The organism is Mucilaginibacter sp. P2_D11 (genome assembly GCF_056404435.1).
Map to the genome: position 1 here is coordinate 115,343 of NZ_JBFUEA010000009.1, position 186,365 is coordinate 301,707.

Consider the following 186,365-nt stretch of genomic DNA (forward strand, 5'->3'; position numbering starts at 1 on the left):
AAGCTGTGAGCAAGGGTTGGCGCACATCGTCGTACAAGCCCAGTTTCATCAGAATAAACGAGCTGCCCCAGATAAGGCATATCAAAACGAACATCAACCAATTAATTAACTGCGGAGGAAAGACAAACGAACGGGGCTTTTGCTGCATGATGCTGCAAAATAATATAAAGAACTGAAAATGCGGCCATCCTATGATAATGCGCTTCATGGCCTCACCCCAACCCCTCTCCAAAGTAGAGGGGCTAAAGTCCTCTCCTTTGGAGAGGATTTAGGTGAGGCTTGATTAGCATATATTCAAAAATAAAACGAGATTTAAAAAAACAATCAGCAAACCATAATCCATATATCATATGAATATACAAGAGCAAATAGCAGCGTATATCGCCAGTCAACCCGAAGCAAAACGCAGCGAGATGCAAACTTTGCATGCGCATGTATTGGAGGCATTACCGGGATGTAAATTGTGGTTCCTGGATGGTAAGGACAGCAGCGGTAAAATAGTAAGCAACCCCAACATAGGATACGGATCTTACACCATCAACTATGCCGACGGAACCAGCAGAGAGTTTTACCAGATCGGATTGAGCGCCAACACCACCGGGATTTCGGTGTACATCCTTGGCATTAAAGATAAAGCCTACCTGGCCCAAACGTATGGCCAGGAATTGGGCAAAGCCAGCGTAACCGGCTATTGCATCAAGTTCAAAAAACTAAAGGATATCAATATCGATGTACTCGAAACGGCCATAAAAGATGGCGTTAAACTTACCGGCGAAAATTAACGATGCCCGGCCTGCGATGCCAAAACTTTATACCTTTATGCTTTAAATCTGGCTTTTACCTTAATGATGCTTTCGATAGAACAAATAACCCCGCAGCTTACCTGGCGCCTAAGGCGCGATGTATTGTACCCCGACCAACACCTGCGCGATATGGAGATGGACGAAGACAATCACGGCTATCATTTCGGTGCCTTCGCCGACAATGCGCTGGTGGCGGTAGTATCGTTATTCAAACGTGCAGATGGATGGCAGTTCCGCAAGTTTGCCGTATTGCCAGAGGCGCAGGGCAAAGGCGTGGGGGCGCAGCTATTAGATTACATAACCGGGTTTGCCCGGCAGGATGATGGCCGCCGCCTATGGTGCAAAGCCCGGTTAACAGCCATCGGTTTCTACAACAAGTTCGGCTTTACCGCGGTTGGCGAACTGTTCCACAAGAACGGTATCGACTACATCGTGATGCAGAAAGACCTCCCCCAAAATTAAAAAAGGTCGGCATGCCTTGCGCTGCCAACCTCTCAACTAAATTTAACTGATCTTATCTTAATTAACGGCGCGAAGGTGCCCTTATCATGTTAACTTAGTATTAACGCTAAAACAATATTTAATCTACCGCGTATAGGGTATTGCGGCAATGTCGTCCGCTTTGTTATATTTGCGCATGGCCATCCAAGGGCCTTATACTTTTATCAATGGCTAAAAAGAAAACCGAAGCAGAGCAGAAACCTGCCGTAGTAACAGAAAAATCACTGTCGTTCTTCGAAAAATATATCAATAACGCCTCTCCTACCGGTTTCGAGTGGAAGGGCCAGCAACTGTGGCTGGAGTACCTTAAGCCTTACATAGATGAGCACTACGTAGATAACTACGGCACCGCCGTGGGCGTAATAAACCCAACTGCCGAATATAAAGTAGTTATAGAGGCCCATGCCGATGAGATATCGTGGTTTGTAAATTACATCACCAACGATGGCTTGATATACGTTATCCGCAACGGCGGTTCCGATCATCAGATTGCCCCCTCAAAACGCGTAGATATCCATACCGATAACGGCCTGGTAAAAGCAGTATTTGGCTGGCCGGCAATCCATACCCGCCTCGGCGGCGAAAAGGAAGAAGCCCCAACCCTAAAGAACATCTTTTTAGATTGCGGCTGCACCAGCAAGGAGGAAGTGGAGAAACTGGGCATACACGTAGGCTGCGTAATTACCTACGAGGATGAGTTTATGGTGCTTAACAACCGTTACTACGTAGGCCGCGCTCTGGATAACCGCGCCGGCGGCTTCATGATAGCCGAGGTGGCCCGCTTGCTTAAAGAAAACAACATTACGCTGCCCTTCGGTCTGTACATCGTAAACGCCGTGCAGGAAGAAATTGGCTTGCGTGGCGCCGAAATGATTGCTCATCGCATCAAACCAAACGTTGCTATCGTAACCGATGTTACGCACGATACCGGCACGCCCATGATCAACAAAATTACCCAGGGCGACCTTAGCTGCGGCAAGGGCCCGGTAATATCTTACGCGCCTGCTGTGCAGAATAACCTGAACAAATTATTGATAGAATCGGCGCAAAAAGCAAATATCCCATTCCAGCGCCAGGCATCATCACGCAGCACGGGTACCGATACCGACGCCTTCGCCTACTCTAACGATGGCGTACCTTCGGCACTGATATCATTACCATTGCGCTACATGCATACCACTGTAGAGATGATACATAAGGAAGATGTGGATAACGTAATACGCCTTATTTACGAAAGTCTGCTGAACATTAAAGCTGGCCAGGACTTTAGATATATTAAGTAATTTTTAATATATAAACAAAAAATAGCTATTATTGGCAATAACTTAAGTATTACTATAAAACTATCATAAAATAAACATGAAACCTACCTTACTCATTTTAGCTGCAGGGATGGCCAGCCGTTACGGAAGCATGAAACAAGTGGACGGATTTGGCCCTAACGGCGAAACCATTATCGACTATTCTATCTACGATGCCATCAACGCCGGTTTTGGCAAAATATCGTTCATCATCCGCGAGGAATTCGTAGATGCTTTCAAAGCTATTTTCGAACCTAAGCTAGCCGGTAGGGTAGAAACCGATTACGTTTTCCAGAATTACGATCTTACCCAATTCGGTATAGATTATGAGGTAGAGCGCGCAAAGCCATGGGGTACTGCCCACGCGGTATTAGCCGCCCGTAACCAAATCAACGAGCCTTTCTGCGTAATAAACGCCGATGATTTTTACGGTGCCGATGCTTTCGAAAAAATGGCCAAATTCCTTACCACCGATGTTGCCGACGATGCCTACGCCATTATTGGCTATCAGGTAGACCGCACGCTGTCTGACCATGGGTCCGTTTCGCGCGGGGTGTGCCAGGTTGAGGATGGTAAAATGGTGGCCATTAACGAACGCCTTAAAGTTTACTTTAAAGAAGACGGCAGCGTTGCCTACGAAGATAACGATGTAGAATACCCCTTAGACCCGCTTACCCGTGTATCTATGAATTTCTGGGGCTTTACACCTGCGGTTTTCAAGCAAAGCGAGCCAATGTTTAAGGATTTTGTTGAGGCTAATAAAAGCAACCCTAAAGCCGAATTCTTCATCCCATTGGTTGCCGATGGCCTCATTAAAAGCGGTGAAGCTTCATTCGAAGTTATCCCGACCGATGCAAAATGGTTCGGAGTTACTTACAAAGAAGATAAACCAATCGTACAAAAAAGCATATCCGACCTCGTTGAGAACGGAACTTATCCGGCTAACCTTTGGTCGTAAAATAATTAACCTTATAGAAAGGAATCCTGCTCAGTTTTTGGGCGGGATTTTTTTTTGCAGGAATTTTTTTAACGGATCAGCTGAATAAGATTTTTTGCTAAGCTAAAAATGACATTCGGGACAGGGCTGTGTGGAAATTAACCCGCACGCGTCAGTAGAAAAGGGGTTTAAAGGCTTTGCTGTCTTTTCTTATCTTTAATAAGCTTTGCCATTGTCAAAATAAAGGCAAGCATTATCAAGCCGCAACCAATTGAGCCCATTGTTACCAGGGAATTTTCATGGTGTTTAATGCCCTTCAATATCGTGGTGATATTAGTAACCATCACGCTAACGAATATTACGATGGGAGCTATGTTTTTTCTGTTCATGCTTTGCGTTATTCAAATTTACAAAAAACGTTGAAATATGAGCAGTAGAAAATAACGGGGTCAGGAAAATTATTTTTATAATCCTCCTGTTTGCTTTTTTACATTCTACCCTTTGTAAATCAGCCGCATTGCAAAATCTTTGTGACGTTGGTAGTTAAATGGCAGCTATCAAAAACTAATTATATAGTTTCACTGCAATCAAACTTTACTTTTCTTTATATTTAAAGCCTTATCAATTAATATGAAAACAAAACTATTCATCTTCCTGCTACTGGTAGGCAGCTATGCTGCCAAAGTATCTGCCCAAACGCAATACGTTTGGAAAACCGCCACAGCCGGCGGCTATACCTATAAATACGTAACCAACGACCCCACCCACTCGCGTTTTTATACCCTCAAGAACGGCCTCACGGTTATCCTGAGCCCAACCAACAAACAACCGCGCATACAGGCTTACATCGCCGTAAAAGCGGGCAGCAAGACCGACCCTGCCGACCATACCGGCCTTGCCCACTACCTGGAGCACATGATGTTCAAGGGTACCGATAAATTCGGCACGCTGGATTGGTCGAAAGAAAAACCCCTGCTGGATAAGATAGATGAGCTGTACGAACAATACAACTCTACCACCGACGATGCCAAACGCAAGGAGATTTACAAAGAGATAGACAAGGTATCGGGCCAGGCTGCAAAATTCAGCATAGCCAACGAGTACGATAAAATGATGGCAGCCATGGGCGGCCAGGGCAGCAACGCCTTCACCTCATTCGAGCAAACAGTTTATACCGAAGATATCCCAAGCTCGGCCGTAGATAAATTCCTCACCATGCAGGCCGAACGCTTCCGCGCGCCGGTACTGCGCATCTTCCACACCGAGTTGGAAGCTGTGTATGAAGAAAAGAACCGTGGTTTGGATAATGATGGCCGCAAGGCACAGGAAGCCATGTTCGAGGCCTTGTTCCCCAACAACAACTACGGCAAGCAAACCACTATAGGTACCATAGAGCACCTGAAGAACCCATCGTTGAAAGCCATTCGCAAGTACTATTACGATTATTACGTGCCCAACAATATGGGCATCATCCTATCGGGCGATTTCAACCCCGATGTAATGATCAAAAAAGTAGCGGCCAACTTCAACTACATGAAGCCTAAAGCCATACCGGCATACAAGTTTGCCCCCGAAGTGCCAATCAGCAGCCCGGTGCAAAGGGAAGTTTTCGGGCCAAACCCAGAGAACCTCACCATTGCCTTTCGTTTTCCCGGTGCAAGCACTAAAGATGCCCGTATGCTTAGCCTCATCGGCTCTATACTTACCAACGGCAAGGCCGGTTTATTCGACCTTGATCTGACCAAGAAGCAAAAACTCCTTAGCGCATCAGCCTTCCCATATGTATTGAAGGATTACAGTGTGCTGATGCTGCGCGGCAACCCGGTTAAAGGCCAATCTTTAGATGATGTGAAAGCCTTGATGCTGGCCGAGATAGATAAGCTGAAGAAAGGCGATTTCGCGGCAGATTTGATACCTTCTATCGTAAACAACCTTAAGAAAAGCACCATACAGCAAAACGAAAGCTACGGTAACCGCGCCGGTAACCTCATGAGCGATTTTACATCGGGCGTTGACTGGCGTACCGATCTGGCCAGCATAAATGAACTATCTAAAATAGATATTGCGCAGGTTAAAGCATTTGCCAATCAGTACCTTACTGATGCCAACTATGTAATCGTTTACAAACGCCAGGGCGAAGACAAGAACATACTGAAAGTTGATAAACCGCCCATTACCCCGGTAGAGGTAAACGCAGGCTCGCAATCGCCTTATGTTAAGATGATCAACGATATGCCGGCTAACGCTATCCAACCGCTGTTCCTGGATTACGCCAAAGATATCCAACGCGCCAAAGCCGGCCCCATAGATGTATTATCAGTACAAAACAAGGATAACGCCATCTTCCGCTTGTACTACCGCCTGGATATGGGCAGTTGGAACAATAAGCTGCTACCAATGGCCGCCGCTTACCTGCAATATCTGGGCACCGATAAAAAGAGCACAGAAGACATCAGCAAGGCATTCTACAAACTGGCATCAACCTTTAGCGTAAGCGCCGGTACCGAAAACACCACTATCAACATCGGCGGCTTACAGGAGAACTTCGGCGCTTCGGTATCGTTGTTAGAAGATCTGCTGGCCAACTGCCAGGCAGACGATAAAGCCCTGGCCAGCTACAAAGTACGCTTCCGCAAAGCCCGCGAAAACCAAAAGCTGAACAAAGGTGCCATTATGCAGGGCCTGGTGAATTACGCCCAGTTCGGTGCCGATAACCCATTCAACAACGTACTTACCGAACAGGAGATAGACAACGTAAAAGCGCAGGATTTGGTAGATATTCTGCACAGCCTTACCAAATACAAACACGCCATATTGTATTATGGCCCGGCAACCGCCGTGCAGGCCGGCGCTACCTTAGCCAAACTGCATAAAACACCAGCCACTTTCCTGCCATACCCTGCCGCAAAGAAATTTACCCGGGCTGTACAAACAGAAAACCAGGTATTGTTTGCCAACTACGATATGGTACAGGCCGAAATTAACATGGTACGCAACCAGCAAGCTTACGATGTAAACCAAACTGCATCGGTAGAGCTGCTGAACAACTATTTCGGTGCAGGCATCAGCTCTATCGTTTTCCAGAACATACGCGAATCTAAAGCGCTTGCCTACTCTACCTACGCTTACTACAGCCAGGCAGCCAAAAGCGGCGACAACGACAACTTTGTGGCCTATGTTGGCACCCAGGCCGATAAGATGAACGAGGCTATAAAAGCCATGAACGATTTGCTTACCACCATGCCCGAATCTGAAAAAGGCCTGCTGGCTGCTAAAGACAACGTGCGTAAGTCGATAGAAACAGACCGCATCACCCAGGACGATATCCTGTTCAACTACCTGGATGCCAAACGCCGCGGCCTGGATTACGATTTGCGCAAAAGCACGTTTACGGCCATCAACAAGCTCACGCTGAAAGATGCCGTAGCTTTTCACGATGCCGAACTGAAAGGAAAGCCGTTTACCTATTGTATAGTAGCATCAGACAAACGCGTAAGCGACGACGATCTTAAAAAATACGGCACTTTAGTAAAACCCGATTTGAAAGCCATATTTGGTTACTAAACAGGCTGTTTTAAAATATTTGCAAAAAAGGAGGGATTTTAATACAATCCCTCCTTTTTTATTTACCAAACACCATTAATTATTATAACAAATTTGTTTGTTCATTTACTTTGATAATTTATATTTGTCTTAATAATTAATATGTACATATACAATAACCCCCAAATTGTATTTGCTCATGACAATCCCTATCTCCATAAAAGTAACCGCCCAAAAAAAGACGGGTACCGTATGCTTTAAATGCAAATCGACCTTAGATAGTCGTGCCCATCGCGGTTGGTTCGTAAAAACTTTTTTATTTTGGCTACCGGTCCGCAAATTCAAATGCTATAAATGCAAACGCACGCAGTACGCCTTTATTAACCGGTAGTTAAGCACATTTATACTTTATTTTAATTTTTTTCAATAAAAAGCTGAATTGATTGCAGTAAATTGTTAGTATTACAAATTGTAATCAATTTTAGCCGAAATATTGGAAACTACTGCAAAAGCCATAAGCTCCCGTTGCCCAAAATGTGGCAAGCATTTTCATCATAAACTCCACCGAAGCTGGTTCGTAAAAAAAATATTAGCGTTTATCCCATTCAAAAAATATTTCTGCGCCAATTGCAAAAGGGCGTATTACGTCATCAAAAAACGAAATGATTGACCCAAAGCCTGTTTTTGGTACAAAAATTGCGCAACACGACTGACTATTATGCGCTTACCGCGAATTTGATATTTAACGAGACGATACTATGCGACGGATATTAGCTGTGGACGATGATAATGATATACTTGAGGTGTTGCAATTCATACTGGAGGATTCGGGTTACGAGGTAGAAACCCTATCAGACGGGCACTTTTTAATGGACACTATTAATAAACATGCACCGGATTTGATACTATTGGATATTATGCTGGGCACTATGGATGGGCGCGAGCTTTGCAAAGAAGTAAAAAATACCGCCTCTACGCACAGCATCCCGGTGATACTGATATCGGCAAGTCACAATATATCCAGCAGCATGAACCAGGACGGCGCGCCAAACGATTTTATTGCCAAGCCGTTTGATATTAACAACCTCCTCGCTAAAATAAAATATCAGTTAGCAGCAGCTTAACCGTTCGGCGGCTTTATCCCCAAAAGCTGTAATTCTTTATCTATACGGGCGGCCCATTGTTGCTGCTGGTAAGCATTAGTTCCGTGCCCGGTTTCGGCATCATATTGTTTCTGCACCGCATAAATATCACGCAGGGCATCAAGGTAGGCCATGTTTATTGGGCCATCGTAATTATAAGTAGTGAGTTTTTCTTTCAGTATGGCCTGCTTAAACCTTTCGGCCGCCAGGCGCACGATGTCGAAGTGCCGTTGTTCATGGTTCAGGCTTCGGTCGTCGGTAGCATCGTACCGCACCCACGATGCGCTCTTGGGCACGTACACCTTTAAATCAAGCCTTATCCTAATGATGCCATCCACTAGCTTCACTTCTTCGTTATATCCCAGGCTGGCAAATACTTCCGCTGCGTAACGGCTGGTGGGTGGCTTCGCTATAAAGTCGGCCCATTTAAGGGGGCGGTTTACGTCATAGTAAATGGTATCGCCTTCGGGTTGTTCTTTATAATCGGCAAAACTTATGCTTACGCCTTTCGCCAGTTTCACATTAACGCCCGCCTGCATATCCATCCACTTGTTGATATATAGCAAGCCATTTACGATAGCACCCCTCAGCAACGCTTCTATGTACTGCGGCGGCCCGGCAGGGCGTTGGTAGGTACTGGTGGCGGCATAGGCATCCAGCAGGATGAAATCGTCATCGCGCTCGTAACCAAAGCTTATGGAATATGCGATTTTCCCTGAGGCCGCTCCATTACCCAGGGGCGTTTCGGCTACGCTGAAGGTTTTCAGTTTGATTACCAGGGCCCGGAGTTGTTTATTGGCCGTAAAGCTGTTATCCACAAAAGTTTTCATAGCCGCAACGGTACCGCCCTGCAAATCTACCTTCAGGCTTTCGGCCGGCTTGCCTGCTTTGGGCGGCGACAGCATGCTACCCATACCTGTTTTATCGGTACGGCGGTCATCTATACGGGCTATGTAAAATTCTTTTGGCGTAATGGAGAGGCGTTGGTTTTGCAAAGTAATATATGTATCCGGAGGGTTGCCCGGTGTGAATGCGGGCGTAAACGCCACAACAATTACGGCAATTGCCTGTATTAAGCGTTTTTTAAAAAAGGGCAAATTAAAATTTTGCATTGTTTAACAAAACGCTGTAAATGAAGGGATATTTTGAGGGGAAGGTGGGAGTGTATCAGTATAAAGTCAATAACGGCAATCATCAGTCATCACCGTTAAGCATGTCGTCAAAATCGTTTTGGGTATATCCTTTTTCGGCGACCACTTTGTCTACCTCGTCATCTAACAACCGCGAATAATGGTCAACTAATAAATCTTTTAAGATTAAAGTCTGCTCCTCGCTCATCGCCTTATGCTATGCTATTAAAGAGTTCGTCTACGCTGTTGAATTTCCGTCCTTCACCAGCTTTCAATTCTTCCATAGCGGCAATTGTTTCGGCATTCGGCGTTTTATTGGCTTTCACTTTTACGGCTATACCCAATTCCTGCAGGAATTCTTTCACCAACGCAGTCTTGCTATTCGGTACCTGTATCTCAAGTGTTTGCATATCTTCCATATCCTTCTAACAAATTTAAGCAATTAACAACTGATAACAACATATCAGCATAAATGCGCGCCCAATTAAGTCACACATCCCAATACTTTTTAACACCCCTGCCTATTTACCCACAACAGCCCGCCCCACCAAACTTTTCTGCCTAATTTTAGTTTTCCACAGGCATACCAGCAGGTTTTTGCCGCCGTTTTAAAAAAAGTGCTTGTCCACATTTGTTAATTACTAATGTGGATTGCATTTTTGCGATTAGCTATTTTAGCACCATCATTCGTATGCGCTCTATGAATAAACTCAAATACATCACCCTCGTTGCACCGGTATTTTTTGCCCTCGCTACGCAGGCGCAGCAAAACCCCTCCTACCAACTAAACCAGGTCTACAACACCGCCGCCGACCTGCTGGACAAAGGGAAATACGCCTCTGCCGCTGAGCAATTCCGGTTGGTAGAACAAAGCCGCCTTAAAGCCGCCCCCCAGTCAAAATTCGAATCGGAGCTATCTCTGCTTAAAGAGAACGCCCAATATTACGAAGCCCTATGCGCGCTGGAGCTTGACAACGACGATGCCGAGAGCATGTTCCTCCGTTTTATAAAAGAACACCCCGAGAACCCGCTCACCAAGCTGGCGTTCTTCCAGGTGGGCCGCTCGTACTTTAAACAAGGTAAATATGAGGAAGCCCTGGTGTGGTTCAACAAGGTGCAGGCCGGCGAGCTTACCGGCTCGCAAAATACCGAGTACAAGTTCCGCAAGGGCTACGCCTACTTCATGCTGAACGATTATAAGAACGCCCAGTCGCTATTTGGCGAGGTGAAGAACAAACGCTCGCCCTTTATGGATGATGCCGTTTATTACTATGCCTACATCGCCTACCTCAACAAAGATTACAGCCTGGCCCTCGTAAACTTCGAGCGGCTCAAAAACTCCAAGAAATATGAAAGCAGCTACCCATACTACATCACCGCCGTTTACTTTTTAGATAAGCGTTACAACGATGTGATCAGCTATGCGGTGCCCATCCTTAAAACTACCAAACAGCAAAACGAAACAGAGATGCTGCGCATCGTAGGCGCATCCTACTTCGCCAAAGGCGATTTCGATAACGCGGTAGATTATTACAGCCGTTTCCAGGATGCCGACCAGGGCAAAACCCAAAACACGCAGGATAGCTACCAGATAGGTTATGCTTACTACAAAGTGGGCAACTACGGCAAGGCAGCAAGTGAGTTGGAAAAACTGGTGGCCCAGAACGATAACTACAGCCAAAGCGGCAGCTACACCCTGGGCGATGTTTTTCTGAAGATGAACAACAAGCAAAGCGCGCGCAGCGCTTTCCGACAGGCCTCCAGGCTCGATTTTGATAAGCAACTACAGGAAGATGCCCTTTATGAATTTGCCAAACTATCCTACGAGCTCGATTTCAATAACGAAGCCCTGGTAGCTACACGCCTATACCTTAAGAATTATCCGCGCAGTCCCCGTACAGATGATGTAAAAACCCTGCTGGGCGAGGTGTTGCTCAATTCGCACAACTACAAAGAAGCGGTAGAGATATTGGAGCCTATCCCCAATAAATCGCAAAGCGCGAAAGAAGCCTACCAAAAGGTTACCTATTACCGCGGACTGGAATTTTATAATGAACGCGCATTCGAGAATGCTATCGGGATATTCCTGCGTTCGCTCAAGAACCCGGTAGATACCAAAATACAAACGCTTACCTACTACTGGATGGCCGAAGCCATGTACGAGGTGCGCAAATACGGCGAAGCGGTTGATAACTTCCAGCGTTTTTTGGCGATGCCCGAAGCAAAGGAAACCGACGTATATAACTTTGCCAATTATGCGCTGGCCTATGCAGCCTTCGGCGACGAGAAATACGGCACTGCTGCCCAATACTTCGAAAAATTCCTGAAGGGTGATGTAAAGGACAAGAACACAGAGAATGATGCCATTGGCCGCCTGGGCGATAGCTACTTTGTGCTAAAAAGCTACGAAAGCGCGCTAAGCGCCTATAACAAAATCATCGCGCAGCAAAGCCAGGGGCAGGATTACGCCCTCTTCCAGCGCGGTATCATACAAGGCTTGCAGGGCAACCTGGATGCCAAGATAAGCACCCTGAATGATGTGCTGGCCAGGTTCCCTAACTCGGATTATGCCGACGATGCCTCCTTCGAGATTGCCTACACTTACTTTTTGAAGAACGATGGCGACCGCGCCAAAACCGACCTGCAGGCCATGATACAGAAGTATCCGCGCAGCAGCTACATCCCGCGTGCATTAACTACCATCGGGCTTATCGATTATAACGCCAATCGTGATGATGAAGCCGTTACCTCGTTTAAACAGGTGGTAGCCGACTACTCGAGCAGCGACGAAGCCAAAACCGCCCTTAAGCAGATAGAAAAAATATACACCGATAAGGGCGATGCACAAACCTTTATCAACTACGCCGGCACTACTGCCATAGGCAACTATTCCACTGCCGACCAGGAGAACATCATGTATGCAGCCGCCAACAACCTGTACCTGCGCGGCGACTGGCTCGGCACTGTGAACGCCGTTGGCGCTTACTTCGATAAGTTCCCAACCAAGCAGATATACGAAAAAGAATCGCGCTTTATACGTGCGCAGAGCCTGGTAAACCTTAACCGGACAGACGAAGCCATCGTAGACTACAATGTTATCCTGAACGACTGGACCAGCGCTTACAGCGAGAAGGCCCTCATCAGCATGGCTAAGCTTTATATGGCGCAAAAGAAGTATAACGATGCGATCGTGTTCCTGAAAAGATTAGAGACCAACTCCGAATACAAGGCCGACTACTCCTACGCCATCAATAACCTGTTGTTTTGCTACGCGCAGATAAATATGCCCGATGATGTGCTGAAATACGCCAACCTGATACGCGATAACGAGAAATCGGCAGAGGAAGACCTGTTCAAGACCGGGACTTATGCCGGCAAGGCCTACCTGGCCAAAGCGGATACCGCATCGGCCATTACCGAGTTCAATTACACGCTAAAGAACACCAAAACCATAGCAGCGGCCGAGGCTAAATACTACCTGGCCCTTATAGATTATAACCGCGGCAAGTACAAAACATCCCAAAAAACCTGCTTCGATCTGGTGAAAGAGATGCCAAACTACGATTACTGGATAGCCAAAACCTATATCCTGCTAGCCGATAACTATGTGGGCCTGAAGGATAATTTCCAGGCGAAAGCTACCCTGCAGAGCATCATAGAAAACTACACGGGCAATGATGATATATTGCCTACTGCCAAACAGAAACTGGCAGCACTGTTACCTAAGCGGGCCGGCGCAAACAACCTGGCGCCCGACAAACCTGCGGTGGTAGATACAACTAAACAAGGTAACAAAGAATAAAGAAGAGGAACAAGCAATGAACACCAGATACACCTACATACTGCTCGCCGCCTTGTTGATGAGTTTTTACTTTGTACCGGCAAGCGCCCAGCAAAAGAAACCGGCCGCAAAAAAGCCGGCTACAACTACGGCAAAGAAATCTGCTGCAAAACCAACCAAAAAGCCTGCTAAACCCACAACAGCCACGCAGCAAAAAACATCAGCCAAAAGCCTTGGCGATGCTGCAAACGCAGCTGCGGATACTACCAAAAAAGGCGGGCAAACCAATGGCAACACGCCAAACGGTGCCGGCCTTACCGAAGAGATAGTAGTTACCACGGCCTACAAACCCGTACTGGCCGAGGCCGTAAAAATACGCCGCAACCCGGGCCTGGAAGATGCACCTGCATTTAAGGCTCCGCTGGATTATAGTCCGATTGATAAGAAGCTATCGCAGGATAACAATATCCGCGCGCTGGATGCCATGAAACGCCCCGCCGAGCAGGATTCTGTATTGCTGAACAACTATGTTAAAGCAGGTGCAGGCAGCCTTAAAACCACCTACGCAGAGGGTTATTTCTCCAACGGCCGCGACCAGGCACTGCAGGTAGGCGGCTTTTTGAAGCACTTTGCGCAGGCAGGCAACCAATACAAACAAAATGAAATAAGGGATGAGCTGGGCGTTTTCGGCAAGAGCATCAACCAGGATTATACGCTTAGTGGCCGCATAGGCTACAAACGCCGGGGTACTTATTTTTACGGCGATAACCAATCGGGCGTAACGCCTGCCGCTTATACATTCGATCCACAGAAACAAACGTTCAACCTAATAGGTGCCGAGGGCGAACTGGCCAAAAACTATAAAGACGTTGAGAACGATTTCACTTACGCCTTGAAGCTAAAAGGCTATCTTTTTAGCAACGCTTACAGTGCAAAAGAAAGCAATGTGGTGTTATCGGGTTTCCTTAACCAAACGGTTAAGCAGTTTTACGCCGGCCTGGCCGCATCGCTCGACTTGAATACCTCTAAGGACGTAGGCTATTCGCTCAACAACAATATCGTGAGGGCCAATCCTTACATCAAATTCCAGGGCGAAAATTATAAGATTGATGCGGGTATTAATATAGCCAAAGAGTTTGGCTTGTCAGACAGGTTCTTCATTTTCCCTGCTGCCAAGCTGGAATTCCAGATAGTGCCTAAATATGTGCGCCTGTTTGCCGAAGCAAAGGGCGACGTAAACCGCGCCTCGATACAGGAATACACCGATACCAACCCTTTCCTGGGCGAGAACATCAACCTGGTAAACTCGGTAGATCAGCTGGATATTTCCGTTGGGCTTAAAGGCACGCTTGCGCCCGGCCTTAGCTTCAAGGCCACTATCTTCCGCAATGACGTTAAGAACCTACCCCTGCTCGTAAACGATTTTGCTAATACAGGCAACAAGTTTGCTGTGATATATGATGGTGGTAAGGCAAAAATAAGCGGGTTTACCGGCGAACTGGATTTCAAAGCAGCCGAAGACTTTGACCTGTTTGGCCGCGTGGAGGTAAAAGATTATAAACTCGCCACCGAAGCCAAAGCATGGAACCTGCCTACATTTAAGTTAACAGCAGGTACGGTTATCCACATCAGCAACACGGTAGATATCAATGGCGCACTGTTGTTCCGCGGGGCCACGCAGGATAGGCCATTGATACCCGCGGGTCAAATTACGGCGGTCGCAACCTCATCTATCGCTTCCTTTGCCGACCTGAGCGGCGGCGCAACCTATAAGGTAAACAAAAAGGTATCGATATTTGTACAGGTAAATAACATTTTGAGCACCAGCAACCAAACATGGCTTTATTACCCCAATTACGGGCTTAATGTGTTTGGCGGCGTAGGGTATGCTTTTTAGGGTTTTTGATGGTTTTATAATTATGCGTACTTTTAGCGAATGGATGTAGGCTACTATATAAGCGAGCTGCTTGGGCAACACGGAGATGTAAATGTGCCCGGACTTGGCTATTTTGCTCACACCCGCGTAAACGGCTATTATAACGATAGAGAGGGTAAGTTTTATCCGCCCGGCTACAACGTACAGTTCGATCCGCAGTTTTTGGATGATGACGACGCGCTGGCCATACACATTGCCGAGAAGAAGAAGATCTCACTGGCTTCGTCTAAATACTTTACCGAAAAATTCGTGATGAGCCTGAAACAGCAGGCAGCCCTTGGGGAAGCCGCGCTGGCAGATTTGGGCTGGTTTACCCTCAATAACCTGCAGATGGTTTTCAGGCCAAATAATGGCACCAGTAACGATCCTGAATTTTTCGGCTTCCCAACCATTAAGCTTAATAAAATAGGCAGGCAGCCCGTTGCCGAGCAATACGAACCCGAGCCCGAACCGGAAACCTACACGCCCGAACCGGGCGATGCGCAATATGCTCCGATACCTTACCAGATTGATGAGGACGAGGAACAGTATTTGGTAGATATGGCCAGGAATAAGCGCCGCACCAATATCTGGGTGTTTATTATCCTAACCTTAATAGCCGCTACCATGGCCGTTTTGCTGGTGCAGCGCTATAACCCAAAAGCCTTTAATTTCAAGTTCGGCAATAAAAAACAAGATCCCACAGTTGCCCCCACAATAGTGGTGCAGCAGGATACATCAAAGAACAAAGCCGACACCGGTTCGCTAACTCCGCCTATACGAAACGTACAGGGTGATTCGTTATCAAAAAGCGGCACGACAGTAACGGATACGCTATCCATACCCCGTTATGAGGTAATTATCAACGAATCGTTCAGGAACATTGCGGCAGCTTCGAAAGCTATCATAGCGTTAAAAACGAAGGGCATTGATGCTAAAATAGTGCCGGAATTGCCCGGGACACGCGTCAAGATATCCGTTGGCACTTTTGTAACCAGGGGCCTGGCAGAAGCGAAGAGCGCCGAATTGGTGGCTGCCAAAAAAATAAACCCCGGTGCGCATGTAGAGTTTATTAACCCTAAAGATAAGAAGCCAGCCACAGGCCAGGTCAAAAAATAATACCCGCTTCCGGTGAGAGCGGAATTTCGATACAAATCCAGAAACAACAACAAATGACTTTATTATTCGCGCAGCAAGTAACAGATACAGCACATAAAGTGATAGATACGGCAAGACAAGCCGGCGTGCAATTAGCCAAAATACCCGATGAGGACCTGCGCTTTGGCGATTTGCTTATAAAAGGCGGCTGGGTAATGATACCCATAGGTATATTGGCCGTATTGGGCCTGGTAATCTTCTTCGAGCGGTTCTTTACCATCCGCAAGGCATCTAAAGACGAATCGCACCTGATGATACAGGTTCGCGCCAGCATCATGTCGGGCAATTTGGAGTCGGCCATAGCCATCTGCAGAAACAGCAATTCGCCGCTTGGCCGCATGCTTCAGAAAGGTTTGCTGCGCATAGGCCGCCCGATTAAAGATATCGAAGGCGCTATAGAGAACATTGGCAAGCTGGAAGTTTCTAAACTGGAGAAGAACATCGGCATCATCGGCATCGTAGCAGGTATAGCGCCCATGTTTGGCTTCCTGGGTACCATTGCGGGGGTAATCAAGATATTTTACGATATCTCAAAAACCGATAACATCAGCATGAGTGTAATATCTGCCGGTTTATACGTTAAGATGGTAACATCAGCAGCGGGTTTATTTGTGGGAATCATCGCGTACGTATGTTACCACATTTTAAATATGATGGTAGATAAAGTGATACTGAAACTGGAGACCGATGCCATTGAGTTTATAGACCTGTTAGAGGAGCCAAGCAAATGAATTTAAGAAAGAGAAAACGCGGTGCAACTGCAGAGGTACACACCTCGGCCATGAACGACATCATGTTCTTCCTGCTTTTGTTCTTTTTGATAGCATCTACGGTTACCAACCCCAACGTTATCAAGCTATTACTGCCAAAATCGGCCAGCGGGAAATCAATGTCGAAAAAAACCGTTAATGTTACTATAGATAAAGACCTTAAATATACGGTTGACAAAAAGGAAGTGGCCCTTGCCGACCTACCTACGGTTATTGGCACGTATAAAGACCGGGCGAGCGACGTAACCATTGTCCTATCTGTAGACCGTACCGTTGCCATACAGGATGTGGTAGAGATAATGGATATAGCACAAAAATTAAATATAAAATTGGTACTGGCTACCGTGCATAAAGGGTAAGGAGTTGGCAGTGGGCGGTTGGCAGTTAGGAATTCCTTTTAACTGCCCACTGAAAACTGCAAAGTGACAAAAAAATGGACTACAGGGAAGAAAATAATTATCCGAAAGCGTTTGCTGCAACAGGTGTTATACTGGCTGCGGTGATAGCCCTGTGCTTTTATATTGTGATACAAGCACCCGAAAAGCAGGAAGACGGTACGGGTGGTATATTGGTTAACTATGGTACGGTTGACGAAGGCATGGGCAGCGACTACATGAGCATTGACGAACCCTCCGTTGCCGACAAAGCCAACCAAACCAAGCCCGACAAAGTAACCGAGGCCCAGCCCACCGAAGATAAGCCGCAGGTAGATAACAGCGATAAAAACGTAGTTACCCAAAACAACGAGGATGCGCCCGAGGTGGTGGCCAACAGCAAAACGCCAAGCAAAACGGTAGCAACCCAACCCACTACCAAGCCCGTTAAACAGCCAACGGTGAATCAAAACGCCCTTTACAAAGGCAAAACCAACAACGGCACCGGCGAGGGCGATGGCACAGGCAGTACGCCGGGTAACCAGGGCAAAACCACAGGAACTACACTCACCAACAACTATAACGGCACAGGCAGCGGTAATGGCGGCAACCTTAACCTTACCCAGCGCGCCTTTGTATCGTACCCCAAAATTGTAGATGATAAACGCCACAGCGGCAAAGTGGTAGTAGATATACGCGTAGATAAGAACGGATACGTAGTGTATGCCAACGCAGGCGCACGCGGCACTACCATAACCGACGCCGCCCTGTTGCAGAAATGCGAAGAGGCGCTAATGAATTCCAAATTCAACTCATCAGATACCGCGCCCGACTCGCAACCCGGCACCATGACCTTTGTTTTCAAAGTGAACTGAGTTTTAGTAGCAGTGGCAGTTGTGGTAGCAGTCAATTCAACTATTCTAAATATTTGTAGTGATTCAGTTTTTTAGGACTTTTGTTAAAAAGAACTTATATCATGACAGGCAGCTTCAGAGACCTCAAAGTTTATCAGTCCGCTTTCGAAGCGGCTAAAGCTATATACCACATATCCAAGAAATTCCCTAAAGAAGAAACTTACTCACTAACGGATCAGATCAGGCGTTCGTCAAGGTCTGTTTGTGCCAACATTGGAGAGGGCTATCGAAAGAGAATTTATCCTAAACACTTTACATCAAAAATGACGGATGCTGATGGCGAAGCCACGGAGACAAGTATCTGGTTGGATTTCGCATTGGATTGCGAATATATCGATAAGGAAACCCATCAGTTGTTGTTTCTTAAATACGAAGAAATTGGAAGGATGCTGAACGCCATGGCAAATAATCCTGAGAAATTCCTCCCAAAACCTAAGAACTAAAAAACTTGCCACAACTACCGACTGCCACCGCAACTGCAACTGCAACTGCTACTTTACCCATGAACTACAAACAAACCCTCGATTATCTCTACACGCAACTGCCCATGTTTACAAGGGTTGGTGCGTCCGCCTTTAAAACAGATTTGACCAACACTTTGGCGCTATGCGAACGGCTGGATAACCCGCAGCATAAATTCAGGAGCGTACACGTTGGCGGCACCAACGGCAAGGGTTCTACCTCGCACATGCTGGCGGCTATATTACAAACCGCAGGCTATAAAACGGGACTTTATACATCGCCGCACCTGAAAGATTTCCGCGAGCGCATACGCATTAATGGCGAAATGATAAGCGAGCAAACCGTAGTGGATTTCGTGGCGAAGCACCACCAAGATTTTGAGGAGATAAAGCCATCGTTCTTCGAGATGACGGTGGCTTTGGCTTTCGATATATTCGCCAAAGAGCAGGTAGATGTGGTTGTGGTAGAGGTTGGCCTCGGCGGTCGGCTCGATTCTACCAATGTAATTACCCCGCTGCTCTCGGTAATTACCAATATCGGCTGGGACCATATGAATATGCTGGGTGATACGCTGGAACTGATTGCCGGCGAAAAGGCGGGCATCATTAAACCGGGCGTACCCGTGGTGATAGGCGAGCATCAGCCCGAGGTATCGGAGGTGTTTTTGAACAAGGCCAAAAAAGAGGGCAGCCCGATAGAATTCGCATCCGAAAACTGGGATATCGTATCGCAAAGTACAAGCCTTAACCTGTTATCCGTAGAGGTGCAAAAACAAGTACTGCCTACCTTCGCGTTTTCGGACGAGCCGCTACTGTCCCTGCAATTGGATTTGCCCGGCCTCTATCAGCTTAAAAATCTCAAAACAGTACTATCTGCAGTAGAGGAGCTGCGCGAACAAGGTTTTGCAATCACCGACGAACATCTGTCCACAGCCCTAAAACAGGTAAAAGCCCTTACCGGCCTGCACGGCCGCTGGGAAGTGCTGAGCACCTCCCCGCTTACCATTTGCGATACCGGTCACAATCCCGAAGGCATACAGGAGGTACTGAAGAATATCTCGGCGGTGAGCTACCAAAAATTACGCTTCGTGATAGGGATGGTGAACGATAAAGACATCAGCAAGGTGCTGGCCATGCTGCCCAAACAAGCCATCTATTACTTCTGCAAACCCGATATCCCCCGGGGGCTTGAAGCCGAAAGCCTAAAGGAAAAAGCCGGAAGCCTGGGTTTACATGGCGAGGCTTACCCCTCGGTAAAAGATGCGTTCAATGCCGCGCAATCCGCGGCAAACGATAACGACCTCGTTTTCGTGGGTGGGAGTACCTTTGTGGTGGCGGAAGCGGTGTGATTATTATCAAAGTGTCATTGCGAGGCACGAAGCAATCTCCAAATAAGCAGAGCCGCTTTGCAAATCCGCTTGTCCAACGTAGAGATTGCTTCGTTCCTCGCAATGACGATGGAGTAAAAAGAGGATTATTGTAACCTCACATCCTCTCCCAAATCACTTCTCCCCTTACTGCATTACCCGTTGTAGGCACGGCTACGATGTATTTCAGCAATTTCCCATCAAACGTAAAGCGGCTTTTACGCTGCGTGTTTTCCCAGTTGGGATAACTTGCTGCGATAATACTATAAACGATGGTTTGCGTTGCCGGGTCGATGCTGTACTTGCCAAAATGAACATTGCTGCCCCGCACGGCGGCCCGGTACTCTTCATCGGTGCCCTTGCCTTTATCATTGGCCGCAAATGGCGGTCGGCCCTCGCCGCTGTATATTTCCATGGCGTAGTTGCCGGCGGCATCCATCATCAAAATACCTTTGGGGTTATCGCCATACAGATGCACGCGGCTGCTATCGGCCATGATGTTATCAACCATCTTAAGTCGGTACGTGCCAACAAGGTTTATAACGGATGTTGGTTTCGTATCCTTTTTCTGCGCGAATGCCAGGCTACTGCCCAGCAAAAACGCTAAGATTAGCGGTGTTTTCATATACCAAAGTTATATTTGCGTACAGGCAGCCGCAAGTAGGTACAAAAAAGTAGCCTGCGCACCAAAAAGGAACGCATCTGTATATCAGGCAAATAATTTTGAATATGGAAGAAAAAAGCAGGAACAAGCCCCCTAAATGCGGCATCGATTATGCTTTTCAGCGTATAGGCGGGAAATATAAGGGCCGGATTTTATGGCGGCTGCGGGCGGGCACCTTACGCTACGGCGAACTGCGCCGCACGGTAACCGGCATTACCCCAAAAATGCTCACCCAAACCCTGCGCGAACTGGAAGAGGATGGGCTAATCACTCGCAAGGTTTATGTAGAAGTACCTCCGCGCGTAGAGTACACACTCACCCAAACCGGCAGCGACCTGCTCCCCTTCCTGGCTCTGTTAAGGGATTGGGCCAAAGAACAGATGTTGGTGAATAGTATTGTGGCGATGCCGTAAGGGTGTCTGAATCAGAATTTTTCGGTTAATTGCTTTCAACGGCACTCAAGAAGGCTGCGCCGTTTACAGAATTTTAAAATTAACAGAATTCACGGCAATAATGGATTATCATCTGAACAAGTATTGCATTCTGAAAATTCTCTCATTCTGTAAATTCTGATTCAGACAAATCCCCTACCTTAGCCGCATAAACTAAATACCATGACGTACCAACCCTCACCGCAACGTTACGACAAAATGCAATACCGCCGCTGCGGAAACAGTGGCATCAAACTCCCCGCAATTTCTCTCGGCCTTTGGCACAATTTCGGGCACGTAGATGTGATGGAGAATTTCCGCCAGATACTGCACCTCGCTTTCGATAGCGGCATCACCCATTTCGATTTGGCCAACAATTACGGGCCGCCCCCCGGCTCAGCCGAAACCAACTTCGGCAAGATATTGAAAGAAGATTTCGCCGGCTACCGCGACGAGATGATTATCTCCACCAAAGCCGGGTACCACATGTGGGAAGGCCCTTACGGCGAATGGGGCTCCAAAAAATACCTCGTAAGCAGTCTGGACCAAAGCCTGAAACGCATGGGGCTTGACTATGTAGATATATTTTACCACCACCGCCCGGATCCCGATACCCCGCTGGAAGAAACCATGTCGGCACTGGATCTGATCGTTCGCCAAGGCAAAGCATTATACGCTGGTATCTCCAATTACAACGCCGAAGAGGCAGCTAAAGCGATAGCCATACTGAAACAGCTGGGTACGCCATGCCTTATCCATCAGCCCAAATACTCCATGTTCGTTCGCGATGCAGAAGAGGGTTTGCTGGATGTGTTGGGCAACGAGGGCGTGGGCTGCATCCCCTTCTCGCCATTGGCCCAGGGCCTGCTTACCAATAAATACCTGCACGGCATCCCCGAAGATTCGCGCGCGGCAAAATCTACCGGCTTTTTGCAAACCAGTTCGGTAACTGATGACGTGATAGCCAAAATAAAACAACTTAATGAGCTGGCCCTGCAACGCGGCCAAACCCTTGCCCAAATGGCACTGGCCTGGTTGCTAAAAGATAGCCGGGTAACATCGGTACTCATCGGTGCCAGCAAACCCGCGCAACTTGCAGATTCATTGAAGGCATTGGATAACATCGAATTTTCGGCAGAAGAACTGGAAAAGATTGAGGGGATATTGAAGTAAAAAACTTTAGCAATTATAGCGATGGGTTTCAAACCCAGGCTGCCGCGAGTTTCCAACTCGTGGCGGGCACAAGGTCAGCTTTCAGCTGACGAAAGCTGGAAGCTTTCTCTGTGCAAACCACGAGATACGCTATCGCTAATCTCGCGGTAGCGAAAAGAATACATTAAAGGGCATATTTAACTTAAAACTTAAATATGCCCTTCTGCTTTAACAATAATTAACAAAGCGTGTCTAAAATGTTTAACAGATAAGCTACATCTTAGCAAAACATTCCCACGCCTGATGAAACAAACCCTACTCCTTGCTTTAATAACACTATTTACGCTCAAATTATCCGCCCAGGATGTCACCCTCAGCGGCAAAATTACCGCTGATGACGGCAAGCCCATCCCCTTTGCAACCGTCTACGTTAAGAACACCACCAAGGGCACATCGGCAAACAGCGAGGGCGAATACAGCATCAATCTTAAAGCCGGCACCTACGAGCTGCAGTTCAGGGCCATGGGTTACCGGCAGGAAAGCCGCACGCTCGATTTAAAAGCCAACCAGAGCATCAGCATTCAGCTAAAGAACGAGGACTACCAGATAAAGGAGATTACCATACGCTCCGGCGCGGAGGACCCGGCTTATGCTATCATCCGCAAGGCCATCAAAAAACGTAAGGGCTACTTAAATGCCGTAAACGCTTATACCTGCGAAGTGTATATTAAAGGCTTGCAGAAATTGCTGGCAGCCCCAAAAAAGTTCCTGATGTTCGATGTGCAGAAAGCCACCCGCGAGGCCGGGCTGGATAGCAACCGTACGGGAATCATCTACCTGTCTGAGTCGCAATCTAAACTCAGCTTTATGCGGCCGGATAATGTGCACGAGGAATTGATCTCGTCAAAGGTATCGGGCAGCAATAAAGCGTTCAGTTACAACCGCGCATCGGACCTTAGGGTGAATTTCTACGAAAACACTCAGGTGTGGGAAGGTCTAAGCAACCGCCCGCTGGTATCGCCCATTGCCGATAATGCACTGTTTTACTACAAATACCAGTGGATGGGCATCTCGATAGAGAACGGCGAAACCATCAACAAAATAAAGGTCACCCCACGCCGCGAGCACGACCCTTGCTTCAGCGGGTACATTTACATACTGGAAGATAGCTGGCGCTTGCAGAGCCTCGGCCTCTCCATCACCAAAAAATCCAATATCAACTTCGTAGATACGCTTACGGTAAACCAGCAATTCGTACCGGTAACCAGCAACGTTTGGATGCCGGCTTCTATCAAATTCGAGTTTACGGGCGGCTTGTTCGGCTTCCGCATCGGCGGGTATTTTATATCGATATACAAAGATTACGATATCGACCCCAAGCTGGACAGGAAGCAGTTTGCCGAGGTATTGCGTATTACCAAAGGCGTAAACAAAAAGGATTCGGTCTTTTGGGACCAGCAACGCCCCATACCGCTCACCAACGAAGAGAAGGTAGATTACACACGCAAAGCCGTTTTAGCCGCCAAGCGCGAATCGAAACCCTACCTGGATTCGTTGGACCGCGAGAACAACAAGGTAAGCCTGGATAAGCTATTGCTGAGCGGCTACCAGCACCGCAACCGGTATCAGCACGAGTACTACAACCTCAATTCGGTATTAGGCTCGGTATTTTATAATACCGTACAGGGTTTCGCGCTGGATTACGGCGGGTCGTTCAGCAAACAGATCGATAGCGTAAACAACAAATACTTTTCAGTTTATGGCAGGGCAGGGTATGGTTTCGGCAACAAGCTGTTTTACGGCAGCGGCGGCATAACCCTGCCTGCAGGGCCTTTTACACTGAACGTAGCCGGAGGCGCCGATGTAGTGGATATGAACAACCGCGAGCCTATCACCCGTTTCATGAACACAGCCTACACCTTGCTCAACCGCGAAAACTTTGAGAAACTTTATCAAAAGAAGTTTGCTTCGGTAAGCCTTTCTACCCGCATCAGCGGCGGCTGGATGGCCAGTGGCACGGTAGAATGGGCAGACCGGAAATGGCTGCCCAATACGGCAAGCTATAGCCTGTTCCACCCCAAAGGAAATGAGTTTACCTCTAACAACCCGCTAAGCCCAACGGTTGAAGCGCCCTTATTCCCGCAGAATCAATCGTTCAAGCTGAGCCTGCACACCAGTTACGATTTCAGCAACAAGTACGAAACCTACCCCAACGGCCGCCGTTACCTGCCATCCAAATACCCAACCATCGGGTTTAACATCACCAAGGGTATCAAAGATGTGTTAGGTTCCGATGTAGATTATACGCTATTATCGGCCGACATCTCCAAAACAGATATCCCCCTCGGCTTTTACGGCAAAACCAGCTTTTACGTAGGCGCAGGCAAATTCTTCAACGCCAACAGCTTGTTTTATACCGATTACAAGCACTTCTCGGGCAACCAGGTGCTGTTTTACAGTTCGGGCATCAACCACTTCCTGTTGTTAGATTATTACCGCTACAGCACTGGCGACAAATACCTGGAGGCGCACCTGGAACACAACTTCTCGGGCTTCATCACCAATAAAATACCGCTCATCCGCAAGTTGAAACTACAAGAGATCATTGATGTGAATTACCTGTACACCCCAACCCTAAAGCACTATACGGAACTGGGCTTCGGCCTGCAAACTAACACCGGCATCAGGCTGATGTACGGCATGGCCTTTAACCAGGGTGGCAAGGTGGATAACGCAATACGGATTGGCTTGAGTTTTTAGGTGGCAACTAGATTTGTCATCCGTTATTTTTAAAAGTCGACAAATCTGCACGATTGTTGGCAAATCATATTGCTTAGTTATTGGTTTATGCAGGAATTATCCGTTACATTTATTCCACCAAAACTAAACAAACCATGATATTCAAAAACGCCATTAGCTGGTTCGAGATACCTGCAGAGGATATCAACCGCGCCCAAAAATTTTACGAAGCCATCTTCGATATCGAGATGATACCGATGGAGATGCCGGGCTTCGAGATGCGGATGTTCCCGATCGAAAACCCCATGGAGAATGTCGGCGGCGCCATTTGCAAAAGCGGCGATTTTTACAAGCCATCGGCAGAGAGCGGCCCGGTAGTTTACCTCAACGCCAACCCCGATGTGCAAATCACACTAGACAAGATAGAAGCAGCAGGCGGCAAAATCATCGTACCCAAAACAGAAATATCGCCAGAGTATGGCTTTATGGCCGTGTTTATCGATAGCGAAGGGAACAGGGTTGCCCTGCATTCGGTACCGGTGGGGATGGGTGATTAAACCAGTAAAACATCATACGGCCTATAACACCATCATTGCTGTTGACTTAAGTCAACGGCAATGATGGAAGTGCTATTCAGCTTTGACAACTCCTATGAGTTGTCAAAGCTTACCTTTTAAAATCAAAATTAATGAGTTCTAAGCCATTGAAACCCAATCTCGATCTACTACTTAACTCCTCCGATTTAAATAGTAGCATCATCGAATTAGATAATTACATCTGTGCGCTATGCGAGTGGGGCGATAATCTGGAGGCTTTAACATACCCTCAAATGGCATTTTATTTCAACCAGGAGCTGGAAAGGGAGGTAAACAATGGAGGATTAGACCAGTATTTTCGGAATTCGAGTGGAATGTATGCTAACGAAACTATCGAAACTTTAACGCTTATTGAGGCACGGAAAACCGCAGACATTTTACAGGAGGCAATCGAGCCGTTTCCTAATAAACAGGTACCGATTGAGCGTGATGCACGGGATGAAATTATGGGGCAAATAAGCGATGCAAATGCCGAAAAATGGGAAGAACTAGATCAGCGCTTTTTTAAATACGAAGATGATTTGAATGCCTTAAATATAGCGTTTGTAAAAAGTAACAGGGCTCATTTTGAGTAATTTCAACATCCCTCACACCAACTCCTTCCTCATCCTCACAATCCCCAACACCTCGCCATCAGGCAAGGGTGCATCAATGCGCTCAACAGCAGTATAGCCGAGGGCCTCGTACAATGGCACGCCGGGCAGGGTTGCGCCCAATTCCACGGTGGTGAAACCATTTGCTTGCGCGGCAGCTTCGCAGGTATTTATCAGTTGGCGGCCTATCCCCTGTCGGGCATAATCGGGGTGCACGAAGAATGCACGGATGCGGGCGGCATCCTTCAAAGGGTCGAGCAAGGGGTCTTCTATGGCTTTGTGCTGGTCGCCGCCGTAGAGGGTGTTGCGTTTGCTCCAGCCGCCGCAGCCGGTTATCACGCCACCGGCTTCGGTAAGATAATACGTGCCGTCTACCAGCAGCTGACTATCCACCCCAAAAATATGTTTAATGGCGCTTTCTATCTGCGCATCGGTATAATAGCCTTTGCTCAGCCCACGTACGGAGAGGGTTATCAGTTGCTGCAAAGCGGGGACATCGTTGGAATTTGCTAATCTCATACCTAAAGCCTCTTAAAGAGGAGCTTTGAAGGCTAAGATAGTTAAGTGGATATTATTTGCGAAATTGATGAGAAATATGGCTCATATTTAATTAAGTTTATTGGATGTTTAAAAAAGCCTTTACCCTTATCGCCACGGTTGTCATACTGCATTTTGCGCAGTTGGCGGCAGCTCAAACCGTACAATTTTTTGATGGCCAAAACTCCGCGCTGCCTGCCGGCACCATCAGCAGCGTAGGGATAGATAACAAGGGCGTAAAATGGGTATCTGCCGGGGCAAGGGGCCTGTTTACTTATGATGGCCATGCGTTTACGCCCTACACCAGCGCCGTTATCCAGGGCAAATTCGGTGAGTTTTTCAAGGATAGCAAAGGCAACCTGTGGATACCTTTTTCCGACAAACAAAACATGCTGGGACGTTATGATGGCAGCAACTGGAAGGTTTTTACTGAAACGGATGAGCCATTGTTAAAACATGGCGTTTACAAAATGGCCGAGGATAATAAGGGGAATATCTACATGGGCATCTTACACGGCTTGATTGTATATAATGGAAAAGGATGGAAACAAACACTTAAACCAATCGATTCCTTGGATGGCGGTGGCATTATTTCTTTGGACGTGCAGGGCGACCGGATTGCCGTGGGAACCACCGGGAACCTGCTACTATACGATGGCCGCACCTGGCAAAAATTGGATGAAAACAATTCCGAACTGCGTTTAGGAACCGTCCGCGCGGTTAAATACGCGCCCGATGGCTCACTTTATATTGGTTATGGTGGTGGTTTTGGCGATGGCGGATTCTCTCTCCTGAAAGACAATAAGTGGAAACACTATAACCGCCAAAATTCTAAAATGCCCGATCATATGGTACGCACGATCAGGTTTACACCCGGCGGGGCAGTATGGATGGCAACCAACAACGGTGCGGTGAAAATCGACGGTGATAAATGGACGATTAAGAAATTCAACTCCGGTCCATTTGATGCCATCTTGGATATCGCCGTGGAGAACGACCACGTTGTTTGGATAGTCGATGTAGCGGGCTTGGCGAGATACGAGGATTGAGGTCGCCGATTTTCATTTTCGACAATTTACACGAAAATAAAAGCACATAATTTTAAGGTAGCTTTTGTTAAATTTGACTAACAAAAACCAGGTCGATGGCATTATTACCAAAAAATCATATAGAGGAAGCTGATATAGAGAAAACAAAGAAAGTCATTTCTGAAGGTAGACCTAAGGGCGGCTTTGACGCAAAAAAATATAATGGGATTATGCCCCTCCTTGAAGACGCATTAGTAATTCAAAAGAAGATGAGAGAGGAGTGGGAAAGAAACATCGGTGACTTTTAATGCTGGAAAACCGTTCCTCACATTGATGATGATTTTATATTTGAAATAGGAGTTTTTATGACAACTAAGCGTATCGAAGAACAAATTATCGCGATTCAGCTTGCAACCAGCAAAGCAAACGAATCTGAACAGTCTGCCGCTACATTTTTGAGGAACGCCGGGATAATAAGTGCCAATTTCGTAATTAAACCTACACACACCCTGGTTGCTGTGTCCCGCGGCAACCAACCCACCAGCCTGCAAGCGATAGGGATTGCAGTGGAAACCCCGGAATGCAGCGTCGCTTCTATCAGCGGCGCGGAATGAGGAGTTGGAACGGAAAGCCCGGGCCGGAGGCATCGCCACAAATTCTCACGCCACAAATTCCATTATAAGCATCTAATCTCAATAAAGTCATCGGCTGCTCATTGCCGCAGGGGCTACTACTTTTGCTGCACCAAAAGTAGCAAAAGTGCTTTCAGCAGAAAGGCTTCTTTGCCGCACCAGCCTTTACCCTGCAAATCGGGCAGAACTCACAGGCTGGGAAAATTTGCTCCTTGCTTCGCCGCTCTTGTCCCACGCTTCAGCAAAAATTCCCTATGCCTTTTCCCGCTCACTGCCCACCGCGTTCTACCCGCTTTCGCCCGAAGCTTATCTACTGACCCTCAAAAAGAAATCAGTAGTCAATAAAAAATCCGAAATCGAACATCCGAAATCCTCTCATTTCTCAAATCTCGTTTCTCACATCTCAAATCAATTCCCTATCTTTGCCCATGCAAGAAAAAATCCTCATTCTTGACTTCGGTTCGCAGTTTACCCAGCTTATCGCGCGCCGTGTCAGGGAACTCAACATCTACTGCGAGATCCACCCATTCAACAAAGTTCCTGAAATAGACGAAAATGTAAAAGGTATCATCCTTTCGGGCAGTCCGTACTCCGTGCGCCAGGAAGATGCGCCTCATTTCGATTTCATTAAACACCATACTACCCTGCCAATTTTGGGCGTTTGCTACGGTGCACAATATATTGCCCATTTCCATGGCGGCGAGGTTTTAGCCTCCAGCACAAGGGAATATGGTCGTGCCAATTTGGATTACATCAAACAAGGCAACCCTCTGTTTAAAGATGTGCCGAAGGATTCGCAGGTGTGGATGTCGCACGCGGATACCATTGCTACCATCGGCAGCGATTTTGAGATTATTGCCAGTACCGATAGCGTAAAGGTTGCCGCTTACCAGGTAACCGGTACCCAAACTTATGGCATCCAGTTCCACCCTGAGGTTACGCATAGCACAGATGGCAAGCAATTGCTGCAGAACTTCCTGGTCGACATTTGCGGATGCGCCCAGGACTGGACACCCGATTCGTTCATCGAAACCACCATTGCCGAACTGAAAGCGAAGCTTGGCAATGATAAAGTAGTATTAGGCTTATCAGGCGGCGTAGATTCCTCGGTTGCTGCGGTATTGCTGCACCAGGCCATCGGCGCAAACCTGCATTGTATATTTGTAGATAACGGCCTGCTGCGTAAGGACGAGTACCAATCCGTATTGGATTCGTACCAGCACATGGGCCTCAACATAAAAGGCATAGATGCCAAGCAACGTTTTTACGATGCGCTGGCCGGCCTTACCGACCCGGAGAAGAAACGTAAGGCCATTGGCCGCGTATTCATCGAAGTGTTTGATGATGCCGCGCACGAGGTGCAAGGTGTAAGCTGGCTGGGCCAGGGTACTATTTACCCGGATGTTATCGAATCGGTTTCGGTGAAGGGGCCATCGGCTACCATCAAATCGCACCATAACGTTGGCGGCTTGCCCGATTTTATGAAACTGAAGGTTGTTGAGCCTTTGAACACCCTGTTTAAAGACGAAGTACGCCGCGTAGGTGCCGCTTTAGGCATCGACCCGAATATTCTTGGGCGCCATCCTTTCCCGGGTCCGGGACTGGCTATCAGGATATTAGGCGACATCACACCCGAGAAAGTTGATATTTTACAACAGGCCGATGCGATTTATATCAACAATTTACGCAGTGCCGGTGTTTACGATAAGGTTTGGCAGGCAGGCGCTATTTATTTACCGGTACAATCGGTAGGTGTTATGGGCGATGAGCGCACTTACGAGAACGTAATTTGCCTCCGCGCGGTAGAATCGTTAGACGGGATGACGGCCGATTGGTGCCACCTGCCGTATAACCTGCTGGCCAAAATCTCTAACGAGATCATCAACAACGTAAAAGGAATTAACCGGGTAGTATATGACATCAGTTCGAAACCGCCTGCTACCATTGAGTGGGAATAAGTGGTTCATACTTGTATTAGCATTGGTGGTGGGCGCATGCTCGCCTAAAGTGCGTACTGTACCTGTTGCTGCCAAACCCGTACCAACAGCACCCGTAGTAAAGCCCGAAAAGCCGATACCACCGCCTATTAAGCCGCCAGAGCCTAAATTCTCGGTGGTATCGCTTATTTTGCCTTTGGGGCTTGATAAGCTTGCGCCGGGCCAAAGCTACAGCGCGGGAGATTTAAGCAAGGCTAACATGTCGGCAGAGTATTACCAGGGCTTTAAGCTAGCGCTGGATTCTGTTGCCGGCCTGGGAGCCAACTTTAAGCTACAGGTTTTTGATAGTAAAGACGATGCCGCTATACACAGCCTGGCACAAAATCCGCAGATAAAAAATGGCGACCTTATCGTAGGTCCTATCTTCCCTGAGGATATACGGCTTTTTGCGTCGATGTTCAATTATTCGCGTAAGCCTATCGTGTCGCCGCTGTCGCCTGCCTCGCCTACCCTGTTCAATAACCAGAACATCGTTACCATGACACCGCCGCTGGAGTACCATGCCAAAGGCGCAGCTACCTATATCGTCAACAAGCTGAGGCCCAAGAAAGTGTTCATCCTCAACTCGGGCTTCAGCGATGAAAAGCTTTACAACGGCCCCTTTAAACGCACCATCGATAGCTTAAGCAAGCGCAAGATACAGGTAGTGCCGTTCACCGTGGTGCGGGGCAACCTTACCCCGCTGGTGGCACAATTGAACAATAAGGTGGAGAACGTTTTTTTAGTCTCCTCTACGCAGCAGGCATTTTTAATGGTGACGCTGAAATCCTTAGATACTTTATCAAAGAAATTCCCGGTTACGCTCTTTGGCCATCCTAATTGGGAGAAATTCGCCTTTCTGAAGGCTAACCTGCTGCAACGGTTGAAGACGCATATCACCAGTACCGATAAGATAGATTATAAGTCGCCCGATGTAAATGCGTTTATACGCATGTACCGCAAGGCATACCATACCGACCCGACCGATTTCGCCATAAAAGGTTTCGACGAGGGGCTTTACTTCGCGCAGCTGCTGGCGCGCGAAGATGATAGTTACCGCCGTGTGGAGCAGAATGATTTTACGGGGCTGCATAACAGCTTCCATTTTGAAAAGAAACCCGGGCAGGGCTGGGTAAACACGCATGTAGATATCCTGCGTTACCAGGATTTTGAACTTAAACCCGTGCAATGAAAGCCATAAACCAGCTTAAGACTTTTCAACGCATCCTGGGCGATTATCCGGCAGATACTCCTTTAGGCAAGTTCCTACCAGGCTTTTACCGGCAAAACAAGCAAATGGGCTCCACGGACCGCAAGGTGGCGGGCCGCCTGATTTATAATTACTTCCGCTTGGGCAAAGCACTGTACAATGCCCCTACCGAGGATAGGTTGATGGTTGCCGAGTTCCTCTGCAATACGCAAACCAATTCTTTTTTGCAGCATTTTAAGCCCGAGTGGGCGGTGTGCGTGGGTTTCGGTATCGACGAAAAAATCAACATCGTAAAAACTGCCCATCCCGATTTTAAGCTGGAAGATGTGTTCCCCTGGAGCGCGCAGCTATCGACGGGTATCGATAAAGATGCATTCCTGAAATCATTCTTTGTGCAGCCCGACCTGTATATCCGCATGGCCAAAGGGATGGAGGCGGCGGTTAAAGCCGAACTGGTAAGGGCTGGAGTAATATTCAAGGACGAGGGGAACAATTGCCTGAGTTTGCCCAACGGCACCCGACTGGAAACCATCTTCCAGAAACAGCATTGGTACGAGGTGCAGGATTACTCCTCGCAGCAAACGGCCAATTACTTCAGGCCCCAGAAATGGGATAGTTGGTGGGATGCCTGCGCCGCATCGGGCGGGAAATCCTTACTGCTGCATAGCCTGCAGCCCGATATAAAACTGGTGGTATCAGACATCCGCGAATCTATCCTGGCCAACCTGGATGAGCGTTTCCAACTGGCGGGCCTGCGCAAGTATCAAAAGAAACTGTTGGATCTTACCGAGAATAACGAGCAGCTTTTATACCAATACGAATTCGACGGGATTATTTTAGATGCGCCCTGCAGCGGCAGCGGCACCTGGGGCCGTACACCCGAGATGATAAGCCAGTTTGAAATACACAAAGCCGACTTTTTTAAACGCCTGCAGCAAAGCATCATCCCCAACGTAGCGAAGCACCTGAAACCCGGAAAGCCCATTATCTATATCACTTGCTCGGCTTTTAAAGCCGAAAACGAAGATGCCGTAGATTTTATGGTAAAACAACTTGGCCTGAAGCTGGAAGAAATGCAGGTACTTAAAGGTTACGAACGCAAAGCTGATACGATGTTTGTGGCGAGGCTAACCGCGAAAGCCACCCAGCCCCCTGTCCAGGAGGACTCCTTTGGAGAAGAGGGAGTTCTTGAATAGCAAGCCCGGATTTTCAGACTTACTAATAATAAATTGACTACCCCTTAGCTGCCTTGTGGCTCATCACCTTTACCACAACTGCGATAGCAATAATAGCACCTAATAGTATCCAAGTTCGTCTATCGGCAAAATTGAAGGTATAACCCAACCCGAAGCGTTTCGGCACAAAAAATTTCGGGTCATCGGGGTTGTAGTAGATGAAGCCCCATATCCAATGGGCTGCATCGCTCTTATCGATATCGCTCATATTTGGGAAATTTAATTATTCGCAGTTATGCCACACGGCGAGGTTTTGTACCTACGGCACAAATATCGTTTTAATTTACCCCGCTACCGACATTTGGCCCCCATGGGGCCACTCTAAGCAATCAGGATAATCCGCTTCCGAAGTTCCGAGTTCCATCTGCACATCTGAAATTTGAAATCTGCACATCCGTTATCCCCCTGTCCCCGGCTGCGTATCAATCTTAGGTACAGCAAACATGGCCTCTTTTATGAGTTTGATAGGCGCGCTGCCGTAGCTTAGGAATTTCTCGTTGAACTCTTTTAGGCGGTACTTATCGCCTTGTTTCTTTTTCCAGGCTTGCTGCAGTTCGGTGATTTCTTTGTAACCGGTGTAATAGCTGGTGAGCTGTACACTGCTCACACTAACGCGTTTCCATTTGCCATCAGCCTCGGCCTGCTGTTGGAAGGCTTCGTGGGTGAGCATTTTGATGGCTTGCTCTTTAGTCATGTTGCTTGCGTGAACACTGTAATCTAATATAGCGTTGCAAACCGAGCGCAGGTTCCATTTATACCACATCAGGCGCATCTCGGGCGCGCTATCACCATATCCGGCATCCAGCATCATTTGTTCGGTATAAACCGCCCAGCCTTCTATCATTGCACCGTTACCAAATACCGATTTAACCATGCTTGGCGATTGATTGGCGTACACCTGCTGCGTATAATGCCCCGGGATAGCTTCATGTATATTTAATATCTGCAAAATATAGTCGTTGTACTCGCGCAGGTAACTTTCGGCGCGGGCAGGCGCCCAACCGGCAAGGCTGCCAACGTTATAATAGGTATTGCCCGTTTTATCATAAGGCCCCGGCGAAGTAACGGATGCGCCTGCAACCCCGGCCATATAGCCCGGCTCCTTACGTACCACCAAAGGTTTGGTTGGGTCCAGCGTGAGCAGGTCCTTGGCTTTGATGAAGGCGGTAAGTTTAGGCAATTGCTGCTGAATAGCCGTTTGAAAATCATCGGGCGCAACGTGTTTGGCCGATAGGGTGTCTATCATCTGCGCTATCATATCCAACGAATCGGCAGGCATGGGTTTCGTGCCGAAGTATTTTGGCCAAAGCGTCTTGCTTATTTTGGTCATCTCGCGGTGCAGGGCTTTTTTGCGCTCCATTGCCGCGTTGTAGGTTTGCTGGGCGGTGCCTTCGGCCTGTATATCGTATTTGAATTTGTTTTCGTAATACTCCTTGCCCAGGCGGAAGCTGCGCGGCTTATCGTTCTTCATGGCCTTTAAAAAGGCGGCGTAGGCTTTAATGGCATCTGTGGCGATGCGAGCCCTGTCTAACATCTGTCGCTGCTCGGCATCGGGTATCCTTGTTTTCTTCAGCGAGTCGGCAAAATCCTTATCTATCACGCTAAGGCCGTTCAGGTTTTGGTCAATGGCCAGGTCGGTAAGTTCCTGTACCGGATTCTTTAACTGTTTTTGGGCTTCCTTATAATAGGCGGGCACAAAGGCCATGCGCTGGTAAAAGCTGCGCAGGCGTTTTTCCAACGGCGCGTAGTTCTCGGTAAGCATAACCGCAAAGCTGCTGATAACGTTGTACGATGCCGGGTTCCACTGGTACTCGCGCAATTGCTCCAGCTTCCACTGCATACCTTCCATTTCGTTCTGCATCATGCGGTGGTCGATTTTGTTGGCATCAGACAGCGTACCCACCTCGAACCTGCTCAACGAATCCAGCTGTACTTTAGAGAATTTGATGGCTTTTTTGCGGCTATCGTCGCTCGGTATCGTAAGCAGGCTGTCGTATTTATGGTAGCCCGCAGCGGTGGCAGCCTGGGGGTTCTCTTTCCAATAATCGTCGAGGAAACGCTCTTCATATTTTTGGAAAGCGGCATCATCTTTAGCCGACAATGGCTCCATAGATTGCCCGTCTTTTTTACAGGCCGAGAATGCGGCCACGTACAGGGCGAGTAGTAGTAGTTTTTTTATCACTGTTTTACCAGGTTTGCTTTGGTTGATAAACTTAGATAATTTGGCGCACATAAATCAAATTTGCGGCTATTTTGTTGCAAAGGGAAACACTTCTTTTATGAACGAAGAACATGAGCTATTAATTGCCGAACTCATAAAACTGCTTGAGGGCGGCGGTGCCCATGCTACGTTAGCCGAGGCCCTGAAGGATATCTCCGCCGAATTCAGGGGAAAGAAACCGCATGGCCTGCCTTACAGCATATGGCAGCTTGCCGAACATATACGCATTGCGCAATGGGATATGCTGGAGTTTAGCAAAGATGGCAACCACCAATCGCCAAACTGGCCCGATGATTACTGGCCCAAAGATGCCGAACCCAAAGACGATGCCGCCTGGGATAAGACCATAGAACAAATCAATACCGACCGCTCGGCATTCCTGAATTTATTGAAAAGCGAAGACCTCTACAAACCCATACCCCACGGCACCGGCCAAAACATCCTGCGCGAAGCCTTGCAAATAGCAGATCATAACGCCTACCACACCGCAGAGATTGTTTTGTTAAGGAGGTTACTGGGAATCTGGGACCGCTGATTTAAATGATTACGTTGATTCCGCTGACGATTTTGAAACTCAAATCAACGTAATCCTTTAATCATTAAAATCAACGGTCCTATTTCAACCCACTCACAAACTCTACTATGGCCGTAACCAGTTCGGGCTTAAGCGGGAGGACGGGGTTGCTGTAGGTGGCTTTATTCTGTTGCCGGTCGGCGGGGGCTTCTTTCAGTATATGGTTCATGCCGGTAATGATTACAAGTTTGGCATCAGAGTTGGCTTTCTTAAGTTTATCTGCATCGTCTACAGGTACCTGTATATCGGTTGTGCCTTGTAGTATCAACGTGGGTATTTTTACCCTCTTCATAATATTGTAAGGGTCGTACCTATACCACGACATGAGGTACGGCTGTATGCTTGGCCGGGCTATGTAGTACAACTGCGGGTCCATATAGTCGGTAGTTTTGCCCTTGCGCAAGCTATCTACCATGGTTTTATACTGATCTACCAAAAACTTGGGCTGCTCTTTCTCCACCTGTTCCAATACAACCTTTTCGGCAGAGCGGCCTGCGCCGGCAACCGATATAAAGGCTTTAACGGGCTGATCGCGCAGCGAGAGCAAACCAACCAGTGAGCCTTCGCTATGCCCCAGCACGATAACTTTAGAGAAACGCGGGTCTTCGTTCAGCATGTTAATCAGGCCCACGGCATCGTCTACATAATCAGTAAAGCGTAGTTCTTTTTCTTTGGTGGAGGTTACGCTCTGCCCCACCAGGCGTTTATCGTACCGCAGTACGGCTATGCCTTTTTTGCCGAGTTCGTTGGCCAGCATTTTATAGGTATTGCCATTGAGGCCGAGTTTTGGGCTGTTCCCATCGCGGTCGGTAGGGCCGGATCCGGGGATGATAAGCACCACCGGCACCTTGCCTTTGGCATCCTTGGGTATGCTTAGCGTACCGGGTATAGTGCCTGTGAACATCTTGAACAGCACGGGCTCCTCGGTAATAGAGGCATCCATTTGTATGGTTCTGGCCGGTTCCTGGTAAGGGGTAAAAAATACGCCTACCAGTTTATTCTGGTTGTTGAGCGATAGGTTCAAAAAGAACACCGCGTTGGCGAAAGTGGCCTTGTAAATAGCAGTTGGCGCAACGTAGCGGTCTACATCAGCTTTAATCAAATTACCCAATTGGGTTTTTAGTTGTATGGTGGTTGCGTTCCATTTATCAAGCGGCATAGCCGTTTTCATTTCGGGCGCAAACATGGCGTAGATGCTATCGGGCTGCGATGCGTTGTAGAACTGCTTAAACTTAGCGAGTACCGGTGCAAAATTAGCCGGTACGGTTTGTGCCATGGCGTTTACTGCAAAAAATAAGGCGATAGCAATACTGGATATTCTTTTCATTCGGGGTTTAACCTATTATAATGAGGGATAATGGTGGCGAATTTACTAAATTTTAAAAGCTTTTGATTTGCTATATCCTATAACTACAGACAGCCATAATTATTATCGTGCGTAAAATGCATATTAACAATACATCGAATTAATATTTTATTAAATTTGGCTCGTCCTAAACGCACAATATCGAATAAAAATCTACCAATTGTTAATGAGTTTTAAAACAGGATGTTTACTGCTAGTATTCATAGCGGGCTTTTTTGGTTTTTGCAGCGCCCAAACCACTCCGGCAGTACTCAAGGGTAATATATATCTACAGAATAATACGGCTGCCGAAGCCGCTACCGCCATATTGCTCCGTCAGGCCGATTCATCGATTGTGATGTCGGCCCTGGTAGATAATGCCGGTGCATATACTTTCCGCAACGTACCTGCGGGCAGCTATATCGTGGCAGCTTTCCGCCTGGGATACCTTAAAGCTTACTCGCCAGCATTCCAGATAGCTGCCGGGCAGCAGTTTACCGCACAGTCCATACACCTGCAGCTTGCCGATACCCAGCTTAAGGAAGTAGCCATCGTTGGTAAAAAAGCTTTCGTAGAGGTTCGCCCGGGCAAAACCATCGTAAACCCTGCAGCCAGTATTACTGCCGATGGCAAGAACGTATTGGATATTTTGGCCCAAACGCCTGGTGTAAGGGTTGGCGATGCCGATAATATCAGCATCAGCGGCAGGCAAAAAGCTTTGATACTGATCGACGGCAGGCCTACCAATCTCACCGGGGCCGACCTGGCTGCACTCCTACGCAGCACCCAGGGCAGCAATGTAGACCGTATTGAACTCATTACCGGCGGCTCGGCCAAATATGATGCCTCGGCAGGCGGGGTTATCAATATTGTGATGAAGAAGGGCAAGAACATTGGCACCAACGGCACCATCAACTTAACTGCCGGTTACGGCAAGTTTTATAAAGGCATAGCCGGCTTTACCTTCAACAGCCGCAGCAAGTATGTAAATGTGTTCGGCCTGTATAATATCAACGCCAACAAAACCTACCGCGGCTTTACCAGCAACCGTAACGTAAATGATGGCGGCGCGTTAAGCAGCTACGATTTAAATTATTACGGCGAGCAAAAAGTGTACAGCCACAATTACCGCCTCGGGGCCGATTTTACGTTATCGCCCAACCAAACCCTCGGCGTACAGGTTTACGGATTTGTAACCGATAATGATTTCAACAAGAACAACAGCCTCAAAATTGCCAACCAGGGGCACCTCGATTCGGTGATTTTGGTGAACAGCCGTGTCGACCGCGACCTGCGCAACATCAACTACAACATAAACTACAGCGGCAAGCTTGATGATGCCGGGCGCACCATAGCTGCCAGCCTAACATACCTGCCCTATACCAGGCACTCGGCCGAGTACATCAACAACACTTTTTTTAATGCAGCAGGCTCAGCCTACCGCCAGCCCCAGTCATTACAGAATCTTTCGCCATCGCAGCGCCGCAACTGGACGGGGATGCTGGATTATGCTAATCCGCTCAATAAAACATCCAAACTGGAGGTTGGCTTTAAATTCAGCCATACCAAAAGCGATAATACGCTGATATTTGGCCCGCTGGTAAACGGCGCATATACTATCGACCCATTGTTCAGCAATAAATTTGTGTATAACGAGGATGTACATGCGGCATACTTAAACTACACCGCCGCCTTCGGCAAGTTTGATATGGTGGCAGGGCTACGCGGCGAAAACACCCATTCAAAAGGGCAATCTGTGGGGGTTGCATCCGCCACCGCTGCTTTAAACATTTTTAATTACTTTAAGCTGTTCCCCAACCTGTTGCTGCACTACGCGCAAAGCGACAAGCACGATTACGCTCTCACCTATATGCGCGGTATTTTAAGGCCCGATTATGAGAGCCTTAACCCCTTTTTGTATTATGTAGACCCTTACGATTTTCAGAGTGGCAACCCCTACCTGAAGCCGGAGTACAGCAACACCATCACCTTTACCTATACCTACAACCAAAGCCTCTCTATCGCTTTGTATGCGGGTAAAACCACGGACGCCAACTTCTCGTTCTACAGCCAAAACGATGCCACCAAGGTTAACCTTACCACTACGCGCAACCTGGGCGATGTGAAGGACATTGGTGTTCAAATTATATCGCCCTATACACTTACTAGATGGTGGACGGGCGAAATCGATGTAAATGCAGGCTACTACCATTACACCACGTACCCCGAAAACGGCAACCTGGATAAGGGCGCAGCCGACATTATCTTCAATACAACCCAAAACATCAGCCTGAGCAAAAGCCTGGCGCTGGAGATAACCGGCTACTACGAAACCGCTAACCAATACGGCATACGCCGCTTTAGCCCCAATTATTACGTTAACGCCGGCATGAGCACCCCAATATTCGGCAAGCGCGGCAAGCTTAGCCTGAACGTGGCCGATATATTCAACACCAACCGCGACAGGGCCTACACCCTTTACCAGAACATCGACTTGCGCATTAACGGCAAACCCGAAACCCGTATAGCACGCCTGGCCTTTACTTACCGGTTCGGCAAATCAACCGTGAAGGCTGCTACCAAACACCAGACCGGTACCGAGCTGGAGCAGGACAGGATGCGGAAGGGGGCAAATTAAAACAGGAAGAATATCGAATGATGAATTTCGAATGCTGAAGTTCGAAGTTTTGTTTGTGATGATTTTTTAACCACAGAGTGCGCGGAGAAGGCACAGAGGGGAACAGAGCTTTGCACCACTGTTAAACAATGGCTTTGTTTCCTTTGCGGTTTTTCCTTTGCGTGCTTTGTGGTAAAATTGCCACTGAGATTTGCACGCTCTGTTTAACCTACCTTTTGTTCCTTATACTTCCCTTTAATTTTGGTGACGAAAAAGTTGCCTAACGATTCGCTGCTTAAGAACCTTTTATATGCAGACGGCTTGAAATCGAAATATTGCCACACGCCGCTATGTTCCTTAAACTCCAGTTCGAGGGTGTGGGTTTGAGCATCGTAGCCGATGCTCTCTAGGGCCGATGATTGTACGGGCTGCCTGCGCATATCAGTATAGCAAGGCAGATGAAAATTGGTTTTAAAAAAATATCAGCCCGCGTGCCCGCTAAACATGCTGATGAAGATAATAAGCAACACGATAAGGGTGATGCCTACGTATAGATAATCCTTCTCCAGAATGAAACCAACGGCCGAAAACACCACGCGGATAACAGGCGTGGCAATCAGTAAAATAATGCCGGCCTGTATTATGGCCCTGCCCCTTAAAGTAAATATGCCGTTGATGATGCCCGATGCGTTATGCACAAAATCGGGAACACCTTTAAAGGTGTGGTAATCGGGAGTTTCGTGCCCGTGGCGGTAAATAAATACAATGCCCCCAATAAAAACTACCGACATGGAAACAAGTACCCCTGCGCGGAGTATCCAGCCGATGATGGCCTGCATGTCTTTTTCTTTGAAGCTGGTGTTCGTCATTGGGTCATTGGGTCATTGGGTCATTGGGTCATTAACCCGACGACAGGAGCAAAACTAAGGGTAAAAAAGAAAGCTTGCTAATTATTTAACTCATTAAATTACCAACGAAAGAAGCCGACAAAATTGAACTGATAAGTTCACCCCTACACCACAAATGAACTAATGAACCATTGAACTAATTAGTTCCCCGCGCGGATGGTGCGTTCCGTAAGTTGTTTAAATACCTCGTCGTTAAAAGCCTGTTCGCTTTTGTAAAGGATACTTATTTTGGATGATGGGATTATCTTTAAAAACTCATCCAGATAATGCTTCTTAATTGTAAGCATTTGATTATCATAGGAAAGGTCTTTGTTTATTTTATCGCTATCCGTGGTAGAAGCACTGTTTCGGTTTAAGCGTTTTAAAATACGTACCGCCTTTAGCTCTTCCTGGTATTGGTGGTACAGCGGCCAAAAAGCCTTCGCCTCCTCGTCGGTAAGGTCCAACTGCTGGGCCAGGAATTTATCGCGGGCAGCTTCTATTTTTTTGCCGTTAACCTTGCCTGCGCCCGGTGGCTGCAGCGTGCGACGGTTATCGCTGGTCTGCTTTAAATTAGTAGCCTGCGCAGACACTTCATAGCCGGTTGCAACGGAAATAACCAATAAAATAAAAATATATCTGAGCAATTTAGCCATTAAAAAGGTCGCGTTAGTTTGCATCAATATAATCGCTCAGGTCATCATCGAGCGCTTTGGTATTGATTTGTTTATCATCCTGTATCATACCGCTTGCATCGCCGGCATCTACATTCTGTTCAAGGTAATCTTTAATCTCGTCAACCGGCACGTTTGCCAGTGCGCTGTGCAGTAAGGTTTTTTGATGTGCAGATTCCGGCACTACCACGGTGGTGCCGTTCTGCTGCAAAATTACGCCTGTGCCGATAACCAGGGCAAGGCAGGCTGCAGTAGCGTATTTAAATGAGTTGCTGGCGAACAGCTTCCTGATGATGGTTTTACGGATAACCACCTCTTTGTTTATCGTTTTGTTGAGGATATTTCGATTTAGCGACTCGAAATAATTATCCGGAACGCTAAACCCTGTGGTTTTTTCGGCAAGTATCTCTTCAACGGCTATACGGGCTGCAATCTGCTGCTGCATATCGTTAAAGTAACCCTCTGGCACGGCAAAAAATTCTTCGCTGTTAGCAAGCTCTTCTACCGCAATGCGGCTTTCTATCTTGCTGGTCAACTCGTCGAAGTAACCTGCAGGCAGGGCGTAGCCCATATCTTCGGTAGCTTCGGCTTCGATATTGATACGGCTGGTGATGCTATTGCTCAGCTGTTCAAAATAGTTTGCAGGCAGGGCAAAACCGTTATCTTCGGTAGCCTCTGCCATTTCAATATTAATACGGCTGGTAATGTTTGCTGTAAGTTGATCGAAGTAATTTGCGGGCAAAGCAAAGCCATTATGCGCTGCATCTGCCTCCACATCTATATTTATCCTGCTGGTAACGTTGCCCGTAAGCTCGTCGAAATAATTTGCAGGTACCGTAAAACCGTTAGCCGGGTCTGTACTTTTTAATTCATCTAATTTAACCAATGATAAAATGCGCTGACCGGCTTCTTCAAAATAGGCAGACGGCACTGTGAACGGGTTGTTTTTAGTAAACCGTTTTAGTGACATTTCTTCGTCCCCCCATTCCCTATTGTCCATATCGCTTTTCATACTCTGTAATAGATGAATAATACTTCAAAAGGTTTAATGCTAATTTAGTAATTAATCGGTATTCGTAACAAACGCCTCTATTTTTTTCACGGCGAGGTGAAACGACGCTTTTAGCGCGCCCACGCTGGTGCCCAGCACATCGCTCATCTCCTCGTACTTCATATCGTCGAAGTATTTCATATTGAAAACGAGGCGCTGCTTATCTGGCAGGGTGAGTATGGCTTCCTGCAGTTTACGCTGTATCTGGTCGCCGGTAAACTGGTCAGTGCTGGAGAGGGTATCGGCCAGCTCGTAATCCACATCATCCAGCGATATGTTGTTCTTTTGCTTCTTTTTATTCAAAAAGGTGATGCACTCGTTGGTGGCAATGCGGTACATCCAGGTGTATAGCTGCGCATCGTTACGAAAGCCCGGCAGGTTTTTCCACACCTTGATGAAAACGTCCTGCGTAAGGTCGTCGGCATCGTCGTGGTCTATCACCATGCGGCGCACGTGCCAGTATATTTTTTGCTGATACTTCTTCAGCAGCATATTGAATGCCTCGTTGCGGGTTTTATCCTCCCTAAACTTGCTGAGTATCTCTTCGTCTTCTGCCTGTATGGCCATCTATTAAAATTTATCTTTAAATAAATATAAAGCTTTTTTGCATCAATATGTTTGGCCTGCGGTTATTTTACCAGCTCCAGCACTTGCTGCGATGAGGCCTGGGTATCAACCTTATCAATCACATGGCTGATGGTGCCTTCACCGTCAATAACGAATGTAGTGCGCACCGTGCCCATATATTTTTTGCCGTACATATTTTTCTCGTGCCAAACATCGTAAGCTTCTACTATGCTATGGTCGGTATCGGCTATCAGGGTAAAGGGCAGGCTGTATTTGGTCTCGAATTTCTTGTGCGATTTTTCGTCGTCCACGCTTACGCCTATCACCTCGAAACCCTCTTTCAGCAAGGATTGGTAGTTATCCCTGAAATCGCAGGATTCTGCCGTGCAGCCGGGGGTATCATCCTTTGGGTAAAAGTAGAGAATAACATTCTTTCCCTTATAATCTGATAAGGATACCTCCTTGCCGTTCTGGTCCTTTGCGGTAAATACGGGGGCTTTGTCGCCTGGTTGAAGAGTTGCCATGTTTATCGTGTAAATTGAGCCGTAAAGGTGGCGATATTGTTTTTAGCATCTATCACCGTAAATTCAAAATTATGTTTTCCGGGTGCAATATCGGCAGTAAAAGTATAACTTAATATTTTTGTTTTGTAGTTCCACTCTACCAATACCCATTTGCCGTCTATTTTGCCGACGAAGCTTTTTACACCCGAGAGATTATCGCTCATGCGTAGCCTTATCGCGCTGATGCCCTTTAAGTTGCTGCCGTTGCGGATGTTGATAGGCGTGATGACCGGCGGCACCGAATCTACTTTCACATAAAAATCGCCGAAGGCGTGGGCGGTGGCTTTCACAAAGCCGCCATCGTACTGGCCGCCAATGCTGCCCGTAGCCGCGTTTACAATTACCGCTTTATCCGCATACTTACCCAGGTCCACATCGGGTTTTATCCAAAGTTCATACTCATCATGTATCGGCGTAAACTTATTGTGGATGCGGTGGGTTAGCGAATACGCGCCGGGCTTCATGGGCTGGGTATCGTACATAAAATCAAGGTCATCGTACAAATTGCCGGGCATTATCTGCACGCGCACCTTGCCATTATAAAAGTCGTTGTTATCGTCGTAATGCATCAGTGTCCCTGCAGGTTTCAGCGGGGCTATGTTGTTTGCCGATGTGTTCGACTGCACCTTCAGTGTTACGGTGGAGGTGTTGCCCATCACATCCTTGCAGATGAACTCCACATCGTGCAACTGGTTATCGTTAAAGGGGATAATGCCCCGGTTGATAGATTGCGGATAAAGCGATATGCGGCTGCCCGGCAGTATGAAGCATTTCTGTATCATCCGGTGGGTAAGCAAAAATGTGGGATAATCGGTATAGGCGTTTACGGCGTGTGTTTGATCGAACGCGAAACGCTCTACGGCAAAGGTGTAAACGGTTTGCCCGTCCAGCTTCATTTGGATGGAATAAACGCCGTTGCGGTTATTAGATGCGCTGTTTTGGTCGATAACGGCAATACCGAAGCCGGTGTTGCCGCTAAGCTGTAGTATCTGAGGCTTTAATAGACGATAATTGCCGGCCGCCCCGGTTACGCTAAGGAATTCCTTGGGCGTTTTCTCGCTGAAGGGGTTGCCGTTTAAATGATAGATGCCAATGGCAGTAATAGTTGGCGGTACTTCATCAGGTATCGTCAGCCCGAAAAGTTGCGGGTTGATGGTTTCCTGGGTAAGGGTATCGCGCAGCTCGAAGTGCACATGCGGACCGGCAGATGCCCCCTCATTGCCCGACATGGCTATCACATCGCCCTTAAGCACCTTGAACATGCCTTTTGGCACGGCAATATCGGCCTCGAAGGTTTGGTTTTTGTATTGGTAATCGCGAATGTATTTGAACTCCTCGGGCGTAAAGCTCTGGATATGCCCGTAAACCGAAGTATAGCCATTGGGATGCGTAACATAAATGGCCTGCCCGAAACCGCCGAATTGGATGCGCATCCGCGAAACATAGCCATCGCCAACGGCATGTACCGGGAAGCCCGTGCGCTGCATGGTTTTGAAATCGAGCCCGGAGTGGAAATGCGCGGGCCTCAACTCGCCGAAGGAACCTGCGGTAACAGGCGGCAAATCTAACGGGTAACGGAAATAATTTTGCGGGTATTGTTTGCTTTGGATGGTTTGCTGGGCGAGAGATGCCTTGCCACAAACCAGCAGCAGGATTATTACTGCATACGTTTTACAATTCGTTTTTATCGATATCTTCTTGCTGCACGGTCGTACTGGCATACTTCTTTAAAATTTTTTAGATAACCACTATATGGCGGTTTTGTTGGGGGATATCAGTATAGTCAAGAGAAATGTCGAACACCGAATTTTGAATATCGAATAATGAAGGAAAAAACACTTCATCATTGGAAATTCGAAATTCATTATTCGATATTCAAAACCTTTCTTACTTTACCTCAAAATCAAGCATCTTCTCCCCTTCCAGGTAGCCCTCAAGCCTGTCGCCTATGCTCACCTTGCCTACGCCCTGGGGGGTGCCGGTGAAAATCAGGTCGCCTTTTTTTAGGGTGATGTATTGCGATACGAAGGTGATGATACGCTCGAAAGAAAAAAGCAAATCTTTAGTGTTGCCCTGCTGGCGGGTTTCTCCGTTTATATCCAGCTTAAAGCTAAGCTCGTATAAGTTGGCGAATTGTGCTTTCGGTACAAAATTGCTTACCGGCGCCGAGTTATCGAATGCTTTGGCCAGTTCCCAGGGCAGGCCTTTTTCTTTGTGGCGGGCCTGTATATCGCGGGCGGTAAAATCTACGCCAAGGGCAATCTCGTCATAATAGTTAGCGGCGAATTTCTCGCTGATGTGCTTGCCCTCTTTGCAAACTTTTAACACTATTTCGATCTCGTGATGTATATCCTGCGAAAAATCGGGGTGGTAAAAAGGCTTATTATCTTTCAGCAGCGCGGTATCGGGCTTCATAAAAATAACCGGCACGCTGGGCACGGGGTTGTTCAGCTCTTTAGCATGCTCGGCATAGTTGCGGCCAATGGCAATGATTTTCATAGAAGACGAAATTAGTTTAAAATCCTAAAATCTAACAGAGGTAAATTCTAAAATCTAAAACCTAAATCCTAAGCGGGAGAAATCCTAAAATCTAAAGCCTAAATCCTAACAGCGGTAAATCCTAAAATCTAAGAAGCTAAAAACAGCTTTAAACTACAATCCAAAGGATAAAGAGTAAATTTTTAATTAATTAGCCAATAGTTAACCTCATGCTGTTAACTATTGGCTAATCTTGGCTAGATCTGCAAGTCGCTTTTCAAAAGCATCTAATACCAGCTTTCTTAAAGGGTTATCCTTTAATATCAGCATAGAACTATACGTAATAACATCATTGTGATTTACGGCCTTAAATATCTTATCAATATCGTTAGACAAGTCTGTTAGCCATTTACGAAAAGCAATACTCCTATGTCTCCCGTAACCGTCACCATTGAAACAAAAATAAACAATTACTACATGCTCATGCTTAGCAAAGTAGTTTTCAATTATTGAAACAAGAGTATTTTTAACCTTTATATCATGCTTCTTAGTAAACTTTTCACATTCAAAGCTATCATTGCATAAAAAATCAAAGTTATACACAATGTGCGTATTGCCATCATCGTCATGTAATGGGTACTCAAGAAAATAAGCCGTGAATATATCTCCAGTTTCAGTAGTAAAAGTAGCTAAACCCTCTGAATTTAATGAGACGCTATAAAGGAGAGACAATTTTCAACCCGGGTATAGAAGACAATTTACCACCTTTTTTTAAGGTATCGACAATACGTTTTTTGTCCTCTATAACTTTAATGATAAAGTTATAAGGAGGCGGGTTTTTAATTGATGCCCTTACGATTTCGTTGGTTTCCATGTCAGTGTTTTTATTACGTTTATAGCTAATAAAAAGTTACTTATATAAATCTATGTACACCCAATATTTGACTATCGATATACTATTTTGGTTTAATAAATTTTTTGTAATTAACTGCTATCAAGGGACTGGACAGTGAGATGCGCTGCACGTTCAATTTTGATTTAGTTAGTTATCGAAGCAAAGAAAATTGATTTACACGCTTCTCCGCAGATTGAAATTGTGTGTGATGATAAATCTAATTAACTCTTTACTTTATAAGTCTTATTTGCTAATATACAAAGATAAAGAATTGTTTGTTACCTAAAAAACAACACATAAGAAGAGAAAAGCAAGGTATAGACTTTACAAGTATCAAGTTGCAAGTAGTTTGTAGTTACAAATGTCAATAGGAACAATAAGATGGCTTTAGGCTAATTAATACTACTAATTAATACGCCTATATGTACAAATACTATCGTGTCTTATATGGCTTAAAATTGAGTAATTGAATTGTCATAAATTTGTCAAGAAATAACTTTGATGTGGTTTTTTTTATATTTCAACAGTTCACTTGGTGTAAAGTAATATATAGTTACCAAAATATTGCGTCTCTACGGTCGATTCCGCCCTTGGAATCAGCCTCGGTTAAAACGAATTATATTTTCAGACAGCTTCTAAGAGAAGTATATTCTAAAACCTAAATCCTAAGAGAAGGAAATTCTAAAATCTAATGCCTAAATTCTAAAAGGAGGAAATAAAATTCTGTTCCTCCGCTAACCAGCGGAGGCTGGGGGGCCAGGGGCTTATAGCACCGATATCCTCTTGTTGATAGATTCGGTACCTACATTTATCCGCAGGAAGTAAAAACCGCGGGTAAGCTTGTTGTTGATGTTGTAGGTAATGTTTTGGTCGCCGGCCTCTGCACGCTGCGAATAGAGGGTAAGCACATCGTTACCCAACACATCCATCACCTTTACGTTTACGAAGGCGCCGCGCGATACAGTGTATTTTACGTTGAGCACATCGTTTACCGGGTTTGGGTACACCTGCACGTTAGATAATACTTTATCTGACTGCATTGGCGGACCAGGGAACTTGTTAACCGGCTGCGCGAAAATAATTTTGGTGGTAGAGATAGCCGCAGGTTTTATGGGCGGCAAGGATAAATGCAGGATGCTTTTGCTCCCCGTTTTGGCTTTGCTTTTAATGTACTTGAGGTACGAGGTGTCCGATTTTTGCTCGGCTATCCCCTTTGCAAAGGCAACGTTTACCATCACTGCAAGCAGCGCAATAGTAAACCAGGAATTAAGCTTCGTAAATTTTCTCCTCATAATCGGTATTACATGCAAAAGTATAAATATTGTACGCTATAAACTGTCAAACTATCAATTATTAAATGCTTTTAACAATTTTTAACAATTTAAGCATTTTTTATGCGTTATTGCAACTATTGACTTATACGATTCGCAATGGTTTAAGTTGCCCGTTGCTTATTTAATAAGCTGCGTTTATATTTTATATCCGTTCCATAAACCGGCAATTGGCACTCGTGGGCAAAAAGCCCTTCCCGCACGCAGAAAATCCCGCTCAGCTGCCTGAGACTCAGCCACACGCGCCAGTTAAACCCTAAATTTAAATTGAAAGTTTAATAAATCGGTAAGGTTTTTGGCTGCGCGGCTTAATAATTATGCAAATAATGATTGGCTTTTATCGCAATTCTGTAAATATGAAGCAGCATTATACCCTATTTTAAAATTACGGTTGTGCTAATGTAATTTTTATAAATTTGTGAACTTTTTAATAACGCTGTGTCAAATCATAAAGATCTGCAAAAACTAACGGCCGCTGGGCTCCTTATTAGTTTAGGAATTATCTACGGGGATATTGGTACGTCCCCCCTATATGTGTTCAAAGCCATCATCGGTTCAGAGCATTCAAACTTTTCTCAACGTATTTCAGAAACACTGGTGCTGGGGGGCGTCTCCCTCATCTTTTGGACGCTCACCCTCCAAACCACGCTGAAATACGTAGTAATTACCCTCCGGGCCGATAACAAAGGCGAGGGCGGCATCTTCTCCCTTTTCTCGCTGGTACGCCGCAAAGCCAAATGGCTCATCGTGCCTGCGGTATTGGGTGGCTGCGCCCTGCTTGCCGATGGTATCATTACCCCGCCAATCACTATCTCCTCGGCCATAGAAGGCTTAAAAACCTACTACCCGAAGCTGCCAACGGTTGACATCGTAATCGCTATCATAGCGGGTTTGTTCATTATCCAGCAATTCGGCACCTCGCTGGTGGGCAAGGCTTTCGGGCCTATCATGTTCATCTGGTTTAGTATGATGGGCGTTTTGGGCGTCTTCTACATTGCGCAGATGCCATCTGTACTAAGGGCACTAAATCCTTATTATGCTTACCAATTGCTTACCAGCAATTACAATGCCTTCATCATTTTGGGTGCGGTTTTCCTGTGTACTACAGGGGCCGAAGCTTTATACTCCGATTTGGGCCACTGCGGCCGCAAAAACATACAAATAAGTTGGATATACGTAAAAACCTGCCTTATCCTCAATTACCTGGGCCAGGCGGTTTGGTTGCTGCAGCGCAGCGGTCAATCGATAGACCTGAACAAGCTGAACCCTTTCTACACCATTATGCCGCCGTGGTTCCTGCCCTTCGGCATTGGTATAGCTACCGTTGCGGCTGTTATAGCCTCACAGGCGCTTATATCGGGTTCTTTCACGCTGATAGCCGAAGCCGTTAGGCTTAACTTATGGCCAAAGGTGAGGATAAACTACCCAAGCGAGCAAAAGGGGCAATTGTATGTACCCAGCGTAAACTGGTTGCTTTGCTTCGGCTGTATAGGCGTGGTAGTACTGTTCCGTCATTCGGCAAACATGGAGGCTGCCTACGGCTTAAGTATTACCGTAGCCATGCTCATGACTACAATACTGGTATCAAAATTTCTGCAGCGTAAAAAGGTGCCCGCCTACATCATCGGTACCTTCCTGATAGTTTACCTGCTTATAGAAGGCACCTTCCTGCTGGGCAACCTGCACAAATTCTTCGATGGCGGTTGGTTTACGTTATCCATAGGCCTGGTGCTGTTCATCATTATGTGGACCTGGCACATGGCGCGTAAGATCAAGAACCGATACGTTAAGTTCATCGAGATCGATGATTACTTCAACATCATCAAGGAAATGAGCGAAGACGAAAGCGTGCCCAAATACGCCTCGCAGCTTATTTACCTTACCAGCGCCAACTTCAACTCTGAAGTAGAATCGAAAATCATCTACTCTATACTGCAAAAGCAACCCAAACGTGCCGACGTTTACTGGCTGGTACACGTTGATGTGGTAGACGAGCCATACAAAAGCGAATACGAGGTAGACTTTTTGATACCCGGCAAACTCATCCGTGTAGACTTTAAGCTGGGCTTCCGCGTAGAGCAACAGATAAACCTACTGTTCCGCAAGGTGGTAGAAGATTTGGTGAAGAACGGCGAAGTGGATATCACCAGCACCTACAAATCATTGAACAAGCACAAAATTGTGGGCGATTTCCGGTTCGTGGTGATAGAGAAGGTGTTGTCGCGTTCGCATAACCTGTCGTTTTTCGAAAAGATAGTGATGTTCATCTACTCGCATCTTAAAAAGATAAGCCTATCGGAAGAGCGCAACTTTGGCCTCGACCTCAGCTTCGTAACCATAGAAAAGGTACCGCTGATGCTTACCTCACCCGATGCGGTGAACCTGACCAGGGTGATATAACAAGCATATTAAATGGATATAGCAAGGGCTGCCGGATATGGCGGCCCTTTTTTGTTTTGCCCGGACGCGGAGATAAACCAATTTTCCCACCGCGTCATCGAGGCACGAAGACAACCGACCGAAGGGAGCTCATTGATTCCTTGAGAAAAAAACAAAACATCAATAATCTCTGCGCAGGACAATCCACCTTGCAAGTTCGCTCTGCTTATTGGGAGATTGCTTCGTTCCTCGCAATGACGATGTGGTGAAAGGACGCGCCTGATCTGGCGCGAATATTCAGCGCAGGAAGAGAACGGAAGCATACTCGTGACTTTCTTTCCGAACCGGGTAGAAACATAGTAGAGTAGAACATCATCCGCGACATTGCAAATGCTTGGCACGAATACGCCCTACGTTTGGCAAAATTACATACGCGCCGGATGGGGTGGTTATTTCGACTCAATGGATGCTGGTAAAAAACAAAAGCGGTTAAGAATCTTCACATTCTTAACCGCTTCACAAATAATGCCTGGTGACATTGTTAATACTTCATTACAATATAACCGGTTTTGCGTTTACTAACTTTATTCTGCACGTATTCAAGCACATAAAAGTATGTGCCCGCCTGTAGTTGCTTACCATTTATGCTGGAGTGGCCGTCAAACGCACCGTTGCTATTGTCGTAACGTGCACGTTCGAAAACCTTGTCTCCACTCTGGTCAAGTATAGTTAATTTATTTTGAGCAAAAGCTGATATACCTTCTATAAACAGCACATCGTTCCGACCGTCGTTGTTTGGAGATAAGGCGGGGTTAACTATTGGTTCGGCTACATCAAGGCGTTCCCCAGGCTGAACCACGCCAATCAATTCGTTAGTTTTAACAGGTGCAGCGGATAAAGTAGGGGGATTTGGCAGTGTAGTAAAGTTAACGGGATATTGCCCCTGGGTAAGCCAGGTACCCACTTGCGGAGGATTGGTAGTCCAAAACTGGTTATACTCTACTACAGTTACCCTATAAGTGGTATTGGGCTTTAAACCTTTAAGCGTGGCCCCATCCGCGCGCCCTTTGGTGTTTTGAGATACAATTTGGCCGTTAGGAAGAAGATTCCCACCGTTCAGTCCGTTAGCGTAACAAACCCAACCACCTATCGAGTTTCCTGCTGTGTTATTGGCCCCCCCAACGTAACCCTGATAAATTGTATAACCAGGGTGATTGGGCTCTGGTTGAGGACCCGGACGCGGGTCTACTACGCCTGTAGTTCCTTCCAGCAAAAATACCGCCCTACCACTAAGTGCCCCGTCTTTGAATGTTACACGCGCGCTGGTTGCGGTTATATCAACAACCGCCAGATCGCTTGCCTGGTCGGGCACAATATGGGGGCCAACTTTTATGCTGAAGGATGCATCGCCTCTACCCTTATCGTTATACTCAACTACCACGTATGTTTTAGTAGGGCTTTCAACAACCGGTGTCCCCGTTATAAAACTCGTTGCACAATCAAGCACCAGGCCGTTGGGCAACGCTCTGTTTATAAAAAACCCACTAGTGGGTTTCAACATCTTAACTGCTTTTGTGCCGGTTTCCGCTACGTAAAGAACACCAAACGGATCAATGCACAAGCCAAAAGGCTTATTTAACTTACCTCCAATTCCAATCGGCGATCGACTGGCGAGCGCTGTTTTTCCAACAACAGCTTTCAATGTCCAAATGGTATTATAACCATAGTCGGCCACGTAAACATTGCCTGCGTTATCTACACTTACGCCTGTAGGGAAGTAAAAAAGATCTGAGACTAAAACGGTGCCGCTTCCATCAGCCTTTATTTTTTTTATAGCGCTGTTTTGGGCATCGGCCACATAAACATCCCCGCCTGGTGTTGCAGCAATACCAACAGGCCCGTTAAACCCGGTGCCTATAACTGTTGCGGCACCGCCGGCAGCTGGTATTTTCGAAACCGTGTTACGTTTATTATCGCTTACATAAACGTTACCAACCGTATCTACAGCAACACCGAGCGGGTTGTAAAAACCGGTACTAAAGTTTGTAACGGCCCCTCCTTGTGCTGTAATTTTTTTGATGGTGCCAGAGCCCGCGTCAGCCACAAAAACGTTGCCGGATAGATCCACCGCCAATGCCGAAGGGTGGAAAAAGCCTGAACCTATTGAAACCGCATTGCCGCCCGGAGGGATTTTAAATACCTTATTTGCGTTAACATCTGCTATGTAAACGTTTCCGGCCCCATCGGCAGCGGTGGCATAAGGCATCGTGTAAGTACCTGTAACTTTTACAGCGACCTGATTATACCCCACGCCAGGATCGTAAGCACTTCCCGCAGCGTAAAGTGTTTTAATTTGGGTACCAACATCAAAAACGTTAGGGCTTCTATAACTAAAACTTGGCACCTGAGCAAATACGCTTAAATTATACAACAGAATGATAGCGCACGTGAAAAGCAAGGTTTTTTTCATGACGACAATAAGGCTTGGTTAATATGTATTATTTTATTTATTGCTTTAAAAATAATAAAATAATCAGTTCAGGCCAAAAAGTTTTCAATCATAAAAAATGCATCCAGACGACAAAATCCGCATTGTCGTCAGCTAATGAAAAAAACGGCTTCATGTCAGTAGGCTTTTTTTAGCGTTCCGCTAATGTTGTTTTGGAACACTAATAAGACGAAAGTGCTAGAGTTTTTCATCCATATCAGTTAAAAATCCGCTCCGAATATGGAGGATTTACGTCATTTTTTTGATTAAAGACCCTAAAAAATCGAAGAAAAACGGAGAAAAACGAAGGTGTTTTCGAGCGTAATCGTAACCTAGTGCGAGATGTGTAGCTCAGGAAAAGAGCGAAGGTGTACTCGTGACTTGAAAGTTGTTAAGCCCGAGACGCATTTACTTACTTCCCAAACTCCTCATTCTCGCGCCAAGCTGGGGGGCTTCGATTATTTCAGAAGGCAAACTTTATTCTTACTTGCTTATAGAAAAACAAGAATAAAAAGAGCACCCCTATTACTAAATTGTAAATACCCGAAAGTTGATCAGATAATGAAAAAAAACGATTTAAAAAAAATTCAGCGATATAAAATACCATTAGTAAAGGCAGGAAATAACTCCCGTCTTTTATTTTCAAAACATAATATAAAGGGCCACAAAAAAGCAATATCAGAAAGGCAACATAATACAAAACGTATAATATATATCCAAAAGTAAGCTCCACTAACTCCCGTGTTGTTTCTGCTTTATCAATAACGATACCCTTAAATCTATTTTCCATAAATGCTAGGATAAAAGCATACACAATATATTTTACGAATAGGTAATAAATAGTGTTGAAAAAGTTGATTTTAAACATAATCTTAACGTGGGTAAACACTTCAGCCTTTAGTCGTTGTTATAACGTGCGTGCTGTTGCTGATGACTGCAAAAGATGCCGCAGCTCTTTAAACTCACCATCGAGCAGGTGCTTGCGTGCATGTATGGTTACGTCGAATCGATGTTCCAGGCCTGTTCCACTTTGCTCAGAAAAAGTGTCCCACCCTGTTTTTTAGCAAAAATCTATTTTTGCATAGTGAATTGACTTACAATAAATTATAGCCATTACCTAAACAACAGGGATGTTCCAAATCGTTCCACTAAAATTAGTTAAAATACTAATAATCAATATGATAGTATTTTTTGGTGTGCCGCGCACAAAAGTGGAACACCCTGAAATAGATGCGTTACGCTGCGTTTTCTGCCTTACCAATTAAGCTGTGCTTATAGCCGTAAAACACATAAATCACCAGGCCTATTAACAGCCAGGCGAGGAACCTTATCCAGCTTTGGTAGGTAAGCTCGGTCATGAGGTAGAAACAGCTTAGCAGGCCCAATACAGGTATCAGCGATAGGTTGCGTACCACCGCAGCCACAGTAAGCGCGGCAGATAATAAAATAAACAGGAAGAAAGGGAATTTTTCGTGGATGTTCTCCCCTGCTAAAATCTTATGAAAGGGTTCCCAAAACAGGTATATCATCCCTATAAAAATAAAGGGCACTACATACTTGGCGTTAACATACGGCAGGTGAAACTTACCCTTCACGGCAGCTTCCCTCGGCATCAGTAAAACGCCGCCGCACACCAGTACAAAAGCAAACAGGGTACCTATGCTGGTTAATTCCGTTACTTCGGTAAGGTTTAAAAACAATGCCGGGATAGCCACTACAAAACCGGTGACGATAGTTGCGAACGATGGCGTATGGAATTTTGGATGGATGCGGGAGAATGCTTTGGGCAGCAAGCCATCGCGGCTCATGCTCATCCATATCCGCGGCTGGCCCAATTGGAATATGAGCAACACGCTGGCGGTTGCAATAACCGCGCTGATGGATATTACGTAGCTGATGTTTTTTAACCCTACTTTAGCAAATACAAAGGCCAATGGGTCGCCTACCTGCAGGTCCTTATAACTTACCATACCGGTTAATACCAATGATATGAGGATATACAGTACCGTACAGATAAGCAGGGAATAGATCATTCCGCGCGGCAAATCCTTCTGCGGGTTCTGGCATTCTTCGGCAGTGGTAGATATGGCATCGAACCCTATATAGGCGAAGAATACGCCCGATACGCCCTTCATCACACCTTTAAAACCATTCGGCATAAAAGGGTGCCAGTTGGCCGGGGTTACGTAGAAAAACCCTATGGCGATAACCGCTATAACGATAACCACCTTTAAAACCACCATAGCATTGGTAGCCTTCTTGGTTTCGCGTATGCCGATGTACACCAGATAAGTAATGATAATTACAATGCCCAGCGCAGGTAAATTAGCAATGAATTTTATGTTGCCGAAGCCGGGGGCATTGGCCCATGCTACAGCGGCGCTTTTCATGCTATCGGTAATATCGCCAAGTTTGCCGGCGGCAGTAAGCTCCTGTATTTTTCCCGGCGCACGGAATGCAGAAACGTAATCAACGGTGAGGTATTCGGGCATATGGATGTGGAAACCTTCGAGGAGGTTTACGAAATAGGTGCTCCATGATATGGCTACCGCTATATTGCCTATGGCGTATTCCATCAGTAAATCCCAGCCTATTATCCAGGCAATCAACTCACCGAAGGATGCGTAGGCATAAGTATAAGCGCTGCCTGCAACCGGTATGCGCGAGGCGAATTCGGCGTAGCAAAGGGCCGAGAACCCGCAGGTAACCGCTGTTATGACAAATAAGATAGATACGCCCGGGCCGCCCGCGAAAGCAGCTTCGCCAATGGTAGAAAAAATCCCCGCCCCCACTACGGCGGCTATGCCCATCAGGGTAAGGTCTTTTACGTTAAGTTCTTTCCGGAGTTGAGAAGCTGTGCCGGGATGCTCGGCATCGCTGAAGCCGCATTCTACATCGGCTAAAATTTTGGATACAGACTTTTTGCGGAATATGCTTTTAGACATACAGTTCGATCAGTTTTGGGTTCTTTAAACCAAACATAACCATTTTTTTGCATTGAAAAACTATATCCGTTACTTTGTGGCCAATGAAAACAGGCTTTAAAGAGGTTTTATTCAGCATCAGATACTTTTTTATTCCGTACCTCGCTGTTTTATGCGCCTGTTTGGTAATTAAGCTGCTTTACAGCAAAGAGCAAATCTACTTCGCCGTAAACGGCATCTATAACAGCCTTTTCGATTTCCTGGCCCCCTACGTTACGGATATAGGCGACGGGCTTACCATTATCATCTTATCGGCCATCCTTTTATTGTTCAGTTACCGTAGCGCTTTTTTGCTGGCAAGCAGCTATTTAGTAACCTCTATTGTGGCGCAGACCATCAAATACAGCGTGTACAGCCCGCGGCCCCGCATATATTTCGAGGATCACTTAGATAAAATAAGATTAGTGAAAGATGTGTATGTGGTTGGCGGCATCCAAAGCTTCCCCTCGGGGCATACGGTTACGGCCTTTTCGGCAGGGGTTGCCATAGCTTACCTTATTAAGAATAAAAGTTGGGGTATTGCGCTGCTGCTGGTGGCCTTGCTGGTGGGTTACTCGCGCATGTACCTTAGCCAGCACTTTTTTGAAGATGTTACGGCCGGTTCGGTAATCGGTGTGTTCGTAACAGTGGCCTGGCTAAGCTTTATCGATAGCAAAAAGTTCATAAAATCCCCCCGTTGGCACAGGGGGATCATAAAACGTTGGGCAATTTAGCTTTCGAACTGCTCCCTTAACTTGCGGTTACGGCGTGTAATGTAGAATACGATGATACCGATAAAGGCCGCCCCGCCCAGCACGCCAAATATCAAACCAGGGGCTATCCCTTTAGCGTTAGACAGGTACTGGTCGGTCCGTTTCAGTTCCGGCGATATCACTATCGCACTTGAAAATTTCTTGTATTCGTCTTTTACCAGTTCGGCCCTGTTTTCCTGATAGTAATACTCGAATGTGTAGGTTACATCCTGCGTGTAAAGCAATATAAAATTACGGAACTGCACCCCTTCGCCCTGGTCGGTTGAGAGGGTAAAGGTTTTTGCTTTGAGGTGCCCCATGGTGGTATCGCGCACGTTCAGCGCGTCGGAGCCTTTTGCCTGTCCTTTGATACCTTTTATATAATCCTTCAGCACATTGTTCAGGTCGCGCTCTTTTTTAAGTGGGGTGTTATTTGCGGCGTTGGGCTGCCTGATCACGACCATATAACCCACGTTTGATTTGCCCGAATATATCTGCTCGCCAAGGGTATCTTTCTTCGTAAATGTCTCCGGTAAAGATACCGTGACGAGGCTATCTATCTTAACAGGTTTAAATGGAACCTGCGCAAAGCCAGCTGCCGATAACAGCAACAAGCTTAAGCTTATCATTATCTTTTTCATGTTAGTTTAACCTGAAAAGCGCCAATAAGTTTTAAATAAGCCCGGATTGGCCCGCAGACGACGTAATATTTACCTTAAAATGAACTTGCGCAGGTATTATTTCATGAGCTTTAATATCCGTGCCCGGTTGTATTGCTGCAATAAAATGGGGCAGATATTATAGATGATATTGGCCAATATAACGATTAATGCGAGCGGATACAGTGATACCCAAAATGCATAAATTGCCGTGAGCATAAAAAAGAGTAAGCACATGATGTGGAAACGCTCGTGCATCACCAGGGTGCTTTGATACTGCAGCGCGGTGGCTTTGTTTTTCACCATGCGATAGCCCGGATCCAGCTTGCGCATATAACGGTTTGCGTACCGGCCACCCTGCACAAATTTCTGGACGAATCGTGCGCCGAGCCGTTCGTAAAACTTAGGGTCGCGACTTAATTGGAATATCCGCGATGGCACAAACAGGCTCAGCACGCTCAACACCAGGCAAACACATAGCCACAGCACCGAATAGCGGGTTGCCCAAACCGCCACCACCGGCGTAAAGCCCAGTATCGTCCAGAAAAAGTTGATGGCCTGATTCATGATCAATTAAAAACAACGTCATTGCGAGCGATAGCGCGGCAATCGTCGGTCAGCAGTTCGGACGCGCAGAGCGGCTCTGCATGCCGAGCATTGCCACGTCTCCCCACGGCTCAGGCCAGCGCCGCTCCTCGCAATGACGTTGGGTTTGGTTGTCGCTTCCTTTATATCTTTTCCATCTCCGCCTTCACAAATTCGGCCAGCTCTTTTACATAGGCTGCGCTGAAATCGAATTTGATACCTGCGGTTTCGTATATCTCGGTAATGGTTTTGGTGTAGCCCAACTTTAAGGCGTCCAGGTATTGCTGCAGGCCTTTTTCGGGGTTTTCTTTATAGTTTTTCCATACCGCTATGGCACCTAACTGGGCCATGCCATATTCTATATAATAAAACGGCACCTCAAAAATGTGCAGCTGCTTTTGCCACAGGTTTTGCTCTGCCTGGGGGTTTACGCTCCAATCAACAAAGCCTGCGCCGAACGGCTCGTATATCTTTAGCCAGGCTTCTGTGCGCTCGGCGGCGGTATGCTCGGGATTAGTGTATATCCAATGCTGAAACTGGTCTACCACGGCTACCCATGGCAGGGTTTTCAGCACATCGAAAAGCTGGTCGCGCTTGGCGCGTTTCAGGTCTTCCTCGTTATCAAAATAAACATCCCAGTTATCCATGGATATCAACTCCATCGACATGGAAGCCAATTCGGCTACCTCGCTTGGGCAGTGCTTAAAATCGTTCAGCTCCAGGTCGGCAGTTAAAAAGGTGTGTACGGCGTGGCCGCCTTCGTGTACCATGGTGGTGAGGTCGCGGAAGGTATTTGCCGAATTCATGAAGATGAACGGCGCGCCCGTTTCGCTCAGCGGGTAGTTGTAACCGCCCGGTGCCTTGCCCTTGCGGCTTTCCACATCGAACAGGTTATTGTCTTTCATAATCTCTAAACGCTCGCCCAGGTAACGGCTGATGTTGCTGAAGCATTGGATAGATTTCTCCACCAGTTCAGCACCGCTATTGAAAGGCTTAAGCGCGGGCTTGCCCGATATATCTACATCCATATCCCATGGCTTTAGGGTATCCACATCAAGAGCCAGGCGGCGTATCTCGGCCTGCTCGCGCAGGATAGGCACAATCTCGGTTTCTATAGCGGCATGAAAAGCGTAGCAATCCTGCGGCGTATAATCGAAACGGCCAAGTGCCTGGAACATATAGTCGCGGAAATTCTCGAAGCCCGCGTTAAGGGCAACTTTGTGGCGCAGCGCACGCAGATGGTCGAAAAGCGTATCCAACACGGTTTTCTCCTGCAGGCGGCGGGCGGTTATCTTCTCCCATACCTCCTGCCGTTTGGTGCGGTCGGTGCCTTTCAAAAATACCGAAGCCTGTTCCAGGGTATATTCCTTATCGTCGATATGTACCGACATGGCGCCTGATATGCCCTGGTACTTCTGCTGCTCTACCTGTATCTCGGTTTGCAGCGGTATATTCTCCTCGCGGAAAAGCTCCAGCGACTTTTTCACAGCGCGCAGCATAATGTAGAATTTGTCTTCGTCCAGTTCGCCAACATACTCGCTGGCCACCAGTTTTTTGTTCAGTTCGTTATTGTATGGCGCGGTTTTGGGCTCAATTTCGGTAGCGAAGTACTGGAAGCTTTCCAGCAGGTCGGGGTTCATGGTATCGCAGGTCATGCGGATGTAGCGCCAGGCAAAGTCCTCCTCCAGGGCGGCCTGCAGCTCGCTGCCATCTTTAAGCCATTGCTCTAACTCTTCGACCGAATTGATAGCGCGATTGGTCAACTCCTGGTAGATAGGTTCCAGCGTTTCCCATTTAATTTCAAGGTCGGCCGGGATATAATGTCTTGTTTTTTTGTGGATCATGATGTTTTCAGATGTGCAGATATGCAGATTACAAATGTGCAGATGATTTATAAGCGCTGCAAATTACGGATTAGATATGGAGATATGCAAATGTGCGAATATGCAGATTAGTAGGGAAAGAGTAAAGAAATTACAGGCCGATTTACCCATGGTAAATCAATTCAGGCTTAGGACTATTATCCCGCCCAATATCAGCGCGCTGGCAATAAGCCTGCGGCGGCCATCGTCTTCATTCAATACTCTTGAACCCATGAACACGCCAAGTAATATACTGGTTTCGCGTGCCGGGGCAACAACCGTAAGCGGTGCAAATTTTAACGCCTGCAGCACCAATATGTAGGCCAGGGGACTAAGCACGCCTACGCCTATGATAAGCCATTTGTGCTCCTTCACCTCTCTTTTTATCTCGCTCTTTTGCCCGGCCACCAGAGGCAGCAGCAAAACGGTATTGAATACATTGGAGACAAAAGTGATGGTGAGTGGCGATATGGCGTAGTTTTTTATGGCAACGGCATCGTTAAAGGTGTACAGGGCAATAAACAAGCCGGTAAGCACACCCCAGAAAACGCCCGTCATTATCCCGGTGTTGTTAGCTTTTTTAAAGCTGAGACCGGTGATAATCACCACGCCGATAAGGATGAGGAATAGGCCGATGGTTGTTTTCAGCTTCAGCGCTTCGTGCAGGAATAAGATGGCAGCAGCCGATGAAAAAAGCGGACCCGTGCCGCGGGCAAGCGGGTACACTACTGAAAGATCGGCGCTCCGATAACCCTTCTGCAACACCAAAAAATAGCCTACATGCAGCAACGCGCTGCTTAAGGATAGCCACAGTAGAGGTGCCGACAAAACGATATCGCCTTGTATAAACATATATACCAGCACCGGCAGGTACAAAACCGCGCTGGCAATATAAATCAGCCAGATAAACGGTGCTTTGCCATTGGCTTTTTTTGACAGCAAGTTCCAGAAAGCGTGAAGCACGGCTGCCGAAAGTACCAGCGAGAGGACATAGAAACTCATTTAGACCCGTTTTTTAAGATGATAACACGCTTACGACCGCAGCCTAAGCCGTTTCACCATCAAAAGTTTAGTGTGGCTAAACTAATTAAAAACCCGGGCTTAAAAAAACACTATACCGGCTTGTAAAGCGTTTCCGACATTTTTTTTATCCCGTCTTCGTAGGGTGTGGGCTTAAAGTTAAACCGTTTTTCAAACTTGGTTGAATCGAACAGATAATCATGATCGTACTGGTAATACATCTCTACCGTACCGGCTACTACTTTCATAAACTTGCCTATTGTCCAAAGCATCCACTTTTTAAGGCTAAAATAGCTGGGTTTTGTTTTATATATGGATGCTGCCAACTCTATAAATTGCTTACCTGTGAGTGCAGGGGCGGTGGGCAGATGCCATATCTGGTTATCGCTATCGGGATTTTGGCCAAGCAGGTACATGGCTTTGCCTGCATCTTCAATATAAATAAAGCAATGCTTTGTGTTGGCGTTGCCTATCCATTGGGCAGTTTGCTTTTTGGCGTATTTAGCCAATACCATCATATCAAAAAAGCTGTTGGTGCTATCGGTGCCGTAAAAATCGGGAGCGCGGGCTATGCTTGCCTGCAGGCTGCCGGCTTTTACTTCGTTCATAATGGCGTTGGCAACACCTACGCGTACCTTGCCTTTTTCACTTATTGGATTGTATGGGGTGTTTTCTGTCATAGGCCCCTCCACCAGCCCGTAGCTATAAACGTTATCAAAAAATATCAGCCTTGCATTGTTCTCTTTGGCAACAGCTATCGCATTTTTTATGATGACAGGCCATTGCGCCTTCCAAATTTCGGCATCGTAAACAATGCCAGCGCAGAGATAGATTACCGTAGAACCTTTAGCCGCTTCGCGCAGTTCATCCAGGTTCAAAAGGTCGGCTTTTTGCCAGGTGGTGTTTCTGCCTGTTTTTATTTCGCGCCTGCTTACCAGGCGTATAGTGTCGTTATTGTTTTCTAACTGGCGGGTTAACGCATTGGCTACCGGGCCCCCTGCTCCTAATATGGTATGCATGTTTTTTTGCTTTAAGTTAAATGATGGTACAAATGTATGCTCGAGTTGAAAATCAAAACGTTAACAAAAGATAAGAATTTGGGCTTTAGATATGAGAATTGAGATGTGAGATATGAGATTGGAACACCGTTTCATAAAACAGAGAACATGCCACAAATATCTGCGAGCGACATACTATATTCTGTTAATTCTAAAATCCTGCAAACGGCGGAGCCCTCTTGAGCGCCCCAAAAACTCTAACACCGCGAAAAATTCTGATTCAGACAGTTAAAATCCGCTTCCGTATCCTTGATAGCGATACCGGCGTTATCCCTAAAAAGTTGGCGATGTAGTGTTGTGGCATGCGTTGGAGTATTTCGCGGCCGGTTTGCAGGAGCTTAAGGTAGCGCTCTTCGGGTGTTTGGGTAACAAAAGACGAAACCCGATCTTCGTAACAAATGAGGTAATGCTCGGCTATTAATCTGCCAAAGCGTTCCATTTTGTAGGCCAGCATGGGGTTGGCCAGCATCAGGTCCATGTTTTTCTTGCTGATAACAATGATCTGGCTGGGCTCTAAGGCTTCGATGTAGTTAAGGGAGGGCTCACCCGTTAGGAAGCTTGTATAGCTGCTTACATAGTCATTCTCAAAACTGAAGTAGTTGGTAATATCCGCCCCATCTTTAATATGATAATAACGTACCGATCCCTTCAGCACGAAACCTACATGGCCGCACACTTTACCGGCTTCGGCAAAAAGCTGTTTCTTTTTAAAGGTTTGTAAGCTGATATACTGGATAAATACGATCCATTCGGCCTCGTTGAAAACCACGTAGGGTTCCATGCCTTTGCGCAAGGCTGCGAGTTGTGCCGATGTTAGCGCATCCATACCCTATCCATCAGAAAGAATGCCGCGAATACTACACTGGCGATGCCGTTGGTGGTCATAAAGGCGATGTTTACGCGGCTAAGATCATTGGGCTTTACCAGCAGGTGCTGGTAGGTAAGCATGGCGCAGAAAAAAACTATGCCGATATAATATAACCAGCCTACGTTGGTATCAAATACGGGCATCACAATAAACGCTGCCGAAAATATATGCAGCACCGTTGATAGCCTTAATGCATTTACCTTGCCTAGCCAGGCAGGAATAGAATGCAGGTTTTCGTTACGGTCGAAGTCTTCATCCTGCAGGGCGTAAATAATGTCGAAACCGCTAACCCAAAACAATACCGATAAGGAGAAGAATACGGGCGTTAGGGCAAACGCCCCGGTTACTACCAAATAAGCCCCTATGGGTGCCAACGAGAGGCCAAGGCCCAATACCATGTGGCAAAGCGCAGTGAAACGTTTGGTTGCGCTATACCCAAGCACCACCAATAATGCAATTGGCGAAAGATAAAAACACAGCGGGTTTATAAACCAGGTGGTGATTATGAACAATACGCAATTGCTCAATGTAAAGGTTAATGCCGCAGCCGGACTGATCCTTCCTGCCGGGATATCTCGTTGCTTGGTGCGGGGGTTTTTGGCATCGATGTTCCTATCCAAGTAACGGTTAAAGGCCATGGCCGAGTTGCGGGCAAATACCATACAAAGCAGCATCATCGCCAGCTTTTGCCACTCGAATTTGTGGTCGGTTGTGGTTACCGCCAAAAAGAAGCCGATAAAAGCAAACGGCATTGCAAATATGGTGTGCGTAAACGTTACGAGGGAAAGGTATTTTTTCATTTCAAATATAAGTTCCCCTCTTGAGAGGGGTTAGGGGTGTGTTCGCCGGTGGAGCTGTTTTTTTCTGACGAAATATAGTTCCCCTCTCGAGAGGGGTTAGGGGTGTGTTCGCCATTATACAGCCGATTTCTATTCATTAACTTTATGTTCAAAAATATATTGCTCAATAGTTCGCAATACGTTTATCATATCTTTTCTTACTTCCATTTCGGTAAAGCGCAAAACCGTTAAGTCAAATTCTGCAAGTTCCGCTTCCCTTGAAACATCAAGTTTATATTGCTCTTCGTGATTGTGGTAACGGCCGTCGATTTCAATTACCAAATTTAATTCATAGCAATAAAAATCCACTATGTATTTTAACAATGGCTTTTGGCGATGAAAATCATAACCAAGCATTTGTTTACCATTTAATTCCTTCCAAAGCAGTGCTTCACCAAGCGTGTTATCGTTCCGCAAGTTTCGGGCTAATTGCTTTAGGTTTGGATTGTATGGTATTATTTTGCGTTTCAATATTCAGATACTTCCTTGCAACGGTCTCTGCTTGACCGACACACCCCTGACCCCTCTCAAGAGGGGAAGCGCGACGGGCTAATTGTGTTCGATATGCGTTCGATATTATTTTCCTCTAGCTTTTATAATACTCCTCATCAAAAGGCGGCGGCGTAAAGCTGCGGTTTATGCCGTCTATAAATTCCAGCAGACCATCGCGGCCGGCGAGCGTTTCAGACGAGGTTACGAAATGCTGCGGCGCTTCTTCAAAGGTAGTAAGTATCGCTTTGCGAAACTTAGCCACGTTCTGGTCGGTTTTGATATTGCTTTGCTTATCAGCCTTAGTAAATACCAATACAAAGGGCAGGCCCTTTTCGCCCAGCCAATTGCAAAACTCCAGGTCTATCTTCTGGGGTTCCAGCCGGCTATCTATCAGCACCATTACGCACTGCAGGCTCTCGCGTTTATCCAGGTAGCTGCGGATGAATTTGTTCCAGTCTTCCTTTTTGCTTTTAGATATCCTGGCATAACCGTAGCCTGGTAAATCTACAATGTACCACAGCTCGTTCACCAAAAAGTGGTTGATGAGCTGCGTTTTGCCCGGCGTTTGCGATGTTTTGGCAAGCCCTTTCTTCTGCACCAGCATATTGATAAGCGACGACTTGCCCACGTTAGACCGCCCTATAAACGCAAACTCGGGCTTAATAGGTATGGGCAACCGCGATATCTGGGTATTGCTGCAAATAAAATCGGCCGATTTGATAATCATGCCGCAAAGGTAACTTATTTGTTGGAACGTTGGAAGGTTGTAAAGTTTGAAGGTTAAGAGGGAGTTAAAAGGTTGAAACATTTGAAGGTTGGCGGAGAGTCAGAAAAGAAAGTTGTAACCCAACATATTCTTAGCTTTAAAACATTACAACTTTTCAACCTTCAAACCTTACTACTTTCCTTTACCGGTTGATTTGGTGAATTTATATTGCAGCGTAAGCAAAAAATACCGCCTGATGATTTGCGATTGGGTATCGGTAACAGTGTTTTGCACTACAGAGCGGTAAGTATCTATATTCTGATTCAGCAGGTCGTAGCAGGATAACTTTATCTCGCCCTTATCCTTTTTCAAAAATTGGCGGGCTATGCTAATGTTGAGCAAATTGCTGCTTTTTTGAAAACCGGGCGGCACCAGCGGGTTGTACCTGTAATTGTAATTACCGTTGATATTCATTTTAGCAGGCAGGTAAAGCAAAAAATGCGCATCAATACTGTGCGTAATAAACTTTTGGTTGCTGTAATCTACGCCGCTATAGGTTGTATAAGTTTGATTTAACGTGTACTGCGGGTCTATCTCAAACTTGTCTTTATAATTAAAAGTGATGTGCTCGCTCACACTAAACTGGTACGAGTCCTGAAAACCATTCACCCTGTTCAGCACAAAAAAATCGTGATTTTTCGAGAGATTAAAATTAGTAGCGGCATCCAATTGTACGTCGTCCTTTTTTGTGAACCGCTTGTTTACATAGCCGCTCATGCTGATATTGTACCTGCCATCGCGGTTTATCGGCGTACTGGTTTCTACCAGTTGCGCATCCTGCGTGCGCTGCCTAAAAACGCTGTTCTGGTAAAATGTTGCAGCGGCCCGCACATTGTAGCTGGTGCCGCTTTGAAAATTATACTTCGAATAATTGATGCTGAAGCTATTGTTTGTGGTAGGCTTAAGCGCGGGGTTGCCCGTAACCGAGTACGAGGGACTAAACACTACGGTATAAGGCACCATATCGCCAATGTTGGGCAGATAAGTGTAGCGGGAATAATCGGCCGAGAAGTTTTTGATGTTGAAATTGAACGACGGCATAAAAAATACGTATTGCTGATCTAAGGCCGCCGTGCCGCGCCCGAACGTGTTTTTTACCTGCTGAAATTGCGTATTGAAATGCACCCGCAAATTTATATTGTTTGATGAGGTAAAACTAAGGCCCGGGTTAATGCCCTGCGTCCATCTATCGCGCCGTAGGTCGTTGCTCTTGTCGAATAAATAGCTATCGTATTGGCCGCTCAACGGGTTATAATTGTAAAAAGTAACTTTATCCAGGTTATGGCTATAGCCTCCCTGCGCAGCCACATCGGCCGTGATTTTTTTACTCAATGGATAAGTTAAACTGGCAGATAGGCTTGCATCGGTACCGCGCGACCGGTTATCACCAAGCTGCCGATAGCCGTACGATGGTAGCGCCGCCACATACGAGGCAAGCCGGGTACTGTCATAATTAACACTATTGCGCGGACTTACGCTAAGGCTGTGGTCGATATTAAGAGATGCACCCTTCTTTTTCAACTGCCGGTTATAATTGAACGATTGCGAGAACCTCACGGTATTACCGCTTGTATTGTTGGTATTTGTAGAATTATTGATGGGATTTATAAAATTACTGTAGCTGTTACTTTCGCTTGCATTTGTAGCGATGTTGTCGCTTATATTGATGTAAGGCGTATAGCGGAGGCTGGTTTTATCATTTGGTTTCCAGGCCACCGTGCTGCTAAGGGAGTGGCCGGTATTATCGCTGTTGCGCTTTGTTGCCGAGTTTGTAAACACCGTTGTATCGGTTAAAAATTGCTGCTTTTTGGCAACACTATTAAACTCATAAACATCTTTTTTATACAGGTAGGCAAAGTTTATCTTTAGTTTTTTGCCGTAATCAGTATTAACATTGATACCCAGGTTTGTGGTGGTTTGCTTACCGCTGCCGCCGCCGCCAAACGCAATGCCGGATCGCGATATGGCTTCCCCTCCCCTGTTTAAACCGCCTGAAGTATAAAGGTCGTTAAAATCGAAGCCGGTACTATTGAGGTTATTTAACGAACCTAAAAGGCTAATCTGCAGCGTATCCCTGAATGCGTTAATCAGCCCACCCGCCTGGTAATAGCCTTTTGTACCCGCCCCGGCATAGGTTTTGCCAAAAACGCTCTTTTTAAACGCCTTTTTAAATTTAAGGTTGATGATTTTGTCCACTTTCGAATCGGGTATCAGGTGGTCGGGATCGTTATCCCGGTCATCATAAACCTGTATCTTATCAATCATATCGGCATCGATATTTTTTGTGGCCATGCGGATGTCCGACGAGAAAAACTCATGCCCATCAACCAAAACTTTATTTACCGTTTTACCCATTACGGTAATGCCTCCATCGGCCCCAATCTCCAGGCCGGGTAATTTTTTAAGCAGGTCTTCCACCACTGCATTCGGGCGCACTTTAAAGGCTTCGGCATTAAATTCAATGGTGTCTTTTTTGATGATAATGGGCAGGCGTTCGCCTTTCACAAGCACTTCGTTAAGTTCCTTTATATTTAATTTGATGATACCGAGGTCCAGCGCATCGGTTTTCAGCGTCACTATTTTCCGGTATGGCTGATAGGCTACGAACGATATAAACACCTTTACAGAGATACCCTGCGGGATATTGTGCAGCTTAAAATCGCCGTTTTTATCAGTAATGGTATATGATAACAAGTGGGCGGCTGTGTCCCGATTATCCAGTATGGCAACGGTGGCAAATTCGATGGGTTTGTTACTTAACGAATCTACTACCCTACCTTTTACGTTAGCTTTATTTTGAGCTAAGGAAGCAACTGTTATCAGGATAAAGAAGATGAAAAAAGACAGCGTTTTATTCATACAGGCTCAGGCGGATGTTTAACGCTTAAAAATGTATAAAATGTTCCGAATTATACCTACACGTTAACATTCTTTAACTATAATTAAACAACATTAACAATAAAGTTACACCAACGCTATTTTATAGATAAGTGTTTAAACACGCAATTTTACTTACCCACAACAAAAGTAGCCTTGCAACCTTGTAACTTTACAACATTACAACGCAGAAAACATGAGCGATTATAAGATACCCGCACAAACCCGCATCGGGCATGTGCATTTAAAGGTGAGCGATATACAAAAGTCGTTAGCCTTTTACGGCGGCTTACTGGGTTTTGAAGTACAGATGATGTACGGCGACCAGGCGGCTTTTATCTCAGCCGGTGGCTATCACCACCACATTGGGTTAAATACCTGGCACAGTAAAGGCGCTTCGCCCGCGCCGGAGTATGCGCCGGGCTTATACCACACGGCAATTTTATATCCGGAAAGGAAGGATTTGGCCGCCATACTGCAACGCCTAATAGACGCTAAGTACCCCATCACCGGCGCATCAGACCATGGCGTATCTGAGGCGATTTACCTCGACGACCCCGACGGTAATGGTGTGGAGCTTTACCGGGACCGCCCGAAAGAGCAATGGCCCGTAAACGATGCCGGTGAAATGACGATGTACACCCGAAGCCTCGACATACCAGGCCTACTTGCCGAACTGAAATAACTACTCGTTCAGCATGTATTTTTCTATGCCCGGGGCGGGCTGCCACTTGTCCTTGGGTTCGTAGTAATGCCATAACAAGGCCGATACCTTGCGGATGAGCACGTAGGCCTCGTTGTTTGGCGTCCAGCTTTGATCTTTATTGTTTTTGGTGATGATGGAGAAAACGTAGTCGCCATGCGGGGCATGCACCAGCACCGTTTCTGAGCGGCTTTCGTCTACCGCGCCTTGTTTAGATAGGCATTGCACATACGGCGGTATCTGCGAGAGAGCGGTATTGTCCCAATAGATGCGATTAAGCGTACGGCTCATGCGCTCGCTGGCGGCAGGGCTCACCACCTGTCCGTTGCGTATCATGGTAAACAGTTTGCACATTTCATAAGGCGTGGTTACGCCCCAGCCATATATTTTACGCATGGCTTCACGACCGGGCGTGCGCGAGTTCACGCGCATGCTTTTGAAGCCATTACTATCCAGCCAATTGTTGATATGGGTACCCGTAACCAATTTTTGCAGCCAAAGGCTGGCGGTGTTATCACTCATGGTAATCATCAGCATGGCCACTTTGCTCAACATAATAGTGTCCTTATCCTTAAATGAACCCAGGATATCCTCGCCCGCATACAATAGCGAATCGCGGTAGGCTAATTTTTGATTGTACTTCAGTTCGCCTTTCTCCAGTTTATCCATCAGCCCGCTCAGGATGCTCACTTTAATCATGCTCGCGGTGGGGAACAGTGTATCCTGGTTAATGGCGGCGGTTTTGCCCGTTTTAAGGTTCTGCACATAGATACCTACCCGCCCGTTAAAACCCTGCGCAGCAGTTTGCAATAGCGCGGTTAGCTTTTTATCGGTTTGGGCGAAGGTGGTGGCGGTTAGGAATAGGAAGGCGGCGAAGAGAAGGTGTTTCATGATTTAGATTTGACGTGAAAAGAGAAACTAATTTAAATATTTTCTCTAAATTAGAGCATAAAGGTTACCGTGGACATTTCATTCGAAGAATTACTGAGAGTTGTGAAAAGCTTACCAGACGAGCAATTAGCACAAGTGAAAAAGGTATTAGATGAAATGATTGACGAGCAGAATAAAACCGATACCGAAAATATTTGATCCAAAGGACGGATTGTAGCAGTAATTGATATGAAAAATATAGACTTATGTTAATTCAGTTATCGCGCGAAGCGCAGTTTAGTTTTGACGGGCCAAACCTTTGCTTTTTAGGCACCCCCGAAGATTTTAAATTGCTCGCGATGGCGACGATTGATTTGACAGATCACACAGCAGACCGCTATATTATCATATCCGATCTGCCTTTTGTGAGATTTGAAGGTGCAAAAACCAACGTAATCTTTAATTCGAAAAAGGGCGAGAATAGAATGGCTTTTTTTGATGGCGGAGATGTGGTTTTCAGTTTAGATGCCAAATATTGGGACAGGTTGTTCCGGTTCTTTGTTTTGATGTCCTGGGAAATGCGAACCCATTATTTAAATTTTAATGAAAGGGAACTTGATGATTTACATTTAAGCCAGGAAATTAACTTTATCTGCGCTTCAGAATACCCGCAGCTTTCCTAACGATATGATATTTGGCAACTTGTTTAATTTGTCAAATCTGCCGCAATAGCCCTCCTCCCAATTCCCTATCTTTGCCCTCTCTATGAAATACCTGCGCTGGCTTTTGCTTCCGTTTTCGTTGATTTATGGCCTGGTTGTGTTGTTGCGCAACTGGTTTTACGATGCGGGGTTATTTAAAAGCCGCGAGTTTAATATGCCCGTAATATCCGTAGGCAACCTGGATGTTGGCGGCGCGGGCAAAAGCCCTATGACGGAGTACCTCATCCGCCTGCTCAAAAACGATAATAAACTGGCTACCCTCAGCCGAGGGTACGGAAGAAAAACTAAGGGATTCATGACTGCCACTGCAACCACCACCGCCACGGAAATTGGCGACGAACCGGCACAGTTCAGCCATAAATTCCCGGAGGTTACGGTTGCCGTTTGCGAAGACAGGGTGGCTGGTATAGAACAATTAAGGGCTGCACATAATCTGGTTATTCTGGACGATGCCTATCAGCACCGTGCAGTAAAGGCGGGCCTTAGCGTACTGCTGTTCGATTATAATAAGCTTTTCGATGCCCGTTTCGTACTACCCGCCGGTAACCTGCGCGAGCCATTCAGCGGCAAATGGCGGGCGGATATCATGGTGATAACCAAGTGCCCCCCTGCCCTAACCGAAGCAGAAATGACCCGATGTTATTACCACATAAACCCGCAAAGCTGGCAGCCCTTGTTCTTTAGCGCCATCGACTACCTGCCTCTGCAGGATATGCACCAGCGGCTACCGGGCTATAAGATAGAGGCCGATACCACCGTATTCCTGCTTACCGGCATTGCCAACCCTACGCCACTGCTCATGCACTTAAAAACGGCAACGCAGCACATCATCCACCACAATTATCCCGACCATCACCCCTTTACCTTAAAAAATATCGCTAAACTTGCTGCTGAGTTTGCTGCTTGCAAGGCACAAAAAAAAGTAATTATCACAACAGAAAAGGATGCGCAGCGTTTAGGGGTACATGAGTTGCACCCCGAGGTTTCGCGCCTGTTCATTTTGGTGATACCGATAGGCATTAGTTTTCTGGGCAATGGGCAGTACAACTTCGATAAGTTAATAACAGATTATGTTAGAAAGTATTCAGAATAGCACCAATTATATCAAAAAACGCATCGGCGATTTCGTGCCCGAATGCGGCATAATCCTTGGCACCGGCCTTGGCGCATTAGTGAACGAGATAGAGGTAGAAAAACAGCTGATGTACAGCAACATACCCGATTTCCCGATGTCGACCTTGGAGTTCCATTCGGGCAAGCTGATATTCGGTACGCTGGCCGGAAAAAAGGTGGTCGCCATGCAGGGCCGCCTGCACTATTACGAGGGCTACACCATGCAGCAGATAACCCTGCCGGTAAGGGTAATGAAACTATTGGGCATTAAAACACTCTTCGTATCAAACGCCAGCGGTTCGCTAAACCCGGCCTTTAAAAAAGGCGACCTGATGGTGATTGAGGACCACATAAACCTGCAGCCCATGAACCCGCTCATTGGCCGTAACGATTCGGAGATGGGCCCGCGTTTCCCGGATATGAGCGAGCCCTACAAGCATGATTTGATAGATAAAGCCTTAAAAATTGCGGAGGCCAACAATATCACCTGCCATAAAGGTGTTTACGTGGCTGTAACCGGCCCCAACCTGGAAACCCGCGCCGAATACAAATACCTGCGTATTATAGGCGGCGACGCCGTGGGCATGAGCACCGTGCCTGAGGTAATAGTAGCTAACCATATGGGCCTGCCGGTTTTTGCCATATCAGTGCTAACAGATGAGGGTTTCCCCGAAGAACTAAAGCCGGTATCGTTGGACGAAATATTGGCCACCGCGCGCGAAGCAGAACCAAAAATGACGCATATCCTTAAAGAACTAATTGCAGGGCTGTAAATGGCAGTTAAGCTAAGATATATACTGCTGGTATTGATTTGCGCTTCGGTACAGGCGGCATTGGGGCAGGTGCGCACCACCTACCCAGGGCAGCAAACCGAACCGGTTTACAGCCGCGATACCACCCGCACCCGAAGCGGCCGTCCCGGCGATTCGCAAAACATCGATTCTATCCGCAAGCGCGAAGCCAACCGGAAGGATTCGGTAGTGTTTACATCCAAATTCATCAAAGTAACCAGCGAGCGTTTGCTGGCCGATAGCACACAACTGTTCCCGCTTGATACGGGGTTGGTGAATTTCGAGAATTATAGTCCGCTTAACCAGCCGCACAACCCCAAGATACACCTTGGCTACCTGGGTACCCCGCAGCGCGATTTGCTGTTCAACCCACGCAAAACCATCGGGTTCGATGATGGTATGCACATGCTTGATGCCTACCTGGTAAACCCGCAGGATATGAATTATTTCAACGCGCGGGTGCCTTACACGTTGCTCTCCTTATCTAATACCCTGGGAAGCACCAAAGAGCAATATTTTAAAACGCTGCATACCCAAAACGTAAAACCCAACTGGAACGTAGGCTTCATCATGAATTTCAACGGGTCGCGCGGATACTACAGCAGCAACAACGTATTGAGACAAAACGTGGCCGGACTAAACGCGGGTGTGTTCACTTGGTACCATTCGCTAAACCAACGGTACAACCTGCTGGGCAACCTACTTTTCAACAACCTTAAAACGCCCGAGACGGGTTCGCTACAAAACGAGGACATCTTCGCCACACCATCATTCAGCAAAGTTACCGAGCCTGTAAAACTGCCCAGCAGTTACAGCAGCTGGAAAAACACAGGGCTTTATATAAAGCAGTTCTACTATATAGGGCATATAGACAGCCTTAAAAGGGATACCCTTAAAAAGGGTACCGGCAGTACCAATGTATTGCCCACCCAGCGCGTAGCTTATACCTTTTACTATAACACCCGCCGGTACGAGTATCTGCAAAACGACCTGGATACTTACGGCGTGTTCCCCGATTATTACTTTAGTGCGGGCCGCTCGCGCGACTCGCTGAGCCTTACGCACCTGCAGAACGATTTTTCGTACAGTTTTTACCTGCGCGGCAAATCGGTGAAAATGATCAAAAACGAACTAAAACTGGATGTTGGCCTGGCGCAGGACTATTACAAATACAATCAGTACGTAAGCGATACCACCATCAACGAATTTGGGCGCAAGGTGATGAAACAGGTAAGGATGCAGAACTCCAGCTTCCAGAATATTACGCTGAAGGCACGCCTCGGTTACCGCTTTAGCGACAGGATAAACCTGGACGGCGATATACGCCAGATAATACAGGGCCGAAACTTCGGCGATTTGCTATACGATACTAAACTTACCCTTGCGGGGGGCAAAAAAGCCGGAAAGATTATTTTAGGAGCTTACATCCAAAGCAGTTCGCCGGGGCTGGCTTATTCTGATTGGGTAAGCAATCATTACATCTTTCATACCGATTTCAATAACCAGAAGATAACCAACCTATCGTTCAATTACATCAACGATTTATTGAAGCTGGAACTGAAGGCCGAGTACTTCCTGATAAACGATTACCTGTACTTTGCCGCATCTAAGGGCGGGGTTGATGCTGCGCCGCAGCAATACGGCACCGCTATCAATATGATAAAGCTCAGCGTAAGCAAAAACCTCACCTGGCACAAATTCCATTTCGACAATTACGTGGTTTACCAAAAATCGGATAACCTTACACTACTGCGCACGCCCGAGGTGTACGTGTACAGCAGCCTGTACCATAACTCCACCTTGTTTGATGTGCTGAAATCTGAATATGGTTTAAGCGTACGTTACAATACCGCATACACCGCGCCTTCGTATGCCGTTGGCCTCGGCCAGTTTTATAACGGGGCAAATGTAACCTTTACCTCCTACCCTGTTGCCAGCGTGTTTTTTAAAGCTACGCTGCAACGTACCAACATATTCATCCAGTACGACTATGCCAACCAGGGCCTCTTTAGCAAAGGATACTACACCGTAAACCGTTATCCCCAGCAAGATGCAGTGTTAAAGTTTGGGGTAGCCTGGACGTTTTATAATTGAGTTTACAGTAGGCAGTTTGCGGTGGGCAGTTTGAAAAGCGAAAATTATCCTGGCAGACAAGAAACCACTGCAATGTGTATGTTAACAGTCAACTGAAAACTTTACCTGCTATTCGCCTCCTGAAAACTGAGAACTAAATTCCACTGCAAACTGCCCACCGAAAACTGCAAACTGACCCCTACGTTTTCTGTTTCTTCTTATTAGCCGCCGGGAACAACACGTTGTTGAGTATCAACCTGTATCCTGGCGAGTTGGGGTGCAGTTTTAAGTCGGTGGGCGGGTCGCCAACGGCGTGTTGGTAGTCTTCGGGGTCGTGGCCGCCGTAGAAGGTCCACTGGCCTTTGCCAAATTCACCGTGGATGTAGCGGGCCTCGTTGGCCGTCTTCATTTCGCCCATAATGGTAACGCCTGGTTTCAGGCGGCTTATATTGTAAGCCGTGGTGAGGCCCATAAAGCCTTTTATTACTTTATCATGGTTTTGGGTGAGCATGCTGGGCACCACATCCCACTTGGCCGAAAAATCGAACAGGGTGAAGAAATCGCGTGCGCGGTCTACCTGCCTCGTCGGTGTAACATCAATATTGCTAAACTGGTGCGATTCGGGGTTCATATCCAGCTGGAATCCCTGGAAAGCGAAGGTCTGGCTGTAATCGAGCTTGCTTTGCGCTGCGGGGTCTATAGCATCGCCATCGAACATCGCCCCGCAGATATCGGTATTGGAGGCCGCCAGGGCAATATCGAAGGTATCGGTACCGCTGCACATGGCAAACAAAAAACCCCCGCCCGCGCAAAAATCGCGAATATGCTGCGCCACCGCCAGCTTCATTTGCGATACCTTTTGGAAACCAAGCTTCCTGGCCATGGCGTTCTGTGCCTTTACATCATCATTATACCATTGCGCGTACCGATAAGCTGCATAAAACTTGCTGAACTGCCCGGTAAAATCCTCGTGGTGCAGGTGCAGCCAATCGTACTTGGGCAGGTCGCCTTTTATTACTTCTTCATCATACAAAACATCGTAGGGGATCTCGGCATATTTTAAAACCAGGGTAACGGCATCATCCCAGGGCAGCTTGCTTTTTGGCGAATAAACGGCCATTTTGGGTGCTTTCTGCAGTTTCACCAAATCCATGTTTACAGATGGGTCGCTCACTTCGTTGATGATCTGCGTAGCCGCAGCATCGGCAATTACCTGGTAGCTTACACCACGTATCTTGCATTCATCTTCGATGCGTTTATCGTACTTCATCATAAAGCTGCCGCCGCGGTAGTTCAGTAGCCAATCAACCTCCTGCTGTTCCTTCAAAACCCAAAAGGCGATGCCGTAGGATTTCAGGTGGTCTTTCTGTTCCTCGTCCATGGGGATGAGGATGGATGCGGCCCGGGTGAGGATGGGTAAAAGGAGGAAGGTGAAAGCTAAAAGGTATCTATATATTGATTTCGTCACTTTTTGTTTGCTTGATGGTTGTATCCAAATGTAACGATTAAACCATAAATGTATTACAGGCGTATGGAATTGCATACCTTGGGCTTATCAACACGCTAAAATGCAATTGCCTAAGTATCTTTTAAAACTACTGCCCATAACCACAATCCTTTTGGGTTCAGTGGGCGTCACCAGTGCCCAGCAAAAAGGAGACCCTCCAACGGTGAAAGAAGCTTTCCAGATAACCAGATCCGACCTTATAGGCCGAATAGTTTCATCTGATAGCTTAATGATGTTTAAGGAAGAGCAGAAAATAAATGGGCTCCCAAATTATTTTGGTGTAGATAACTATAAATCAACTGTTCAACTAATTGGTAATGACAAGGAGCTTCAATCCGCAAGGTTTACTTTCGTCTTTACTACAGATAAAGGTGTAAACAGGCTTCAATATATGCGGATGTCCTATTTCGTTTTCAGTATTGCAGGACAAAATGGATTGGATGGTTTTATGGGCCTTCGGGAAAAATCACCAACAAACCCCTAGAAGCCATAACTGAACACAAGGAACTTGACTTTTTAATTGCCGATTTTGCTTACAACCCAAAAGACAAGACTATGTCCATAGTTTTTACTAATTATAAGTAGTTATAAACAAAAAAGCCCGGCTTGCGCCAGGCTTTTCAATATTATATTCGACGCAATTACACCCCCAACAGCAACCTCGTAGGATCTTCCAGCAATTGTTTTACACGTACCAGGAAGCTTACCGATTCACGGCCATCGATGATGCGGTGATCGTAAGATAACGCCAGGTACATCATAGGGCGGATAACCACCTGGCCGTTTACGGCAACAGGGCGCTCGATGATGTTGTGCATACCCAAAATGGCCGATTGTGGCGAGTTGATAATTGGGGTAGACATCATGGAACCAAACACGCCACCATTAGTGATGGTGAAGGTACCGCCGGTCATCTCGTCTATAGTTAGTTTGCTTTCGCGGGCTTTGCCTGCTAAAACAACGATCGCTTTTTCAATTTCGGCAAGGCTAAGGCTCTCGGCATTGCGGATAACCGGTACCACCAATCCTTTGGGTGCAGATACGGCAATAGAGATATCAGCAAAGTTGCTGTAAACAATTTCTTCGCCATCTATGCGTGCATTTACGGCAGGCCATTCTTTCAAAGCCTCGGTAACCGCCTTGGTAAAGAACGACATAAAGCCCAGGCCAACGCCATGCTTCTCTTTGAATTTATCTTTGTACTTGCCACGCAGCTCCATTATCGGGGCCATATCCACTTCGTTAAAAGTGGTAAGCATGGCTGTTTCGTTCTTCACGGCAACCAAACGCCTCGCTACGGTTTTGCGTAACGACGACATCTTTTCGCGGCGATCCGAACGCGGACCTACCGGCCCGGAAGGTGCAGCGGCGGGCGCTGCAGCAGGTTTTGCAGCCGGTGAGGGTGCAGCAGCGGCAGGTTTTTGTGCCGATAATGCATCACCTTTAGTAATACGGCCATCAACGCCAGTACCGTTTACAGATGCCGTATCAACGCCTTTTTCGGCTAATATTTTTGCAGCAGCAGGCGATGGCGTGCCCGATGCATAAGTTGTTCCTTTTGATGGGGCAGTTTGCGGCGATTCGTTAACCGCATCGGCAACGGCAGGGGTTACGGCAACTTTGCCGCCGGCAGATGCACCGCCACCTTCAATAACACAAACCACGGCGCCAATGGCCAGGGTATCGCCTTCTTTGGCTATGGTTTTCAGTAGGCCTGCTTTCTCGGCAGTGAGTTCGAAGGTTGCTTTATCTGATTCCAGTTCGGCAATGGCTTCGTCCATTTCTACTATATCGCCATCCTTCTTCATCCAGCGCGAAAGGGTTACTTCGGTAATAGACTCCCCTACTGTTGGCACTTTAATTTCTAACGAAGTTGCAACTGCTCCTCCGGCAGGGGCAGGCGCGTTTGCAGGTACCTCCGGGCTAACCGCTTTTGCAGGCTCCTCTTTTACAGCAACAGGTGCGGTAGGTGCCTTATCGGCAGCAGGTGCAGCAGCGCCGGCGCCCTCTTCTATGGTAGCAACCACAGCACCAATAGCCAATACATCGCCTTCGGCGGCTTTGGTGCTTAAAGTCCCGGCTTTTTCTGCGGTAAGCTCAAAGGTTGCCTTGTCTGATTCCAGCTCGGCTATTACTTCGTCCATTTCCACATGGTCGCCGTCTTTTTTCTTCCAGGCAGATAATGTTACTTCGGTTATGGATTCGCCTACCGGCGGAACTTTTATTTCTAAACTCATGGTATAGTTTTGTAGGTTTCTTTTTTGTTGAAGGTGGGAGAGTTGAAGGTTTGAAAGTTGAAAAGTTGGAAGGTTAAGCTTTAGAACTTTTCAACCTTACAACCTTTCAACATTTAACTATCCCCTCAATCCGCTCCCGCGTTTGCCATTTTTTCGGTTGTTTTTTTGATAGCAGCCTTTACCGTTTTGCCCACAGGGGTATCAAAGGCTTTGGCAACAATATGCGCCTGTTGCGCGGCGTGCTGCTTGGCAAAGCCGGTAGCGGTGCTGCTGCCCTCTAAGCGCGATATAACCTGCAGGTTAAAGTGCCTATCGTTATGGAACTTGCGGCAGATGTATGGCCATGCGCCCATATTCTCCGGCTCTTCCTGCACCCAAATGAATTCGGTTGCTTTTTCGTATTTAGCTTTTATCTTGATGATTTGCTGTATAGGCGTTGGGTACAATTGCTCTACGCGTACGATGGCTACATCCTTGCGTTTATCAACCTGTTGTTTCTCAAGCAGGTCATAATAAACTTTACCAGTGCAAAGCAGCACGCGTTTTACCTTTTTAACATCAGCATAGCTGTCATCAATCAGCTCCTGGAATTTGCCGCTGGTAAAATCTGCTATCGGCGATACGCACTTAGGGCTTCTCAATAAACTCTTCGGCGTAAAGATGATGAGTGGCTTACGGAAATCGCGGTGTATCTGCCTCCTTAATATATGGAAGAAGTTTGCCGGCGTGGTGCAATTGGCAACCTGTATGTTATCATCGGCACAAAGCTCTAAAAAGCGCTCTACACGTGCAGAAGAGTGCTCGGGCCCCTGGCCTTCGTAACCATGCGGAAGCAGCATTACCAAACCGTTGCCGCGCTGCCATTTAGTTTCGGCACTGGCAATGTACTGGTCAACGATGATTTGCGCGCCGTTGAAGAAATCGCCGAATTGCGCTTCCCATATCGTTAATGCATTAGGGTTTGCCATGGCGTAACCATATTCAAAACCTAAAACACCATATTCTGATAACAGTGAATTGAAAATGCTTAGCCTCGTTTCGGGATTAATGGTTTCCAGTGGGGTGTACTCGTTCTCGCTATCTGCCAATGTTAATACCGCGTGGCGATGCGAGAAAGTACCGCGTTTAACGTCCTCACCGCTCAACCTCACAGGGATGCCTTCTTTTAACAAGGTTCCGTAAGCAAGTAACTCGCCCATGGCCCAATCGAATACGCCGGTTTTGTTTACCATGGCGTTGCGGTCCTCGAACAGCTTCTCAATTTTTTTGAAGAACTGCTTATCAGTTGGCAGCGTTGTTAATTTATTGCCTATGGCTATGATATCTTCTTGTGGTACGGCGGTATCTATGGCCGATATCAGTTCTTTGTGGTTGGCCAGGTGCAATCCGCTCCAGGCGCCTTCAAACATGGCGATGGTATCGGTAAACCTATCTTCCGCTTTCGATTCATCCAGCATACCCTGCAATTCGGCACGGAAATCTTTCTCTAAAGTTTTCACGAAGGCTTCGTCTATCGAACCCTCTGTAATTAGCTTCTTGCTGTATATCTGCAATGGATTTGGATGCGCCTCGATAGCTTTGTATAATACCGGCTGCGTAAATTTCGGCTCATCTGCCTCGTTATGGCCGTAGCGGCGGTAACACAAAATATCAATAAACACATCCTCGTTGAACACCTGCCTGTATTCCATGGCCAGGTTCACTACATAGGCCAAGGCTTCTACGTCGTCGCCGTTTACGTGGAAAACCGGTGATAATACCGTTTTAGCGACGTCGGTACAATAAGTACTCGAGCGTGCATCTTTATAATTGGTGGTAAAACCAATTTGGTTGTTGATTACCAGGTGGATGGTTCCGCCGGTGCGATACCCATCAAGCTTCTCCATCTGCAACACCTCGTAAACGATACCCTGGCCTGCTACAGAAGCATCGCCGTGGATCAGTATCGGGGCTATTTTAGAATGGTCGCCGTTGTATTTAAAATCTATTTTAGAGCGGGTGATACCCTCAACAACCGGGTCTACCGCTTCTAAGTGCGATGGGTTGGGGCAAAGGCTCAAGTGAACGTTCTTGCCTGTTTTGGTCTTGATATCGGTAGAGAAGCCCAGGTGGTACTTTACGTCGCCACCGAAAGGAGATTCCGAATCGTAGTTTTTGCCTTCGAACTCAGAGAACACCTCTTTGTAGGTCTTCTCCATAATGTTGGTGAGCACATTTAAACGGCCGCGATGCGCCATGCCGATGATGAACTCCTGGATGCCCAGCTCCGAACCTTGCTTAATAACCGAATCCAGCGCAGGTATCAGCGCTTCGGCACCCTCTAAAGAGAAACGTTTCTGGCCGAGGAATTTGGTGCCCAAAAAGTTTTCGAAAACAACGGCTTCGTTTAATTTCGAAAGCATCATTTTCTTTTCATCAACACTGAATTTTGGCGTGTTGCGTTTGGTCTCCATCCTCTCTTCGAACCATTTTATTTTGATAGGATTGCGGATGTAGCGGTATTCGGCACCTATGGCGCGGCAGTAAGTATCTTCTAAAAGCTGGCGTATATCGCGCAGTTTGGCAGGGCCGAGATTAACTTCCACGCCCGCGTTGAACACGGTATCCAAATCCTTCTCGCTCAGGCCGAAAGTTTCCAGTTCTTTGCCCGGGAAATACTGGCGGCGCTCGCGCACGGGGTTGGTTTTGGTGAACAGGTGGCCGCGCGTGCGGTAGCCATCAATCATGTTCATCACGTTGATTTCTTTCAGCAGATTTTCGGGCAGTACACCTGCCGTAGGGGCCGCAGCCTTCGAAGGCTGCGATTCTTTACCGAAATCGAAGCCTTCGAAAAACTTCTGCCATCCGTAATCTACCGATTCCGGATCTTGTTTGTATGCTTCGTATAATGAGTCGATGTAAGCTGCGTTTCCGCTATCAATATAATTTAGGCTATCCATGAGAAACCATTCTTGTAAAACGGTACAAAATTAAGCATAATAGTACAATTAGCCCCAAATTATATGTTATAACTTTCGAGGTTATTTCATGCTAACGTTGTAAATTATCTTTAAATGCAATATGGCGCTGTTTATAAAGAAAACCTGGCTGCAATCCACTCGTACTTAGAAAGGATTAAGATATCCGGATCTATGAAAACCTAATGAAGAATGGTTACATTCTGCTCTTTAAAATAATGGGACATTAACTGCTTTTACTATGATCATTGTAAGTAACCGGGAGTTGGGCGAGCTTTACGAAAAAGCTACTGAGTCGTATCACCGATGCGTTAATAACCCGGAAAATACATTTTTACAGGATGAGATCTCTATACCCATTGATGAGATCCAATTGAAAAGAACTAAAGTAAAAGCCGTTTTTACTGAAAACACCCCCGAGGTTTATTCCTGGGAAGTAGAAATAGTTTTGTGGGATGAAAATGCCATGATAGGGAGGTACACCTACATAGAAGACGATATGGGAAACGAAATAGACAATGGTTTGGTGTTTTATTGACTGTATGTATCGGGCTTTCCGCGCTGATGCTCATAGGTAGCGCGCGCCCTACTCTATGCCACATCCAAACAAAATTAATTTAGCACCAATGCCTAAGATATTGCTAAAGTTTAGCCCTGTTTATTATATTTAACATTAATAAATTTCCCGGCTGTATAAACGGATTAAAAAAGTTCATACCATTTGCCTATAAATATGGAAAACTTAGTTTCGAGATTAAAGCAAAACCTGTTGTTGCAACTTTTTACAATTGGCCTGCGCTACCTGCTCGGATCTGCTTTTGTTTACGCAAGCATCTTTAAAATTGAAGGAATAAGGTTTATGCCTAAACCAGGCAATGATGCGCCGTTAAGCTCGCTGTCACACTTTTTTGAAGCAATGTATCAGGCAGGTATTTACTGGCATTTTATTGGCTGGGGGCAATTGATTGCAGGCCTCCTGCTCATGTCGCAGGCTTTCAGCACCTTAGGGGCAGCAGCATTTTTCCCTATTATGCTCAATATTTTCGTCATCACCATTTCGTTCAATACTCCCAACATCCTACTCATAACATCGTTAATGCTCATCTCCAATGTGTATTTGCTTTTATGGGATTGGAATAAGTTGAAATTCATCTTCCTATCCCGGCAACAGCAATACGTGGACGATAACGCGGCGTTTTCAAAACGTAAAGGTTGGACGTATTTTGGTCTGCTTTTGTTCATCGCTGTTGTTTCCCTGCGGTTATTTCAAATACATCATTGATATACCCTAATCAATAAGCCTTATTTTTCTACTTCTCTTTTCATAAAACGCCCCTATTTATTATATTTAACCAATAATAAATCCTATGAGGCACAAAGGTATTACAGAACACAAACCCCAGCCGGCCCTATGTGCATCGTGCGGGGGCCTTGTCGGTGATAAATTTTGCGGTGCCTGCGGTGAGAAAAAAGTGGATAGCCACGATTTTGCGCTGAAGCACTACCTGGAGGAATCGGTAGAGGGGATAACGCACTTCGATAATAAATTCTTCCGCACTGCTAAGCTGCTGCTCGCCAAACCAGGTGAACTGACGGCCGATTTCTCCAAAGGCAAAAGGATGGCCTATCTAAAACCCTTCCAACTGTTTGTTATCTGCAACGTTATTTTCTTTTTTTTGGCGGGGAGCCTTAATATATTTTCACTCCCACTTTATAGTTTTTACGCTTATGATCCATATGTTTCGTTCCACACCAAAGAAACGATCTTAAAGAAGGTGCATAACGATGCTGAATTTAAGGAGTTAGCCACTAATTTTAACAGCCACGTAGGTACCGAATCCAAGCTTTACATTGCCCTGTTTATCCCCGCCCTGGCGCTGGTTTTTGCCCTTATCTTTTTTAACACCAAAAGGTACTTTACTGAACACCTGGTATTTTCAACGCATTATTTTTCCTTCATCCTTATCTATTTTACGCTGTTTACACTGCTGGTGGTTAAGCCATTTTACTGGATAACCAATGTAGAATTCTCCAGCAAGTTTGATGTTACCACAACCGTAATTAATATGGTGGTTTTTGCCAGCTACTTTACTATTGCCGCCAAACGCTTTTATAAGACAGGTGTATACCAGGCCTTTTCGGGCGCATTAATAACTACAGTGATGTTTGCGGCAATATTAACCGGGTACCGGCTATTGATTTTCTATAAACTAATGTGGACGATGCACTAATCCCGATGCAACAACTTATGCAAATAACTCCGCACATACCCCACCCCCTCAAATAGTACGGCCAGGAGGCCGATAATGATGGTGAATTGTTCGAAGGAGTTCATATACAAATATATACGATTAGACCCGGTTTTTATTACTTTGTTACGCCGATACAGGTAACCAGGTGCTGATGAAATCGCTTTTGCTGTCGAGCTGGTTAGCCGGCTTTGCTGCATTGAAGTAGCGGTTGCTCCTGGTATCGTTGCCTACGCCTGCTACAAAGGCCCAGTTGCCCCAGTTGCTGGCGGGAGAGTAATCTAACAGTTTCTCTTCGAAGTAAAGCGCGCCGCGGGTCCAATCTACCTGCAGGTCTTTGGTAAGGTAGGTAGCCACGGCCTGGCGGCTATAGTTGCTGATGAAGCCCGTGGCGTTAAGCTCGTGCATGGCCGCATCTATATAAGGTACGCCGGTATCGCCTACTTTCCAATGCTCAAAAAGTTCGTCCTGATTTGTTGCAGCTTCGGGTGCCTCTCCGCTGAAGCCTTCGGCACGGAAGTATTTTTGCCCGTGCTTTTTAAACATGAAGCGAAAGTAGTCGCGCCATAGCAGTTCCAGCATCAGGGCATCGCCGTTTTGCAGGCTATTGCGGTGCTTTACCACTTCCCAATACACCTGCCTTGGCGATACGCAGCCCACAGCCAGCCAGGGCGAAAGGCAGGAAGATATCCCTCCGGCATTCTTGCCTGTTTTTTGCCCGCAATTTTGCTGGTTGGTAAAATATTGTTCCAGCCGGGCAAGAGCCTCGGTTTCGCCGCCCAGGAAGCGGTTGGTGGCGCGTGCATCATCTACAGGCTCAGGCACGCCCAAATCGGCAAGGGTTGGCAATTCGCCGGCATCGGTAATGGCAGGCGTAGTAATATTTTCAGGGTAAGCCGTGCATTGGCGCACGCTGCTATCGCGTTCTACCTTCTTTTTAAAGGCCACGAAACTGTCGGGGATATCTTTTATAGGGAAGGGCAAATCCTCCTTATGGTACATCGTATGGCCAATGAAATGCTTCAGGTTCAGCTTCATTTTCCACAGGGCGGCTTCTACGCGTTCGGAAGCGTCGGTTTCCTCGGGAGCAACTTCGCGGTGATGGTACACCTCGCTCACGTGATATTCCTCGGCCAGCTGGGTAAGCACCTGGGCCGGGTCGCCGATGCGGATGATAAGCTCGGCACCGAATTGTTGCAGATTATAGCGCAGATTGGCAACCGACTGCAACAGGAAACGCGCCCTGAAACTACCTGTTTTTAAAGTGCCTGATGAGCTGGTTTTGAAGTAGTAGGGGTCGAAGATATATACGGGCAATACGTTATCGGCTTTGCGCAGTGCATCTGATAATATTTCATTATCGTGTAAACGCAAATCGTTCCTAAACCAAACCAGAATAGTCCTTTCACTCATCGGGGAGAAAAATCTAAAGTTATTTAGATTGATTACAAAGATGCTAATTATTTATCAGAGGCTGAAAAGTTGATACGATATATGACAGGATGCTAACATTTGTTTAAACAAGCATTAGTTCAACTGTAAATCCAATAAAAATATCAAATTACTGATTAACAAATAATTACATTCCACAAAAGCAAATTTCTGTAAACCTTTTGTAAACCTTTTTTTCATTCTTTATAGGCCCCTTACATGGTTGGCGATTGCTGGTAGATGGTCAATTGCCGGCTTCAAACGTACGCAATAATTGATTGACTGCCCATCAGGAACGGTTGCTGCCGCCGTTAATTATAACACAAACATGATACTCGCTTGTATAATAAACGGTAACTTTATGCATTAAATAAGTATTATGGCAACTACCCAAAGCATCCAGAAAGCGTATATAGATTTTGTGCTCACCGAAGGAACGCAGCCCAAATCTGTGTACATATTCGCCAAGAAGAATAAAATGGCCGAGGAGGAATTTTACAAGCACTTCGGCTCGTTTGATGCCGTTGAGCAAAGCGTTTGGGCCGACCTGGTGAGCAAAACCCTTACCGAGATACGTGCGCAGGAGGTTTGGCCGCAATACTCGGCACGCGAAAAGGGATTATCCTTCTTCTACAGCTTTTTCGAATTGTTGAAGAGCAGCCGCAGCTTTGCCGTTTACAGCATCAAAAAACAGCGTGGCTTTGGCACGCCGAAAGTATTGGAACCTACAAAAGAGCTTTTCGAAAGCTTCGCCGAAGGCATACTGGCCGAAGGGATTGAAACTTCGGAACTATCCGACCGCAAGTTTTTCAGCAAACGCTACAAAGACGCGCTTTGGGTGCAGTTTGGCTTCGTGCTGAATTTTTGGATAAACGATGATTCTGCCGGTTTCGAGAAAACTGATGAGGCGATAGAAAAAGGCTTGAACGTAACATTCGACCTGTTCCAACGTTCGCCGATAGATAACCTGTTCGAATACGGCAAGTTTTTAGCTAAGAACGGCGGTTTGAAAGAGAAGATGGGCTTTTAAACAGCCCCTCCCAAACCCTCCCCGGAAAGGAGGGCTTAAAAAAACACATCATATAATTTATACTTGAACGACGACCAAAAGCCAATCAACATAAAAGTCCCCCCTTCCGGGGGAGATTTAGAGGGGGCCACCTTCGCCGCCATATTCGATATGGACGGTACCCTTATCGATAATACGCCTTTTCATTACAAAGCATGGCAGCTGTTATTTAAAAAATACAACATGCCCGAGCTTAGCCGCGAAACTTATAAAGGAGAAATAAGCGGTGTACCTATCGCCAATACCGTAAGGCGTTATTTTGCCGATGCGGATGAAGGCCTTATTAAAACTATATCGCACGAAAAACAGGCCTTTTACCAGCAGGAGTTTCTGCCTTATCTAAAGGCCATCAGCGGATTGGAGGATTTCCTGGTCGAGCTGAAAAATGCCGGCGTAAAAATGGCGGTTGCCACATCGTCTGACATGGCAGACGTTGATTTTATTTTCGATACCGTCCCCATCGGGCAATATTTCGATGCCATTATAACCGGCGATATGGTACACGAGCCAAAGCCTAGTCCGCTGATATTTTTAAAGGCTGCGGAATTATTGGATACGCCGCCCGCTAGATGCGTGGTGTTTGAAGATTCGGCTGCGGGGCTACAGGCGGGCAACAGCGCAGGCATGAAAGTTGTAGGTATTACCACCAGCCACCCCGCCGAAAAGATAAACCAGGTAGCCAGCCTGGCCATTGACAACTACTCGGACATCAACCTGCCCGCGCTGGCTGAATTATTTGAAAACTAACATGAGCGATTCCCCTTCTAAAGAGCAAAATAGCATACCCACCAGCAAAGTAGAACGCAGCGCCAAATTTGTAAAAACGGGTTTTAAGATAGGCGGCAACTACATCAAGCATTACTCCAAAAAACTCTTCAACCCGGAGATGGATAAATCCGAGTTAAATGAGGATAACGCTACCGACATCTACCGATCGTTAAGCGAACTGAAAGGCAGCGCCCTAAAGGTTGCCCAGATGCTGAGCATGGATAAAAACCTGCTGCCGCAGGCTTATGTAGATAAATTCACGCAATCGCAATACAACGCGCCGCCGCTTTCGGGGCCGCTTATTGTGCAAACGTTCAAGAAATATTTCGGCAAAAACCCCGACCAGATATACGACAAGTTCAACATCCGCTCTACTAATGCGGCCTCTATTGGCCAGGTGCACCAGGCAGAACTTAAGGGCAAAAAACTGGCGGTGAAGATACAGTACCCCGGCGTAGGCGATTCCATCTCGTCGGACCTTAAACTTATCAAACCCTTCGCCTTCCGCATGCTGGGCATGAGCGAAAAGGAACTGGATGTTTACATGCGCGAGGTAGAAGAACGCCTTTTAGAGGAAACCGATTACGAGCTGGAGGTGCGCCGCTCCATCGAGTTTTCCGAAGCGTGTGCCAACCTGGATAACGTAGTGTTCCCTAAATATTACCCGGAGTTATCCAGCAAGCGCATCATTACCATGGATTGGCTGGAGGGCAAACACCTGCGCGAGTTTCTGGCTACCAACCCATCGCAACAACTACGCGACCAAATAGGCCAGGCGCTGTGGGATTTTTACAACTTTCAGCAGCACGAACTACGCGCCGTACACGCCGACCCGCACCCGGGCAATTTCATGATCACCCCCGCCGGCACACTGGGTGTGATAGATTTTGGCTGCATTAAAGTAATGCCCGATGATTTTTATTACCCCTTCTTTTCGCTCACCTCAACCAATTTATTCGATAGCAAGGAAGATACCATCACTGCGTTCCGTAAGCTGGAGATGATATTGCCCAACGATACCCCAGCGCAGATAGAATTTTATTACACCATGTTCCGTCAGATGATTGGGCTGTTTGCCAAACCCTACATTACCGATGAGTTCGATTTCGGCGAGAAGGCGTTCTTCGATGAACTGTTCGGCTTTGGCGAAAAGGTATCTAAGATGCCCGAGTTTAAGCAGGCACGCGGTGTAAAGCATTTTATCTACGTAAACCGTACCAACTTCGGACTGTACAACATCTTGCACGAACTGAAGGCAAAAGTAAAAACCGGTACGTATAAGCCGCATGTGGAAGCGGTTGTTTAATTTGCCGCCAGCACGTTTATATGATACCTTTAACCAAAACTTATCGCATGAAACGCCTTGCCCTACTCGCGTGGACACTGCTTGCCCTTGCTGCCTGCAAAAACAAGCCCGCATCTCCGCAAACGCACGATGACGACTCCTTGAAGGTTGTACAAGCCCATTACGTTGAGCCGCAGGGAGTATCCAGCAAACAAATTGTCGATTCCGCAGGAAGCGAGGACGATTTGGACCAATATGCAGATTACTACATCGTGGTTGCTGATACCGGTAAAAACTACTATGCGCTAAGGGACAAGATGCTGAAGCTGCACGACACTACCGGCATTGCCATAGATACGATGGGCCGGTACTACAATAAAAAGAAGGATTTGATAATGGTGCGGGAAGATGACGAGGACGATATTGTAGCAGGTGATTACTATCCAAGGCGGCAACCATCGCAAACCTTAAGCCTGGAGTATCTGAATACCTACACATCCGACGCGGATGCTAAAATGATAGCACTGGTAAGTGGTATTTATGAAGATAAAGCCAGCGCAGATAAAGCACTTGGATTATTGCCCGGGCAGAAAGCCTTTGCCTTTAAAGGCAAGGTATATGTAGGCTGCCTGCATTAAGTTAAATGTAGTTCACTAAGGCCACCAACGATACGGCGAAAGTAGCTATCCAGCTTATTAGCGATTTAAGTTGCCATGCCTCAATTTCGGCTACGCGCCCGGTGCCCGCAAACGATTTAGACTTGCGGTTGCAATAGTAACCAAAAGCAACAAGGGCTGTTAAAACGAGTGCGAAAATACAAATGAGCAAATTGTGAAAATCGTTTGTAAGCATAGTAATCTGCGATGATAGTGTATATACGTGGCATAATCAAAAATAGATGTATCCATTTTGTGAACATCTTAACATTCGATAGCTGCACGCCTAGAGCAAAAAGCCCTCCAAAACTTATTTATTAGCTAAAGAGGGGCATGTTCGCTTGAAAAGCCACTATTACGAAATTCTTTATCCCCGGGTTACGTATCTATGGGGAATTAAGGGACAGGTTGGGGCATTTTTTGCAAAGCAGGGCTTTTATCTTGATCTTAGATGCATAGTAAAAGCACGGTTAGGCGCTGTTGTTTTACTTACTTCTTATACGTCTATACAAAACAGCCTTCCAATTTGGATGTTGCTTTAACAAATGAAAGTTTTACTCGCCGGCGCTAATGGATACATAGGTACAAGGCTCATCCCCGTATTGCTGGAGAAGGGCCATACTGTGGTATGCCTGGTTCGCGATAAGCGGCGCTTTCACGAACAAAACGATTACAGCGACAGAGTTACGCTCCTTACCGGCGATTTGCTGAAAGAAGGGAGCATAGACACCCTCCCGCAGGATATAGATGCGGCTTATTACCTGGTGCATTCCATGGCGCAGGCTGCAGATTTCGCAGACATGGAAGCGATGTCGGCACATAACTTTGCGCAGGCAATTAGCATCACAAACTGCAAACAGGTAATTTACCTCAGCGGGATAGTAAACGATACCGGGTTATCAGAACACCTCCGGTCGCGCAGGCATGTGGAAGACGTGTTGAAGGGATGCAAGGCCGCCATCACCGTTTTAAGAGCGGCCATTATTATCGGCTCGGGCAGTTCGTCCTTCGAAATCATCCGCGACCTTACTGAGAAGCTGCCTATCATGACCGTTCCGCGCTGGGTGAACACCAAAAGCCAGCCCATCGCTATACGAGATGTATTGGGCTATTTGGAAGGCGTATTGTTAAACGAAAAGGCTTTCGATAAAACTTTCGACATTGGCGGGCCGGATATCCTGAGCTTTAAACAAATGATGTTGGTATATGCCAAAGTACGTAAGCTGAAAAGGTATATTATTACCATCCCCTTCCTCTCGCCCAAAATCTCATCGTACTGGCTATACTTCGTTACTTCTACCAGCTATTCGCTTGCGCAAAGCCTGGTGGATAGCATGAAGAACGAAACAATTATGAAAGACCATGCAATTGATAGCGTTGTAAAGCGCGGATGCCTGAGCTATGAGGAAGCGCTTAAACTTGCTTTTAACAAAATAGAACAAAACTCTATCGTAAGCAGTTGGAAGGATGCTCTGAATAATGGCTACCTTAACTCGGGCTTTATGGACCAGATTAAGGTGCCCCAAAACGGTACGCTGGAATATAAGGTAAAACAACCCTTTAGTCGCGATGGCGAAGAAGTACTAAAAAACATTATGGCCATTGGCGGTAATCGCGGCTGGTACTATTGGGACTGGATATGGAGCGTTCGCGGCTTCCTGGATAAACTTTTCGGCGGCGTTGGCAGCAGAAGGGGCCGCACCAGCAATATCAACGTATCGCCAGGCGATGTAATAGATTTTTGGAGGGTGTTGCTTGCCGATAAAACTAACCGTCGGCTTTTGCTGTATGCCGAAATGAAGTTGCCCGGCGAGGCCTGGCTTGAGTTTAAAATTATTGAGCGCAACGGCAAAACTTTTCTCAGCCAGGTAGCTACCTTTAGGCCCCGCGGGCTTTGGGGCCGCATGTACTGGTACCTGATGTGGCCTTTCCACCTTTTTATTTTCAAAGGGATGGCGAGAAGGATAGTTGATTTTGGAGAAGGAAAAAAATAGAAGTAATATCGAACACCGAATGCTGAGCCCTGAATGATGAAGTGCAGCTTCAAACACTTCGAAATTGGATATTCGGCGTTCGATATTTTTATCTTAAGATATAATTTATGAGCAAAAACATACTAATTACCGGCGGCACCGGCTTATTGGGTACCCAGCTTACACAGGAGTTGCTGGCCCAGGGCCACGCTGTAAGCCACCTAAGCCGTAGCAAAGGCAAAAATCCAAGAGTGCATACCTTTTTATGGGATGTAGAAAAAGGGCAGATCGACGAGCATTGCTTAGATGGCGTAGATACCATTATACACCTGGCTGGCACCGGCATTGCCGATAAACGGTGGACAGACCGGCGCAAGCGCGAGATTGTAGAGACCCGTACCAAATCCATCGGCCTTATTTACGGACTGATGCGCAACAGGGCAAACAGGGTGCGTTCGGTTATCTCTGCATCGGGCATAGGGTATTATAGTAATCGCGGCGAGGAACTGCTTACCGAGGAAAGCCCGCCGGCGCACGATTTTATCGGTACCTGCTGCATCGATTGGGAAAACGCGGTTGATGAAGGCAAGGAGCTTGGCCTGCGCATACTCAAGTTCCGCACCGGTGTGGTGCTGAGCAAAGATGGCGGAGCGTTGCCTCAATTGGCGCTACCGGTTAAACTTGGCATAGGTTCGCCCTTGGGTACCGGCAAGCAATGGGTACCCTGGATACACCCACGCGATGTAATGGATATGTACTTACTCGGCGTGAATAACGAGAACCTAACGGGCGTGTTCAATATGGCAGCTCCCTACCCGGTAACCAACGAGCAGCTTACGCAGGCTGTAGCCAAACAATTACACCGCCTGCTGTGGGCACCAAAAGTGCCGGCTTTTATATTGAAATTGCTGATGGGCGAGATGGCTTTGCTGGCACTGGGCAGCACCAAAACATCTGCGCAAAAAATAATGGATTCCGGTTTTACGTTTACCTACCCCGATATAGCTACCGCCCTGCAAGAGATTTATGGATAGCACCGCTGTAGCGATTTTTTGGCACCGTCGCGATTTGCGGCTGGGTGATAATGCCGGGCTGTATCGCGCCCTAAAAAGCGGTAACCTTGTGCTGCCCATCTTTATATTCGATAAGGAGATATTGGATGAGTTGGATGCAGAAGACGATGCCAGGGTAACCTTTATTTACGATACCATCGCCAATTTAAAAGCCGAATACCAACAGCACGGCAGCGGCCTGCAAGTATTTTATGATAAGCCCCAAAACGCTATTGCCCAACTGATAAAACAGCACAAGGTTACAGCCGTTTACACCAACCACGATTACGAACCCTCCGCCAACAAGCGCGACGAGACCATAGCGAAGCTTTTGGCGGAGCACAACATTGATCTGAAAACCTTTAAGGACCAAGTAATATTCGAGCGCGACGAGGTGGTTAAAGACGATGGTAAGCCTTATACGGTTTTCACACCCTACAAAAACAAATGGTACCAAAAGCTTAAACTCTTTTACCTCAAGGCCTACCCTACTGAAAAATATTTAGCCAACCTTTATCAATTTAAAGCATCGCCCATACCCTCTTTAAAAGAGATGGGTTTCACCAAAAGCAATGCTGAATTCCCCGGCACGGGCTATGAAAAGTTTATTGCCGATTATGCCGAGAAACGCGATTTCCCGGCCGTTAAAGGCACCTCGCATATCGGGCTTCATCTGCGTTTCGGCACGGTAAGCATTAGGCAGCTGGCCACTAATGCATTTCACGCCACCGAAAAAACCTGGCTTAACGAGTTGATATGGCGCGAGTTTTACATGATGGTGCTGCACCATTTCCCGCAAACGGCAACGCATGCCTTTAAGCCCGATTACGACAATATTAAATGGATAAACAACGAAGAACAGTTTAAAGCTTGGTGCAACGGCCAAACCGGCTACCCCATGGTTGATGCAGGTATGCGCGAACTGAACGCCACCGGCTTTATGCATAACCGCGTGCGGATGGTAACGGCCAGCTTTTTAACCAAACACCTGCTTATAGACTGGCGTTGGGGCGAAGCCTATTTCGCCCAAAAGCTGCTGGATTATGAAATGGCCAGCAACGTGGGCGGCTGGCAATGGGCGGCTGGTTGCGGCACCGATGCAGCACCATACTTCCGCATATTCAACCCGGAAGCGCAGATGAAAAAATTCGACCCAAAGATGGAATACATAAAAAAATGGGTTGCGGAGTATGCCGACTTCAGCATCTACCCAAAACCCATCGTAGATCACGCCTTTGCGCGCGAACGTTGCCTCAAGGCTTTCAAAGCAGCCCTAAGCTAATATTTTTATTCTAACTGTGTTACCGTAGTTATCTGGAATTCGAAACGAAGCGGTGCATGCGTAGGTATGCCCGATGACGTTGGCGGTGATATGCCATAACCAAGCCTCGATGGCATAATCAATGAGATAGATACACCCGAGGCCCCATGGTCCTTAAGCCCTTCATAAACGCCCGGAACAAGGCCCGATATACCATCGCTGATAGCCGGGCTAAACACATAAGCCGTGGTTTTTGATGCTTCGTCAAACGAGGTTCCGTTTAATATAGCTCCCGTATAGGTAGTAGTAACAATCGATAAGTCGTTTATACTCTTTGCCGTATCTGCTTTGGCCGTTATCAACTTATAGTACAGGCCCGACGCGGTTTTGGTGTATCCACTTAAGCTATTAGTGGTGAGGTAATTCCTGATAACCAGATCATCATACGCTGCCTGATCATCAATTACATGCACATAATAATCGAGGCATTGGTTACCTGCTATACGGCTGTTTACGTTGGTAACGCTACCAGAACCGTACCCGGTTTTGCCATAGGCCAGGCGAGACGGTATCTGCAAACGCATGCTGGCCCCTTTGTATTTCAGCACGTTGTGTATGGCTAACTGTAGGCCCTTAGGCAAGCCATCCTGCTGCAAATGGCCCAGGTAATCATCAAAATGGTTGGTGATGGTATCTGCCGAAGTATATTTGCCATCGTAGCTTTTTACGGTGAACACCAGCGAAACCCTGTCAGACCACTCTAGTTTAGCACCTGTGCCGGGGTTGATGATTTTATAATACATGCCGGTAGTATCGCCGCCGGTAGTGTCGCGGCTAAAGCCGGTGAGGCCATTAGAGCTTATATAATTCTGTATCTGCTGTCCGTCGAATTCCTGGATGGTAGGGTCAACGCCGTCTTTACGGCAAGCGGTTAAGCCGGCCACGGCAATCAGTAAAAAAGTAAAGATCTTTTGTTTCATCTAAAATTAGTTCGTTACATCTAAAAGTTTTATATCAAAGTCCAGTACCGAATTTTTGGGCAATCCCAAATCGGTCTGGTCGTACGGTCCGTATGCATAACGCGAGGGTATCAATAATCGTACGGTGCCGCCTTTCTTAATTTGCGGTATGCCCAACTGCCATCCTCTTATCACTTCTCCCAACGCAAAACTGGGGTGAAAACCGTTGCTCTTGGCAAATTCCTTCCCACTTGTTAGTATCCTGCCAGTAAAATCAACCGTTACGCGGGTAGAGTTGGTGAACAAATCGTTCCCCTCGCCTGGTGCTATAACGATATAAAAAACGCCGGTGGTGTCAATGCGCTTAGCAGCTGTGGTTAAGCCGTTAGCATCAATATAGTCGGTGATTATTTTCTCATCCACAACCCCTTGCGCCCTTACCTCCGCAACCACGTCATACCCCTTTTTGCATGACGATAAGCCCGCAGCAAGCAATAATATGATAAGCAGCAACCTGTTCATACCTCTAATAATCTGCAAATTTATTGTTTTAAATGGCAAAAACGGCAGCTTAACACTTTTTAACACTTGGCAGCGTAAATTAAGCCGGCTATTGGGGTTTGTAATTGATAGTGAGCTGATTTATCTTTTTCAATATTTCGGTTAAATACAGCTTATCAGCCTCACTTATGTGGCTGTTTAGATAATTATTGAACTGCTTTACCACATCCTTGGCCATTTTGCGTTTTTCTTTGCCAAGGTCGGTCAGGAATATTTTTACCGAGCGCTTATCACCTTTGTTAGATTGGCGGTAGATAAGTCCCGTCTCCTCCAATTGGTTCAGCATGCGCGAAAGGCTGGTAGATTTAAGCCCCAGCAATGCCGCTGCCTGCGATACGGTAGTCCCCTCCTCATCTATATTGATGAGCAGGTAACCTATAGATTGCGTAATACCAAATTCCGTAACTATCTGGTTGTAACGGTTGGCAACGGTTTGCCAAACTATCTTCAAAAAGTAATCAATCGTTTCCTGGTGTTTTACACTGCTTCGCATAAGGCAACAAACTTAGTGTTTTAGTCGATAGTCTATAGCCCATAGTCCATAGTTTTTTCGCCTGTATAAATATGTATTGGTCGAAACTAAACGGTTCATGAAATAACATATTGCAAGCCGCAGTTTCATTCTGAGCTTAAATGAACTATTGACCACGAACCATCTACTTTATTACCATCCCAATTTAGTATCGTCTCCCCTGGGGTCGGCACCACCTTCGTAGTAGCCCCATTTGGTTTTCAGGATACCATCCACCCGGCCAATAGAGCCGCGTTTGGTAAACTTGTAGCCTTTTTTTGTAAGCTTGTCTACGGTTATACTATCGAGGGCATCCGGCTCGGCGCCAACTTCGTCGGGCATCCATTGATGATGGAAACGTTTGGCCGATACCGCTCCCTGCATGCTTTTATCGAACTCTATCACGTTCAATATCGTCTGGAAAACCGAGGTGATAATGGTAGAACCGCCGGGCGTGCCCACTACCATAAACAGGTCGCCATTTTTCTCGATGATGGTAGGCGTCATGGCCGATAACATCCTTTTATTGGGTTGTATGCTGTTAGCTTTACCGCCCAGCAGGCCATACATATTGGGCACGCCGGGTTTCGAACTAAAGTCATCCATCTCATTATTAAGCAGAAAGCCTGCGCCGCCTACAAATACGTGCGAGCCAAAAGTGTCATTGAGGGTGGTGGTAATAGCCACCGCATTGCCTTCTTTATCAACGATGGAAAAGTGAGTGGTTTGATCGCTTTCGTAGCCTATGAACATGCCGGGTTGTATGCTGGCGCTTGGCGTTGCAGCGTCCCAGCTAAAGTTTGCCATGCGTTTGATCAGATATTGCGTATCAAGCAGGCTATCTTTGGGTACTTTGTAAAAATCAGGGTCGCCAAGGTATTTAGAGCGATCGGCATATGCCCGGCGCTCTGCCTCAACTATCACCTGTACGGTAGAATCTTTATTGAAGCCCCACCTTTTAAGGGGATAGCGTTCGGCTATTTTCAACAACTGCATCAACACGATGCCCCCGCTGCTTGGCGGCGGCATGGTAATTATTTTATAGCCTTTGTAATTGCCGATGATGGGCGTACGCCATACCGAGTGGTAGTTCTGTAAGTCGGCCAGTGTCATAATACCTTTGCCAGATTTCATTTCGGCAACGATCAGATCGGCAGTTTTGCCGGTATAGAAGCCGTCGCGGCCTTTATCGCGTATCAGTTCCAAGGTATGCCCCAGGTCTTCCTGCACCAATATATCGCCTTCCTTCCACTCGCCATCTTTCATCAGGTATTTTTTACCGGGGTTCAATGCAGCAAACTTTGCCTTCGCGCTGTTGATATTGTTGGCCATACGGGCGGTCATTTTAAAGCCGTTTAGCGCCAGGTTTATAGCGGGCTGCACCAGATCGGCCCATTTCAGTTTGCCATATTTTTTATGGGCAGTTATCATGCCGTCTACGGATCCGGGCACGCCAGATGCAAAATGGGTGTATAGGCTCATGTTGGGTATTACGTTGCCTGCACTATCCAAATACATATTGGAACTGGCCTGTGCGGGGGCTTTTTCCCTAAAATCGAGCGTATTTGTTTTGCCGGATGCCGAGCGGTACACCATAAAGCCGCCGCCGCCAATGTTGCCTGCCTGCGGATGCGTTACCGCCAGCGCAAATTGCACAGCAACCGCAGCATCTACTGCGTTGCCCCCTTTTTTAAGGACATCCAGCCCCGCCTGAGCAGCATCCGGATAGGCGCAAACAACCATACCATTGCGGTATTGGCCACTTACATTTTGCCCTAGTTGCCCTTTTACGCAACCTGCCGTAAGGCATAAAAAAACCATAGCCGAAATCAATTTGTGGGGTACGCGGAGTTTGGGGGTCATCATCGTTATAGAAAAATTATTTGGCCAATTTAGTGTATTTCGGCAGAAAAATACGGCTTGTGCAGTTGTAATTTTCGGGTTGAAAACCAGTAACATCCCCTATAAAACGCCTTATTTTTTGGCCTGACAAGCATAAAACGGCATTTTTACCGTTCATACCAAAATCACTACCATGAAAAAAATCTCCTTCATCGCATTAATATTATGCACTTTTTTGCTGGCCGCTAACCGTTCGCAGGCCCAGGATTACAAGACAGCCGTGGGCCTCAAATTCGGCGGATACGAGAACGGTTTCTCGGTAAAATACTTTATGGACGACCGCACCGCGCTGGAAGGCATACTGGGTATCCGTTCGCACGGGGCGGTGCTTACAGGATTGTATGAGATTCATCAACAGGCTTTTAACTCCGCAGGCCTTAAGTTTTATTACGGCTTTGGCGGGCACCTGGGCTCGGTTGGTGCGGGCAGATACCAAACTTTCGGCGGCGACGACAAGTACTACACCAACAACCATATCCTATTGGGGGCCGACGGTGTGCTTGGCCTGGAATACAAAATTGCCGATGCGCCCATCGCCGTAAGCCTTGATCTTAACCCGCGTATTGAATTGGCCACCGGCCCCTTTTTCGACCTGGCACCGGGCTTGGGCATCAAGTACACTTTTTAATAGAATAGTCCATCATCGCTTTTTTTGGGATGCAAAAACGGCTGAAGAACTTATGATTTTTCAGCCGTTTTTGTGCTTTTTCACCCCGGAAAACCTTTAAAAATCGGAAAGAAATCGGTGCTTTTCGTAGGTAATCTTTACTTCACAATGATTACCTTTTTGGCATATATTTTTTGCCCCAAAGTTACCCGCAGCACATAGGTGCCGGGCATTTGGTTGGTAGTATTTACCGCCGTGCTAAAGTTGCCTGCGGCGATAGTCTGATCCTGCTGGTACACTACCTGCCCCGCTATGTTCACCAATTCTATTTTGGCGGTACCGGCGGCTTTCGCCACAAATACCACGTTGAGGTTATCTACCGCCGGAACGGGGAATAGCGTGAGCCCTATATCGGTGCTGGTATCCGGGTGCTTGGCTACCAGCGCAAAAGCAAACTCATCTGACCGGCTTACGCAGCCTGTGCTCAATGTCACTTCGGTGGTGTACTTGCCACTTTGTATGGGCGCGTAGGTGGCGCCGGTGGCGCCTGCAATAAGCACCCCGTTCAGATACCACTGGTTGCCCTCGGCAAAATTGGAGGCCAGTGTATCAGCTGCCCGGGTAATTACCGGTTTGTTTACCGTAGCAGGCAGCCTGGCGGCCGATGGGCAGCCCATACTTTTCACATGCAGATCGTAAAAGTAGTAATAGAAGTTTTTATAGTAAGTAGTGTCGTTGGCGTTGGTGGGCGATACCGCCGTATTGCCCATAATGCTGAAGATGTTGCCTATCTTGAAAGGATAGCCCGCCACCCCGCCGTTATTGCGGAACACCGTTGCCGAGGTATCATAAGTTGGTGTAATGGCGTACGTACCTGCAGTGGGCAGGGTTAGGTTAAGGTTAACCAAAGTGCCCTGGTCGGCAGGGTCGTCGGTTTGGGCGCCGGGGCCGGGCGTAGTGCGCGTTGCGCTGGCGTTGATGGTAGTGGTAGATACCGTTTCGCCGTTGGCATTGGTTACCGTAAAGGTTAGCTTGCCGGGGTTGCCGAAATACATCCGCGCGGTTTCAAGCACCACCGGCACGTTGGTGTACACCACTACCGATGGGCCAAATTGGTTGTACCCGCCGCCGGTGAATGCGCTTTTAGTGGCGGGACCAATGTTACCGCTAAAATCGTTCAGCCCGGCGTAAAAGGTGTTGTTTGCAGGCGCAACCGCGGTAGAAGCTATAGGCCCGAAAGCTATCGGCAAGGCATCCGTGGGCGATTTATACCAAAGTAGCTGCCCATCGCCGGTGCCGTTGAGCAGGTAGGTATTATTGTTATTGCACAAGTAGGCGCTTAGCGTACCCAAAGCCGGGGGCAGGCTTATACTTACCGTGCCGGTGGTTTTATCGTTGGCGGCTATAGGGTCGCCGGCCAGGTGGGTTTCTGCGGCTATAGTATAGGTTGCCCCCGCCACGGTGTTGAACTTGCCCGAAAGTGTGAAATCTACCTCGTCGAGCGGACTGATGGTACCCGTATAAACCTCGTTAAAGGTTACCACCGTACTATTTGGCGAGGTAACCGTTACCGTAACCGGCACATTGCTGATGTTGGCGCTGCCATAATTCTTAAGCCTAACGGTTATGGCTGTGGCTACCGCGCAGGATGTGCCGTCTTCGGCATTTACAATGGCCGATACCCCAGCATCGGCAACGGGCTTGGCAAACTGCACGCGGTAATCCTGGGTTTCGCCCTTGGCGTAGGTACCGCAGGCACTTATGGTTGATGTATCTGAGGTTTCGGTAAGCACTACGCGCAACAGGCCGAAATTACCGGGGATAACCGATAGCGGCACCGTAATATTGCCGGTGTAAGTAGCTGTACCATTGACTACTGTGGTGGTTGCGGTCAACTCTTCGGCCCCGAAGGTACCATCGCCATTCCAGTCTACAAATATTTTGGCGGCCTTGTTGAAATTACCGCCACAGGTACCCAGCGTAATGCTGAAGGGATAGGTTTTGGCCTGCTCTAATTGCAGGGTGAGGGCGGTATAATCTGAGTAGCCTGTGCAGCCCGCCGCAGGCGTATTGTTTACGTTGGATAGGGTGAAATTATCCACCCGCGAACCTGCAGTGGATAGCGGCGCCGATGCGCAATAAGCCGCCCCGCCGATACCTGTAGCAATGAGCGAATACGCCTGGCTGCCCGATGATAGCGTACCCTTATGCGATACCGTGATGGTGTAGGTTTTGCCCGGCGTGGCATTGGCAATGTAAACCTGCTCTATATTATCGCGGATGTTGTCGCCCGTGGTGGCTGTGGCCGATGGGTTAGCAGGGTTTAATACGTAGGGCCTGTAGGTGCTTGTGCCATCGCTTACGCGGATATCGAGATCGTTCACCAGTTTGGGTACCCGGCTGTTGATAACGCCCTCGGTGGTTGGGGTTCCGGCGGGATCTGTCCAGCAGATGGATACCGCCAGCGGACCTATGCCCGATGCCGTAACCTGGAAAGTTTTGCTTTGCCCCTGCGCCAGGGTGTTCTCGCTGATGAGGCTTTTACCGCCGTTATCGGTAATGGCCCGTGCGGCGGTGCGCATGTTGAGCAGCCCCCAACCGTAAACATAATCGGGGCCAACGTTGCCTGCATCGAATGCGGTATGGCAGGCCAGGCCTTTCAGTGTGGCGGATAGCATGAACGCCCCGTTATTTTTTTGCGCGTAATATTCCTGCAGGAGCAGTAAGGAGCCTGTAACATTGGGCGCAGCCATGGAGGTGCCCGATAGCGTAAGGTACGAATTGGGGCTGCTTACACCGGTAGAGAGCACGTTTTCGCCATCGGCAACCAAATCGGGTTTTATGCGGCCATCATCAGTTGGGCCCCAACTGCTGAAATATGAGACGGCCACATCGCTGCGGTTGAGCGGGCCGTTCGGCAAAGGGCCAACCGCGCCTACGGTGAGGATGTTTTTTGCATTGCCCGTGGTGCTGATGATATCGTAACCATCGTTGCTGCTGATGCCGGGCGGCCTCGCCCCTTTGTTGATAATGGCCGGGTTCGTTTTGGTAGCATAGCCGTAATACACCTCGCCCACGGCGGGGCCGTTGCTGCTGCGGCTGTTGCCCGCCGATTCTACGATGAGGTAATATGGAGCGTTATAGGCAATATTGTCCCAGCTTTGCACACGGCTATCATAAAAGCCGAAGTTGTAGTCCTCGGTATCGCCGGGCAGGCCGTACCATTCCCAATGGCCCGCGCTGCTGTTGTACTCCCACCCGGCCACGTCGCCATAAGAGTGGTTAGAGAGCAGCAGGCCGGTTGCGGCGGCGCCGCTCATTTCAGATACGTCGTTATCAAAATCCCAGGAATTCAATACCGATGTATTGAAGGCCATGCCTTTTGCCGGGCCATAAACACCCTTGGCCACCATGGTGCCTGCCACGTGGGTAGAGTGATCCAACACCGAGGCATTATCTTTTGAGGTGATGGTTTTGCCTGCGAATTCTACATGCGAACTGTACACCGAGCCGCCATCCCAAATGGCCAGCCTGTTAGTCAGGAAAGTGCTGCTGCCCGATAGGTTTAGGCCCAGCGCGCCACCCGGCTGTACGGCATTGGTGCCGGTGGTGGCTGCCGCTATAGTGTTGTTATGCGTAACCAAAAACACCGGGAAGCCCAGGCTATTGGTACCTTGCAAAGTTTTGAGGTTGCCTGTTTTTGTTTGGCTGCGGATGGCCCATCCACGCCCTTTGGCCAGCGATACTGCCCTTTGCTGCCCTGCCGAAAAGGTTTGACCTGCCTGCACCGAAAAACGCTCGAGCTCCTGCTTTTTGGCAGCGTTAACCAGCGGTTTTTGCGCAAATGCCGGCGAAATACAGCAAAAAAGTAAAATATTGAGCAGTAGTACCGGGTAATGTTTTCCCATAAAATTATAAGCAGTCGTATGTACAAGTTTGCACATTTAACGGCGGATTAAAAAATGCCAAAACAGATAAATGTTCGGCCCAAAATAACGGCGACCGCGGAAAAACGCACTCCAAATTTGTTTAAGAAATTTTATCTGAAAAAAAAACTCTTTTTCAAAGTAACGCAACTGTTATTTGTACTATATTTTTTTTCGTTAAACAATAATATGATGTAATATAAATAACGAATGAGACATATTTTTCGCCGAGGTTAAGCTTTTTGGTGTATAGTGTACAACGTCTTTTACATAGCGCTCCATTGCAATTAATGTATTGATTTGCAATCATTTTTGCTAAATTTGCATCAGGACCAACCTAATTCTCGAAGCTTTGAAAAAAATATTACTTTGCTGTTGTATAATAATTGGAACGGTAAAAGTGTGCACAGCACAAATATTATTAAGTGATGATTTTGAAACATCGTTAAGCAACACCCCTACCACTACCACCAACCCTTTGTGGGTACAGGACCTCACAAGCTTCCCGATTGCGGGCAGCCCCACTATAACGCCGCTGGCAGGCAGCCGCTCCATAACCACTGCAACCAATAATTCGCCCAACTATATTTATAACCAATACTCCAGCAACATTGGTAGCGTAAACAGGGTATGGCGCCTTTTATATAATGCAGATGGAATTTCTCCGGATAATAATGATCCGCAAAACGGCAAACAAAGCTGGAATTTCTTTTTAGCGGCCGACGGCAGTAACCCTAACTCGTGTTATGGCTATTACCTTACGCACCGGGGCAATACTTTATATTTAAGGGTGAGAAAAAGTGGCGGAACGGCAGACATCGCCAGCTACAATATCTCCAACAGTACAACGTACTCCATAAAAGTTACACGCAGGGCTTCTGACGGTTTTTGGACACTGTATGTTGATGCCGGAACCTCCGAGGCAACTACCAGCCGCGGAACAGGCAACAACACCGAGGCACCAATAGCCGGAAATATATATACCGTATTGCATTGTAACGACAAAAACTCTTCAAACTCCTTCACTTTTGATGACTATTCTATATCATCGGCTTCGCTAACCTTTGGTTGCGCCACGGCTGGTTTGGCTAATACCTTTTTATATGCCGGCGATGCTAACAAGGCTGTTTATAGTTTCCAAACTGTTACCACAGAGGACGTACCACTTAAAGTGATCACCATATCTAATACAGGATCGTTATCTAACGGGCAAATTTCCAGTTTTAAGCTGATAAAATCTACCAATACCACCTTTGGCGATGCCGATGATGTTGATATCACCTCTAATTTTAGTGCGAATAATAATGGCGGTAATTTTCAATTCAATAACAACAATACCGACGGCTACACGCTAACCGGCACAAGCTCATCATCAACCGCATACTTTTTCCTGGTGGTAAGCATGAATTCGTCTTTTGTTAACGCCAGCATCGCTTCTACTTTTTCTATGAGTTCGGCAAGCAGTTCTATACAGTATTCTGCCAATCATGCTGTAAATACTGCCTCCTACAGCTGTACGGGCAATACCTATAGTTTCGGCAAAAATTATGATTGGTCGGGCAACGCAGATCCAATATCGGGCTCGCCGGATCTTAGGTGGTCATCCAACAAAAACTGGGTTTACAATGCGTCGGGCAGTGTTGCCAACGAAGCGCCGGGGCAATATGATAAGGCGCGTATAGGCAACAGTGCGTACACTGTATCCGGCAGGCAGCCTGTATTATCGGCCACTACCACTATCGGCGACCTGCTTATAGGCTCCCTTAACTCGCCTACGCTCGATCTGTCGTTGTTTACCCTCACTGTGAGCAACAATTTTACCATGAATGCAAGCTCTACGCTCACGCTTAACGCAAGTGGTGCTACCTCCGGCACCTTATCTATTGGTAACGCCTCCGGGTCATCAACTATGGCGTCAACATCTGTGTTAACACTAGCTGGGCGGGCAATACTCAATAACAGTGCGGGCACGTTCACCTTAAAATCTGATGCAAGCGGCTCAGCTACTATCGCCAATATACCAAGTACTGCATCGGTAACGGGGACTTACGCCGTGGAGCGTTTTTTCACGGGCGGGTCGGTTTCTGCAAACCGTGGTTACCGTATGCTCTCATCCCCTGTAAACCAAACCTCGGCAACATTTGCAAATACCAATACGTACAGCCTGTCGTTTCTTAAAAACGGGGTATTTACCGGCGGCACGGGTGGCACGGGCAGCGGTTTTAGCGGTACAAGCGCAGGCCCAACCCTGTATCTTTACAAAGAAACCGTTACACCAAGCAATGCAAGCTTTACATCCGGCAAACACTTAGGTATATCAACCGTAAACGCATCCACTTTGGTATTGTCTGATGGTTCAACCGTATCCCTACCAGTAGGTAACGGTTACCTGTTTTATTTTGTAGGGCCAGCTTCCCGTACCTCGGGTTCATCGGCAATTGCACCGGCAGACGCCACTACCACCTCTACAGGATATATAAACCAGGGTACATTCAATGTAAATTTATGGTACACGCCAACAAATGGTGCCGGCAAATTATCCTACACAGCGGCATTAGCAGCGCCCGGGTTTAACATGGTAGGCAACCCTTACCCCTCCACTATCGACTTAAATACGGTGCTTACCGATAATAACAACGCTACTACCGGCATAATAGCTATTTATGAATTAAACTCCCGCACAGGGGGTAGCAATCAAAATTATGTTGTTTACACGGCATCGGGCAATTCGTCGCCTATGGTACAAGGTTACGCAGTAAGCGGCGGCGGCTTTATTGTTACCGCCAAGAGCGCCACGTCGGTTTTAACATTTAAAGAATCGCAAAAGGTGAATACGCAATTAACCGGTAGCAGTTTAATCATGAGTGCTCCAAATGCCCAGGCAATTACTGCAGACGGTATGCTTATGCCAGGGGCCCTAACTGTATCTCAGAAAAAACTGATGGCTGCGCAGCCGCCTGCAACAAGCGACGCGTTAACCGGGTTTTACATGAAAATGGAAAAGGATAACCTGCTTTATGATTATTGCGGCATTTACTTTAAAAATGGCTACTCGGCCAAATATGAAAGCGGAGATGCCGTTTACCTGGCCGGGCCAACTGCCCCGGTTAGCATGACGAGTTTATCATCCGACGGGGTAAAAACATCCGTTAACCTTTTACCCGATTACCACAACGGCAGCCGGATTAAGTTAAATGTAGCTGCTAATGCCACCGGCATCTATAACTTAAAACTGGAGGGGGTGCGCAACATAGATACCCTGTACGATATTTACCTGATGGACCACTTTAAGAAAGATTCGTTGGATATACGCCGCTACGGCACCTACGTGTTTAACCTGGTAGCTACCGATACCACCACCTTCGGTGCCAACCGTTTCGAGCTGGTGATACGCCGCAGGCCAGTGCCCCAGTACCTGCTTACCGATTTTGCAGGCGCGAAGCTTACCGAAGGCGTAAACCTTACCTGGAAAACCGTTAACGAAAGCAATTACACCGGCTTCACCCTGGAAAAACTGAACGCGACCACTAACCAATACGATCCGCTGTATGATAAGCAAAGCGATGGAAGCGCCAGCTACAGTTTTATAGATCATGCGCCAAGCTCGGGCAATAACACCTATCGCCTTAAACAGAACGATATTGATAACCGCATCAGCTATTCGCAGCCGGTTACTGTATTTTACGATAAGAATGCCGCCAAAGGCTTGTTCAGCGTATTCCCTAACCCAACGGTAGAAGTTATAAATATAAGTATCCCGGCCACACAACCATCGGCTAATTACCAGTTCCGTTTGTACAATTCATCGGGCAGCCTTATCCTGCAGCGATCATCAAACACCGGCAATTGGACACAGAACGTTGGCAGCCTTAAAACCGGTGCCTACATTGTAGAAGTTTTGAAGGGCGACGGCGTATCGTTAGGCAAAGGTAAATTCATCAAAAATTAATAAACATAGATGGCAGCTGTGAAAAACAAACACCAGGCTTTCAACAGGATACTGCTACTATTACTGTTGCTTACCAGCCTGCCTTTCATGGCTCTTGCTCAAGGCGACCCGCCCGCCGATGGCTGCGACCCTTACGACGGCTGCAACGTACCATTAGACAATTGGGTGCTGCTATTAGCGATGGTTGCTATTGCCTATGGCGCATACAGCTTACATAATAAGCAAAAAAAGCTTAGCGCTTAAAACCAAGCGGAATAACCTCCTTCCTGATAAATAACAAAGCCCTGTCCGTTTTTTGCGGACAGGGCTTTGTTATTTACAATGTATTGATATATTGACAGATATAAAATAATATAGTTAGATTTATAAAATAGTTAGCTTAAACTTTAGTCGGCCTGAAACCATAATCGTTTTTAACACGTACAATCATAAAACGGGCCACAAATACTGATGGATAACTTTAAGGGTATCTGATAATTATATCATTAAATTAGCTGACCTAAATTTTTGCGCTATGTTTATCACATTTAATTAACCACGATATTTAGTGAGGATATTTTTACCGGGTATAGTTTTAGCCTTTGCCTTTCTGCTTTTAGCGGGGGGCCGGGCTATTGCGCAAAGCCCGGCAGCAGGTACGGTAACCTTTTCTTCGCAGGTAACAACAAACTTACCCGTTACTGCTTCTATCGGCTATGCAACGTACCGTTCGGATGCTACAAGCCAGGTTACGGGCCAGGGTTTTGAGTTTGCTATGACAGGAACCGCCGCGGCAAGCTTACAAATTTCAGATAACGGCTCCGGAGGCGGTCAGAACTTAACCTTTAGCCGCTCAGCAACCAGCTTAAACATCACCGACGTGCGCATCAGGAGCGCGGCTACATCATCAACCATCCGTGATAATGATGCTTTGTTGAATACGCCCGGTGGGCAGTTCGATGCTGTTTCAATGCAGTTTACCTTGATAAACAACGCAACAACCGGGGTAGTTTTCACTTTTACAGGTTATAAGGACGGTGTTGTGCAGGGTACGCAAACCGCTACTTCTTCTACCACGGCCGGAACTTATACTACGATTACCTTTAGCACTGCCTTTAACGATGTGGACGATATTCAGATTACCGGGTTTGGCACGGGTACAGGTACCAACGCGGGCCAAACCGGTATCAGGATAGATAATATTGCGACAACAAATGCTATACCCACATTTTACTATAATACCCCGCAAATACTTACGGCTGGCGTTGCTGCTTCTTTAAGCCCATTCCAAACCAGCAACGGTACGTTCACTTACACTATTTCGCCTACTTTGCCAAGCGGGCTTTCTTTTAGTACCTCTACGGGCGTAATAAGCGGCACGCCAACTGCCGGAACCACGTCTGCAGCTGCCGATTATACCGTTACTGCTACCAATTCGGCCGGCAGTAATACAAGCATTGTAAATATAGCTGTCGTAAGCACTACCTCGGCTGTAGTTGACGCAAATACAGCGACCAATACGATGCCGGAGAACTCTGCCGTAGGCACTACGGTTGGGTTAACAGCTTACACATACCCGGCCAATAGCACCACAAACATTGCAGCAGGTAAAACTGCTACGGCAACAAGTTTAGAAAATGGCACCTTCCTTGCAAGCTACACTACAGACGGAGCTACCACGGGCAACCGTTGGAGCAGCGGGTATTACGATACGCAGGACCTGACTATTGATCTTGGTGCAAGTTATGCGATAGGCGGTGTGAATCTTTATTGGGAGGTTGCACTCGGCAAAGATTTCCAGATACAGGTATCTCCCGATAACGTAACCTATACCACTATTAAAAGTATTTACAATAACACAACTTTCAATAACGTTTTTACCAATTTGGCCAACGGCGGGGTATCAACGGTTGGGCGGTATGTGAGGATACATGGCATAAACCGCGGCACACAGTACGGTTACTCGCTTTACGAGGTTCAGGTGTATCAGGTATTAACAAACACCTACTCGTTTACATCTAACCCAAGTTCGCTGTACGCTATCGATGGCACCACCGGGGTGGTAACCGTGAACAATGCGGCCATTGATTACGAAACGGCAACATCGCGCAGCGTTACCATACAAGCCACAGACGGCACTACAACTACCAGCGCCGCGTTCAGTATTGCTATCACCAACGTAAACGAGGCACCGGTAATTACCTCGAACAGCGGCGGCGCTACGGCCACTATTTCGGTAACGGAAAATACCACGGCGGTAACTACGGTAGTAGCCACGGATGTTGATGCGAGCGACACCAGGACCTACAGTATATCCGGCGCTGATGCGGCAAAATTTACCATAACCTCGGGCGGCGTGTTAACCTTTACCAGCGCGCCCAACTATGCTTCTTTAGGCTCGGCCGCCGGCACCAATGCATATACGGTTATTGCCACGGCAACAGATGCCGGGGGCCTTACGGATGCGCAAACGCTTACGGTAAACGTAACCCGCACGTCGTTTTTGTCGCCTTATGCATACCGCATACCCTTAACACTTAATACCGTAACGGCGGCTACAACCTACACCATAACATCCGATCAAACCAGTTTTCCCGCGCTGGTAAGGATATCCGACCCATCTTTGGTGTACAGCAGCACAAGTTGCACCAACAAAGTACAATACCCTAATGGGCCCGCTTACGATTTTGCGTTTACAACCTCAACATCATCTACAGAACTAAAATACCAGGTAGAAAGTTATGACCAGGTTAACGGCGTGCTGCTGGTTTGGGTGCAGGTACCCAGCTTAACTTACCAAACCAATAGCAATCTCTATTTTTATTTCGGCTCGGCAACTTCTACAGCAGCCACGCACACCACTGCATTTTATCAAAGCACCTGGGCCAGCGATTATAAAGCCGTATTCCATTTCAACGAAACAACCTACACCGGTTCGGTAACAGACGGAACGAGCGGCGGGCACACAGGCACCACAACCGGCATGACATCGGCCGATTTAATTACGGGCAAAATAGGTACTGCATATTCTTTCGATGGCTCTACAAAGCGCATAGCATCTAATGCGGTTACCATTACCGGCGCATTTACGCTTTCGGCCTGGGTTTATTTGACTTCCATCAGCCGCGACCAAAAAGTAATGACCAACCAGGGCGCTGCCGGTGGCACTACAGGCGGCTATAAATTAGGAGTTTTCACAGATAATACTATAGAGGCAGAATCTGGAACGGCTATGAGCCGTTCCAGCTCGCCCGCAGCGCCAACTTTTGCAGCTGGTGCATGGCACTATGTACAAGGCGTTTATACCGGCAGCAGCTTATTTAATTATGTTGATGGGCAACCCTACAAAGTGTTGGCAACAACTAACAACCCAAGCGCAACCACGCCGCTTTATATAGGCGTAGGCGAGGGCGGCAATACCTATTACTTTGCCGGCACCATTGATGAACCGCGCATATCTAACATTGCCAAAACCAACGATTGGATAAAATTTGAGTACGCCAACCAAAATAGCCCAAGCACTTTTACCACTGCCGGCAGCTTCACTACCGATGCTACTAACGTATTAACCATCCCCGGCGGCGTAATTTATACCTATTCGGGAGGTACGTACACCGTAAACGTTGCGGGCGTATCTTTATCGCCTACCAACAACGGCAAAGAAAGTTTCGTCCTTGGATCCGGCGTTACCCTGGGTGCTGCCTCTAATCTTTATTCGCTAACCATCAACTCGGGCGTAACAGTCGCCCTGAACGGGCAAACCTTAAACTGTGGCTGCAACATCATAAATAACGGCACCATAGCCTATAATAGCCTTAATGCATCTACCCTTAATTTCAACGGTACTATGGCAGCACAGAGCTATACCGGCACCTCGGCCATCTATTCATCGGTAGGTACGCTAAAAATAAACAATACCACATCGGGCGCAACGCTCAATATAAACGGCGGCCCGCTTGATGTTTATAACCTTATTACCTTAACCGCCGGCTCCATAAACGTAAACAGCCTGGCTACGCTTACTTTAAAAAGCTCGGCAACGCAAACTGCTGCCGTTGATATTATAACCAGCCCGTCTACCAACAAAATAACCGGCTACGTAAACGCAGAGCGTTTTTTAACAGGCGGCGCTTCGGCAGCAAACCGGGGGTATCGACTAATGTCATCGCCGGTGAACCAAACATCGGCAACGGTAGCCTCTACCAATACTTTCGGGCTTAGCTACGTTAAAAACCACACCTACTTAAATGTTGCTTACCTGGGGGCTTTCACCGGCGGCCCGGGCGGTACGGGAAGTGGCTTTAGCGGCAGCAGCAACGCCCCTACCATTTATTTATATAAAGAAACCCTCCCGATAAGCAACACCACTTATCTATCGGGCAAGCACGTAGGCATATCTGCTATTACCACCAGCGGCAGCACCACCAGCACCACAGTAGGCACAACGGCAACCGTTACCACCACACATACAACCGATGCAACGGTAACCACTTCTGTGCCTATAGGCAACGGTTTCCTGTTTTATTTTGTTGGCCCAAGCACCCGCACCAGCGGCAGTGCCAGCGGCACCAATCCTACGGCCGGGCCACCTGTAGATGCTACCATAACCGCCAACGGATACCTTAACCAGGGCACGTTTACGGTAAACCTTTGGTACACGCCAACAGGCGGCCTTGGCAAACTGTCCAATTCGGCAGCAAGTTTGCCGGGCTACAACATGATGGGCAACCCCTACGCAGCCACCATAAACCTGGCAACAGTTTTATCAGATAATACGGCCAGCATAGATGGTATCTACATGCTGGGCACAAAAACCGGCGGCACATCGCAAAACTACGTAACTTATGTGGCTGGCGGCACTTCATCGCCCACCGCGCTGGGTTATGCCGTAAGCGGAGCTGGTTTCCTGGTACACGTTAAAGCCGGCGTAACTACCGGGACATTAACTTTTAACGAGGCACAGAAAGCCCCTACCCAACAGATAACCGGTACGGCTTTAATTATGAGCGCACCAAGGGCCGATGCTATAACCGTTGACGGTAAAATGGGCAATGGCGCATCGCGGGGCATAATGGCAATGCCTGCGCAGCAAGGCCCACAGCCCATAACCGGACTGTACGTGAAAATGGAAAAAGACAGCCTGGTGTACGATTATTGCGGTATCTATTTCAGGCAGGATTATAAGGCCATATTCGAGGACGGCGACGCCCGTTACCTCACCGGGCTTACCAATATCATCAGCATGGCCAGCCTATCGGCCGATGGCGTGAACACCGCCGTAAACCTGATGCCCGATTACCATAACGGCAGCCGCATAAAGCTGAATGTAAACGCCAGCACAACCGGCTTGTATCATGTAAAGATAGAGGGCATCCGTAATATAGATACGCTGTATAATATCTTCCTGATGGATAAACTGAAGAAAGATTCGCTGGATATGCGCCGCTATGGCGATTATGCCTTTAATCTGGTTAAAACCGATACCACTACTTTCGGCGCCAACCGTTTCGAACTCTCGATACAGCGAAGGCCGATAGTGCCTTTCGTACTGGCTGCCTTCGCGGGCAATAAAGTTACCGGTGGCGTAAAGCTGGATTGGAAAACTTACAACGAAAGCAATTACACTGGTTTTATCCTGGAGAAACAGAACAGCAAAACAGGGCAGTTTGAGCAGATTTATGAAAGGCAAAGCAATGGCGGCGGCAACTACAGCTTTGTAGACCCTGCCCCGAATGCCGGCAATAATATATATCGCTTAAAAGAAAACGATATCGACGGCAAGATAAGCTACTCGGGCAACGTAACCGTATTTTATGATAAGATAGGCATAAACGGGCTGTTCAGTGTTTTTCCTAACCCAACGGTAGAAGTGATCAATGTAAGCGTGCCCGATAATCAATCGTCTGCTACTTATAAAATGAGGCTTTACGATACAGCGGGCAATTTATTGCTGCAAAAGTCGTCTAACACCAGCAACTGGACACAGAACGTAAGCGGCCTTAAACCCGGTGCCTACATTGTAGAGGTTTTGAAGAGCAATGGTGCATCTTTAGGCAAAGGGAAATTCATCAAAAATTAATAAACATAGATGGCGGCACTCAAAAACAAATACGGAGCATTCAACAAAGCACTACTATTACTACTGTTGCTCACCAGTTTGCCGTTCATAACTTTTGCGCAGGGCGATCCACCGGCCGATGGCTGCGACCCATACGATGGCTGCAATGTACCAATAGACAATTGGGTGCTGCTATTATCCATTGTTGCGATTGCTTATGGCACCTATAGCTTACATAATAAGCAACAAAGGCATGTAGCATAAAACCAACCAAAATAACCTACCACAGATACATACAGAAGGCCCTGTCCGCAAAAACGGACAGGGCTTTTTTATTCATAATATTCTGGCATAGATACAAATATTTAGTTGAAGGAGAATAATTAAAGTTTAAGTGTATTCGGCCGAATACTATAGCTGGTTTGGGTATGTACAGTATTAAAAGGGCCATAAGTTTCAATCGGTAACACAAAGGTTATCTGATAATTACACCATACAAAGTGATGCCGCATTGATTTTTTCGCTAAAGCAACTTTTTGGAAACCGCTCCCGGTGATAAATATTTAACCACCGAGAAAAAATAGGGTTGATAATCGAAACATTTAATCTGTTATATCCGTTTTGATAATAAAGCAGCCCTTATTTTAACATCAACCGATGAGTGTACGTGTCCTTTATTTTCATTTGTTACTATCGGTAACCCTGATACTATGGGGGGGTAATATTTTTGCGGCTGTCCCGGTTATCAGTTATAGCCCTTCAACAAATGTTTACACTGTTGGTACACCTATTTCAACGCTTACACCCACCGTGACCAACGGTGTTGTGGCTTTAGGTTTTGGCCCGGCTATATCACTTACCGGTGCTACTTTGAGCGCCCCGCGCGGTATAGCTATTGATGCGAGTGGCAATGTTTATGTAGTTAATAGAGGTAATAATACCATCAGCAAATACAATTCGAGCGGTACATACCAAGGCACCTTTGGCACGGGCGCAACCCTTTCTTCGCCGGTAGGTATAGTTTTTGATTCATCGGGCAATGCTTATGTATTAAACCTGGGTGCTGGCCCGTCTAATACGGGTACCGTATATAAATATAACTCAAGCGGCGTGTATCAGTCTACCATACTTAGCAGCTTAAATTATGCTTTGGGGATCGGTATTGACGCGTCAAATAATATATATATCGCCGATCAGGGTGCCGTAACCGTAAAAAAATACAACACAAGCGGCGCGCTTTTACTTTCGTTGCCAACTACCAATTTTAACACCCCGCTTGGGGTGGCTACAGATGCATCGGGTAACATTTATGTGTTGAATAACGGCAGCGGCACTGTCACAAAATACAATTCGGCCGGCACATTTCAATCAACCTTTCTTAGTGGGTTTACATCGGCGCAAGCCATAAAAATTGATGGTTCCGGGAATTTTTATATAGGCGATAATGCAGCAACCAATGCGGTTTATGTTTATAACTCAAGCGGCACTTTAATTACCAGCCAGGCCGTTGCCGACCCCGAAGGAATTGCCGTTGCCTCCTCTGGCAACGTGTTTGTTTCGAGCCAGTTTGCCAATCAAATGACGGAATATAACCGTACCAGTTTCTCTTTGAACGGCACTTTGCCTGCTGGTTTAAGTTTTAACACCGCCACAGGCAGTATCAGTGGTACGCCAACGGCAGCAATGGCTTCAACCAGCTATACTGTTACGGCCTATAACTCAAGCGGACCCGGTACCAGCAATACGTTTACCATTACGGTTAACCCTACAGCACCTACAGGTACCCCGGGGTCGGTGTGTAACTCGGGTACGGTAACGCTTGGTGCTTCGGGCAGCACGCCATCAGGCGGAGTATATTCCTGGTACGCGGCCCTTACGGGCGGTACTGCATTGGCAACAGGTGCAACCTATACTACGCCAACCATAACCGCAACTACTATTTATTATGTAGATTACACGCAGAACGGTGCAACAAGTACCCCCCGTACTGCGGTAACCGCAACTGTAAATACATCGCCCGCCATAGCCACCGCGCCTACAAGCCCTACGGGCAGCTTATACCTTTCTTATCCATTTACGGGTAGCGCTGCCGATGTATCGGGCAACAGCAATAACGGCACATTGCAAAACGCCCCAACAAGCAGTACAGACCGTTACGGGGTAGCGGGCAGCGCTTATAGTTTTAACGGTACAAGCCAGTATGTTAGCACAACTACAGCTACCGCATCGCCCGGCCCGCAAAATTTTTCTATCAGCGTATGGTTTAAAACCAGCTCGGCGGGAGGTAAGCTGGTAGGCTTTGCAGTAGCACAAACCGGGTTGAGCGCCACCAATTACGACCGTCATATTTATATGAATAATGCCGGGCGTCTTTATTTTGGCCTTTACTCAGGGGTAGTTAAAACTATAAACACCACTGCAAGCTATGCAGATGGCAACTGGCATCATGCAGTTGCAACCGAATCTACTACCAATGGGGCCAACCTGTATGTGGATGGCGTGCTGCAGGCTACAGACGCCACCATGACCGTTTCACAAGCTTATGGTGTTAACGGCTACTGGCGTATAGGCTACGATAATTTGGCCAACTGGCCAAGCCCACCTACCAATCGTTATTTCACCGGGTCATTGGACGATGTAGCTATTTACAATACCGAATTGACTGCGGCCCAGGTTTACACTTTGTACGGTGGCGGCAGCGCGCCGGTTTGTGCGGGCAGTACCATGACTTTGCAAGCCAATACGGTAGCCGGTGCTACCTACGCCTGGACAGGTCCAAACAGCTTTACATCAGCTTTGCAAAATCCAACTATAGCCAGCGCTACTACTGCAAACGCGGGGGTTTACACACTTACCGTAACCAGTGCAAGCGGCTGTACATCGCAGTTAAGTGTAACGGGCGTAGTTAACAGTTCGGGGCCAGCGCTTGCAAGCGTACCTACAGGCCCAGCTGCGGGCTTATACCTTTCATACCCGTTTACCGGTAACGCCAGCGATGTATCGGGCAACAGCAATAACGGCACGCTGCAAAACTCGCCTACGCTCACTACCGATCATTACGGCGCTGCAAACAGTGCTTATAGCTTTAACGGTACCAACCAATACGTCTCCACAACTACATCTACCGCATCGCCCGGCCCACAAAATTTCTCTATCAGCATATGGTTTAAAACCAGTTCGGCGGGGGGCAGGCTGATAGGTTACGGCGCAAGTCAAACCGGAGCAAGCGGTAATAACGACCGCCATATTTACATGAACAACGCCGGGCTTCTTTATTTTGGCCTTTACCCATCGGCCTATAAAACTATAAATACCACCACGGGCTATGCCGATGGCAACTGGCACCATGTGGTTGCCACCGAATCTACCACCAACGGGGCCAACCTGTATGTAGATGGTGTACTACAGGCTACTGATGCCACCATGAAAACCTCGCAATCTTTTGCCGGTTACTGGAAGATTGGGTATGATAATATGGTCAGCTGGCCAAATGTTCCTACCAGTTTATATTTTAACGGATCGTTGGATGATGTTGCCATTTATAATAGCGAGTTAACGGCTTCGCAGGTTTACAGCTTGTATGGGGGTGGCAGCGCACCAGTGTGCGCGGGCAGCACCATGACCTTACAAGCCAATACGGTAGCCGGCGCTACCTACGCATGGTCGGGGCCAAACAGCTTTACCTCGGCTTTGCAAAACCCTACTATAGCCAGCGTTACTGCTGCAAACGCGGGGGTTTACACGCTTACTGTAACCAGCACAAGCGGCTGTAGCTCGCAGTTGAGTGTAACGGGGGTAGTAAATGCCTTGCCATCGGCTACCTTTACCGCCACTTCAACAGTTAGTATTAACTCAGCCGCAAGCATTACTTATACAGGAACAGATCCTTCAACATCTACCTACAGCTGGGATTTTAATGGCGGCACACCTTCAACCGGCACCGGCCAGGGGCCCTTTAACGTGCAATGGTCCACCACAGGCACAAAAACAATAACGCTAAACATCACCAATGCCAACGGGTGTACAAATAGTTCAACACAATCGGTTACGGTGGTTACCTCATACGGAAACTATGCTTTTCAGGATGCCATTACGCTAAACACCACTTCGCTTGGTATTACCTCAAACCTTACCAATTTCCCGGCACTGCTAAGTATACAGGATAACGATTTGATCATTTCAAATACCTGCGCCGACAAGGTACAAAACCCCAACGGCCCTAATTATGACTTTGCCTTTGTGAGCGGTGCCAGCGAGTTGTATTACCAGGTAGAAAGCTATAACCAAACCACAGGTACGTTATTGGTGTGGGTACAAATACCCAGTTTAACGTTTGCGGCAAACAATGTGATAACATTTTATTTTGGATCAAAATCCCCTCCTGTAACACATAATGCCGCGTTTTTTGCGAATACCTGGGCAAGCGACTACCAGGCCGTGTTCCATTTTAATGAGGCTAGCTATACCGGTTCGGTGGCAGATGGCACCGTCGGCGGGCATACGGGTACAACAAGTGGAATGACATCTGCCGATCTTGTTGCCGGTAAAATTGGTACCGCATACAGCTTTAACGGATCGACTAAAAAAATCACCACCAACGCGGTATCAGTTACCGGGGCTTTTACCTTATCGGCCTGGGTTAAACTAGGGGCTACCGGGCTCGATCAAAAAATAATGACAAACCAGGCTGCAGGAGGAGGCTCCACCGGCGGCTATAAGCTTGGTGTTTTTACAACTAATTACCCGGAAGTGGAATCGGGCGTTGCTTCCAACAGGGCCACCACACCCAACCCTACAGCTTTGGCCAGCGGCACCTGGTATTATGTACAAGGTGTTTACACCGGTACAACGCTTAGCACTTATGTGAACGGAACAGCCTATAAAACTTTAACAGTCACCAATAACCCATCGGCCAATGCCAGCTTTTATATAGGAGTTGGCGAAGGAGGAGGAACTAACAACTTTAATTTTAACGGAACAATTGATGAGCCCCGGGTATCAAATGTGGCCAAAACAGCCAATTGGCTTAAAGCAGAATATGGCAATCAAAATAACCCGGTAACATTTACAACTGTTGGTACAACCTTAACCAATATAACCAACGCAGCAGCTATACCCGGCGCGTTAACTTATACTTATAAAGGGGTTACAGGCACTTATACCGATGCTGCCAACTGGGATAACACTACCGCCGGAACAACCAACCAGGCACCTGCCTTTGACGGCACGGCCAACTTAATTATCCCTACCGGAACAAGCATTGCACTTAACAGTGATGCTGCTGTTTACGGGCTTACCCTAAACGGAACGGGCAACGTAAGCCTGAGTGCTAATTTAAGCGTTGCCTGCAATATTTATAACCAGGGCACCGGAACAATAGACTGGAATAATTTAAACACATCAAAAATAACCTGGAACGGAAGCAGTGCTGCCCAAAGCTACAACGGCTCAACATCTACCGGGTATGCCCATGTGGGCACCATGGAACTGAATAACTCTGCCGCCGGAACCTTAACCATTAACAATGATACTTTGGCTATTTACAGCCTGCTGACGATCACCAAAGGGAACCTGGTGGTTGCTACCCCCGGCACCCTTACTTTAAAAAGTTCGGCAGCGCAAACCGCTGCTGTAAGTATTATTACCAACCCTGCGTACAAAATAGATGGTTACGTAAATGTAGAGCGCTTTTTAACAGGGGGTGGTTTGGCAGCAAACCGGGGGTATCGTTTAATGTCGTCGCCCGTTAACCAAACTTCGGCAACGGCAGCCGCTACCAATACCTTTGGGCTTAGCTATCTTAAAAACCATACCTACTTAAATGTTACCTACCCGGGGGCTTTCACTGGCGGCCCGGGCGGCAACGGCAGCGGCTTTAGCGGCACCAATACTACGCCCACTATTTATTTGTATAAAGAAACGCTGCAATCAAGCAATGTTGGCTTTTTAACGGGCAAGCATGTGGGCATCGCGGCCATCACTACAAGCGGCAGCACTACCAGCACTACTGTGGGTACCACGGCCACCGTTACTACCACCCATTCTACCGACCCGCCCGTTACCACCTCTATACCTATCGGCAACGGCTTCCTTTTTTTCTTTGTGGGGCCAAGTACGCGTACAACCGGCAGCGCCAACTTTGGCGGGCCGCCTACCGATGCTATCCTTACCGCAAACGGTTACCTTAATCAGGGCACCTTTACGGCTAACCTGTGGTACACGCCAACAGGCGGGGTTGGCAAGCTGTCTAACTCGGCAGCAAGTTTGCCAGGCTATAACATGATGGGCAACCCTTACGCCTCTACCATAAACCTGCAAACGGTTTTAACAGATAATACGGCAAGTATAGATGGTATTTACCTGCTGGGATCCAAAACGGGCGGCACCGCCCAAAACTATGTCGCCTATTCGCCAGGCGGCACATCGTCGCCAACGGCATTGGGTTATGCTGTAAGCGGCGCAGGCTTTATAGTGCACGTTAAAAGTACGGCGGGTACTGGCGCAACGCTTACTTTCAATGAGGCGCAAAAAGCGCCTGCACAGCAAATAACCGGCACGGCGTTAATTATGAGCGCACCAAGGGCTGATGCCATCACCGTTGACGGTAAAATGGGCAATGGCGCATCGCAAGGCGTAATGGCGTTGCCTGTACAGCAAGGCGAACAGCCCATAACCGGGCTATACATGAAAATGGAAAAAGACAGCCTGGTGTATGATTATTGCGGTATCTATTTCAGGCAGGATTATAAAGCAAAGTTCGAAGATGGCGATGCCCGGTACCTGAGCGGCCCAACCGAAACCGTGAGCATGGCCAGCCTATCGGCCGATGGTGTGATGACCGCCGTGAACCTGATGCCAGATTACCATAACGGCAGCCGCATAAAGCTGAATGTAAACGCCAGCGCAACCGGCTTGTATCATGTGAAGATAGAGGGTATTCGTAATATAGATACGCTGTATAATATCTTCCTGATGGATAAACTGAAGAAAGATTCGCTGGATATGCGCCGCTATGGCGATTATGCCTTTAACCTGGTTAAAACCGATACCACTACTTTCGGCGCAAATCGTTTCGAACTCTCGATACAGCGAAAGCCGATAGTGCCTTTCGTGCTGGCTGCCTTTGCGGGCAATAAAGTTACCGGTGGCGTAAAGCTGGATTGGAAAACTTACAACGAGAGCAATTACACAGGTTTTATTCTGGAGAAACAGAACAGCAAAACAGGTCAGTTTGAGCAGATTTATGAAAGGCAAAGCAATGGCGGCGGCAACTACAGCTTTGTAGACCCTGCTCCAAATGCCGGCAATAATATATATCGCTTAAAAGAGAATGATATCGACGGCAAGATAAGCTACTCGGCCAACGTAACCGTATTTTATGATAAGATAGGCATAAAAGGGCTGTTCAGTGTTTTCCCTAACCCAACGGCAGAAGTGATCAATGTAAGCGTACCCGATGATCAATCGTCTGCCACTTATAAAATGAGGCTTTACGATACAGCGGGCAATTTATTGCTGCAAAAGTCTTCTAACACCAGCAACTGGGCAGAAAACGTGAGCGGCCTTAAGCCCGGTGCCTACATTATAGAGGTGATAAAAAGCAACGGTGCATCTTTAGGCAAGGCTAAATTCATAAAAAGATAATAGGTGCAACCGGCGCAGGCCAGGGTTGTAAGCTGATTGTGAATCTGCAGGCGCTTACCCCGTGCTTCCCTGGCTTTAGCAGCGGAGAGAAACATTAGGCCGGCTTATAGCAGCGGCTCATATGATAGATTTGAAAAAAACGACAGAACATCGTTTGGAAAACGTTAAATTTGTAAAAACAAAGTGAAGATGAAGGGGCGTAAAAATTACTTGAAATTTATCTGTGGGCCATTAGTAGCATTATTGTTGATGATGCCAACTATGACATTTGCACAAGGCGACCCGCCCGCCGATGGCTGCGACCCTTACGATGGCTGCAACGTTCCTTTAGATACCTGGGTTATACTGCTTGCCGCAATTGCTGTTGCTTATGGCGCATATTACTTACATAATAAGCAAGTAAAGATTCCCGCTTAAAACTAGCAGGAATAATCTCCTACCTGACGAATAATAAAGCCCTGCCCGCAAAACGGACAGGGTTTTATTATTCATAACACGTTGATACATTGATAAATACAAATAAAACCTTTAGTTGTAGAAAAATAGTTTGGTTTAAGTGCAGTCGGCCTGAAACCTTAATCGTTTCTGGCTCGTACAATCATAAACGGGCCATAAATGCTGATGGATAACTTTAAGGGTATCTGACAATTATATCATTAAAGTTAGGCAGAGTTAATTTTTACGCTATTTTTGTGATATTTAATTAACGACGAGATTTAGTGCGAATATTTGTACCAGGCATAGCTGTTGGTACATCCATTTGTCGATTTAGCACAGCGGGTATCGAAAGGAGTTTTTTGGCAGCAAATAAAAACCAAAAGCTTACATATTTTCTCGAAAGATAATTAGAATAAGATATAAATAAATTCATCGTCTACAATAGCAACTAAATGCTAATCAAGGCATTCCTGACAAAATTATTATTTTTACTCATTGAAAATTATCCCCCGCAATGCTATGAGGAAACTGTTATTTTTTTGTGGAATCATAATAGGATTAGCCTTTGGCTACAAAGCCAATGCAACGCCAACCGTTACCTTTACGGCTTTGGCGGGCAATGCAAGTACCTATTTGCAGCAAGGCAACACCAATCAGGTGGTGTTCGGCTTTCAAATGGTGGTAACCAATGGCCCTTATCAGCCCTTTGTTTTCAATATTTCAACCACGTCTAACGGTTCGAGCAGTATAAGTACCAATGCCATGTTTTCTGGCTATTTGGCCAGCATTAGTTCGGCAACACCGGCAAATGCAGTAGGAGCCAGTACACAATACAACAGTCTGCAATTCAACTCCGGGGTACTTTCTGTTACCAGCATGCCGTCCTTTGCAACGGGCACTTACTATTTTTATTTGGTGCTTAATATTAGTGTAAACCAAAATGCAGCGCCAAACCAGGTTGTTTTTACTTTACCTTCTGTGAGCACTATAGCACAAAACACCACCGGTGTAAGCAGCGTTACCAATTTGGCAACAAACACGGTTTACACCACCGGTAGAAACTACGACTGGACGGGCGCAACAAATACCGTATGGGGCACAGCCGGTAACTGGAAAGACAACACTGGCAATACCAGCAGCAGCGCACCGGGCCAGTATGATTGTGCACGAATAGGTTATGCAAGCACCTATACAAACGCACCTACCGTTTCATCCAATACATCTGTCGGTCAGGTTATTTTAGGCACCGTAAGCCAGGTTACAAATGCAATGATCGTATCTGCCGGTACGCTTACCGTTAACAACGATATCACCGTAACTGCCGACCTTAATACCAATGACATTACAATGAGTATTTCAGGCGCCGGGAATATCACTGCGGTTAACTTTAATATGGGGAATTCAACAATACCTAAAAATAATAATAAATTTTTCGGATTAACCTTATCGGTAAATAGCCTGATGCTATCCGGCGACATCAATCTTAGTGCATATGACTTGAACGGCCTAAGGGACTTTGACCCGCAGGTATATATTACAGCCGGAACTGTTACTGCTGCTAACCTTAACTCTACAATAAACTCCGGCGGTACCAGCAACGCTTTTATAATATTATCGGTTAGCAATGCCACTTTAAACTTCACCGGTGCAACCCCCCTGGGTAATTTACAATCTGCTATTACAAACGGCTTTACTTTAAATGGCACCGGTGCCACTATAGGTTATACCGGGGCGGGGCAAACAGTTTATACAAATTCTGCCATTACGGGGTTAAGCGGCGGCGTTTCCTATACCAATCTTGCCATTGGCGGCTCGGGCACTAAAACGCCCCGTAGCGGTACAGTAACCGTAACCGGCACCTTCAGCACCGTTGCATCTAGTACACCAACGGTTGATTTTACAGTAAATAACGCCGTAATGAATGTTGGCAGTACCTTTACCAATGTATCGGGCGCTACCGTTAAACAAGGTACCGGCGCATTTGCCATTACCGGGGTGCTTAACAATGCCGGCACTTTTACCGGCAATAATGGCACGCTTACGGCTAGTAGTGGCACTGTATTAACCGGGGGTACTTTCACAACCGGCGCAGGGCTGTTCTCCACAACTAATCTCAGCAACACTACAGGCACGTTTCAACAGGGTTCGGGCAATGTAAGTCTTACAGGGGCCATAAGTCAATTTTCGGGCACCATGAATTTCAGTGCGGGTACAGTAGGTATAGCTACATCTGTGGCCATAACAGGTGGCACCATGAACGGAGGCACCGGCGCATTTACCATTGGCAACAGCCTCTCTGTTGGCCCCGGCACTTTAAACTGCGGGGCAAGCCCCGGCACCTTATCCGTTACAGGGCCATTCGCCAACGCCTCAACCGGTACTTTTAGCGCAGGCACAGGTACCACAACATTTAAAAACACTTATACCAATAACGGCACGTTTACTTACGGTGCGGGTACCATTATATTTGATAATGGCACTACGCCACAAGCATTGGCCGATAACTCTACTAACGGCACAACATTCAACAATGTTACGTTTAGCGGTACGGGCGCAAAAACCATGGCAGGCACCGGCCAGTTTTACGTAGGGAGTACCGGGTTGCTTACAATGGGTACAAACACTATACTAACCACGGGGGGAATACTTACATTAAAGTCTGATGCCAATGGTTCAGCAGCAGTTGATAAAATGGCAAGCGGTGCCGGCATTAGCGGGAGCGCTCACGTTCAACGTTTCCTTACCGGCGGCGGCGTAGCTTCTAACCGCGGTTACCGCCTTTTATCATCGCCGGTTAACCAAACTTCAGCAACAATCAGCAATACCAACACCTTCAATCTCGCATACCTTAATCAACATACTTTTAACGGCGTTGCTTATGCAGGGGCGTTTACCGGTGGGGTGTTTAGCAACGATGCGTTAGCTCAGGCAGGAGGCTTTTCGGGTAAAAGCGTTACCCCAACCATTTACCTATACAAGGAATCTATTGCTGCCACTAATATTGGCTCGCTATCGGGTAAGCATGTTGGTGTCATTAAAGTAACTGCTACCGATGTTGCCACACTTAATACAAGTGATGCTACTGCCACCATCAGCAACTTAACCATACCAATTGGTAATGGGTTTTTAATGTACTTTGTTGGCCCCAGTACACGCTCTTCAGGCTCATCATCCATAGTGCCGCAGGATGCTACCATGACCGATAACGGCTTTATAAATCAGGGCACTTTTACGGTTAAGCTTTGGTACACGCCCACAGGCGGAGCCGGAAAACTCTCTTATAGTGCTTTAGCAAACCCCGGGTACAATATGGTAGGCAACCCATACCCATCCACCTTAAATTTAAGCCAGCTTTATAGTGATAACAGCGCCAGCATTGATGTAATTTATATGCTGTCGAAACGCGAGGGGGGTACCGGCCAGGATTACGTGGCCTATTCAACCAACGGTTCTTCGTCGCCTGCAGCCAATGGTTTCGCGGTAAGCGGCGCGGGTTTTATAGTGCATGCTAAAAGCACAAGTGCAACCTTAACTTTTAATGAGAACCAAAAAGCCACCAGCACACAAATTACCGGCAGTTCACTTATTATGGACGCACCACAAGCGCAAGTGCTTGCTGTTGACGGAAAATTAGGGCCAAACAGCTTATCTATTGCACAGCAACGCAAAATGGCACTGCCTGCGCCAACTACCAATCAGCCACTTACCGGGCTATACATGAAAATTGAAAAAGATGCCAACGTTTTTGGCTATTGCGGAATTTATTATCGCAAAGATTATTCGGCTAAATTTGAAGAAGGAGATGCATTATATTTAGCAGGGCCATCGTCAATTACAAGCATTAGCAGTTTATCTTCAGATAAGGTAAAAACAGCTATTAACCACCTGCCCGATTACCATAGCGGCAGCCGCGTGTGGTTAAACGTAAGCGCCACCGCAACCGGCATTTATAACTTAAAGCTGGAAGGTGTGCGGAACATAGATACGCTTTATAATATTTACCTGATAGATCATTTAAAGAAAGATTCGCTGGATATACGCCGTTACGGTACTTACGCCTTTAACCTGGTTTCAACCGATACAAGCACCTTTGGAGGTAATCGTTTCGAGCTTGTTATCAGCCGCAAGCCAGTGCCGCAGTATTTACTTACCAATTTTGCAGCTACCAAAGTAACGGAAGGCGTAAACATTAACTGGAATACCGTTAACGAAAGCAATTACACCAGCTTTACATTGGAAAAGCTAAACAAAACTACCGGCGAATATACCTCCCTTTATGATAAACAAAGCGATGGAAGCGCGGCATACAACTATGTAGACCATGCGCCAAATTCGGGCAATAATATTTATCGTTTAAAACAAAACGATATAGACAACAAAATAAGCTATTCGCAGCCGATAACTATATTTTACGATAAGAATGCCGCCGGCAGCGGGTTATTTAGTGTGTTCCCTAACCCTACCTCAGAAATGATAAACGTGAGCATCCCCGAACCAGCCTCGGCAGCAACCTATAAATTCAAGCTTTATGACTCAACAGGCAACCTGGTTATGCAAAAAACATCCAGTACCAGTAACTGGAGCGAAAATATCGGCAGCCTTAAAACCGGTGCATACATTGTAGAAGTACTTAAAAGTAACGGCGCATCGTTAGGAAAAGGTAAATTTATAAAAAACTAGGTTGACATGCGTGCGGGAAATAACAAACAAAAACGCTCTTCCGGTCTTGTTCAATGTTACTATTAAGCATCCCCTGCATAACATTTGCACAGGGCGACACTCCCGAGATGGCCGCACCGTGCCCTTAGATACCCGGGGTATTTGCCCTTGCAGGCATAGCGTTTATATTCGCAGTGTACCATCTTCATAAAAAGCCAACAAGGTTTTCGGCGTAAGCAAAAAGAAAAATAAACAAAAGCAAAAGCCCCTTACTGCACTGCGCAGGAGGAGCTTTTTTTCCATTAGGTTCTTAAACGAATTAATCTTTTACCCTTTACGAAGCGGTGGCGCTAAGCTTAGTTGCTTGATGATGCCCTCTACCACCTTTGGTATCTCGCGCTGGGTGGTCTTTGGGTCGTGCAGCTCGCCAACGCCGTAGCCGCGCCAAACCAATACGTTAGTTCTGGGGTCTATCAGATCTATAATAATGGTGCCTTCGCGATAGGGCACTCTTGCAGGGAAAGCCCCGCCATAGCCTGGATAACCGTAGCCATAATAGCCATAGCCAAACGGGCGGTACCAGCCATAGCCGAAGCCACCGTAATAACCGCCGTACATTGGGGTGTAATAATAAGTGATTTTGGTGCCGCGGCCGGTAGCGGTGGCGTAGCCAACCAACAGATCGGGGTTTTGCTCATTAATAGTGAGGCCCTTTTGCAGCAGGGCCGTTTTGGCGGCCTCTTTTATTTTGCCGTTACCAATTTCGGTAAGGGGGCGCCATTGCTTGCCGGTATCGCGCTGCATAGGCGCCCAGGCAAAGGTGCGGTAACTGCTTAAGTTGGTTTTGTTTGCAGCCGCAGTATAATAGTTATAACTGCTGCAGGCTTGCAGTACCGATACGAACGCTACCGCCAGCATTAAATAGATATATTTTTTCATGGCAACACCTGTTATTTATACTCCTTAGACAAAGCAATAGGAAAAGGTTTAATGGGCGTGAAAGATTTTTTTTGAGATTTAACCCACAACGTCATTGCGAGGCACGAAGCAATCTCCCGATTAGCAAATCCACAATGCAGGGCGGGAATACTAAGCGTAGAGATTGCTTCGTTCCTCGCAATGACGAAGCTCTTTAAGTTCAGACACTATGACAAATATTTCCCCACTATCGGCATCCTCCTGCCCATACCGAAGGCCTTTGGCGATACGCGCAGGATGGGTGGGGTTTGGTAGCGTTTATGCTCAGAAATATTTACCAGCCTAAGCACCTTGCGCACCACCGCTTCTTCGAAACCGAGTTTGATAATTTCGGCAGATGAACGCCTGTTGAGGATATACTCGAACAATATGGCATCCAGTATATCATATTCGGGCAGCGAATCGGTGTCTTTTTGGTCGGGTCTAAGCTCGGCCGATGGTGGTTTTACGATGGTATTCTCGGGGATTATCTCCCTGTCCTTGTTTATCTCGCGCGCCAGGTCGAACACCTGGGTTTTGAAAACATCGCCTATGACGGATATACCGCCGCACATATCGCCATACAAGGTGCCATAACCCACGGCGGCTTCGCTTTTGTTGGAGGTATTGAGCAATATATAGCCAAACTTATTACACATAGCCATCAGCACCACCGCCCTGCTGCGCGATTGGATATTCTCCTCGGCAATGTTAAAGGGCAGGCCCTGGAACTGCGGCGACAGCGATTCCTCGAAGGCTTCGGTAATTTTGGCTATACGTACGATCTCGCTCTTGCAGCCCAGGTTCGTTACCAGGTCCTCGGCATCTTTTATAGAGTGGTCGCTGCTGAAGCGCGAGGGCAGCAGCACGGCCATCACATTCTCCGGGCCCAGGGCCTCGGCAGCCAAAGCGCATACCACGGCAGAATCAATCCCGCCGGAAAGGCCCAAAATAGCCTGCTTAAAGCCCGATTTATAGAAGTAATCCTTGATCCCTAAAATCAGGCCCTGGTGTATCTGCTCAATATCGCTCTGTTTTTGCACACGCACTGTGCTCTCGTGCTCAAAGCTGATAGCGGCATCGTCGCCCAGGGTGTAATAGGTCAACGTTTCCTTAAAATACGGCAGCTCATCAACCAGGTTGCCTGCATTATCAAACACCAATGAGCCGCCGTCGAATATCAGTTCGGTTTGCGCGCCAACGTGGTTCACGTAAAATAGCGGCAGGTTGTAGCGGCTGGCGTTATCTTTTAAAATGGCAATACGCTCGTCATCGTGGTTGTACGCAAATGGCGATGCTGCAATGTTTATCATTACATCGGGCTTTTGCTGTATCAGCGTATCCATAGGGCGGGTAATGTACAACGGATTTTCTATGGTGTTCCACAAATCCTCGCAAATGGTAAGCGCGATGCGTGTTCCCTTAAAATCTATGCAATTGAAACTGGTTGACGGCTCAAAATAGCGGTACTCGTCGAAAATATCGTAATTGGGCAGCAGTGCCTTGTTCACGATGGCCTTTACCTCGCCATCCTCAATAAAATAGGCGGAGTTGTTTAAATCCTTGCCCTCGGTATTGTTGTTAGGTGTTGGCAGGCCTATAATACAGGCAATATCCCGGCACTCGGCAGCAATGGTTTTGGCAGCTTCATCGCATAGGTTAATGAACTCGGTAAACTCTAAAAAATCGCGCGCGGGATAGCCGCAAACGCATAATTCGGCAAAAACCACCAGATCGGCACCATTAAGTTTAGCCTCGCGGATGTGCTGTATGATTTTGTTGGTGTTGGATTCGAAGTTACCTACGTGATAGTTAAGCTGGGCTAATGCGATCTTCATATTATGCTGTAGTAATGCTTTCGCTGTAATGCAAATAAAAAAATTATTTTTGCTAAAACGACAGAAATGAACTCTTATTCTTACAAAACAGGGCTTATTTATTTAGGCCTTGCCTCGGTACTGCTATCGGCCTGTAACAAACATAAAAAAATTGATGTTAGCAATATACCGGTTGATGTAAAAATCGAACGTTTTGATAAGGATTTCGATTCGCTGCGTGTAAAGCATATGGATGAGCAGGCAGGCACGCTTTATAAGAAATACGGCAGTTTTTATATCGATTTCATCGAGCGCGTATTAAAAGCCGGCAGCGCCCGCGATACGGCTTACTACACCCGCCTGCGCGCCATTTTTGCCGATAAGGCCTATGCCGACTTAAAGCACGACGTAGATGCCACCTACCCCAACCTGGATAAACAGGAAGCCGAACTTACGGATGCTTTCCGCCGCATAAAATACTATTACCCCAAAAAGAACCTGCCCAAAGTGTATGCTTATTGGTCGGGTTTCCAAACGCAGGTGGTTGTTGGCGATACGTACTTCGGTATAGGTCTGGATTTGTTTTTGGGTGCGGATTCGCGTTTTTACCCCGCACAGGTTGATGCCTATCCGCGTTATATAAGCCGCAGGTTTACGCCCGATAATATTGCCCCGCGCGTTGTGGAAGGCATGGCCCGAGAGGATATGTTCCCTGAGAATGAAAAAGACAAGAGCCTGCTGGCCAAAATGGTGTATAACGGTAAAATCATGTACTTTATGGACCAGGTACTGCCCGACTTAGCCGACTCTACCAAAATTGGCTACACCGATAAACAAATAAAATGGTGCGATAGCTTTAAGGCTGATATTTGGAGCTACTTTTTAGAAGAGAACCTGCTTTACGAAAGCGATTACCAAAAAATACAGAAATACCTCAACGAGGCCCCCTTCACCCCCGGCCTTGGCGAAAACAATGAATCGGCACCCAAACTGGCGATTTGGACGGGCTGGCAAATCGTTCGCGCTTATATGGATAAGCACCCCGAGGTTACCCTGCCGCAACTAATGGCGGATGACGACGCCCAGGAAATTTTGAACCAAGCCAAATACCGGCCCAAGAATCCGTAGGTGAGGGATTTGTGTCTTGGGTGTTCGAAACATGGCGCAAATGTCCGCATCACTAGTTGACTCACCCCCGCCCCCTCCTCTGCTGCGCAAAGAAGGGGAGAAATTGGGGTTATTTTCCTTTTTTTTCCTCACCCTCTTTGCGGAGCAGAGAGGGTCGAACAGCGGAGCGCATTCGGGGTGAGTCAAATCTGCGAGCGATAAGAATCGGCCCTAAAAGGTTTCATGCATTCTAAGGTCAGGCCCTTATGGATCATCAATCAAGGAATTTTGATGGTAGATATACACCTAAACGTATCATCCCAGGCAATGGCGGCTCCATCTTTAGATTTGGTTGCGCCCCTGCAAGTGGTATAGTGCCGTATAAAATCCAGCCCCGCGCTATTGTCGGGACTACCATCTTTAAAAAAGTCGAAATCCAGATTCTTAAACGTAAAGGGATGCCAGGCATAATTGCTCGTAGCATCGGTGTACCATGTGGTAATTTGGGTTGGGCTTTTATCGCTTTGATTGTAATGAAGCACCTGGTAGGCCGGGTTATTACCGTTCCGCGAATCGAGCCCGGGGGCTATGGCCACGTACGATAGTAGTTTGCCGCTATCTGCCAGCAGGCGGCTATCAACCATGTGGGTATGCCCCGCAAGTTGAAGCTTGATGCGTTGCGAATATTGCTTGATGATTTGCAGGTAAGCCGCCTGGACGCTATCCTGCCAGGAGGGGGTTTTGCCGTATCTGTCTATCCCCGGCGGCACATGGTAAACCAGCCATGCCGATTGGCCGGGCTTAAGGGCCTGTAATCGCTCTTTCAGCCAAACCAACTCGGCTTTAGCCTCGGAAGCCAGCGAATCATTCTCATGCATAAAAAGCACAGTATTGAGCACGATTACGGCCAGGCTATCTTTCTCGTAAGCATAATACCCACCGGCAAGGAATGTTTTTTTTATCCTGCCGCCCTTATCTATCCGTTTGAGCAGGGCATCATAAAAAACCTTGTAAGTTGCGGCATTGGGTATGTTATGCGCAATGCAATCATTATTGCCCAGCGCGGGTAATATCACGGCCCGCTTATCTATTGCTTTAATGTTTTTGATGACGTATTTATAGCTCAGCTTCATGTCGGCTATATCGTGCGTATCGTTCTCGGCCTTGGTAGTGTGCCGTAGCAAATCGCCGGGCATAATAATAAAGGGGTATTTGCCCGCTTTGGCATTCGCGGTGGCAGATAAGAAAACCCGTGGGTCGGTATCGGTATGATAAAAAGTATCGAAGGGCTTGCGAAGGTCGATATGCACATCAGACAGCACCAGCACCGAATCGGTTTGGGCATAACATAAAACAGGGAGTATGGCGATGATGAACGGCAGGAGCTTTTTCATATAGGGCGAATGAGGATAAGGTTATACGGCTAAGCAGTTTTGTTATAAAGTTAGGCATTTATTCTTGAGAACTTGCCACCCGGATATTCGTTTGCGCTGCCCGAGAGGTTGTGCAAAGTAACCGCCCAAAACTGCAAAATCATCATTTGGAGCGCACGGCTCTTTTACACCAGATTTTACGCACCGCGTATCAGTTTAAGGAAAGATTCGCGATAAATACCCCCAATGGGCAGGGCGGTATCGCCACCGTAACCTGATCGAAAAAAAAGAAAAATAAATTTGCGCAGCTGATTGACTGCACTTATATTTACAGTCAATCAACTGCAAATAACGATGAGACGAGACGTTTTCCAGGCCATTGCCGATCCTACACGCAGGGCCATCTTAACTTTACTGGCCGTAAGCGCCATGACACCCAACGCCATTGCCGAACACTTTGATAGCACCCGGCAAACCATATCTAAACATATACAGATACTTACCGAATGCGAAGTACTGGTGCAGAAAAAATCGGGCAGAGAGATACATTACCACTTCAATCCCGAAAAAATGAAAGAGATAGACATTTGGCTGCAACGTTTCCGCAAGATGTGGGAAGACAGCTTTAACCAATTAGACGACTTATTAAACGACTTGTAAACTCAACAATCATGATAAACAACTTTGTGTTCGAAACCGACCTTGCTACTAAAAAGATTTACATATCGCGTGAATTTAATGCGCCGGTTGAAAAAGTATGGAGAGCCTGGACCGAGCCCGACCTGATAGACAAATGGATTGCGCCAAAACCCTGGTCGGCCAAAACCAAAACATGGGATTTTACCGTCGGTGGGGCATGGCTTTATGCCATGATTGGCACCGAAGGCCAAAAACATTGGGTATATGCCGAATTTACCGCGATAGAAAATGGCAGTGCCTTCTCGACAACAGGCTTGTTTTGCGACGGTGAGGGCAACCCGGTTACCGCAGGCCCAAAATCATATAGGGACACGAAATTTTTAGCCATAGAAGGTAACCGCGCGAAAGTAGAATCGGTGATAACTTTTGAGGACGAATCCACTATCAAAATGTTCGTAGACAACGGCTTCAAAGAAGGCACAGCCGCCAGCCTTGCCAACCTGGATGATTTACTGGCTTCGGAATAAACCCGGGTATTTGCGCCTAACCCAATCAAACTTTAATTATTTCAAGTAAAAACCAAATTAAATACCATGAAAATCAAACATTTAAGTGTTGCTCTCGGCATCGTTTTGTCGGCAACTGCATTGAACGCCAATGCGCAAAAAAGTTATACCGAAGGCCTGGTAACCCTCAAAACAAGCACAGGCGCCCAGGAAATCGAAGTAAAGGAATACTTCCGTGCTGATTCTACCGCTGCACTGTTTTCTGCAGGCCCGGTAAGCATTAAGCTTTTATCAGATACTAAGGATAAGTTTTTTGCCGTAGTAGCTGCGGTACCTAGTTTCAATATCAAAAAGGCTGCGATTTATACCCAGGCCGAAATAGACCAGATTTTAAGCACTTTCCCTGCGTTTACCTTTGCCCCAACAACCGAAACCAAACAGATATCGGGTTTCAACTGCAAGAAAGTAGTGGCGACAGATACTAAAACAAAAAAAACTTACGATACCTGGATAACCAATGACGTAGTGCTGCCCGCTAATGTTGTTGAAAAATATTATGCCAAAATCGGCGGCACACCTATACAATACGCAGCATTCCAAACAGGGCCCGATGGCGCACTGGTAGTTGCTGATTACGTAATAACTGCCGTTTCTGATCAAAAGGCCCCGGCCGGCACATTCGGTATAGCGCCCGACTATGATAAAATCTCAAAAACCGAACTTGATGCTATGTCGCAAAACAAGCAGTAGGCTTATGTATTGCTTAGCAAAACCGACGTTAATTATCAAGCCCTTACAAGTTCCGGATTATTATAAATCGTGTTATATTAGACAGCGGAAAACTACCATAATCAAAACTGTTCTTATTAAACGAAACAATATATAATAACCTAATAACAATCAACATGAGTAAGACAACAATCAACGTTATTTACTGGATCACAACGGGGCTGATATTAGCCTTGATGCTTTATTCGGCAGTCATGAGCTTCAAAACAACCCCCGAAGGCACCAAAATGCTGGAAGTATTGGGGTACAAGCCTTATGTAATGCATCTATTGGCAGTAGCCAAAATATTGGGCGTAATAGCCATACTTACTCCGGGTTTTCCACGGCTTAAAGAATGGGCCTACGCGGGTTTTACGTTCGATCTTATTGGCGCCGCATATTCTTCCTATGCTTCGGGCATCGCCTTTAAAGATTGGGCACCTATACTGGTATTCATTGCCATATGGGCCTGCTCGTACATTTTCTACCATAAACGGTTGAAGTTGAAAGCGGCGTAAAATAAAAGGGCGGACTGGAAAATACGCTAAAAAAGGGCCTGACCCCGTAGAGGAGTTAGGCCCTTTTTATTTATCTATAACATTTAGTAAAGACTTTCGCGATATTTATAATGATTTTTCGCCGAACGTCAATCTATTAACAGCGCATCGCCATGATTACAAGAATTTGGCACGGCCGCACCAGTTTAGCAAATGCCGACGACTATCTAAATTTCCTTCTTCATAAAGGCACAAAAGGTTATACCGACACGGAGGGCATCCTTACCGTGAAAGTATGGCGGACCTATGAAGCAGATTGCTGCCATTTTTATACCGTTACCGAATGGGAAAATCTGGAAGCCGTTATCAGGTTTGCCGGAGCTGACTATGAGAAGGCCGTGTATTATCCCGAAGATGAAGGCATACTATTAGAGTTTGAGGAAAAGGTTAGGCACTGCGAAACCTATCCTATCGAAATAGGATAGCCAGTTAAGGCCAGTCCCGTAGTTATAGGCTGCAGCGAGGACGACCTTTTCACCTCGGTCGAAACTTGTTTGCCATCAAACAATCAAAATCCGTCGATATTGCTTGCGCAAAATCGACGGCATGCACCGGCTGGTTAAGGCCCATTCCTGAGATAAGATTATCGTAGCTACTCCCCCGTGACTTTATCTGTGATATGAAAATAATCAAAATCGGCTGACCCACCGGGGCTTTTAGTAGCGTAATTGAACAGCGCGAACCTATAACCCATAAAGTGAGGTAAAGTGTATGCCATTTTCAATTGTGTACCGACGAGTGTCCATGCCTTTCCATCAAGGCTGTAAAAGAAATTGGCGATGTCTTTTTTATCCGTAAAAACACATTCTGCTTTAAAGAAAACCTTCTGCTGATTCAGTGGGATGTTCTGCACCGCTATTGGCACACCAGTGCTTGCGTTAACCATCACTATTGTTTTGCTTTGGCCATTTATTTTAACGCCCACCAGGCCATAATTTTTTTGCAATAAGCCCAGGCCGGCAAAGTCGCCGTCTTTCATGTTAGATACGTCGAGCGATACCGACCCTGTACATACCGGGCCGATTGTCCGTTGTGTTAAAGAATTCCGGGCCATTAAAAAATTGGTATCGACCCGGCCAGTGGTAAGCCGTAAATAACCTTTGCGAGCCGTAACAGACCAAAGGCTATTATCAGGATTGTGGTTCCATTGCCAAACAAGCGGTAACGCAGGCTCCCCTCTTTTACGCGTAAACTCGTCAGGAGAAACCAAGCTGGGGATAAGGCCTTTAGAAGCAGGCAAATCAAGCGTATCAGGCACTTTGCCATTTATGCCGATTACCGGCCATCCATCTTCCCATTTAACAGGCACTAAATAAGGCACACGGCCGACAGCACCAAAGTCGCGAAAAAGGTATGCATACCAGGTACCGTCAGGCATGTCGATTAATCCGCCTTGTGCTACGCCTTTATCCTGCAGGCCAACCCGCCCTTCGTAGGGGCCGGTAATTTTATCTGCACGATGTATCACTACGGTACGCATACCGCCGCGTGGCCAGGTAATATTGAACAGATAATATTTTCCGTTTACCTTAAACAATTGAGAGCCTTCGGCATTAAGGCCGCCGTTGTTGCCGGATGGCAGGCTGGCATTTTCGATAAGGGTTTGATCGACGCCGCCGGGTTTTATGCCCGATGCATCCGGGTTTAACTCTACAATCCTCAATTTCCCACCGCCTGTTACCATATATACTTTTCCATCATCATCAAAAAACAGGGAGTGGTCGTGCAGGTCGGGTTTAAACGAAACCGATTTCCAGGGCCCTTTTTCGATATCCTTTGTAGTATATACATGGGTTTTACCTGTAGTTTGGGCAAAAGTGGTCACATAGAAAGTACCCTTATGATAACGGAGGCTGCTGGCCCATGAGCCGCGGCCATAAGTACTTTTTCCGTTGCTTAGCGTAAGAGCATCTACGGTTGAAAGTGTATCATAAGCGTAGCCGATCAATTTCCAGTTGACCAGGTCTTTCGATTTCATGATAGGCACCCCGGGGCTCATGTGCATGGTTGTGCTGCTCATATAATAGGTATCGCCCACGCGGATCATGCTCAAATCGGGCACATCGGCATATATAACCGGGTTAACCGCTTTATTCTGCGCCTCAACAAAAAAAGGGACAAAAAGCAAGGTTGCTGCGATACTAAACCGGGCAAAAAAATGTCTCATACTAATGGTAATTATTCCTTAAGCCTTTATCAACTACCTAACCGTATTAATTTGAAGCACACTTACCGAATACGGATCGAACGTTCTGGTGAACTTCTTGCTAAGCCCTTTTACAACCGATGTAACAGGAACTATTTTGTCCGGGTTATCAATCGTATTGGTATCCTCCGGTTTATCGCCTTTTATAACTACCAGCGTACCTTCAGTAGACAACTTAACCACTCCATTCAATTCAATATCTACCTGTTGCGGCTTTCCTGTAGCGTTTACCACCTTTAAAAATATCTTGCCTGTTTTTGTATCTTTTGTAGCTACATAAAACATGGCGGGTATAGGTTGTGGCATTTTATTAGCAGCGCTATCTCTTTTAGTTGCAGGCCTGGTTTGGGTTGGTATGTTAATGCCCGTTAAAGGGACAACCTTATTGCCTATATAATTGCTGAATAATTTCTGAACGTGATAAGATGGGGAACCAAAGCTCGTTAACGCATTATAGCCAATCAGGTCCGAGTCCCATTGCCATGCCTTTGGCGCGGTGGCGGTAGCTGTGTTTACATTTACGAACAGTGGTGCATAGCACGACAGGATAACCAGGTCTGAATTACGCTCCATGCCCGTCATCCATGCGGCATCGCCAAGGGCTGCATTCAGGTTAGTCGTCGGCGCGCCTTCCCTTGTTGCCCATTCGCCAACAAATACTTTAAAGCCCTTACGGTCGTAGTTATCATAATGGGCGGCGTCCTCCTCCATTTCCCATGCATTACGGTAATAATGCTCATCAACAATCTCCGGTTTACGTATAGTTAATTTACCTAATGTGCCCAGGTAATCCCTGCCGCCGATTGTTGCGATACATTTTAAGGCAGGATATTTGGCTTTGATAGCATCATTAAACTGCGCGAAACGCCCATCGTAGCTTCCTGATCTGTCGAAGCCATCTTCGTTGCCAATTTCTACGTATCGTAATTTAAACGGAGCGGGATGGCCATCGGCAGCGCGCTTTGCTCCCCAGTAGGTATGTATATCACCGGTAATATACTCAATTTCGTTTAGGGCATCCTCAATATATGGTTTCAATAAAGGGCCGGCATCTACATGGTCACCATCAAGCGAGTAACCCGCAAATACAGCAAGCAAGGGTTCCATCTTTATATCTTCGCACCATTCTAAAAACTCAAGTAATCCCATACCGTCGGTTGCGCGGTACCCCCACGAACCTTTATGGCCGGGCCGGTTTTCGAGCGGCCCTAGCGTAGTTTTCCATGGAAAAGCATCGGTCAACTTTGGTCCTTCGAGGAAATTACCGCCAGGAAACCTCAGAAAAGCGGGTTTCATATCGGCCATTAATTTCATAATATCAATCCTATTGCCGTTAGCGCGGTTGTTATAAGTTGGCGGGAACAGGGACACAAGGTTAAAATAATAAATGCCTTTCCTGTTGGTTGAGATTACAAAACGGGCATCTGCAGTAGGCTTTATATCTGATGCAGTGGTTAATTGCAATTCGTATTTTTTCCAAAAATTACTTTTAACCAGGGTAATAACCCCGGAAGCGTAAACGGTTTTACCGTCCCTGCTTTCTATACTCACGGTTATTGGGCCGGCCGTATTGTTATCGATAACAGGCGTGGTTGAAGCAGAACCATCCTGGCGGCGGCGCGGAGGCGTACTGCCCAGGCCTTTTATATAAAAAGAAGCTTTGTAAATAGTATTAGGCTTTACAGGAATACCCCAATAACCCTCGTTGGCAATTCCCGCCCTGCCCCCATCGGTTTCAACAACCAGTTTTAAGCAGGTGGTAAGCGAACTATTGATGGCATGCCCCCGTTGATCCATGGCAACCTTGTCTGGATCCGGCGCAACCAATTGGATTGACGGTTTACCGTCGCCTTCCTGCACAAGGCTCCAGGCCTCGGGCGTATTCGGGTTATCTTTAAACACCCGGTTCCTGATCAATTCGCCGTATAAGCCTCCATCGTAAGAATGGTTAATTTCTTCGGTCATCAGCCCATACAGTTGCTGACTAACAGTTACCCCGGGTTTGGTTAAATCGAGCGTTAATTTAGGGTTTTGCGCTACCAGGTTGGTGGTAACAAACAAAAATACGCACAAGCTTAAAATGGTGCATGGCTTCATCATAATTGGTTTTTTTGGTTTATTAAATGTGTTTTATACACTTAAATTGATTAGCAAACTTAACAGGATTTTTCAAATAAAAAACCGATTGTTTGAAATAATATAAAATATTGCTCATAAAACGATTATACGCTCAAAGCCTACGCACGTATTTCTTATGCTTATGACAATTAAGGACGTATTTTATATTCAAATCGCGTTAATGTGTTCAGCTATGCCGAATACATTGCAGAACAAACCCGAAACGATTTAAGCGCTAAAAACGAAAGATTCAGGACGTGATTACAACGCGTGTAACAAAACGATTACAAGTCGGAAACAGGTGCAATAATTAATTGTTCTTTATACAATTAATTATTGCAATTAAATCTCCGGTCGAGGTTCTTCAAAATAAAAAGCCCTGCAGACGTGCAGGGCTTTGCCCCTGAGGCCGGGCAGAATTCAAACCATTTGATAGCGCAATTGAAAGTCTTAAGCTTATTTGAAGTAGTCTAAGTGGGTTTCGAGTCTTCCATGGGCTCCCGAGAGCGTGTAAGCCTAAATTTGCAGGCGTTAGCATGCCTAAAAAAAACGGGGTCGCCGGTTACCATTGCCTAAAAAATCATCTTCCTAACATTTCCTTTATCATCGGTTATGGCAATTTCCCTTACGGCGCTATCTACCGAAATAAACCTCGCAGATTGTGACAGGAAGGAATTTCCATGGTAAAACTCCTGGCGGGTGATGCGCCCGTTCTTATCTGTTATCACGGCGCTTTTATCCTGCGGCAAAACATTTATAAGCCTATTTTTCTTGTTTAATTTAAACAGCCTTAAGGGCCCGGTATGTTCACTTGCCGCCAGTAAATAGCTATCGTTGTTACCGCGAAGTTTTACAAGCGCCTTACCATCTCCCGGAAGGTAAATGCCGCTTTGTAATATGCTTAGCGCACGAAAACCGCCTTTACCGTCGCCTTTCAGGAATAATCCGTTCAGGGCATCCGATTGCCCGATAGATACATCTGTTGAAAAATCATTTCCGTTAAGTACCAAATCGATATTCCCGTCTCCATCCAAATCATCGGCAACCATACCATTCAATACCGATACCTGTGCTTCTTCGGGCAATGGGATTACCGTAAACTTTCCATGGCCGTCGTTCCTGAAATAGCATGACCGCAGTTCTGTTGCTTTAAGCCGTAAAGCGCCCTTCAACTGCTCATCGGTAAACAGGCCTTGCAATGTTGCGTCGGCATAGCTGTGATAATCGGTAAATTTGGTCCTGAGGCTGATCATTTGCTTAAATGCATCATCGCGAACGTTTGCCGGGTACTCGCGCATAACGCCATCCTTCCCGGGGAGGTAAAGAGACGTGAAGGCATCAAACCTGTCGCGTTTATCAAAATCTTTAGCGGTGATGTAAACCGGTTGCTCGTTGCTGGCCTGGTAAAGGCTGTTGAGGCCGCTATTGCCTACAATGTAATCCATCCGCCCGGTATGCCTGAAATCGCCGGCCACGATGGAATTCCACCAGCCGGGGATGCCCGATACGCCAGTTGTTGAGGTGGCGTTTATAAACTTACCGCTGCTATATTTCATAAAGGTAAGCGGCATCCACTCGCCTGCCAGCAAAAGGTCGGTATTGCCATCGCCATCAAAATCTGTAAACAGCGCGTCGCAAACCAAACCAATGTCTTTCAATACCGGGGCAACTTCTGCGGTAACATCTGTGAATTTCACTTTTCCGTTCCCACTGTCATTCCTCAGGATAACGCTGCTGACGGGTTTAGGATATCGCCAGGGTTCCACACGGCCCGATACAAAAAGGTCCGGTTTGCCATCGTGGTTATAATCAAAAGCCCTTACGCAAAGCTTGCTGGTAAAATTCACAGGCAATGCATCCTGTTGCAACGTAAATTCGCCTTTGCCATTGTTGATATAGAACTTATCCTGATAATTGCCCGAATTTGGCTTTGCGGTATATCCGCCACGGGCAATATAAATATCCGGCGCGTTATCTCCGTTGGCATCAAATAAAAGCACGCCGCCATCCTGATAGAACCCGCCGTTCGGTGTATTGACCGATAATGGCCTTTGAATGAATTTTCCGTTTTTTTGCTGAAGCAGAATTTGTGCAGGTTCGGCAGAATTACCGCCGATAACAATGTCGTCGGTCCCATCGCCGTTTAGGTCACCGGCCGCTAAGGCCGGGCTGTAGCCGGATAGTTTATGCGGCAAAAGCTTTTGGATGTTGAAATCAACCTTGTCTGAATCTTTTTGCACATAGCTTATACCGCTTGCACTGGTTATATTGGTAAATATCGGCTTTACTGCTTTTGGTTGCCCGGCAGGGGTCAAGGCACCTTGCGCATCTTTAATGCTTACCGTTAACGTTTGGTTTGTTTTAATTTTTGTTATGGTTTGCTTAGCGCCGCTTGGCCATAACACTACGGCAGAATCGATTAAGCCGGTGCTGCCCAGCCCAAATTGCGCCATAGGCTGCATGCTGGATAAATACCCCCGGTATGGGTTATTCTCATATACCTGCGTGGCCCCTTTACCGTAGTAAATGCGCACTATGGAGCCAATGCCATTCAGGTTGTGCTCATCTCCCTTAAACTTAACGTTTAAAAAGTTAGCCGGAGGTTCATTCGAGGCTGTGTTCTGATATATAAAGGCCTCATCATTGATATTGTTGGTAATCAAATCCAGCTTCCCGTCGTTATTTAAATCGCAATAGATCGCACCATTTGAAAACGAAGGCGCGGTAAGTCCCCAATTGCTGCTTTCATCTGAAAATCGCAAGCCCTTGCCGTTTTTGAAAGCATAATTATGGATTTTAACCTCGGGTATCTGTTTGAGGATTTCTTGCTTGGAAGCGCTGAGATAAGGCTGAGACCGGTACACCATAAAGTCGTGATCCGTTACATCCCTGGGATAGCCATTCGTTACGATAATATCTTTGTAGCCATCGTTGTCGAAATCGGCAATCAAAGGTGTCCAGCTCCAATCTGTTTGGGCAACACCGCTCATAAAGCCAATCTCGCTGAACGCAGGGGCACCAACAGAATCCTGCTCAGCAATCCTGGGGCCCTGGTTTAGTTGCAGCGTATTGCGGGCGTATTGCAATTGGTAGCCATAATGATTAAAATTCTGGATGGTTTGATAACTGTTGGGCATCATCATCATCTTTTTGCGGTAGTTATCCGCCGGGTTCATATCCAGTTCAAATACGTCTGCTAAGCCATCGTTATTGATGTCCTGTATATCCTGCCCCATCGCGTTAAAGGAGGTATGCTTAAAGTACTCCTTCGATCTATCTGTAAAGGTGCCATCATGATTATTGATGTAAAGGATATTGCTCGAGAGGAAATCGTTGGTTACGTAAATATCTTTCCATCCATCCAGATTAATGTCGGCAATAGTAGCGCCGTGTCCATAGCCCTCTATGCTTATGCCTGCCGACTGAGAAACATCGGTGTACACGGCATGCTTAAGTGTCGCGTCCCAATCGTTCCTATATAAATGACCCATACTCCTGCCTGTGCCATCGCGGCTTACCGGCCTGAAACTATTGGGGTATTCTGAGGGTTCGGGCCTGTTCACGGTTAGGTACATGTCCAGATCGCCATCGTTATCGTAATCAAAAAAACTGGCCATGGTCGAATGCAACTGCATATCCAGGCCATACGCTTTCGCTTCGTCCTTAAAAACAGGGATGCCGGCTTTGTTAAGCCCCTTGTTTATATACAGCAGGTTTTGCCGTTTTTGCGGATCGCCGGATAGCGAATTGCAAACATAGATATCTGCCAGCCCATCGTTATTGATATCAATCACCGCAACTCCCCTGCCCCAACGGCCGGCCCCGGTAACCCCTGCCGGACTGGTAACATCCTCGAACTCAAAATCTCCTTTGTTGAGATAAAGTTTATTGGAAACCATGTTCCCTGTGAAATACAGATCGGGCAATCCGTCGTTGTTAAAATCGCCTACCCCAACTCCACCTCCGTTATAAATATAGGCGTTATCTATCGGGTTGATAGAATCATTCTCGGTTATCAGATTATTGAAATGGATGCCCGACTGTGAAGAGGAAACCTGACTGAACATCGCCGGTTTTTTTTTGCAGCCAACAAACACATAACAGCAAAGGAGGCAGAAGTAGATTTTTTTCATAAAAATGCGCTGATAACAAAAAAGCCGGAGGCCGTTTTGGCCCCCGGCTGTAATTTAATAAAACCAATTAATACCCCGGGTTCTGATGCCCGTTTATCTCCGGATTATTATCCAATTCTGCAGTAGGGATTGGCAATAACTCATCTCTGTTTGCTTTGAAATACGATAATGGATCGGTAGTGAAATAACCTTTTTTCCTCCATCTTACTATATCAACGTTCCTAACCTGCTCATCGGCCATTTCAACCATTTTTTCGTGCATGATGGCTTTTGTTACCTCTGCCTTAGAAGTAACAGGGAACTGTACGGTTGGATAAAGCGGCATTGCAACGCTTGGCCTGGCCCTTATCTGGTTTAGGTAGGCTATGGCAGCAGCGGTGTTACCCAGTTCGTTTTCGCACTCAGCAAGGTTTATCAATACTTCGGCATAACGTAAGATGCGCTGATTATTGCCACCCGGGTGGAACGATGCAGCAGGCAAACCTTCTTTATAAATAATCATAAATTTGCGGAACCCTACTTTTTTGGTTACACCATTCACTACAGACGTATTGTTATTTTGATCTGCTGCGGTTAACACAGATGCACCGTTATTGTATGAATCGCCGGTTTCATAAAACGAAAACTTATACCTCGGATCTGTTTTAGCAGCACCGGTAGCAGTGTTTTCAAATTCATTCAAAAGCCTATCCGACGGGATTAAATTCCTCCAGGCAATTGGGTTGTATTCCTGGTTCCTTACAGTCGATTGTGCTTCGGTAGGGCTATCGCCGCCCCAGTTAAAGCCGTTGTCGCCCTTGTCTACATACACCATTTCAAATATCGATTCTGAGTTGAACTCTGTTTCTTCTTCGAAGTTATCCAGGAAACGACTGGTTAAAGTATAACCATCGGCACCTGCAGTAGGTATTTTTAGCAGCGCAGCTTTCGCGCCGGCGTAGTCGCCATTTTGCATCAGCACACGGCCTAGTAAAGCATTGGCGGCAGCATTAGTAGCCCTGCCTTTGTCTGTACCCGATTTGCCCGGCAACACGGCTGCAGCATCCTGCAAGTCTTTGATGATTAATGCGTACACATCCGCCTCAGAAGACCTCGGCACAAAGCCGGTTGGGCTTTTAACGGTAGTGGTATAGATAGGTACGCCACCCCATTGGCTAACCAGGTCGAAATAAGCCCATGCGCGCAGGAATTTTGCTTCGCCTACTCTCCTGTCTCTTATTGCCAAATCGTCTGATACACCCGGGGCGTTATCTAAAACAATATTCGCCCTGAAAATAACCTGGAACCAGCCGTTCCAAACAGAATTCAATACGCTGTTTGTAGGGTCGAAAGTGCCGGCCAACATTTGTGCTCTTGGCACCTCCAACTGGCTTCCACCCGATGATACCTCATCGCTGCGAAGATCATGTATAAAGAACCACTCCCTGGATACCAGGTTAAGGCCCTGCGCAGCTTTATACACCGCGTTTACGCCTTTAGTAAGTTCGCCCGCGTTTTTATAGTATTGATCGGTAGTTACCGCGTTAACGTTACTCGTATCGAGGTCGCTTTTCTTGCAGGAGTAAGTGGTAGCCATCACCAAAAGTATGGTAGATGCAGACCAGATATAAAATTTTTTATTTTTCATAATTTATAAAATTATTAGTGAATACTGATTAAAAAGTTGCCTGAATACCGAACTGGAATGATCTTGGCTGTGGGTATTGCCCATAATCTATCCCGTTAGTCAGCGTTCCGTTTTTAGATCCCACTTCCGGGTCAAGGCCCGAATATTTGGTAAAGGTCAACAGGTTCTGCGATGACACGTACAACCTCAATCTGCTTAAGCTGTTGTTTGTTTTTGATTTAAGCCAGCTTGATGGTACGTTGTAACCGATTATGGCATTCTTTAAGCGTAGGTAAGACCCATCTTCAAGCCAGCGGGTAGATGGCCTTACGTTGCCATTCGGATCGCCCTTGGCGGCTCTCGGGATATCGGTATTTGTATTTGTTGGTGTCCACGCGTTCAAAACATTTACGCCGGAGTTGAACAAACGTGGCATACCTTCAAGGATAATCCTTTCGGCGTTGAATATTTTATTCCCCTGTACGCCCTGGAAAAAGATACTCAGATCGAAGTTTTTGTAACTGGCCGAATAGTTTAAAGAGTAGGTGAATTTAGGGAGGTAGCTGCCGATAAAAGTACGGTCGCCATCGTTTATGATATGGTCGCCATTGATATCTTTAAATTTGATATCGCCGGGTTTGGCGCCGGGTTGCGTGGCATGCGCGGTTACTTCGCCAGCGTTTTGGAAGATACCTTCTACCACATAGCCATAGAATGATTGAATAGACTGACCAGCGATAGTATTGGTAATAGGGCCACCGCCACCAAAATCCGCATCGCCGCCGGCAGTAATAGATGCATTCGGGCTGTTAAGCTCAAGCACCTTATTCCTTACCAAACTAAATAAACCGGTAACATCCCATTTAAAGTCCCCTTGATTTTGATGATACCCAACGGTAAGCTCAAAACCTTTATTTTCTAAGGATGCCACGTTTGCAACTGTTCCTGCACCACCAAAACCAAAGCTTAATGGTGTTGGTACGTTTATGATCAAGCGGTCCATTTTCCTTTTGTATAACTCAGCAGATACTGTTAGCTTGTTATTAAAAAGCCCCAGGTCTACACCGATGTTTGTTTGCTTGGTAGTTTCCCAGGCGAGCGAAAGATTGGTTAAGCCGTTGTAGAAAGAAGCGTTACCAAGATCAGAGAGCGATCCGCCGAAAGGATATGTTGCCTGGTTGCTTGATACCGGCTGCAAGTACGGGTATGGGCCTAACGCGGTACCGTTTACGCCGGTAACGCCATAACCACCACGTAACTTTAATTCTGTTATAGCGGTAACATCTTTAAGGAAGCTTTCCCTGTCTACTTTCCAGCCGGCAGAAACAGCAGGGAAATTTTGGTACTTGTGGCCGGGAGCCCAAACAGATAAACCATCACGGCGTATCGAACCGGAAATGAAGTACTTACTGTCAAAATCGTAAGCAAGCCTGCCAACCATCGAAACGAGCAAGGTTTTATCGGTGGTGTAGTTTGTAAACAGGTTGGTGGCACCATTCAATGATTTAACTGCATTGGTTGACTGGTTGCCGCTGGAAGACTGGTTGGTGTTATTTGTACCCTGGCTTTCATATACAGCAACGCCTGATACGTGATGCTTATCGAAAGTTTTATCGAAAGCAAGTTGCTGCGAATAAAGCGTTGTTGTGCCCGCTCCCCGGTTTTTATTAATTGTAGCGGTTGGAGAACTCAGTGTTCCGCCGTCGTTATATATCGGGGTGTACTGTTCGTTAAGGTTTGTACCGTAATCCAGGCCGTATGTAGAAGTAAATTTCAACCAATCGGTGAATTTCAAGGTCATGAACGCATTACCACGGATGTTGAAGCCGTTGTTATAGTTTTGGTTGATCAGTGCCGCCTCAACCGGGTTGGTAGGGTCAGAACCGTCGAAACTATTCAACGGCCCCTGGAAACCACCTGCGTTATTTGGGTTATAAACCGGGATATATGGCAACATCCTGATTACATTGGTTAACGCGGTACGGTTTCCGGCTGGTATATCAAAGCGCTGATGCGTAACCGAAGCGTTGAATGTTTCTCCGAAGGTTAAAAACGAGCGGATTTTATGGTCGGAGTTCATCCGGAAGTTTTTCCGGTTAAAATCCAATCCCTGTGCAATACCTTTTTGCGCAAAATAACCGGCAGATGTGTAAAAATGAGAGTTGTCATTACCACCGCTTATGGCAACAGAATGTTGCTGCAGCAATTGGTTGTTCCTAAAATACGCGTCTTGCCAATCGGTATTAGTTTGAGCAAACGTTTGAGAGGCACCTGCATAAATCGGCTGATTGAAATTCGCCGGTTCCAGTCTTGGCGGTACTGCCGATGGGGCATTCAGTGCCCGCTCATACTGCAGGTATTGGTCTGTATTTAACAGATCGAATCGTTTGGTTATGCTTTGCACGCCTACATACGAATCAAAATCTATTTGCACCTTTCCGCTGATACCCTTCTTAGTAGTCACAATAACTACACCGTTGGTAGCTCTCGAACCATAAATTGCTGCAGCACTGGCATCCTTCAATACTTCGAGCGACTGGATGTCTTTAGGGTCGATACCGCCAATACTACCGGGAAATCCGTCGACGATATAGAGCGGGTCTGAGCCGAAACTGATTGAGCTGTTACCGCGGATAGACACAATTGGCGCACTACCCGGCGAGCCATTATTGGTAACCGTAAGGCCAGCCACCCTGCCTTGCAAAGCCTGATCGATACCTGCCACCGGAAGTTGTGCAAGGGTTTTTCCACTTACAGAAGATATGGCACCTGTTACGGCCGCACGTTTCTGCGTTCCGTAACCAACCACTACCACTTCGTTAAGCGATTTGGTATCGGCTTTTAACTGAACGTTAATTACGGTTTGCCCGTTTATTGCAACCTCCGCTGACACATACCCGAGGAAACTAAAAACCAGGGTGCCGTTTCCGTCGGGAACTGTTATTTTATAGTTTCCGTTAAAGTCGGCAGCGGCCGCAATGGATGTGCCTTTTACCATTACGGTAGCACCCGGTACGCCAGCCCCGGCTTCATCGGTAACCTTACCTGTGATGGTAACCGCGCCGTAGGGGTTTACCACCCCATCGGCCAGTGTATTTTTGAAGTTAGCTGCTGATGCCGAAGCAAAAGCACCCTGTAGTGTAACAATACCAAACAATGTTATTAATAACGTTGCTCGTATGCAGTGATTAAGTAAAAATTTTCTTTTCATAATTTGGTTAAAATTTAAAATTGGATTTAGTGGAGAATGTTGGTTGTGCTTATTCATGCACTTCCGTTTCCGCGAATGATCTCCCCCGATCATTTCATTAATTCTAGTCAGTCCTTTTTTTCATTTTTCTAGGTGTTGTTTATGGTTAATTGGTTGAGATTGGTTTATTGTTTCGATAGTAATAAGGTGATAGTAGCTTAAGCTTGCAAAGCCAAATAACTACAGTTTACCTACCCGCGCCTGGTGTCGATTTGAAGGACAAAATAAAATGCAATCGATTGCATTTTTATCGCCAAAAAAAGGCGGCAGCAAGTCCGGCTTTACGTTTTGTTAATATTTGTTTAGTAATTGGTTAAGTGCCCTTCGCGGTGCTGTTGAACCTCGTTAGAGTAACAGTAAAATTACACCACGTTAAAAAAAACGGGTGCAATTTTTTGCCACATTTAAACAACGTTTGTTTAATTTTTGAGCAAAATGAACGTGATATGGCTGTCGGAACACACTGAAACCCAATGCTCCGTTTCCAGATACCGGCAATTTTCGTAACGTTGTCATTTAGCTTAAGTTTTGGGATGGTGCGCCGGGATTCCCGCTTCGCTAAAGCACACACGCCGCTATAACTTGTCGATAAATGCAGGAAAAACGCCATCGTTTGTTAGTTGTTGAAGACCACGAAGAATGGCGCGATTACCTTGTGGATTGTTTGCAGGATACTTATGAAGTAATTGAGGCAGCCGACGGGCAGGAAGGCTGGGAAAAAGTGCTTTCCTTCCGTCCGGATTTGATCATCATCGATGTTAAGCTTCCGCTGATAGACGGCATAAAATTAAGCGAGAAAATAAAGACTGATAAACGCACAAGGCACCTGCCCGTTATTTTATTAACCGCGCTCAGCAGCCACGATGACCAGTTAAGGGGCCTCAGTTCCGGCGCTAACGACTACCTTACCAAGCCGCTCAATTTCGATATATTGCGTGTTAAGATAAAAAATCTGCTGGCCGTTCATCATCTGCTAGAACAAAGCTATGGCAACCGTTTTACGGTAATCCCTGCCGCGGTTGATGTTAAAGCAAGTCATGAGCTATTTATGACCGGGGTAATACGTTTATGGAGGAGAATATCACCGGCGGCAATCTAAATGTCGCCAGCTTGAGCGCCCACCTCGGCACCAGCCGCATATCGCTTTATAACAGATTACTTGAACTTACAGGAAAAACTCCGATAGAATTGATCACATCATTTAAGCTGGATAAGGCCGCAGATCAGCTCGCCAATACCAGCACGGCTCTGGCGCAGGTAGCGCGCGAAACAGGATTCGCCACTCCTCATTATTTTTCGAAGATCTTTAAAGATAAGTTCGGGCTCCTGCCTTCCGAATACCGGCATGCACATCAGAAATCATGAACATCAAATCCGGATATCTGCGATTTGTCTGCTTATGCATCCTAAAAGCCTGCAGCTTGCTTATAAACAGCCTTATAGCCTAAAAGAGAAAGCATCTGTTCCCCGTAACGCCGGCCAATAATTCGGTATCCTTCCGCAGTGAAATGCAGCTTATCCGGATTTGCAGGGCAGCCACTTGAAGAAATCACATACGAATGTGGCACCAAAGCAGGTAGTGCGGCAATAAAAACATTCATACCCGCACATTTGCCGCCCTGATCGGCATTAACCAATTCGCCTGCCAGCAAGGGTACCCGCTTACTCTTCAAATGCAGATCGTGCAGCAAATTGGTATATATCCCCTTAACTTTTTGCGTCCAAAGCGTATCGTTCGGGTTCGACTCGCCCTGGTGAAGCAAAACGCCTTTTATCACTCCATATTTCTGCGCCAGCTTAGCCATTTCCACTAAATGTGCATACGGGTTGCCACCGTATTCATTAATCATGTTCAGCATCCAGGGCGGCGCTTTGGCTACATAAGTCTGGTAACTGTCTTTTTCGAATAATTCTATCCGGCAACCTGCCACAGAAACATTGATAATACCAATTCTTATTTTGGGCGGCAAATTAGCAACCAAAGTCCTGCCGAAATAATCGGCAGGCGTAAGGCCGGTATTGCAGCGCGCAAGGGGCGGCGCTGCAGGGTACCAATTGCCTTTTGTTCGCCCTAAGTTGGGGCAGTCTACGGTTTCAAATACCTGGAAACGCTGGTCAACAATGGTGTCCTGTGGTTCAATCCTCGCATTACCTTCCATATTAGATTGCCCAAAGCACAAAAAGATATAAAAGTTCTTATCCTGAGAAAAACTCTCCGATGCGATAAATAGGAATATGCCGGTGACGATAAATCGAAGTTGAACTTTCATCTAAGGCATGTTTATTTATTGTCCGGGTAAACGTACTTAGCGAAGTTGGCTACATCAACGGGTTTAAAAATTGACTGTGAAAACATATACAAGCCATTTTTCCAAACCTTAAAATCGTGCACACCAGGCTCTATGTAATAAACATGCGGAACGCCCTTTTCAATCAGGTAATCGTGCGTGCGCTTGCTGAATGCAAGCAATCCATCGCTTGCGCCGCAGGATATCCAAAGCAGTTTGAGTTGCTTTTTTGCAACTTCCGGGTTTGGCACCAAATCTTCGGGTTTCTTTGTGTTCGGCGCAGCCGAGAAAGCACCCACCCAGGCAAATTTATCCAGGTTGCCTAAACCAAAATTCAGCGATTGCCCTCCACCCATGGATAGGCCCGCAATGGCGCGGTGTTCCCTGTCTTTTAATACCGGGTATTTGCTTTCGATAAAAGGTATCAGGTCTGTAAGCAGGTCTTGCTCAAATGCCGCAAATGCGGCTACCTTATCGGGGGCCATTATATTGCCGGTCGCACGGTCGTCTTTCATTGCCCGGCCGTTTGGCAACACCACTATCATAGGCGTTAGCTTGCCCTCTTTGTACAGGTTATCCAGGATAACTTGCGGGGTACCGCCGTTGAGCCATTCTTTTTCGTCGCCGCCAATGCCGTGTAACAGGTACAGTACCGGGTATTTTATTTTCTTTGAGAAGCCTGGCGGCGTATAAACCAAGGCTTTACGGGTGCTGCCAACCGTTTTTGAATCATAGGCGATGGTGTCGATTTTCCCGTGAGGGATATCTGCCTGCGCAACATCGAAACCTGCCTGTGCCTGGTGGGCAATATCTTGCGCAAACACGCAAGTAGTAAACAGCAATGCTGCTATGGTGCAAAGCAACTGCTTAATTGGTAATGACTTCTTCATTTTGGTTTATAATTCTTGTGGTGGATGAATTTAGTTATGTTGTGGGGTTATCAGCTGGTATTTTCCGCTCAGGTGCATCAGGCTAAAGAGATATAACAGGCCATCATAATAAGGGTCGAAGTACCCATCTTCGTAAGGTTCGAGCTTAGCATTCCACAAAGCACGCACAAAATCGAGGCTCTTGCTATCCTTGTTCATTATCGAAGCAGAAGCAGAAGTAGCTACTAGGCCGAGGGAGTGCCTCAGCTTTTCAACGCTACCGGCTTTTAAAATAAACGCCGGGCGAGAACCATCGAGGTTGAATTGGTCCTCAAAAGAATCGATGCCTTTTGAACGCAGGAAGTTTTGAAGACGTACGGCATACTGCTGTTGCCAGGCTTTGTCTTTACCGAACCATACATAATCCATCGTGATGTTCATTGGAACCCGCCAGGAGTCGTACCTAAAACCGGGCGGCATCCAGGGTGTTGGATGGGGTTTGCCGCTAAATTCGGTATAGTCAGAATTCAGCGCGGTTACCGAATCGCAGGCCCGGTGGAAGAAAACGCGGGAAGTATCGGCACAATCCCTGTAAAATTGCTCATGCCCGTCTTTTGCGTACAATGCCCATGCTTCATAGAAAGCCGGGAGATGGTATGATGGGTCGGTCCAGTTGTAGTTTCGGCCCTCCGGAACAAAGGTGATCTGTTTATGTTCAGTATTAATTAAATTATAAATATTACCCGTGCCGTTTTTTTTCCACATGGCATCTAATATTCGGCGCGCCTCTTTGTAATAATCGATACCTGTATTATTCCCCCATTTGTTCGATGCGAATAAAAGGCTGGTTATGTAGTACAACTCGCCGTCGGACGCTGAGCCTTCCGAATTACGCTTCATGGTACCGGTGTTTATACTCCAGGCAAAGTATGCCTCCCTTGGCCCATCCTGGTGTTGTAGGTATTTTTTAGACCATCGCCATATCCGGTCGAACACATCCTTCTTATTCAACTGCACGGCAATCATCATTCCGTAGGAAAGGCCTTCTGTGCGGGCATCGTGGTTTTTAATATCGCTCACATAACCAAGCGTATCGCCCACTGTAAAAAAAACGCGGTTAGGGCCTTCAAATACGTCGTAATAAGCCTTGGCAACTTTCTTATCGATATCTGCCTGGCTGTAGCCCGCCTTGCGGAAAAGGTTTACATAAACGCTCTTTTTAACCGTAGCATTTTTTTTCTTATTTATCTGTTTTTTGTTTTGAGCGAAAACAGATGCAGGCATCAGCCCAATGAGTAACAATAAAACAATTACTTTCTTCATGTTATAGCTTCTATTTAGTTAGGAACCGGATACTTTTAACAAATGTTACCTTGGGCGTTCCGGCCGGGAATTTTATGAACAAATCATGTTGGCCGACAACCTTTCTTATGGCTTTGGTGAGTACGCTCCACTTACCCGGCGCCGTGGGTGTAAAGGGCAATTTGCCAAGCAGTGTGCCGCTTTGCAAATCATCCAGCCAAACTTCCAGGTAGCCTTTCGTCGCTGAATTGACTGTTAATGCAATTGCCGATGGAGATACTTCGCCCAGTTCTACGCCCGAAATCATGAACCATCCCCCACGGGCGGATGTATTTGTTACGGCCTCACCCCCAGAGGCGCCTACTATTGATACGCCGAAATAATTGCTATATCCCACGGTAGGCAGTGCAGACAATCCGTCTTTACAAATAAAGAAGTCGAAATCGGCTGGCTTTCCTTCGGCAAACAAGCCTACACTGGTACCTACCCACGAATTATAATTGGGCTGCACCTTATCAAGGCCCTCAGCACTCAGGGACTGGCCCAGCTTAGTCCACTTTTTGCCGTCGGCACTGTAAAAGGCTGTTAGCAGATGCTGTTCGCGCTGCAGTTTTAACCACACTACATCCCCAATCAAATTGGCAACGGAACGTGTTGCTGTGTCTAAGCTGAATACGATTTTTTTACCATTTGCGTATCCGGAGTATAGCCTCGCGATAACTTTTTGATTGCCATTGGTGAGATATAGCCCGGCCTTGCTGTTCGGCTCGAGCGCATTCAACGAAACTTTTGTTACCGCAGTATAAAAATGGTCGGTTTCCTTTTGCACCAAATGCGTGCGCACGGTATCCGGCGTAAGCCTTACCCAACCTTTTCTCGCGGTTAAAGAATACCTGCCGGATGCTTTTTTTGTTAAAAAATGCCACCAGGGCCCCAGTGTGTCCTTGTTGAAATAATCTGTCTTAACACTTCGCCATGGAATGCGTGATTTTGGCAACTGCGGGTTTACAATAGGTTGCGTTGTGGGTGCCATGCCCCAAGGGCGGTCGCCTTCCCATAGCACCGGGAACAGCGATGTTTGGCGGCCCATGCCCGACCAATCATCTCCCTGGTATTTCTCGTAACTTTGCCCTATCGTCCACCAGGAGCCATCGGCAAGTTGAAATGGTGCCGCGATGTGGTTGGGCCGACGGAAGCCTGCCTTCGGATCGGTAACGGGCTTAAAAAACTCACCCAGCCGTTCCCACCTGGTAGAATCTGCCGTTAACGCCGTGCCCCGCAGTACATACTGGCCGCCCGATACGTCGCCGGCGGGAAAGTAGTAATAATAGCCATTACGTTTGCTCATTACAGGGCCTTCTGCCCAGCTATATTGTAGCTTGGCGTTCACCCAGTCCATATTAATTACGGTATCGGCTAACTGGCCGTCTTTGCCGAGGGCTTGTATGCGGTTTACCTTCTGCCCGTCCTTTATCAGCATATAAGGCTTACCGTCATCGTCTACAAAAATTGAATTATCATAACCAAGGTTGCCCGTTGTTGGGTTAGACTTTACCTGAACCGGAGCCGACCAGGGGCCTGCCGGCGAATCGGCTTTACAGAACCATTGCCCGCCAGCGGAGAAATAAATCCAATAAGAGCCATAGAAGTACGTAATAGCCCCCTGCCATATCCCGCCAGACGGCCTATCGTTAACCCAGCCAGCCTTTGCTGCCGGTAAAACGCGCGCAATCACTTCCCAGTGCACCAAATCGGTAGAGTGATAAATAGGCAGGTACGGGTTAAAGTGAAATGTTGAGCCGCAATAATAAAAATCGTTGCCCACCTTAAGTAACGTAGGATCAGGATGGTCTCCCGGCAAAACAGGATTGACATAGGTTTTAACCGTCGAATAAAAAGATGAAGAATCTATAGCAGCGTTATGTTGCGCCAGCAATGCAGGGATGCCAATTATTTGCAAAATCATGCAGAAACAAACCGAGTACAAATACCTCATATCCAAAAGTTTAATATTAACAGTTAGGGCCAATAAAAAATTGCGCAAAACAGCACAGCCTGAACGCCGAATATTCTTTCAATCTATTACTGCATTATCAGAAATACTGCATAGTGCAAAAGCAAAACCGAGAAAATTACAAATAGCTGAACGGTTATAAATTAGCTTCGTAAGCCGGTTAAGATGACCTTGACCGCTTCAAAAGTATTTATACAGGGAAGGTTTAAATAACACTTTTTAACATGTTACTGCAAGAAATGTATAATCGACATTAAAATATGGAAATATCCACCTGCTGTATTCCAAATAGCTTGATTAAATGACTAAACGCGCACGGTTGAAGCATCGGATAAAGTGTCTTCTTTAAATACCATTTTACGGTATTCTGAAGGAAGTACATCGAACTTGTTTTTAAACGACTTTGAAAAATAGTGAGGCGTACCAAAACCCGCTTCATATGCAATTTGCGATACGGTCATGTCGCTCTTTAGTAGTAAAAAAGCAGCCCGATCGAGTTTGTACGACCTGATGAATTCCACAGGCGGCTGCCCGGTGAGCGCAAATATCTTATTGTAAAGCGCTCCTCTGCTCATGCCGAGGTGTTCGCTCAGATCCACTATAGAGAACTTGGGGTTGGTAAGATTTTTTTCGATGTAGTTGATTGCATTACTCAGGAATTTTTCGCCACTCGATTCTACTTCCACGCTCTCCGGCGTAACCTTAAGTTGCTTGCTATACGTATTTTTTAATATGCTATTTTGAGACAGTAGGTTTTTGATCTTCAGATTCAATATCTCGAAATTAAACGGCTTGGTAAGGTAATCGTTTGCGCCCGTTTCCAGCCCCAATAGCTGCTGCCTGTCGCCGGTAAGGGCAGTTAGCAAAATAACGGGGATTTGGCAGGTGCGCTTATCCGCCTTGATTTTACCGGTCAAGGTAATGCCGTCCATGTGGGGCATGCTTATATCACTTACAACCAGATCGGGATGGAACGAAAGCACCTTCTCCCACCCTTCTTTGCCGTCTGCAGCTTCGTCTACCTTAAAGCTCCTTTTTAAATTATCTTTAATATAGCTTCGCAATTCTGCATTATCTTCTATAATAAGTACCCGCAGTTTAGAGGTGGCATTGGCTTTAGTTTCTTCAATTGTTTCGTCGTTTTGCCCGTTAGCCATTGCCAATTCTTCCGCTGTGGCGACTGGCTCAGGCGCAGCAAGCTGATGATCAAACAATTTCAAATCAATCATTACTGTAAAAACAGTGCCATTACCCGGTTTACTATCTACCAATATCCTGCCGCCGTGCATTTCAGCGAATTCCTTAGCGATAGAAAGCCCTATACCGCTTCCTTGATTTAAGCTTCCCGACAGATTCTCCCCCTGGAAAAAACGGTTGAATATCTTAGTTAAATTCTCTTTTTCGATACCGATACCATTGTCAGTTACCTTTATAGCCAGCGAGGCTGTGGATTTCGCAACTTCTCGGGATATTTCCAATATTTCTACCCTTACTTTCCCTCCCGCAGGGGTAAACTTAAAGGCGTTTGAAAGCAAATTAAGCAGTATGCGTTCAATTTTATCGGCATCGAATTTTACAAACAAAGGATGTTGTAGTCCCTCGTAATGCAACTGTATGTCTTTTGATTCGGAAAGGTCATAAAACGAATCTACCACCTCTTTGATAAAGGACGATATCTCTCCATCGGCAAGATTCAGTTTCATTTCATGTTCTTCTATTTTCCTGAGATCCAGCATCTCATCCACCAGGTTGAGCAACCTGTGGCTATTCCGCTTAATAACCGCAAGCTGTTTGGTGGTTTGGCGATCATTATGATGGGCCAGCAATTTATCGGTTGGTGCGAGAATAAGCGAAATGGGGGTCCTGAATTCGTGGCTCAGATTGGTTACGAATTTTACTTTCATCATATCAACCCGGTGCATCTCCTCTGCCATTTTCCTTTCCTGCTCAACGGCCAATTTCATTTTTACCTTTTTAATGCCTAAATGCCTTATGAACAACAACGAGCCAAGGACAACTAAAAAATAGGTTATGTAAGCGTACCAGGTCATCCATACCGGGGCCAGTATGCTAACGTGTATGCTGGCCACTCCTTTGCTCCAAATGCCATTATTATTAGCGGCTTTCACCATAAAGGTGTACTCCCCCGGATTCAGGTTTGTAAAGTAGGCGGTGGTAGACGGCCCAACGTAGTTCCAATCGGTATTAAAGCCTACCAGTTTGTAAGCATAACTATTTTGCTCGGGTATGGTAAAATTAACGGCATTGTAACTTAAAGAGAAATCTTGCTTGTAACGTAGCGTGAGCTTGTTGGCAACGGAAATATCGGACGCTATAGGAGCATCCTTACCCGGCGTTACGACTTTATTATCAGCCTGCAGGCCCGTTAAAAAAACGGGCGGCGGATTTCTATTGAATTTAACGTCTTTTGCGGGGTCGATATAATTAAGGCCGCCACCGCCACCAAAAAACAACGAGCCATTTGAATGTTTTAAACCTGCCCCGTCGGAAAATGCCGCATTCTGCAACCCGTTATATTTTGAGTAATTGGTGATTTGCTTTAGGCCTGCGTTAAAATTTGATATCCCTTTATTGGTGCTTACCCAGATATTGCCATGGCTATCTTCTAAAATTTTATGGATAACGCCGCTTGCGAGGCCATTAGCAGTGGAATAGGACTTTAATTTACCGGTAGCTATGTTGTAGCAAAACAAGCCATCGCCGCTGGTACCTATCCACATATTGCCAAGGTGATCTTCCAATAAACTAAAAACCCTATCAATTGCCATACCTGTATTGGCAAAGCTGAGTGATTTGAATTTTTGCGTTTTCGGGTTGAGTATCGCAATTCCGGTTCCAACCGAGCCGATCCAAAGGTTTCCCTCCCTGTCTTCTTCAATTGCCCTGATATACCCATTTAAAGGAAGGCTTTTTTGATCTAAGGACCCGAAAGTGCCCTCGTATTTGCTAAAGGTTCCGGTCGCGGGATCGTACTTGTTCAAACCGTTGCCGTTAGTACCCACCCACATTTGGCCTTTGCTATCGTATTTCAAACAAAATATTTCGTTACTGCTGATATCGCTGGCTCCGCTACCGGCCTTCAGTTGCTTGTAGCTGCCGTTATTGGTGTTATAAACAAACAGACCGTTTTGGAAAGTACCGAGCCAAAGCTGCTCTTTACCATCGAGCGCCATACATAAAATTGGCAGGCCTGCCGAGTTTATTTTTTCTTTCGGCCTGATATCCACATGGCTGAACAATCGTGTTTTTGTATCAAAAACGTTAAGCCCGCCGCCATCTGTTCCCACGTAAATCTTGTCTTGTTTGCCTTCAACAAGCGATGTTACCACCGGGTTGCTTAAGCTTTTGGCATCGTAGCCATTATTTTGTTTCAGATCGAATAAGGTAAGGCTCCTGTCGTATTTGTTCACGCCCCCCTCATAGGTGCCCAGCCAGTAAATACCACAAGGGTCCAGGTATAGGCAGCGGATAGATTTGCTGTTTATGCTGAACACCTCGCGGTCATCGTGCTTAAAGCGTTGCACCATACCCGTGCGCATATCCATAATGTCCAGCCCGCCTTCTGTACCAATCCATAATTGGTTTGCATTTGCCGCGGCAATACTATATATCAGGTTGCCGCTTAAAGTCCTGTTGTCAGAAGGGCTGTAGTTAAAACTCTTACACGCCTTTAGGTCTGCTGAGAAGCAGGTTACGCCCTTAAACGTGCCCACCCAAATCCTGCCGTCGGCAGATTGTGTAACGGTATTTACCCTATCCGATCCGATACTGTTTACATTGTTTTTGTCGTGTATAAAAGTTTTGAAACTTCCGGTAGCGGGGTTAAACAAGTGAAGCCCGGTTGACGTTCCTATCCACATTCTGCGCTGACGGTCTTCAAACAAACACATTATATTCTCCGGCGCCTGCTGGCCGCCGTGTCGTTCTGCGGGGAAAAACCTGCGGGTTGTTTTTGCAGCAGTATCCAATATAGTGATACCATCAATTTTGCCAAGCCATAACTTCCCGTTATAGTCCCCGCAAATTGTCCTGATGTATTGATTTGGATTGGTAACGCCGCCTTGCCTGCCCAGTCCCGGGTAGGAGGCAAACCGATCGTTCGGTTTGTCATAAAAATAAAGTCCGCCGCCTACGGTACCAACCCAGATCCTACCCAGCCGATCTTTATACATAGAGGCAGCTTCGTTTGCCTGCACACTTGCCTGGCCTCCGTTATGAAAACCATAAACCTTTATGTCTTTGCCGTTATATCTGTCTACGCCTTCGGGTGTCGCAAACCACATGTACCCGTCATCATCTTTTAGTATTGCGTTTACTGTGTTTGATGATAGCCCATCGCGCGATGTTATTGCCGTAAATTTTATATCCTGAGCAAGGGTACTCCCTGCACAGGCAAATACAATAATCACTACAACACATAGCTGAAATAGCAGCAACGGGTTGGCCTTCCGGCTCGAAAACAGCTGAAAATAATGCATTTCTCTCTCAAATTTATCAGGCCTATGTATAAGCAGCAACATCAAAGTGCATGTGCAAGATGCCGTTTAAGCGTAACACAAAAAAGCTTTTGATGAAGCTGTTACCAAAACATCAATTAGGAAAACGAGTGGTTTATAATTGTTGAAATTACAATAATTTTATAAAAAATATAAATAAATCTCCGTAAGCCGAACCAGCAAAAAACAGTTCTAACCGGTGTGTAATTCATGCCACTTACAGCAAGCCTATAAAATGTGCCTGACCATACAGGGCTTACATTTGGCACTGCCGGATTCGGCTATTATGCTTTTGGCCGGCGCACAAAAAAGTGCAGATAAAAGCCTGCATAATAACTTTTTCCGCATTCAAAATTTCACCCAGTCAATTTCAGCTGAATTGACACCGGTAAGCACAACAAATAAATCGTGTTTGCCGGCTATAGCTTTCAACAAGGTAGCTTTCATTGTGTTCCATTGGTTGCTGTTCGTAATATTTACACGTGCAACCGGTTTTCCTTCCAGTTTATCCAGGCGTATTTCTATTGCGCTGCCTGCGGCTGACCTGGCCATGATGGATACATTCTTCGGTTTTTTATCAAAATCAACCGCATTATAACGAACCCAGGCACCTTTTTGGCTTAAAACCGTTTTCCAGCCATTGAACCGTTTTACCGTATCAATAAAATCAACGGCGGCCCCGGTGCTGCTCATGTCAGAATACCTGTCTATTTCTATCTTTTGGTTTGCAGAGGAAACCCCAATGCCCCGCAGCGTAGGGATCACTTTACGGATGGTTCCGTCTTCGTTAAAAAACAGGCTGTCGGCCCTGATGGCCCTGGCCTTATCGAAATTGGGCGACAACTGGTTATCGTGGTAAAACAGGTACCATTGATTTTTAAACGGAACGATAGATTGATGGTTTGTCCAACACCCGGAGGCCGACTCATCCATAATTACGCCGGTGAATTTGAACGGGCCCATGGGGCTATCGCCGGTTGCGTACTCCAGTCGTTCCGTTTTATTCTCCACATGCGGATAGGTAAGGTAATAAATACCCTTGCGTTCGAACAGGAAGGGCCCTTCTTTAAGCCCCTTATCCGGCAGATTGGCTATTATTTGCGGGGCAGAGTCCAGCTCAACCATGTTTTCTTTCAGTTTAGCCATGTATATATTACCCTGAGCCCAATACAAGTAGGCCTGACCGCTTTTATCGATAAAAACATTCGGGTCGATGCCGTTCACACCCGCTATGGGATCAGGCAATGGCGTAAACGGACCATAAGGCGTGTTTGACGTAGCTACGCCTATTTTAAAACCCCTGCTGTTTGCTTTTGCCGCCGGCGGGGCCGGAAAATAAAAGTAATATTTCCCGTTCCTGAATATGCAATCCGGTGCCCACATGCTATAGGCTGTCGAATCTGCCCAGGGCACTGTCTTCTGGGAAAGAATTTTACCATGATCGGTCCAATCGACAAGGTTCGATGACGAAAACACATGATAATCTTCCATGCAAAACCAAGCCAGGCGGCCGTGGCCGGGTGTGGCCAAAATATCGTGCGATGGGTATATATATACTTTCCCTTCAAACACCCTTGCTGTTGGATCGGCACTGTACTGATTTCTAATCAACGGGTTTTGCGCAGCAGCGTAACTGATCAAAACAGTTAAGAAACTCAGCAGCGTCCACCTTTTTGTATAAAACTTCATCACTTATATTTTATTGATCCTAAAATTAAATATACCCTGATTGTTGCTCCGGTACCCCCTATTGAAACAATAAGGGTGCAAAATGATACAGGTTGTTGCGCCATACCGGCCAGGTATGCCCGCCTGGATATTCATAATAGGTGTAGTTTATGTTGAGTTCTTTAAATTTGGCAAGCATTAACTGGCAATTGTTGTAAGCGATATCCTGCTTGCCGCCCATAGCTATCCAAAAAGCTTTCAGATTCTTATTAATCGTTGGCTGATTTTTCTTCATGAAGTCGTACTGCGCGCCGGCAATATCATTTTGCATGGGTAATATCCAGCCCGAACTGAATACGCCCAGGTAAGCGAACATGTCATTATTTTTGATGCCGGTGTATAAGGTGTTCAGGCCGCCCATAGAAAGGCCTGCAAGTGCCCTGCTCCCAGGGTCAGTTTTTGTACGGTAATTTTTTTCGATAAACGGGATAATCGATCCTTTTATCTCCTGTTCAACCGTAAGCAGGTAATCTTCTGAGAACCCGGAAACGCTGAAGTTGGCATCGGGCATTACCACCAACATGGGTTTTGCACGCTTATCGGCTATCAAATTATCCAGTATCACATCTGTCTTACCCTGGTTTGCCCAGCCGCGTTCATCCTCTCCGCCCCCATGCAAAATATAAAGTACGGGGAACTTTTCCTTTGTATTTGCATCGTAGCCGGGCGGCGTATAAATATAAACCTGTCGCCAGGCCTTTGCCGTTACCGAATAGTATTTGCGGATATGCATATCGCCATGCGGCACGTCTCTGTCTTCATAGTAGCCTCCCTGTGCAAATGGAATTTCGATACCGCTGGCCATGCGGCCCATGCCATAAAAAGATTCACTCGCCGGATCGGCAACGGCCACGCCATCAATCAGCAAAGAATAATAATGAAAGCCTTCACCTATCGAGTCGGTGGTTGCTGTCCAAAAACCGCTGCTGTCTTTCTGCATATCGTACTTTCTACCCAGATCCACTTGCAACCGCTTCGCATCCGGTGCCTTTACACGGAATACCACCCGATGATCGGGCAATATCAAGGGGTACTTTGCCTGCCTGATATTTGTGCTTGCGGGTGTGCCGTTCTGCGCGCAGGCCGTATAGCCGGCCAAAACCAGTAAGCAAACGAAATAGAATATCTTCATGATTGTGGGTTTATGGTGTTGATGTAGTTGATATAATTGTATGCGTGAAATAGGTATTTGTGTTATTTATTTAATGTCTGCATCCATTTAAAAATGGGAGCTGTCCAGCTTTCGATGGGTTGGCCCAGTACAAACCCGTGCCCTCCTTTAGGGAACAGGTGCAACTCTGCGGGGACCTTATGTTGCCTGAGTTTCTGGTAGAAAACGATGCTATTATCTACGCTTACCAAATTATCGTCTCCTGCATGTGTGATATAAGTTGGTGGCGTGTCATCTGTAACTTGCAATTCGTTCGAAAAGGCATCAATGATTGCCTTAGATGGCGCGTTGCCAAGCAAATTACGCCTGCTATCCTGGTGCGTGAGGCTATCCTGCATGCTTATTACCGGGTAAACGAGTATCAGAAAATCTGGCCGGAGACTGATACTTTCCGGATTTTTTATTAGCGCATGATGAAAATGCGTTGCCAGCGTGGCTGCTAAATGCCCGCCTGCAGAAAAGCCCATTATACCAATACGATTGGCATCAATTCCCCATGTTTTCGCCCGCTGGCGTACAAATTTCATGGCCTGCTGGGCATCCTGCAAAGGGCCGATAGTTTTATCCACCATAATGGAATCGTCGGGCAGCCGGTATTTGAGTACGAATGCCGTGGTACCGTTTTCGGCAAACGCCCGGGCGGCCCTAACACCTTCCCCCTGGTAAACCAATACTTTATAGCTGCCCCCTGGGCAAATAATAACAGCAGATCCGTTGGATTTCCCTTCTGCCGGCGAGAACATTTCAATTTCGGGTTTTGGCACACTGTAAATAAGGCCGGGGTTTAATTTCTGCGGCAATACCAACTGCCCATTCCTGGTGTTGGGGATGGTATCGGGGTAAATAGCCATTAAAGTTTGGGCTACAACCTTAATTGGGGCCATGGCAATGAGCAGGCAAATCAATTTTGCCAACAGCAAGCCTTTCAAATGATCTGATTTTGTAAAATACATGATGACTCCTTCATACCCCGGCAACCCTTTTAGCTGTAGCTTTTAACGCCTGCTTAGCCGGTTCGCCTCCCGACGGGCAATGGCCCGCCTTGTTTATTAGTAATTGGTTTACAGCGCTAAAATCCACAATGCATAAGCTTTCTGATAACAGTATTTGACACGTCTTTAACATAAATGTCAAGGCCTGCAAAATAGGCAACCAGCTTTAGCGCAGAATAATTAATTTAGTGGGATTAAATAACCTAAAGCCGATTTTAACGGCGAAAATCATTTACAGTTTAAAACAACTGCCCTTAATCCTGACCCAATGCCCAAATTTATAATGACCAGTAACTATTTAAAATTAGCTGCGGTATGTATTCTGCAATGCTGCAGCATTGCGGTTTTTGCACAACGCAAAAACATTTTATGGTACAACAAGCCCGCCGCCAACTGGAACGAAGCATTACCAATTGGCAACGGGTATATAGGAGCCATGGTGTTTGGCGATGCGCAGCTTGAACGCCTGCAGCTAAATGAGTCGACAATTTGGGCCGGAGGCCCCAACAATAACATCGATTCGGCAGCAAGACCCTACATTGACGAAGTGCGCACATTGCTGGCGCAAAAAAAATACGTGGAAGCCCAGTTGGTTGCCAATAAACAATTGGGCCCAAAAGGCAATAGCGGTATGCCTTACCAACTGGCAGGTAACTTGTATATCAATTTCCCCGGGCATCAAAATACGGGTGAATATAAAAGAGACCTTAACATCGAAAACGCTACCGCTTCGGTAACCTATGTTTATAATGGTGTAAAGTATAAGCGCGAATATTTCACGTCGTTTACCAATAACGTATTAATGGTTAGGCTTACTGCCGATAAACCTAAAATGATTACCTGCAACATAGCCTTTCAAAGTCCGCTCAGCACAAACAAAGAAGTTGTTAACGGCGACCTGATTCTTTCCGGCCTGAGCAGCGATCACGAAAATCAAAAAGGACGGGTAAAATTCAATGTAATCACCAGGGTAAAATTGGCCGCAGGCTCGCTTACTGCCGATACATCGGGTATTAAGGTAAACCGTGCGGATACTGCTATCATCTATCTATCGATAGCTACTAACTTCGTCAACTACCATGATATTAGTGCCGACCCGCTGATTCGCGCGCGGGCAATCTTAAATAAAGCTTACAAAAATAGTTACGCAGCGTTGCTGGTAAAACATGCTGCATTTTACCGAAAATATTATACTCGTGTAAAATTGGACATTGGCACTACCGCCGCAGCGGATGCGCCAACAGATATGCGCATAAAAAACTTCGCACAAGGAAACGACCCACAATTAGCCGAGCTTTACTTTCAATTCGGCCGGTATCTGCTTATATCATCGTCTCAACCGGGCTCACAACCTGCCAACCTGCAGGGGATTTGGAACGGCGATTTGAAGGGTGCCTGGGACAGCAAATACACCGTTAATATAAACACCGAGATGAACTACTGGCCAAGCGAGGTTACCCAATTGCCAGAGCTAAGCACGCCGCTGTTCAATATGATTAAAGATTTGGCTGTTACCGGCAAAGAAACTGCGCGGGTTATGTATGGCGCGCGTGGATGGTCTATGCACCACAATACCGATATATGGCGAATGACGGGCGTGGTCGACGGGGCATTTTGGGGGCTTTGGCCAACCGGAAATGCCTGGCTTTGCCAACACGTTTGGGAACACTATTTATATACCGGCGATAAGGATTTCCTTAAAAAATACTACCCGGTAATGAAGGATGCCGCTGTGTATTTTATCGACGTTTTGCAGGAAGACAAGGAGCACAACTGGCTGGTGGTATCGCCATCTGTTTCCCCGGAGCACGAATATATCAACGGTAAAACACAGGTATCGGTAACGGCAGGCGCAACTATGGATAACCAACTGGTTTATGGCTTGTTTACCCTGGTTGCAAACGCTGCTGCTGATTTAAAAGTAGATAATGCTTTTCGCGATAGCCTATTAAATTACCGGAAGAGGCTACCGCCGATGCAGGTTGGCCAATATGGGCAACTGCAGGAGTGGCTGGAAGATCTGGATTCCCCTACCGACAATCACCGCCACGTATCGCACCTGTATGGGATGTTCCCGGGGAGTCAAATCTCACCGTTCCGCAATCCGCAGCTGTTCGCTGCGGCAAAAAATTCTATGCTGTATCGTGGTGACGTTTCTACAGGCTGGTCGATGGCCTGGAAAATCAACCTGTGGGCGCGTTTGCTCGATGGTAATCATGCTTACAAATTAATAACAGACCAAATTGCGCCGGTTACGGGCAGAGGCGGAGGCACCTATCCCAACCTGTTTGATGCACACCCTCCCTTCCAGATTGATGGTAACTTCGGATGCACATCGGGCATCGCCGAAATGTTGCTGCAAAGCCATGATGGCTTTATTTACCTGCTGCCTGCTTTACCCGATGTATGGAAGAAAGAAGGCAGTGCAAAGGGACTGGTTGCCCGGGGCGGTTTTGTGGTAGATATGGATTGGGATCAAGGTAAAATAACGCACCTGGTTATTCATTCAAAAGTAGGCGGCAACTTGCGCCTGCGGCTAAATCAACCGGCAACCGGCAGCCTGCTTAAAAAAGCGAGTGGCAAAAATTCAAATCCATTTTATAGTATAACAACCATACCCGATCCTATAATCAAACCTTCGGGTAAAGACCTAAGCGTTAATCTGGCACCGAGCACACTTTACGATATTAAAACTGTAACAGGTAAAACCTACACGCTGATTGGGAAATGATCGGGCGATTTGCTGAACATTTGTATTTCCGGCTATTTTTATTAACATGAAACTTTTAAACCTATTATCATCGGGCTTCTGGTCATAGCTTGTCTCCCGGGAGTCCTGTACAGCCAGAAGATTACGTTGCAGTCGCCAAATAAAAAAAAACTATTGGGCTGTTCAATCAGCAACACAGGCGAATGGTACCTGAAAGTGTTATATACCCAGGATGCAACAACAACAGAATCCATCACGCATAGATTTAGGTCTCATCAGGCCCTATCAGGCGTTTTCCAAAGAGCTAACTTTGGTTAAAGCTAGCCGGTGACAGTGATGGTGACACGATTTTGACACCATTCACAAAATTACAAATAGTTGATTTACAATTATTTAAAAAACGTTCACGGTGTTCACGCGCGCGCACGTGAACACCGTGAACGTCGGCCAGGCACTTTGCAGGCCTTATAACACAACAAGAGGCTGTATTAAAATCAATTAACACAACCTCTTCCATTTTTATACCTTATTCAGGAATTCTGAGAATGCCTGTGAATTTGTTTGTTAAAAATCCACCACCGCGTAATAGGCTTTCTTGCGCTGCAGATGCTCATCAAACAACAAAGGATAGGCTTTACGGATGGTGGGCCTGGTACCGTCGCTAGCTGCTGCGCCCCCGGCAAGCCCCCCGTTTCTTGCATCGAGCCAGCTATGACGATCTGATACGTTCCAGAAGGTAACGTTGGTAATCACCTTCCGGTACGCCCTGAATATCCCGAAGATTTCTTTGTAGCGCTGTTCCTGTTGCCGGGCCAGGTCGGGCGTATAGCCCGAATCAACCGGCATGCTTGGCCGCGCGCCGTTTACCATACTGGTATCACGTTTAAAGGGTTTTCGCACGGTAATGTCAAGCTCGGTAACCTGAATTTTTAATCCTAGGGATGCGTATCGTTCAATTGCCTTCCTTATCAGTTCTGGTGTGGGGTTATCTAGTTTCCAGTGTCCCTGCAAACCTACGCCGGTTATGGGTATTTTTGCATCTATCAGGCTTTTCAGCAGCCGGTAAATCTTCTCCCTTTTAGGTTCTTCTTCGCTGTTGTAGTCGTTGTAGTAAAGCGCAACGGAGGGGTCGGCTGCGTGGGCATATTCGAAAGCTTTGGGGATAAAATCTTCGCCACATATCTTGTACCATAAAGAGTTACGTAAATAGCTGTCCGGCTTGTCGTCAATGGCCTCGTTTACCACATCCCAGGCATATATCCGGCCCTTGAAATGATTTACTACGGTTGTAATGTGGTCTTTTAAGCGCTGTAGCAACACCTCTTTGCTTACCTGTTTCCCGGTACTATCCTTAAACATCCATGCAGGTGCCTGCGCATGCCAGAGCAAATTGTGGCCTCTAACTCTGATGTTATGCTTTATGGCAAAATTCACGATAGAATCTGCATTACGCCAATTGTAGGTATTTTCCCGGGGATGAATCGGCCCCATCTTCATGTCGTTTTCTGCCGTAACGCTGTTAAATTCGCGGCTTATCAAATCTGCTTCGTCGCCTGATAGTGCGGCAATATTTACCGCTACTCCGATAGAAAAATATTTCTTGTAATAATCCTTAAGTCCTTTCTCGCCTTTGTTATCCTGCTGCCGGCGAATTATTGCAGCGGCTTTGTGGTAAGGCTTATAAGACCAATTGATGCCTGCGACAAAACAAATTGCCAGGCAAATTACCAACGATACCTTTGTTGGCTTTGTACCGATTTCAGGATAGCTCATATATTTAATTAATGCTATTAAAACGACACCAATATATACGGGTGTATTTATGACCAAGGTGGCCATTTTATCCTGAGCAGGATACAACATTTCGTTTTATATAGCCTCCAAATGTTCAGTCGCTATGTTCATAGCAGCCTCCGAGACACGTCTTATACCATTTTCCAATTACCCTTTTTTAACAGCTTCTTAGATCCGGGGCGGCTATACCGAAGGTACACTAAAATAAAACGAGCTGCCGATGCCTGCCTTACTTTCAAACCATATGGTACCATTGTTTTTTTCCACAAGCTCTTTACACAATAAAAGCCCAAGCCCGCTGCCTTTTTCGCTGGCTGTGCCAAAAGTTGTATATGACGAAAACTTATCAAATATTTTTGCTTTGGCTTCCTCCGGGATGCCTTTTCCGTCGTCCTTTACATTGATGATGGTAAAGGCGCCCCTTTTTTCGGCACGCACTGTAACGGTGTCACCAGCTTCCGAAAATTTCACAGCGTTCTCTACTAAATTCCTGATCACAATATCAATCATTGTTTCATCGCCGTAAACAGTTTCGGGCCCGGTGAGCTCCGCCCCTGTTACCAATACTTTCTTTTCTGCAGCCCGCTCTTTCAGCAGGATTACATTTTGTTCAATCACCTTTTGCACATCAAAACAGGTGGGATTAGCCTGGATGCCATCCATCTGACTTTTTGCCCAATACAGCAGGTTTTCGACCAAATGTGCGGTTATTGTAAGTGTACCAGATATTTTCTCAACCCAAAACTTACTTTCTTCTTCAGATAAATCATCGCCTTTTATCATATCCATCATATGGCTGATGGTATGGATCGGCCCCCGCAAATCGTGTCCTATAATTGAAAATAGCCTGTCTTTTACATGTACCAGTTCTTCCAGCTGCAGGTTTTGCGCCGATATGTCTTTATTTTGCAAGGCCAGTTGCTCGCTAAGCTTTCGTTTCTGTACATAATTTCTGAAGAGCACAAAAGCAAATATGAGTAATGAGATGGCCCCTGCCGTTAATAAATCACGCCGTATCCTTACCCGTTCCAGTTCTTTTTGCCCTATAACCTTATCTTTATTCAGCAAATCAATTTGTCGTTGCTTTTGCTCCAGTACATAGCCCGATTGTATATTCCGTATAACTTTTTCTTTTTCAGCAGTTTTCAGGCTGTCATTTAAGGCAATTTCAAGGTTGCGATAAAGCAGCGCTTTCTTGTAACTGCCATTTTTTTGATTAGTTAAGTAAAGCACGTTATAAGCCATTGAAATCAGTTCAACTATACCCGATTTTTTGCTTTCGGCCAGGCATTGTTGCGCGTAAAGCATACTTGCTTTATTGTTGCCCGTATAAAAGCTGGTAAGCGCCAGGCCGCCATGGCAATAAGCAACACCTTCATCATCGCCGTTTTTTTGTGAAATAGCAAGCGACTTGTAAAAATAAACCTGCGCCAACCGGTAACTCTTTTTGGCCACATAGTTTTCGCCAATGTTATACAGTGCAACAGCTGTAGTAAACGCGTTTTTTGTTCGTTCCGCGATGATCAGCGCCTGGTTATTATAAGCTATGGATGAGTCTGGCTGCCCTTTTTTCTTAAATATTTCGCCGAAGTTTATCAACAAGTTCATTGTACCCTGGTGTGTGGGGTCATTTTGTTTCAGGGCTATCCTGTAAGCTTGCCGGTTATAGTAAAGTGCTTTTTGATAATCGGCTATACTGATGTACATGCCACTGATATTACCATATTCATTGCCGCTTAACCCTTCCATCCCCAACTTTTCGCTGATGCGCAGGCACTCAAAATGACAAGCCAGGGCCTCGGGCCACTTCCCTTTGTAGCCAAGGGCTACCCCTTTTACAAGGTATGCCAGTGCTATGCCTTTTTCGAAATGAATCTTTTGCGCAAGCACAAGCGATTTTTGCGCCATCAAAAGGGCACTGTCGGCATTTTTACCCCAATATTGTCTGGAAATAGAATAATAGATATTTACCCGGTCGGTATCGTGTTTGGCCGAATTGAGTTTTGCGGCAAGCACCTTTATTTGATCAGTCTGGGCCAGACAGTTGGGCACGCTCGCTATAATTAACACGCTACATATAATAACGCTACGCATATAAAAACACAGCTTATGCATAATACGCAAATTACCCATACAATATAATTAATTGCACTTGGCAATATAGAGTTAAGTGGGCATATTAATTAAAGTGCATATAAATAAAATATAGTGTTTTCCTTTAGAAAACCCCAAAAGAGTATTTTGGCTAAAAAACGTATTGTTTCTGTTTTTTAAACAGGTTGTGGTGATGAAATCACGAAAAAATAAGGGAGCGTATTTTACCCATAAAAGATGCGTTTTTAGGGCTTAAATAGATGCCTGATAATTAGGCTTTGGAGAATATGGAATAACCTGATGATTCCCGTATGCAAAAAAGAGGCCGTTCGGTAACAGAACGGCCTCTTTATATTTCACATCGACAGTAAAATCATACTATCAACAAGGCTAATACCCTGGATTTTGCGGCATTTTAGGCCCTTCTATAACCAAATCAATTTCGTTTTGCGGGATAGCCCTCAGCATAAACTCGTCCTTAACGTAGGGAGCCGCTTCGTTGTTCCAGGCTTTTACCCTGGCGGTTAAAGAGCGGGTCCGCACCAGATCAAGCCATCTCTGGCATTCGGCAAAGAACTCGCGGCTACGTTCGTCGAGTATAAAGTCGAGCGTAACATCACCGGGTTGAATAGTCATCGCTGCCACGGCGGCCAAATTCTGAGCCGACGTATTTGTTTTGCGATAGGCAGCCCGCTGCCTAACCACATTGATCAGGTTAGCTGCGTTGGTTAAATCGCCGAGTTTAAAAGCAGCCTCTGCGGCCAACAGATAAACATCAGAAAAACGCCAGATGACAACGGGCCTGGTTGAGGGGTCGTTGAAGTTGGCGGCGGCACGGCTTGGGTCCATAAACTTTTTTACCGACGGAAAGATGTTATTATTCCAGTACTTAGGTGGTATCACGATGCCTTTAAATGGCCTTGTTCCAACAAATTGCGGGGCACCCACTACATCGAAAGGCGGCATATAGATGCCGGTATCTAAGCCAGGTACCATGGTGTAAGAAATTCCGCGTTTATTATTTGCAGTGCCGGCTGTGTTGGCTGTAGCTACGTTAGATATCCAAGCGGTGTAGAACGTGTTCTCGTAGCGGGAATCCACATCACGATTAACAAATGCCTGATCTAACACGTAGCGCTTGCCGGCATTGGCGCCGGCTTTAACGGGGTCTGTGTTTGGCCTCGTCCTGGTGTATGGCCGTCCATATTGCACATCGCGTACCATTGCGCCTGCGCCGGTAGTAACCAAACCGCCCGAGGTGTTTTCATATGAATTTATACCACTTAAATTGGGGTAATTAAAATTTGTAAACCAGGGCAACAGGTTGTACGGCCCCCCGCCTTGTGCCTGGCCAAGCGGGTAAATGCCATACTTAGTGTCGATGTTATGATCGCTCACAAAAATGGTTTCCTTTCCGTTATCATTTGCAGGATTAAACGCGTCTCCGTAATCTTGCCATAAATCCCATCCATAAGTTCCCTTATTGGTTATAAGGCCCGTCAAAATCGTATATGCCTGCTGGAAATCTGGCTGGCTGTTGGTTAACCACCCTCTGGTAAGATATGCCTTTGCCAATAAAAACTGAGCGACCGGCTTGCATGCTGCCTTACCCGTAAAAGGCGCTGTTGGAACATTCGGCAAATCTGCTGCTGCGTCGGTCAAATCCTGTATAATTACCTTATAAACATCAGCAACAGGGGCCCTTGTATCTGCTTTTGTAGGCACCGTAATAAATTCGGTATGCAATGGCACATCGCCATATTTTTGCACTAATAAAAAATACCAAAATGCCCTTAAAAACTTAGCCTGGGCGAGGTATTGTTTACGGGTTGCGGCGTCCAAATCGATGCTCTGCCCATATTGCAATACGCCGTTCACAGTATTTATAGCCCGGTAAGCGTCACCAAAACCGGCACCGCCAACGCTGGAATTTATGCCGTTATAGGTGTATAATTGTATGCCGCTTGCGCTACCGCCAGCCAAATGATCATCAGTACCGGCATCCATTTCGGCGGTAAAACCTTCGGTGCCATATGTTGCCTCGCGTATTGCCGCATAGCTTCCGGCTATTCCGCCTAGCACGCCAGAAGGGGTGTTGAAAAAGGAAGGAACGATGCTCGACTGCGGATGCTCCTCCAGTATTTTCTTGCAGCCATTGCCTAAAAGTGCCGTAAAAATTAAAAAAGCACAAGCAAATTTTCTATTTGTTTTCATATCAGTATCTCTTTAATTTTAAAATTTAGCATTCACACCAATGGTAAACTGCCTGTAAGAAGGGTTATTAAGATTCACACTTACAGCACGGCCAGCTACAGCTGCGTTACCGCCGTTGTTATTTACCGACCCGCCATATCCATTACCTTCCGGATCGAGCGCCAAATGGTCTCTTACTATCGGCGAGTAAACGATGAACGGATTAGTTGCATTGGCGTAAATGCGCAAATTGCTTAAACCTATTTTCTTGATCAATTTGGTTGGCAAAACGTAGCCCAGGTTTATACTGCGGCATTTGATGAACGAACCATCGTAATACCCCAGCGTTGAGCCGAATAATAAACGATCTGTGCTGGCATCAGGTGCAGGGAAATCATTGGTTGGGTTGGTGGTGGTCCAGTAATTTGTTTTGATTTGATTAACGCGGCCCTGGTTGAAGAAAGGAAACCCTGCGCCACCGCCATCAGCAGTAAAGTAAGGCAACAACACTTTCATGCCCATACGTGCATAAAAAATCGCAGAAAGGTCGAAGCTTTTGTAAGCAAAACGAGTGGTAAAACCGCCAACCCATTTTGGTTGAAAATTGCCTAAAACCTGGCGATCATTGGCGTTAATAACGTTATCGCCATTCACATCCTGTATCCTGATTTGACCTGGGAACTGAACAGGAGAAGTTTGTTTCGCCAGGGTTCCGTCGGTTTTATCAGAAGTTTGCCATATGCCAATCTTCTTTACATCATAAATAACATTTAATGGCTGGCCTACAAACCACCCGTTTCCCGGATCGCTCAACTGGCCCGGATTTGTCAATTGCGTAATTTTTTCTCTATTGATTGCAAAGCTAAAGTCGGTGCTCCAGGTGAAGCCGCCTTTGGTTTGAACGTTTATAGTAGACACGTTGATTTCTAAACCTTTACTTTCGGTTTTACCAAGGTTTTGGAAAGTACTGCCGGTACCGCTGCTTGGCGGCAGGCTAACCTGCAGGAGGATATCCTTGGTCTTCTGCTGATACACATCAATATTGGCCGTTATACGGTTATTCAATATAGTGATATCTAAACCGATATCGGTTTGTGCTGTAGACTGCCAACTCAAATTAGGGTTTGGCAAACTGGTAACGGTATAGGCCAGTTGCCCCGAGCTGCCGAAATTATAAGCCGTTGAGGTTAGGCCTCCCAATGTGGCATATGCACCTACGTTCCTGTTGCCCGAGATACCGAAGCCTCCCCTTAGTTTTAAGTTATTGACAAAAGTGGCGTTCTTCATGAAGGCTTCATTGCTGATATTCCAACCCAGGCCGATAGCTGGGTAAGTAAACCATTGATGGCCCGGAGCTAAAGAAGATGCCCCGTCTCGCCTGCCTGTAATGGTTAACAGATAACGATCGTCATAACTGTAAGCCAATCGCGCCATATACGAAAGCAGACCCTGTTCGCTAAAACTACCTCCGCCGCTAATGGTGCCGCTTGCAAGGTTAAAGTTAGAATTGCGTATATAATCTGTTGGCACACCTGTGGTGTTGAAATTGCTGTTCTTGTTATGGTCTTTAGTTATTTCATAAAGCGCAGTAAAATCTATCCTATGCTTTTTAAATGCTTTATTGTAGTAAAGCAAATTCTGGATATTGTAATTCCATTGCTCGTTATTGTTGAGGGCCGCGTTATTTAAAGATGCGTTGCCATTTATATAGGTTAATGTACCGTTGTACGAGTTTCCATTTTCCTGTATAAAATTCAAACCAACATTTACCCGGTACCTAAGGCCCTCTAAAATATTAACTTCACCATAAAAGCTATTAAAAGTGGAGTAACGGCGGGTACGATCGTAAATTGAACTTGCCTTTGTAATAAGCGTGTATGGGCTTACTGCGGCAGCATCAATACTGCCTATTTGAGGAAAAAGATTTACTGTACCGTCATCATTTCTGAGTGGGGCCAGCGGCGTGGTCCTAACCAAACCGCCAGGTACGCCACCGCCGCCCGGCAGTGCGGTAATACGGTAGGTATTTATGCTGTTAAGCCCAATTTTTACGTGGCTGCTAATACGGTGATCTATTGTTGTGCGTACATCGGCACGATCAAAACGTTGATTAACGATTATACCATCCTGGCGGTAGAAACCGGCCGCGATATTGAATTGGGTGGCATCGCTACCGCCCGAAACGGCTAATTGATGACTTTGGGTTGGCGCATTCCTGTAAATTAGTCCTTGCCAATCGGTAGAAACCCCTGCGGTTAGTGCGGCCTGTTCGGCCGGTGTTATTGGGTATGCGCTGGTGCCCGGAGATGCCGTATTGTAAGTCGCTGCATCAAGCTTCAACTGTGCGTAACCGGCACCATCATATACATTATACTTCCCGAGCACGCTGGCAGTTGCGTAGTATGCATCGTAAGATATAACCGCTTTGCCGGCACGCCCTCTTTTGGTAGTAACCAGGATAACGCCCCCCGCACCACGCGAACCGTAAATAGCAGTGGCTGATGCATCTTTCAATATATCGATCGATGCTATATCTTCCGGGGCAAAATCATTAATGCTGCCGGGATAGGGTATCCCATCTAAAACTACCAAAGGGCCGTCCTGGCCATCGTTGTTGCCTGTAGTAATAGTTCTGTTACCACGAATACGGATTTGACCACCGGTTCCTGGAGTTGCGCCATTGCTTACTATATCAACGCCGGCTGTACGGCCTTTTAACTGATCTATAAGGTTTGGTGCGGGCACTTCACTTAAGGTTTTTGCTGAAACCGATACCACCGCGCCGGTTACATCTTTCCTGCGTTGAGTACCGTACCCAACCACGATAACTTCGTTGAGGTTTTTAGCACTGGGGGTAAGGTGAACGGTGACGTTGGCCTGGTTGCCTATGGCTACTTCCTGGTCTAAATACCCTACGAATTGTACTACCAGCGACTTCTCGTCATTAGCCACCTCAATCGTAAATTTACCGTTTACATCGGTAGAGGTAGTAACTTTTCCGGCTGGGGCCTTAATAGTCGCCCCGGGCAGTGGTTGATTATTTTCATCAAACACAATACCCGTTATTTTTTTGCTTTGTGCCAAAGCTGTGGCGCAAGTCAAAATACTGAAAAGCAGTAAGAGCGCCGCTTTGTTATAAATGTTTAGTATTGATTTTTTCATAATTTATTTACTAAGGATTTGATGATTAAAGCCGACAGATAGCATCGGAAGCAGACTTGCTAAGCATCGTTGCCACCGTCATTTTCAAAATTCATTTTTGGTCGCTTTAATCTTTCACATTAATATTGGTTAGTTACTTATCGAGGGCTTACATGTCCTTGACATTTTACCCTCTGCTTTTTTACGTGGTGCTCATAGGCTCATAACAGGTTTTGTTGATGCGTATAATTGGTTATTTGGTGTATAGTTAATGGAATCACCCTCTTTAAAAATGCAATCGATTGCATTTTTTGACGTAAACAGAGAGGTTATAATTCTGTCAGAAAAAAAATAATTGGTATTGGTTAAAAAATTGGTTGAAGCCCGGCGTTTTTCAACCTCGACTTTCTGCTAAGTTCTGTGGTTTCGGAGGATTGGTATATCACATATCGCAAAAATCATATTGCAAATGTGCAAAAGACATGCTTATGCGAAGTTTGTTGGCTGGCGGAACAACATGTACCACTAATAAGGGTATAGTGGCGGGCCAAACTGTTTATTTGTGAAAGTGATTTGTGAAATAATGCTGTGAAATGTATTCCGTCGATGACCATGTAACTTCCACAACTGACATATGTAGTATAAAAATGGCGAAAACAGCTATTCCCGCATTTTATTAATCAGCAATTTTAAATTATTGAATGTACAACCTGTCCTTGGGGCTCCTGCCTCTGTTTGGTTAGTCAATTGGTTAAGGGACAGCGCGAGGCTGTCCTTTTTTGTTTAGGCGGCGTCGATAGCTTTTAATTTACTTAGGCGTATCCGTGCGGAATGGAGAAGCCGGCAAGCCCTCGCGGTTGTACAAATTCGCACCCTCCGGATTATCTGACCAGCCATAACGTACATATAAGGGATGTTGGACCAGGGGCGACGATACGATAACCTTATCGCCCGCTATAATAGCAGCAGCCCATACAAATTGCTTATCCTCGCCCGCTATTGCAAATTGAGAAAGCGGCTCTCCGTTGTTGGATACCAGGCCGGTTCCAATATCAGTGAAGGCAAGCGCGATTTTGTTATCATCAATAACAGCAGATTTAAAAGTGGGGCCGGATGCAACTATTTGCCGGTCGCCATATGCCAGCCTTTCTGCAGCGCGAGCTAGGCGTTCTCCAACGTCTTTCTTGTTTAGAGGATGAATATCATTCCACTCGCCGGCATCTATAGCAACTGCCAGTGCGGTGTTCGGCAAAGCAAGTGCCTTTAACTGCGCTTCCCTTATCTCGGCCCAGGAACTTTCGGCAGGGGAATACTGTACTTCCCCAAAATTCGGCAACTGTACCATCAGGAAAGGCAAGGAGTCATCTTTCCAGGCACTACGCCAATTATTAATAAGTGCGGTTAAAAGTTCCCCATAGTTTTTTGTCCCAACATTGGTTTCGCCCTGGTACCAAAGGAATCCTTTTACGGCATAGTTCACTGCCGGTGCTATCATGGCATTATACAGGCCGGTTGGCTCGTCCTGAGCAGAAAATGGCGCACCACCTCTGCTTCCGTTCCTGCGCGGCTGATAGGCCAGGCCAACCTGGTAAAGCCAGTCGCCCCGCAAATCGATAACTGTAGTACCATCTGTTAATTCATAGCGCTTATCGGGCACAAACCCACCCTTCCCGGCCGAATTGGTCACACGAACTGTTATTACGTTTTTCCCTGCTTTTAACAAGCCTGCCGGTACTTCGTACCTGCGGGGAGGATACTGATAGGTGATTTTCCCCACCAATTGGCCGTTCACATATGTTTCATCCGCATCAATTATGCGGCCAACGAAAAGCTTCGCTGCCTTACCCGCCATCTCAACAGGAACGTTTATTTCTTTCCTGAACCAAACGATGCCGTTCAGCCCCTTAACCCCCTGGTCGGCCCAATAGCCCGGCAGCCAGAACTTATGCCAGTTAGTGGGAATATAGCTCTGATCGTACCATTTAACGGCGCCCGAACTTCCCTTGTCCTCCCCCTGAATGGCCGGATCCAAGGGGATAGCCCGTTGTTTGGCCCGGGCTACTCCGGCCATAAACGAGGTATCCTTAAATTGGGCAAGCCGCTGGCCATAAGTGCCGATATCTTTTATGCCGCTTTCTCCTATCCATGCTTGTATAGGAGTGCCGCCTACACTCGAATTAATGATGCCAATAGGTATATGGTACCGGCCATAAAGCTGCTTTGCAAAAAAATAGGCAACGGCACCTATTTCCAGTATGTTTTGCTTTGTAGTTGCCACCCAACGGCCGGGAGGATAGTCGCTGTGAAGGTTTTCCACATCGGCGGTGGTAGCAACAAAAAAATACCTGATAAACGGATAATCAACACTAGCTATCTCTTCGGGATATTTCTCTTTCACCCGTTCCATTTTTATGGTCATGTTAGATTGTCCCGAACAAAACCAAACGTCGCCGATAAGCACATCCTTTAACAAAATATGGTTGCTGCCATCTATCTGCATTTGATATGGCCCCCCTGCCTTCATTTTTGGAAGGGTTACGCTCCATTGGCCATCATCCCCCACCATAGATTTGAACGTTTTTCCATTGAAAGCTATTTTTACCCGCTCGCCGGGGCTTCCCCAGCCCCATATTTTTATATTGGTATTGCGCTGTAGTACCATGCCATCGCTAACGAGTTGCGGAAGCCTTAATGTTGCGTTGGCATACTGCCCGGTGTATAATATTACCACCATACCGATAAATACGGCAAAAAATGTTCTCATAAACCTCCTGTCTGTTTAGTAAACCGTAAGGGTTGGAAAATCAAAAACTAAAATTTAAAATCGAGTTTATATTGGCAATCGATTGTAAATTTAGTATCTATTTTGATATCTCACATGAAATTTTTAGCAATAATTCATAAAGCCGTAAAATCTCCTTTTATCGCTTCATCCTATACTTGGCGTTTGGTAGCGCAAGAATTTATTCCGGATAACTCCTTATCAAAAACAATCAAATACATTTCGAATTGGTCATTTAAAGCCAATTTCAGTATTCCCTCCTATCAAAGAGCCGGGTTTAAAACGCAATGGAGTATCAAGATTCAGATGGAAAACAAACGGCCACCAATAAATCATTCAATCGATTGTTATTTAAAATACTTTTATTGTATGTTTTCGTAAATAAATTGAGTGAGAATAATATATTTGTTATAACCAATTATCTTTTACTAACCCATTCTAAGATCGTACCTGTTGCAAAACAGATATCGTCGGGCAGGGCCAAACATATACTCATATACTATGATGTGGAATTTGATAAAACGCAACCTTGCGGTATGCCTGATTTTGATGAGCACCCCACTGATTGTTGTCGGCCAGAATAACCTGAACTTCACATCTATCACCGTGAAAGAAGGATTATCAGCAAACACCGTCACGGCTATTATTAAGGATCAGAATGGATTGATGTGGTTTGGCACAACTAATGGCTTAAGTAAATATGACGGTAATAATTTCACGGTTTACAGGCATCATCAGGGCGATAAAACCAGCCTCCCATCTAACGAGGTATTGTCGTTATTTGCCGATCATACCGGAAGGCTTTGGGTTGGTACCGCCTCCGGTGGGCTTTGCTATTACGATACGAAATTCGACAGCTTTAAAACATATACCGGCGATGGCACCTGGAAAGAACTTCCTACCATATCTGCCAGGACGATATTTGAAGATCATAGCGGCAACCTGTGGGTTGGAACCTATGGCGATTTACGTATTATAAATCTCAAAACAGGCCACCCTACCCGTTTGCCGATTACTTATCCAAAAACAACCGAAGCAGGAAGCTTTGTTGCTATCTCACTATTTGAAGACAGTAACCAAAACATGTGGGTAGGTACCAATAATGGCGCTTATTTTTATAACCACGCCACCCGCAAAATAAGCAGGTATGCACATAACCCAACAGATACAACGAGCCTGAGTAATAATGTCATCAAATCGATAACGGAAGACGCGAAGGGGAACATTTGGCTGGGCACTTTCGATGGCCTTAACAAACAAGTATCGCCCGGAAAATTCGCCGTGTATAAATGTGCGAAAGGAATCACCAATTCGTTGAGCAACAACGCCATATTCGCCTTAACCGCCACCAAAGAGGGCGACCTTTGGATAGGCACCGAGGACGGCGTAACTGTATTGAATTTATCTACCTGCGCGTTTAAGCAGCTGCGGCCGGATCCACGCAATATGTTCAGCTTAAAAAGCAAATCTATCAGGAGTGTATTTATAGACCCGGACGGCATCTACTGGATAGGCACCTTTGGTGGTGGTGTAAGTAAATATAACAAGCATCTGGCACTTTTCAACCTCAAACAAAGCAACCCTTTCGACCCAAGAGGCCTGGCAGCACCTTTCGTAACTGCTTTTGCCGAATATCAGCCCGGAAAAATCTTCGTAAGCACAGATGGTGGCGGACTGGAACTTTTTGACCGCGCCACCGGGCTGTTTACATCTTATAAGCTAACAAGCAGGCTCGACGGATCGGTAAAGCCGACAATTCTGTCACTCCATATGGACCGAAACGGGAAGCTATGGGCCGGCACCTATCATCATGGGGTTTTTTGTATCGATCCGCAAAGCGGAACATTTAAGCAATTTACCTCTAACGCCGGCCTTAAGGGGCTCAGTTCTAATGACGTCACTGCGATTATTGAAGACAAAAATGGCAGATTGTGGTTCGGCACTATTGGCCATGGGATCGACGTATATGATAAAACCACCAACGCGTTCTCTAATTTGAACCGACGGGCGAGTGCCGGTTTTCCTCACGATTTGCCGCTGAATGATTTTATACAGTCGTTAACCATGGCACCCAATGGTAATATATGGATAGGCTCTGCCGGTACAGGCATTGCCGTTTACCAGGCTGCAAATGGTAACCTTACCCATTACACCAAAGCCAACAGCGGATTAGCCGATGACGTAATCTCGGCCACCCTGATCGCTAAAGATGGCACCCTATGGGTAGGCACCAATGATGGCATCAGCTTTTTCAACGCAAAAACCAACCGCTTCCATTCGTTTAAAGAGCCCGAAGGATTGACCAACGGCTTTATTAAAAGCATTGTTGAAGATAACGCAGGCATGCTTTGGTTCAGTACCGACAGGGGGATCGTCTCCTTCGATCGCGCCAAAAGTACCTTTAGGAACTTCACGGCGGAAAATGGCATTCAACAAGGTGCATTCTTAATTGGCTCCGCCATAAAAACCAGCAGTGGCGAATTGTTTTTTGGGGGGGAAGATGGCTTTAATTACTTCAATCCCGAAAAACTCCCGCCATCTTCTGTTCCCGGCAAAGTAATATTCAGCGGGCTCAAAGTAAATAATCTATCCATAGCGCCTTCAGCAAACTCCCCTATCAACCAGCAGCTGAGTAATGCCAAAGAAATAATACTTAAATATGGCGAAAACTTCTCCATCAACTATGTAGCGGTCGACTATGCCTCGCCAAGGCAGAACCTTTATGCATACAGGCTTTCGGGATTCGACAAAGGCTGGAACTATGTTAACAAAGCCCGGACTGCAAATTATACTAATCTCGACCCAGGGAACTATGTATTCCAGGTGATGTCGAGCAAGAATGAAAATGGTTGGAATAATACACCAAGTCAAATAAATATAGTGGTATTGCCGCCATTTTGGCGTACTATATACGCATATCTGTTTTATCTGCTGGCTGCTACGGCAATTTTATTGCTAATCCGCAGGCAGGGTATCCGGAAATTGCGGAACGAGTTTGAAGTAGCGCAGGAAAAATCAAGGGCAAAGGAATTAATTGAACGGGAACGCCTCGAAGCGGAACGATTGCATGAGCTCGATCGTGTTAAAATCAAAATACTCACCGACCTGAGCCACGAGTTCAGGACACCCATTTCACTTATCCTGGCCCCTGTAGACAGATTAATGAATCGAGGTTTTGAGGCCGAGGATTTTGGTCATTTGAAAATGATTAACCGGAATGCCAAACGGCTGCTTAACCTGGTTAATGAGCTGCTCGATTTCCGTAAAATGGAGGAGCAGGAGCTACAACTGAACCTGGTGCCCGGCGATATTGTCAGCTTTATTGTGGAGTGTACCGAATCGTTTCGCGACATAGCTGAGAATAAGCATATTATGCTTAAAATAGATACCAATCAAAAATCATGGGCCACGCAGCTCGATTGCGACAAAATGGAGCGTGTAATATTCAATCTGCTATCCAATGCGTTTAAGTTTACGCCAGGCGGAGGCTGCGTAACCATTGGCATAAACATTTCCGGCGTAGATACCACGCAGCCGGTATTGAATTTAACCGTTTCGGACACCGGCATCGGCATCGCTGAAAATGATACCACTAAAATATTCGATCGCTTTTATCAGTCGGTCCGAAAAGGTTCAATAATGAACCAGGGGTCGGGTATTGGCCTCGCTATCACAAAAGAATTTATAGAGCTACACGGGGGCAGTATCTGCGCCAAGAGCGCCGGCGGCAAAGGCAGCGACTTCGTGATCACGCTACCCCTACTACCGGCCCTTTCTGTGGCAGATGAGCCGGAAACAAACTTACCGCAATCGTCCATCCTGAGCAGCGAAACCGTTGAGGTATCGCATGCAGATGATGAGGCCGAACGGAGCACTAATATGGCTACCGTGCTGCTAGTGGAAGACAACGATGAATTCCGTTATTACCTTGCTCAGCACTTAAAGCAATATTTCCACATTTTAGAAGCGCCCGATGGCAAACAGGGCTGGCAAAAAGCATTGAGCCTTCACCCGGATCTGGTGGTTAGCGATGTTGGCATGCCCCATGTAAATGGCATTGAGCTGAGCCAGAAAATAAAATCGGATAAACGCACCTGTCATATTCCGGTTATATTGCTCACCGCAATGGCAAAGGAGAAAGAACAATTGGACGGACTCCGCTCCGGGGCGAACGACTACCTCACCAAACCGTTCAACTTCCAAATTTTGTACACTAAAATTTGCAACCTGCTTATCATGAGCAGCAGCCTGAAAGAGACATACTCCAAACACATCCAATTCAAAGTCAATCAAATCGAATCGGAATCGGCCGATGTAAAGTTGATGAATAAAGTGATGGAATGTATTGAAAACGGCCTGAACGACCCGGAACTGTCTGTTGAGAAACTAAGCAAACATGTGGGCATGAGCAGGGGATCGTTGTATTATAAATTGCTGGAACTTTCGGGATGCACGCCTGTAGAATACATCCGCCAGGTGAAATTAGAAAAGGCAGCGGCGCTGTTGGAAACGAGCGACTATAACGTAGCCCAGATAGCCTACATGACTGGTTTCGGAACGCCAAGCTATTTCTCGAGGACGTTTAAAAGCAAGTTCGGCATCCTGCCTTCAGAATACCAAACGAATAAAAGGGTGCAACGCCCTAAAACTTCATCTTCTTTTGCGATGAATGAATGAGGGATTTTGGCATGCGCCGAAGTTGAGAGATTTGAGAAGTGAGATATGAGATTTGAGACAGGAAACCAGCGTCGAAGCTAATCTCATATCTCAAATCTCACGTCTCATATCTATATTACAAAAGTGCTTTCGCTTTGTTAACTACGTTATCTACCGTAAAGCCGAAGTGTTTGTACAGATCTTCTGCCGGGGCTGATTCGCCGAAGGTGGTCATGCACAGGGTATCGCCTTCGTCGGTAGTGTATTTGTGCCAGCCCATTGGGGATGCCATTTCTACAGCTAAACGCTTGCGGCTTGCTTTAGGCAGTACCGATTCTTTGTAGACAGCATCCTGCGCCTCGAACAGCTCCCATGATGGCATGCTCACCACGCGGGTTGAGATGCCTTCTGCTTCCAGTTTGGCTTGCGCATCCATAATCAACGCTACTTCAGAACCTGTTGCCAGTAGTATCAGGTCAATGCCTTTGCTGGCTTCTGATAATACGTAAGCGCCTTTTTCTACGCCCGATGCTTTGCCATATTTATCCTGATCGAGGATTGGCAATCCCTGGCGGGTGAATATCAATACAGTCGGGCCGCCTTTTTTCTCTATGGCTACCTTCCAGGCGAATGAACTTTCGTTGGCATCTGCCGGGCGGATAACGGTTACATTAGGAATAGCGCGCAATGTTGCCAGATGCTCTATCGGCTGGTGGGTAGTACCATCCTCACCTAAACCGATACTATCGTGGGTGTAAACGAATATCGGGCTGATCTTCATAATGGCTGCCAAGCGTATCGGCGGGCGCATATAATCGGCAAATTGCAGGAAGGTTGCACCAAACGGCAGCACGCCTTTTGTAAGCGACATACCGTTAAGGGCCGAACCCATGGCATGCTCGCGGATACCGAAGTGGAAGTTGCGACCTGCACGGTTTTCCGAGGTGAAGGAATCGTATTCTTTTAAGTTAGTCTCGGTAGAGGGAGCCAGATCCGCTGCACCACCAATTAAGTTTGGCAGGCCTGCAGCGATTGCATTCAGCACTTTACCCGATGCCTGGCGGGTTGCCATTTTAGGGTCGGATGCTTTGAAGGTTGGCAGTTTATCGGCCCAACCTGCAGGCAGTTCGCCTGATGCTGCGGTTTCGTATTCGGCAGCCAGTTCCGGGAATTTCGCTTTGTATTTAGCAAACAGTTCGTTCCATTTGGCTTCGGTTTTTTCGCCGCGTGCGCCTTTGGCATGGTAGTATTCCAGCACTTCGGCAGGAACGTTGAACGATTTCTCCGGGTCGAAACCGAAGAATTCTTTCACCAGTTTTATCTCATCGGCACCCAGTGGCGAACCGTGCGAACCTGCAGTGCCCGATTTGTTTGGGCTACCGTAAGCGATGAGCGAACGTACACGGATAAGCGATGGTTTCTGCGATTCGGATTTTGCATTGATCAAAGCCAGCTCTAAAGCGTGGGTATCGTTCACATCAGCAATTTCCTGCACATGCCAGCCGTATGAGCGGAAGCGCGCGCTAACATCCTCGTTGAAGGCGATATCGGTACTACCTTCTATAGAAATGTGGTTATCATCGTATAAGTAAATCAGGTTGCCTAACTGCAGATGACCAGCTAAAGAAGCTGCTTCTGAGGTTACACCTTCCATCATATCGCCATCGCTCACGATGGCATAAACGTTATAGTTGAAAAGGTCGAAACCCGGTTTGTTGTAGCGAGCTGCCAAATGTTTTTGCGCGATGGCAAAACCTACGCCATTAGCAAAACCCTGGCCTAATGGGCCTGTAGTAACATCAACGCCGGGTGCCAAACCGTATTCCGGGTGACCGGCGGTTTTGCTGTTCATCTGGCGGAATGCCTTGATGTCGTCTAAACTCAAATCGTAACCTGTTAAGTACAGGAAATTATATTGCAATATACAGGCGTGGCCTGCAGAAAGGATAAACCTGTCGCGGTTCGCGAAATCGGGGTTCTTGGGGTTGTAATTTAAAAATTTGGTCCACAATACGTGGCCCATGGGCGCCAGTGCCATTGCCGTGCCCGGGTGGCCTGAGTTTGCTTTTTGTACGGCATCTGCAGAAAGTACCCTTACGGTATCTATTGCTAATGTCTCGAGTGCTTGATTTGGTTTTTCCATTATTGTATTAAAATTCATCTATTTTATAAAGGGGTCAATCAGTTTTATTGAACCGTCGGCCTCATGTTCAAGTGTGGTTACTTTTACGTTCCTTAAATGTGTCTTGCCGGATATTTCGGTATCGTGGTAAAAGATATACCATTTGCCTTTAACTTCTATGATAGAGTGGTGCGTGGTCCATCCTTGTACAGGCTTCATAAATACACCTTTGTAGGTAAACGGCCCAACCGGGCTATCGCCAATGGCATAGCAGAGCAGGTGCGTATCGCCGGTAGAATAGGTAAAGTAGTACTTGCCGTTATACTTATGCATCCACGATCCTTCGAAGAATCTCCTGTTATGATCCTTGCCCAATAAAGGTTTGCCAAGGCTGTCAAGGATAACGACATCTTTTACATCCCCATCAAACTCCGTCATATTCCCTTTAAGTTTGGCTACCCTGCAGCTTATTGCCGGTTTATCATCTTGCTGCAAATCGGTTTTAGAGCCATTGCTTTCGTATTTACCTGTGGCCCAGCGCTGCAACTGCCCACCCCAAATACCGCCGAAATACATATATGAACTACCATCTGTATCCGTAAAAACGGCAGGGTCTATACTGAAACTGCCGGCTATGGGTTCGGGCATTGCTTTAAATGGGCCTTGAGGTTGCTTTGAAGTAGCCACCCCAATTTTGAATACATCTTGCTTGTCCTTTACGGGGAAATATAAGTAGTAAGTGCCGTTTTTATACGCCGCATCCGGTGCCCAAAGCTGCCGGCCGGCCCATGGTATATCTTTAATATCTAATCCTACGCCTTCATCAGTAACCTTGCCGCCGATACTATCCATCGACAAGATGTGGTAATCTTTCATGGCGAAGTGATCGCCATTATCATTTTCTTTTATCCCTGCATCAATATCATGCGAAGGGTATATGTAAATTTTCCCGTTAAATACGTGGGCCGAGGGATCCGCAGTGTATATGTTACTAATTAGCGGCTCGGTAAGGAATTTTACTTTCGTGGTATCGGTAGCTGCGGTGCCTGCTTTCTGCTCTGGTGAATGGCACGCTAAGAGCGAACATAAAACAATTGGCAGCATTAAAAACGGCTTTGCTTTGGTTGATAACTGGTTCATGAGTTTATAATTTATAGCTTGGTTTAATTATTTATTGATTTCCGCCTATACCGGGTGCGAGCAAAAATTTCCGGTCCCTATAAAAACTCAGGGGTTTATCCGGCTTTGGGTATTGGGATGGTATTGGCCTTTTGGAAAATGTTTGGAAGTATAACACGCAGGAATTACGCCAGGTCGTAGCTTCGTCATATTGAATAGCTAACAACTGTTTAACCGACTCAAACCGTTCCTTATCTACATAAGGCACCATTTTATTCCAGGTGAGCTCCATTTGTTTAACAGCATCTGCCCCTATGTAATATCGACGCACCAATTCATCCCACAAAGTAGCCCCCGAACGCATCTTATAATCCCACCCTACATGGTGGAACCATAACAGATATTCATCCGGGCAAGTGGCCAGATTTTCAAACTGCTCCCTTACCTGCGGTTGATATTGCGCTACCGCGTTACTGCCCGTACTGCTGCGGTTGAAACCAATACCTGCCGAATCTGCCTTGTGGTAATAAGTAGCGTTCCAATCTGCACGCCCTGCGTTATCCACCCATGGCCCCGGGCCATAATGCGTGTTAACACCCATGATGTGGTGAAGCCCGAGCGGCGTCATATAGTTTACCGCTGTCTCCCTCGATTGCAGCATTATCGCTGTTACGGGGGCTACAAAAGCCCGATTGTTCGTAAAAGTCATCTTCAACCAATCGGACGCTACATCGGCCGATGATAAATCCGGGTTCCACGCAAGCCGGCCAAAGGCATACCAGTTTGCCTGGGCAAATGGATGCCCGCACCAATTGATGTCTGAGCCTATATTAGCCACGCCCGCCATCCCGGTGACGAGTTTTGCATTATACTTGCCGGTAATTACGTTAGCCACTGTAGAGCCTTTCCCCATCGCATAGGTATCAGATTCCAGGCATTCTTTAAACAGCGGCGCTTCGTAAACCAGATTTGTAGAAAACCCCAGGTACTCTTGCGTAAGCTGGAACTCCATCATGAGCGGGGTATTAGGCATAGCGCCAAATAAGGGGTGGAACGGCTCGCGGGGCTGAAAATCTATCGGCCCGTTCTTCACCTGTATAATTACATTTTTTTTGAACTGCCCGTCGAGCGGCTTAAACTCATTGTAGGCTTGCTTGGCCCTATCGTCAGGCACGTTGTTGTCATATACGAATGCCCGCCACATTACAATACCATTGTGGGGCAACAATGCATCAGCAAGCATGTTAGCACCATCCGCATGGCTGCGCCCGTAGGCTTGTGGGCCGGGCTGCCCTTCTGAATTAGCCTTCACCAGGAAACCGCCAAAATCCGGAATAGTGCGGTATATTTCGTCCGCCTTATCTTTCCACCATTGAATTACCTGCGCGTTGAGCGGATCGGCGGTTTTAAGCCCGCCTATATCAATCGGGCTGCTAAATTTAACCGACAAATACACCTTTATGCCATAGGGCCTGAAGGTGTTTGCCAGTGCTTTTACCTTTTCTAAGTATTCCGGTGTCAGCATCAGCGCGTTGGCGTTTACATTATTCACTACCGAGCCATTTATCCCAACCGAAGCGCTGGCCCGTGCATAATCAATGTAGCGCTGGTCGATATAACCCGGCAGCTTATGCCAGTTCCAAATAGACGATCCTGCATAGCCGCGTTCCACGGTGCGGTTAAGGTTGTCCCAATGATCCAACACCCGGTACATGATACGCGGGTACTCCAAAATATTCAAGGCATCGATGCTTTGCTGCGTTTGCAGCAACTTTAGAAAACCAAAAACGCCGTGCAAAACCCCAACATCGGTTTGAGCCGTAATAATAATACACTTTTTACTGTTGATGATTACTGTTTTAATGAGATACCCTTCGCTGCCGGTTTTATCCAGTTCGCTCGAGGAAAAAAATCTTCCCGGCAGGTTTATAGTTGAAGCGATACCCACCAGCAACGCGGGAGATTCGATTTTTTCACTAATTTGAGGCTTCAGCGCCAGGGTACCTTGCAGCCCGGTTAGCAGTTCCTCGCGGGCGGCGTTAAGCGAAGGTGTAGTGCCTGCAAATTTCACATGAGCCAGCTGCGCTTTATATTTAGCGGCCAGTTTTTTATCGGCCACGGCGTTATAGCCAAGCCAAAGCTTGTACCCGTCATCAGCATAAACATTACCGGCAATTTGCAAAATTGCAAATAATAGCACCAATCGCTTAATCAGCAGGTTCTTTGTCATCATTTAGATACTGGGTGCCCGCAGGCATCTATACGCAGATAAAAAAATTAATGGAAATATTCTTTCCTATAGTCTATTCCTAATAATTGATTTAAAAAGAGCAATGATTGCTTTACGCCCATTTCCAGGCCCCGCAATTCTGCCAATCCCTTTAATCGCCCAATTATTGAATACCCGGGATAAGTGTTGTACTTAAAGTCGTCCAGTATTTTATGTCCATGGTCGGGCCGCATGGGTATTTCAGCATCATATCGTCCGGCCTCCTGCCGCCTGGCCTGTTCTGTTACCACTGCTTTCATCACCTCAAACATATCCGTACTCCCCCCCAAATGGTCAGCTTCGTAAAAACTTCCGTCTGCTTCGCGCTGCACATTCCGCAAATGCAGAAAATGTATGTGACTCCCTAAACGCTTTATAATGCCCGGAATATCATTATCTTCACGTGCACCAAGCGAGCCGCTGCAAAGAGTGATGCCATTATTGGCCGAAGGATACGCGTCAATTACGTCTTTCAGGTCTTTTTCAGTAGATACCACTCTCGGCAAGCCCAATATCGGGAACGGCGGATCGTCGGGATGGATACACATTTTTATGCCGTATTCTTCCGCGTAGGGTATAATGGCGCGTAAAAAATAAGCCAGGTTTTCTTTCAACTTCGTTGCGTCAACATCGCTGAATCTTTTCAAGTGCTCCTTAAATTCCTCAATGGTAAACACCTCGTCGGTTCCGGGCAAACCCGCCAATATGGTATTTGTTAGCTGGCTTATCTCATTGCTTGTTAACTTGTCCAGGTAACGCTTTGCGGCCAGTTGCTGATCGGCATTGAATTCGGCATATGCTCCCTCCCGTTGCAGGATATAAAGGTCGAATGCAGCCAGCGCAGCCGCTTCATACCTTAAAGCAGATGCGTTATTGGCCAACCGGTAATCGAGATGGGTGCGTGTCCAGTCGAGCACCGGCATGAAGTTATAGCACACCGTACCAATGCCGGCTTTACTGAGATTGGCCAGCGTTTGCCGATAGTTGTCAATATACCAATCGCGTCCGGACGCTCCGGTTTTGATCGACTCGTGTATGTTTACGCTCTCCACAACGGTCCAATCAAAACCGGCTGTCTCAATAATGGTTTGGTGGGCACGTATTTCATCAATACCCCAAACCACACCACAGGGAATGTGATGCAGGGCCGAAACAATGCCGGTTGCGCCGGTTTGCCTGATGGCCTGTAAAGTTACCGGGTCATTAGGGCCGAACCAGCGGAATGTTTGTTTTAGATTTGGTATCATATCTTTCAAAATAAGGGGTGTATATAGCGCCGTTCAATTCGCAGCCGCGCGAAGCCGATGCATTATCAGGCCGCTTTATTACCAAAATATTGTATATAAGGCCACCAGTATGCCGCAAACCAGCATAGCACCAACCGCAAAAGCATTCGATGTTTTGAACATTTTGGCATCTATCTCCAGGCCATTGGTTTCTTTGCCTTTGGCTGCATCGATCAAGCTGATGATCACCATACCTGCCACGCAAATGGCGAATACGAAACCCATCCTGTCCAGGAATGGTATCTCGTACAGGCCGCTTTCAGCATTTTTATAAGAGAAGCCGCTTGCTGCAAGTGAGGTCAAATCAACCATCTTGGGCAGGAATTTGAAGAATACCGAGAACGCGAAGCCGCCGATAGTGGCAAACAATGCCGCATTGGATGATGCCTTCTTCCAGAAGAAGCCCAGGATAAACATGGCGAAGATACCCGGCGATACAAAGCCGGTGTACTCCTGTATGAACTGGAAGCCGCCTTTTTTGTCGATGCCCAGGAATGGCGATATCGCTACGCCCAGTATCATGGCCACTACTACGGTAATCTTGCCTACTACCACCAGTTGGTGATCGGTAGCATCTTTGCGGATCTTCTTCTTGTAGATATCCAACGTAAAGATGGTAGCTATACTATTGGCTTTGCCGGCCAGCGAAGCTACTACTGCGGCCGTTAAA

At 46.6% G+C, this 186,365-nt stretch carries 134 protein-coding genes (1 of these 134 cut by a window edge); 64 read left to right on the forward strand and 70 right to left on the reverse strand.

What is annotated here, in order from left to right; all coding sequences use genetic code 11:
* Nucleotides 1-94: the 5' portion of a DMT family transporter gene (locus AC1DXC_RS15695; RefSeq protein ID WP_477460105.1), read on the reverse strand. 797 nt of this gene lie to the left of the window's left edge; the window shows 94 of its 891 coding nt (coding positions 1-94); the start codon lies at nucleotides 92-94; its stop codon lies beyond the left edge, outside the window.
* Between the two features lie 256 nt (nucleotides 95-350).
* Between AC1DXC_RS15695 and AC1DXC_RS15700 the strand changes: the two genes are divergently transcribed.
* From AC1DXC_RS15700 to AC1DXC_RS15715, 4 genes are all read left to right on the forward strand, one after another.
* Complete coding sequence (locus AC1DXC_RS15700; RefSeq protein ID WP_477460106.1) at nucleotides 351-782, forward strand: DUF1801 domain-containing protein; 432 nt, start codon at nucleotides 351-353, stop codon at nucleotides 780-782.
* A 63-nt stretch (nucleotides 783-845) separates the two neighbouring features.
* Nucleotides 846-1,265, forward strand: a complete 420-nt coding sequence (locus AC1DXC_RS15705) for a GNAT family N-acetyltransferase (RefSeq protein ID WP_477460107.1) — start codon at nucleotides 846-848, stop codon at nucleotides 1,263-1,265.
* A 206-nt stretch (nucleotides 1,266-1,471) separates the two neighbouring features.
* A complete protein-coding gene (locus tag AC1DXC_RS15710) occupies nucleotides 1,472-2,587 on the forward strand; it encodes a M42 family metallopeptidase (RefSeq protein ID WP_477460108.1) in 1,116 nt (371 codons plus the stop codon).
* A gap of 76 nt (nucleotides 2,588-2,663) precedes the next feature.
* Nucleotides 2,664-3,563, forward strand: a complete 900-nt coding sequence (locus AC1DXC_RS15715) for a nucleotidyltransferase family protein (RefSeq protein WP_477460109.1) — start codon at nucleotides 2,664-2,666, stop codon at nucleotides 3,561-3,563.
* Between the two features lie 167 nt (nucleotides 3,564-3,730).
* Here AC1DXC_RS15715 and AC1DXC_RS15720 read toward each other — a convergent pair whose 3' ends face one another.
* A complete protein-coding gene (locus AC1DXC_RS15720) occupies nucleotides 3,731-3,931 on the reverse strand; it encodes a hypothetical protein (RefSeq protein ID WP_477460110.1) in 201 nt (66 codons plus the stop codon).
* Between the two features lie 241 nt (nucleotides 3,932-4,172).
* Between AC1DXC_RS15720 and AC1DXC_RS15725 the strand changes: the two genes are divergently transcribed.
* Together AC1DXC_RS15725 and AC1DXC_RS15730 are read left to right on the forward strand one after the other, a co-directional pair.
* The gene (locus AC1DXC_RS15725; protein ID WP_477460111.1) at nucleotides 4,173-7,106 is read left to right on the forward strand and encodes a M16 family metallopeptidase; all 2,934 of its coding nucleotides are present in this window, start codon (nucleotides 4,173-4,175) and stop codon (nucleotides 7,104-7,106) included.
* Between the two features lie 737 nt (nucleotides 7,107-7,843).
* Nucleotides 7,844-8,209: a response regulator gene (locus AC1DXC_RS15730; RefSeq protein ID WP_477460112.1), complete on the forward strand. Its 366-nt coding sequence runs from the start codon at nucleotides 7,844-7,846 to the stop codon at nucleotides 8,207-8,209.
* On the opposite strand, the gene AC1DXC_RS15735 is transcribed toward AC1DXC_RS15730, so the two are convergent.
* The 3 genes from AC1DXC_RS15735 to AC1DXC_RS15745 form a co-directional block, all read right to left on the reverse strand.
* Nucleotides 8,206-9,339: a DUF922 domain-containing protein gene (locus tag AC1DXC_RS15735; protein ID WP_477460113.1), complete on the reverse strand. Its 1,134-nt coding sequence runs from the start codon at nucleotides 9,337-9,339 to the stop codon at nucleotides 8,206-8,208. The genes AC1DXC_RS15730 and AC1DXC_RS15735 overlap by 4 nt on opposite strands.
* Nucleotides 9,340-9,421: 82 nt before the next feature.
* On the reverse strand, nucleotides 9,422-9,565 hold the full coding sequence (locus AC1DXC_RS15740; RefSeq protein WP_477460114.1) for a hypothetical protein: 144 nt from the start codon (nucleotides 9,563-9,565) through the stop codon (nucleotides 9,422-9,424).
* Nucleotides 9,566-9,569: 4 nt separating this feature from the next.
* On the reverse strand, nucleotides 9,570-9,776 hold the full coding sequence (locus AC1DXC_RS15745) for a hypothetical protein (RefSeq protein WP_477460115.1): 207 nt from the start codon (nucleotides 9,774-9,776) through the stop codon (nucleotides 9,570-9,572).
* A gap of 281 nt (nucleotides 9,777-10,057) precedes the next feature.
* On the opposite strand from AC1DXC_RS15745, the gene AC1DXC_RS15750 reads away from it, so the two are divergent.
* The 8 genes from AC1DXC_RS15750 (at nucleotide 10,058) to AC1DXC_RS15785 (ending at nucleotide 20,079) form a co-directional block, all read left to right on the forward strand.
* A complete protein-coding gene (locus AC1DXC_RS15750; RefSeq protein WP_477460116.1) occupies nucleotides 10,058-13,159 on the forward strand; it encodes a tetratricopeptide repeat protein in 3,102 nt (1,033 codons plus the stop codon).
* Nucleotides 13,160-13,175: 16 nt separating this feature from the next.
* Nucleotides 13,176-15,035 carry a TonB-dependent receptor gene (locus tag AC1DXC_RS15755; RefSeq protein WP_477460117.1) on the forward strand — a complete coding sequence of 620 codons (1,860 nt, stop codon included), beginning with the start codon at nucleotides 13,176-13,178 and terminating at the stop codon, nucleotides 15,033-15,035.
* Between the two features lie 39 nt (nucleotides 15,036-15,074).
* Nucleotides 15,075-16,172, forward strand: coding sequence for an HU domain-containing protein (locus AC1DXC_RS15760; protein ID WP_477460118.1), 1,098 nt, complete (start codon nucleotides 15,075-15,077; stop codon nucleotides 16,170-16,172).
* A gap of 53 nt (nucleotides 16,173-16,225) precedes the next feature.
* On the forward strand, nucleotides 16,226-16,942 hold the full coding sequence (locus AC1DXC_RS15765; protein ID WP_477460119.1) for a MotA/TolQ/ExbB proton channel family protein: 717 nt from the start codon (nucleotides 16,226-16,228) through the stop codon (nucleotides 16,940-16,942).
* Complete coding sequence (locus tag AC1DXC_RS15770; protein WP_294949938.1) at nucleotides 16,939-17,340, forward strand: ExbD/TolR family protein; 402 nt, start codon at nucleotides 16,939-16,941, stop codon at nucleotides 17,338-17,340. Before AC1DXC_RS15765 ends, AC1DXC_RS15770 begins: the two co-directional genes overlap by 4 nt.
* A 74-nt stretch (nucleotides 17,341-17,414) precedes the next feature.
* Complete coding sequence (locus AC1DXC_RS15775) at nucleotides 17,415-18,230, forward strand: energy transducer TonB (RefSeq protein WP_477460120.1); 816 nt, start codon at nucleotides 17,415-17,417, stop codon at nucleotides 18,228-18,230.
* Nucleotides 18,231-18,331: 101 nt separating this feature from the next.
* Nucleotides 18,332-18,712: a four helix bundle protein gene (locus tag AC1DXC_RS15780; RefSeq protein WP_477460121.1), complete on the forward strand. Its 381-nt coding sequence runs from the start codon at nucleotides 18,332-18,334 to the stop codon at nucleotides 18,710-18,712.
* A gap of 59 nt (nucleotides 18,713-18,771) precedes the next feature.
* Nucleotides 18,772-20,079 (forward strand): bifunctional folylpolyglutamate synthase/dihydrofolate synthase, encoded by a 1,308-nt coding sequence (locus AC1DXC_RS15785; protein ID WP_477460235.1) that lies wholly within the window; start codon nucleotides 18,772-18,774, stop codon nucleotides 20,077-20,079.
* Nucleotides 20,080-20,215: 136 nt separating this feature from the next.
* Here AC1DXC_RS15785 and AC1DXC_RS15790 read toward each other — a convergent pair whose 3' ends face one another.
* A complete protein-coding gene (locus AC1DXC_RS15790) occupies nucleotides 20,216-20,722 on the reverse strand; it encodes a lipocalin-like domain-containing protein (RefSeq protein ID WP_477460122.1) in 507 nt (168 codons plus the stop codon).
* A 104-nt stretch (nucleotides 20,723-20,826) separates the two neighbouring features.
* Between AC1DXC_RS15790 and AC1DXC_RS15795 the strand changes: the two genes are divergently transcribed.
* The 5 genes from AC1DXC_RS15795 to AC1DXC_RS15815 all read left to right on the forward strand — a co-directional run bounded on the left by AC1DXC_RS15795 (nucleotide 20,827) and on the right by AC1DXC_RS15815 (nucleotide 26,254).
* On the forward strand, nucleotides 20,827-21,174 hold the full coding sequence (locus AC1DXC_RS15795; RefSeq protein WP_477460123.1) for a winged helix-turn-helix transcriptional regulator: 348 nt from the start codon (nucleotides 20,827-20,829) through the stop codon (nucleotides 21,172-21,174).
* 201 nt (nucleotides 21,175-21,375) lie between these two features.
* Nucleotides 21,376-22,365 carry an L-glyceraldehyde 3-phosphate reductase gene (gene mgrA / locus AC1DXC_RS15800; protein ID WP_477460124.1) on the forward strand — a complete coding sequence of 330 codons (990 nt, stop codon included), beginning with the start codon at nucleotides 21,376-21,378 and terminating at the stop codon, nucleotides 22,363-22,365.
* A 282-nt stretch (nucleotides 22,366-22,647) separates the two neighbouring features.
* The gene (locus AC1DXC_RS15805; protein ID WP_477460125.1) at nucleotides 22,648-25,104 is read left to right on the forward strand and encodes a DUF5686 and carboxypeptidase regulatory-like domain-containing protein; all 2,457 of its coding nucleotides are present in this window, start codon (nucleotides 22,648-22,650) and stop codon (nucleotides 25,102-25,104) included.
* A 134-nt stretch (nucleotides 25,105-25,238) separates the two neighbouring features.
* The gene (locus AC1DXC_RS15810; RefSeq protein WP_477460126.1) at nucleotides 25,239-25,640 is read left to right on the forward strand and encodes a VOC family protein; all 402 of its coding nucleotides are present in this window, start codon (nucleotides 25,239-25,241) and stop codon (nucleotides 25,638-25,640) included.
* Between the two features lie 131 nt (nucleotides 25,641-25,771).
* Nucleotides 25,772-26,254, forward strand: a complete 483-nt coding sequence (locus AC1DXC_RS15815) for a DMP19 family protein (RefSeq protein WP_477460127.1) — start codon at nucleotides 25,772-25,774, stop codon at nucleotides 26,252-26,254.
* 12 nt (nucleotides 26,255-26,266) lie between these two features.
* Here AC1DXC_RS15815 and AC1DXC_RS15820 read toward each other — a convergent pair whose 3' ends face one another.
* The gene (locus tag AC1DXC_RS15820) at nucleotides 26,267-26,791 is read right to left on the reverse strand and encodes a GNAT family N-acetyltransferase (protein WP_477460128.1); all 525 of its coding nucleotides are present in this window, start codon (nucleotides 26,789-26,791) and stop codon (nucleotides 26,267-26,269) included.
* 104 nt (nucleotides 26,792-26,895) lie between these two features.
* Here AC1DXC_RS15820 and AC1DXC_RS15825 point away from each other — a divergent pair, with 104 nt between their 5' ends.
* The 7 genes from AC1DXC_RS15825 to AC1DXC_RS15855 all read left to right on the forward strand — a co-directional run bounded on the left by AC1DXC_RS15825 (nucleotide 26,896) and on the right by AC1DXC_RS15855 (nucleotide 32,851).
* Nucleotides 26,896-27,858, forward strand: a complete 963-nt coding sequence (locus tag AC1DXC_RS15825; protein ID WP_477460129.1) for a hypothetical protein — start codon at nucleotides 26,896-26,898, stop codon at nucleotides 27,856-27,858.
* Between the two features lie 95 nt (nucleotides 27,859-27,953).
* Nucleotides 27,954-28,145, forward strand: a complete 192-nt coding sequence (locus AC1DXC_RS15830; RefSeq protein ID WP_477460130.1) for a hypothetical protein — start codon at nucleotides 27,954-27,956, stop codon at nucleotides 28,143-28,145.
* Between the two features lie 57 nt (nucleotides 28,146-28,202).
* A complete protein-coding gene (locus AC1DXC_RS15835) occupies nucleotides 28,203-28,451 on the forward strand; it encodes a hypothetical protein (protein WP_477460131.1) in 249 nt (82 codons plus the stop codon).
* A 145-nt stretch (nucleotides 28,452-28,596) separates the two neighbouring features.
* Nucleotides 28,597-28,923: a hypothetical protein gene (locus AC1DXC_RS15840; RefSeq protein ID WP_477460132.1), complete on the forward strand. Its 327-nt coding sequence runs from the start codon at nucleotides 28,597-28,599 to the stop codon at nucleotides 28,921-28,923.
* Nucleotides 28,898-30,427 (forward strand): glutamine-hydrolyzing GMP synthase, encoded by a 1,530-nt coding sequence (gene guaA / locus AC1DXC_RS15845; protein WP_477460133.1) that lies wholly within the window; start codon nucleotides 28,898-28,900, stop codon nucleotides 30,425-30,427. Before AC1DXC_RS15840 ends, guaA begins: the two co-directional genes overlap by 26 nt.
* Nucleotides 30,384-31,637: an ABC transporter substrate-binding protein gene (locus AC1DXC_RS15850; RefSeq protein WP_477460134.1), complete on the forward strand. Its 1,254-nt coding sequence runs from the start codon at nucleotides 30,384-30,386 to the stop codon at nucleotides 31,635-31,637. Before guaA ends, AC1DXC_RS15850 begins: the two co-directional genes overlap by 44 nt.
* A complete protein-coding gene (locus AC1DXC_RS15855) occupies nucleotides 31,634-32,851 on the forward strand; it encodes an RsmB/NOP family class I SAM-dependent RNA methyltransferase (RefSeq protein WP_477460135.1) in 1,218 nt (405 codons plus the stop codon). The genes AC1DXC_RS15850 and AC1DXC_RS15855 overlap by 4 nt, the downstream gene beginning before the upstream one ends.
* A 37-nt stretch (nucleotides 32,852-32,888) precedes the next feature.
* On the opposite strand, the gene AC1DXC_RS15860 is transcribed toward AC1DXC_RS15855, so the two are convergent.
* Nucleotides 32,889-33,098 carry a DUF5808 domain-containing protein gene (locus AC1DXC_RS15860; RefSeq protein WP_477460136.1) on the reverse strand — a complete coding sequence of 70 codons (210 nt, stop codon included), beginning with the start codon at nucleotides 33,096-33,098 and terminating at the stop codon, nucleotides 32,889-32,891.
* 189 nt (nucleotides 33,099-33,287) lie between these two features.
* Entirely contained in the window at nucleotides 33,288-35,123 is a 1,836-nt protein-coding gene (locus AC1DXC_RS15865; RefSeq protein WP_477460137.1) for a DUF885 domain-containing protein, read from the reverse strand.
* A gap of 46 nt (nucleotides 35,124-35,169) precedes the next feature.
* Here AC1DXC_RS15865 and AC1DXC_RS15870 point away from each other — a divergent pair, with 46 nt between their 5' ends.
* Nucleotides 35,170-35,646, forward strand: a complete 477-nt coding sequence (locus AC1DXC_RS15870; protein ID WP_477460138.1) for a DinB family protein — start codon at nucleotides 35,170-35,172, stop codon at nucleotides 35,644-35,646.
* Between the two features lie 79 nt (nucleotides 35,647-35,725).
* Here AC1DXC_RS15870 and AC1DXC_RS15875 read toward each other — a convergent pair whose 3' ends face one another.
* Nucleotides 35,726-37,012 carry an alpha/beta fold hydrolase gene (locus tag AC1DXC_RS15875; protein ID WP_477460139.1) on the reverse strand — a complete coding sequence of 429 codons (1,287 nt, stop codon included), beginning with the start codon at nucleotides 37,010-37,012 and terminating at the stop codon, nucleotides 35,726-35,728.
* 205 nt (nucleotides 37,013-37,217) lie between these two features.
* Here AC1DXC_RS15875 and AC1DXC_RS15880 point away from each other — a divergent pair, with 205 nt between their 5' ends.
* On the forward strand, nucleotides 37,218-39,668 hold the full coding sequence (locus tag AC1DXC_RS15880; RefSeq protein WP_477460140.1) for an outer membrane beta-barrel protein: 2,451 nt from the start codon (nucleotides 37,218-37,220) through the stop codon (nucleotides 39,666-39,668).
* A gap of 203 nt (nucleotides 39,669-39,871) precedes the next feature.
* On the opposite strand, the gene AC1DXC_RS15885 is transcribed toward AC1DXC_RS15880, so the two are convergent.
* The 11 genes from AC1DXC_RS15885 to AC1DXC_RS15935 all read right to left on the reverse strand — a co-directional run bounded on the left by AC1DXC_RS15885 (nucleotide 39,872) and on the right by AC1DXC_RS15935 (nucleotide 48,054).
* Nucleotides 39,872-40,087, reverse strand: coding sequence for a KTSC domain-containing protein (locus AC1DXC_RS15885; RefSeq protein WP_477460141.1), 216 nt, complete (start codon nucleotides 40,085-40,087; stop codon nucleotides 39,872-39,874).
* Between the two features lie 42 nt (nucleotides 40,088-40,129).
* Nucleotides 40,130-40,516 carry a DUF1634 domain-containing protein gene (locus AC1DXC_RS15890; protein WP_477460142.1) on the reverse strand — a complete coding sequence of 129 codons (387 nt, stop codon included), beginning with the start codon at nucleotides 40,514-40,516 and terminating at the stop codon, nucleotides 40,130-40,132.
* Nucleotides 40,517-40,695: 179 nt separating this feature from the next.
* Complete coding sequence (locus AC1DXC_RS15895) at nucleotides 40,696-41,214, reverse strand: hypothetical protein (RefSeq protein WP_477460143.1); 519 nt, start codon at nucleotides 41,212-41,214, stop codon at nucleotides 40,696-40,698.
* Complete coding sequence (locus AC1DXC_RS15900) at nucleotides 41,204-42,220, reverse strand: hypothetical protein (protein WP_477460144.1); 1,017 nt, start codon at nucleotides 42,218-42,220, stop codon at nucleotides 41,204-41,206. The genes AC1DXC_RS15895 and AC1DXC_RS15900 overlap by 11 nt, the downstream gene beginning before the upstream one ends.
* Nucleotides 42,221-42,271: 51 nt before the next feature.
* The gene (locus AC1DXC_RS15905; protein ID WP_477460145.1) at nucleotides 42,272-42,826 is read right to left on the reverse strand and encodes an RNA polymerase sigma factor; all 555 of its coding nucleotides are present in this window, start codon (nucleotides 42,824-42,826) and stop codon (nucleotides 42,272-42,274) included.
* Nucleotides 42,827-42,888: 62 nt separating this feature from the next.
* A complete protein-coding gene (bcp, locus tag AC1DXC_RS15910; RefSeq protein ID WP_477460146.1) occupies nucleotides 42,889-43,350 on the reverse strand; it encodes a thioredoxin-dependent thiol peroxidase in 462 nt (153 codons plus the stop codon).
* A gap of 2 nt (nucleotides 43,351-43,352) precedes the next feature.
* Nucleotides 43,353-45,110 carry a M23 family metallopeptidase gene (locus AC1DXC_RS15915; RefSeq protein WP_477460147.1) on the reverse strand — a complete coding sequence of 586 codons (1,758 nt, stop codon included), beginning with the start codon at nucleotides 45,108-45,110 and terminating at the stop codon, nucleotides 43,353-43,355.
* A gap of 166 nt (nucleotides 45,111-45,276) precedes the next feature.
* Nucleotides 45,277-45,888 carry a fumarylacetoacetate hydrolase family protein gene (locus AC1DXC_RS15920; protein ID WP_477460148.1) on the reverse strand — a complete coding sequence of 204 codons (612 nt, stop codon included), beginning with the start codon at nucleotides 45,886-45,888 and terminating at the stop codon, nucleotides 45,277-45,279.
* A gap of 219 nt (nucleotides 45,889-46,107) precedes the next feature.
* Complete coding sequence (locus tag AC1DXC_RS15925; RefSeq protein WP_477460149.1) at nucleotides 46,108-46,599, reverse strand: DUF6169 family protein; 492 nt, start codon at nucleotides 46,597-46,599, stop codon at nucleotides 46,108-46,110.
* Nucleotides 46,583-46,741, reverse strand: coding sequence for a hypothetical protein (locus tag AC1DXC_RS15930; protein ID WP_477460150.1), 159 nt, complete (start codon nucleotides 46,739-46,741; stop codon nucleotides 46,583-46,585). The genes AC1DXC_RS15925 and AC1DXC_RS15930 overlap by 17 nt, the downstream gene beginning before the upstream one ends.
* Nucleotides 46,742-47,526: 785 nt before the next feature.
* Nucleotides 47,527-48,054: a T9SS type A sorting domain-containing protein gene (locus tag AC1DXC_RS15935; RefSeq protein ID WP_477460151.1), complete on the reverse strand. Its 528-nt coding sequence runs from the start codon at nucleotides 48,052-48,054 to the stop codon at nucleotides 47,527-47,529.
* 477 nt (nucleotides 48,055-48,531) lie between these two features.
* On the opposite strand from AC1DXC_RS15935, the gene AC1DXC_RS15940 reads away from it, so the two are divergent.
* Nucleotides 48,532-50,493 carry a KUP/HAK/KT family potassium transporter gene (locus tag AC1DXC_RS15940; RefSeq protein ID WP_477460152.1) on the forward strand — a complete coding sequence of 654 codons (1,962 nt, stop codon included), beginning with the start codon at nucleotides 48,532-48,534 and terminating at the stop codon, nucleotides 50,491-50,493.
* A 520-nt stretch (nucleotides 50,494-51,013) separates the two neighbouring features.
* Here AC1DXC_RS15940 and AC1DXC_RS15945 read toward each other — a convergent pair.
* Together AC1DXC_RS15945 and AC1DXC_RS15950 are read right to left on the reverse strand one after the other, a co-directional pair.
* Nucleotides 51,014-52,942: a T9SS type B sorting domain-containing protein gene (locus AC1DXC_RS15945; RefSeq protein ID WP_477460153.1), complete on the reverse strand. Its 1,929-nt coding sequence runs from the start codon at nucleotides 52,940-52,942 to the stop codon at nucleotides 51,014-51,016.
* Nucleotides 52,943-54,195: 1,253 nt separating this feature from the next.
* Nucleotides 54,196-55,905 (reverse strand): amino acid permease, encoded by a 1,710-nt coding sequence (locus tag AC1DXC_RS15950; protein WP_477460154.1) that lies wholly within the window; start codon nucleotides 55,903-55,905, stop codon nucleotides 54,196-54,198.
* A gap of 83 nt (nucleotides 55,906-55,988) precedes the next feature.
* Here AC1DXC_RS15950 and AC1DXC_RS15955 point away from each other — a divergent pair, with 83 nt between their 5' ends.
* Nucleotides 55,989-56,657 (forward strand): phosphatase PAP2 family protein, encoded by a 669-nt coding sequence (locus AC1DXC_RS15955; RefSeq protein ID WP_477460155.1) that lies wholly within the window; start codon nucleotides 55,989-55,991, stop codon nucleotides 56,655-56,657.
* Here AC1DXC_RS15955 and AC1DXC_RS15960 read toward each other — a convergent pair.
* From AC1DXC_RS15960 to AC1DXC_RS16005, 10 genes are all read right to left on the reverse strand, one after another.
* Nucleotides 56,654-57,316, reverse strand: a complete 663-nt coding sequence (locus tag AC1DXC_RS15960; protein WP_477460156.1) for a hypothetical protein — start codon at nucleotides 57,314-57,316, stop codon at nucleotides 56,654-56,656. The two genes, AC1DXC_RS15955 and AC1DXC_RS15960, sit on opposite strands and share 4 nt — an antisense overlap.
* Before the next feature lie 96 nt (nucleotides 57,317-57,412).
* On the reverse strand, nucleotides 57,413-57,901 hold the full coding sequence (locus tag AC1DXC_RS15965) for a glycosyl-4,4'-diaponeurosporenoate acyltransferase CrtO family protein (protein WP_477460157.1): 489 nt from the start codon (nucleotides 57,899-57,901) through the stop codon (nucleotides 57,413-57,415).
* Between the two features lie 161 nt (nucleotides 57,902-58,062).
* Nucleotides 58,063-59,763: a M3 family oligoendopeptidase gene (locus AC1DXC_RS15970; protein ID WP_477460158.1), complete on the reverse strand. Its 1,701-nt coding sequence runs from the start codon at nucleotides 59,761-59,763 to the stop codon at nucleotides 58,063-58,065.
* A 156-nt stretch (nucleotides 59,764-59,919) separates the two neighbouring features.
* Nucleotides 59,920-60,783 carry a DMT family transporter gene (locus tag AC1DXC_RS15975; RefSeq protein WP_477460159.1) on the reverse strand — a complete coding sequence of 288 codons (864 nt, stop codon included), beginning with the start codon at nucleotides 60,781-60,783 and terminating at the stop codon, nucleotides 59,920-59,922.
* 110 nt (nucleotides 60,784-60,893) lie between these two features.
* Nucleotides 60,894-61,820, reverse strand: coding sequence for an NAD-dependent epimerase/dehydratase family protein (locus AC1DXC_RS15980; RefSeq protein WP_477460160.1), 927 nt, complete (start codon nucleotides 61,818-61,820; stop codon nucleotides 60,894-60,896).
* Between the two features lie 259 nt (nucleotides 61,821-62,079).
* Nucleotides 62,080-62,685, reverse strand: coding sequence for a Crp/Fnr family transcriptional regulator (locus tag AC1DXC_RS15985; RefSeq protein WP_477460161.1), 606 nt, complete (start codon nucleotides 62,683-62,685; stop codon nucleotides 62,080-62,082).
* Complete coding sequence (locus AC1DXC_RS15990; protein WP_477460162.1) at nucleotides 62,673-63,527, reverse strand: UbiA-like polyprenyltransferase; 855 nt, start codon at nucleotides 63,525-63,527, stop codon at nucleotides 62,673-62,675. Before AC1DXC_RS15990 ends, AC1DXC_RS15985 begins: the two co-directional genes overlap by 13 nt.
* Before the next feature lie 129 nt (nucleotides 63,528-63,656).
* On the reverse strand, nucleotides 63,657-64,037 hold the full coding sequence (locus tag AC1DXC_RS15995) for an endonuclease domain-containing protein (protein ID WP_477460163.1): 381 nt from the start codon (nucleotides 64,035-64,037) through the stop codon (nucleotides 63,657-63,659).
* A 115-nt stretch (nucleotides 64,038-64,152) separates the two neighbouring features.
* Nucleotides 64,153-64,785, reverse strand: a complete 633-nt coding sequence (yihA, locus tag AC1DXC_RS16000; protein ID WP_477460164.1) for a ribosome biogenesis GTP-binding protein YihA/YsxC — start codon at nucleotides 64,783-64,785, stop codon at nucleotides 64,153-64,155.
* A 171-nt stretch (nucleotides 64,786-64,956) separates the two neighbouring features.
* Entirely contained in the window at nucleotides 64,957-67,683 is a 2,727-nt protein-coding gene (locus AC1DXC_RS16005; protein WP_477460165.1) for an outer membrane beta-barrel protein, read from the reverse strand.
* A 214-nt stretch (nucleotides 67,684-67,897) separates the two neighbouring features.
* Here AC1DXC_RS16005 and AC1DXC_RS16010 point away from each other — a divergent pair, with 214 nt between their 5' ends.
* Nucleotides 67,898-68,386: a VOC family protein gene (locus tag AC1DXC_RS16010; RefSeq protein WP_477460166.1), complete on the forward strand. Its 489-nt coding sequence runs from the start codon at nucleotides 67,898-67,900 to the stop codon at nucleotides 68,384-68,386.
* On the opposite strand, the gene AC1DXC_RS16015 is transcribed toward AC1DXC_RS16010, so the two are convergent.
* Nucleotides 68,387-69,295 (reverse strand): serine hydrolase, encoded by a 909-nt coding sequence (locus AC1DXC_RS16015; RefSeq protein ID WP_477460167.1) that lies wholly within the window; start codon nucleotides 69,293-69,295, stop codon nucleotides 68,387-68,389.
* 245 nt (nucleotides 69,296-69,540) lie between these two features.
* Between AC1DXC_RS16015 and AC1DXC_RS16020 the strand changes: the two genes are divergently transcribed.
* The 4 genes from AC1DXC_RS16020 to AC1DXC_RS16035 all read left to right on the forward strand — a co-directional run bounded on the left by AC1DXC_RS16020 (nucleotide 69,541) and on the right by AC1DXC_RS16035 (nucleotide 73,994).
* The gene (locus tag AC1DXC_RS16020; RefSeq protein ID WP_477460168.1) at nucleotides 69,541-69,957 is read left to right on the forward strand and encodes a hypothetical protein; all 417 of its coding nucleotides are present in this window, start codon (nucleotides 69,541-69,543) and stop codon (nucleotides 69,955-69,957) included.
* A gap of 82 nt (nucleotides 69,958-70,039) precedes the next feature.
* Nucleotides 70,040-71,089 (forward strand): tetraacyldisaccharide 4'-kinase, encoded by a 1,050-nt coding sequence (gene lpxK, locus AC1DXC_RS16025; protein WP_477460169.1) that lies wholly within the window; start codon nucleotides 70,040-70,042, stop codon nucleotides 71,087-71,089.
* Complete coding sequence (locus tag AC1DXC_RS16030; protein ID WP_477460170.1) at nucleotides 71,067-71,882, forward strand: purine-nucleoside phosphorylase; 816 nt, start codon at nucleotides 71,067-71,069, stop codon at nucleotides 71,880-71,882. Before lpxK ends, AC1DXC_RS16030 begins: the two co-directional genes overlap by 23 nt.
* A complete protein-coding gene (locus AC1DXC_RS16035) occupies nucleotides 71,883-73,994 on the forward strand; it encodes a putative porin (RefSeq protein WP_477460171.1) in 2,112 nt (703 codons plus the stop codon).
* Between the two features lie 178 nt (nucleotides 73,995-74,172).
* Here the strand turns inward: AC1DXC_RS16035 and AC1DXC_RS16040 are convergent, their stop codons facing one another.
* A complete protein-coding gene (locus AC1DXC_RS16040; RefSeq protein ID WP_477460236.1) occupies nucleotides 74,173-75,354 on the reverse strand; it encodes an asparagine synthetase B in 1,182 nt (393 codons plus the stop codon).
* 187 nt (nucleotides 75,355-75,541) lie between these two features.
* On the opposite strand from AC1DXC_RS16040, the gene AC1DXC_RS16045 reads away from it, so the two are divergent.
* On the forward strand, nucleotides 75,542-75,964 hold the full coding sequence (locus tag AC1DXC_RS16045) for a hypothetical protein (protein WP_477460172.1): 423 nt from the start codon (nucleotides 75,542-75,544) through the stop codon (nucleotides 75,962-75,964).
* A 157-nt stretch (nucleotides 75,965-76,121) separates the two neighbouring features.
* Here the strand turns inward: AC1DXC_RS16045 and odhB are convergent, their stop codons facing one another.
* Together odhB and AC1DXC_RS16055 are read right to left on the reverse strand one after the other, a co-directional pair.
* A complete protein-coding gene (gene odhB / locus AC1DXC_RS16050; RefSeq protein WP_477460173.1) occupies nucleotides 76,122-77,717 on the reverse strand; it encodes a 2-oxoglutarate dehydrogenase complex dihydrolipoyllysine-residue succinyltransferase in 1,596 nt (531 codons plus the stop codon).
* 125 nt (nucleotides 77,718-77,842) lie between these two features.
* Nucleotides 77,843-80,656: a 2-oxoglutarate dehydrogenase E1 component gene (locus tag AC1DXC_RS16055; RefSeq protein WP_477460174.1), complete on the reverse strand. Its 2,814-nt coding sequence runs from the start codon at nucleotides 80,654-80,656 to the stop codon at nucleotides 77,843-77,845.
* 259 nt (nucleotides 80,657-80,915) lie between these two features.
* On the opposite strand from AC1DXC_RS16055, the gene AC1DXC_RS16060 reads away from it, so the two are divergent.
* The 3 genes from AC1DXC_RS16060 to AC1DXC_RS16070 all read left to right on the forward strand — a co-directional run bounded on the left by AC1DXC_RS16060 (nucleotide 80,916) and on the right by AC1DXC_RS16070 (nucleotide 82,905).
* Entirely contained in the window at nucleotides 80,916-81,212 is a 297-nt protein-coding gene (locus tag AC1DXC_RS16060; protein ID WP_477460175.1) for a hypothetical protein, read from the forward strand.
* Between the two features lie 195 nt (nucleotides 81,213-81,407).
* The gene (locus tag AC1DXC_RS16065; RefSeq protein ID WP_477460176.1) at nucleotides 81,408-81,956 is read left to right on the forward strand and encodes a DoxX family membrane protein; all 549 of its coding nucleotides are present in this window, start codon (nucleotides 81,408-81,410) and stop codon (nucleotides 81,954-81,956) included.
* 85 nt (nucleotides 81,957-82,041) lie between these two features.
* Nucleotides 82,042-82,905 (forward strand): DUF3667 domain-containing protein, encoded by an 864-nt coding sequence (locus tag AC1DXC_RS16070; protein ID WP_477460177.1) that lies wholly within the window; start codon nucleotides 82,042-82,044, stop codon nucleotides 82,903-82,905.
* A gap of 144 nt (nucleotides 82,906-83,049) precedes the next feature.
* Here the strand turns inward: AC1DXC_RS16070 and AC1DXC_RS16075 are convergent, their stop codons facing one another.
* Nucleotides 83,050-84,336, reverse strand: a complete 1,287-nt coding sequence (locus AC1DXC_RS16075; protein WP_477460178.1) for a DASH family cryptochrome — start codon at nucleotides 84,334-84,336, stop codon at nucleotides 83,050-83,052.
* Nucleotides 84,337-84,733: 397 nt separating this feature from the next.
* Here AC1DXC_RS16075 and AC1DXC_RS16080 point away from each other — a divergent pair, with 397 nt between their 5' ends.
* From AC1DXC_RS16080 to AC1DXC_RS16095, 4 genes are all read left to right on the forward strand, one after another.
* The gene (locus tag AC1DXC_RS16080) at nucleotides 84,734-85,384 is read left to right on the forward strand and encodes a TetR family transcriptional regulator C-terminal domain-containing protein (protein ID WP_477460179.1); all 651 of its coding nucleotides are present in this window, start codon (nucleotides 84,734-84,736) and stop codon (nucleotides 85,382-85,384) included.
* Nucleotides 85,385-85,447: 63 nt separating this feature from the next.
* Nucleotides 85,448-86,170, forward strand: coding sequence for an HAD family hydrolase (locus tag AC1DXC_RS16085; protein ID WP_477460180.1), 723 nt, complete (start codon nucleotides 85,448-85,450; stop codon nucleotides 86,168-86,170).
* Nucleotide 86,171: 1 nt separating this feature from the next.
* Nucleotides 86,172-87,497 carry an ABC1 kinase family protein gene (locus tag AC1DXC_RS16090; protein ID WP_477460181.1) on the forward strand — a complete coding sequence of 442 codons (1,326 nt, stop codon included), beginning with the start codon at nucleotides 86,172-86,174 and terminating at the stop codon, nucleotides 87,495-87,497.
* Between the two features lie 47 nt (nucleotides 87,498-87,544).
* Nucleotides 87,545-88,114, forward strand: coding sequence for a hypothetical protein (locus AC1DXC_RS16095; protein ID WP_477460182.1), 570 nt, complete (start codon nucleotides 87,545-87,547; stop codon nucleotides 88,112-88,114).
* A 1-nt stretch (nucleotide 88,115) separates the two neighbouring features.
* Here the strand turns inward: AC1DXC_RS16095 and AC1DXC_RS16100 are convergent, their stop codons facing one another.
* Nucleotides 88,116-88,328 carry a hypothetical protein gene (locus tag AC1DXC_RS16100; protein WP_477460183.1) on the reverse strand — a complete coding sequence of 71 codons (213 nt, stop codon included), beginning with the start codon at nucleotides 88,326-88,328 and terminating at the stop codon, nucleotides 88,116-88,118.
* A gap of 349 nt (nucleotides 88,329-88,677) precedes the next feature.
* Between AC1DXC_RS16100 and AC1DXC_RS16105 the strand changes: the two genes are divergently transcribed.
* The 3 genes from AC1DXC_RS16105 (at nucleotide 88,678) to AC1DXC_RS16115 (ending at nucleotide 92,439) form a co-directional block, all read left to right on the forward strand.
* Nucleotides 88,678-90,126: an SDR family oxidoreductase gene (locus AC1DXC_RS16105; RefSeq protein WP_477460184.1), complete on the forward strand. Its 1,449-nt coding sequence runs from the start codon at nucleotides 88,678-88,680 to the stop codon at nucleotides 90,124-90,126.
* A gap of 107 nt (nucleotides 90,127-90,233) precedes the next feature.
* Nucleotides 90,234-91,139, forward strand: coding sequence for a TIGR01777 family oxidoreductase (locus AC1DXC_RS16110; RefSeq protein ID WP_477460185.1), 906 nt, complete (start codon nucleotides 90,234-90,236; stop codon nucleotides 91,137-91,139).
* Nucleotides 91,132-92,439 carry a cryptochrome/photolyase family protein gene (locus AC1DXC_RS16115; RefSeq protein WP_477460186.1) on the forward strand — a complete coding sequence of 436 codons (1,308 nt, stop codon included), beginning with the start codon at nucleotides 91,132-91,134 and terminating at the stop codon, nucleotides 92,437-92,439. Before AC1DXC_RS16110 ends, AC1DXC_RS16115 begins: the two co-directional genes overlap by 8 nt.
* A gap of 5 nt (nucleotides 92,440-92,444) precedes the next feature.
* On the opposite strand, the gene AC1DXC_RS16120 is transcribed toward AC1DXC_RS16115, so the two are convergent.
* The 4 genes from AC1DXC_RS16120 to ggt all read right to left on the reverse strand — a co-directional run bounded on the left by AC1DXC_RS16120 (nucleotide 92,445) and on the right by ggt (nucleotide 96,312).
* Nucleotides 92,445-93,398, reverse strand: coding sequence for an FKBP-type peptidyl-prolyl cis-trans isomerase (locus AC1DXC_RS16120; protein ID WP_477460187.1), 954 nt, complete (start codon nucleotides 93,396-93,398; stop codon nucleotides 92,445-92,447).
* Between the two features lie 6 nt (nucleotides 93,399-93,404).
* Complete coding sequence (locus AC1DXC_RS16125; protein WP_477460188.1) at nucleotides 93,405-93,917, reverse strand: FKBP-type peptidyl-prolyl cis-trans isomerase; 513 nt, start codon at nucleotides 93,915-93,917, stop codon at nucleotides 93,405-93,407.
* Between the two features lie 70 nt (nucleotides 93,918-93,987).
* Nucleotides 93,988-94,431, reverse strand: coding sequence for a MarR family winged helix-turn-helix transcriptional regulator (locus AC1DXC_RS16130; RefSeq protein WP_477460189.1), 444 nt, complete (start codon nucleotides 94,429-94,431; stop codon nucleotides 93,988-93,990).
* 171 nt (nucleotides 94,432-94,602) lie between these two features.
* A complete protein-coding gene (gene ggt, locus AC1DXC_RS16135) occupies nucleotides 94,603-96,312 on the reverse strand; it encodes a gamma-glutamyltransferase (protein ID WP_477460237.1) in 1,710 nt (569 codons plus the stop codon).
* 172 nt (nucleotides 96,313-96,484) lie between these two features.
* Between ggt and AC1DXC_RS16140 the strand changes: the two genes are divergently transcribed.
* Nucleotides 96,485-96,979, forward strand: coding sequence for a hypothetical protein (locus AC1DXC_RS16140; protein WP_477460190.1), 495 nt, complete (start codon nucleotides 96,485-96,487; stop codon nucleotides 96,977-96,979).
* Nucleotides 96,980-97,116: 137 nt separating this feature from the next.
* Here the strand turns inward: AC1DXC_RS16140 and AC1DXC_RS16145 are convergent, their stop codons facing one another.
* Nucleotides 97,117-100,866 (reverse strand): S8 family serine peptidase, encoded by a 3,750-nt coding sequence (locus tag AC1DXC_RS16145; RefSeq protein ID WP_477460191.1) that lies wholly within the window; start codon nucleotides 100,864-100,866, stop codon nucleotides 97,117-97,119.
* Between the two features lie 418 nt (nucleotides 100,867-101,284).
* On the opposite strand from AC1DXC_RS16145, the gene AC1DXC_RS16150 reads away from it, so the two are divergent.
* The 7 genes from AC1DXC_RS16150 to AC1DXC_RS16180 all read left to right on the forward strand — a co-directional run bounded on the left by AC1DXC_RS16150 (nucleotide 101,285) and on the right by AC1DXC_RS16180 (nucleotide 123,632).
* Nucleotides 101,285-104,833, forward strand: a complete 3,549-nt coding sequence (locus AC1DXC_RS16150; RefSeq protein ID WP_477460192.1) for a T9SS type A sorting domain-containing protein — start codon at nucleotides 101,285-101,287, stop codon at nucleotides 104,831-104,833.
* Between the two features lie 9 nt (nucleotides 104,834-104,842).
* Nucleotides 104,843-105,076, forward strand: a complete 234-nt coding sequence (locus tag AC1DXC_RS16155) for a hypothetical protein (protein ID WP_477460193.1) — start codon at nucleotides 104,843-104,845, stop codon at nucleotides 105,074-105,076.
* 304 nt (nucleotides 105,077-105,380) lie between these two features.
* Nucleotides 105,381-110,891 carry a DUF2341 domain-containing protein gene (locus AC1DXC_RS16160; RefSeq protein WP_477460194.1) on the forward strand — a complete coding sequence of 1,837 codons (5,511 nt, stop codon included), beginning with the start codon at nucleotides 105,381-105,383 and terminating at the stop codon, nucleotides 110,889-110,891.
* A 9-nt stretch (nucleotides 110,892-110,900) separates the two neighbouring features.
* A complete protein-coding gene (locus AC1DXC_RS16165; RefSeq protein ID WP_477460195.1) occupies nucleotides 110,901-111,134 on the forward strand; it encodes a hypothetical protein in 234 nt (77 codons plus the stop codon).
* A gap of 393 nt (nucleotides 111,135-111,527) precedes the next feature.
* Nucleotides 111,528-118,514 (forward strand): DUF2341 domain-containing protein, encoded by a 6,987-nt coding sequence (locus tag AC1DXC_RS16170; RefSeq protein ID WP_477460196.1) that lies wholly within the window; start codon nucleotides 111,528-111,530, stop codon nucleotides 118,512-118,514.
* Between the two features lie 249 nt (nucleotides 118,515-118,763).
* Nucleotides 118,764-118,931: a hypothetical protein gene (locus tag AC1DXC_RS16175; RefSeq protein WP_477460197.1), complete on the forward strand. Its 168-nt coding sequence runs from the start codon at nucleotides 118,764-118,766 to the stop codon at nucleotides 118,929-118,931.
* A gap of 540 nt (nucleotides 118,932-119,471) precedes the next feature.
* The gene (locus tag AC1DXC_RS16180) at nucleotides 119,472-123,632 is read left to right on the forward strand and encodes a T9SS type A sorting domain-containing protein (RefSeq protein ID WP_477460198.1); all 4,161 of its coding nucleotides are present in this window, start codon (nucleotides 119,472-119,474) and stop codon (nucleotides 123,630-123,632) included.
* 306 nt (nucleotides 123,633-123,938) lie between these two features.
* Here AC1DXC_RS16180 and AC1DXC_RS16185 read toward each other — a convergent pair whose 3' ends face one another.
* Together AC1DXC_RS16185 and AC1DXC_RS16190 are read right to left on the reverse strand one after the other, a co-directional pair.
* Nucleotides 123,939-124,550: a DUF4136 domain-containing protein gene (locus tag AC1DXC_RS16185; RefSeq protein WP_477460199.1), complete on the reverse strand. Its 612-nt coding sequence runs from the start codon at nucleotides 124,548-124,550 to the stop codon at nucleotides 123,939-123,941.
* A gap of 206 nt (nucleotides 124,551-124,756) precedes the next feature.
* Complete coding sequence (locus tag AC1DXC_RS16190) at nucleotides 124,757-126,406, reverse strand: NAD+ synthase (RefSeq protein WP_477460200.1); 1,650 nt, start codon at nucleotides 126,404-126,406, stop codon at nucleotides 124,757-124,759.
* Nucleotides 126,407-126,472: 66 nt separating this feature from the next.
* Here AC1DXC_RS16190 and gldB point away from each other — a divergent pair, with 66 nt between their 5' ends.
* The gene (gene gldB, locus AC1DXC_RS16195; protein WP_477460201.1) at nucleotides 126,473-127,513 is read left to right on the forward strand and encodes a gliding motility lipoprotein GldB; all 1,041 of its coding nucleotides are present in this window, start codon (nucleotides 126,473-126,475) and stop codon (nucleotides 127,511-127,513) included.
* Between the two features lie 257 nt (nucleotides 127,514-127,770).
* Here the strand turns inward: gldB and AC1DXC_RS16200 are convergent, their stop codons facing one another.
* Nucleotides 127,771-128,886 carry a metallophosphoesterase gene (locus tag AC1DXC_RS16200; RefSeq protein WP_477460202.1) on the reverse strand — a complete coding sequence of 372 codons (1,116 nt, stop codon included), beginning with the start codon at nucleotides 128,884-128,886 and terminating at the stop codon, nucleotides 127,771-127,773.
* A 333-nt stretch (nucleotides 128,887-129,219) separates the two neighbouring features.
* Between AC1DXC_RS16200 and AC1DXC_RS16205 the strand changes: the two genes are divergently transcribed.
* The 5 genes from AC1DXC_RS16205 to AC1DXC_RS16225 all read left to right on the forward strand — a co-directional run bounded on the left by AC1DXC_RS16205 (nucleotide 129,220) and on the right by AC1DXC_RS16225 (nucleotide 131,760).
* Nucleotides 129,220-129,525, forward strand: coding sequence for an ArsR/SmtB family transcription factor (locus AC1DXC_RS16205; protein WP_477460203.1), 306 nt, complete (start codon nucleotides 129,220-129,222; stop codon nucleotides 129,523-129,525).
* Nucleotides 129,526-129,536: 11 nt separating this feature from the next.
* On the forward strand, nucleotides 129,537-130,031 hold the full coding sequence (locus AC1DXC_RS16210; RefSeq protein ID WP_477460204.1) for an SRPBCC family protein: 495 nt from the start codon (nucleotides 129,537-129,539) through the stop codon (nucleotides 130,029-130,031).
* A gap of 66 nt (nucleotides 130,032-130,097) precedes the next feature.
* Nucleotides 130,098-130,760, forward strand: coding sequence for a hypothetical protein (locus tag AC1DXC_RS16215; RefSeq protein ID WP_477460205.1), 663 nt, complete (start codon nucleotides 130,098-130,100; stop codon nucleotides 130,758-130,760).
* 155 nt (nucleotides 130,761-130,915) lie between these two features.
* Entirely contained in the window at nucleotides 130,916-131,296 is a 381-nt protein-coding gene (locus tag AC1DXC_RS16220; protein ID WP_477460206.1) for a DoxX family protein, read from the forward strand.
* Nucleotides 131,297-131,448: 152 nt separating this feature from the next.
* Nucleotides 131,449-131,760, forward strand: a complete 312-nt coding sequence (locus tag AC1DXC_RS16225) for a hypothetical protein (RefSeq protein WP_477460207.1) — start codon at nucleotides 131,449-131,451, stop codon at nucleotides 131,758-131,760.
* Nucleotides 131,761-131,927: 167 nt separating this feature from the next.
* Here AC1DXC_RS16225 and AC1DXC_RS16230 read toward each other — a convergent pair whose 3' ends face one another.
* The 5 genes from AC1DXC_RS16230 to AC1DXC_RS16250 all read right to left on the reverse strand — a co-directional run bounded on the left by AC1DXC_RS16230 (nucleotide 131,928) and on the right by AC1DXC_RS16250 (nucleotide 144,555).
* Entirely contained in the window at nucleotides 131,928-133,502 is a 1,575-nt protein-coding gene (locus AC1DXC_RS16230; RefSeq protein ID WP_477460208.1) for a glycoside hydrolase family 43 protein, read from the reverse strand.
* 33 nt (nucleotides 133,503-133,535) lie between these two features.
* A complete protein-coding gene (locus tag AC1DXC_RS16235; RefSeq protein WP_477460209.1) occupies nucleotides 133,536-135,641 on the reverse strand; it encodes an alpha-L-arabinofuranosidase C-terminal domain-containing protein in 2,106 nt (701 codons plus the stop codon).
* A 590-nt stretch (nucleotides 135,642-136,231) separates the two neighbouring features.
* A complete protein-coding gene (locus tag AC1DXC_RS16240; RefSeq protein ID WP_477460210.1) occupies nucleotides 136,232-139,792 on the reverse strand; it encodes a VCBS repeat-containing protein in 3,561 nt (1,186 codons plus the stop codon).
* Nucleotides 139,793-139,859: 67 nt separating this feature from the next.
* A complete protein-coding gene (locus AC1DXC_RS16245; RefSeq protein ID WP_477460211.1) occupies nucleotides 139,860-141,419 on the reverse strand; it encodes a RagB/SusD family nutrient uptake outer membrane protein in 1,560 nt (519 codons plus the stop codon).
* 28 nt (nucleotides 141,420-141,447) lie between these two features.
* Nucleotides 141,448-144,555: a SusC/RagA family TonB-linked outer membrane protein gene (locus tag AC1DXC_RS16250; RefSeq protein WP_477460212.1), complete on the reverse strand. Its 3,108-nt coding sequence runs from the start codon at nucleotides 144,553-144,555 to the stop codon at nucleotides 141,448-141,450.
* Between the two features lie 685 nt (nucleotides 144,556-145,240).
* Here AC1DXC_RS16250 and AC1DXC_RS16255 point away from each other — a divergent pair.
* Complete coding sequence (locus tag AC1DXC_RS16255) at nucleotides 145,241-145,747, forward strand: response regulator (protein WP_477460213.1); 507 nt, start codon at nucleotides 145,241-145,243, stop codon at nucleotides 145,745-145,747.
* Nucleotides 145,717-146,013 carry a helix-turn-helix transcriptional regulator gene (locus AC1DXC_RS16260; protein WP_477460214.1) on the forward strand — a complete coding sequence of 99 codons (297 nt, stop codon included), beginning with the start codon at nucleotides 145,717-145,719 and terminating at the stop codon, nucleotides 146,011-146,013. The genes AC1DXC_RS16255 and AC1DXC_RS16260 overlap by 31 nt, the downstream gene beginning before the upstream one ends.
* A 41-nt stretch (nucleotides 146,014-146,054) precedes the next feature.
* Here AC1DXC_RS16260 and AC1DXC_RS16265 read toward each other — a convergent pair whose 3' ends face one another.
* From AC1DXC_RS16265 to AC1DXC_RS16300, 8 genes are all read right to left on the reverse strand, one after another.
* Nucleotides 146,055-146,918 (reverse strand): sialate O-acetylesterase, encoded by an 864-nt coding sequence (locus tag AC1DXC_RS16265; RefSeq protein ID WP_477460215.1) that lies wholly within the window; start codon nucleotides 146,916-146,918, stop codon nucleotides 146,055-146,057.
* A gap of 11 nt (nucleotides 146,919-146,929) precedes the next feature.
* On the reverse strand, nucleotides 146,930-147,826 hold the full coding sequence (locus AC1DXC_RS16270) for an alpha/beta hydrolase (protein WP_477460216.1): 897 nt from the start codon (nucleotides 147,824-147,826) through the stop codon (nucleotides 146,930-146,932).
* A gap of 30 nt (nucleotides 147,827-147,856) precedes the next feature.
* Nucleotides 147,857-149,128, reverse strand: a complete 1,272-nt coding sequence (locus AC1DXC_RS16275) for a family 8 glycosyl hydrolase (RefSeq protein ID WP_477460217.1) — start codon at nucleotides 149,126-149,128, stop codon at nucleotides 147,857-147,859.
* A 10-nt stretch (nucleotides 149,129-149,138) separates the two neighbouring features.
* On the reverse strand, nucleotides 149,139-151,103 hold the full coding sequence (locus AC1DXC_RS16280) for a family 43 glycosylhydrolase (protein WP_477460218.1): 1,965 nt from the start codon (nucleotides 151,101-151,103) through the stop codon (nucleotides 149,139-149,141).
* A 323-nt stretch (nucleotides 151,104-151,426) separates the two neighbouring features.
* Nucleotides 151,427-155,620 carry a hybrid sensor histidine kinase/response regulator transcription factor gene (locus tag AC1DXC_RS16285; RefSeq protein WP_477460219.1) on the reverse strand — a complete coding sequence of 1,398 codons (4,194 nt, stop codon included), beginning with the start codon at nucleotides 155,618-155,620 and terminating at the stop codon, nucleotides 151,427-151,429.
* Between the two features lie 366 nt (nucleotides 155,621-155,986).
* Nucleotides 155,987-157,327: a family 43 glycosylhydrolase gene (locus AC1DXC_RS16290; protein ID WP_477460220.1), complete on the reverse strand. Its 1,341-nt coding sequence runs from the start codon at nucleotides 157,325-157,327 to the stop codon at nucleotides 155,987-155,989.
* Between the two features lie 58 nt (nucleotides 157,328-157,385).
* A complete protein-coding gene (locus tag AC1DXC_RS16295; protein WP_477460221.1) occupies nucleotides 157,386-158,498 on the reverse strand; it encodes an alpha/beta hydrolase-fold protein in 1,113 nt (370 codons plus the stop codon).
* A 62-nt stretch (nucleotides 158,499-158,560) separates the two neighbouring features.
* On the reverse strand, nucleotides 158,561-159,490 hold the full coding sequence (locus AC1DXC_RS16300) for an alpha/beta hydrolase (protein ID WP_477460222.1): 930 nt from the start codon (nucleotides 159,488-159,490) through the stop codon (nucleotides 158,561-158,563).
* Nucleotides 159,491-159,797: 307 nt separating this feature from the next.
* On the opposite strand from AC1DXC_RS16300, the gene AC1DXC_RS16305 reads away from it, so the two are divergent.
* A complete protein-coding gene (locus AC1DXC_RS16305; RefSeq protein WP_477460223.1) occupies nucleotides 159,798-162,260 on the forward strand; it encodes a glycoside hydrolase family 95 protein in 2,463 nt (820 codons plus the stop codon).
* A 543-nt stretch (nucleotides 162,261-162,803) separates the two neighbouring features.
* Here the strand turns inward: AC1DXC_RS16305 and AC1DXC_RS16310 are convergent.
* The 5 genes from AC1DXC_RS16310 to AC1DXC_RS16330 all read right to left on the reverse strand — a co-directional run bounded on the left by AC1DXC_RS16310 (nucleotide 162,804) and on the right by AC1DXC_RS16330 (nucleotide 174,225).
* On the reverse strand, nucleotides 162,804-164,012 hold the full coding sequence (locus AC1DXC_RS16310) for an endo-1,4-beta-xylanase (protein ID WP_477460224.1): 1,209 nt from the start codon (nucleotides 164,010-164,012) through the stop codon (nucleotides 162,804-162,806).
* A 204-nt stretch (nucleotides 164,013-164,216) separates the two neighbouring features.
* Nucleotides 164,217-166,103, reverse strand: coding sequence for a tetratricopeptide repeat-containing sensor histidine kinase (locus AC1DXC_RS16315; protein ID WP_477460225.1), 1,887 nt, complete (start codon nucleotides 166,101-166,103; stop codon nucleotides 164,217-164,219).
* Between the two features lie 414 nt (nucleotides 166,104-166,517).
* On the reverse strand, nucleotides 166,518-168,341 hold the full coding sequence (locus AC1DXC_RS16320) for a RagB/SusD family nutrient uptake outer membrane protein (protein WP_477460226.1): 1,824 nt from the start codon (nucleotides 168,339-168,341) through the stop codon (nucleotides 166,518-166,520).
* An 18-nt stretch (nucleotides 168,342-168,359) separates the two neighbouring features.
* Nucleotides 168,360-171,482 (reverse strand): SusC/RagA family TonB-linked outer membrane protein, encoded by a 3,123-nt coding sequence (locus tag AC1DXC_RS16325; protein WP_477460227.1) that lies wholly within the window; start codon nucleotides 171,480-171,482, stop codon nucleotides 168,360-168,362.
* A gap of 787 nt (nucleotides 171,483-172,269) precedes the next feature.
* Nucleotides 172,270-174,225: a sialate O-acetylesterase gene (locus AC1DXC_RS16330; RefSeq protein ID WP_477460228.1), complete on the reverse strand. Its 1,956-nt coding sequence runs from the start codon at nucleotides 174,223-174,225 to the stop codon at nucleotides 172,270-172,272.
* Between the two features lie 519 nt (nucleotides 174,226-174,744).
* Here AC1DXC_RS16330 and AC1DXC_RS16335 point away from each other — a divergent pair.
* On the forward strand, nucleotides 174,745-178,920 hold the full coding sequence (locus AC1DXC_RS16335; RefSeq protein WP_477460229.1) for a hybrid sensor histidine kinase/response regulator transcription factor: 4,176 nt from the start codon (nucleotides 174,745-174,747) through the stop codon (nucleotides 178,918-178,920).
* Nucleotides 178,921-179,035: 115 nt separating this feature from the next.
* On the opposite strand, the gene tkt is transcribed toward AC1DXC_RS16335, so the two are convergent.
* From tkt to AC1DXC_RS16360, 5 genes are all read right to left on the reverse strand, one after another.
* Nucleotides 179,036-181,042 carry a transketolase gene (gene tkt / locus AC1DXC_RS16340; RefSeq protein WP_477460230.1) on the reverse strand — a complete coding sequence of 669 codons (2,007 nt, stop codon included), beginning with the start codon at nucleotides 181,040-181,042 and terminating at the stop codon, nucleotides 179,036-179,038.
* 18 nt (nucleotides 181,043-181,060) lie between these two features.
* Nucleotides 181,061-182,161 (reverse strand): glycoside hydrolase family 43 protein, encoded by a 1,101-nt coding sequence (locus AC1DXC_RS16345; RefSeq protein ID WP_477460231.1) that lies wholly within the window; start codon nucleotides 182,159-182,161, stop codon nucleotides 181,061-181,063.
* A 31-nt stretch (nucleotides 182,162-182,192) separates the two neighbouring features.
* Nucleotides 182,193-184,373 (reverse strand): alpha-glucuronidase family glycosyl hydrolase, encoded by a 2,181-nt coding sequence (locus AC1DXC_RS16350; protein ID WP_477460232.1) that lies wholly within the window; start codon nucleotides 184,371-184,373, stop codon nucleotides 182,193-182,195.
* Nucleotides 184,374-184,417: 44 nt separating this feature from the next.
* A complete protein-coding gene (gene uxuA / locus AC1DXC_RS16355) occupies nucleotides 184,418-185,656 on the reverse strand; it encodes a mannonate dehydratase (protein WP_477460233.1) in 1,239 nt (412 codons plus the stop codon).
* A 78-nt stretch (nucleotides 185,657-185,734) separates the two neighbouring features.
* A partial coding sequence (locus AC1DXC_RS16360; RefSeq protein WP_477460234.1) for a sodium:solute symporter family transporter occupies nucleotides 185,735-186,365 on the reverse strand: 631 nt, incomplete at its 5' end.

Coding starts and splice junctions, on each gene's coding strand:
- AC1DXC_RS15700 (WP_477460106.1), top strand. CDS start 351: ATGAATATACAAGAGCAAATAGCAGCGTATATCGCCAGTCAACCCGAA.
- AC1DXC_RS15705 (WP_477460107.1), top strand. CDS start 846: ATGATGCTTTCGATAGAACAAATAACCCCGCAGCTTACCTGGCGCCTA.
- AC1DXC_RS15710 (WP_477460108.1), top strand. CDS start 1,472: ATGGCTAAAAAGAAAACCGAAGCAGAGCAGAAACCTGCCGTAGTAACA.
- AC1DXC_RS15715 (WP_477460109.1), top strand. CDS start 2,664: ATGAAACCTACCTTACTCATTTTAGCTGCAGGGATGGCCAGCCGTTAC.
- AC1DXC_RS15720 (WP_477460110.1), bottom strand. CDS start 3,931: ATGAACAGAAAAAACATAGCTCCCATCGTAATATTCGTTAGCGTGATG.
- AC1DXC_RS15725 (WP_477460111.1), top strand. CDS start 4,173: ATGAAAACAAAACTATTCATCTTCCTGCTACTGGTAGGCAGCTATGCT.
- AC1DXC_RS15730 (WP_477460112.1), top strand. CDS start 7,844: ATGCGACGGATATTAGCTGTGGACGATGATAATGATATACTTGAGGTG.
- AC1DXC_RS15735 (WP_477460113.1), bottom strand. CDS start 9,339: ATGCAAAATTTTAATTTGCCCTTTTTTAAAAAACGCTTAATACAGGCA.
- AC1DXC_RS15740 (WP_477460114.1), bottom strand. CDS start 9,565: ATGAGCGAGGAGCAGACTTTAATCTTAAAAGATTTATTAGTTGACCAT.
- AC1DXC_RS15745 (WP_477460115.1), bottom strand. CDS start 9,776: ATGGAAGATATGCAAACACTTGAGATACAGGTACCGAATAGCAAGACT.
- AC1DXC_RS15750 (WP_477460116.1), top strand. CDS start 10,058: ATGAATAAACTCAAATACATCACCCTCGTTGCACCGGTATTTTTTGCC.
- AC1DXC_RS15755 (WP_477460117.1), top strand. CDS start 13,176: ATGAACACCAGATACACCTACATACTGCTCGCCGCCTTGTTGATGAGT.
- AC1DXC_RS15760 (WP_477460118.1), top strand. CDS start 15,075: ATGGATGTAGGCTACTATATAAGCGAGCTGCTTGGGCAACACGGAGAT.
- AC1DXC_RS15765 (WP_477460119.1), top strand. CDS start 16,226: ATGACTTTATTATTCGCGCAGCAAGTAACAGATACAGCACATAAAGTG.
- AC1DXC_RS15770 (WP_294949938.1), top strand. CDS start 16,939: ATGAATTTAAGAAAGAGAAAACGCGGTGCAACTGCAGAGGTACACACC.
- AC1DXC_RS15775 (WP_477460120.1), top strand. CDS start 17,415: ATGGACTACAGGGAAGAAAATAATTATCCGAAAGCGTTTGCTGCAACA.
- AC1DXC_RS15780 (WP_477460121.1), top strand. CDS start 18,332: ATGACAGGCAGCTTCAGAGACCTCAAAGTTTATCAGTCCGCTTTCGAA.
- AC1DXC_RS15785 (WP_477460235.1), top strand. CDS start 18,772: ATGAACTACAAACAAACCCTCGATTATCTCTACACGCAACTGCCCATG.
- AC1DXC_RS15790 (WP_477460122.1), bottom strand. CDS start 20,722: ATGAAAACACCGCTAATCTTAGCGTTTTTGCTGGGCAGTAGCCTGGCA.
- AC1DXC_RS15795 (WP_477460123.1), top strand. CDS start 20,827: ATGGAAGAAAAAAGCAGGAACAAGCCCCCTAAATGCGGCATCGATTAT.
- mgrA (WP_477460124.1), top strand. CDS start 21,376: ATGACGTACCAACCCTCACCGCAACGTTACGACAAAATGCAATACCGC.
- AC1DXC_RS15805 (WP_477460125.1), top strand. CDS start 22,648: ATGAAACAAACCCTACTCCTTGCTTTAATAACACTATTTACGCTCAAA.
- AC1DXC_RS15810 (WP_477460126.1), top strand. CDS start 25,239: ATGATATTCAAAAACGCCATTAGCTGGTTCGAGATACCTGCAGAGGAT.
- AC1DXC_RS15815 (WP_477460127.1), top strand. CDS start 25,772: ATGAGTTCTAAGCCATTGAAACCCAATCTCGATCTACTACTTAACTCC.
- AC1DXC_RS15820 (WP_477460128.1), bottom strand. CDS start 26,791: ATGAGATTAGCAAATTCCAACGATGTCCCCGCTTTGCAGCAACTGATA.
- AC1DXC_RS15825 (WP_477460129.1), top strand. CDS start 26,896: ATGTTTAAAAAAGCCTTTACCCTTATCGCCACGGTTGTCATACTGCAT.
- AC1DXC_RS15830 (WP_477460130.1), top strand. CDS start 27,954: ATGGCATTATTACCAAAAAATCATATAGAGGAAGCTGATATAGAGAAA.
- AC1DXC_RS15835 (WP_477460131.1), top strand. CDS start 28,203: ATGACAACTAAGCGTATCGAAGAACAAATTATCGCGATTCAGCTTGCA.
- guaA (WP_477460133.1), top strand. CDS start 28,898: ATGCAAGAAAAAATCCTCATTCTTGACTTCGGTTCGCAGTTTACCCAG.
- AC1DXC_RS15850 (WP_477460134.1), top strand. CDS start 30,384: ATGACATCAGTTCGAAACCGCCTGCTACCATTGAGTGGGAATAAGTGG.
- AC1DXC_RS15855 (WP_477460135.1), top strand. CDS start 31,634: ATGAAAGCCATAAACCAGCTTAAGACTTTTCAACGCATCCTGGGCGAT.
- AC1DXC_RS15860 (WP_477460136.1), bottom strand. CDS start 33,098: ATGAGCGATATCGATAAGAGCGATGCAGCCCATTGGATATGGGGCTTC.
- AC1DXC_RS15865 (WP_477460137.1), bottom strand. CDS start 35,123: ATGTGCGCCAAATTATCTAAGTTTATCAACCAAAGCAAACCTGGTAAA.
- AC1DXC_RS15870 (WP_477460138.1), top strand. CDS start 35,170: ATGAACGAAGAACATGAGCTATTAATTGCCGAACTCATAAAACTGCTT.
- AC1DXC_RS15875 (WP_477460139.1), bottom strand. CDS start 37,012: ATGAAAAGAATATCCAGTATTGCTATCGCCTTATTTTTTGCAGTAAAC.
- AC1DXC_RS15880 (WP_477460140.1), top strand. CDS start 37,218: ATGAGTTTTAAAACAGGATGTTTACTGCTAGTATTCATAGCGGGCTTT.
- AC1DXC_RS15885 (WP_477460141.1), bottom strand. CDS start 40,087: ATGCGCAGGCAGCCCGTACAATCATCGGCCCTAGAGAGCATCGGCTAC.
- AC1DXC_RS15890 (WP_477460142.1), bottom strand. CDS start 40,516: ATGACGAACACCAGCTTCAAAGAAAAAGACATGCAGGCCATCATCGGC.
- AC1DXC_RS15895 (WP_477460143.1), bottom strand. CDS start 41,214: ATGCAAACTAACGCGACCTTTTTAATGGCTAAATTGCTCAGATATATT.
- AC1DXC_RS15900 (WP_477460144.1), bottom strand. CDS start 42,220: ATGAAAAGCGATATGGACAATAGGGAATGGGGGGACGAAGAAATGTCA.
- AC1DXC_RS15905 (WP_477460145.1), bottom strand. CDS start 42,826: ATGGCCATACAGGCAGAAGACGAAGAGATACTCAGCAAGTTTAGGGAG.
- bcp (WP_477460146.1), bottom strand. CDS start 43,350: ATGGCAACTCTTCAACCAGGCGACAAAGCCCCCGTATTTACCGCAAAG.
- AC1DXC_RS15915 (WP_477460147.1), bottom strand. CDS start 45,110: ATGCCAGTACGACCGTGCAGCAAGAAGATATCGATAAAAACGAATTGT.
- AC1DXC_RS15920 (WP_477460148.1), bottom strand. CDS start 45,888: ATGAAAATCATTGCCATTGGCCGCAACTATGCCGAGCATGCTAAAGAG.
- AC1DXC_RS15930 (WP_477460150.1), bottom strand. CDS start 46,741: ATGGAAACCAACGAAATCGTAAGGGCATCAATTAAAAACCCGCCTCCT.
- AC1DXC_RS15935 (WP_477460151.1), bottom strand. CDS start 48,054: ATGAGGAGAAAATTTACGAAGCTTAATTCCTGGTTTACTATTGCGCTG.
- AC1DXC_RS15945 (WP_477460153.1), bottom strand. CDS start 52,942: ATGAAAAAAACCTTGCTTTTCACGTGCGCTATCATTCTGTTGTATAAT.
- AC1DXC_RS15950 (WP_477460154.1), bottom strand. CDS start 55,905: ATGTCTAAAAGCATATTCCGCAAAAAGTCTGTATCCAAAATTTTAGCC.
- AC1DXC_RS15955 (WP_477460155.1), top strand. CDS start 55,989: ATGAAAACAGGCTTTAAAGAGGTTTTATTCAGCATCAGATACTTTTTT.
- AC1DXC_RS15960 (WP_477460156.1), bottom strand. CDS start 57,316: ATGAAAAAGATAATGATAAGCTTAAGCTTGTTGCTGTTATCGGCAGCT.
- AC1DXC_RS15965 (WP_477460157.1), bottom strand. CDS start 57,901: ATGAATCAGGCCATCAACTTTTTCTGGACGATACTGGGCTTTACGCCG.
- AC1DXC_RS15970 (WP_477460158.1), bottom strand. CDS start 59,763: ATGATCCACAAAAAAACAAGACATTATATCCCGGCCGACCTTGAAATT.
- AC1DXC_RS15975 (WP_477460159.1), bottom strand. CDS start 60,783: ATGAGTTTCTATGTCCTCTCGCTGGTACTTTCGGCAGCCGTGCTTCAC.
- AC1DXC_RS15980 (WP_477460160.1), bottom strand. CDS start 61,820: ATGCATACCATATTAGGAGCAGGGGGCCCGGTAGCCAATGCGTTAACC.
- AC1DXC_RS15985 (WP_477460161.1), bottom strand. CDS start 62,685: ATGGATGCGCTAACATCGGCACAACTCGCAGCCTTGCGCAAAGGCATG.
- AC1DXC_RS15990 (WP_477460162.1), bottom strand. CDS start 63,527: ATGAAAAAATACCTTTCCCTCGTAACGTTTACGCACACCATATTTGCA.
- yihA (WP_477460164.1), bottom strand. CDS start 64,785: ATGATTATCAAATCGGCCGATTTTATTTGCAGCAATACCCAGATATCG.
- AC1DXC_RS16005 (WP_477460165.1), bottom strand. CDS start 67,683: ATGAATAAAACGCTGTCTTTTTTCATCTTCTTTATCCTGATAACAGTT.
- AC1DXC_RS16010 (WP_477460166.1), top strand. CDS start 67,898: ATGAGCGATTATAAGATACCCGCACAAACCCGCATCGGGCATGTGCAT.
- AC1DXC_RS16015 (WP_477460167.1), bottom strand. CDS start 69,295: ATGAAACACCTTCTCTTCGCCGCCTTCCTATTCCTAACCGCCACCACC.
- AC1DXC_RS16020 (WP_477460168.1), top strand. CDS start 69,541: ATGTTAATTCAGTTATCGCGCGAAGCGCAGTTTAGTTTTGACGGGCCA.
- lpxK (WP_477460169.1), top strand. CDS start 70,040: ATGAAATACCTGCGCTGGCTTTTGCTTCCGTTTTCGTTGATTTATGGC.
- AC1DXC_RS16030 (WP_477460170.1), top strand. CDS start 71,067: ATGTTAGAAAGTATTCAGAATAGCACCAATTATATCAAAAAACGCATC.
- AC1DXC_RS16035 (WP_477460171.1), top strand. CDS start 71,883: ATGGCAGTTAAGCTAAGATATATACTGCTGGTATTGATTTGCGCTTCG.
- AC1DXC_RS16040 (WP_477460236.1), bottom strand. CDS start 75,354: ATGGACGAGGAACAGAAAGACCACCTGAAATCCTACGGCATCGCCTTT.
- AC1DXC_RS16045 (WP_477460172.1), top strand. CDS start 75,542: ATGCAATTGCCTAAGTATCTTTTAAAACTACTGCCCATAACCACAATC.
- odhB (WP_477460173.1), bottom strand. CDS start 77,717: ATGAGTTTAGAAATAAAAGTTCCGCCGGTAGGCGAATCCATAACCGAA.
- AC1DXC_RS16055 (WP_477460174.1), bottom strand. CDS start 80,656: ATGGATAGCCTAAATTATATTGATAGCGGAAACGCAGCTTACATCGAC.
- AC1DXC_RS16060 (WP_477460175.1), top strand. CDS start 80,916: ATGATCATTGTAAGTAACCGGGAGTTGGGCGAGCTTTACGAAAAAGCT.
- AC1DXC_RS16065 (WP_477460176.1), top strand. CDS start 81,408: ATGGAAAACTTAGTTTCGAGATTAAAGCAAAACCTGTTGTTGCAACTT.
- AC1DXC_RS16070 (WP_477460177.1), top strand. CDS start 82,042: ATGAGGCACAAAGGTATTACAGAACACAAACCCCAGCCGGCCCTATGT.
- AC1DXC_RS16075 (WP_477460178.1), bottom strand. CDS start 84,336: ATGAGTGAAAGGACTATTCTGGTTTGGTTTAGGAACGATTTGCGTTTA.
- AC1DXC_RS16080 (WP_477460179.1), top strand. CDS start 84,734: ATGGCAACTACCCAAAGCATCCAGAAAGCGTATATAGATTTTGTGCTC.
- AC1DXC_RS16090 (WP_477460181.1), top strand. CDS start 86,172: ATGAGCGATTCCCCTTCTAAAGAGCAAAATAGCATACCCACCAGCAAA.
- AC1DXC_RS16095 (WP_477460182.1), top strand. CDS start 87,545: ATGAAACGCCTTGCCCTACTCGCGTGGACACTGCTTGCCCTTGCTGCC.
- AC1DXC_RS16100 (WP_477460183.1), bottom strand. CDS start 88,328: ATGCTTACAAACGATTTTCACAATTTGCTCATTTGTATTTTCGCACTC.
- AC1DXC_RS16105 (WP_477460184.1), top strand. CDS start 88,678: ATGAAAGTTTTACTCGCCGGCGCTAATGGATACATAGGTACAAGGCTC.
- AC1DXC_RS16110 (WP_477460185.1), top strand. CDS start 90,234: ATGAGCAAAAACATACTAATTACCGGCGGCACCGGCTTATTGGGTACC.
- AC1DXC_RS16115 (WP_477460186.1), top strand. CDS start 91,132: ATGGATAGCACCGCTGTAGCGATTTTTTGGCACCGTCGCGATTTGCGG.
- AC1DXC_RS16120 (WP_477460187.1), bottom strand. CDS start 93,398: ATGAAACAAAAGATCTTTACTTTTTTACTGATTGCCGTGGCCGGCTTA.
- AC1DXC_RS16130 (WP_477460189.1), bottom strand. CDS start 94,431: ATGCGAAGCAGTGTAAAACACCAGGAAACGATTGATTACTTTTTGAAG.
- ggt (WP_477460237.1), bottom strand. CDS start 96,312: ATGACCCCCAAACTCCGCGTACCCCACAAATTGATTTCGGCTATGGTT.
- AC1DXC_RS16140 (WP_477460190.1), top strand. CDS start 96,485: ATGAAAAAAATCTCCTTCATCGCATTAATATTATGCACTTTTTTGCTG.
- AC1DXC_RS16145 (WP_477460191.1), bottom strand. CDS start 100,866: ATGGGAAAACATTACCCGGTACTACTGCTCAATATTTTACTTTTTTGC.
- AC1DXC_RS16155 (WP_477460193.1), top strand. CDS start 104,843: ATGGCAGCTGTGAAAAACAAACACCAGGCTTTCAACAGGATACTGCTA.
- AC1DXC_RS16165 (WP_477460195.1), top strand. CDS start 110,901: ATGGCGGCACTCAAAAACAAATACGGAGCATTCAACAAAGCACTACTA.
- AC1DXC_RS16170 (WP_477460196.1), top strand. CDS start 111,528: ATGAGTGTACGTGTCCTTTATTTTCATTTGTTACTATCGGTAACCCTG.
- AC1DXC_RS16175 (WP_477460197.1), top strand. CDS start 118,764: ATGATGCCAACTATGACATTTGCACAAGGCGACCCGCCCGCCGATGGC.
- AC1DXC_RS16180 (WP_477460198.1), top strand. CDS start 119,472: ATGAGGAAACTGTTATTTTTTTGTGGAATCATAATAGGATTAGCCTTT.
- AC1DXC_RS16185 (WP_477460199.1), bottom strand. CDS start 124,550: ATGAAAAAATATATCTATTTAATGCTGGCGGTAGCGTTCGTATCGGTA.
- AC1DXC_RS16190 (WP_477460200.1), bottom strand. CDS start 126,406: ATGAAGATCGCATTAGCCCAGCTTAACTATCACGTAGGTAACTTCGAA.
- gldB (WP_477460201.1), top strand. CDS start 126,473: ATGAACTCTTATTCTTACAAAACAGGGCTTATTTATTTAGGCCTTGCC.
- AC1DXC_RS16200 (WP_477460202.1), bottom strand. CDS start 128,886: ATGAAAAAGCTCCTGCCGTTCATCATCGCCATACTCCCTGTTTTATGT.
- AC1DXC_RS16205 (WP_477460203.1), top strand. CDS start 129,220: ATGAGACGAGACGTTTTCCAGGCCATTGCCGATCCTACACGCAGGGCC.
- AC1DXC_RS16210 (WP_477460204.1), top strand. CDS start 129,537: ATGATAAACAACTTTGTGTTCGAAACCGACCTTGCTACTAAAAAGATT.
- AC1DXC_RS16215 (WP_477460205.1), top strand. CDS start 130,098: ATGAAAATCAAACATTTAAGTGTTGCTCTCGGCATCGTTTTGTCGGCA.
- AC1DXC_RS16220 (WP_477460206.1), top strand. CDS start 130,916: ATGAGTAAGACAACAATCAACGTTATTTACTGGATCACAACGGGGCTG.
- AC1DXC_RS16225 (WP_477460207.1), top strand. CDS start 131,449: ATGATTACAAGAATTTGGCACGGCCGCACCAGTTTAGCAAATGCCGAC.
- AC1DXC_RS16230 (WP_477460208.1), bottom strand. CDS start 133,502: ATGAGACATTTTTTTGCCCGGTTTAGTATCGCAGCAACCTTGCTTTTT.
- AC1DXC_RS16235 (WP_477460209.1), bottom strand. CDS start 135,641: ATGATGAAGCCATGCACCATTTTAAGCTTGTGCGTATTTTTGTTTGTT.
- AC1DXC_RS16240 (WP_477460210.1), bottom strand. CDS start 139,792: ATGAAAAAAATCTACTTCTGCCTCCTTTGCTGTTATGTGTTTGTTGGC.
- AC1DXC_RS16245 (WP_477460211.1), bottom strand. CDS start 141,419: ATGAAAAATAAAAAATTTTATATCTGGTCTGCATCTACCATACTTTTG.
- AC1DXC_RS16255 (WP_477460213.1), top strand. CDS start 145,241: ATGCAGGAAAAACGCCATCGTTTGTTAGTTGTTGAAGACCACGAAGAA.
- AC1DXC_RS16260 (WP_477460214.1), top strand. CDS start 145,717: ATGGAGGAGAATATCACCGGCGGCAATCTAAATGTCGCCAGCTTGAGC.
- AC1DXC_RS16265 (WP_477460215.1), bottom strand. CDS start 146,918: ATGAAAGTTCAACTTCGATTTATCGTCACCGGCATATTCCTATTTATC.
- AC1DXC_RS16270 (WP_477460216.1), bottom strand. CDS start 147,826: ATGAAGAAGTCATTACCAATTAAGCAGTTGCTTTGCACCATAGCAGCA.
- AC1DXC_RS16275 (WP_477460217.1), bottom strand. CDS start 149,128: ATGAAGAAAGTAATTGTTTTATTGTTACTCATTGGGCTGATGCCTGCA.
- AC1DXC_RS16280 (WP_477460218.1), bottom strand. CDS start 151,103: ATGAGGTATTTGTACTCGGTTTGTTTCTGCATGATTTTGCAAATAATT.
- AC1DXC_RS16285 (WP_477460219.1), bottom strand. CDS start 155,620: ATGCATTATTTTCAGCTGTTTTCGAGCCGGAAGGCCAACCCGTTGCTG.
- AC1DXC_RS16290 (WP_477460220.1), bottom strand. CDS start 157,327: ATGAAGTTTTATACAAAAAGGTGGACGCTGCTGAGTTTCTTAACTGTT.
- AC1DXC_RS16295 (WP_477460221.1), bottom strand. CDS start 158,498: ATGAAGATATTCTATTTCGTTTGCTTACTGGTTTTGGCCGGCTATACG.
- AC1DXC_RS16300 (WP_477460222.1), bottom strand. CDS start 159,490: ATGTATTTTACAAAATCAGATCATTTGAAAGGCTTGCTGTTGGCAAAA.
- AC1DXC_RS16305 (WP_477460223.1), top strand. CDS start 159,798: ATGCCCAAATTTATAATGACCAGTAACTATTTAAAATTAGCTGCGGTA.
- AC1DXC_RS16310 (WP_477460224.1), bottom strand. CDS start 164,012: ATGAGCTATCCTGAAATCGGTACAAAGCCAACAAAGGTATCGTTGGTA.
- AC1DXC_RS16320 (WP_477460226.1), bottom strand. CDS start 168,341: ATGAAAACAAATAGAAAATTTGCTTGTGCTTTTTTAATTTTTACGGCA.
- AC1DXC_RS16325 (WP_477460227.1), bottom strand. CDS start 171,482: ATGAAAAAATCAATACTAAACATTTATAACAAAGCGGCGCTCTTACTG.
- AC1DXC_RS16330 (WP_477460228.1), bottom strand. CDS start 174,225: ATGAGAACATTTTTTGCCGTATTTATCGGTATGGTGGTAATATTATAC.
- AC1DXC_RS16335 (WP_477460229.1), top strand. CDS start 174,745: ATGATGTGGAATTTGATAAAACGCAACCTTGCGGTATGCCTGATTTTG.
- tkt (WP_477460230.1), bottom strand. CDS start 181,042: ATGGAAAAACCAAATCAAGCACTCGAGACATTAGCAATAGATACCGTA.
- AC1DXC_RS16345 (WP_477460231.1), bottom strand. CDS start 182,161: ATGAACCAGTTATCAACCAAAGCAAAGCCGTTTTTAATGCTGCCAATT.
- AC1DXC_RS16350 (WP_477460232.1), bottom strand. CDS start 184,373: ATGATGACAAAGAACCTGCTGATTAAGCGATTGGTGCTATTATTTGCA.
- uxuA (WP_477460233.1), bottom strand. CDS start 185,656: ATGATACCAAATCTAAAACAAACATTCCGCTGGTTCGGCCCTAATGAC.